The 230,686-nt window shown below is 33.4% G+C and carries 211 protein-coding genes, 3 pseudogenes, 3 riboswitches and 1 other annotated feature (1 of these 218 cut by a window edge); of the genes and pseudogenes, 186 read left to right on the plus strand and 28 right to left on the minus strand.

Annotated features, from left to right (window positions below; all coding sequences use genetic code 11):
* Positions 1–206 precede the first annotated feature (206 nt).
* Entirely contained in the window at positions 207–2,246 is a 2,040-nt protein-coding gene (locus tag QO263_RS06680; protein WP_285627920.1) for a glucosaminidase domain-containing protein, read from the plus strand.
* A 220-nt stretch (positions 2,247–2,466) separates the two neighbouring features.
* Here the strand turns inward: QO263_RS06680 and QO263_RS06685 are convergent, their stop codons facing one another.
* Positions 2,467–3,531 carry an FAD:protein FMN transferase gene (locus tag QO263_RS06685; RefSeq protein ID WP_285627922.1) on the minus strand — a complete coding sequence of 355 codons (1,065 nt, stop codon included), beginning with the start codon at positions 3,529–3,531 and terminating at the stop codon, positions 2,467–2,469.
* Between the two features lie 331 nt (positions 3,532–3,862).
* Here QO263_RS06685 and QO263_RS06690 point away from each other — a divergent pair, with 331 nt between their 5' ends.
* The 9 genes from QO263_RS06690 (at position 3,863) to lpdA (ending at position 14,789) form a co-directional block, all read left to right on the plus strand.
* Positions 3,863–5,713: an NAD(P)/FAD-dependent oxidoreductase gene (locus QO263_RS06690; protein ID WP_285627924.1), complete on the plus strand. Its 1,851-nt coding sequence runs from the start codon at positions 3,863–3,865 to the stop codon at positions 5,711–5,713.
* A gap of 114 nt (positions 5,714–5,827) precedes the next feature.
* A complete protein-coding gene (locus QO263_RS06695; protein WP_285627926.1) occupies positions 5,828–6,799 on the plus strand; it encodes a polyprenyl synthetase family protein in 972 nt (323 codons plus the stop codon).
* A 172-nt stretch (positions 6,800–6,971) separates the two neighbouring features.
* A complete protein-coding gene (locus tag QO263_RS06700; RefSeq protein WP_285627928.1) occupies positions 6,972–7,322 on the plus strand; it encodes an FMN-binding protein in 351 nt (116 codons plus the stop codon).
* Positions 7,323–7,345: 23 nt separating this feature from the next.
* The gene (locus QO263_RS06705; RefSeq protein WP_285627930.1) at positions 7,346–8,920 is read left to right on the plus strand and encodes an ATP-binding protein; all 1,575 of its coding nucleotides are present in this window, start codon (positions 7,346–7,348) and stop codon (positions 8,918–8,920) included.
* Position 8,921: 1 nt separating this feature from the next.
* Positions 8,922–9,614: a response regulator gene (locus QO263_RS06710; protein WP_285627932.1), complete on the plus strand. Its 693-nt coding sequence runs from the start codon at positions 8,922–8,924 to the stop codon at positions 9,612–9,614.
* A gap of 377 nt (positions 9,615–9,991) precedes the next feature.
* The gene (pdhA, locus tag QO263_RS06715) at positions 9,992–11,077 is read left to right on the plus strand and encodes a pyruvate dehydrogenase (acetyl-transferring) E1 component subunit alpha (protein WP_285627934.1); all 1,086 of its coding nucleotides are present in this window, start codon (positions 9,992–9,994) and stop codon (positions 11,075–11,077) included.
* On the plus strand, positions 11,077–12,054 hold the full coding sequence (locus QO263_RS06720; RefSeq protein WP_285627937.1) for an alpha-ketoacid dehydrogenase subunit beta: 978 nt from the start codon (positions 11,077–11,079) through the stop codon (positions 12,052–12,054). The genes pdhA and QO263_RS06720 overlap by 1 nt, the downstream gene beginning before the upstream one ends.
* Before the next feature lie 13 nt (positions 12,055–12,067).
* Entirely contained in the window at positions 12,068–13,393 is a 1,326-nt protein-coding gene (locus QO263_RS06725; RefSeq protein WP_285627939.1) for a dihydrolipoamide acetyltransferase family protein, read from the plus strand.
* Positions 13,394–13,406: 13 nt separating this feature from the next.
* Positions 13,407–14,789, plus strand: a complete 1,383-nt coding sequence (lpdA, locus tag QO263_RS06730; protein ID WP_285627941.1) for a dihydrolipoyl dehydrogenase — start codon at positions 13,407–13,409, stop codon at positions 14,787–14,789.
* A gap of 60 nt (positions 14,790–14,849) precedes the next feature.
* Here lpdA and QO263_RS06735 read toward each other — a convergent pair whose 3' ends face one another.
* On the minus strand, positions 14,850–15,092 hold the full coding sequence (locus QO263_RS06735; protein ID WP_285627943.1) for a DUF2249 domain-containing protein: 243 nt from the start codon (positions 15,090–15,092) through the stop codon (positions 14,850–14,852).
* A gap of 248 nt (positions 15,093–15,340) precedes the next feature.
* Between QO263_RS06735 and QO263_RS06740 the strand changes: the two genes are divergently transcribed.
* The 7 genes from QO263_RS06740 (at position 15,341) to QO263_RS06770 (ending at position 20,032) form a co-directional block, all read left to right on the plus strand.
* A complete protein-coding gene (locus QO263_RS06740) occupies positions 15,341–16,039 on the plus strand; it encodes a DUF1538 domain-containing protein (RefSeq protein ID WP_285627945.1) in 699 nt (232 codons plus the stop codon).
* A 15-nt stretch (positions 16,040–16,054) separates the two neighbouring features.
* Positions 16,055–16,390, plus strand: coding sequence for a P-II family nitrogen regulator (locus tag QO263_RS06745; RefSeq protein WP_285627948.1), 336 nt, complete (start codon positions 16,055–16,057; stop codon positions 16,388–16,390).
* Positions 16,391–16,524: 134 nt separating this feature from the next.
* The gene (locus QO263_RS06750; protein WP_285627950.1) at positions 16,525–16,731 is read left to right on the plus strand and encodes a helix-turn-helix domain-containing protein; all 207 of its coding nucleotides are present in this window, start codon (positions 16,525–16,527) and stop codon (positions 16,729–16,731) included.
* Complete coding sequence (locus QO263_RS06755; RefSeq protein ID WP_285627953.1) at positions 16,709–17,401, plus strand: response regulator transcription factor; 693 nt, start codon at positions 16,709–16,711, stop codon at positions 17,399–17,401. The genes QO263_RS06750 and QO263_RS06755 overlap by 23 nt, the downstream gene beginning before the upstream one ends.
* A complete protein-coding gene (locus tag QO263_RS06760) occupies positions 17,398–18,288 on the plus strand; it encodes a sensor histidine kinase (RefSeq protein ID WP_285627956.1) in 891 nt (296 codons plus the stop codon). The genes QO263_RS06755 and QO263_RS06760 overlap by 4 nt, the downstream gene beginning before the upstream one ends.
* Positions 18,289–18,366: 78 nt before the next feature.
* Entirely contained in the window at positions 18,367–19,290 is a 924-nt protein-coding gene (locus QO263_RS06765; protein ID WP_285627959.1) for an ABC transporter ATP-binding protein, read from the plus strand.
* Position 19,291: 1 nt separating this feature from the next.
* The gene (locus QO263_RS06770; protein WP_285629228.1) at positions 19,292–20,032 is read left to right on the plus strand and encodes an ABC transporter permease; all 741 of its coding nucleotides are present in this window, start codon (positions 19,292–19,294) and stop codon (positions 20,030–20,032) included.
* A 111-nt stretch (positions 20,033–20,143) separates the two neighbouring features.
* Here the strand turns inward: QO263_RS06770 and QO263_RS06775 are convergent, their stop codons facing one another.
* Positions 20,144–20,494: a helix-turn-helix domain-containing protein gene (locus tag QO263_RS06775; protein ID WP_285627963.1), complete on the minus strand. Its 351-nt coding sequence runs from the start codon at positions 20,492–20,494 to the stop codon at positions 20,144–20,146.
* Between the two features lie 198 nt (positions 20,495–20,692).
* Between QO263_RS06775 and QO263_RS06780 the strand changes: the two genes are divergently transcribed.
* Genes QO263_RS06780 through QO263_RS06795 form a run of 4 tightly spaced genes read left to right on the plus strand, consistent with a single transcriptional unit; the run spans position 20,693 to position 24,380 of the window.
* The gene (locus QO263_RS06780) at positions 20,693–21,640 is read left to right on the plus strand and encodes an ABC transporter permease (RefSeq protein WP_285627965.1); all 948 of its coding nucleotides are present in this window, start codon (positions 20,693–20,695) and stop codon (positions 21,638–21,640) included.
* Positions 21,640–22,590 carry an iron chelate uptake ABC transporter family permease subunit gene (locus tag QO263_RS06785; protein ID WP_285627966.1) on the plus strand — a complete coding sequence of 317 codons (951 nt, stop codon included), beginning with the start codon at positions 21,640–21,642 and terminating at the stop codon, positions 22,588–22,590. The genes QO263_RS06780 and QO263_RS06785 overlap by 1 nt, the downstream gene beginning before the upstream one ends.
* Positions 22,587–23,345 carry an iron ABC transporter ATP-binding protein gene (locus tag QO263_RS06790; protein WP_285627968.1) on the plus strand — a complete coding sequence of 253 codons (759 nt, stop codon included), beginning with the start codon at positions 22,587–22,589 and terminating at the stop codon, positions 23,343–23,345. Before QO263_RS06785 ends, QO263_RS06790 begins: the two co-directional genes overlap by 4 nt.
* A gap of 48 nt (positions 23,346–23,393) precedes the next feature.
* On the plus strand, positions 23,394–24,380 hold the full coding sequence (locus tag QO263_RS06795) for a siderophore ABC transporter substrate-binding protein (RefSeq protein WP_285627970.1): 987 nt from the start codon (positions 23,394–23,396) through the stop codon (positions 24,378–24,380).
* A gap of 241 nt (positions 24,381–24,621) precedes the next feature.
* Here QO263_RS06795 and lplA read toward each other — a convergent pair whose 3' ends face one another.
* On the minus strand, positions 24,622–25,614 hold the full coding sequence (gene lplA, locus QO263_RS06800; protein ID WP_285627971.1) for a lipoate--protein ligase: 993 nt from the start codon (positions 25,612–25,614) through the stop codon (positions 24,622–24,624).
* 199 nt (positions 25,615–25,813) lie between these two features.
* Here lplA and QO263_RS06805 point away from each other — a divergent pair, with 199 nt between their 5' ends.
* From QO263_RS06805 to QO263_RS06855, 11 genes are all read left to right on the plus strand, one after another.
* Positions 25,814–26,125 carry a LysO family transporter gene (locus QO263_RS06805; protein WP_285627974.1) on the plus strand — a complete coding sequence of 104 codons (312 nt, stop codon included), beginning with the start codon at positions 25,814–25,816 and terminating at the stop codon, positions 26,123–26,125.
* Complete coding sequence (locus QO263_RS06810; protein WP_285627976.1) at positions 26,115–26,708, plus strand: LysO family transporter; 594 nt, start codon at positions 26,115–26,117, stop codon at positions 26,706–26,708. The genes QO263_RS06805 and QO263_RS06810 overlap by 11 nt, the downstream gene beginning before the upstream one ends.
* 661 nt (positions 26,709–27,369) lie before the next feature.
* Positions 27,370–28,035, plus strand: a complete 666-nt coding sequence (locus QO263_RS06815) for a class I SAM-dependent methyltransferase (RefSeq protein WP_285627978.1) — start codon at positions 27,370–27,372, stop codon at positions 28,033–28,035.
* Entirely contained in the window at positions 28,032–29,051 is a 1,020-nt protein-coding gene (locus QO263_RS06820) for a FecCD family ABC transporter permease (RefSeq protein WP_285627980.1), read from the plus strand. The genes QO263_RS06815 and QO263_RS06820 overlap by 4 nt, the downstream gene beginning before the upstream one ends.
* Complete coding sequence (locus QO263_RS06825; RefSeq protein WP_285627982.1) at positions 29,051–29,854, plus strand: ABC transporter ATP-binding protein; 804 nt, start codon at positions 29,051–29,053, stop codon at positions 29,852–29,854. Before QO263_RS06820 ends, QO263_RS06825 begins: the two co-directional genes overlap by 1 nt.
* An 11-nt stretch (positions 29,855–29,865) precedes the next feature.
* The gene (locus tag QO263_RS06830; RefSeq protein ID WP_285627983.1) at positions 29,866–30,996 is read left to right on the plus strand and encodes an ABC transporter substrate-binding protein; all 1,131 of its coding nucleotides are present in this window, start codon (positions 29,866–29,868) and stop codon (positions 30,994–30,996) included.
* Positions 30,997–31,776 carry a Rossmann-like domain-containing protein gene (locus tag QO263_RS06835; protein WP_285627985.1) on the plus strand — a complete coding sequence of 260 codons (780 nt, stop codon included), beginning with the start codon at positions 30,997–30,999 and terminating at the stop codon, positions 31,774–31,776.
* A complete protein-coding gene (locus tag QO263_RS06840; RefSeq protein WP_285627987.1) occupies positions 31,777–32,946 on the plus strand; it encodes a molybdopterin molybdotransferase MoeA in 1,170 nt (389 codons plus the stop codon). It abuts the gene before it with no gap.
* A 172-nt stretch (positions 32,947–33,118) separates the two neighbouring features.
* Positions 33,119–34,288, plus strand: coding sequence for a beta-aspartyl-peptidase (gene iadA / locus QO263_RS06845; RefSeq protein ID WP_285627989.1), 1,170 nt, complete (start codon positions 33,119–33,121; stop codon positions 34,286–34,288).
* A 169-nt stretch (positions 34,289–34,457) separates the two neighbouring features.
* Positions 34,458–34,802: a PadR family transcriptional regulator gene (locus tag QO263_RS06850; protein WP_285627991.1), complete on the plus strand. Its 345-nt coding sequence runs from the start codon at positions 34,458–34,460 to the stop codon at positions 34,800–34,802.
* Entirely contained in the window at positions 34,802–35,524 is a 723-nt protein-coding gene (locus tag QO263_RS06855) for a hypothetical protein (protein WP_285627993.1), read from the plus strand. The genes QO263_RS06850 and QO263_RS06855 overlap by 1 nt, the downstream gene beginning before the upstream one ends.
* Before the next feature lie 131 nt (positions 35,525–35,655).
* On the opposite strand, the gene QO263_RS06860 is transcribed toward QO263_RS06855, so the two are convergent.
* On the minus strand, positions 35,656–36,444 hold the full coding sequence (locus QO263_RS06860) for a formate/nitrite transporter family protein (protein ID WP_285627996.1): 789 nt from the start codon (positions 36,442–36,444) through the stop codon (positions 35,656–35,658).
* Between the two features lie 332 nt (positions 36,445–36,776).
* Positions 36,777–36,989: a binding site (T-box leader), on the plus strand.
* A gap of 72 nt (positions 36,990–37,061) precedes the next feature.
* Between QO263_RS06860 and leuS the strand changes: the two genes are divergently transcribed.
* The gene (gene leuS / locus QO263_RS06865; protein ID WP_285627999.1) at positions 37,062–39,470 is read left to right on the plus strand and encodes a leucine--tRNA ligase; all 2,409 of its coding nucleotides are present in this window, start codon (positions 37,062–37,064) and stop codon (positions 39,468–39,470) included.
* Positions 39,471–39,549: 79 nt separating this feature from the next.
* Here the strand turns inward: leuS and QO263_RS06870 are convergent, their stop codons facing one another.
* From QO263_RS06870 to QO263_RS06880, 3 genes are all read right to left on the minus strand, one after another.
* Entirely contained in the window at positions 39,550–40,011 is a 462-nt protein-coding gene (locus QO263_RS06870) for an Hsp20/alpha crystallin family protein (protein ID WP_285628002.1), read from the minus strand.
* 360 nt (positions 40,012–40,371) lie between these two features.
* The gene (locus tag QO263_RS06875) at positions 40,372–43,428 is read right to left on the minus strand and encodes an efflux RND transporter permease subunit (protein WP_285628004.1); all 3,057 of its coding nucleotides are present in this window, start codon (positions 43,426–43,428) and stop codon (positions 40,372–40,374) included.
* 14 nt (positions 43,429–43,442) lie between these two features.
* Complete coding sequence (locus tag QO263_RS06880; RefSeq protein WP_285628007.1) at positions 43,443–44,654, minus strand: efflux RND transporter periplasmic adaptor subunit; 1,212 nt, start codon at positions 44,652–44,654, stop codon at positions 43,443–43,445.
* A 796-nt stretch (positions 44,655–45,450) separates the two neighbouring features.
* Here QO263_RS06880 and QO263_RS06885 point away from each other — a divergent pair.
* From QO263_RS06885 to QO263_RS07115, 47 genes are all read left to right on the plus strand, one after another.
* Entirely contained in the window at positions 45,451–47,259 is a 1,809-nt protein-coding gene (locus QO263_RS06885; protein ID WP_285628010.1) for an ABC transporter ATP-binding protein, read from the plus strand.
* A 36-nt stretch (positions 47,260–47,295) separates the two neighbouring features.
* The gene (locus QO263_RS06890) at positions 47,296–49,155 is read left to right on the plus strand and encodes an ABC transporter ATP-binding protein (protein ID WP_285628013.1); all 1,860 of its coding nucleotides are present in this window, start codon (positions 47,296–47,298) and stop codon (positions 49,153–49,155) included.
* 72 nt (positions 49,156–49,227) lie between these two features.
* On the plus strand, positions 49,228–49,515 hold the full coding sequence (locus QO263_RS06895) for a hypothetical protein (protein ID WP_285628015.1): 288 nt from the start codon (positions 49,228–49,230) through the stop codon (positions 49,513–49,515).
* A 161-nt stretch (positions 49,516–49,676) separates the two neighbouring features.
* Positions 49,677–50,960 carry an amidohydrolase gene (locus QO263_RS06900; RefSeq protein WP_285628017.1) on the plus strand — a complete coding sequence of 428 codons (1,284 nt, stop codon included), beginning with the start codon at positions 49,677–49,679 and terminating at the stop codon, positions 50,958–50,960.
* 47 nt (positions 50,961–51,007) lie between these two features.
* Positions 51,008–51,775: an S-methyl-5'-thioinosine phosphorylase gene (locus QO263_RS06905; protein ID WP_285628019.1), complete on the plus strand. Its 768-nt coding sequence runs from the start codon at positions 51,008–51,010 to the stop codon at positions 51,773–51,775.
* A 53-nt stretch (positions 51,776–51,828) separates the two neighbouring features.
* Positions 51,829–53,019, plus strand: coding sequence for a trans-sulfuration enzyme family protein (locus QO263_RS06910; RefSeq protein WP_285628022.1), 1,191 nt, complete (start codon positions 51,829–51,831; stop codon positions 53,017–53,019).
* 643 nt (positions 53,020–53,662) lie between these two features.
* Positions 53,663–54,751 (plus strand): BMP family lipoprotein, encoded by a 1,089-nt coding sequence (locus QO263_RS06915; protein WP_285628024.1) that lies wholly within the window; start codon positions 53,663–53,665, stop codon positions 54,749–54,751.
* A gap of 42 nt (positions 54,752–54,793) precedes the next feature.
* Entirely contained in the window at positions 54,794–56,329 is a 1,536-nt protein-coding gene (locus QO263_RS06920) for an ABC transporter ATP-binding protein (protein ID WP_285628026.1), read from the plus strand.
* Entirely contained in the window at positions 56,313–57,383 is a 1,071-nt protein-coding gene (locus QO263_RS06925) for an ABC transporter permease (RefSeq protein WP_285628029.1), read from the plus strand. The genes QO263_RS06920 and QO263_RS06925 overlap by 17 nt, the downstream gene beginning before the upstream one ends.
* Positions 57,368–58,258, plus strand: coding sequence for an ABC transporter permease (locus QO263_RS06930; protein WP_285628032.1), 891 nt, complete (start codon positions 57,368–57,370; stop codon positions 58,256–58,258). The genes QO263_RS06925 and QO263_RS06930 overlap by 16 nt, the downstream gene beginning before the upstream one ends.
* A gap of 19 nt (positions 58,259–58,277) precedes the next feature.
* Positions 58,278–59,093: a purine-nucleoside phosphorylase gene (locus QO263_RS06935; RefSeq protein ID WP_285628035.1), complete on the plus strand. Its 816-nt coding sequence runs from the start codon at positions 58,278–58,280 to the stop codon at positions 59,091–59,093.
* A 55-nt stretch (positions 59,094–59,148) separates the two neighbouring features.
* Positions 59,149–59,934 carry a DeoR/GlpR family DNA-binding transcription regulator gene (locus tag QO263_RS06940; RefSeq protein ID WP_285628037.1) on the plus strand — a complete coding sequence of 262 codons (786 nt, stop codon included), beginning with the start codon at positions 59,149–59,151 and terminating at the stop codon, positions 59,932–59,934.
* An 18-nt stretch (positions 59,935–59,952) separates the two neighbouring features.
* A complete protein-coding gene (gene mtnA / locus QO263_RS06945) occupies positions 59,953–60,990 on the plus strand; it encodes an S-methyl-5-thioribose-1-phosphate isomerase (RefSeq protein WP_285628039.1) in 1,038 nt (345 codons plus the stop codon).
* An 11-nt stretch (positions 60,991–61,001) separates the two neighbouring features.
* Positions 61,002–61,460 (plus strand): cupin domain-containing protein, encoded by a 459-nt coding sequence (locus QO263_RS06950; protein ID WP_285628042.1) that lies wholly within the window; start codon positions 61,002–61,004, stop codon positions 61,458–61,460.
* Between the two features lie 46 nt (positions 61,461–61,506).
* The gene (locus QO263_RS06955) at positions 61,507–62,259 is read left to right on the plus strand and encodes an SDR family oxidoreductase (RefSeq protein ID WP_285628044.1); all 753 of its coding nucleotides are present in this window, start codon (positions 61,507–61,509) and stop codon (positions 62,257–62,259) included.
* Positions 62,260–62,399: 140 nt separating this feature from the next.
* On the plus strand, positions 62,400–63,044 hold the full coding sequence (locus QO263_RS06960; RefSeq protein ID WP_285628047.1) for an L-fuculose-phosphate aldolase: 645 nt from the start codon (positions 62,400–62,402) through the stop codon (positions 63,042–63,044).
* A gap of 286 nt (positions 63,045–63,330) precedes the next feature.
* On the plus strand, positions 63,331–63,927 hold the full coding sequence (locus tag QO263_RS06965; RefSeq protein ID WP_285628049.1) for a FeoB small GTPase domain-containing protein: 597 nt from the start codon (positions 63,331–63,333) through the stop codon (positions 63,925–63,927).
* Positions 63,905–65,365 (plus strand): ferrous iron transporter B, encoded by a 1,461-nt coding sequence (locus QO263_RS06970; protein ID WP_285628051.1) that lies wholly within the window; start codon positions 63,905–63,907, stop codon positions 65,363–65,365. Before QO263_RS06965 ends, QO263_RS06970 begins: the two co-directional genes overlap by 23 nt.
* On the plus strand, positions 65,362–65,553 hold the full coding sequence (locus tag QO263_RS06975; RefSeq protein ID WP_285628054.1) for a hypothetical protein: 192 nt from the start codon (positions 65,362–65,364) through the stop codon (positions 65,551–65,553). The genes QO263_RS06970 and QO263_RS06975 overlap by 4 nt, the downstream gene beginning before the upstream one ends.
* Positions 65,534–65,779: a FeoA family protein gene (locus tag QO263_RS06980; protein WP_285628057.1), complete on the plus strand. Its 246-nt coding sequence runs from the start codon at positions 65,534–65,536 to the stop codon at positions 65,777–65,779. The genes QO263_RS06975 and QO263_RS06980 overlap by 20 nt, the downstream gene beginning before the upstream one ends.
* Positions 65,780–66,569: 790 nt before the next feature.
* Positions 66,570–67,274 (plus strand): M28 family peptidase, encoded by a 705-nt coding sequence (locus QO263_RS06985; RefSeq protein ID WP_285628060.1) that lies wholly within the window; start codon positions 66,570–66,572, stop codon positions 67,272–67,274.
* 263 nt (positions 67,275–67,537) lie between these two features.
* Positions 67,538–68,830, plus strand: coding sequence for a S41 family peptidase (locus QO263_RS06990; RefSeq protein ID WP_285628063.1), 1,293 nt, complete (start codon positions 67,538–67,540; stop codon positions 68,828–68,830).
* Between the two features lie 316 nt (positions 68,831–69,146).
* Entirely contained in the window at positions 69,147–69,509 is a 363-nt protein-coding gene (locus QO263_RS06995; protein ID WP_285628066.1) for a nucleotidyltransferase domain-containing protein, read from the plus strand.
* Positions 69,496–69,906 (plus strand): HEPN domain-containing protein, encoded by a 411-nt coding sequence (locus QO263_RS07000; protein ID WP_285628069.1) that lies wholly within the window; start codon positions 69,496–69,498, stop codon positions 69,904–69,906. Before QO263_RS06995 ends, QO263_RS07000 begins: the two co-directional genes overlap by 14 nt.
* Positions 69,907–70,134: 228 nt before the next feature.
* Positions 70,135–71,487 (plus strand): type I glutamate--ammonia ligase, encoded by a 1,353-nt coding sequence (gene glnA / locus QO263_RS07005; protein ID WP_285628073.1) that lies wholly within the window; start codon positions 70,135–70,137, stop codon positions 71,485–71,487.
* Positions 71,488–71,593: 106 nt separating this feature from the next.
* A complete protein-coding gene (locus tag QO263_RS07010; RefSeq protein WP_285628076.1) occupies positions 71,594–73,063 on the plus strand; it encodes an aldehyde dehydrogenase family protein in 1,470 nt (489 codons plus the stop codon).
* An 85-nt stretch (positions 73,064–73,148) separates the two neighbouring features.
* Complete coding sequence (locus QO263_RS07015) at positions 73,149–73,757, plus strand: hypothetical protein (protein ID WP_285628079.1); 609 nt, start codon at positions 73,149–73,151, stop codon at positions 73,755–73,757.
* Positions 73,758–73,870: 113 nt separating this feature from the next.
* On the plus strand, positions 73,871–74,137 hold the full coding sequence (locus QO263_RS07020; RefSeq protein ID WP_285628082.1) for a hypothetical protein: 267 nt from the start codon (positions 73,871–73,873) through the stop codon (positions 74,135–74,137).
* 34 nt (positions 74,138–74,171) lie between these two features.
* Positions 74,172–75,467, plus strand: coding sequence for an NAD(P)H-hydrate dehydratase (locus QO263_RS07025; RefSeq protein ID WP_285628085.1), 1,296 nt, complete (start codon positions 74,172–74,174; stop codon positions 75,465–75,467).
* Positions 75,468–75,496: 29 nt separating this feature from the next.
* Positions 75,497–76,150, plus strand: coding sequence for a LolA family protein (locus tag QO263_RS07030; protein ID WP_285628088.1), 654 nt, complete (start codon positions 75,497–75,499; stop codon positions 76,148–76,150).
* A 147-nt stretch (positions 76,151–76,297) separates the two neighbouring features.
* Entirely contained in the window at positions 76,298–77,470 is a 1,173-nt protein-coding gene (gene alr, locus QO263_RS07035; RefSeq protein WP_285628091.1) for an alanine racemase, read from the plus strand.
* 158 nt (positions 77,471–77,628) lie between these two features.
* On the plus strand, positions 77,629–77,910 hold the full coding sequence (locus QO263_RS07040) for a CopG family ribbon-helix-helix protein (RefSeq protein ID WP_285628093.1): 282 nt from the start codon (positions 77,629–77,631) through the stop codon (positions 77,908–77,910).
* Positions 77,904–78,257 carry a type II toxin-antitoxin system PemK/MazF family toxin gene (locus QO263_RS07045; RefSeq protein WP_502928702.1) on the plus strand — a complete coding sequence of 118 codons (354 nt, stop codon included), beginning with the start codon at positions 77,904–77,906 and terminating at the stop codon, positions 78,255–78,257. Before QO263_RS07040 ends, QO263_RS07045 begins: the two co-directional genes overlap by 7 nt.
* Positions 78,258–78,486: 229 nt before the next feature.
* Positions 78,487–79,035 carry a hypothetical protein gene (locus QO263_RS07050; RefSeq protein WP_285628096.1) on the plus strand — a complete coding sequence of 183 codons (549 nt, stop codon included), beginning with the start codon at positions 78,487–78,489 and terminating at the stop codon, positions 79,033–79,035.
* 108 nt (positions 79,036–79,143) lie between these two features.
* Positions 79,144–80,232 (plus strand): glycosyltransferase, encoded by a 1,089-nt coding sequence (locus QO263_RS07055; protein WP_285628099.1) that lies wholly within the window; start codon positions 79,144–79,146, stop codon positions 80,230–80,232.
* A 61-nt stretch (positions 80,233–80,293) separates the two neighbouring features.
* Complete coding sequence (locus QO263_RS07060; RefSeq protein WP_285628102.1) at positions 80,294–81,433, plus strand: glycosyltransferase family 4 protein; 1,140 nt, start codon at positions 80,294–80,296, stop codon at positions 81,431–81,433.
* Entirely contained in the window at positions 81,423–81,884 is a 462-nt protein-coding gene (locus QO263_RS07065) for a DUF4330 domain-containing protein (protein ID WP_285628105.1), read from the plus strand. The genes QO263_RS07060 and QO263_RS07065 overlap by 11 nt, the downstream gene beginning before the upstream one ends.
* Positions 81,885–81,900: 16 nt before the next feature.
* Positions 81,901–82,392 (plus strand): DUF4330 domain-containing protein, encoded by a 492-nt coding sequence (locus QO263_RS07070; RefSeq protein WP_285628108.1) that lies wholly within the window; start codon positions 81,901–81,903, stop codon positions 82,390–82,392.
* 4 nt (positions 82,393–82,396) lie between these two features.
* Complete coding sequence (locus QO263_RS07075) at positions 82,397–82,939, plus strand: hypothetical protein (RefSeq protein WP_285628110.1); 543 nt, start codon at positions 82,397–82,399, stop codon at positions 82,937–82,939.
* 30 nt (positions 82,940–82,969) lie between these two features.
* Positions 82,970–84,307 carry an O-antigen ligase family protein gene (locus QO263_RS07080; protein WP_285628114.1) on the plus strand — a complete coding sequence of 446 codons (1,338 nt, stop codon included), beginning with the start codon at positions 82,970–82,972 and terminating at the stop codon, positions 84,305–84,307.
* 27 nt (positions 84,308–84,334) lie between these two features.
* On the plus strand, positions 84,335–85,432 hold the full coding sequence (gene csaB, locus QO263_RS07085; protein ID WP_285628116.1) for a polysaccharide pyruvyl transferase CsaB: 1,098 nt from the start codon (positions 84,335–84,337) through the stop codon (positions 85,430–85,432).
* Between the two features lie 4 nt (positions 85,433–85,436).
* Entirely contained in the window at positions 85,437–86,198 is a 762-nt protein-coding gene (locus QO263_RS07090; RefSeq protein WP_285628119.1) for a WecB/TagA/CpsF family glycosyltransferase, read from the plus strand.
* 38 nt (positions 86,199–86,236) lie between these two features.
* A complete protein-coding gene (locus QO263_RS07095) occupies positions 86,237–87,106 on the plus strand; it encodes a YitT family protein (protein WP_285628122.1) in 870 nt (289 codons plus the stop codon).
* 10 nt (positions 87,107–87,116) lie between these two features.
* Positions 87,117–87,929, plus strand: coding sequence for a transketolase (locus QO263_RS07100; RefSeq protein WP_285628125.1), 813 nt, complete (start codon positions 87,117–87,119; stop codon positions 87,927–87,929).
* The gene (locus QO263_RS07105) at positions 87,929–88,870 is read left to right on the plus strand and encodes a transketolase family protein (RefSeq protein ID WP_285628127.1); all 942 of its coding nucleotides are present in this window, start codon (positions 87,929–87,931) and stop codon (positions 88,868–88,870) included. The genes QO263_RS07100 and QO263_RS07105 overlap by 1 nt, the downstream gene beginning before the upstream one ends.
* Before the next feature lie 143 nt (positions 88,871–89,013).
* Complete coding sequence (locus QO263_RS07110; RefSeq protein WP_285628130.1) at positions 89,014–89,454, plus strand: protease complex subunit PrcB family protein; 441 nt, start codon at positions 89,014–89,016, stop codon at positions 89,452–89,454.
* A 179-nt stretch (positions 89,455–89,633) separates the two neighbouring features.
* Complete coding sequence (locus QO263_RS07115) at positions 89,634–92,009, plus strand: Lon protease family protein (protein WP_285628132.1); 2,376 nt, start codon at positions 89,634–89,636, stop codon at positions 92,007–92,009.
* A 228-nt stretch (positions 92,010–92,237) separates the two neighbouring features.
* Here the strand turns inward: QO263_RS07115 and QO263_RS07120 are convergent, their stop codons facing one another.
* Entirely contained in the window at positions 92,238–92,813 is a 576-nt protein-coding gene (locus QO263_RS07120; protein WP_285628135.1) for a 5-formyltetrahydrofolate cyclo-ligase, read from the minus strand.
* 343 nt (positions 92,814–93,156) lie between these two features.
* On the opposite strand from QO263_RS07120, the gene ftsE reads away from it, so the two are divergent.
* The 4 genes from ftsE (at position 93,157) to QO263_RS07140 (ending at position 97,339) form a co-directional block, all read left to right on the plus strand.
* The gene (gene ftsE, locus QO263_RS07125) at positions 93,157–93,843 is read left to right on the plus strand and encodes a cell division ATP-binding protein FtsE (RefSeq protein WP_285628138.1); all 687 of its coding nucleotides are present in this window, start codon (positions 93,157–93,159) and stop codon (positions 93,841–93,843) included.
* The gene (ftsX, locus tag QO263_RS07130) at positions 93,833–94,744 is read left to right on the plus strand and encodes a permease-like cell division protein FtsX (RefSeq protein WP_285628140.1); all 912 of its coding nucleotides are present in this window, start codon (positions 93,833–93,835) and stop codon (positions 94,742–94,744) included. Before ftsE ends, ftsX begins: the two co-directional genes overlap by 11 nt.
* Before the next feature lie 18 nt (positions 94,745–94,762).
* Entirely contained in the window at positions 94,763–95,887 is a 1,125-nt protein-coding gene (locus QO263_RS07135; RefSeq protein ID WP_285628143.1) for a murein hydrolase activator EnvC family protein, read from the plus strand.
* 228 nt (positions 95,888–96,115) lie between these two features.
* A complete protein-coding gene (locus QO263_RS07140; RefSeq protein ID WP_285628146.1) occupies positions 96,116–97,339 on the plus strand; it encodes a S41 family peptidase in 1,224 nt (407 codons plus the stop codon).
* Between the two features lie 109 nt (positions 97,340–97,448).
* On the opposite strand, the gene QO263_RS07145 is transcribed toward QO263_RS07140, so the two are convergent.
* Positions 97,449–99,035, minus strand: coding sequence for a hypothetical protein (locus QO263_RS07145; RefSeq protein ID WP_285628148.1), 1,587 nt, complete (start codon positions 99,033–99,035; stop codon positions 97,449–97,451).
* 220 nt (positions 99,036–99,255) lie between these two features.
* Here QO263_RS07145 and uvrB point away from each other — a divergent pair, with 220 nt between their 5' ends.
* From uvrB to QO263_RS07165, 4 genes are all read left to right on the plus strand, one after another.
* The gene (gene uvrB, locus QO263_RS07150) at positions 99,256–101,229 is read left to right on the plus strand and encodes an excinuclease ABC subunit UvrB (RefSeq protein WP_285628150.1); all 1,974 of its coding nucleotides are present in this window, start codon (positions 99,256–99,258) and stop codon (positions 101,227–101,229) included.
* 28 nt (positions 101,230–101,257) lie between these two features.
* Positions 101,258–104,083 (plus strand): excinuclease ABC subunit UvrA, encoded by a 2,826-nt coding sequence (uvrA, locus tag QO263_RS07155; RefSeq protein WP_285628152.1) that lies wholly within the window; start codon positions 101,258–101,260, stop codon positions 104,081–104,083.
* Between the two features lie 66 nt (positions 104,084–104,149).
* Positions 104,150–104,692, plus strand: coding sequence for a copper amine oxidase N-terminal domain-containing protein (locus QO263_RS07160; RefSeq protein ID WP_285628154.1), 543 nt, complete (start codon positions 104,150–104,152; stop codon positions 104,690–104,692).
* Between the two features lie 159 nt (positions 104,693–104,851).
* A complete protein-coding gene (locus QO263_RS07165; protein WP_285628157.1) occupies positions 104,852–105,097 on the plus strand; it encodes a TIGR03905 family TSCPD domain-containing protein in 246 nt (81 codons plus the stop codon).
* 369 nt (positions 105,098–105,466) lie between these two features.
* Here the strand turns inward: QO263_RS07165 and QO263_RS07170 are convergent, their stop codons facing one another.
* From QO263_RS07170 to QO263_RS07185, 4 genes are all read right to left on the minus strand, one after another.
* Positions 105,467–105,907 (minus strand): YaiI/YqxD family protein, encoded by a 441-nt coding sequence (locus QO263_RS07170; RefSeq protein ID WP_285628160.1) that lies wholly within the window; start codon positions 105,905–105,907, stop codon positions 105,467–105,469.
* Positions 105,908–106,054: 147 nt separating this feature from the next.
* The gene (locus QO263_RS07175) at positions 106,055–106,258 is read right to left on the minus strand and encodes a TOBE domain-containing protein (protein WP_285628163.1); all 204 of its coding nucleotides are present in this window, start codon (positions 106,256–106,258) and stop codon (positions 106,055–106,057) included.
* Between the two features lie 78 nt (positions 106,259–106,336).
* Positions 106,337–107,956: an ABC transporter ATP-binding protein gene (locus QO263_RS07180; RefSeq protein WP_285628166.1), complete on the minus strand. Its 1,620-nt coding sequence runs from the start codon at positions 107,954–107,956 to the stop codon at positions 106,337–106,339.
* Complete coding sequence (locus tag QO263_RS07185) at positions 107,953–109,605, minus strand: ABC transporter ATP-binding protein (RefSeq protein ID WP_285628168.1); 1,653 nt, start codon at positions 109,603–109,605, stop codon at positions 107,953–107,955. The genes QO263_RS07180 and QO263_RS07185 overlap by 4 nt, the downstream gene beginning before the upstream one ends.
* Positions 109,606–109,896: 291 nt before the next feature.
* Here QO263_RS07185 and QO263_RS07190 point away from each other — a divergent pair, with 291 nt between their 5' ends.
* From QO263_RS07190 to QO263_RS07215, 6 genes are all read left to right on the plus strand, one after another.
* Complete coding sequence (locus QO263_RS07190; protein ID WP_285628172.1) at positions 109,897–111,063, plus strand: rhomboid family intramembrane serine protease; 1,167 nt, start codon at positions 109,897–109,899, stop codon at positions 111,061–111,063.
* 158 nt (positions 111,064–111,221) lie between these two features.
* Positions 111,222–112,154 carry an ABC transporter ATP-binding protein gene (locus tag QO263_RS07195; RefSeq protein WP_285628176.1) on the plus strand — a complete coding sequence of 311 codons (933 nt, stop codon included), beginning with the start codon at positions 111,222–111,224 and terminating at the stop codon, positions 112,152–112,154.
* A gap of 11 nt (positions 112,155–112,165) precedes the next feature.
* Complete coding sequence (locus QO263_RS07200) at positions 112,166–113,320, plus strand: ABC transporter permease (RefSeq protein WP_285628179.1); 1,155 nt, start codon at positions 112,166–112,168, stop codon at positions 113,318–113,320.
* On the plus strand, positions 113,307–114,413 hold the full coding sequence (locus QO263_RS07205) for an ABC transporter permease (RefSeq protein WP_285628182.1): 1,107 nt from the start codon (positions 113,307–113,309) through the stop codon (positions 114,411–114,413). Before QO263_RS07200 ends, QO263_RS07205 begins: the two co-directional genes overlap by 14 nt.
* Before the next feature lie 66 nt (positions 114,414–114,479).
* Positions 114,480–115,592, plus strand: coding sequence for a sensor histidine kinase (locus QO263_RS07210; RefSeq protein WP_285628185.1), 1,113 nt, complete (start codon positions 114,480–114,482; stop codon positions 115,590–115,592).
* On the plus strand, positions 115,573–116,199 hold the full coding sequence (locus QO263_RS07215) for a response regulator transcription factor (protein ID WP_285628188.1): 627 nt from the start codon (positions 115,573–115,575) through the stop codon (positions 116,197–116,199). Before QO263_RS07210 ends, QO263_RS07215 begins: the two co-directional genes overlap by 20 nt.
* 143 nt (positions 116,200–116,342) lie before the next feature.
* Here the strand turns inward: QO263_RS07215 and QO263_RS07220 are convergent, their stop codons facing one another.
* Positions 116,343–116,948, minus strand: coding sequence for a YidC/Oxa1 family membrane protein insertase (locus QO263_RS07220; protein WP_285628191.1), 606 nt, complete (start codon positions 116,946–116,948; stop codon positions 116,343–116,345).
* A gap of 364 nt (positions 116,949–117,312) precedes the next feature.
* The gene (locus tag QO263_RS07225) at positions 117,313–118,005 is read right to left on the minus strand and encodes a hypothetical protein (RefSeq protein ID WP_285628194.1); all 693 of its coding nucleotides are present in this window, start codon (positions 118,003–118,005) and stop codon (positions 117,313–117,315) included.
* A gap of 117 nt (positions 118,006–118,122) precedes the next feature.
* Between QO263_RS07225 and uvrC the strand changes: the two genes are divergently transcribed.
* The 4 genes from uvrC (at position 118,123) to nifJ (ending at position 125,486) form a co-directional block, all read left to right on the plus strand.
* Positions 118,123–119,982, plus strand: coding sequence for an excinuclease ABC subunit UvrC (gene uvrC / locus QO263_RS07230; RefSeq protein ID WP_285628197.1), 1,860 nt, complete (start codon positions 118,123–118,125; stop codon positions 119,980–119,982).
* A 101-nt stretch (positions 119,983–120,083) separates the two neighbouring features.
* Complete coding sequence (gene hprK, locus QO263_RS07235) at positions 120,084–121,028, plus strand: HPr(Ser) kinase/phosphatase (protein WP_285628200.1); 945 nt, start codon at positions 120,084–120,086, stop codon at positions 121,026–121,028.
* A gap of 23 nt (positions 121,029–121,051) precedes the next feature.
* Positions 121,052–121,795: a phosphatase gene (locus QO263_RS07240; protein WP_285628203.1), complete on the plus strand. Its 744-nt coding sequence runs from the start codon at positions 121,052–121,054 to the stop codon at positions 121,793–121,795.
* A gap of 157 nt (positions 121,796–121,952) precedes the next feature.
* Positions 121,953–125,486, plus strand: a complete 3,534-nt coding sequence (nifJ, locus tag QO263_RS07245; RefSeq protein ID WP_285628206.1) for a pyruvate:ferredoxin (flavodoxin) oxidoreductase — start codon at positions 121,953–121,955, stop codon at positions 125,484–125,486.
* Between the two features lie 120 nt (positions 125,487–125,606).
* Here nifJ and QO263_RS07250 read toward each other — a convergent pair whose 3' ends face one another.
* Positions 125,607–126,503, minus strand: coding sequence for an IS3 family transposase (locus tag QO263_RS07250; protein ID WP_285629232.1), 897 nt, complete (start codon positions 126,501–126,503; stop codon positions 125,607–125,609).
* Positions 126,496–126,972, minus strand: coding sequence for a helix-turn-helix domain-containing protein (locus tag QO263_RS07255; protein WP_285628211.1), 477 nt, complete (start codon positions 126,970–126,972; stop codon positions 126,496–126,498). The genes QO263_RS07250 and QO263_RS07255 overlap by 8 nt, the downstream gene beginning before the upstream one ends.
* A gap of 920 nt (positions 126,973–127,892) precedes the next feature.
* Between QO263_RS07255 and QO263_RS07260 the strand changes: the two genes are divergently transcribed.
* From QO263_RS07260 to QO263_RS07275, 4 genes are all read left to right on the plus strand, one after another.
* Positions 127,893–128,270, plus strand: a complete 378-nt coding sequence (locus QO263_RS07260) for a hypothetical protein (RefSeq protein ID WP_285628213.1) — start codon at positions 127,893–127,895, stop codon at positions 128,268–128,270.
* Positions 128,271–128,375: 105 nt separating this feature from the next.
* Positions 128,376–130,319 (plus strand): ABC transporter permease, encoded by a 1,944-nt coding sequence (locus QO263_RS07265; protein WP_285628216.1) that lies wholly within the window; start codon positions 128,376–128,378, stop codon positions 130,317–130,319.
* Position 130,320: 1 nt separating this feature from the next.
* Entirely contained in the window at positions 130,321–131,160 is an 840-nt protein-coding gene (locus QO263_RS07270; protein ID WP_285628219.1) for an ATP-binding cassette domain-containing protein, read from the plus strand.
* Between the two features lie 3 nt (positions 131,161–131,163).
* Positions 131,164–131,808, plus strand: coding sequence for an ABC transporter permease (locus QO263_RS07275; RefSeq protein ID WP_285628221.1), 645 nt, complete (start codon positions 131,164–131,166; stop codon positions 131,806–131,808).
* 631 nt (positions 131,809–132,439) lie between these two features.
* On the opposite strand, the gene QO263_RS07280 is transcribed toward QO263_RS07275, so the two are convergent.
* Positions 132,440–133,951: an IS1182 family transposase gene (locus QO263_RS07280; protein WP_285628223.1), complete on the minus strand. Its 1,512-nt coding sequence runs from the start codon at positions 133,949–133,951 to the stop codon at positions 132,440–132,442.
* Between the two features lie 106 nt (positions 133,952–134,057).
* Between QO263_RS07280 and tnpC the strand changes: the two are divergent.
* A pseudogene (tnpC, locus tag QO263_RS07285) lies at positions 134,058–134,828 on the plus strand (IS66 family transposase); the annotation flags it as partial.
* 229 nt (positions 134,829–135,057) lie between these two features.
* Complete coding sequence (locus QO263_RS07290; protein ID WP_285628225.1) at positions 135,058–135,717, plus strand: hypothetical protein; 660 nt, start codon at positions 135,058–135,060, stop codon at positions 135,715–135,717.
* A 34-nt stretch (positions 135,718–135,751) separates the two neighbouring features.
* On the opposite strand, the gene QO263_RS07295 is transcribed toward QO263_RS07290, so the two are convergent.
* Positions 135,752–136,183: a hypothetical protein gene (locus QO263_RS07295; RefSeq protein WP_285628228.1), complete on the minus strand. Its 432-nt coding sequence runs from the start codon at positions 136,181–136,183 to the stop codon at positions 135,752–135,754.
* A 396-nt stretch (positions 136,184–136,579) separates the two neighbouring features.
* Here QO263_RS07295 and QO263_RS07300 point away from each other — a divergent pair, with 396 nt between their 5' ends.
* Positions 136,580–137,131 (plus strand): RNA polymerase sigma factor, encoded by a 552-nt coding sequence (locus QO263_RS07300; RefSeq protein WP_285628231.1) that lies wholly within the window; start codon positions 136,580–136,582, stop codon positions 137,129–137,131.
* Positions 137,124–137,819, plus strand: coding sequence for a DUF4367 domain-containing protein (locus QO263_RS07305; protein WP_285628233.1), 696 nt, complete (start codon positions 137,124–137,126; stop codon positions 137,817–137,819). Before QO263_RS07300 ends, QO263_RS07305 begins: the two co-directional genes overlap by 8 nt.
* 192 nt (positions 137,820–138,011) lie before the next feature.
* Here the strand turns inward: QO263_RS07305 and QO263_RS07310 are convergent, their stop codons facing one another.
* Positions 138,012–138,983 carry a transposase gene (locus QO263_RS07310; RefSeq protein WP_352169330.1) on the minus strand — a complete coding sequence of 324 codons (972 nt, stop codon included), beginning with the start codon at positions 138,981–138,983 and terminating at the stop codon, positions 138,012–138,014.
* Positions 138,937–139,317: an IS110 family transposase gene (locus QO263_RS18995; RefSeq protein ID WP_285622916.1), complete on the minus strand. Its 381-nt coding sequence runs from the start codon at positions 139,315–139,317 to the stop codon at positions 138,937–138,939. The genes QO263_RS07310 and QO263_RS18995 overlap by 47 nt, the downstream gene beginning before the upstream one ends.
* Positions 139,318–139,685: 368 nt before the next feature.
* Here QO263_RS18995 and QO263_RS07315 point away from each other — a divergent pair, with 368 nt between their 5' ends.
* The 4 genes from QO263_RS07315 (at position 139,686) to QO263_RS07330 (ending at position 142,713) form a co-directional block, all read left to right on the plus strand.
* Entirely contained in the window at positions 139,686–140,120 is a 435-nt protein-coding gene (locus tag QO263_RS07315; protein WP_285628236.1) for a hypothetical protein, read from the plus strand.
* A 219-nt stretch (positions 140,121–140,339) separates the two neighbouring features.
* Complete coding sequence (locus QO263_RS07320; protein WP_285628238.1) at positions 140,340–141,464, plus strand: hypothetical protein; 1,125 nt, start codon at positions 140,340–140,342, stop codon at positions 141,462–141,464.
* A gap of 80 nt (positions 141,465–141,544) precedes the next feature.
* A complete protein-coding gene (locus tag QO263_RS07325; protein WP_285628240.1) occupies positions 141,545–142,069 on the plus strand; it encodes a hypothetical protein in 525 nt (174 codons plus the stop codon).
* Between the two features lie 437 nt (positions 142,070–142,506).
* Complete coding sequence (locus QO263_RS07330; RefSeq protein ID WP_285628241.1) at positions 142,507–142,713, plus strand: hypothetical protein; 207 nt, start codon at positions 142,507–142,509, stop codon at positions 142,711–142,713.
* A gap of 482 nt (positions 142,714–143,195) precedes the next feature.
* Here QO263_RS07330 and QO263_RS07335 read toward each other — a convergent pair.
* A pseudogene (locus QO263_RS07335) lies at positions 143,196–144,441 on the minus strand (IS110 family RNA-guided transposase).
* A gap of 303 nt (positions 144,442–144,744) precedes the next feature.
* On the opposite strand from QO263_RS07335, the gene QO263_RS07340 reads away from it, so the two are divergent.
* The 13 genes from QO263_RS07340 to mgfK all read left to right on the plus strand — a co-directional run bounded on the left by QO263_RS07340 (position 144,745) and on the right by mgfK (position 158,290).
* The gene (locus QO263_RS07340; RefSeq protein ID WP_285628244.1) at positions 144,745–145,875 is read left to right on the plus strand and encodes a BMP family ABC transporter substrate-binding protein; all 1,131 of its coding nucleotides are present in this window, start codon (positions 144,745–144,747) and stop codon (positions 145,873–145,875) included.
* A 79-nt stretch (positions 145,876–145,954) separates the two neighbouring features.
* Positions 145,955–147,508, plus strand: a complete 1,554-nt coding sequence (locus QO263_RS07345) for an ABC transporter ATP-binding protein (protein WP_285628247.1) — start codon at positions 145,955–145,957, stop codon at positions 147,506–147,508.
* Positions 147,501–148,577: an ABC transporter permease gene (locus QO263_RS07350; protein WP_285628250.1), complete on the plus strand. Its 1,077-nt coding sequence runs from the start codon at positions 147,501–147,503 to the stop codon at positions 148,575–148,577. Before QO263_RS07345 ends, QO263_RS07350 begins: the two co-directional genes overlap by 8 nt.
* On the plus strand, positions 148,578–149,528 hold the full coding sequence (locus QO263_RS07355; protein WP_285628253.1) for an ABC transporter permease: 951 nt from the start codon (positions 148,578–148,580) through the stop codon (positions 149,526–149,528). It abuts the gene before it with no gap.
* Positions 149,506–150,435, plus strand: coding sequence for a nucleoside hydrolase (locus tag QO263_RS07360; protein WP_285628256.1), 930 nt, complete (start codon positions 149,506–149,508; stop codon positions 150,433–150,435). The genes QO263_RS07355 and QO263_RS07360 overlap by 23 nt, the downstream gene beginning before the upstream one ends.
* A gap of 60 nt (positions 150,436–150,495) precedes the next feature.
* On the plus strand, positions 150,496–151,386 hold the full coding sequence (rbsK, locus tag QO263_RS07365; protein WP_285628259.1) for a ribokinase: 891 nt from the start codon (positions 150,496–150,498) through the stop codon (positions 151,384–151,386).
* A gap of 278 nt (positions 151,387–151,664) precedes the next feature.
* Entirely contained in the window at positions 151,665–151,949 is a 285-nt protein-coding gene (locus tag QO263_RS07370) for a CD3324 family protein (RefSeq protein WP_285628262.1), read from the plus strand.
* 224 nt (positions 151,950–152,173) lie between these two features.
* Positions 152,174–152,767 (plus strand): DUF1062 domain-containing protein, encoded by a 594-nt coding sequence (locus tag QO263_RS07375; protein WP_285628265.1) that lies wholly within the window; start codon positions 152,174–152,176, stop codon positions 152,765–152,767.
* Between the two features lie 202 nt (positions 152,768–152,969).
* Positions 152,970–154,307, plus strand: a complete 1,338-nt coding sequence (locus QO263_RS07380; protein ID WP_285628268.1) for an ABC transporter substrate-binding protein — start codon at positions 152,970–152,972, stop codon at positions 154,305–154,307.
* A gap of 120 nt (positions 154,308–154,427) precedes the next feature.
* The gene (gene murB, locus QO263_RS07385; protein WP_285628271.1) at positions 154,428–155,345 is read left to right on the plus strand and encodes a UDP-N-acetylmuramate dehydrogenase; all 918 of its coding nucleotides are present in this window, start codon (positions 154,428–154,430) and stop codon (positions 155,343–155,345) included.
* A 286-nt stretch (positions 155,346–155,631) separates the two neighbouring features.
* Positions 155,632–156,363: a PHP domain-containing protein gene (locus tag QO263_RS07390; RefSeq protein ID WP_285628274.1), complete on the plus strand. Its 732-nt coding sequence runs from the start codon at positions 155,632–155,634 to the stop codon at positions 156,361–156,363.
* 19 nt (positions 156,364–156,382) lie between these two features.
* On the plus strand, positions 156,383–157,240 hold the full coding sequence (gene rapZ, locus QO263_RS07395; protein WP_285628277.1) for an RNase adapter RapZ: 858 nt from the start codon (positions 156,383–156,385) through the stop codon (positions 157,238–157,240).
* A 12-nt stretch (positions 157,241–157,252) separates the two neighbouring features.
* Positions 157,253–158,290: a gluconeogenesis morphogenetic factor MgfK gene (gene mgfK / locus QO263_RS07400; protein WP_285628280.1), complete on the plus strand. Its 1,038-nt coding sequence runs from the start codon at positions 157,253–157,255 to the stop codon at positions 158,288–158,290.
* A gap of 154 nt (positions 158,291–158,444) precedes the next feature.
* On the opposite strand, the gene QO263_RS07405 is transcribed toward mgfK, so the two are convergent.
* Positions 158,445–159,065: a beta/alpha barrel domain-containing protein gene (locus tag QO263_RS07405; protein WP_285629234.1), complete on the minus strand. Its 621-nt coding sequence runs from the start codon at positions 159,063–159,065 to the stop codon at positions 158,445–158,447.
* 319 nt (positions 159,066–159,384) lie between these two features.
* Here QO263_RS07405 and QO263_RS07410 point away from each other — a divergent pair, with 319 nt between their 5' ends.
* Positions 159,385–160,773, plus strand: a complete 1,389-nt coding sequence (locus QO263_RS07410; RefSeq protein ID WP_285628283.1) for a tryptophanase — start codon at positions 159,385–159,387, stop codon at positions 160,771–160,773.
* A 213-nt stretch (positions 160,774–160,986) separates the two neighbouring features.
* On the opposite strand, the gene QO263_RS07415 is transcribed toward QO263_RS07410, so the two are convergent.
* The gene (locus QO263_RS07415) at positions 160,987–161,532 is read right to left on the minus strand and encodes a hypothetical protein (RefSeq protein ID WP_285628286.1); all 546 of its coding nucleotides are present in this window, start codon (positions 161,530–161,532) and stop codon (positions 160,987–160,989) included.
* A gap of 238 nt (positions 161,533–161,770) precedes the next feature.
* Positions 161,771–162,811, minus strand: a complete 1,041-nt coding sequence (locus QO263_RS07420; protein WP_285628289.1) for a M42 family metallopeptidase — start codon at positions 162,809–162,811, stop codon at positions 161,771–161,773.
* Positions 162,812–162,997: 186 nt separating this feature from the next.
* Between QO263_RS07420 and QO263_RS07425 the strand changes: the two genes are divergently transcribed.
* The 12 genes from QO263_RS07425 to QO263_RS07480 all read left to right on the plus strand — a co-directional run bounded on the left by QO263_RS07425 (position 162,998) and on the right by QO263_RS07480 (position 176,245).
* Positions 162,998–163,402, plus strand: a complete 405-nt coding sequence (locus QO263_RS07425) for an NUDIX hydrolase (protein WP_285628292.1) — start codon at positions 162,998–163,000, stop codon at positions 163,400–163,402.
* Between the two features lie 30 nt (positions 163,403–163,432).
* Positions 163,433–164,389 carry a DNA-binding protein WhiA gene (gene whiA, locus QO263_RS07430; protein WP_285628297.1) on the plus strand — a complete coding sequence of 319 codons (957 nt, stop codon included), beginning with the start codon at positions 163,433–163,435 and terminating at the stop codon, positions 164,387–164,389.
* 4 nt (positions 164,390–164,393) lie between these two features.
* Positions 164,394–164,660 carry an HPr family phosphocarrier protein gene (locus tag QO263_RS07435; protein WP_285628299.1) on the plus strand — a complete coding sequence of 89 codons (267 nt, stop codon included), beginning with the start codon at positions 164,394–164,396 and terminating at the stop codon, positions 164,658–164,660.
* 106 nt (positions 164,661–164,766) lie between these two features.
* On the plus strand, positions 164,767–165,900 hold the full coding sequence (locus tag QO263_RS07440) for an HD-GYP domain-containing protein (protein WP_285628302.1): 1,134 nt from the start codon (positions 164,767–164,769) through the stop codon (positions 165,898–165,900).
* Between the two features lie 201 nt (positions 165,901–166,101).
* Positions 166,102–169,590: a DNA polymerase III subunit alpha gene (locus tag QO263_RS07445; protein WP_285628304.1), complete on the plus strand. Its 3,489-nt coding sequence runs from the start codon at positions 166,102–166,104 to the stop codon at positions 169,588–169,590.
* Between the two features lie 123 nt (positions 169,591–169,713).
* Positions 169,714–169,911: a hypothetical protein gene (locus tag QO263_RS07450; protein ID WP_285628307.1), complete on the plus strand. Its 198-nt coding sequence runs from the start codon at positions 169,714–169,716 to the stop codon at positions 169,909–169,911.
* Positions 169,912–170,013: 102 nt separating this feature from the next.
* Positions 170,014–170,973 (plus strand): 6-phosphofructokinase, encoded by a 960-nt coding sequence (pfkA, locus tag QO263_RS07455; protein ID WP_285628310.1) that lies wholly within the window; start codon positions 170,014–170,016, stop codon positions 170,971–170,973.
* 13 nt (positions 170,974–170,986) lie between these two features.
* A complete protein-coding gene (gene pyk / locus QO263_RS07460; protein WP_285628313.1) occupies positions 170,987–172,744 on the plus strand; it encodes a pyruvate kinase in 1,758 nt (585 codons plus the stop codon).
* Positions 172,745–172,842: 98 nt separating this feature from the next.
* Positions 172,843–173,277, plus strand: a complete 435-nt coding sequence (locus tag QO263_RS07465; RefSeq protein WP_285628316.1) for an acyl-CoA thioesterase — start codon at positions 172,843–172,845, stop codon at positions 173,275–173,277.
* Positions 173,267–173,662 (plus strand): FxsA family protein, encoded by a 396-nt coding sequence (locus QO263_RS07470; RefSeq protein WP_352169557.1) that lies wholly within the window; start codon positions 173,267–173,269, stop codon positions 173,660–173,662. Before QO263_RS07465 ends, QO263_RS07470 begins: the two co-directional genes overlap by 11 nt.
* A gap of 11 nt (positions 173,663–173,673) precedes the next feature.
* Positions 173,674–174,684, plus strand: a complete 1,011-nt coding sequence (locus QO263_RS07475) for an aldo/keto reductase (RefSeq protein WP_285628321.1) — start codon at positions 173,674–173,676, stop codon at positions 174,682–174,684.
* Positions 174,685–175,036: 352 nt separating this feature from the next.
* Positions 175,037–176,245 (plus strand): M20 metallopeptidase family protein, encoded by a 1,209-nt coding sequence (locus QO263_RS07480; RefSeq protein ID WP_285628324.1) that lies wholly within the window; start codon positions 175,037–175,039, stop codon positions 176,243–176,245.
* A gap of 175 nt (positions 176,246–176,420) precedes the next feature.
* On the opposite strand, the gene QO263_RS07485 is transcribed toward QO263_RS07480, so the two are convergent.
* Complete coding sequence (locus QO263_RS07485) at positions 176,421–176,975, minus strand: TetR/AcrR family transcriptional regulator (protein ID WP_285628327.1); 555 nt, start codon at positions 176,973–176,975, stop codon at positions 176,421–176,423.
* A gap of 486 nt (positions 176,976–177,461) precedes the next feature.
* Here QO263_RS07485 and QO263_RS07490 point away from each other — a divergent pair, with 486 nt between their 5' ends.
* The 12 genes from QO263_RS07490 (at position 177,462) to QO263_RS07545 (ending at position 193,994) form a co-directional block, all read left to right on the plus strand.
* On the plus strand, positions 177,462–178,991 hold the full coding sequence (locus QO263_RS07490) for an AbgT family transporter (RefSeq protein ID WP_285628331.1): 1,530 nt from the start codon (positions 177,462–177,464) through the stop codon (positions 178,989–178,991).
* Between the two features lie 22 nt (positions 178,992–179,013).
* Positions 179,014–180,219, plus strand: a complete 1,206-nt coding sequence (locus QO263_RS07495; RefSeq protein WP_285628334.1) for a M20 family metallopeptidase — start codon at positions 179,014–179,016, stop codon at positions 180,217–180,219.
* A gap of 250 nt (positions 180,220–180,469) precedes the next feature.
* The gene (locus QO263_RS07500) at positions 180,470–181,696 is read left to right on the plus strand and encodes an FprA family A-type flavoprotein (protein WP_285628337.1); all 1,227 of its coding nucleotides are present in this window, start codon (positions 180,470–180,472) and stop codon (positions 181,694–181,696) included.
* 370 nt (positions 181,697–182,066) lie between these two features.
* Positions 182,067–184,238 (plus strand): PAS domain-containing sensor histidine kinase, encoded by a 2,172-nt coding sequence (locus tag QO263_RS07505; protein ID WP_285628340.1) that lies wholly within the window; start codon positions 182,067–182,069, stop codon positions 184,236–184,238.
* A 13-nt stretch (positions 184,239–184,251) separates the two neighbouring features.
* Positions 184,252–185,571, plus strand: a complete 1,320-nt coding sequence (locus QO263_RS07510) for a sigma-54-dependent transcriptional regulator (RefSeq protein WP_285628343.1) — start codon at positions 184,252–184,254, stop codon at positions 185,569–185,571.
* Between the two features lie 167 nt (positions 185,572–185,738).
* A complete protein-coding gene (locus tag QO263_RS07515; protein ID WP_285628346.1) occupies positions 185,739–186,923 on the plus strand; it encodes a CaiB/BaiF CoA transferase family protein in 1,185 nt (394 codons plus the stop codon).
* 16 nt (positions 186,924–186,939) lie between these two features.
* A complete protein-coding gene (locus QO263_RS07520; RefSeq protein ID WP_285628349.1) occupies positions 186,940–188,487 on the plus strand; it encodes an acyl-CoA carboxylase subunit beta in 1,548 nt (515 codons plus the stop codon).
* A 13-nt stretch (positions 188,488–188,500) separates the two neighbouring features.
* On the plus strand, positions 188,501–188,875 hold the full coding sequence (locus QO263_RS07525; protein ID WP_285628352.1) for an OadG family protein: 375 nt from the start codon (positions 188,501–188,503) through the stop codon (positions 188,873–188,875).
* A gap of 58 nt (positions 188,876–188,933) precedes the next feature.
* A complete protein-coding gene (locus QO263_RS07530; RefSeq protein WP_285628355.1) occupies positions 188,934–189,332 on the plus strand; it encodes a biotin/lipoyl-containing protein in 399 nt (132 codons plus the stop codon).
* A 32-nt stretch (positions 189,333–189,364) separates the two neighbouring features.
* On the plus strand, positions 189,365–190,546 hold the full coding sequence (locus tag QO263_RS07535) for a sodium ion-translocating decarboxylase subunit beta (protein ID WP_285628358.1): 1,182 nt from the start codon (positions 189,365–189,367) through the stop codon (positions 190,544–190,546).
* A 24-nt stretch (positions 190,547–190,570) separates the two neighbouring features.
* Positions 190,571–191,806 (plus strand): SLC13 family permease, encoded by a 1,236-nt coding sequence (locus QO263_RS07540; protein ID WP_285628361.1) that lies wholly within the window; start codon positions 190,571–190,573, stop codon positions 191,804–191,806.
* Between the two features lie 136 nt (positions 191,807–191,942).
* Positions 191,943–193,994: a methyl-accepting chemotaxis protein gene (locus QO263_RS07545; RefSeq protein WP_285628365.1), complete on the plus strand. Its 2,052-nt coding sequence runs from the start codon at positions 191,943–191,945 to the stop codon at positions 193,992–193,994.
* Positions 193,995–194,101: 107 nt separating this feature from the next.
* Here the strand turns inward: QO263_RS07545 and QO263_RS07550 are convergent, their stop codons facing one another.
* Positions 194,102–195,427 (minus strand): GerMN domain-containing protein, encoded by a 1,326-nt coding sequence (locus tag QO263_RS07550; RefSeq protein WP_285628368.1) that lies wholly within the window; start codon positions 195,425–195,427, stop codon positions 194,102–194,104.
* A 206-nt stretch (positions 195,428–195,633) separates the two neighbouring features.
* Here QO263_RS07550 and rlmD point away from each other — a divergent pair, with 206 nt between their 5' ends.
* The 38 genes and pseudogenes from rlmD to QO263_RS07740 all read left to right on the plus strand — a co-directional run.
* Complete coding sequence (gene rlmD, locus QO263_RS07555) at positions 195,634–197,013, plus strand: 23S rRNA (uracil(1939)-C(5))-methyltransferase RlmD (protein ID WP_285628371.1); 1,380 nt, start codon at positions 195,634–195,636, stop codon at positions 197,011–197,013.
* A 260-nt stretch (positions 197,014–197,273) separates the two neighbouring features.
* A complete protein-coding gene (locus tag QO263_RS07560; protein ID WP_285628374.1) occupies positions 197,274–197,822 on the plus strand; it encodes a phosphotransferase-like protein in 549 nt (182 codons plus the stop codon).
* A gap of 161 nt (positions 197,823–197,983) precedes the next feature.
* Positions 197,984–198,670, plus strand: a complete 687-nt coding sequence (locus tag QO263_RS07565) for a hypothetical protein (RefSeq protein ID WP_285628378.1) — start codon at positions 197,984–197,986, stop codon at positions 198,668–198,670.
* Positions 198,671–198,690: 20 nt separating this feature from the next.
* Complete coding sequence (locus QO263_RS07570) at positions 198,691–200,361, plus strand: antirestriction protein ArdA (protein ID WP_285628380.1); 1,671 nt, start codon at positions 198,691–198,693, stop codon at positions 200,359–200,361.
* Entirely contained in the window at positions 200,354–200,653 is a 300-nt protein-coding gene (locus tag QO263_RS07575; RefSeq protein WP_285628383.1) for a DUF4314 domain-containing protein, read from the plus strand. The genes QO263_RS07570 and QO263_RS07575 overlap by 8 nt, the downstream gene beginning before the upstream one ends.
* 183 nt (positions 200,654–200,836) lie before the next feature.
* Positions 200,837–201,175 carry a hypothetical protein gene (locus QO263_RS07580; RefSeq protein ID WP_285628386.1) on the plus strand — a complete coding sequence of 113 codons (339 nt, stop codon included), beginning with the start codon at positions 200,837–200,839 and terminating at the stop codon, positions 201,173–201,175.
* Positions 201,176–201,193: 18 nt separating this feature from the next.
* Positions 201,194–202,054: a DNA adenine methylase gene (locus tag QO263_RS07585; protein WP_285628389.1), complete on the plus strand. Its 861-nt coding sequence runs from the start codon at positions 201,194–201,196 to the stop codon at positions 202,052–202,054.
* Positions 202,041–202,538, plus strand: a complete 498-nt coding sequence (locus QO263_RS07590) for a hypothetical protein (RefSeq protein ID WP_285628392.1) — start codon at positions 202,041–202,043, stop codon at positions 202,536–202,538. The genes QO263_RS07585 and QO263_RS07590 overlap by 14 nt, the downstream gene beginning before the upstream one ends.
* Before the next feature lie 17 nt (positions 202,539–202,555).
* Positions 202,556–203,113 carry a YodL domain-containing protein gene (locus QO263_RS07595; protein ID WP_285628395.1) on the plus strand — a complete coding sequence of 186 codons (558 nt, stop codon included), beginning with the start codon at positions 202,556–202,558 and terminating at the stop codon, positions 203,111–203,113.
* Between the two features lie 24 nt (positions 203,114–203,137).
* On the plus strand, positions 203,138–203,368 hold the full coding sequence (locus QO263_RS07600) for a DUF6133 family protein (protein WP_285628398.1): 231 nt from the start codon (positions 203,138–203,140) through the stop codon (positions 203,366–203,368).
* 17 nt (positions 203,369–203,385) lie between these two features.
* Positions 203,386–207,351, plus strand: a complete 3,966-nt coding sequence (locus tag QO263_RS07605; protein WP_285628400.1) for an S-layer homology domain-containing protein — start codon at positions 203,386–203,388, stop codon at positions 207,349–207,351.
* A gap of 14 nt (positions 207,352–207,365) precedes the next feature.
* Entirely contained in the window at positions 207,366–207,596 is a 231-nt protein-coding gene (locus tag QO263_RS07610) for a DUF6133 family protein (protein ID WP_502928703.1), read from the plus strand.
* Positions 207,586–208,008, plus strand: coding sequence for a prepilin peptidase (locus QO263_RS07615; RefSeq protein ID WP_285628403.1), 423 nt, complete (start codon positions 207,586–207,588; stop codon positions 208,006–208,008). The genes QO263_RS07610 and QO263_RS07615 overlap by 11 nt, the downstream gene beginning before the upstream one ends.
* A gap of 91 nt (positions 208,009–208,099) precedes the next feature.
* A complete protein-coding gene (cpaB, locus tag QO263_RS07620; RefSeq protein ID WP_285628406.1) occupies positions 208,100–208,942 on the plus strand; it encodes a Flp pilus assembly protein CpaB in 843 nt (280 codons plus the stop codon).
* A gap of 2 nt (positions 208,943–208,944) precedes the next feature.
* A complete protein-coding gene (locus tag QO263_RS07625; protein WP_285628409.1) occupies positions 208,945–209,757 on the plus strand; it encodes an AAA family ATPase in 813 nt (270 codons plus the stop codon).
* 104 nt (positions 209,758–209,861) lie between these two features.
* The gene (locus tag QO263_RS07630) at positions 209,862–211,304 is read left to right on the plus strand and encodes an ATPase, T2SS/T4P/T4SS family (protein WP_352169720.1); all 1,443 of its coding nucleotides are present in this window, start codon (positions 209,862–209,864) and stop codon (positions 211,302–211,304) included.
* Complete coding sequence (locus QO263_RS07635) at positions 211,301–212,230, plus strand: type II secretion system F family protein (RefSeq protein WP_285628412.1); 930 nt, start codon at positions 211,301–211,303, stop codon at positions 212,228–212,230. The genes QO263_RS07630 and QO263_RS07635 overlap by 4 nt, the downstream gene beginning before the upstream one ends.
* A 6-nt stretch (positions 212,231–212,236) precedes the next feature.
* Positions 212,237–213,109 carry a type II secretion system F family protein gene (locus tag QO263_RS07640; RefSeq protein ID WP_285628415.1) on the plus strand — a complete coding sequence of 291 codons (873 nt, stop codon included), beginning with the start codon at positions 212,237–212,239 and terminating at the stop codon, positions 213,107–213,109.
* Positions 213,110–213,120: 11 nt separating this feature from the next.
* Positions 213,121–213,516, plus strand: a complete 396-nt coding sequence (locus tag QO263_RS07645; RefSeq protein ID WP_285628418.1) for a DUF4320 family protein — start codon at positions 213,121–213,123, stop codon at positions 213,514–213,516.
* Between the two features lie 8 nt (positions 213,517–213,524).
* Positions 213,525–214,070 (plus strand): hypothetical protein, encoded by a 546-nt coding sequence (locus QO263_RS07650; protein ID WP_502928704.1) that lies wholly within the window; start codon positions 213,525–213,527, stop codon positions 214,068–214,070.
* 96 nt (positions 214,071–214,166) lie between these two features.
* A complete protein-coding gene (locus QO263_RS07655) occupies positions 214,167–214,733 on the plus strand; it encodes a DUF6550 family protein (protein ID WP_285628421.1) in 567 nt (188 codons plus the stop codon).
* 63 nt (positions 214,734–214,796) lie between these two features.
* Entirely contained in the window at positions 214,797–216,488 is a 1,692-nt protein-coding gene (locus QO263_RS07660) for a DUF8193 domain-containing protein (protein ID WP_285628424.1), read from the plus strand.
* A 28-nt stretch (positions 216,489–216,516) separates the two neighbouring features.
* Positions 216,517–216,858, plus strand: coding sequence for a DUF3852 domain-containing protein (locus QO263_RS07665; RefSeq protein WP_285628427.1), 342 nt, complete (start codon positions 216,517–216,519; stop codon positions 216,856–216,858).
* 171 nt (positions 216,859–217,029) lie between these two features.
* On the plus strand, positions 217,030–218,133 hold the full coding sequence (locus QO263_RS07670) for a PIN domain-containing protein (protein ID WP_285628430.1): 1,104 nt from the start codon (positions 217,030–217,032) through the stop codon (positions 218,131–218,133).
* 117 nt (positions 218,134–218,250) lie between these two features.
* Complete coding sequence (locus QO263_RS07675) at positions 218,251–219,153, plus strand: conjugal transfer protein TrbL family protein (RefSeq protein ID WP_285628433.1); 903 nt, start codon at positions 218,251–218,253, stop codon at positions 219,151–219,153.
* Between the two features lie 20 nt (positions 219,154–219,173).
* A complete protein-coding gene (locus QO263_RS07680) occupies positions 219,174–219,530 on the plus strand; it encodes a DUF7768 domain-containing protein (RefSeq protein WP_285628435.1) in 357 nt (118 codons plus the stop codon).
* A pseudogene (locus tag QO263_RS07685) lies at positions 219,527–221,264 on the plus strand (DNA cytosine methyltransferase). Before QO263_RS07680 ends, QO263_RS07685 begins: the two are co-directional and overlap by 4 nt.
* A gap of 3 nt (positions 221,265–221,267) precedes the next feature.
* On the plus strand, positions 221,268–221,525 hold the full coding sequence (locus tag QO263_RS07690) for a hypothetical protein (protein WP_285628438.1): 258 nt from the start codon (positions 221,268–221,270) through the stop codon (positions 221,523–221,525).
* Positions 221,526–221,527: 2 nt separating this feature from the next.
* Positions 221,528–222,118 (plus strand): hypothetical protein, encoded by a 591-nt coding sequence (locus QO263_RS07695; protein ID WP_285628440.1) that lies wholly within the window; start codon positions 221,528–221,530, stop codon positions 222,116–222,118.
* Between the two features lie 111 nt (positions 222,119–222,229).
* Positions 222,230–222,433 carry a (2Fe-2S)-binding protein gene (locus QO263_RS07700; RefSeq protein ID WP_285628442.1) on the plus strand — a complete coding sequence of 68 codons (204 nt, stop codon included), beginning with the start codon at positions 222,230–222,232 and terminating at the stop codon, positions 222,431–222,433.
* Between the two features lie 87 nt (positions 222,434–222,520).
* Complete coding sequence (locus QO263_RS07705; protein ID WP_285628445.1) at positions 222,521–223,036, plus strand: VanZ family protein; 516 nt, start codon at positions 222,521–222,523, stop codon at positions 223,034–223,036.
* Positions 223,037–223,119: 83 nt separating this feature from the next.
* Positions 223,120–223,341: a hypothetical protein gene (locus QO263_RS07710; RefSeq protein WP_285628448.1), complete on the plus strand. Its 222-nt coding sequence runs from the start codon at positions 223,120–223,122 to the stop codon at positions 223,339–223,341.
* 151 nt (positions 223,342–223,492) lie between these two features.
* Positions 223,493–223,593: riboswitch (TPP riboswitch) on the plus strand.
* A gap of 86 nt (positions 223,594–223,679) precedes the next feature.
* Positions 223,680–223,779: riboswitch (TPP riboswitch) on the plus strand.
* Positions 223,780–223,866: 87 nt separating this feature from the next.
* Positions 223,867–223,966, plus strand: a riboswitch (TPP riboswitch).
* Between the two features lie 84 nt (positions 223,967–224,050).
* A complete protein-coding gene (gene thiD, locus QO263_RS07715) occupies positions 224,051–224,872 on the plus strand; it encodes a bifunctional hydroxymethylpyrimidine kinase/phosphomethylpyrimidine kinase (protein WP_285628451.1) in 822 nt (273 codons plus the stop codon).
* Complete coding sequence (gene cytX, locus QO263_RS07720) at positions 224,869–226,083, plus strand: putative hydroxymethylpyrimidine transporter CytX (RefSeq protein WP_285628454.1); 1,215 nt, start codon at positions 224,869–224,871, stop codon at positions 226,081–226,083. Before thiD ends, cytX begins: the two co-directional genes overlap by 4 nt.
* Positions 226,067–226,891: a hydroxyethylthiazole kinase gene (gene thiM / locus QO263_RS07725; RefSeq protein ID WP_285628457.1), complete on the plus strand. Its 825-nt coding sequence runs from the start codon at positions 226,067–226,069 to the stop codon at positions 226,889–226,891. The genes cytX and thiM overlap by 17 nt, the downstream gene beginning before the upstream one ends.
* Positions 226,875–227,507, plus strand: a complete 633-nt coding sequence (gene thiE / locus QO263_RS07730; RefSeq protein ID WP_285628460.1) for a thiamine phosphate synthase — start codon at positions 226,875–226,877, stop codon at positions 227,505–227,507. The genes thiM and thiE overlap by 17 nt, the downstream gene beginning before the upstream one ends.
* Before the next feature lie 476 nt (positions 227,508–227,983).
* On the plus strand, positions 227,984–229,039 hold the full coding sequence (locus QO263_RS07735) for a helix-turn-helix domain-containing protein (protein WP_285628464.1): 1,056 nt from the start codon (positions 227,984–227,986) through the stop codon (positions 229,037–229,039).
* Between the two features lie 268 nt (positions 229,040–229,307).
* A protein-coding gene (locus QO263_RS07740) for a VirB4 family type IV secretion system protein (RefSeq protein ID WP_285628467.1) crosses the window boundary here: on the plus strand, positions 229,308–230,686 show its 5' portion. 442 nt of this gene lie beyond the right edge of the window; only the first 1,379 of its 1,821 coding nucleotides appear in the window; the start codon lies at positions 229,308–229,310; its stop codon lies off the right edge, out of view.

Here is a 230,686-nt window from a genome sequence, read left to right on the forward strand (position 1 = left end):
GAGCATTTGCTCCACTTATTTATTTGTAATCAAATAGTAACTTAATTTATGCAATAATATGATATAGAATAGTTATAGGAGGTATTTGATATTAAATAATAAAGTTGCTAGCACAACAGATTAAAATATAAAAGGGGGCGAGTAAAATTAAAATATTTAAATGGAGTCAATTTTACATACTGTTAATACTTTTGATGTTCATTCAATTGCCTGGTCCTGAGGCTTTAGCTACTAATGAACCTAGATTGTTATTAGATGGACAGAATATTACTGCAATAGCCGAACCTGCTATTCAAGATGATAAAATCCTTGTACCTATATGTGCTATAGCAGAAAAGCTAGGAGCAGAAGTCAATTGGAATAAAGAAGAAGGGACAGTCTATATAGAAAAGGATAATACTTCAGTGCTTTTAAGGATTGATAGTCATTTAGTTTCCTATCAGAAAGATGAGAAAACATATATATTGAGTGATGTACCTCCGATGATTATTAACGAACGTATCTATGTATCTCTTAATTTGGTTAGAAATTCTTTAGGCATTGAGGCTGATTGGGATGCAGATAATAATAGTATCTTAATAGATTCGAGCAAGCCAGTAGATATTGAACCTTTTTTTGATATAAAAATTTCATCTGTTAATTCAGGGCAAGTCATTACAGGCAGAACAGATTTGCAGATAGAATTACCTAATGAAGAAGCTACAAATGCAGTGGAAATAAAATATCTTCTGCTAGACCCTAATACAGCTAAAGGTACTGTTATAGCAAGGGGAAATCAATTAACTTCTAAATATTCTTGGATACCTAACTTACAGGAAAGTGGAGAAAGAGTACTTGTGGCTGCTCTTTATGATAGTGATGGACGTTTCATAGCTGGGGATTCCATACCTGTTTATGTAGCTGTCATTCCAGAGGTATCATTAACAGGTTTAACTCAAGACCAGATCATAACTGGCACAGTTTCCATAGGTGCTGATACTAATTTTGTTGCATCCTATGTAAAATACGAAATAACTAATCTGGACAATAATAAAGTAACAGTGTCTTCTGAATATGACCCATACGGGCCATATACTTGGACACCTATGATGTATGATAATGGAAGCTATGCTTTTAAGGTAATAGCCTATGATAGTAACAATCAGGCTTATGAAAGTCAGACTATTAACGCTAAGATTAATGTTCCTCGCAAATTCTCACTATCAGGGGTTTCTAATGGTGCAACAATTGATAAGCCTATAACATTATCATATTCATTAAATTTTTATATTAGTCAAACAGAATATGTACTAAGAGATCCAAAGACTGGAAAAGAAGAGATTTTAGCTCAGATACCATATGGAAGCTATAAATGGTTTCCAGGTCCAAAATATTCAGGTACTAAAGAGCTTTTAGTTAGAGTTAAGGACACTAGAGGAGTAGTTCATGAAAGTAATAAAGTCAGTGTTAATCTAACAGGAACTCCAAAACTATTTTTAGAAGGTGTAGGACCTAAGCAAGTTCTTACAGGGCCTGTCAAATTAAAGGTTATCAGCAATGTTGCATTAGACAAGGTGAACTATGTTCTCATTAATGCAACAACAGGAGAAAAGAAGGTCGTAGCTTCTAATCAAAAACCACAAGCTGAATATACATTTACGCCTATTCAAGGAGATGAAGGAAGCTGGAAGGTTCAGGCTGAAGGAATATATAGCTCAGGCAAGAAAGTCCTAAGCGAAGAGATTCCCGTTACAGTGTATCTAGGCAAAACTTACTCAGCAACACCTGTCATTGAAAAGGATAAGTTCCTTGGATTGGCTTCTGAACTAGCTAGAGATTCTTGGGAAAAAACAGGAATGTCAGCAGCACTCCAAACAGCTCAAGCTATTCTGGAGACAGGCTGGGGACAAAGTGTGCCAGTAGATAAATATAATGGCAAGATATCCTACAATTTATTTGGAATCAAAGGCAGTGCTACAGCTGGCTCTGTAATATCCAACACATGGGAAGTATATAATGGAGTGTCATTCCGTGTTGATGCAGAATTCAGGGCATATAATAATGTAAATGAAAGCTGGGCAGATCATAAGAGCTTACTACTAGAAAAGGAAAGATATGAACCTTTTAGAGAAGTTATGCACGACAGCACTTTAGGTGCTTGGGCAATAAGAAGAGCAGGATATGCTACTGACCCACAATATCCTATAAAATTGATGAGACTTATAAAACAATATAATTTACATGAGCTTGATAAAATAGGTATATAAAATAAGGAGTATCTCAAGGCTACTTTTCATGTAGCTAGGATACTCCTTTTTCTTTGAATTGCATATGAAGCAATAATCTCGTCAGACTGTGTGTAAACTGTCACCCTGAGCGAAGCGAATGGGTCTCTAATAGCTTCAAATACAGATTCTTCACTGCGTTCAGAATGACAAAAACGTATAGAATATGAATCTTCACACAGTCTGCCGTCTCCTTGCTTTACTAGATATCTTTTTCATTAAATTCGTCATTTGTTATTCTAAAGGATTCTTTAATACCTTTAGTAATATAAACATTTTTATCCTTATCTACAAAAATAGCCTCAATTCCGTCAAGGCTTTCAATTAATTCTGTTCCCTTTTCAAGTCCCAGTGCAAATACTGTAGTAGATAATCCATCCGCATCAATTGATTTATCTGCAACTATGCTAACGCTCATCAAAGGATTTTCTACTGGATAGCCTGTAAAAGGATCTAATATATGGTGATATCTCTTTCCACCTTCAATAAAATATCTTTCATATACTCCAGATGTAACTACTGTTTTATCTCTTACACTTAATATACCTATATGCTTATTTCTTGGCTCAAATGGATTCTGGATACCAATATTCCATTTATCAGTTTTACCATTTCCACCTAAGGCCAACACATTTCCTCCTAGGTCAATGATTGCATTGTCAATATCTTTTGACTTTAGATAATCTGCAATTACATCGGCAGCATAGCCCTTTGCGATGCCTCCTAAGTCAATAATCATATTTTCCTTTGCCAGCATGACACTTTTATCAGATTCATTAAGTAAAATATCATTATAATCGATTTTAATTAATGCTATATTTATTTCACTCTGTGAGGGAACCCTGGCATCTTCATTTCCAATTCCCCATAGCTTTACTAAAGGTCCTACACTGATGTCGAACATCCCATTCGAAAGAGTAGAATAATATTTTCCTTTTTCAATTACGTAATAGGTTTCAGGAGACACATTAACATATGATTTCCCAGAATTTTTGTTAATTCGAATTACTTCACTATCTTCAATATTAATGCTCATTTTATTTTCAATATCCTGTACGAGATCAAAAGCTCCATTGAATAGTTCATCAGGCTGAGGGTCAAGAAGCTTTATCTGAACTACTGTTCCCAGCAGAAAGCTAGTTTTTTCTTTAATGAGTCCCTTGTCTGTAATATTTTTTTCCTTAAACTTACTATAAATTGAAAACATTGCAATAGCTATTACGACAACTGATAGAATTATAACTGTTATTTTTTTAGCTTTTTCCATATTCTACCTCCAAGGCCAGCTATATATTGAATAAAAACATTATACCACTATTAGAAATTTGTTTAAAGTAAAAGAAAGAAGCAAAACTATGTATTATTGACTAATATAATTATATTAGTCATGAACAAAATAAACAAAAGGTATAGGTAATGACCAAAAACACTGTAAATATAGACATTTGTTTAGGTTGTGATAAAATTTTAACTAGGATAGTTTGTGTATTATCAAACTTAATAGTGGATATATTCTATCCACTCTGTAATTTTTAAATATGGGCTCCATTTAGATGAGAATTTAACTTATCTGAATGCTAAATAAGGGAGGTCAAGTAATGGCTAATACTAAACAAATTGTAGTACTAGGCGGTGGCTATGGTGGTATATTAGCTGCGAAAAAGCTAGGAAAATTGTTTAAAAAAGATGACAACGTAAAGGTAACATTGATTGATAAAAAGCCATATCATACAATGTTGACAGAACTGCATGAGGTTGCAGCGAACAGAGTTCCAGAGGATTCTATTAGAATCGAATTCAAAAAAGTTTTTGCAAAAAGAAAGGTAGATTTTGTACTTGATGAAATCACTGAAATTGATTTTAAAGGGAATACTTTAAAATCAGAAAAAAGCACTTATGAATACGATTACCTTGTACTAGGTACTGGATGTAAGCCAACATATTTTGGCATACCTGGAGCAGAGGAATATACTAAAAAACTTTGGTCCTATGAGGATGCAGTTGGACTTAAAGAGCATATCCTTCACATGTTCAGGGAAGCAGTAAAAGAACCTAATGCAGAAAAAAGAAGAAAGATGCTTACTTTTGTAGTAGTTGGCGGAGGCTTCACAGGAGTTGAAATGATAGGCGAGCTTGCGGAGTGGAAAAATAGACTTTGCAAAGAGTTCTATGTAGATGAGAACGAAGTAAAACTTTACGTAGTAGATGCTTTACCAAAAATCCTTCCAATATTTCCAGACAAATTAATAAGAAAAGCTGAAAATAGACTTAGAAAACTAGGTGTTGAGATTATAACAGGAGCAGGAATCACAGAAGTTAAGCCAGGCTCTGTTACAATGGGTGAGAAAGGCACTATAGAAGCCGAAACAGTAGTTTGGGCAGCAGGAGTTGAAGGTGCTGACTTACTAGACAACTTAGATATTGAACAAAAAGGTAGAAAAAGAATTGTTACAAATGACAAGCTTCAATCAATAGATTATGATAACGTTTACGTAGTTGGAGACAATATATTCTATATACCTGAAGGAGAAGAAAGACCTGTTCCACAAATGGTTGAAAATGCAGAGCATTCAGCACCGTTAGTAGCACATAATATTCATGCAGATATTAAAGGTGGAGAAAAGAAATCATATAAACCGGCATTCCATGGCGCTATGGTATGTATTGGTGGAAGATATGGTACAGCACATGTAGGTTTACCAGGAAAGTTCTTCGGATTGCCTAGTTTCTTTGCAATGCTTTCTAAGCACTTTATTAACTTATTTTATTTCTTCCAAGTAGCAGGCTTTAATAAATGCTGGTCATATATAATGTATGAATTCTTTAATGTAAAAGATAATAGAAGCTTTATCGGTGGACATCTGGCTAAGCGTTCTCCAAACTTCTGGCTATTCCCATTAAGACTATTTGTCGGCTATAAATGGTTGGCTCAAGGTTTGGAAAAGTTACCTAGTATTTTAGCAGATCCATCAAAGATATTCTTAATACCAGCGCCAGCATCAGCGACATCAGCAGCATCGGCAACATCAGCAGCTTCTGGAGCAGCAGAAGCAGTATCTCAATGGGGTGAAGCATTACCAGTACCTGGTTTTATCTCAAATATTGTAAAATGGTCAATGGATACATTTTTCTATACACCTGAGGGTGGGTATACAAAACTTGCTGAGATATTCCAAGCAGGCATGGTAATTGGTGAAGTAATAGTAGGATTATTATTACTTGCAGGATTATTTACAGCTTTAGCTTCTTTAATATCTGTAGCAATGGGACTTATGATATGGTCTTCTGGAATGGCACCAACAGAAATGCTATGGTATTTTGCAGCAGGTATTGCTCTAATAGGTGGCTCTGGAAGTACATTAGGTCTTGACTACTATGTATTGCCTGTTCTAAAAAGATGGTGGAAGAATACAGGGTTTGCGAAGAAAACCTATCTGTATATTGATTAGTAGACTTAAATCCAGTGTCCTTTTAAAGATTTCTTTAGAAGGACATTTCATTATTATGGAGAATTATATATAGGGAACAATACTATTTATAACTTAGTGGGTAAAGGTGAGAAGATGAATAAATTTTGGAATGATTATCCTGCATTGATTGAAGAATTAAATGGAGTAAAGAGTATTATTAAACGTAACATCAAATCCAGAGAGACAATTTTAGAAGAATCAATATTGCCAATGATTGAAAGCGGGGGTAAAATGCTTAGACCTGCATTTCTCATTTTAGCCAGTAAATTTGGAGAATATGATTCTAAAAAAATCAGCAATTTGGCTGCCGTAATTGAGATGCTTCATATGGCTACTCTAATCCATGATGACATAATAGATGATGCGAGGCTTAGAAGAGGCTGTGATACTATACAGTACAAATACGGTAAGGACTATGCAGTATATATTGGAGATTTTCTTTTTTGTCAATGCTTTAATATGCTTGCTAAATATGATTATGATATGAAAGATCTAAGAAACATCTCAAAAGTTCTGACTAAGATTTGTATGGGAGAAATAACTCAGTACAATCTTAGATACGGGAAAAATGCGAGTTTAAGGAATTATATTAGAATAATATCTGGAAAGACAGCTGCACTTTTTGCAATAAGCTTCTATACAGGTGCAAATGAAGCGAAGTGTGATGAATCAATTTCAAACTCTCTAGGAAAAGTAGGATATAATGCAGGAATGGCTTTTCAAATTATAGATGATATACTTGACTATAGCGGAAATACGGAGAGACTAGGGAAATCAGCCTTGAGGGATTTACAAAAAGGCTACTATACTTTGCCTTTAATCTATGCTCTAGAAAATGACAAAGATGGTCGATTAAAAAGGTTGCTTGATAGTGAAAGCTTATCAAGTGTAGAAATAGATGAAATAATGTTGTTAGTGGATAAATATGATGGTATCAATAGAGCAAAAAAAGTTGCAGATAAGTACACTGAAAAGGCAATTGAAAGAATTGAAAAGCTGCCAAATTGTGAGTCAAAAGAAATAATCAGAGGATCAGTTTTAAAGCTTTTGAATAGAGATTATTGATATAAATTCTTAAGGTCTATAGTATGCAAATTCGTATACTATAGGCCTTTTCATTTTCAATGTGACAAAAAAGTTACTAGATGATATAATTATAATAACCAAATTTACAATAAGACCAAAACTATATTTTTCAATTAAAGTACCTTTACTTAGGGGATAAGGGGAAGATACTATGAAAAAGGCTTTATTGATTTTTATGATTTTTTTATTAAACTTTGGACTAGCCTCCTGTACGTCAAAGAACCAGCTTTATGTGCCTGGAGAATATGTAGGTGTAGGAGAAGGCCATCATGGACCTATAAAGGTGATTTTGACAACAGATGAATACAACATATTAAATATTGAAGTTATTGAAGAATATGAGATGCCTGAGCTTGCAGCAATTGTCTATGAAGAAATACCTAAAAAGGTAATTAAGTCTAACAATGCAGATGTGGACGTAGTTGCAGGAGCATCATATACAAGTGTAGGACTTATCAATGCTATTAAAGATGGGCTTAGTAAGGCTAGTGTTACTCAATAACTAGAATAAAAGGGTGTATTTATGTGAAACTACAGTATAAGATTACTATAGTTATGACTCTAATGCTTATTGCTGTCATAGGCGGTATTGGCATATTAACCTTTAGACAAGTTGAAAAAACCATAGAGCATCAGATGGGAAACAACGCCATGGATTTAGCAGTTACTATTGCTTCCATGGATGTTATAAAAGAAACCTTGGGCACAACAAAGGATTATAGAATAATTCAAGATAAAATAGAAAGCTTTAAGCATGAAACAAGATTTAACTATATAATTGTCATGGACATGGATGGAATTAAGTACTCCTATCCTATAGAATATGACTTAGGAAAGAAATATATTAGTGGTGGAGAGGAAAGAGTACTTAAGTATGGAGAATCGTATATATCTGCTGATAAAAATGTACTCATATCTGCAATTAGAGCTTTTGTTCCAGTTCATTATAATGGAAAACAAGTTGGTGCAGTTTTAGTAGGATTACTTAACAATACTGTATACGAAGAAATAAGGCCATATATTTTAAATTTTCAAATGACTATTGTAATAGGAATAATAGTAGGCATCATATGCTCAGCAATTCTATCCTATAACATAAAGAAATCAATATTTGGACTAGAACCGAAGGAAATCGCTCTTTTACTTGGACAGAGAGATAATATACTTCAAAGCTTAAAAAATGGTATAATGGCAGTTGATGAAAAGGGTTCAATTATTCTATTGAATAAAAATGCAAAGGATGTTCTAGGATTCAAGGATAGTGATGTGGGTAAGAATATTTCAAGCTTTAATATGGTATATACTAGACAAATAGCAGAAGTACTAGAAAATGAAGAGTCTATCTATAATGAAGAGGTAAGGCTGGGACCACAGAAAATACTTCTTTGTAGTCATACTATTATGAAGAATTATAGAAATGAAACTATAGGCCTTGTATCTAGCTTTCAGGATTTATCAGAGGTTAAGAGAATGGCTGAAGAACTTACAGGCATAAAGAAGATGACAAATGAGCTAAGAGCACAAAGCCATGAATTTTCAAATAAGCTTCATACCATATCTGGACTTATTCAACTGGAGGAGTATGATAAGGCTATAAAATATATATCTGACTTAACTGAACAAAGGCATGAAATATTAGGCACATTAACATATAAGATAAAGGACGTACACATAGCTGGAATACTTCTTTCAAAATATAATAAGGCAGTTGAAGCAAAAATTGAAATGATTATAGATTCTAATTCAAGTTTAACAGCGTTACCCGAGGAGATTAATGTTGATGAGGTCTGCTCTATATTAGGAAATTTAATTGATAATGCAATAGATGAGCTAGTTAAGGTGAAAAGTGGAAAATTATTAATTAAAATTAATTCAAATACAAATGCATTGAAGATAATGGTAAAAGACAATGGACCAGGAATAAGCGAGGATATTAGGGACAAGATTTATAGGAGAGGATATACAACTAAATCAGGCTGTAGAGGATTTGGTTTAAGCATTGTCAAAAAAATCGTGGATGGAGCAGGTGGAACAATAGAACTCAAATCAGATGATGGTACTTGTTGGGAAATAACTATTCCCATGAGAAGGGGGAATTAATGTGATAAAAGTTCTTATAGTTGAAGATGATCCTATGGTTAGAGAAATTAACGAGAAATTTTTAAAAAGAGTAGAAGGATATAAGCTATGTGATAGTGTTGGATCAATAGAAAGAGCAAAGGAAGTTATTTTGCAGGATAAGCCCGATTTAATACTATTAGACGTTTTTTTCCCACAGGGAAAAGGATTGGAACTCTTGAAGTGGACAAGAAAAAAGGACTTAAAAATTGACGTGATTTTAATAACTGCAGATAGAAATATGGAATCTGTAGAAGAAGCATTTAGGTATGGAGCAGTTGACTATATTGTAAAGCCATTCATTTTTGAAAGATTTAAAGAAGCAATGCTACAGTACAGAAATAGAAAAAAGAACCTAGAAGCAAATGAATCAATAAATCAAGAAATAATAGATAAATATGTATTAAATGAAAAGAAGACTAACAGCAATTTGTTAGAAGAAATTGGCGATGTAAAGGGGTTTAGCCAATATACCTATGAAAAAGTTATAGATTATATCGAAGGGATGAAGGGGAAAACATTTACAGCACTACAGGTGGCAAAATGTATTGGTGTTTCCAGAATTACTGCAAGAAGATATCTAGACTTATTAGAAAAGGAGCAAAAGATAATTCTTGAGCTAGAATACGGAAAAGTAGGAAGACCTCAAAATAAATACAGATTGAAAGAAGAATAAGAAGCCGTTTCAATAGGGAACAGAATTATCTGTTCTCTTTTTTAGTGCAATTTTGAACGTAAGTGAAGAATTTTGTTTGGCTACTATATAAGTGACTAGTATAAATCATAGTTTTGTAACACAAAATTGATCCTAATGGACACTCTTAATTCCAGAAGCAAAATCAAGGCTAGTGTAATTATAGCACTCAGAAACTTGTTTTCGAGCTTATTTAATTTCTTTCATAAATCGGGTTAGGTCATAATGATAATAACTTAACTATAGTTTTATTTCCAAAAGATAGGGTAATATTAAAATAGGTAAATAAAACTATTTAGTTTTCATAATACAGAAAATAGAGTTAAGGTAGTTATTCAAGTAGAAGGAGGATTGTTTAAATGCTTATAGACAGATATGATCCGTTAGAAGAAGAAATGCTTAATATACTAGATAAGAATGGAAAAATAGTAGACCCAAATTTAGAACCTTTTATTGAGAATGATAATCTATTGAAGATGTATCAGACGATGCTTCTTGCAAAAGTAGCTGATATAAAAGCACTTCAATATCAACGTCAAGGTAGAATGCTGACATATGCACCTAATAGAGGTCAAGAGGCCGCGCAAGTAGGCTCAATTGCAGCTACTGATAAAAATGATTGGTTGGTTCCTGCATTTAGAGAATTAGGAGCATGGCTATATAAAGGTGTATCTTTAGAGCAGGTGTTTCTATATTGGTACGGAAATGAAATGGGAAGTAAATTTCCTGAGGATGTAAAAATGCTTCCTGTATCAGTTCCCATAGCTTCACAGCTTAATCATGCTGTTGGCATTGCAATGGCATCTAAAATAAAAAGGGAGAAGGATGTAGCTATTGCATATGTTGGAGATGGAGGGACTTCTCAGGGAGAATTCCATGAAGCAGTTAACTTTGCTGCTGTATTTAATGCACCTGTAGTATTTTTAATCCAGAATAATCAATGGGCTATATCAGTGCCTAGAAGTGTACAGACAAAATCAAAAACACTTGCACAAAAAGCATTGGCTTATGGAATACCTGGAATTCAGGTAGATGGTAATGATGTATTGGCAGTATATGCAGCAACTAAGGAAGCTGTAGAAAGAGCAAGAAATGGAGAAGGACCTACAATTATTGAAGCAGTAACCTATAGACTAGGACCTCATACTACATCAGATGATCCGACAATATATCGTGATGTCAGTGAAGTCACAGAATGGGAGAAGAAGGATCCAATTGACAGATTCAAAAAATATTTAATAGACAAAGGCTTATGGAGTGAAGATAAAGATAAGAGCAAATACGAGGAGTACGAAAACTATGTTGGTGAGACCTTTAAAAAAGTCGAAGGCTCAGGATTTGTTCCGTTAGAGGATATATTTAAATACACTTATGCTGAAATGACTCCAAATTTAATTGAGCAATATGAAGAATATAAGAAGCATATTGGAGAGGAGGGAGCATAATGGCTCTATTAAATAATATAGGTGCATTAACACATGCTTTAGATAAAGAGATGGAAAGGGATAGCTCTATTATAGTATATGGTGAAGACGTAGGTTACGAGGGTGGAGTTTTCAGAGCTACAGTTGGATTACAAGAAAAGTATGGCAAGGATAGATGCTTCGACACACCACTATCAGAGGCTGCCATAGTAGGTACAGCAATAGGAGCAGCTATAAATGGTTTAAAGCCTGTTGTAGAGATACAGTTTTCAGGCTTTGTACTTCCAGCAGTTAACCAAATACTTGCACATGCAGCAAGAATGAGAAATAGAAGTAGAGGAAAATATAATCTTCCTATGGTAATAAGAATGCCTTATGGTGGTGGAATTAGGGCTCTAGAGCATCATTCAGAAAGTCTTGAAGCAATATTTTCTCATATTCCAGGCCTTAAGGTTGTAATACCTTCGACACCATATGATACAAAAGGCTTATTATTATCTGCCATAAGAGATCCAGACCCAGTAATATTCATGGAGCCAAAGAGAATATACAGGGCATTTAAGCAGGAGGTTCCAGAAGAAGATTATACAGTGCCTATAGGAAAAGCTAAGGTAGTGAAAAAAGGAAGTGACATAACTGTAGTAACTTGGGGAGCATTAGTTAGAGAAGCACAAAAAGCTATAGAAGAGGTAGAAAAAGAAGGAATAAGTGCTGAATTAATAGACCTAAGAACCATATCTCCAATAGACAAAGAAACAATAATAGAGTCAGTGAAAAAGACGGGAAGATTTCTGGTGGTTCACGAAGCAGTAAAATCCTTTGGAGCAGGAGCAGAGCTTATATCAATAGTAAATGAAAAGGCTTTTCTTCACCTTGAGGCACCACCTACAAGGCTTGCTGGATTTGATATTACTGTTCCATTGCCAAGGGGAGAACATCACTTTATAATTGAGCCTAGACAAATAGCTAAAAAGATAAGAGAATTAGTAAAGTTTTAGTGGAGGTGAGTAGATGTTTGAATTCAAATTTGCAGATATTGGAGAGGGAATACACGAGGGAGTACTCTTAAAGTGGTTTGTAAAAGAAGGAGATACAATTAAAGAAGGTGATTCACTTTTTCTTGTAGAAACAGACAAGGTGAATGCAGAGATACCATCTCCAGTTGATGGCAAGATAGATAAGCTTTTAGCAGAAGTAGGAGATACAATCCATGTAGGAAACACAGTGGTTATAATAGACGATGGAAGCGGAGCTGGTGACATAACCCGTGGCATAGAGATAAAGCAAGAGCCTTTAAGTGAAGAAGAAAAAGGTGCAGGAGTAGTCGGTGAAATTGAAATATCCTCTGAAGTTATAGAAAGCAGTGATGAAGGAAAACAGGAAGAAAAAGAAATGAAAACTAAGGTTTTAGCAACTCCTGTAGCTAGAAAACTGGCTAAGGATTTAGGAATAGATATAAATCTAGTAAAGGGTACAGGACCTGCCGGCAGGGTAATGAAAGAAGATCTTCATGAATATAAGAAAAAAAATGAGGGCATTATAGAGTCGAAGTATATAAAAGAAACTAACGTATTTGCTCAGCCATTAGGAGATACTTTCCTGAAACCAGAGATTAAACGTGAAGAAATAAAGATCTATGGAGAAGTAGAGAGAGTACCAATATCGAGAGTTAGAAAGACCATATCAGAGAATATGGTACTATCTAAATCTGTAATTCCTCATACCTCAGTTATGGATGATTTTGATGTAACCGAACTAGTTAAATTGAGGACGGAGCAAAAAAACATGGCTAAGGAGAAGGGCATTAGTTTAACCTATATGCCATTCATTATCAAGGCCTTAACTATTGCTCTGAGGGAATTTCCTGTATTTAATTCCAGTTTTGATAATATTAAGGATGAAATTATCTATAAAAAGTACTATAATATTGGTATAGCAACAGACACGCCAGATGGGTTAATGGTTCCTGTTATTAAGGAAGTTGACAATAAGGGAATTCTAGAAATAGGAAAAGATATTGAGACTATTGTAGAAAAGGCTAGGACTAAAACCATAAGCCTAGAAGAGTTGTATGGAGGAACCTTCACAATAACTAATTATGGTGCATTAGGTTCATCTTATGGAGTCCCTGTAATTAGGTATCCCGAGGTGGCAATACTAGGTATAGGTAAGATAGATAAAAAGCCTGTAGTGTTAAATGATGAAATAGTCATCAGACATATGATGCCTGTATCATTGAGTATTGACCATAGAATCATTGACGGAGGAGATGCAGGAAGGTTTTTACTAAGACTTAAGGAGCTTTTAGGTAACCCCATGTTGCTGTTATTAAGCTAGAGGAGGTCAAAGGATGAAACAATATGACATTTTGGTTCTTGGAGCAGGTCCAGGAGGATATGTGGCTGCAATAAAAGCAGCTCAGATGGGTGCAAAGACAGCAGTAGTTGAAGCTGGAGAATTGGGAGGAGTTTGCCTAAATGTAGGATGTATACCAACGAAAACACTGCTTAAGAGTGCGAAGGTATACGAGAGCATAATGAACGCAGAAAAGTATGGTATTGATATTAAAGACAAAAACTCAGTAGCAATTAATCTAGATGCAATGGTTAAGAGAAAAAATCAGGCAGTGAGAAGACTTACAAGCGGAGTCAAAATGCTTCTAGAAAAAAATGGAGTAGATATTTATAAAGGCTTTGGAGAGGTAGTTGATAAAAATACTATCAAAGTAAATGATGAAATATTGAATACTAAAAATCTAATCATTGCAACAGGCTCATCTCCTATGATTCCTGATATAGAAGGAATAAAAGAATCCTTCGAGCAGGGTTATGCTGTTACTAGTACAGAAGTTCTTGATCCCAAAGAGCTTCCAGAACATTTAATTGTAGTTGGTGCAGGAACTATTAGTATTGAATTTGCAACGCTTTATAACGCACTAGGCAGCAAGGTTACTATACTTCAACGTTCTCCAAGAATATTGTCGGGAATAGACAAAGACTTAAGTGAAGCAATGGCCAAGGTTCTAACTAAAAAAGGCGTAAAAATAATTTATGGAGTAAAGCATAAAAAATTTGAAGGCAACAAGATTATAGTAGAAGTAAATGGAGAAGAAAAGACTTTTGAAGGAGATAAGATATTAGTTAGCTTAGGCAGAACTCCAAATCTAAAAGGTCTTGAAAAGCTAAACCTAGAAACAGACAGAAAAGGTATAATTACAGATGAAAGGCTGCGTACCAACATTGAAGGAGTATATGCAATAGGAGATATAAACGGAAAGCATCTACTAGCTCATGTTGCTTCTGCCGAAGGAATAATAGCAGTTGAAAACATAATGGGTAAGGATAGTAAAATGAGCTATGACAGAATACCTTCATGTATTTACAGCTTCCCAGAAATAGCAACTGTAGGTATGACAGAGGATGAGGCAAGGGAAAAAGGTTATGATATTATAGTAGGCACATTCCCACTAAGTGCAAATGGTAAGGCTTTAGCAGAAGGGGACAGAGACGGATTTGTGAAGATAGTTGCAAACAAAGAATACGGGGAAATCCTAGGAGTCCACATGATGGCTTCCACAGCTACAGATATGATAGCGGAGGGAGTAATGACTATGGAGCTAGAAGGAACTCTAGAAGACATAGCAAGAGGAATACATCCTCATCCAACCCTTTCGGAAACAGTTATGGAAGCAGCGCATTTAGCATTAGGCAGTCCTATTCATACATTAAAATAGAATAAATATATTTAAGGTTATAAAAAAATAGGGGCTGTAAGGCCCCTATTTGAGTATGGACTATATAAAGCTTAAGTATCTCTTTTCCACTGATACTTTCCAAAGATCAGGACCTTCCTCCACATATCTCCAGTCAAGCTTAGTTTCTCTTTCTTCATCTAATTTATTGAAGAGATGAGTAGGATCAGTGCTATCTATTAAGAGCATTTTTTCTCCTAAATCTAGAGTATCAAAAGCATCAAATATGGCCTTATGCTTATCATTATGTTCAGAGTTACTAAGGTCTACTGTTTTTACAGGCATAATAATCTCCTTTCTTTCTAGCGCTTTTTATTTATTATGCTCAATATTTTGAAACCTAGTTCATACACTTTATGGCAAAACTTTGCTTTTCAAAGAAGAAGACTAGCTTACTTCAAATCCAGATGCTGGTTTATCTATTTAGCTTTTCTTCATTTGACAATATATTTATATACTGTAAAATATACAGTAGAAGAATGTACAACAAAACAGCATTTTTGAACATAATGGAAAGAAGGGGGCTAACAGAATTGAAAGCAATTGACATTTTTAAGGATTTATGGGACACTACTAAAAGTATTATTCCAATACTAGCAGTGCTAATATTCTTTCAAGTAATTGTACTAAAAAAACCATTGACTAATGTGAAAGAGTTAATTATAGGGTTTATACTCTCTGTAGTAGGACTAAATATATTTCTAAAGGGAATATATCTGAGCATCATACCATTAGGAGATACAGTGGGAGAAAGTCTTGTTAATATTGATAATAAGTATTTTATAATTATAATTGCATTTTTTATAGGATATGCCTCTACTCTAGTAGAGCCTGCATTAAGAGCCATGGCACTTGAGATTGAGGAAGTTTCTATAGGAGTTATACGTAGCAAGATACTGATACATACAGTAGCATTTGGCTTTGGTATAGGAATGGCCATAGGCATATTTAAAATACTTAATAGCATACCTACACCTAAAATTATTATGCCAATACTTGTGATATTAGCAATTTTGGTTTATTTTACACCAAGAGAGTTTGCAGGAATTGCATTTGACGCCGCTACATCTACTACAGGACCTGTAAATGTTCCACTAAATATGGCTATTGCAATAGGACTAACCAGAATAGTAGGTTCAAGCAATGCTTTAGTAGACGGTTTTGGAATTGTAGGCATTATGTCATTAATGCCTATTATGGCAGTACTTACATTAGGTATAATTGTTAAATAAAGGAGGTAGAGCTAGATGCTAAATGTCGTAAGCATTATTGTAATAATTGAAAGAGGAAAAGCAGATTATGTTGTAAAAAAAGCAAAAGAAGCAGGAGCTCAGGGAGCTACTATTCTCTACGGAAGAGGAACCGGTACCCACGAGGCACATAAATTATTTAACATTCACATAGAATCGTCAAAGGAAATAATCATTATTTTATCTGAAAAAGCTAAAGTGAAGCCTATATACGATGCAATAGTAGAGGCGGGAAAGTTAAACGATCCTGGAACGGGTATTATATTTACAGTACCTATAGAAAATCTTTTAGGACTTCGTCATAGAAATGGTATACAAGAGTTAGATCAATAAGAGAAAGCTACTTTTTTGTGACTGCTCAATTACAACCAAGACATAATAACTGATACACTTGTCTATTATGTCTTGGTTTTTGTTTCCTTGTAAAGTTCGTTTAAACGCATTATACTTATAACGGAGGTAACGCTATGTTAGATTACATGAATGTTAAAGAAGCTGCTCACAGGTGGCAGATTACTGAAAGACAGGTACAGAAACTATGTGCCTCTAACCGTATTCCCAGCGCAATTCAAATTAGTCGTATCTGGTTAATTTCAAAGGATGCAAAGAAACCAATTGACGGGAGAACGAAACAGGGAAAGGAGCAAATCAATGTGTCGAATATTGATTATTGATGATGATAAAGATTTATGTAAATTATTAAAAAGGAACTTAGAAAAAGAAGGTTACTCTGTAGGTTTTTGTAATGACGGGGAAACAGGATTAAAAGAAGCACAAGGAGGGAATTACCAGCTTGTTATTTTAGATATTATGCTTCCTAAAAAAAATGGCTACGAAGTGCTTACAGAAATTCGGAAAAGCAGCCATATTCCTATCCTTATGTTGACTGCAAGAGATAGCGAGGGTGATAAAGTGTCTGGATTACGTATGGGTGCAGACGATTATCTAACAAAGCCTTTTAGCAATAGTGAATTTTTAGCCCGTGTTTCATCACTTTTACGCCGCTACATACTATTTGGAAAAAGCAATTCTATTGATAATAAAATCATATTAGGCAACTTATCTATTGATACTTTAAAGCACGAAGTATACAAGGATAATGTGTTAATTGAATTAACAGCGAAAGAATTTGATTTACTCTTATTTTTTGCAAAAAACCAAGGACAAGTTTTTACTAAGAGACAAATTTATAATGCCGTATGGAATGACGAATATGCCTTTGATGATAATAATATCATGGTTCATATTAGAAGACTAAGAAAAAAAATTGAGGATAATCCAGAAGCTCCAACCTATATTTTGACAGTGTGGGGCGTTGGTTATAAGTCTGGTGGTACCATATGATTACATATATTTTACTTTTGTTAATCTTATTATGTATTATTCAATTTGCATATACACGAAACTTGAAGAAACAAGCAGTGGAATGGCTTGAGGATTTGAAAGAAATACGGTCAAATCCACAGCAAAAGATTTTCACAAAAAAATCGGGTATTTTTGCTGATATAACTTTTGAATTGAATAGTATTTTGAAGGAAAATAGAAAGCAACTATTACTATTAGAGAAATCAGATATTGCAAACAAACAGATTTTGACCAACCTATCCCATGATGTTCGCACTCCTTTAGCTTCTTTGATTGGGTATTTAGAAGCATTAGACAACAATAGTGCTGATGATACAAGAGAATATATTCAAATATCATATAAGAAAGCCCTTGCCTTAAAATCATTGATTGATGTACTTTTTGAATGGTGTAAAATAAGTTCTAATGAACAGCAATATCAAATGGATTATTATGATATAAATGAATTGACGCGGGAGTTTATAATTGATTGGCTTCCTTTATTGGAAAAAAAGAAAATTTCTTTCCATGTTAATATACCTGATAATGAATGGCTTGTACTGATTGATAAAGCGGCATATAAAAGGATTATAAATAACCTTATTCAGAATGCTATTTATCATGGGGAATGTTCTAATATTGCAATTCATATTGAAAAAAATGAGGACAAAATCATTACAGCTGTTTTTAACAACGGTTATACTATACCAGAAGATAAATTACCATATATTTTTGATAGACTATACAAATGTGATATTTCACGTTCGGATACTGGAACAGGTTTAGGATTATCAATCACAAAAGAACTAATAGCAGCAATGAAAGGCACAATTAGTGTTGAAAGTGCAGCTGAAACGGGCACAACTTTTACAATTATTTTTTCATAAGTAGTAAGAAAAAAGTAAGATTTGATAAAGTGTGTTGTCATAATTCATTGGTATACTTACCTTAAAGGAGGTTATTTTATGAGTAATTATGTGATTGAAACAAATGATTTAACAAAGCAATACGAGGATCAAATAAGTGTAAATCATTTAAATATTCATGTTCCGCAAGGTAAGATTTATGCACTTTTAGGAAGAAATGGTGCAGGAAAGACAACAACTATGAAAATGATTCTAAACCTAGTAAAACCAACTTCTGGAACGATTACCCTATTTGGAGACGATTACAAAACAAATCAATTAAAGACATATCGAAGAATTGGTGCGATTATTGAAACTCCTAGTTTCTATGAAAATTTAACTGGAAGCGAAAATTTAGAAATTCTCGCAAGACTGCGGGGGCGACATAGAGAAGATAGCGTAACACACGCACTTGAAATTGTTGGGCTAGATAAAGAAACGAAAAAAACCTTTGGAAAATATTCTATGGGTATGAAGCAACGATTAGGAATTGCCGCTGCTATTATGCATGAACCAGAAGTCTTGATATTGGATGAACCAATCAATGGGCTTGACCCTATTGGTATACATGAGATCCGAAATTATCTGTTAAAACTATGTAAGGAAAAGGGAACCACTGTCCTTATATCCAGTCATGTGCTTAGTGAAATTGAACAAATTGCTGATATTATCGGGGTCATGCACCAGGGATATTTACTTGAAGAAACGGATATAGGTGAATTACATAAACGTAATCGCAGATATGCAGAGTATGAAGTTTCTGATGTAAATAAAGCCACATTAGTCTTAGAAAGGCAGTTCCAGATTACCGATTACACAATAGTCGATAATCGTTTTATTCGCCTATTCAGTGAAATAGATAAGTGTGCAGAGATAAATAGCAGTTTTACTCAAAATGATATATCTGTCACAAGATTAAATATTAAAGAGGAGAAACTAGAGGATTATTTCTCCAATTTGATAGGCGGTGGAAAAATTGGTTAATATGATTTATTGCGAATTTTTGAAGCTAAAACGTTCAAAAATATGTATAATTGCTTTAGTAGGAACATTGGGAACTCCATTATTGACAATTATGCATGGAATACAAAATCATTTCGTATACCCCGAAAAGGCTATTTCACTATTTGGTTTATATGACAATGGAATTATGTTTTTGATGTTGTTATTTGGACCACTTGTATTTTCTATTATAGCTGCTTATTTGTTCAGTAGAGAATACGCCGAGAAAACCTTAAAAACCTTATTTGTTGTTCCCATAACTAAAAGAAGATTTTTAGCCAGCAAGTTTATGACCTTATTTCTTTGCCTATTATTTCTAATGATACTTTCATGGGCTGAAATTTTCATTTTGGCTGCTATTTGTAACATAGTATTTGAAATATCGGAATTAAATTTTTTAACAGCTCTTTACTTTCTTTTTAAAATAATATATGGGAGTATATTATTGTATGCAACTATAACACCCTTTGCATTCTTGGCAATATATTCAAAGGGTTTGGTAGCTCCAATTATCGTAGCTTCTATTATTGCATTAGGGAATGTAATATTAACAAATTCTCCAATAGCAGGTTACTTTCCGTGGACAGCCACATATCTATTGCTAAACGGGCGCATACAAAGCTCTGGAAGTACGCCGGGAATAGTTTTTACAATCGTTGGGCTTGTTTGTTTCATAAGTATTTTATCAAGTATATTATATTTCCAAAAAGAAGATATAAAATAGAATTAAATCGAAGCTTTGAAATAAGAGAATAATAATATTGCGCTAATTTTTTACTATTTAATCAATCAAAAATAGTGGCTTAATTTCATGGAGCAAGACTATATTCTTGGATTAGCAAGAAATATTTCTGTATTTAAGAGGTGTAAGACCAGTTATTTTTTTGAAAGACATATTATAATAGTTTTGATTGTTATAGCCTACTGAAAGAGCTATTTCTAATATGGATAGATTTGTATTTGCTAAGAGGTCCTTACTTTTTTCAATTCTAATTTCATTAAGAAACTGTGAATAAGTTTTTCCAGTTTCTTTTTTAAATAAATTGCAAAAATAGCATTTATTTAAACCTAAGTACTTTGATATATTGCTAAGGTTCAGAGAAGTCTTATAGTTGTTCTTAGTATAATCCATGGCCCTTTTTACATGGAAGCTATAAATTTTTTTATTCATATCTTTTTTTCTCACAAAAAATTCTCCTTTTTTCTTTTCTAAATTTACCTAAATATAGTTATAAAAAAACAAATATAGTTAAGATTAAAAAAACCCTAAATGATAAGCTTATACAAATGAAAATGATTATCAAAATTGCAAATTTCATTTATTATATCAAATCCTATTGCCTTATGTCAAATACAAAGGCGGCATAGTAAGAGGAGAGACATCATGAAGAAAAGATATTTAATACCAGCACTAATTATACTATCTATAGCCTCTATATTCATCGGAGTAAAGGAAATATCTTTCCTAGACATATTAAACCTTAGAGATGATAAGATTCAAATACTGCTTCTAAGTAGGCTGCCGAGACTTATTAGTATAATCGCAGCAGGTATAGGTATGAGTATAAGTGGACTCATAATGCAGCAAATAACTCAAAATAAATTTGTATCACCAACTACAGCTGCGACTATAGATTCTGCAAAGCTTGGTATTTTGGTTTCACTAATAATATTTTCTGCTGCAAATACTTTTACAAAGATGATAGTTTCTTTTGTATTTTCACTGGCAGGGAGCTTTTTATTTATGACCATATTAAAAAAGCTAAAATATAAAAACGCAATAATTATACCGCTTTTAGGCATAATGCTTGGAAAGGTCATAGATTCCGTAACAACATTTTTTGCATATAAGTATGATCTTGTACAAAACATATCTTCATGGCTACAGGGCAGCTTTTCTATGGTGATTAAAGGAAGATATGAGCTTCTATATATTAGTATTCCACTTGTTTTTATTGCTTTTATGTATGCAAACAAGTTTACTCTAGCTGGCATGGGTGAAGATTTCTCTACGAACTTAGGTTTAAACTACAATAGTGTTGTAAATATTGGAATTTCTATTGTAGCCTTGATATCATCCATAGTCGTCATTACAGTAGGAAAAATACCTTTTTTGGGTCTTGTAATACCTAATATAGTTACTATGTATCAAGGGGACAATCTAAAGAAAAACATTCTGCCTACAGCTTTATTTGGTGCGGTATTTCTTTTGTTTTGTGATATATTAGGCCGCTTAATAATATATCCTTATGAAATCCCTATTGGATTAACTGTAGGTGTTATAGGAAGTTTAATTTTTCTTTACTTGCTGCTTGTTAGGAGGAATACATAATGAAGTCTAAAAAGAAGATATACTTCCTATCAGCCTTGCTGTTAGTACTGATTGCACTTTTTGTCATCATAGGACTAAACAGTAGAAACTGGGAGTACGCATTGTCTAGACGTATACCAAAGATAATTGCAATCATATTAACAGGAAGTGCTATAGCATTCTCGTCTATGGTATTTCAGACTATAACAAACAATCGAATATTAACCCCTAGTGTACTGGGCTTAGATTCTCTATATATGTTTATACAAACCTTTATAGTATTTGTATTTGGGTCAAGTACCATAGCTAGAGCTGGGGAAAGCTTTAATTTTATTTTAGCTACTGGATGTATGAGCTTATTTTCGATTATCTTGTTTAAATTGCTTTTCAAAAGAGAAGGCAATAATATATTTTTTCTTCTTCTATTAGGTTTAGTCTTTGGAACATTTTTTCAAAGCTTATCATCCTTTATGCAGGTTCTAATAGATCCTAATGAATTTTCTATTGTTCAGAACAGTATGTTTGCAAGCTTTAATAATATAAATACAAAGCTTCTATGGCTTGCAGCATTAGGAATGCTATTGACAATGGGTTATACCTATAAGCATTTAAGAAGCTTGGATGTTTTGTCATTAGGCAGAGAAAATGCCATTAATCTTGGAGTAGAATATGATAAAGTTGTAAAGAAAATGCTCATTGTTATTTCTATTTTAGTATCTATATCTACAGCTTTAGTTGGGCCAATAACCTTTTTAGGGTTATTAGTTGTAAATATTACTCATGAATTCTTAAATACTTATAAGCATAAGTACCTGATTATAGGCTCCATGTTAATTAGTTCTATCACTCTTGTGGGAGGCCAATTAATTGCTGAAAGAATAATGAACTTTAGCACCCCTATAAGTGTAGTGATTAACTTAATTGGAGGACTTTACTTTATATATCTATTATTGAGGGAGGAAAGGCTATGATAGATGTAAAAAATGTAACTAAACAATATGGAAGTAAAAATGTTGTTGATAATGTTAGCGTAAAAATAGAAAAAGGAAAGATAACCTCATTCATTGGTCCTAATGGTGCTGGTAAAAGTACCTTATTATCAATAGTCAGTAGAATAATTGATAAAAATGATGGCAAGGTTTTTATTGAAGGCAAGGAAATTAGTCAGTGGGATAGCAAGGAATTGGCTAAAAAAATATCTATTTTAAAGCAGTCAAACCATATTAATATAAGATTAACTATTAGAGAGCTTGTGAGTTTTGGACGTTTTCCTTATTGTGAAGGAAAGCTTACTGCCGAGGACTGGAAGCATGTAGATAATGCTATAAGCTATATGAAGCTGGAGGACATACAGCATAAGTACTTAGATCAGTTAAGTGGTGGGCAGAGACAGAGGGCTTACATAGCCATGACAATAGCTCAAAATACGGAATACATTCTCTTAGATGAGCCTTTAAATAATTTGGATATGAAGCATTCCGTAGAAATCATGAAAACGCTAAGACGTCTAGTAGATGAGCTTGGAAAAACAGTTGCAATAGTTATACATGATATTAACTTTGCCTCATGTTATTCTGATCATATTGTAGCTTTAAACAATGGCAAAATAGCCAAGGAGGGAGGAGTAAGCGAGATTATAGACGAAGATGTGTTAGAAGAAATATATGAAATGGACTTTAGTGTCAAAAACATAGAAAATAATAGAATCTGTGTTTATTACCATTAAAGGAGCTTCAAAAAAATATAACAACAAAAAAGATAAGAGGTGGAGAAAATGATGAAGAAAAAAGGATTATTTATATCATTACTGTTAATTATAGCTATTTTTATACTTACTGCCTGTGGTACTAAACCGGTAGATACTAACCCAGATAACAATAGTCAAATAGACAAACAAGATGCTTCTAATAATACTGATGATGAAAAGACAGAAATAGTTGTTTCTCATAAGCTAGGAGAAGTTGTAGTAAACAAGAATCCAGAGAGAGTAATAGTTTTTGATTATGCTACTCTAGACTCATTAGATGAAATGGGAGTTGAAATAATCGGTCTCCCAAAATCTAATATACCTACATTTCTTGAAAAATTTAATGATGAGAAATATGAAGATGTAGGAACATTATTCGAGCCTAATTTTGAAAAGATATTTGAGCTTAAACCAGATGTAATATTTGTCTCAGCAAGGCAGGCAGAAGTATATGAAGAGCTTGCTAAAATTGCTCCAACTGTATTTCTAGAAGTAGATGGTGCCGATTATATGGTGTCAGTTACTAAAAATCTTAAGATTTTAGGGGAGATATTTGGTAAAGAAAAATTTGTAGAAGAAGAGCTTGCGAGCCTCAACAAGTCAATTGAAGATTTAAATAAAAAAGCAATTGAAAGTGGAAAGAATGCATTAATTATCATGGCTAATGATGGAAATATCAGTGCATTTGGAGAAGGCTCTAGATTTGGCATTATACACGGAGATTTTGGTATTGCTCCAGTGGATAAGGACATTCCGTTGGTTAATCACGGAAATAGTATTACATTTGAGTATATTTTGGAGAAGAATCCAGATTATATATTCATTATAGATAGGGCAGCAATTACTGGAGGAAGTGTGACAGCAGAGCAGATTTTTGATAATGAAATTGTAAAACAGACAGAGGCCTATAAAAATGATAAAATAATATATCTGAATGCTCAGGTATGGTATGTAGCTTCAGGAGGGTTAACAGGAACAAGGATAATGATAGAGGATATAAACTCTGGACTATAGAAGTATGTAAAACATAATAAAAGACTGTTGCACAGCGAGGCCATTGAAAAAGTCCTTTTTGTCATCCTGAGCATCAGCGAAGGATCTTTCATGCATTGAAAACATAAGATTCTTCGACTGCGTCTCAGAATGACAAACAAAAAAACAGACTTTTTCAGTGTTCATTGCACATCCGACTATTTTGTCAGATGAATGTGCAGCAGTCTTTTTATTTAACTATGCTTACTCAATTTAACTATATTTACTCAAAAAACATACAATCAATAAAATCATCAATAGTTATTCCGTAAAAATAATCTTCAAAGCTTGCAGAATTAAGTATATCTCTTACAGAATCCTCTTTGAAGCTAGTTCCAATTAAGAGTTTTTCTAATTCTGATTTATCCTTTTTACCAAAGAAATCACCAAAAATTTTACATTCTTTAATAATTCCATTTTGAATATTAAGTCTTATATCTAAGCCGCCACCTGCATACCTTTTAGATTTTTGAAGGTCAAAATTAGGAGATTCACCATAAACCCACTCCCAAGTACTATATTTTTCATCCTTCATTTTATTTATAGCAGCAATATCTTCGTCTGTTAGAACATATTCTTTATTTTCGTCACTAGCACTAAGTATGAATTTAGAAAGTGCTTCTTTAAATTCATCAGGACTCATTTTACTAGGCAAGTATTCATAAACATTTGCTACTCTGCTTCTAACAGATTTTATTCCTTTTGATTCTATTTTATCCAGCTTTACATTCAGCACATCTTTAAGTATATTCAGATCAGTATTGAACAATATAGCTCCATGATGAAGCATTCTATCCTTAAAATAGTATTGAGCAGTGCCAGAAACCTTTTTACCATCTATAGTGATATCATTTCTTCCTGAAAATTCTGCCTTAACACCAAGCTTATCTAGGAGATCAATAACTGGCTGAGTAAATTTTCTAAAGTTATTAGCGCTATCGCCTTCACTGGAAGTGATAAAGGTATAGTTTACATTTCCGTGATCATGGTAAACAGCTCCACCGCCAGACATTCTTCTTACTACGTTGATATTATGCTCCTTAATAAATTTACTATTTATTTCTTCAATAGTATTTTGATTTCTTCCGATAACCACAGTTGGCTCATTTATCCATAATATTATGATGTCATCCCTAAAATTTAAATTCTTAAGGGCATATTCTTCTAATGCAAGATTAAAGTATGGATTATTAGATTCATTTTTAATATATAACATTTTTTCACGTCCTTTTGATTACTTTAACATACACATAATAATATACCCTAAAAATGCAAGGTTGAAAAGGTTTAGTAAATAAAAATGATATATAAACCTATAAGATTTAAGTAGAACTAATTTTATCAGTTAACTTATTGACCATATATAGATACTAATGATAATCTAATTCTATAAGAAAAAAGAAAGGGGAAAATTGATGAATGTTAGATTACTATTGTATTTAGGAATTTTGATTATTGGTGGATTTTTTGGATATAAGGATTATGGTGGGAAAAGGCTTGATTCGAAGCTTGGCACTATCCAGACTATATGTCTTTTATTTTTACTTTTTATTATGGGACTTAGGATGGGATTAGATGAAAAAGTAATCTCCTCATTTTTTGAATTAGGATTTCAGGCTTTAGTGATTTCTATTTTTACTATTACATTTAGTGTCTTATTAGTGAAGCTAGTTAAGGGGTTTGTACTGAAAAATATACATCAAGGGGAGCAGAAGAATGAGCTTTAAGATTATATTGGCAGTAGCAGCAGGCGTAGGAGCAGGATATTTTATACTGCCTAGTGAAGTGCTACAATATACAGATTATATTTTAGATATAGGATTGTGTTTGTTATTATTTTTTGTTGGTATTGATATAGGAAAAAACAAGGATGTTTTTAATAAAATAAGAAGGATTGGATTTAGAGTACTTTTAGTTCCTGCAATGATTATAGTAGGAAGCATATTTGGAAGTATTCTGGCAGGATTTCTATTAGGTATGCCAGCAAATGAAGCTGGAGCAGTGGGAGCAGGCTTAGGCTGGTACTCCTTATCTTCAATGATGCTGGCCACATATTCATCAAAGCTTAGTGCACTTGCCTTTATATCAAATGTAACTAGGGAGATTATAGCGCTGCTAACAATACCCTTTATAGCAAAATATATAGGCGATATTGAAAGCATAGCTCCAGCAGGAGCCACATCAATGGATACATCACTGCCACTAATAGCAAAGTCTACAAATCCACAAACTGCAATAATAGCATTTGTTAGTGGAGTAATATTGTCTACTTCTGTGCCAATTTTGGTGTCTGCTATTATTAGAATTTAATGAGTATATCAATACCGCCGCTTCGGTTTTTAGATATTTCTCGATTGGCCTTTAGATTAAGTATCAAAAAAAGAGAGAGAGTTATTCCAAGGCCACTGAAAAAGTTCTCTTTTGTCATACTGAGAGTTAACGAAGGATCTCTCATGTATTGAAAACATACATCTTCAATTACACTTCAGAATGACAAGCAAGAAAATTAAAGTTTTTCAGTGGCTTCAGTTATCCCCTATTAATTTTTATTAGGCAAACAAAGTCAAGATACAAGTGCTTGACTATGAAAGCAGGTTATCAAGGCTAAGAAGATAAAGTTTGGAAATTAACTTATCTAAACTAGCCAACCTGCTTCTTTATATTTTTTGATAGAGTAAAAATTAAAGTTTGAGATTATTTTAATAATCCTTATGGAGTTGTCAATCATCTAACATAATAGAATCTCCAAAAACAAGTTAACATTAGTATTCTTTATTAAGGAAAGTGCGTTTGAAATTAATATTTAGGATGTGATAAAACAGGCAGATGTATTCAAAGAATTTTAGAACATTGATAAAAAATCTACTATATATAACGGTTATCCTTGAAAAAATATAACGGAAGAAGTATAATGAAAGAAGCATAAGCAAAGCATAACAATACAAAAGATTAGCAAAGGAGGACAAAGGTATTGGACTACACTGATTTTGATAAAGCCAGTCAATCACCTTGGAACAGGGCAATGTATGATGATATTGTAAAGACACTTGTTGCTCGATGTGAGACTATAGATAAAAGTCTATTTACAAGGGACAACCCTGCGGTTTTAGATATTGGAAGTGGGCCAGGAGGCTTAAGCCTCGCTTTTTTAAGAAAAATACCCTTAAAAGAAATATCTCTTTTGGACCTTAGAGAGGATGGTCTTGAAAAAGCCAAGGAGAGAATCCATAAGGAGCATCCAAATACCCAAGTACATATTATTAAGGCGGATATTCATGAAATTCCCCTAAAAGAGAGTTCCTACGACCTTATTATAAGCCGAGGATCCATTCGATTTTGGGAAAACCAGGAAGAAGCATTAAAAGAAATTCGCCGAATTCTCAAGCCCGATGGAATAGCATATATAGGAGGAGGACGAGGCTCTGCAGCTTTTCAGGAAAGGAGACTTAAGGAGGATAATGAATGGTTTCCTGACAATTATAACATGGATCCTTCAAGTATAAAGAAAATACCCTCGAAGAAGCTTGAAGATTGGGAGTATGAAAGATTATTTGAAGCCTACGGAGATTCCTATGAAATATATAGCCATTTAGGTGATGGTCATTGGATACTCTGGAAAAAAGGAGAAAGGCTATGAGGCTAAAGCATCAGGAATTTTTCAAGAGCCACTGGCCCTTACTTATACCTATTCCCATACTTCTAGGACTTATATCTTTTACACTTGGACGCTATCCTATTGGACTAGATGATTTATTAAAAACTATCTATTGGTACATAAATGATCCAACTCAAATTATAGATCCCAATATGAGCACCGTCCTTTTTGAAATAAGGATACCAAGAGTGATAGTAGTCATAATGGTAGGTGCAGGCATTAGTATGGCAGGCTCAGCTTATCAGGGTATGTTCCGAAACCCCTTAGTTTCTCCAGATATTTTAGGAGCCACAGCAGGAGCAAGCTTTGGAGCAGCAATGGGCATAATAGCTCAGCAGCCTATTTCCGTTATTCAATTATATGCTTTTGTAGGAGGACTATTATCTGTTTTTTTAGCTACCCGCTTTGAGAAAATGGTGAAATACGATCCTATATTGGCCCTTGTACTTGGAGGAATGCTGGTGAAGGCTCTTTTTAATGCAGGTCTTTCCATCATCAAATATCTATCAGATCCAGAGCAAACCTTACCAGCTATTACATTTTGGCTTATGGGAACATTTACTGATGTGATACCTTCCCATATGATTCAGGTAGGAATTCCTTTGGTTATTTCAGGTATCTTTTTATTTGTTAACCGACAACGGTTAAATGTTGCTTCCTTTGGCGAAGAGGAAGCAAGGGCTATGGGTATCAATACAAAAAGAGTTCGTTTGGAGGTCATTGGAGCTTGTACCTTAATCACAGCTTCTAGTGTCTCCATTTGTGGGCAAATTGGATGGATAGGCTTAATCGTTCCTCATTTAGCAAGATCCCTAACAGGGCCTAATTATAGGGCATTGATACCAGTTTCAGCTCTTATTGGCAGCAGCTTTTTACTGATTTGCGATACTATCTGTCGTAATGCCTTTGCTGTAGAGCTGCCCATAGGACTTCTGACTTCTATACTGGGAATTCCCTTCTTTGTCATCATTTTTAAACAAAAGGCAGGGAGGGCATAATGGAAAAGTTAATTGTAGAAAATATTGTCTCTGGATATGGAAAAGGGACAGATATTGTAAAAGAAGTATCCTTGGAATTAGAAAGAGGAAGCTTTGCCTGTATTTTAGGTGCTAATGGCTGTGGGAAAACTACTCTTTTAAAAACTATTCTTGGCCTTATTCCTGCAAGAAAAGGTCTTGTAAGCTGTGGTGGCGTGAATATTTTAGGACTTAAGGAGCCAGAAAGGGCTAAATATATCGCCTATATTCCACAAGCTCATAGTTCACCATTTCCTTTCACAGTAGAGGATGTGGTGAGAATGGGAAGAACTCCGCATTTAGGGCAGCTCTCAATGGAAAAAAAAGAGGATATAGAAATAGCAAATACATGTATGGAGCAGGTTGGTATTCTACATTTAGCAAAAATACCCTATACTCAGCTTTCAGGAGGACAGCAACAGCTAGTAATCATAGCTAGGGCACTTGCTCAGGAATCAAGCTTTCTAGTCATGGACGAGCCTTGTTCCAATCTAGACTATAGAAATCAATATCATGTACTTGGTCAGATTAAAGAGCTTTGCGTAACTATGGGTCTTGGAGTGCTAATGGTCACCCATGATCCATCTCATTGTTTTTTTGCAGCACATAGGGTTCTTCTAATGGAAAAAGGAAGGGTCTTAGTCAAAGGAGAGCCCAAAAAGGTCATGACCAAGGAGAACCTAGAAAGGCTTTATGGGCTACCAGTTATAGTAGCTCCCCTCATGGAAGAAGGAGAAGAAAACATGGTGTGCATTCCCCAAAAAAGAAAGACAATCATAAATTAGGAGGAGATTTAATGAAAAGTACTAAAAAACAGTTTCTGATTCTTTTGTTAGCAATGGTGTTAAGTACTTCAATGTTATTTACAGGCTGTCAAAAGACGGAAGCACCAGAAAATACGGGAACTGTTCAAGATGAAGGACTAAAAGAAAAGGAAACTATAGCAAAAACCGTCAAGATTACGGACATGAATGGGAGAGAGTTAGAAATTCCTTCTCCCCAAGAGCTTAAGAAAGTCTATTTCCCAAGTCCTTTAGCTCAGTTAATGGTATATACAATCAATCCAGATAAGATGGCAGGCGTTGTTTCAGAGCTTAGACCAGATCAGTTAAGATTTATGCCAAAGGCAGAAGGATTGGAGGTCATGGGCAATTTTGATGGAGGGGCAAAAATTAACCCTGAGCAGGTTTTAGCTACAGGGGCTCAGGTCTTTATTTCCATGGGACCTATGAAGCTAGACGAAAAATCAAAGCAATCTGCTGATGAATTGCAGGAGCAGCTAAAGATACCTGTTATTGTAGTCAATGGACAATTTGATCAAAGGGCAGAAGCCTACCGCTTTTTAGGTAAGGTCTTTGGTGAAGAAGAACGCTGCGAGGAGCTTGCAAAATATTGCGAGGAAACTTATAAAGAGGTACAAGAAAAAGTAGAGACTATTCCAGAAGACAAGAGAGTCACATTATACTATGCTGAAAAGGAAAATGGATTGGCAACAGAGCCAGAAACATCTTCTCATGCTGCTGTATTCAAATATGCAGGAGCAAAAAATGTAGCTAATGTAGATAATACTCCCGGTTCTGGTATGACTCCAGTTACTCTTGAGCAAATTTTGGCTTGGAATCCTGATGTGATTTTCATGAGCGAGGGTAAAGCTAGCCCTTATAAAGAGATTATTACCAATAAAAATTGGTCTAATATAGAAGCCGTAAAAAATGGAAAGGTTTACGAGGCACCAAGCTTACCTTTTAGCTGGATTGATCGTCCACCTTCTTCACAGCAGTATTTAGGCTTACGTTATGTAGCTAATATTCTGTATCCAGAAGTATTCTCATATGATATGACTTCTGAGGTGCAAAAGTTCTTTAAATTATTCTATCAGGTGGATTTGTCCGCTGAGGAAGCAAAGGACATGTTAGGAGGAAAATAAATGAGAGAATCATGGGAACTATATGATGAATTAATTGAGGAAATTCCAAATGAGCTTATGGTAGATTATTTTGCTATTGGTCTTGGCTGGACGCAAGTATGGTCTGGAGATCAAACTGGTGTTGCCATGACAGTGAAGCAAAGCGGACCAAGGCTTTTATCCCATGGAAATTATAAAGGACTGCCACTAAAGGATGTGGCAGCCCTTGTTAAATCCTGGGATTTTATAGAGGCTTCCGTAGGAGCTGCTGCCCTAAACTGTTATTACAATACATTTCATAAGGTTAAGGCACAGGGAGGCTTTAAGGGTATTACTCTTGAGGATTTAACTCACAAGGAAAGGGTAAAAAAGGAAGCCTTCATAGCCTTTCGAAAAGAGATAACAGGGAAGAAAGTAGCCATAATTGGTCATTTTCCCCACATTGAAAAGGAGCTTGGGCCTATTTGTGATTTAAGCATATTGGAAAGAAATCCTCAAAAAGGAGATTATCCAGATACAGCCTGTGAATACATTCTTCCAGAGCAGGATTATCTCTTTATCACAGGAATGACCTTGACCAATAAGACTTTGCCTCGACTTCTTGCTCTTGCCAAGGATAATGCAAAGATTAGTATTGTAGGGCCAAGTATTTGTTTATCTCCAAAGTTATTTCAATGGGGAGCTAATAATCTTTCTGGCTTTTGTGTTTTAGAAAGAGATTTACTAAATGAAGTTGTTTTAAGAGGAGAAAAAGGTACCATATTTCGTTCTGGTGTTATGGTAAGTATAGGAGGAGAATAAATGATTGAGAATATAAGTGTTCAGGAGGCTATTGCACTTTTTCAACATCAGTGGCAGCCTCAAGGCATGGAGGTTATTCCTCTAGAAGAAGCAAACACACGAATTTTAGGTGATACATTATATGCTAAAGAATCCATTCCAGTAGTTAGGGCTTCCATGATGGATGGAATAGCCATAAAAGGAGACAATTATACTAAGGACCCTAGTCATTGGGTTTATGGAAAGGATTATATAAGGGCAGACACAGGAGATGACTTTTCCGATGATTTTGATACGGTAATTGCTATTGAAAAGGTGAATATGGAAGATGGCAAGCTTTCTTGGAGGGAGGACTTTCCTTTTGAAAAAGGAATGAATGTTAGGCATAGAGGCTCTACCATTAAGGAGAATACTCTTTTATTAGAAAAGGGAAGTCGCTTAAACGCAACCGCGCTTGCATTGTTGGCAATGGGAAATCATGGAGAAGTTAAAGTGTATAAAAAGCCTAAGGTAGTATTCATTCCAACTGGCTCAGAGCTAGTTGGTGTAGGAACTAAGCTTTCTCGAGGAGAAAATATCGATAGCAATAGTCCCATGGCAGAGGTACTATTAGAGGATTTTGGTGCAGTACCAATTCTTTATCCCATAACAAAGGATGACCCAGAATCCTTAAGAGCAGCTGTGAAAAAGGCCTTAAAGGAAGGAGATATGGTTCTTATCAATGGTGGCTCCTCCAAGGGAGAAGAGGATTTCAACCTTCGTATTTTAGAGGAAATGGGTGAGGTATTCTTTCATTGGACTCAATGTGGGCCAGGAAGACCTGCTGCCATGGCAAAGATAGAAAACAAGCCAGTGTTCATTGTGCCAGGACCAGCCTATGGATGCTTTAATGTTCTTCAATGGTTAATAGGCCCTTGTATAAGGTACTTGACAGGAGCTCAAGAGCCATACTATTATAAAGTAAAGGCAAAGTTAAAGGAGTCAGTTCAAGCGCCTACACATTTCCAATTTCTTTTAGGGGCACAGGTTGAAAGGAACGAGGAGGGAGACCTACTAGTAAACCTATTAAGCTTTAAAAAGAATGGCGTTCCTGATTGTTTAAAAGCTAATGGATTTGTTCATACAAAGCCAGGAATGAATCCCTTCCAAGCAGGAGATGAAATAGAAGTGAATTTATTGAAGCCAGTGTAGACTCCTAAAAAGGAGTCTTTATTGTATTTAGAATATCTCCCATAAGTTTTATTACTGATTTTAATACATCTTAAGCTTTAAAAGCTACTTAACTATAGTTATTAATCTCAGTTAATAAGGGCAAACTTGGAAAGGTAAGAGAGTAAAATTACTGATTCAGAGGAGGACTTAAATGCTTAAATTAATCAAAAACGGAGAGATATATTCACCAAAATATTTAGGTAAAAAGGATATATTGTTAACGGGAGATAAAATCGGATACATAGATGATTGTATAAATATACCAGATGATTTCTTAGATATCCAGATTATAGATGCAGCAGAAAGCCTAGTAACTCCAGGGTTTATAGATGGTCATGTTCATATAACTGGTGGCGGCGGAGAAGGTGGATTTAAAACCAGAACGCCAGAAATACAGCTTTCTGATATTACAAAGGGCGGAGTAACTACAGTAATTGGAGTTTTAGGGACAGACGGAACTACAAGGACTATGTCGAACTTGTTGGCAAAGGCTTATGCACTAGAAGAGGAAGGCATAAGCTGCTATGTTTTAACAGGTTCATATCAGGTTCCAGTTAGAACTGTGACAGGCAGCATTCAGGATGATATTATACTCATAGATAAGATAATAGGTGTAGGAGAGGTAGCTTTGTCAGACCATAGATCTTCGCAGCCTACAATGGAGGATATTGCAAAAATTGCTGCCGAGGCTAGAGTAGGAGGCATACTGTCTGGCAAGGCGGGAATTGTAAACATACATATGGGAGATGGACATAGAAATATTAGCTTCATACAGGAAATAATAGAAAAGACAGAAATACCGCCAAGACAATTTGTATTGACACATATATTACGTAATCCAGAGCTGTTCAAAATCTCTATAGATTATGCAAGAAGTGGAGGACTTGTAGATTTTACTACAAGTACAGCAGGCTCATCTGATGAAAAAGAGCTTACACCAGGTAAAGCATTGAAAGTGATGCTAGAAGAAGGAGTAAATATTGAAAATATAACATTTACCTCTGATGGACAAGGAAGTCTACCTATTTTTGATGAACAAAAAAGGTATGTAGGGTTAGGCGTTGGAAAAGTAACTTCCCTATATACTGCTGTAAGGGAAGCAATATTAAGCGAGAAAGTAGCAATTGAAGATGCCTTAAGGGTTATCACCTTAAATCCTGCAAACAATTATATGCTTAAGAGTAAAGGAAGCATAGAAGTAGGTAAGGATGCAGATATAGTATTATTAAATAAAGAGGATTTAAATATAAATACTGTAATGGCTAAAGGGAAAGTAATGTATCAAAATGGAGAAGTAAGGGTGAAGGGTACATTTGAATAAGATAGGTATTTTTATTAAAAGCAAGATTTATCATGATATTTCAATATTGTCATGATAAATCTTGCTCTTATTTTTTTGCTTAATTTTTCAAAAAAGTACTTGCATAATTAAATACTTAGTGTCATACTATACTTAGCATTACTAAGTATAGTTTATGTGAGGTGAAATAATGAGTGAACTAGAGAAACAGTTGAAAAAAGGGGTTCTTAACATTGTAATTCTAAAAATGATAAATGAAAAGGACATGTACGGATATGAAATGATTCAAATTATAGACGAAAAAAGTAATGGATACTTTAAGCTGAAGGAAGGCTCTCTTTATCCCGTGTTATATAGATTAGAAGATGAGGGGCTTATAGAAAGCTATTGGAATAAAGAGCCTTATAAAAGAACTGTACCTAGAAAGTATTATAAAATTACTAATAAGGGCATAGCAGTACTAAAGGTATATGCTGAGGAATGGAATGATTTTTTAATGGGAACTAAGAGTATATTGAAAGGAGAGTCTTTTTAATGAAAAATATAAGTCATGAAAGGTATATAAAATCCGTAATCAAGAATATAAGCTGCAATACGAAAACACGAAAAAAGATACAAGAGGATTTGCTTAATCATATTCAAGTGAAGTCCCTAGAGACAGGGGAAGAAGACCCTTGGAAGCTAATGGGAGATCCATATGAGGTTGCAAAGGAATTTAGAGAGAATATAGGATCTAAGTGTGACTATGGAGACTATTATTCGCACTTTGAATATAAATCTGAAACGAAAATTTTTGGAATACCATTAGTTCATATCAATAATAGAAGAAATGGGGTTGCAAAGGGAATAATTGCAATTGGGGGAATTTCCATTGGTGTATTAAGCCTAGGGGGAATATCAATTGGATTAATCAGTTTTGGTGGCGTTTCATTAGGGTTATTAATAGCCCTAGGAGGTCTTGCAGGCTCATTAGGCTTTGCAGCAGGAGGAGCTGCTTTTGGGTACTATATGGCTATAGGAGGCTCTGCAATAGCGCAGCATTTTGCGATGGGAGGATATGCTCGAGCAAATGTAGCTATTGGTGATGTGGCAAAAGGCATAGTTACAGTATTTAAAACAAAAGGAACAGGAGATATACTTTTAAAGGTTCCTGTGGAAAGTCAAGAATTTGTGAATTCAGTTCGCAATTTATATCCTAATATAGACAGGATTACTTTAAAGATACTAAGCTTTTTTGTTGAAAATATGACTATATAGATGTGATAAAATACAGTGAAAAGAGTTGCAGAGTCGAAGAATCTCATGCTTTTAATACAATAGAGATTCTTCGATAGCTTTCAGGAAGACGTAATAGTATTTTTCAGTGGATTCATCTTATGGGAGTATTTTTATTGTGAGTCTTTCTTTGCAGGTAAGATATAAGTAATATAATATGCCACAGGGATAATTATTCCGCCTCCAACTATGTTTCCCAAAGTTACTGGAATAAGATTAGTTATCCAAATATGGCTCCAAGTAATATTAAGCCCAGAGAACCTAGCTAAGGGAAGTGTAAACATATTGGCTACACAGTGCTCAAATCCAGATAGTATAAAAAGCATAACTGGAAACCATACTGATAGTATTCTTGATCCAATATCAAGAGATGCGGAGGCAGTCCATACAGCGAGAACAACTAATATATTACATAGAACACCTCTAAGAAAAGCTGCTTGAAAGCTTAGAGATGTTTTTGCAAGACCTAAATCAAGAGTAGTTGCCAATATGTCTTTACTTACTAATTGGGATTTATATATTATATATGCTAAAATTACTGAACCTATAAAATTTCCTATATAAACGAAAATCCAATTTTTCAGCATCCCAGTTAAGGTTATTTTCTTGTCCATTAACCCCATTGTCATGAGATTGTTTCCAGTGAAAAGCTCACTTCCTGAAAAAACTACTAGCATTAAGCCTACGGGAAATACAAAAGCACCAAAAAATTTCATTAAACCAGCATCTATATTACCTAAAGTCTGCATAACTACAATATACGCATATCCTCCAAGACCTATATAAATTCCAGCCATTATTCCTAGAATCAGCATTCTTGTTATGGATAAGCTAGCCTTTGTTTCTGATGAAGCAATGATTGCCTGTGCCACTTCTGAAGGTGCAAGATACCTTTTTTCCATGTCAGTTCCTACTTTCTTATATACTATATATTTTGCAAAAATAATTTTACAAGCAAAATATTTCCTTGATTCATGAATTGCAACAATATCATTGATTTAATATTGCATCTGGCTTTTGGGATGCAATACTTTGAAAAATAATTATTGCAATTCATAATGTCAAACCATGTTACCTTTTAGAATCTCAAATACTCTATTATGTAGGTATTTTTCCATTAGATTATACAAATAATACATTCATTACGACATGTTTAGCATATTATATAATGACATATAATATAAATAATATTTGCTTTATGGAAAAAAATTTGGTACAATACCATATAATTAGAATAATTGCGTTGAAGAGAAATAGTAGGTTATGAAGTTGCTTCTAGAGAGTCGTTGGTGGGTGGAAAACGATGGTAACAATATCTGAACTCGTCTCTGAGCTATTGGAGTGAAATATATTAGCTCTAATCGGATAAATCCGTTAAAGTTATTTGAGTGGACGGTAAATATTTTGCTGTCAATTAGAGTGGTACCGCGAACCTTTCGTCTCTATATGAGTTGAAAGGTTTTTTTATTTTTGTAGAGTTTCTAAAATATTAAATGTTGTGAGTTGAGGAGTGAGAGATATGAGAGAGTATAATCCAAAATCAATTGAGAAGAAATGGCAGGACATTTGGGATGAGAAAGGAACCTTTTATGCCTCAGAGGATAAATCAAAGCCAAAATACTATGCACTAATAGAGTTCCCTTATCCATCAGGGCAAGGGCTTCACGTAGGTCATCCTAGACCATATACAGCTCTTGATGTGGTAGCGAGAAAAAGAAGAATGCAGGGATATAATGTACTATATCCAATGGGCTGGGATGCATTTGGATTGCCTACAGAAAATTACGCAATACAGAATAAGATACATCCTGCTATAGTAACAGAAAGAAATGTTGCTAGGTTTAAAGAGCAGTTAAAGTCATTGGGTTTGTCCTTTGATTGGTCAAGAGAAATCAATACAACTGATCCTGAATACTTCAAATGGACACAATGGATATTCTTAAAATTGTTTGAAAAAGGATTGGCATACAAGAAAGAAGCTTCTATTAACTGGTGTACAAGTTGCAAGGTTGGTCTTGCTAATGAAGAGGTAGTTAATGGAGGATGTGAGCGTTGCGGCGGAGAAGTAGTTAGAAAGACTAAAAATCAATGGATGCTTAAAATAACCGAATATGCAGAAAGACTAATTAAGGATTTAGACTTAGTTGACTATATAGATAGGGTTAAGATACAACAGAAAAACTGGATAGGTCGTTCAGAAGGTATGGAGGTAGATTTTAAAATAACTGGGGATAAAAAAATCACAGTCTATACTACAAGACCAGATACTCTTTTTGGTGCAACATATATGGTTATATCACCAGAACACCCTCTTATAGATGAGCTTAAAGATAAAATAAAAAATTTTGATGAGATTGAAGAATATAGGGAATATGCACATAAGAAATCTGACTTTGAAAGAACAGAAATGTCTAAAGAAAAGACTGGAGTACAAATCGACGGAATAAATGCAGTAAACCCAGTAAGCAATAAAGAAGTACCTATCTGGATATCAGACTATGTGCTTATGTCCTATGGAACAGGTGCTATAATGGCTGTACCAGGCCATGATACAAGAGACTGGGAATTTGCTAAGAAGTTTGGTCTTCCTATAATTGAAGTAGTAGAGGGAGGCAATGTAGAAAAAGAAGCATTTACGGATATTGAAAATGGTACAATAGTGAACTCAGATTTCATAAATGGACTTTCAGTAAAGGAAGCAAAAGAAAAGATAAGCGATTGGCTAGAAGAAAAGGGAATAGGACATAGACAAACTAACTATAAGCTTAGAGACTGGGTATTCTCTAGACAAAGATACTGGGGAGAGCCTATACCTTTGGTTTATTGTGAAAAGTGCGGATGGGTTCCAGTGCCTGAAGAACAGCTTCCAGTATTGCTTCCAGAGGTGGAAAGCTATGAGCCTACTGACAATGGAGAATCACCACTTGCTAACATAAGAGATTGGGTAGAGACTACTTGTCCTAAATGTGGTGGTCCTGCAGAAAGAGAAACGGATACTATGCCTCAATGGGCAGGTTCATCTTGGTATTTCTTAAGATATACTGATCCTCATAACGACAAAGAGCTAGCAAGCAAGGGAAACCTTGACTATTGGCTTCCTATTGACTGGTATAATGGAGGAATGGAGCATACTACATTACACCTATTGTATTCAAGATTCTGGCATAAGTTTCTATACGATTGCGGAGTGGTACCTACTCCAGAGCCATACAAAAAAAGAACATCACATGGAATGGTACTAGGAGATAATAGTGAAAAGATGTCAAAGTCGAGAGGCAATGTAGTAAATCCAGATGAAATAGTAGACGAATTTGGTGCAGATACCCTAAGACTATATGAAATGTTCATAGGTGACTTTGAAAAAAGCGTTCCTTGGTCTCAAAATGGTGTAAAAGGCTGTAGAAGATTCCTAGATAGAGTATGGAGACTTCAAGAATTATTAGTTGATGGAGATGAATATTCTAAACAACTAGAAACAAGCATGCACAGGACAATCAAAAAGGTAAGCGAAGACTATGAAACATTGAAATTTAACACAGCTGTAGCAACACTTATGAGCTTGCTAAATGAATTCAATGATACAGGAAAAATCAATAAGGCGGAATTTAAAACATTCCTTATACTACTAAATCCAGTGGCTCCGCATATAACTGAGGAACTATGGGATATAAACGGATTTGGTGGAATGATAAATGAACAATCCTGGCCTATATGGGATGAGAATAAAACTGTAGAGGATGTAATAGAAATAGCAGTTCAAATCAATGGCAAAGTTAAAGGCACAATATCAGTTCCATCAGATGCAACTCAAGAGATAGCAAAAGCAAAGCTAGCAGAAGATGAAAAACTATACAGCCTAATAGAGGACAAAAATGTAGTAAAAGAAATATATGTACCAGGCAGAATATTTAATATAGTTGTGAAATAACAAAAATATTTAAAATATCAAAAGTCCAGCTTGGATCAGGCTGGACTTTTGATAATTAAAAATGTAATAGGGGTAATTTTTAGTTAATATCAATTTTTCTATTGCTGTTAGGTTTTACTTCTTTTTTAGGAAGAGAGATTGATAGAATTCCATTTTCAAAATTAGCTTTAATATCTTCAGCTTTTACATTTTCTACATAGAAGCTTCTTGATTGAGAGCCGTATCTGCGTTCTTTTCTAATGTAATTCTCTTTAGTTTCTTCAATTTGCTCATTTTTTTCTACAGATATGGTCAACATGTCATTCCTAAGCTCTAAAGTAATCTCATCCTTATTTACTCCTGGTAGTTCAGCTTCTAGGATGTATTTATTATCTTTCTCTTTTATGTCAACCTTCATTTGACCAACATTTTGAACTTGAGGGAAGAAATCTGTATTAAAGAAGCTGTCTATAAAATTGCTGAAGTTGTCAAAATTAAAGAAGTCACTTGGCCTATTCATCATCTCTCTATTTCTTCTGTTATATGGACTTAAACCAAACATATAAAAAACCTCCTTTAAATTTATTGACTTTGACTTTCTTTGACCTTATATTTATATTATAGTATATTTATTGTGGTATTCAAGTGTGACTTAAGACGAAATATAATGAAATTGAAACAATAGGTATAGATATTAGCAAATAACTCGTTAATACTTGTAATTTCTTAGTGTTTTGTTAAGTTTTATAGCAGTAGCAGTTTATTAATTTATTTTTTTCTAATAGAGATAAAATAATCACCCTGCATGCGAGACAGAGTGATTAGAGTTGTTGTCTAGTTCTATAATGGCAGACACACCTTTGCGATACGATTACCTTATTTACATAATATTATAATATATATGTTTGTAAACATCCAAGTATCACAATTTTACTCTGTTCTGCCTTTTATTATAATGCTTTTCTGTAAATCCAGCCATCAAACTATATACCACAGGTATAATAACCAATGTCAATATAGTAGACACCATAAGCCCGCTCATTAGAGACACTGCCATTGGCGTAAACATAGGACTGCCTGAGAGTACTAGAGGAACTAAACCTATGACAGTTGTAGTAGTAGTCAGTATAATAGGTCTAAATCTTTTTTCTACTGCGTCTACACAAGCAGACTTTGCATCGTGACCTTTATCTCTAGCCTCGTTTATGTACTCTATTAGTAGAATAGCGTTATTTACCACTACTCCAAAAAGGCTCACTATTCCCAAAAAGGCCATGAAGGACAAAGGCTGCCTAAATAAAGATAATCCAACTATAGAGCCTATTAAAGATAAAGGAAGAGTAATAAGTATAATCATAGGCTTTGAAAAAGACCTGAATTGGAACAACAATATGATGTATATTGCCAGTATTGCGAATATAGCTGAAAATCCTACGTTACTGAATTTATCAATTATTTGCTCTCTTTCACCATCAAATGTAATAGTAACATCTTGAGTATTGATATTCTCAAGTTTACTTTTCTCAATGGTGTTTTGTATATCAACTGGGCTATAGCCGTCTTTTACATCGCTATATACAGTAACAGCCACATCCTTATTATATGAGGTTATAGTATCTGTCTGTGCACCTAATTTTATTTCTGCAATTTGCTTTAGCAGAATCTTGCTTCCTGTTATAGATGATTTAATAGCTAAGTTTTCTAGCTGACTTTTAGCATCAATATCGCTTTTAACTACGACTGAATATTCATTACCAGCCTTCCTAAATGTAGTTGCCTTAGCTCCCATTAAAGCAATATTTACCTGTCTTTGAACATCTACCTTTGTTATTCCATGATGCATTGCAATGTCAGGATCTATATCTACTATGTATTCATAGCTTTTTTTAGGAGCATCGTCCCTTATATTTATAGTGCCTGATATGTCTCTAATTTCGCTTTGAAGCTCCTCTGCCACTTCCATAACTCTATCAAGACTTTCACCAGATACTCTTATTCTTACTGGGGCACCTATGGGCTCAGCATATTCTAGAAGCTTTACAGCAGCAGTGCCTCCTACTATACTTTTTTCCAAGGTTTCTTGAAGATAGTTTGCAAATTTCTCATTAGATTTTAAACGACCGCCTTTTTTTAGATCTAGCTTTAACAATATTTGACCATGATCTGTAGAAGGGATAGTAGGTGTTACAGTCAGATAAAATTTAGGCAGTCCTCCGCCAATAGAAGTAGTATAATCTATTATCTCTTCATGTTGAACTAATATCTTTTCTATATCCTCAGTCAGTTTTTCTGTTTCTTCAATATTGCCTACAATTTCAGATTGAATATCAATATATATAACATTCTTATCAATATAAGGGAAAAATTGAAGCCCTATCTGATAAGTTAAAAATATAGTTAAGAGCAAAGCAACAAAAGATATAGCAATGATTGTTTTCCTTCTTTTTAATCCCCACAATAGCATTTTATTAAATATAGGATATAGTCTTTCAAGAAAAAATGCTTTTTTCTTAGAAGGCTTAAAGAAAATATATGCAAGTGTTGGAGTTATTATCATAGCTACTAAAAATGAAGCACTTAGTGCTATGATTACAACCATTGGAAGACTATATACAAATTCTCCTACCATTCCTGGGAGTAAAAGAAGTGGAACAAACGCAGCTACTGTAGTTAATGTGGAGGTGAATATGGGTATCATGGATTTCCTTGCACCTTCTACAACAGCATATAACTTATCATACCCTTCATCTATCAGGTACTGAATAGCATCGCTTACTACTATTGCATTATCTACTAACATGCCAAGGGCAATTATTAGTGCAGCAGTGGAAATTTGATGTACTTTGATTTTTAATAGATACATTGCAACAAGGGTAAGTACAATTGAAAATGGTATTGCAGTTGATACAACTAAAGCGTTTCTAAGCCCCATTCCTATAAGTACTACAATTAGTACAAATACTATTCCTTGAATCAAATTGCTCATAAAGCTTGAAACTGCATTGCTTACATCTTCAGGTTGAAATAATACCTCATCAAAAATAACGCCTTCTGGGAGGCTTTCCTTTAATTTGTTTAAGGTATTCCTAACTTCTTTGCCTACTAGAACTATATTCTTGTCTTCATTAAAGTAACCTGTTAATAAAACCGCATTTTTACCATTCTTCTTATATTTAAGAGTACCTTCCTCTTGTTTCAAGGAAACCTGTCCAATATCTTTTATCCGAACCTCTGCACCAGTATCTTTAGAAATGCCTACTATAGTGTTTTTTATATCCTCAATCGAATTAAAAGAAACTGGAATTTTAACATTTATTTTTGAGCTTTCAGTTTTAATACTGCCAGATGGTATTTCCATGTTCTGTATTTTTAATAGTTGTACTACTTCATCTAGGGAAATGTCAAGCTGATTTATTTTAGCAACATCAATTGTAATTACAATTTCTTTTTCAAGTTTTCCATCAACTTCAAAGCGAGAGATACCATTTATTTTAGTTAATTCATTTTTAATATTTTCTGCATAAGCTGCAAGCTGTTCATAGCTGTATTTATCGCCGGAAAAGCTGATAATTATTCCTGATGTATCTGCTAGCTGAGTGTTTACCTTAATATCTGTAACTTCTTCAGGAAGCTCAGGTTTAACCTCAGTCATCTTATTTATTAATTCTGCCCACGATTTATTTACATCAGCATCATTAATTAAATAGACTACTAAAATGGATAGGCTATTTTTAGAATAGGAAACTACCTTGTCAAAGCCTTCAATTTGCTCTACACTATCCTCTAGTTTTTTTGTAACCAGCTTGTGAACATCTTCTGGTGCTGCACCAGGATAAACTGCTGTTACCAATGCAATAGAAGGGGCTACATCTGGGTTATCTTGCTTTGGGACTACATAGTAGCTATATAATCCAGCTATAGTAAGGATCAGGGCTAAGAATAATGTAATCCTTCTATTATTTACAGCAAAATGAGTCATAATCTCACCCCCACCTAATTTTCTATAATGACCTTATAGCCTTCCTTTACATTTTTCATTCCTTTAATTATGAGTTTTTCTCCTAGTATCAATTCATCTGTAAGAATTTTGTCCTCATAGATACTCTTTATTTTTATATCCTTTCTAACTACATGCTCATCTTCAACTATATAAACATAATCATTAGAGTCACTCATTACGTTAGCTATTGGAATCCAGATACCTTTCTCTTCGCCTATTTTAAAATCTACCTTTGTAATAGCACCTAACAAAAAGTCTTTATCAGATATATTGTCATCTATTGTTAGCTCAGTTTTGTAAGTTAATGTTTCCATATCTACAGTTCTATTTACATTAGAAACATAAGCTTGCACATTTATATTATCTATTGTGATATTTGCTTTAGTTCCTATATCAATTTTTTTTACATCCTGCTGAGATAAGCCAACAGTAATTATTTGCTGGTCTGTGCGGAGTATTATCACGGGATAGCCTTGAGGAACGAGTTCTCCCTCCTTATATAATATATCTACAATATATCCATCAGTATCAGATTTTAATGAGGCATCTTCTAAGAGACTAAGCTGTGCTTCATATGCTGTTTTTGCTTGTTCATATTGAGAATAAGCTGCTTTTTTATCTTCCTCAGATGCTCCGCTTTTAACTTGGCTTAGGCTCTCATTTGCAAGCTTTAAGGAACTCTCTGCATTGTCCAGTTGTAGTTTTACTTCATCAAGCTTTTGCTTAGAAATACTACCTGCTTCATATAGCTCTAGTATTTTGTTATAGGAGTCTAGGGCAAAGTTGTAGCCATCCTGAGCCTGCTTAACTGTAAGCTCTGCTTGCTTTTTTTGTTCTTGAGTGGCACCTTTCAGGGACTTATCATATACTGCTTTGGCAGCCTCCATTTGATATTTGGCAGCATCTACAGCCTTATTAATGTCAGAAGCATCCAACTCAATAAGTAAGTCACCTTTTTTTACATATTGGCCTGTTTCAACATGTATAGTTTTTATTTTTGCAGTACTCTTAAAGCTATACTTTTTTAAGTCTTTAGATTGTAGAGTTCCTATGTAGCTTAATAGGATTGGAAAAGTCTTTGCTTCTAAGGTTTCAACAATTACGGGACGAGTATTTTCCTCAAAGGAACTATTAATAGTGGGATTAGAACAACCTATGGAAAAAACAAGAGTAAATATCATAATAAAACTTAAAATTTTTTTCACTTTATCCCCTCCACAAGAGCTTTATACAGCTTTATAATATCTATATAATAATAATATTATTATATAGATATTATGTCAAATAGTTTTTATTAACATATAAAAAATATTTATCATTCATTATGTAGTTACTATTACTACATAGTTTAAACTCATTAATGCTTAGGTAAATATTACATTTGTATTACAAAGTGAAAAAGTAGTTGTATTTTTCAGAAAAGTTTAATATACTAATTTATGTTAGAAAATATTTCAAAAAAAGGAGGTCGTGTCATGAACATCAGAATGAACATCTTAATTAATAAAAATAAAATAGAATTAAATAATTTATATGCACGACCAGTGTTTTTTAAGTACTGATTTAGTATTTTTTAACACTTAAACTAGGTGAAAATAGCCATAGGGTTGTGTATACCATCCTATGGCTTTTTGTATTTATAAGGTCTTATACTGTCTTTTTCAGTGTAGCTACCTTCGTATTCTATATGAGCCATAGGAAATAATAATCCTATGGCCTTTTTTATGACCTAACCCGATTTATGAAAGCTTTTATCATAAATCGATGGTAGCTCAAACGCAACGAGCACCAACCCTATTGTAGGTTTATGATAGGAGTGTCCGTTAGGACCAAATTTATGAAGGGTAGCGAGCAAGTAAATTTGTGTTGCGAGACTGTGTATTATTAATTTGAGGAGGAGTATTATGGCAAAGTTATTAAAAAGAAAAATGGAACAAAATTTTATCTTAGAATCAGGTTGACAGATCAAATTACAAAAAAATAAAAGGACGGTGAATAATTATGGACAGTTTTAGATTATTAATGAAATCAATGAAGGGCAATAAATTATTATATGTTGGTGCAATATTGAGTGTAGCATTGGCTACGGCATTTACATTGGCAGGGCCCTTAGTTATTAGTTTTTCTATTGACTCAGTAATAGGGGATAATCCAATGGAATTGCCTATTTGGATAGAAAAAGCAGTTAATTCAATAGGTGGCAGAGACACATTAGTTCAAAATCTTTGGATATGTAGTATAGCTCTTATAGTTTTGACAATGGGAAGAGGATTATTCATATATTTAAGAGGTAAATGGTCTGCAATAGCTTCTGAATCCATAGCTAAAAATATTAGAGAAGAAGTATATGATCACCTGCAGCATTTATCTTATGAGTATCATGTAAAGGCTGAAACAGGGGATTTGATACAAAGATGTACATCAGATATTGAAACAATAAGAAGATTTTTTGCAGTTCAATTTGTTGAGATAGGTAATGCCATATTTATGGTTACATTGGTACTAAGTATATTGCTTTCTCTTAATGTAAAGCTTACATTGATTGCAATGGCAGTAGTTCCAATTATTTTCGTAGCAGCAATAGTTTTTTTTATAAAAATGAGAAATGCATTTCAAAAATCAGATGAAGCAGAGGGTAGACTTTCTAATGTGCTTCAGGAAAATCTTACTGGAATAAGAGTAGTTAGAGCCTTTGCTCGTCAGCAGTATGAAATAGATAAATTTGATGAGAAGAATGTAGAGTTTAGAGATCTAACTTATAGATTAATTAAACTACTAGCTTGGTATTGGGCATTATCAGACTTAGCTTGCCTGCTACAGATTGGAGCAGTGCTGGTATTTGGTGCTTATTGGGCTGCCAAGGGAGAAATATCTCTAGGTATATTAGTAGTATTTACTACCTATGAGGGAATGCTGCTATGGCCTATAAGGCAAATGGGAAGAGTTTTAGCAGACTTTGGTAAAATGGTAGTTTCTTTAAAAAGGGTAACGGAAATAGTTAATGAACCTTTAGAAATAACTGACGAAAATCTATTGAAGCCTGAGATAAAGGGAGATATAGAGTTTAAAGATGTTTATTTTGAATATGAGAAAGATAGACCTATCTTAAAGGATGTATCTTTTAATATAAAGCAAGGGCAAACAGTAGCTATACTGGGGCCTACTGGCTCAGGTAAATCTACTTTAGTTCATCTCCTAGGGAGACTTTATGATTATCAAAAAGGTTCAATTAAAATTGATGGAATAGAGCTAAGAGAAATAGATAAAAAATGGATTAGAAAAAATGTAGGTATAATACTACAAGAACCTTTTCTATATTCTAAGAATATTAAAGAAAATATCAGAATTGCATGGAAGGATGCGCCTGATTCACAAGTTTATGAAGCAGCGCAAATTGCTTCTATTCATGATGTAATATTAGACTTTGAAAAAGGCTATGAAACATTAGTGGGAGAACGAGGGGTTACACTTTCTGGAGGACAAAAACAAAGAGTGGCCATAGCTAGAACTATAATAAATGATTATCCAGTTCTTGTATTTGATGATTCTCTTAGTGCAGTAGACACTGAAACTGATGCAAATATAAGAAAGGCTTTAAAAATGAGAAAAGAAAAAACAACAACATTCATAATATCTCATAGAATATCCACATTGTCAGAGGCAGATATTATACTTGTGTTGGATGGCGGAGAACTAGCACAATCAGGTACTCATGAAGAACTAATATCTCAGCAAGGATTATATAGACGAATTTGGGATATTCAAAATTCCTTAGAGGAGGAGCTGCTCATAGGCAGTAAAACAGTGTAGACATTTTGGCTTTCGACAAAAAAGGTGGTGTTAAAAATGAGTTCTTTTCAAGAACAAGATTATAATAGTAAATTTGATTTAAAATTATGGAAAAAGATTTTTTATTATGCAAAGCCTTTAAAAAAGCAATTAATAATATTATGTTTTTTTATGGTCAATCTTGCAGTGATAGATTCAATATTTCCATTGATGACAAAATTCATAATAGATAATTATGTGGTAAAAGGCAATTTAAAAGATGTAGTACTTTTTAATGGCTTCCGTATTAGCGGGATTGTAGCTTTCGGAATAGTTTATGCATTGATAACTATAATACAAGTAATAACCATAGGCTTTTTCATAGCCATAGCTGGTAAAGTAGAGACTGGAGTTGTATACTATATTCGACAAGAGGGCTTTAAGCACTTACAGGAGCTATCCTTTTCATATTATGATACTACTCCTGTAGGATGGATAATGGCACGTATGACATCAGATATTCAAAGGCTAGGAGATACCATTGCCTGGGGTATAGTAGACATGGTTTGGGGCTTTACTCTAATGATAGTAATGACATTTGTAATGCTTTTCCTTAATTGGAAGCTTGCTTTAGTTGTGCTTTTGGTAATGCCAATACTAGCAGTTGTAAGCATGTATTTCCAAAAGAAAATTTTAAAGGCCCATAGACAGACTAGAAAGATAAATTCTCGTATTACTGGCGCTTTTAATGAAGGAATAATGGGAGCAAGGACTACAAAAACCTTAGTTAGAGAAGAAGGTAATCTTAACGAGTTTGTAGAGTTGACAAGAAGCATGAAGTCCAATTCTATAAAGGCGGCAGTATTTTCTTCTTTGTTCCAGCCTGTAGTCTTGATTTTATCTTCTATAGGAACTGGTATGGCTATTTGGTATGGTGGAGAAAGTGTATTTTTACAAACTATAAGCTATGGTACATTAGTGGCTTTTATATCATATACAGTTCAGTTTTTTGAACCTGTTAGAGAGGTAGCACGTGTATTTGCAGAGCTGCAATCAGCGCAGGCTTCTGCTGAAAGGGTATTATCTATGATAGATACTAAGCTTGAGATAAAAGATGATGAAGATGTAATAAAAGAATATGGAGACCCATTAAATCCCAAAAAGGATGCTTGGCCAGAAATAAAAGGAAATATAACCTATCAGGATGTTACCTTTGCCTATAATACTGGTGAAAAGGTTCTAGAGAACTTCAACCTCCATATTAAAGCGGGAGAAACCGTAGCATTAGTTGGAGAAACAGGCTCAGGAAAAAGTACCATAGTAAACTTGGCTTGTAGATTCTATGAGCCTACAAGTGGCCAAATATTAATAGATGGCATTGATTATAAAAAGATGCCACTACTTTGGCTACACTCTAGCTTAGGCTATGTTTTACAAGGACCTCACTTGTTTAGTGGTACTATAAAGGATAACATAAGATATGGAAATCTGGATGCCAGTGAGCTAGATATAATAAGAGCTGCAAAGCTTGTAAATGCTCATGAATTCATTAAAAAGCTGGAGAAAGGCTATGATACAGAAGTAGGAGAAGGTGGCGGTAAGCTGTCTACAGGAGAAAAGCAGCTTATATCATTTGCAAGAGCAGTACTTGCTAATCCGAGAATATTTGTATTGGATGAGGCAACTTCATCAATTGATACAGAAGCTGAACAAAAAATACAAGATGCTATTCACAAGGTATTAAAGGGCAGAACTAGCTTTATCATAGCGCACAGGCTTTCTACAATACGTACAGCAGATAGAATCCTTGTAATAAAGGATGGAAAGATAATAGAGGAAGGAAATCACCATAAGCTATTACAGAAAAAAGGATACTACTATAGATTGTATACAAATCAGTTTATAGAAGAGCAGAATGCTAAAATATTAAAGGGATAGAAGGAAGGATAAAATAGCTTTACTTTAGGTAGAATATTGTGTAGAGGTGATTTCTACTAAGGAGGCTGTATCATGAGAATGTTTTTCGTGACATTAAAGGAAAAAAGGGCAATACTAAATTCCTTTAATAATATTGTCGAGGTAAAAGACGATAATGACGAATTCTCCTATTATTTATCCGGAGAAAATACCCATAAGCTTATAGCAAAAGGCTTCAATGAAGGTGGAGAAGGATATATATATAATACAAGTATAAGCAACCAGCATAATTCAACTGATGGCTGGGTGGATGTAAAGGATTATACTGCAAATAGCCTTAGGGATTTACTTAAAGATACAGTAAGTTCAAATCTCCATTAATATAAATTATAAATTTAAGCAGTTCATTATTTCTTAATGGACTGCTTTTTACTATCTTATATTTTTATTTGTTTTTAGATATAATCATTATAGAACATATTAGAATTTCAAATTAAGATAATGATAACAAAATATTTTGTAAGAAAAAAGGAGGATATTTTATGAACATTTTAATTAAGAATGCTTCGGTTCTAACCATGAGCAGTGAAGCTGAACTTATGGATAATACTAATATTGCCATAGAAAACGGAAGAATCAAAAGCATAGGGCAAGTCCCTGAGGAATTTAAAGCAGACAAGATTATTGATGGAACAAATAAATTAGCAATGCCCGGATTAGTAAATTCACATACTCATATAGCAATGTCACTTTTTAGAAACTATGCTGATGACTTGCCATTCTGGCCTTGGCTAACTGAAAGAATAATGCCTCTAGAAGAAAAATTAATACCTGAGCATGTTTACTGGGGCTCTATGCTGAGCATAGTGGAGATGATTAAATCAGGTGTGACATCCTTTGCAGACATGTACTTTTTTATGGATGATGTAGCTAAGGCAGTAGAAGAGGCTGGCATAAGGGCAAGCTTGTCAATAGGTATGTCTGAAAGTGGAGATCAGGAGGCCAAGATAAGAAATGCTAAGGAATACTTTGATAACTGGCATGGTAAAGCTGATGGAAGAATAACAGTAATGGCAGGACCTCATGCGCCTTATTCCTGTGGACCTTCATTTTTAAGCAAAGTAATAGATATGGCAACAGAAAAAGGTATGGGAATACATATCCATCTATCAGAAAGTAAAAGAGAAATCGAAGATAGCTATAATCTACGTGGAAAGTCTCCAATAAAGCATGTAAAGGATTTGGGCCTTTTTGAATTACATACATTAGCTGCCCATTGTGTACATTTGTCAGATGAGGATATAGATATATTAGCAGAAAAGAAAGTAAACGTAGCAAATAATCCAGGCAGCAATCTTAAACTAGGAAATGGATTTGCAAGGGTAGAAGATATGCTTAAAAAAGGAGTAAATGTAGCACTTGGAACGGATGGTTCTGCAAGCAATAATAACTTAAATATGTTTGAAGAAATTAATCTAGCTGCTCTTGTTAATAAGGCATTAAAAGGAGATACTACTTCAATCCCTGCTGCTACTGCTGTAAGGATGGCTACATTAAATGGTGCAAAGGCATTAGGCATAGATAAAGAGGTAGGTACATTAGAGGCTGGAAAGAAAGCAGATATTATAATGATAGATTTAAACAAGCCACATTTTTATCCAAGATATAATTTAGTCGCATCATTGGCTTACTCTGCTCAGGCTTCAGATGTGGAAACAGTATTAGTTGATGGCAAAGTGCTAATGGAAAATTACGAGCTTAAGACGATAGATATAGAAAAGGTCATGTTTAATGTGGAAAGATGTGCAAAGAGCCTAATTAAATAATTTATTTAGCAGTAAAAAGACAATAAAATTCGAGAAGGAGCGGTACTGTGAAGAAAGCTATTATTGGCGGTACAGGTGTATATGATATTGGAGAGGGAAGCTATTCCAAGGTTGTTGAAACTAAGTACGGAAAAGTAGAAGTCGATATAGTCAATATTAAGGGTGAAAAAATAGTTTTTTTAGCAAGACATGGAAAAGGACATTCAACACCACCTCATTTAATAAACTATAGGGCAAATATAAAAGCCTTAGAGCAGTTAGGAGTTAAATATATTTTTTCAACTGCTGCTGTTGGTTCGTGCAATGAGAACTATACTCCTGGTGATGTTGTAGTAATAAACAATTTTATTGATTTTACTAAGCAAAGACCTGTTACTTTCTTTGAAGGTGGAGATGAGCCTGTTAAACATACGGACATGGGAGATCCCTATTGTAAAAATCTAAGGACTAAATTTTATGAATCAGCAAAGCTTGAAGCAATTGATATAAAAGGGGATGCGGTATATGTATGTACAGAGGGCCCCAGATTTGAAACTGCATATGAGATAAAAATGTATAAAAGCCTAGGCGGAGATGTGGTAGGTATGACCAATGTCCCAGAGGTAGTACTGGCAAAGGAATTAGGCATGTGCTATGCAACTGTCGGAATAATTACTAACTGGTGTACAGGTGTAAAGGGAGAGATTACTTTACATGACATTCAAGGTACATTGTCTGTGAACAAAGAGAAGATCAGCAGGACATTTTTAAGAGTGTTTAATGGAAAGCTTAATCAGGAACATTGTAATTGTAAGAATGCTATTATCACACTTTAATGGATAGAAATATAGATTTTTATCCAACAAACTTATAGAAAAGAGGAAGCCCTATGAATAAGAATAAAAAATACAGCTTTGAAACAATGTCAATACATTCTGGCAGTGAAGGGAAAAATGCAAATAACGCATTGAATCCTCCTATTTATCAAACATCTACCTTTGTATTTGATAATATTGATCATGTTGAAAAGGTTATGTCCTTTGAAAGCGATGACTATGTATACACTAGGGGAAATAACCCTACACTAAGACTTTTTGAAAATAGGATGGCTGCTTTAGAAGAAGGAAGTGGTGCAGTTGCCTTTGCTTCTGGTATGGCCGCCATAAGCTCAGTTCTATTTTCATTCCTTAAGCCAGGTGACAATATAATAGTAAATAAAACCTTATACGGTTCTAGCTACAATGTAGTTACTCATGTCCTTCCCCAATATAATGTTAACTATAGAATAATTGATTTAAGCGATATAGATGAACTGTCAGAGTTAATTGATGAGAACACTAAGGTTATTTACTTTGAAACACCTTCAAATCCAAATTTAACCATAATAGATATCAAGAAGGTTTCTAACATAGCGAAAAAGAAAAATATAAAGGTAATAGTAGATAATACTTTTGCCACACCATACTTCCAAAGGCCATTAACCTTAGGAGCAGATGTAGTAGTGCATAGTGCTACTAAATATATCTGCGGACATGGAGATGTTGTAGGAGGTGTCGCAGTAGCTAAGGATAAGGATTATATACAGTATTTAAAATTTGACTATATGTGCGAATTTGGTGGAGTAATGAGTCCATTTAATGCTTGGCTTTTGCTTAGAGGTCTTAAAACTCTTAGTGTAAGAATGAGGGAGCATGAGAAAAATGCATTAGAGGTAGCAAGGTTTCTGAAAAACCACCCAAAAGTGAAAGAAGTCATGTACCCTGGACTTGAAGACTTCAAGGGCTACGAAATAGCCAAGGAACAGATGAGTGGTTTTGGGGCTATGATAAGCTTTGAAATAGATGGTGATTTAGAAGATGCTAAGAAGGTTGTAAACTCAGTAAAACTAGCACAGCTTGCTGTAAGCCTTGGAGATTGTGAAACCCTAATAGAGCTTCCGGCAGCAATGACACATAGAGGATACCCAAAAGAGGAATTAGCTAAATTTGAATTAACAGAAAGTATGATAAGAATATCAGTAGGACTAGAAAATGTTAAAGATATAATAGAAGATCTGAACGATGCACTATCTGTAATCTAGATAAAATAAATTAATCTGTTACTCTAATAATAGCAATTACTATGCTACGATGCTTAGAGCCTGTGAGCCTGCTTTAGGTGCTTTTCTAATAAACTCTTTAAGCCTCGACCAAATGCAATTCTATATCATCTAGCATATCGAATTAAATTGTAAGGATGTTAATCTTAACATATACTTAATTGACAATAGGTATAGTTTCGTTTTTGTGATAATCATTTTATGTAATTAAAGATTATCCTTAAAGCGAAACTATGCCTTGTTTTTTTGCCGATATTAAAAAAATAAGCTTTAATAATCAATAAGCCAAACAAAGCAAGCAAAAAGTAAATAAAACCAATTTTTAATTATTGATTTTATTTTTGTAAGTGCTATAATCAATATAATGTGTATATGAGAATACATATATAATTAGCTAATTATCAACATCTTAGTAGCCTAAACAAATTATATTGTTTTGTTTACTTAATTTTGCTTTTATTTTGTTTTTCTTTGGTTTTTTATTTTAAGAAAACGCTTTTTGTTTTCTTAAAGTTATTTAATAAAATGCAAGTCATATAGGGGGCTGATACTTGGACTAAAAACTAAGCTATCAAACTAATAAACTATTCTAAAAACGTGAAACTGAAAATAGGAGGAATTTTAAATGTCTAAAAAAGTAATTTCGCTTGTATTAATAGGGCTGTTAATGCTCTCTTTGCTTGTAGGATGTAATACAAAGCCTGTTGAGTTTGAAGAAAATAATGAATCAAATAATGTAGCTGGAGAAAATGATAAAAAGGTTAAAATAGGTCTTGTTGTTGGGACAGGTGGATTAGGAGATCAAAACTTTAATGATATTGCATATTCTGGACTTAAGAAAGCAGAAGCAGAGTTTGGAATAACACTTGATTATGTTGAACCACAATCAATCTCAGATTTTGAAACATTAATTACTCAATTTGCTGAAGATGGAAGCTATGACTTAATAACTATAGTAACTAATCAAGCAAGTACTGCTTTAGAAAAGGTTGCTGTACAATTCCCAGAACAAAAGTTTTCAATAGTAGATGCTCAAGTAGATGCACCTAACGTAAAATCAATATTAAAAGACTTTACACAAATGACATTTTTAAATGGTGTTCTTGCTGGACTGATGACAACTGATACAAGTATAGAGAAAATAAATGAAGAGAAGGTTGTAGGAATTATAACAGGAACAGATATTCCAAATATGCGTGCTGCTATAACTGGATTTACTGCTGGTGCTAAATATGCTAATCCAGAAGTAGAAGTTTTAACTGGAACAGTAGGCTCTTTTGGAGATCCTGCAAGAGGTAAAGAATTGGCAAAATCCATGTATGGCAGAAAAGCAGATATGATACTTCAATTTGCAGGTGGTTCTGGACTAGGAGTAATAAATGAAGCAGAAGAAGTAGATTTATATGCCTTTGGAGGAGCTTCAAATCAAAATGCTATAGCTCCTAAAAATGTGCCTGCTTCTTCTACAGAAAATCTTGCAAACCGTATGTATACTGAAGTTAAGCTAATCGTAGAAAATAATTGGAATCCAGGCCCAGAAGTTGGTGGCTTAAAAGAAGGTGCAGTAGATCTAGAGTATGAGGGAAGTGAAGTGGAGGTACCTCAAAGCATTAAGGATGAAGTAGAAAAAATTCGTCAACTAGTTATAGATGGAGAGCTAGAGCTTCCAAAGTCAGTTGAAGAAATAGATAATTGGTTAAAAGAAGTAAAATAATCACTTTCATAGTTATTAATTCATTTAGTGAGGAGTGGCTACATGAAGGTTGTAGAGATGAGTAATATAACAAAAGAGTATCCACTAGTAAAAGCTTTAGATAAAGCAGATTTAATTATTGAGAATGGAGAGATACATGCTTTATTAGGAGAAAATGGAGCAGGTAAATCTACCCTAATGAAGGTTCTTTACGGAATGGTAAAGCCTAATGAAGGCACCATAACCATTAAAGGTGAAAAAGTGGACATTCCTAGCCCTTTAAAGGCTATTGAGCTTGGCATAGGAATGGTTCATCAGCATTTTATGCTTGCACCTGTTTTAACAGTACTTGAAAATATCATAGCTGGAGCAGAGCCTAAAAAAGGCTCATTAATAGATTATGTTAAGGCTAAAAAAGACATAGAGGAAATGGCACAAAAATTTGGCTTTAATGTTGATGTAAATAAACGTGTTGAAGAATTATCTGTTGGTGAAAAGCAAAGGGTAGAAATTTTAAAAGTACTGTATAGAGGGGCAGAAATTCTCATATTAGATGAACCAACTGCTGTTTTGACTCCAATTGAAGTAAATGAATTGTTTGTTGTGTTGAGAAACCTTAAAGCACAAGGAAAAAGCATTATAATAATTACTCATAAGCTTCATGAGGTTTTAGAAATTTCTGACAAGATAACTGTAATGAGAGATGGAAAAGTAGTTGGCCATACTTCTCCGAAAGAGGTAGACTCTTTTCAACTAGCTAATATGATGGTGGGAAGAGATGTTCAGATTGGCAAGAGAAGACCAGCTAAGAATATTGGTGATGTGCTATTTGAAGTATCTGACTTAACTATTAAGGATAAGGACAGTACCATATTAGATAACATCTGCTTTAAAATACACAGAGGAGAAATATTAGGAGTTGCTGGCGTTGAAGGAAATGGTCAAACAGAGCTTATTGAGGCAATAACTGGAATAAGAAATCCTAATTCTATGAATTTGAAAGTGGATAATAAAAAGGTTGAAGGAAGTGTTTCTGATTTTATCGCCAGTGGAATTGGTCATATTCCCGAAGACCGTTTGGAAAGTGCTGTTATCATGGATATGACAATAGCAGAAAATTGTATATTAGGTTATCATCGACAACTACCCTTTAGCAAAAAAGGAATACTAAACCGTAGCCAGATTAAAAAATATGGAAATGATGCCATTAGGAGCTTTAATATTAAAGCTCCTAATGAAGAAACCTATATAAAAGCACTTTCAGGTGGAAACCAGCAAAAAGTAGTTGTGTCTAGGGTATTCAAGCAAGAGCCAAAGGTAGTTATTTCTGCTCAGCCTACTAGAGGGGTTGACGTAGGAGCCATGGAATATATACATGAGAAAATGATAGAGTTTCGCGATGAAGGCAACGCGGTACTATTAATATCTGCAGATTTGCAAGAAGTTAAGACCTTAAGTGATAGGATTATAATAATGTACAAGGGAAAAGTTGTAGCAGAAGGAAAAACAGAAGCATTTTCTGATACAGACCTTGGTATTTTAATGACTGGTGGAGAATTAAATAAAAAGGCAGGTGAAAATTTTGAATACAGCAAGTGAAAGATTTAATGCGGCTTTTCGGCTTGTATTTTCACTTTTTTTAGCTTTAGTAATAGGAGGATTATTATTTCTAATAGCTGGATATTCTCCATTAAGTGCATATGCAGCTATATTTAAAGGTGCCATTGGAAGCCCTGGAGCTGTAATGACTGCATTAAGTCAGGCAACTCCCATAATATTTACTGGACTTGCTTTCATGGTGGCACATAAATCTGGAGTTCTAAACATAGGAGCTGAAGGACAGCTTTATGCAGGTGCTATGGCGGCGGCAATAGCTGGAGCTTATATTAAGGGATTACCCCTGTGGATTCACCTTGTTATTTCACTTTTGGCTGCCATAATAGCAGGGGGAGTATGGGGAGCAATAATAGGAATATTAAAGGTTCGCTTTGGTTCTCAAGAAGTTATTACGTCTATAATGATGAATTCCATAATGATTAATTTCACTAGCTATTTAGCCAACTTTCCCCTTAAAGATGAGGGTTCCATAGGACAGACTATTCGAATTCAACAGACTTCCATCCTTCCCGTTTTGAGCTCTAAGCATCAATTAACAATAGCAATATTTCTTGCTGTAATAGCAACTGTCATTATGCACTATGTATTCAAACAAACTGTCCTTGGATATGAGATGGAGGCAGTGGGGAAAAAATCTAGAAGTGCTAAAACAGCTGGTATAAATACAGGAAAAATAAGCATTATATCAATGTTTTTAAGTGGAGCAATAGCAGGTTTGGCTGGTGCAAGTGTTGTTTTAGGAGTTAGCCATAGATTTATAGATGGATTTTCATCAGGGTATGGGTTTGACGGTATTGCAGTAGCTGCATTAGCAGGAGGAAATATTTTAAGCTTATTGATATCTGGTTTCTTTTTTGGTGCATTGAAGGCTGGTGCTATGACTGTCAACAGAGTTGCAAAAATACCTTTTGATTTTGTTATTGTGATACAAGCATTAGTTATTATATTTATTGCAGCACCTAAGATTACAGAAAATGTAATGTCTAGATTTAGAAAAAATAGTACCAGGAGGAAAAAGACATGGGAAGCTTCATAAGTGTATTAGAAATGCTGCTGCTAGCTACCTTTAGAATGAGTATTCCATTAACTTTAGTGGCACTGGGAGGTATTTTTTCTGCTAGAGCTGGAATTGTAGCGTTAGGATTAGAAGGAATAATGTTAGGAGGAGCCTTTGGTGCAGCATATGGAACTTATTTGACGAGTAATCCATATTTAGGGCTTTTATCAGGTATATTAGTAGGTATATTTTTCGCTATGATACATGGAGTGTTGTGTATTAAATACAAGATAGATCAGGTAATAAGCAGTATAGGGCTTAATCTTTTATCACAAGGGCTTACTACACTTTTACTGCAAATCATTTGGGGCAATAGGGGTAAATCTGTTATGTTACCTAGAATAAAATCTATAGCGTTACCTATTTTTGGCGACATTTCTCCACTATTTATAATTACAATAGTCTTTGTTATTTTAAGCTGGGTTGTAATATACAACACTAAATATGGCCTCCATCTAAGAATGGTAGGTGAACATCCAGAAGCAGCATTGTCAGTTGGTATAAAGGTAGGAAGGGTGAAATATATTGCTATGCTTGTAACTGGATTTCTTGGAGGATTAGGAGGAGCCTATTTATCTATAGACCATCTTAACATGTTTGTTAGGAATATGACTGCTGGTAGAGGATTTATAGCATTAGCCATTGATATATTAGGTAGATACAATCCCATAGGAGTATTTTTTGGAAGCATACTATTTGGATTTACTGATGCATTACAGATGATACTTCAAAATGACAAAATACCAGGGCAAATAGTGCAGACTATTCCATATATAGTAACTTTATTTGTAATAGTGTTTGCTGTTAAATATGTAAAGGCACCTGCAGCTATGGGAAAAAATATTGAAGAATAATTATTGAGGAGGGTCATACATGTTGTTAGAAAAGGTAATAGAATCTGTAGAGTATATTGAGAGTAAGACTAATTTAGAGCCTAAGATAGGTATTATATTGGGTACAGGATTAGGAGAGTTTGTAGACAAGATTGAAAATCAAATTATTATACCATATGAGGATATACCTAATTTTCCGGTATCTACAGCTCCAGGTCATAAAGGCAGATTAGTTATAGGTGAATGTAAAGGAAAAGCAGTTTTCTGTATGCAAGGCAGATTTCACTATTATGAGGGATATTCTATGCAGGATGTAACTTATCCTATTCGTGTCATGCAAAAATTGGGGATTGAAAAAATCATAATTACAAATGCCTGTGGAGGCCTTGACCCTAACTTGACTCCCGGGGATTTATTGGTTATTGACAATCATATAAATTTCATGGGTGATAATCCTCTAATAGGGCCAAATCTAGAGGAGTTTGGGCCTAGATTTGTAGATATGAGTAAGCCATATGCTCCAGAACTGATTCGGCTTGCTCATGAGGCCGCTAAGAAAACTGATATCTCACTTAAGCAAGGAGTATATGTGAGCTATTCTGGACCAAGCTTTGAAACTGCTGCTGAAATTAAGTTGTTTCACTCTTTTGGAGGAAGTGTAGTTGGTATGTCTACAGTTCCAGAAGTAATAGTAGCTAATCACGGTGGCATGAAGGTATTAGCTATTTCTTGCATAACAAATTTAGGTACTGGTATATTAGAGCAACCCTTAAGTGCTGAAGAGGTTTTTGAAACAGCAAACAAAGTTGGAGCCAAATTTAGGAGATTAATTGAGAATATAGTGGATATTATATAAGAAAAAGGATTATTAGCTAGTTAAGTAGAATTTAATATTTTATATGAAACTATGAGTGCCAGGGGGTGAGCTTATTTTAGCACATGATAGAAGAGAAGCTATTTTAAAACAGCTGGCTGAAGACAAAAGCGTTTTAGTGAGAGAACTAAGCCAAAAACTTAATGTTACACCGGAAACTATAAGGAAGGACCTTACAATTTTAGAGGGTGAAGGTAAGCTAATAAAAACCCATGGAGGGGCCTTTACTAGAGAAGGAGTAAAAAACGATTTAGACATAAGAATAAGAGAAACTATATATCTAGAAGCTAAAGAAAAAATCGGCAAAAAATGTAGCGATTTAATTAATGATGGAGATACAGTAATACTAGATGCCAGTACTACATCACTACAAATTGCAAAGAATATTATCAATAAAAGTAAAGTTACTGTTCTAACTAATTCTCTTAAAGTAGCAGATGAATTGTCTAATTATTCTAATATTAAGCTGGTCTTACTAGGAGGATTACTAGATCATAGCTCTTTGTCTTTTGTTGGGAATGATGCAGAGAAAATGCTGGAAAAATACTTTGTAGACAAGGCTTTCGTATCGTGTAGAGGTATCTCTATGGAAAATGGGATAACTGATTCAAATGAGTTTCAAGCAATAATTAGAAGGCTTATGTTTAAGAAAGGACAAAAGACATATCTCATTATTGACAAGACTAAATTTGATGTAATTGCTTTTTCTTTAATTGGAGATTTTAGTATAACAGATGCAGTTGTAGCTGAAGAGTTTTTAAATGAACAATGGGTGGATTTTTTTAAAGCTAACAATATTGAGATGATAAAAGCTGATGACTAAATTCTAAGGAGGCGCAAAATGATAGATACGATAAAATTTGAAAACGGAAAGATACACATTATAGATCAAACTAAATTACCTTCAATTCTTGAGGTTCTGGAAATAGACGATGTCAAAGATTGCTGGGATGCTATTAAACAACTAAAGGTTAGAGGAGCACCAGCTATAGGAATTGCAGCTGCATATGGTGTTGTCTTAGGAATTAGAGATGTAGATGAAACAAGCTTTGATAGCTTTTATGCAGAGTTCAAAAAGACTTCAGACTATCTAGCAAGCTCCAGACCTACTGCTGTTAATCTTTTTTGGGCATTAGAAAGAATGGATAGAGTAGCATTAGAGAACAAGCATCTGCCTGTAAAGAAAATAAAAGAAATATTAGAAAAAGAAGCTTTATTGATTCAAAAAGAAGATGAAGAAACCTGCAGGAAGATTGGGGAAAACGGACTAGAGGTTTTAAAGGATGGCATGACAGTACTTACACACTGTAATGCAGGAAGATTAGCAACGGCTAAATACGGTACAGCCTTAGCACCAATATATGTTGCTCAAGAAAAAGGTATTAATATAAAGGTATTTGCTGATGAGACAAGACCCTTATTACAAGGTGCTAGATTGACAGCCTTTGAGCTGCAAGAGGCTGGAGCTGATGTTACACTTATTACAGACAATATGGCAGCTATGGTGATGAGCAAGGGTTGGATAGATGCTGTTATTGTAGGCTGTGATAGAGTAGCCGCTAATGGAGATACTGCTAACAAAATAGGAACTTATGGAGTAGCATTATTAGCTAAAGCGCACAACATACCATTTTATATTGCTGGTCCACTATCTACTATTGATATGAATACTCCTACTGGTAAAGAAATACCTATAGAAGAAAGAGATGCTAGTGAAATAATTAATGGCTTTGGCAAACAAACAGGCCCAACAGGAGTTAAAGTTTTCAACCCTGCATTTGACGTTACTCCAAATGAATTGATTACAGGAATTATCACTGAAAAAGGCATTGCTAGACCACCTTATGATGTTAGCTTAAAAGAATTATTTGATAAATAGGAAGAATTTAAATGACTAATTATAATGCAGATTATTATATTGAAAAGCTAGGATTACAGCCTCATTATGAAGGCGGATGGTATAAATTCATTTGGAAAACTGATAAAGAGATACCTAAATCAATTTTAGGAAATGCCTATTCTGGAGATAGGCCCAGTGCTACTGTTATTTTCTATTTATTAAAAGCAGGAGAGACTTCTGCTTGGCATAAGCTTCGATCTGCTGAAATCTGGTTTTGGCATGCAGGAGGATCTCTCAAGATGATTTTAGGAGGCAGTGGCAAATTACCAAATAAAGAAAAAGAAATAATTTTAGGGAACAAAATAGATAAGGGCCAGCAGTTCCAGGCAATAGTGCCTGCTGATGTCTGGCAAACATCGACTCCTTGCGTTGGAGAAGATTTTGTTTTAGTGTCATGTGTAGTAAGTCCAGGATTTCATGTTGATGAATTTTTGTTTCCCGAGAAATAAAGTATTATGAATAAATCGTATATCAGTAAAAAAGTGAGGCTATTGTATGGAACTATTTAGATTAGATGGAAAAGTGGCTTTAGTTACTGGAGCTACAAAAGGGCTAGGAGCAGGTATGGCTGTAGCGCTGGCAGAGGCAGGAGCAAAGATTATTGGAGTGGGGACATCTTCTACAGAGAATACCAAGAAAAGGGTAGAGGCTGTAGATTCAGAATTTTATGGAATCCAAGCTGATTTATCAAAGCCAGAATCTATATCTCATATCATCAAAGAAGCTTATAGTGCTTATGGCAGGATTGATATATTAGTTAACAATGCTGGTGTGCTACACCTTTCTGACACTGAAAGCCATTCTGATGAGGCTTGGGATTTTATTATTCAAGTAAATTCCAAGGCAGTTTTTCAGCTATGCAGAGAGGTTGGTGCTCATATGTTAGAGCAGGACTATGGAAAGATAATTAACATTTCTTCCATCCATGGATTAGGAGGTGGCTATAAAGTTGCAAGCTATACTGCTAGCAAGCATGCAGTTATTGGAATCACTAAAGCCTTGGCTAATGAATGGGCTGATAGGGGAATCAATGTGAATGCTATTGCTCCTGGATACATGGTAACTGATAACACCTTTAACCTAAGACAAAACAGAGAAAAAACTGATGAAATAACAGCTAGAATTCCCAAGAAAAGATGGGGAACACCAGATGACCTTAAGGGTCCTGTAGTATTTTTAGCTTCAGAAGCTTCTGATTATGTTAATGGTCATGTTCTTGTGGTAGATGGTGGCTTAACTAATGCTTAGTGTAAAAATATAAAGACTGTTCATAGAATTATGATGTATTTACAGTACTTATAATCAAGCTGAATAAAAATTTCAAAACTTTAAAAAATCTCAATAGATATAGATATATTAATGAGGAAATTATTTTAGGTGGTGTTCGCATGTTGATGAAAAAAGAGAGAGAACAGATAGTAGAATATGGTAGAAAACTCGCTACTAGTGGATTAACAAAAGGAACAGGCGGAAACTTAAGTATTTATAATAGAGAAAAAGGCTTATTTGCCATAAGCCCAACTGGAATAGATTATTTTCAAATTAAGCCTGAGGATGTGGCTGTATTAAATATAAGTGGAGAACAAGTAGATGGAAATAAAAAGCCTTCGAGTGAAGTTGAAATGCATAGAGTATTTTATGAAAGAAGAACTGATATAGATGCAATCATTCATACACATACTATGTATGCTACTACATTAGCATGTCTAAACTGGTTGTTGCCTCCAGTACACTATATGATTGCATTAGCAGGGCCAGATGTAAGATGTGCTAAATATGCTACTTATGGAACTAAGGAATTAGCTGAAAATGCCTTTGAAGCTATGAAGGATAGAAAAGCAGTTTTATTGGCAAATCATGGGCTCTTAGCGGGAGCAAATGATTTATTAAATGCCTTTAATATTACAGAGGAAATAGAATATTGTGCAGAGCTGTACTACAGAACTAAATGTATAGGAGAGCCCGTTATTCTTCCAGAGGAAGAAATGATTTTAATGATAGAGAAGTTTAAAACATATGGTCAGAGAAAATAATATCAGAATTAGGTTTTAAATATGTGAAACTGGCTATTTCAAAGTAGAAAATAAATCTACGATGAAATAGCTTTTTTAGTGAAAGTATATCTTTTTGTTAAAGGTTATTGAAATTTCATCAAAAATAGTATAAACTATTATCAGAATGAAAATCAGTATCAGTTAGTATACATAATCAATAAGATTGTTAAATATATATTTAACTCTCTAAGTAGATATTTACTAATGGAGAGTATATTTTTAAAGCAACATTGAGAATGGTTTTCAATAAGATGGAGGGGTTAGTATGGAATGTTGCAAAAACAAAGTGCCTTGGTATAAAAAACTAGCAAGTACATTACTTGGAACTGGAAATTGCCACGGAGAAGTAAATCAAAATACACATGGTTTAGAGAAGATAGCACTAGTTGGCAGCCCTAATGTTGGCAAAAGTGTTATATTTAATAGACTCACTGGTGTATATGTGACTGTTTCAAATTATCCAGGAACTACTGTTGAAGTATCAAGAGGAAAGGGAATAATAGGAGGGGTTCAATATGAGATTATTGACACACCTGGAATGTACTCTCTTATGTGTATAACAGAGGAGGAAAAGGTCACAAAGGATTTATTGTTCAGGGAAAAACCTAAGGCATTATTGCATGTAATAGATGCAAAGAATATTAGCCGAATGCTTCCTCTTACCATACAAATGATAGAGGCAGGCAGTCCTGTAATACTAGTTTTAAATATAATGGATGAAGCTGAAAGAATGGGACTAAAAATAGATGTAGAAGGACTTCAAAGAGAGTTAGGGATACCTGTAATATCCACCGTTGCTGCATTAAACAAAGGATTAGACGAGTTAAAGGAAAGGGTAGATGAGTATGTTAAATCAGCTTAATATTTCTTATGATGAAATAATAGAGAGCTCTGTTAATAAAATAGTAGCTCTTTTGAATCATAATTACGTTATTTCTAAAAGAGCTGCTGCATTATTACTTCTTCAAGAAGATGATGATATGTTGGAGCTAGTCAAGGCTAATGAAGGAAATAATTATATAAAAATAATAGATATAGTAGAAAGAACAAAAGAAAAAAGCGACAAGCCCTTAAGCTATATTATATCCTTGTCTAGACAAAAAGAAGTAGACAAGTTAACTAATAAGGTAGTTACTAAAAAGAAAGAAACTGAAAAAAAGAGCATATCGGAATTCTTAAGTAAATTAACCATGAATCCTATTACAGGCATACCTATACTTCTATTAGTAGTATACTTTGGATTCTATAAATTTGTCGGAGAATTTGGAGCAGGAACAGTAGTAGATTTTTTAGAAGCTAATATATTTGAGAGCTATATAAATCCGTGGGTAGATGGTGTAGTAAATTCTATAATACCTTGGACTTGGCTACAGGATTTAATTGCCAATGAATACGGAATAATAACTCTAGGAGTAAGATATGCAGTAGCTATAGTTTTACCTATAGTAGGAGCATTTTTCCTAGTGTTTTCAATTATTGAGGATAGTGGATATCTACCAAGACTTGCAATGCTTGTTGATAGAGTATTTAAGAAAATAGGTCTCAATGGCCGTGCAGTTATTCCTATGGTTTTAGGCTTTGGCTGTGATACTATGGCTACCATGGTAAGCAGAACACTGGAAACTAAAAGAGAAAGGATTATTGCAACCCTTTTACTTGCTTTAGCTATTCCTTGCTCAGCACAATTAGGAGTTATTATGTCATTATTATCAGGTAATAGTGGGGCATTAGGCATATGGTTTATTTTTATAATGCTGGTATTTTTATTTATAGGCTTTTTAACTTCGAAAATTCTACCTGGGGAAGGACCAAGCTTTTATATGGAAGTTCCACCTTTAAGATTGCCAAAGCTTTCGAACGTACTTTCTAAGACTTACACAAGAATGCAATGGTATTTTGTTGAAATCATTCCTTTATTCATATTTGCCAGTGTATTGATTTGGCTTGGAAATATTACAGGTTTATTTGGGCTTTTAATTAGCTGGCTTGAGCCTATTGTAAATGTACTTGGACTTCCAAATGAAGCTGCAGAGGTGTTTTTATTCGGTTTCTTTAGGAGAGACTATGGCGCAGCTGGATTATTTGATTTACAGAAGGCAAATATACTAAATCCTAGACAGCTTGTAGTATCAGCAGCTACTCTTACATTATTCTTGCCTTGTGTAGCTCAATTTGCAATGATGATAAAAGAAAGAGGCTGGAAGGTAGCATTAGCTATGTCAGCATTTATATTAGTATTTGCATTTGTAGCAGGATATTTTCTAAATCAAATCCTATTGATAACTGGGGTGTTAGCATGATAAAATGCAGTTTTTGCGGTCATGAGTTTACTGAAGAACAAAGTGTGGCAGGCTGCGTAAGCTGCCCTATGCATAAATCATGTAACAAGTACAAATGCCCTAATTGTGGCTATGAAGTCTTAAAGGAGCCTAAGCTAATAAAAGTTCTCAAGAAATGGGGTAAAAAAGGTGCAGAAATCAGAAATTAGTAAAGACTTAATATCAGTAACTAATCTAAAAAAAGGTGAAGAAGGAACTATAGCAGAGCTTAACACTACAAATAGTAACATATTGAGAAAACTAATGGCAATGGGAATAATGCCCGGAATGAATCTAAAAATGATTCAAACATTCCCTTCCTATGTGTTTCAAGTAGGCTACACTCAAGTAGCAGTAGATAAAGAAATAGCTTCTGTGATAATAATAGATAAGTAAGCCAAAAAGGTGTCTAGATTGCTAGATGCCTTTTTTATTATATTCTGCTTTGCTATTTTTGACATAAAACGGAATAAGTGATATATTGGGGTCAATACCATATGATGGGTTATGAGGAGGTTATTATGAAAAAACGTTTAGTTTTTTCAATGCTGACTACTACTTTTGCAGATGATGGAAGCAACAATTACCTTGAAAATTCTGACCAGCTTGTCCAACTTGTATGAGAGGTCACTTGCTTAGAACTAGTAGAGTGCTGGCTGGGCAGGAGACCGAGGCATCTGATTGCTACTACACTGGTTGTTTAATAATTAAGTATTTACTTAACTTAGAATGGCTGAATAGATTCTATTAAATGACGTCGTCCAGTATATGGTATTCGGTTTAATAGAAAATATTTGAGGTGATTAAGGTGAGCAAGTTTAATCTTTCAAAGCATAGGAAATTATTTTTTTTATTAATTATGTGTATGATGTTATTGGCAAGCTGCTCCATCAAAAGTTTTGAATCTATTGATAGCACTATAAATCGACTTTAAAACTTAGACTATAGAGTTACAAACAGCGAGGGCAATTATCGGCTTGCTGATGAGCTAAAAAAATATTTAAAGACTCTTGAAAACGAAAAAACTAAATTACTTACCCATGAATATAAAGTTAATATTCCTAAAAATTATAATCTAACATTTACATATGAAAACAATTCTCTTTCACTAAGTACTACTAATTCAATGCTCATCTCCGTGAATGAAAAAGAAATAGATACGAAAAAAGTGGTATTAGTAAATTCTTTGGATAAGATTAAAAATGATGAAAAATATGCATTTATTGCTTATAATTGGGATGATGTCAATAAGGCTAAGCTTCACTCAAATATTTCTATAATAATCTTTGCAGAGGATAGTGATAGCAAAAAAAGTATCATCGAAATAAATAACAATTCTCCTGCCCTCATTATTATAAATAAATTTCTTGCGGAAAAACTCATAACCTTTACTAACCAAAAAGTATCTATAGAATTAAGTTTGGATTTTGAAGATATTCTCCTAGAAAATATCTATATGACTTATAAGGGGAAGAATAGTAAGGATACAATTGTATTGACTGCTCATTACGATGCAACTGGTAGCACTAATGGGATGTTTTCAAAAGGAATTATAGATAATGGTAGTGGTGTAGCTATTGTTTTAGAGCTACTACAGAAAACTATAGAGAACAATTCCAATTCCAATATGGATATAATATTTTCTTTTGTAAATTCTGAGGAACAAATGTATTTAAATATTCTAGGAAGTAAATTTTTTAACCAGTTTCTTAAAGAAGATTATAATAATATATTAAACATAAAATTGGATTCTCTTGGAGAGAAGAATGTAGAGACAATTTATTTCGGAATGTCTGGAGATATAAATAATGATTCATTAATAGAACATATTCAAAACTCATTTAATGATATGTTTATTCTTGAAAATGTTGATTATTATCCCTCGGATTGAAAGAATTCAGTAAAATCTTATTTGATAAAGATAGCATTTATAGTGTTACTTTTAAGTTTGAATTGCCGGAAATAGAATATAAAGGTCAAAAGTTAGAGAAAGCAATAATGTAATTGTAATATGCAAACATATATATAATATGGGTAAGCAAGTTATTAGATGAAAAAAGCTAAGACAAGTACTTATAAAATAGTATAGCTGTATAGGCTAAATTTTAAAATCATTAATTATAACCAAATTTTTGCGGGAATGAGGTTTGGAAAATGAAAAAACGTTATCTTACTTTTATTATAATATGTGTACTACTCTTTTTAGTCATTTATATTATCAGTAACAATAATATAAAATTCACGACAAAGTCAAATAGTATTGAAATTGAGCACAATACTATTAGTATAAGTGAAATGAATATGGATCTGTATTATTTGGAAAAACAAGTCATAGATAACCATCCAGCTTTAAAAGATAAAGATACATTAGATAGATTTAAAGGAAAAATGGATTATGCTTATGAAAAAATAGATAGCATTAAGAGCAATGATGAATTTGTCTTTTTAGTTATGGAAATTCTAGCTACTTTAAAAGATGGACATACAGCAGTGGATTTATATAACGGAAGTTATAATGCAATAGATCTAAACTTTAAATGGTTAGATGAAGGCATGATTATAAATGAAGGAAATGAGGTGCTAAAAAAGGGTGATAAAGTATTAAAGATAGGAAATATGAAACCTGAGCAAATTTTATTAAATATGAAAAAATTTATCCCTTCTGAGAATGATTACTGGCTCAAATATAAAAGCGAACAATTTTTACCTACCAAAATGTTTTTAAACCACTTAGGACTAATTAATAATAAGGATAAGGTAGATGTTTTAGTTGAAGATTATAATGGCAAGATTAAAAATGTACAATTATCATTTAATAACTATATAAGTATAATGGAAAAATACTATAATCTAAGGCCATTTTATTATGAAATAAATAATAATAAAAGTATAGGCATCTTTTACTTAAATTTTTGTATATATAATGAACAATATATAAAAAAAGTTGAAGAATTTTTTCATGATATAAAAAAAGATAGGATAGAAAAAGCTGTCATTGATTTGAGAAAAAACTCTGGGGGAAATGCAGTAGTTATTGGAGAGTTCTTACAATACATTAATGTCGAGAAAGTTGAATTATTAAATGATGTATGGTTTAGCAATTCAATAAATGAGCAGACCGATTTGTTTAACGGTGAAATTTACGTATTAACATCAAAAGAAACATTTAGTGCAGCACATGGCTTTGCGGGGGTTTTTAAAAATAATAACATAGGATTAATAGTTGGCGAACCAACAGGAAATGCAACATTAGCTTATGGCAATGCACCAAGATGTGAGCTTCCCAACTCTAAGATAGAATTCAATGTTGCAACTGACATTTTTAAAATCCCTAACAAAGGCGCATATTCAAATACTTTAGAGCCAGACATATATATAACTTATACTAGGCAGGATATTATTTTAAGCAATGATCCGATTATTGAGTGGGTAATAGACTGTAATTGAGAGATTCTATCAAAACATTCAGATAAGCCATAAGAGAACAAAATCAATTCATTCAATGTCAATAATGATAGAACTATTAATGTGTACTTTATCATTGAAAAGAAGCCTCGAAAATCCATATTATTTCACTAATTTTGTGATGGGAGATAAATTCGTCTCTCTATGTGTGCAAAAATTAGAATATGGGGAGTTTTATATGTTAAGTTATTAAAGCGAATAAAGTATATGTTATTTGTTGAAGTATTTGCTAAATTATATGATATAATAAGTCAAAGAGTATATTAATAGGCGAATTCAATGGTTGAGGTGTGTTAGTATGTACGATATTGAATTATTAAAGAATAGAGAATTGATATCTTTATTAGAAGATTTAAAAAATGTACTTATTGATATATATGGAAATAATTTAAAAGATATAATATTGTATGGATCATATGCAAGAGGAGATAATGATTCTGAATCAGACATAGATATAATGATATTAGTCGATTTGGACAATGATGAACAAAGAAAATATAGAAAAACTTTAGTTGAAAAGATTACTGATTTGTCAATCCATTATGACGTCGTAATTTCAGTGATAGAAAGCAATTATAAAGATTTTAATAACCGAATATCTTATGTACCTTTTTATAAAAATGTAGTAAGAGAGGGGATTAAGGTTTATGCCAATCGATAGTTATATTATAGGACTATCAAATTATAGGTTAAATAAAGCTGATGAAAATATTGAAGCTGCCAAAGTTTTATTTGAATCTAAATATTATTCAGAATCTCTAAATAGATCATATTATGCTATTTTTCATAGCCTTAGAGCCTTACTAGCCTATAATGAATTTGATTCAAAAAAACATTCTGGCATAATATCGTACTTTAACCAATATTACGTAAAGAACAACAAATTTAGTAAAGACTTTTCAGTAATCCTTAATGAAGCTTTTATGATTAGAAACAGAAGTGATTATGATGATTTTTATATTGCTTCAAGAGAAGAAGCTAAAGAACAAATTGAAAAGGCGAAAACCTTTATTAATGGGATAAAGACTTATATACAGAAGCATCAGGATGAAGATTAAAAAGAAAAATAATAATATGCTAATAGAACAAATTATCAAAGGTGTCTAGATAACTAGATGCCTATTATTTTTTCGAAAAAAGGAATAATAATGATAGAAAACATAGGCAGAAAACCAATAATTCCCTAAATAGAGCAGAAATTATATGAAAAAAATGTTTTTATATTTATACAGATATAATGTATAATGTATCCTATAAATTTATTCTAACAAAAGAGGGGCTGTTTTATGGAGAAAAAAATAATTAACAGAGATGAACAAATTAAGTACATCAAAAGCATAATCAAAGAAAAGAAGGTTAGGTTTATTGTTTTACAGATTGCGGACATACTTGGTTCTGTAAAATGCACCACATTACCTGTCAGTCAGATTGATAAAATTCTTAATAATGAGGTCATGTTTGATGGCTCATCAATCGATGGATTTGCACGTATAGAGGAATCTGATATGTATCTCCACCCAGACCTATCTACATTTATTATTTTACCATGGCAAACTCATAACGGATATACAACAGCTAGAATGATTTGCGATGTATATATGCCAGATGGAAAACCATTTGAAGGATGTCCTAGGTATGTGCTTAAAAGAGCATTGGAAAAGGCTAGAAGCATGGGATTTGCTTTCTATGTTGGACCTGAGCCTGAGTTTTATATGTTCAATGTGGATGAAAAGGGAAATCCTGTACTAGAAAACAATGATAAGGCAGGATATTTTGATATGGCGCCTATGGATAGAGGTGAAGATGTTAGAGAAGCTATAACTATTGCCCTAGAAGGCTTTGGATTTGAAGTCGAGGCTTCACATCATGAATGTGGGCCAGGTCAGCATGAAATAGATTTTAAATATGAAGATGCTCTTACTACTGCTGACAACATCATGACTTTTAGATATGTAGTGAAAAAAGTAGCAGATGACTTTGGATTATTTGCTAGCTTTATGCCTAAGCCAGTAGAAGGAATTGCTGGCTCTGGAATGCATTTAAACATGTCTTTATTTAGCAATCAGCAAAATATATTCTATGATGAAAGTAAAGAAAATGGACTTAGTGATGAGGCTATGTATTTTGTTGGCGGATTATTAGAAAATGTGAAGGGATTTACTGTAATTACCAATCCCCTAGTAAATTCGTATAAAAGATTAGTAAGCGGATTTGAAGCTCCAGTAAATATAGCTTGGTCAGAGAGGAACAGAAGTCCCCTTATAAGAATACCTGCCAAGAGAGGTTTAAGTACAAGGGTTGAGCTTAGAAATCCAGACCCATCATGTAATCCTTATCTAGCACTTGCCACAGCATTAACTGCTGGACTAAATGGAATAGAAAATAGAGTTTCTCCACCTGAACCTATAAATAAAAATATTTATGAAATGTGTCTAGAGGAAAGACAGGAAAATCATATTGAAGCTTTGCCTAAGAGCTTGTATGAGGCCATAAATGAATTGTCTAAAAATGAAATAATAAAAGAAGCATTAGGGAATCATGTAACTAGCAAATATATTTCTGGGAAGCTAAAAGAGTGGGAGGAATATGTAGCTAAAGTGCATAGGTGGGAAATTGAACAGTATTTAAGAGCCTATTAGTATGGGAGAGTGCTGTTTTCTTGACACCCCTATTTCATAGTGATACATTTGAAATGGGGATGTCAAACTGTCCTCTGCCATCAAAAAATAATAAGGAGTAATTTCTGTGAATAAACTAGAGTTTGTTAATCCTTGGAATGAAGAAATATTTGGAGAGGTTGCTGAAAGCTCAGTTGATGATGTAAAAAAAGCCATGGAGGCTGGAAGAGCTGCCTTTAATCATTGGCAGAATACCTCAATAAAAAATAGAATAGAGTATCTAGCAAAGATAAGAAAATATTTTGTTAAGAACTTAGATGAATTAGTTGAGGGCATATCTAAAAATACTGGTAAGGTGTATACAGATACATTGTCATCTGAAATATATCCTACTTTGGACATTATTAAATATTATGAAAAAAACCTAGGACGAATTTTGAAGCCTCGAAAAGTAAAAACTCCAGCTTTTTTAATAGGAAAAGAATCATATATTGAGTATAGACCAATGGGAGTCATAGCTGTCATAGCTCCATGGAACTATCCTTTTCAATTATCAGTTATTCCCATTATTTCTGCACTAGCAGCAGGAAATTGTGTTATTTACAAGGGCTCTGAGGTTACACCATATGTCTCGGTATTGATAGAAGAGATGTTTAAAAGTGCGGGAATTCCTGAAGGGGTAATACAAGTACTATTCGGAGGAAAAGAAATAGGAGAAGAGATAATTAATCAGAAGCCTGATAAAGTATTCTTTACAGGAAGCGTGGCTACTGGGAAGAAAATTGCAGAGAGTGCGGCTAGAGATTTAATTCCTGTAGAGTTGGAATTAGGTGGAAAGGATCCAATGATAGTGTTTGAAGATGCCAATATAAATAGAGTGGTACAAGGAGCTCTATGGGGTGCATTTACTAATTGTGGTCAAGTATGTATGTCAGTGGAAAGACTTTATGTTCAAGAATCAATATATGATGAGTTTCTATCGAACTTAGTATTTGAGTTTGATAAGCTCAATTATGGCTCAGATACTTATGATGATATAGGTTCAATGACTTCAAAAGCTCAGATTAAAATAGTAAAAAATCATATTGATGATGCAATTAAAAAAGGCGCCATAGCCATAACTGGAAGAAAGCTAAAAGAAGAAAATGGTTTTAAGATTAACCCAGTAATCTTGACTAATGTGAATAATGATATGCTTGTAATGACAGATGAAACTTTTGGTCCAGTATTGCCTATTATGAAGTTTAAAACAGAGGAAGAAGCTATAAGGCTAGCTAATGATTCGCCATATGGTCTTAACTCTAGTATATGGACTAAAGATTTAAATAGAGCAAAAAGAGTTGTTAGGCAGTTGATAACAGGAGGCTGCTGTATAAATGATGTAATCATCAGTGTTGCAAATCCACATCTTCCTTTTGGTGGAGTAAAAAATAGCGGCATAGGAAGGTATCATTCAGAGCAAGGCATATATACATTTTGCAATCAAACATCAATAGTAGTAGATGAAGGAGGGAAGAATAAAGGAATAAACTGGTATCCATATGATAAAAAAAGTTATAGAAGATTGAAAAAGCTTATAAGCCTATTATATAAATAATTTTATAATAATTAATAAGTAGTAATAACAACCTATTTATACAAGATTACTTTTCTAGTATGATATATACTAGGAGGGATTGTATATGTTTTCAAAAGACTTAGGGATAGATATAGAGAAAAATATAATAGCTAAAAATAAGATTCCCATTTTAACTAAGGATGCTGCCTGGTTGAAGCTTTTTGGAGATGCAGGAGATAAGCTTATTAATAATGCCCGAAAGGAGCTAGAGAACCTCCTTGAAAAACAACAATTAACTGATAGACAGCTCAAAGAAAAGAGCAGAGAGAAGAAAAGGATAATGAATAAAATAATAATGCTCTCTGATGAAATAAATAACAATCAATTATCAGGAGGTACAGATTTATTAGGAGAATATCAGCAAGAAATACATACATTAAATGACGAAATAGACAACCTAACATTTGAGCTAGAAATGTTTCCCAAAGAAATAAAAGAAGCAAATCTTAATTTAATAAAAGCAACTATAAAGCTTGCATATAAACAATTGACCGAATGGGAAGGCAGTCTCGAGCCCATTAATTTAGAAATAGAAGACTTTAGAAATAGACTGAGGGAATTAATAGAAAAAAAGAATGATTATGAGGAGAAGATAAATACAACATATAGATTTTTACATGGAATGCTAGGCAGTAAAGAGATGGAAAAACTTGATAAAGATATGCTAGATTAGGATGCTTCAAAGCATTCTTTTTTTTGTGTTGCGAGACCGCGGAGCAAATGACCTATATTTTGTTAAATTTTGTGGTATAATTTTAGTAGATCTTTAGAAAGGAATGATTTAATTTGCTTATGAAAATCATTATGCTAATACTTCTTTTTATAGGTGTATTAGAAATCTTTTTTAATATAATAACTACTTTACTGCAAATGATTATAGGTTTATTTGTTAAGAACTTTAAGTTTAAGGAAAAAGCAGCTGGCATCTTAAAGCTTTTTTTTGTTATTATTTTTATGGCTTCGGTAATATTCTTTTTAGCTGAGTTTGTAAAGGTTTTAGCAGGGTTATTTGGAATATCCCTTGATAATAGTATTCTAGATATTTTTAGATAATAGGCAGTCAGTTTTTTATGTGAGGGGTGTAATAATGATTAAAGGTACTGGAATAGATATAATAGAAATAGACAGAATACGTAGTGCCATAAATAATAATACTAAATTTAAAGAAAGAATATTTACAAAAAATGAGCTTAATTATATTGAATCAAAAAACAACAATATGAATACTATAGCTGGACTTTTTGCGGCAAAAGAGGCAGTAAGCAAAGCCCTTGGTAGTGGAATCAGTGGCTTTAAATGGACGGACATTGAAATTTACTCCGAAACATCAGGAAAGCCGTCTATAATGCTTTTAGGAAAAGCTAAGGAATTGGCAAACGCAAAGGAAATCTCAAATATACATGTTTCGATTAGCCATAATAATGATAGTGCTGTAGCTCTTGCTGTAGCAGAAAAAGATTATAAATATTTACAGGGGAATATCTATAATATTCCTTGCATGAATGGAGACTATTCTATTATAGATAAAGATATGGTAAATAGTATTATTCCAAAGAGAGAAAAGGATACTCACAAAGGAACCTATGGAAGAGTAGGTGTAATCGGAGGAAGTAAAGGAATGACAGGTGCCGTTATTTTAGCTCTAAAGGCCTGTCTTAGAAGTGGAAGTGGATTAGCTTATTCAATTGTACCCGAATCAGTAAGCGATATTATAGAGCTTTCAGCAACAGAAGCCATATGTTTACCTATAAAAGATACTGATAGACATCTTGATAGAAATTCAGCAAAATATATTAAGGAAGCAATTAGTAAGGTAGATTGCTTGGTTTTAGGACCAGGAATGGGTGTAGATGGAGAGAGAGTAGGGCTTGTAAAAGATATTTTATTATATACAGAAAAACCTATAGTATTAGATGCTGATGGAATAAATTGTGCTTCAAAAGATAAGGAAGCTTTATTAGCTAGACAATACCCAACAGTAATCACTCCCCATCCAGCAGAACTGTCAAGATTGCTAGGTATAACTACTGAAGAAATCCAATCTAACAGAATAGAGTACTGTAGATATGCTGCACAAACATTCAACACAATTACTGTGCTAAAAGGTTCAAATACGGTGATTTCTAGTCCAAAAGGTGATATTTACATAAATACTACTGGAAATCCGGGCATGGCCACGGCTGGTAGTGGAGATGTACTAAGTGGAATGATAGGGAGTTTAATTGGACAGAAGATAGAGCCTTTAAATGCAACTATGGCAGCTGTATTTTGTCATGGATTAGCGGGAGATATAGTTGCCAGAGAAAAAGGAGAATATGGTCTTATAGCAGGGGATATAGTAGAAAATATACCCTATGCTATAAAGGCTATCAAGTCTGATTAAATAAATTAATTAGGAGGTTTCGGCAATTCATGAAACACTTTGTATTATTATTTCTAGCAGCAATACTCACTTTTACTTATGGTTGTTCAATGTTTTCAGAAAAAGAAACAGATGTTTTTTATGAGGCACAAAAATATTTTAATAAAATGGAGACATACAGATGTATTGCAGATGTTACAGTAAAGGGAAATAAAGATACTGAGACCTATAAATCAAAACATGTATTCAAAAAACCGGATAAATATGTCATAGAAGTACTAGAGCCTGCTGAAAACCAAGGAAACATTGTCTTATATGATGGGAAGCAGGCTTGGTTATATAATAAACAAATTGATGAATCCTTTATAATCAAAGATTTAGAGCAGGAAGCAGATAAAAATCTTTTTGTCGGACATTTCTTAAAAAACATATTATCTAATGAAGAAATTAAGATGAATTTTGATGATATAAACGGCAAAAAATATCTAGTTTTAGAAACTGACATACCAGGCAATAATAAGTATAGGTATAAAGAAAAGTTATGGATAGACAAGGAAAACTATCAGCCTTATAAATTAAATGTGTTAGATAAGGATGGAGAGCTATCTATTGAAGTGATTTATACAGAATTTAAAGCCAATATAAAAGTAAATGATGAAGATTTTAATATTAAAACAGGCTTATATTACATTCGTAAATTATAATCTCGATGCTGAACTGAAAATGGACTTAAATTTCATCTAAACTGAATCTTTGTTTATTGACTTGAACCCTCAATAAGAATATTATGAAATTAGGTGATTTTTTCATTTTTTCTCATAGTTAAGAGTTCTCATAAGGGGGGAGAGAAGTTGGTTTCTTTAAAGGATTTTAGACCAGTGTGGGCTGAAATAAATTTAGATAATTTAGCTCATAATGTTAGGGAAGTAAGAAGACTTGTAGGTGAGAAGGTTATTATTACCTCGGTGATTAAGGCAGATGCCTATGGACATGGGGCCACGGCAATTGCTAAAACTCTTTCAGATAATGGAAGTGACAGATTAGCAGTGGCTACACTATCTGAAGCTATTGAACTAAGAAAATCCGGCATAACAGATGATATACTAATACTAGGCTATACTCCCAGATATCAAGACAAATTCATTATAGAAAGCAATATAACTCAAACAATATACAATATGGAGGATGCAAAGGCACTATCAGAGATAGCAAAGGATTTAGGCAGAACAGCCAAGATACATTTGAAGATTGATACTGGTATGGGAAGACTAGGTTTTTTGCCTGAGGCGGACTCAATAGAAAAAATAGCTAATATATTCAAATTACCCAATCTATATATTGAAGGGATATTTTCTCATTTTGCAAGAGCTGATGAAGCTAATAAAGAGCATACAATGATACAGTTTGAAAAGTTTAACTGGGTATTAAAAGAACTTAAGAGAATAGGTATAGAAATACCTATAAAACATATTGCCAACAGTGCGGCCATAATTGATTTGCCAGAATGTCATCTAGATATGGTAAGGGCTGGAATAATGCTATATGGCTTATATCCGTCTGACTATGTAAATAAAGACAAGGTTAATTTAAAGCCAGTAATGACTTTAAAGGCTTCTATTTCAAATATAAAAACTGTTAAAGCAGGTGAGGGCATAAGCTATGGACACAGCTTTGTAACAAATAAAACTACTAAAATAGCTACGTTGCCTATTGGCTATGCAGATGGACTTACTAGACTTTTAAATCATAAAGCCAAAGCGAGTATAAAAGGAAAGAGAGTTCCTATAGTAGGCAGTATATGTATGGATCAATGTATGGTAGATGTAACCAATCTTGATGATGTAAAAATAGGCGATGAGGCTATACTGTTTGGAACTGGAAGAATGAATGAACCGAGTATAGATGATGTAGCAAGGATTTTGGGAACAATAAATTATGAAATTGTATGTATGGTAAGTAAAAGGGTGCCAAGAGTATACTTGGAAAATAATGAGATTTTATATATAAGAGATTATCTTGCTTAAACTAGTATATATTCGAGTATATACTATGAAATAATAGAATATACTATATTAATAATAGACAAAACTAAAATATACCATAACATACTAATAAACATGATATTATATAATTTTTGGATATGTGTTATAATTATTTCATCAGATAATCCGGGGGTGCAATAATGGCCGAAACAAAAAGAATTATGATAAGTCTACCTAATAGTTTGCTAGAAGAAGTAGATAATATAGTGTCGATGGAAAGCAAGAACAGAAGTGAGTTTATTAGGGAGGCCATGAAGCTCTATTTAAGAGAACGTAAAAAAATTCAGCTTAAAGAAGTAATGAAGAACGGATACAGAGAGATGAGCCAAATTAATTTGTATTTTGCTGAAATGGGGATAGAAGAGGATTATAATGAGCTCATAAAATATGAAAGCAGATTGACAGGACGTGAAGAATGGTGATAGTAAAGAGGGGAGATATACTTTATGCTGACCTAAGTCCTGTCATTGGTTCTGAACAGGGGGGAGTTAGGCCAGTATTAGTAATCCAAAATGATATTGGGAATAAATATAGTCCTACTGTAATAATTTCTGCTATTACATCACAGATTAATAAAGCTAAGTTGCCAACACATATTGAAATCACTGCTCCAGAGTACGGGCTACCTAAGGATTCAGTAGTATTACTGGAGCAAATAAGAACCATCGACAAAAAACGGCTTAGGGAAAAGATTGGTCACTTTGATGACGACATGATGGCTAAGGTCGATGAGTGTTTGAAAATTAGCATAGGGCTATCAGATTATTAATACATATAAATAACATGGGACACATACAAGTGTCCCAATTTTATGATAGGAGTGTCCGTTAGGACCAAATTTGCACGACCGTAGGGAGTGAACAAATTTGCGTTTCGAAACTGCTTATTTTTTTGTCATTATTTCCCCGGAAATAAGAAATTAATTTAGAAAAAGACAGGATATTTTGGTTTTAGGTCGAATTAACAATAGTAGAAATGTACATAATGGAGGGATATAAATGTGGCAGAAAATTAAGAAAAATTATATTCTTATTGTTTTAACACTTTTAATTGCAGTTATAATTGTAGATACTTCTAGTATTAGCTTTGGAGAACCTGGTGATTCGGAAGACCCTTTAGTTACTTTTAGCTTTGTGGAGAAGAGAATTGAACAATTAAAATATTACATAGACGAAAAACTAAGTGGTGGAAGTACTGATAATACAGAAGTTCAAAGACTTTTACAGGAAAATGAAGCAATAAAGAAACAGCTGTCTCAACTGGCAGCCAATTCTTCAGGTAGTGCATCACTTGAAATTGTAGAGCTTAGAGATGGACAAAAGCTTATATGTGGAGCTGGAACAGAGATTATCTTAAGAAGCGGTTCAGCAAAAGCTATAGTTTCAGAGCTTGGAGGATTATCAGATTTAACGGGAGGAAAGGACTTAGCTGGTAATGAATCAATTTCATTAAATCATCTAATCATAATACCAAGAGATGATGGCAGAGGAGCTTATGTGGAGAAATATGCAATATTTATGATAAGAGGCTATTATGAGGTAAAATGATAAATATATTAAAGAATTAACAAACTAAGGCTGCATTTTTGTAGCCTTTTTGTTATAATAATGTATATTACTATTTATACGAATGACCTTTTGAAGGGAGAGTTTTCTTTGAATATATTACACCTTGTTTTCAGCTTCGAAAGAGGTGGAGCAGAAACATATATAATTAATACAATTGAGAGAATGAAAGAAAAAGGAGTTAAATTTTTCGTTGTTTGTGATCATAAAGGCTCTAATCACGACAAAATAGAAGATATATGCAGCAATGTGGAGATTATTGAAATAAAAAACATCGTAGATATAAAATCAGCGTATAAAATAGCTAAATTTTGTAGAGATAATAATATAAGAATTATTCAGGCACATTTTCTAAGAGAGAGCTTTGTAGCAGTGTTATCAAAGATTTTTAACCCTAAAATCAAAGTGATTTGGACTATGCATTTAATATATGAAGAAAAGAGAAGTATACTGAAATGGTTAAATAGGTTTTTTAGTAAGGGTGCCAATGCTATTATATGTGTATCCGAGGCTGTAAAACAATCTTTGATAAAAGAAGGTATAAGTGATAAAAAGCTGGTTACAGTACTAAATGGTGTAGATACAGACTATTTTAAACCAACTGATGAAAGAGATATAAGAAAAGAGTTAGGGGTAGAAAAGGATGACATATTACTAACAACTGTATCTAGATTTCAAAAGATTAAAGGCCATGACTTCCTAATAGATGTTATAAATGAATTAAAGAAAAACTACATGATTAAATTTAAGTCCCTGCTAGTTGGGGATGGAGAAGAAATGGAGAATATCAGAGCAAAAGTAAAGAGTTTAGATTTAGATGACAAAGTTATCTTTGCTGGATATAGAGAAGATATTCCTAGAATTTTAACTGCAAGTGATGTTTATATATCACCATCAGAAAATGAAGCAATTTCTTTTTCAATAATGGAAGCTCTTGCTTGTGAAGTACCTGTAGCAGCTACTGAGGTTGGAGGAGTTCCTGAGATAATTAACAAAGGGAAATGTGGAGTAATGTCACATTATGGAGATGAAAAAAGGTTTGCTAAGGCAGTTTTTGACCTATATAATAATAAACAGGAATATGAAGAAATGAAAAGGAATTCTAGATCATTAATTGAACAGAATTTTTCATTAAATAATATGATTTATGAGACTTATAATCTATATGAAAGCTTATAGAACGAATATTTACCATAAAATTTAAGGAGGTCGGAGCCTATCAGCTTTGATAGGTTTATTTATGAAAATACTACATTTAATAAGCGGAGGAGATACAGGCGGGGCTAAGACCTGTGTTTTGAGCCTTTTATCTGAGCTTCAAAAGAAAATAGATGTAAAAATAATTTGCTTCATGAAAGAAGATTTTTATTATGAAGCAAAGGAGAGAGGAATAGACATAGAGGTTTATGAGCAAAGAAAAAGATATGACCTTTCTGTTATTAAGAGGCTATTAGCTGAAATAAAAGACAAGAAATATGATTTAATTCATTGTCATGGAGCACGAGCTAATTTTATGGCTTCTTTGCTGAAAATTTCTTATAAGATTCCTTTAGTAACTACTATACATAGTGACTATAAATTGGACTTCCAAGATAATCGCTATAAGAATTTAGTATATACAAATATTAATACAATAGCACTTAAATTTATGGACTATTATATTGGAGTTTCTGATAGCTTTAAAAATATGCTTATTGATAGGGGTTTTGACCCTAATAGAATTTTCACTGTATATAATGGCATAGAGATGAATCTTATGAAAGAGTCCACAAGTCCATTAGATTTTCTAAACAGGTATAATATTACATTAGAAGAGGACACAATATTAGTAGGCACTTTATCCAGACTACATCCAGTTAAAGGCATAGATGTACTTGTAAAAGGAGCTAAAAAAGTAATTGACCAGAGAACAAATGTTAAGTTTCTTATTTGCGGAGATGGAACTGAGGCACCTATGCTAAAAGAGCTTACAAAAGAGTTGGGAATAGAAGAAAATGTGCATTTCCTAGGGTTTGTAAATGAGCCAAGCAACCTTTTAAATTCTATAGACATAAATACTATAACATCTTATAGTGAAAGCTTTCCATATGCTATAATGGAGGGTGGGGCATTTAAAAAACCAATTGTAGCTTCAAATGTAGGTGGAATTGGAGATCTAGTGATTGAAGGTGAAACGGGACTTCTTTTTGAAGCAGGAGATCATGAGGGATTGGCATCTCAGCTTGTTAAGCTTGTTGATGATGCAGATTTGAGAAAAAGACTGGGAGAAAACTTATATGATTCTGTCAGTAAAAATTACTCTGCAGAAAGCATGGCAAATAAGCATATTTCAATATATAAACAAATATTAGATAGGCAGGTGAGGCAACTTGAAAAATAAATTCAATTGGGTAGATGCAGTTATCATAATTTTTATAATAGGCTTAGGTATAGGAGTATTTTCTTATTTTAGAAAACCTAATACTATCACAGCCGATAGAGTGCCAATAAAGGTTACAGTTAGAGTGGACAAGGTTTTAATGGAAACTGTAAATGGTATAAATGTAGGGGATATATTCAAGGATAAAGATACTAACCAAGTATTTGGAAAGGTAATTGATAAAAAGGTTACTGAAACATATGAAATGGTTGAAACAGGAGACGGAAGAGTTGAAAAAGCAGTAGTTCCAAATAGATATTCAGTTTTTATGACACTAGAAGGAGAGGCAATTGTTACTGATGACTATATTAGACTTGGTGGAAGAGATGTTAGGATAGAAGGGACTATAGAGTTAAAAAGCACCAAAAACTCAGTAAAAACTAAAGTAGTAGATTTTCAGCTAGCTGAATAATTTTGGAGGTAGACCAATGAAAATTATAGATGATAAAGGCAGACTTTTCAGCAAAGTGAATATCCTGGATTTGAGTATAATTTTGATGGTATTAGTTTTAGGATTGGCTGGTTTCTATAAGCTTAAAACTAATAATAAGGCAACATTTATTAAGCCAAAACCAGTAGATATAAAAGTAATAGTTAGAGCAAGAGAAGAAACTAGTATTGACAAGATAAAGGTAGGAGATATTTTAAAGGAATACGACACTGGGATTGTACTTGGAGAAATAAAATCTATTGATATACAACCAGCTACACTTGAAGTCAATACCACTGACGGGCAAGTTAAACTAGCAGAAATACCAGAAAGATACGATTATTATATAAATATTGATGCAAATGCAATAGTCAATGAAAATGCCATAGTTTCAGGCAATAAAGAGCTTAGAATTGGGAACAAGCTAGTTTTAAGAACTAAAACCTATGCTTTAGAATCGTATATTCTAGAAATTGGACAGAGGGAATGATAATATGAGAAATGGAATCATAGCTCCAGTAATTCTAAGACTATGGAACAATCTACAAGAAAAATGGAATGACAGCTTCTTTGCATCAATTAAAAATAGGCTAGGAGGGTTTTTAATTAGAGGCCTTGAAAATAGCTTCATAGTATCTAGTATTTTAGATTATAGGTCGAAAATATATTCAAGAAGCCTAATAAAAAAACTCATAAGAAATATTATAGAGTTCATAAGAAAAATATTATTGTTTATAAATAAACTTTTTAGAAGACCTATAAAACAAAGTATGACATTCAATATTTCTAATTATATAATAGGCACAATAATGGGAAACCTATTTCAGTTTTTATGTATTACTTTAGGAACAGGTATTTTAACATATAGCCTTGTAGGCTTTGCGACTGGAAGAGTTGGTATATTGAAGCTAGCTGTATTTCTATCTGCTTCTTTTGTTTTAGGTTTTTTAGGTTTTGCTAGAATAGATGTAAAAGCATTATTATCAGAAAGTAAATTTGCAACGATATTTAGAAATTTTTTTGATTATTATAGCTAATAGCTCAAATATAGATAGGAGATGGAGCCTATGGAATTAACTGAAAAGAAAAACAGTATAAAAATATTAGGCTTATTGATAGGAATAATCATAGGTTTAGCCTTCTTTTTACTACCGCTCAAAAGCGCGATAATAGCTGTTGGAGGATTAATAGCTACACTAATTATTCTATTTTATCCTGAATTCGGAATATACTTATTAGCATTAGCAGTACCTTTAGTATCATTAAAATATACATTACTGCTATTTGTGTTAACAGTATTTTCATTCATAATAAAGCTTATAGTGGATAAAAAATTTAAAATAAAGAAAATTCCCTTTGGTTATTCTGTGATTTTTTTCATAATACCCTTGATAGCTTCTGCGATGACTTCCTTTACTAGGGGTGAGAGCTTTGAGAAGCTTGTGGTATATATGATTTCATTTGTAGTACTGTTTTTAATTGTAAATCTAATTGATTCTAAAAGAAAATTATATTTTCTTATATTGACAATAATAATAGCTTCTTTACTAATATCATTTTACGGTTTATATCAATATAAGGTAGGTGCAGCAGTAAAGGAGAGCTGGGTAGATAAAGAGCTAAATCCAGACTTAAGAACTAGAGTGTATTCGACATTAGATAATCCAAATATATTAGCAGAATATCTAGTCATGGTAATTCCATTAACATTTGCACTTTTCTGGACATCTAAGAAGAAGCTCAATAAGCTATTTTTTCTACTTGCAGTAGGAGTTCAATTCTTATGTATCTTGCTTACATTTTCTAGGGGAGGATGGCTAGGTTTAGCCCTTGCCATGATAATATTTGCATTTTTTGTAGACAGAAGACTGATTCTTTTATATATTGCCGCTGGAATTGGGCTTCTAATTATCTCACCTGAAGTTATTTTGACTAGGATAGCCACAATTGGTAATACCCAAGATACATCTACTGCTTACAGATTTCCATTGTGGATGGCAGCATTAGATATGATTCGGGATTTTTGGATCACTGGGGTAGGCTTGGGACCAATGGCATTTAAGGCCATATATCCTCAATATATGAGACTTGGAGTAATGGCAGTTCATACTCACAATATATTTCTTCAAATGTTTGTTGAGACAGGTATATTTGGATTTATAGGCTTTTTGGTTTTTATATTTAACAATATGAGATGTAATCTAATTACTTTTGTAAAGGGAATCGACAAAAGAGCTAAGATAATTGCAATTGCAATATTTTCTTCTATAGCAGGTTTAATGCTACATGGACTGGTAGAATACATTTTCTTTGATAATAAAATTATAATAATGTTTTGGATTTTGCTTGCAATAGGCATGGTAGATTTTAAATTAGAGTACAATAGATTAAACGTTATAGATTAACAAAATCGCATTGAAGGGGTCAAAAGTATGGGAAAATCAGTTATAGTATCTGGCTATTATGGCTTTGATAATAGTGGCGACGATGCAATACTTAAAGCAATAGTAAAAGATTTAAAAAAGATGGATAGCAAAATAGAAATTTCTGCACTTTCAAACAATCCTAAGAGCACAGAGGAGACTTATGGGATTAAAGCTTTTAAACGCTTAAATGTATTTGAAGTGCTTAAGGGAATAAGCTCTTCTGATATGCTTATAAGTGGAGGAGGGAGTCTATTACAGGATGTTACCAGTACTAGATCCATACTCTATTATCTATCTGTCATTAGTATTGCCAAAATGTTCAACAAACCTGTTGTTGTATATGCCAATGGAATAGGTCCCATAAATAAAAAGCTGAACAGAACTCTTACAAAAAGAATATTGAACAAGGTGGAACTTATAACCCTAAGAGACTTTAATTCTAAAAAGACTTTAGAGGAAATAGGCGTCCATAGTAATATGGTAGTGACATCAGATCCTGTTTTTACCCTTGAGCCTTCTAGCAGGGATAGAGTTAACAGTATATTTGAAGAGGAAGGAATACCTACTGATAAACCCCTAATAGGGATATCCGTGAGAAGCTGGAAAAATTCAAACAACCTTATTGATGTTGTATCTAAAGCAATAGGATATATAGACAGTAGTTATAATGTAAAAACTATTCTCATTCCTATGCATTATCCAGAGGATTTAGAAATAAGTTTAAAAATAGCTAAAAACTCTAATAGTCCTAATTGCTATGTAATAAAAAATAAGTACGGTGTTGAAGATATGATGGGCATAATAAATAGACTTGAATTGATTATAGCAATGAGACTTCACTCGCTAATATACGCAGCTACACAAGCAGTACCTATGATAGGGCTTGTGTATGATCCTAAAGTAGATGGATTGCTAGAAATGCTCAATATAGATGAAAAATGCAATGCAGAAAAAGTCGAACTTGTGGAATTATGCTCATTAATTGAAAGAGTTTGGAATAATAAAGAGAGTATCAAAAGCTCTTTAACAGATATAAAAAAGGAATTAAAAGAAAAAGCACTTGATAATGTTAGAATGGCACTTGAGATTCTTAGGAGCAGGTGAAAATATGAGAGATAAAATAAGTATATTAGGCGTAAATATCGACAAACTTACATTAAAGGATGCGGAGGAAAGAGTAAAATCCTTTTTAAATAGCAATAACATAAATACAATATATACACCTAATACTGAAATAGTTATGGAAGCAAGAAAAGATAAAAAATTCAAAGAACTATTGAATGAAGGAGATTTAGTTATTCCAGATGGTATAGGGTTAGTTTATGCAGCTAAAATAAAGAGAAAACCTCTGCTTGGAAGAGTTACTGGTGTTGATTTGTCTACAAGCATACTGAGAATAGCTAATGAAAATAAAAATAGTATTTTTCTTGTGGGTGGTAAGCCTGGTGTAGCTGATAAAGCTTGTGAAAATATAAAAAAAGAGTATCCAAATATAAATGTTGTAGGAAGCCATCATGGATATTTCAAAGGTACACATACAGGATATAAGGGACATGAAGAAGAAACTGAAGTAATCAATAAAATAAATGAATTAAAACCAGATATTGTGTTCGTAGGCTTTGGCGCACCAAAGCAAGAAAAATGGATAAATGAGAATAAAGATAAATTAAAATGTAAAGTTATCATAGGAAATGGTGGAACCGTTGACATTTTAGCAGGGACTGTGAAGAAGACACCTGAGATTTATCAAAGATTAGGACTTGAATGGCTATATAGACTTATGAAAAACCCTAAAAGGATAAAAAGACAGATGGTATTACCGCTATTTGTTTTAATTGTGCTTTTCTCTAGGGATGAGGTTGTAAGGTAGGAGTTAATTGTCTATAGGCATCATAAGGAGGAAAAAGTGTGGAAAAGACAAAAAAATATTGGTATAGGCATTTCATTGAATATGCTGGAGTTACTCTGGGTACCTTTATAATGGCACTTGCTATCAATTTTTTCTTAGAGCCTAATACTATTGCACCAGGAGGAGTAACAGGACTTGGAATAATTCTGCAAAAACTAACTAATGGGCTCATTACAGTTTGGGCTACAAACCTTATAGTGAATATACCATTATTTATAGCTGGAGTTATGATATTAGGAAAATCCTTTGGTGCTAAAACATTATATGGAACCTTTGTACTTTCATTTTTTCTATGGATTGTTCCACAAACAAGTGCTACCCATGATTTGCTTCTGTCCTCTGTTTTTGGCGGAGTCATACTTGGAGTAGGCTTAGGTATAGTTTTCAAAGCTGGTGGGACAACAGGGGGCACAGATTTAGCCGGTGCAATAATGAATAGATTTTTTCCAGGACTTAGTACAGCTACACATATGATGATAGTTGATATGATAGTTGTTGCTAGCTCTGGTATACTAAATAAGAGAATAGATATACCTCTATATTCGGTTATTGCATTATACATATTAGTAAGAGTTATTGATATAATACTCGAAGGCTTTAGCTATGATAAGGCTTTTTTTATCATATCTAATGAGCCAGAAAAAATAGGGAAAACTATATTAGAGGAGCTTGACAGAGGAGTGACTATATTAAAAGGAAAAGGTCTATACTCTGGTCTAGAGAAAGATGTCCTTTTATGTGTTGTAAATAGAGCACAGATGGCAAAAGTAAAGGAGATAATAAGCTCCGTTGATAAAAGAGCTTTTATCATGATTACAGATATGCATGAAGTAATAGGAGAAGGCTTTAAAGAAATAAAAACAGAATAGGAGGTTCAAAGTGAAAGATTTTAAGGAAATAGCAAATACACTTAGAAAAGATATTATTATGATGACACATGGAGCTAAATCAGGCCATCCAGGAGGATCATTATCTGCATGTGAAATATTGACAGCGCTTTATTTTAAAGAAATGAGGATAGACCCTAATAATCCAAAATGGGAGGATAGAGATAGGTTTGTACTTTCGAAAGGCCATGCAACACCTGTTTTATATGCCACTCTTTCTGAAAGAGGATTTTTCCCTAAAGAAGAACTGACAAAGTTTAGAAAAATTGACTCTATGCTACAAGGTCATCCTGATATGAAAGGTATTCCAGGAGTAGATATGTCTACTGGTTCCCTTGGTCAAGGACTTGCAGCTGCAAATGGTATGGCATTATCAGCTAAGCTTGATAATAAAGAATATAGAGTCTATGCTTTAATTGGTGATGGTGAGATTCAGGAAGGAATCATATGGGAGGCTGCAATGCTTGCTTCACATTATAAGCTTGACAATCTTACTGTATTTTTAGATCATAATGGATTGCAAATTGATGGACTTAATAAGGATGTAATGAATGTAGAGCCAATAGATAAGAAGTTTGAGGCCTTTGGCTGGAATGTACTTGCAATAGATGGACATGACTTTGAACAGATTTTTGATGCACTAGAAAAAAGTAAAAAGGTAAAAGGTAAGCCAACTTTAATTATAGCTAAAACAGTTAAAGGTAAGGGAGTTTCATTTATGGAAAATCAAGCAAGCTGGCATGGAACTGCACCAAATGCAGAACAAGCACAAAAAGCATTTGCTGAGCTTGGAGGTGAGATGTAATGACTACAATGATGGCTACAAGAGATGCATATGGTGAAGCATTAAAAGAATTAGGCAAGCTTATTAAAGATGTAGTAGTACTAGATGCAGATCTTTCTGGTTCCACAAAAACAGGAGTCTTTGCTAAAGAGTTTCCAGAGAGATTTATCAATGTAGGTATAGCAGAGCAAAATCTAATAGCTACAGCAGCTGGATTAGCTACTACGGGAAAAATACCTTTTGCAAGCTCCTTTGCAATGTTTGCAGCAGGTAGAGCGTTTGAAATAATCAGAAACTCTGTTGCTTATCCGAAATTAAATGTTAAAATAGCGGCTACTCATGCTGGATTAACTGTTGGAGAGGATGGAGCATCTCACCAGGCACTTGAGGATATTAGTATCATGAGAACTATTCCAAATATGGTAGTTCTAAATCCTGCCGATGGAGTAGAAGCAAAGGCTGCAATCATGAAGGCAGCAGAGTATAAAGGGCCTGTATATATAAGACTAGGAAGAAGCAAGGTACCTGTTATTTTTGATGAAGCAGACTATAAATTTGAAATAGGTAAAGGTATAAAGGTAAAAGATGGTTCAGATGTAACTATAATAGCTACAGGAATAATGGTAGCTTTAGCTCTTGAGGCAGCTGAAATACTTAAAAAAGAAGGACTAGAAACGAGAGTAATAAATATCCATACCATAAAGCCTATAGATAAAGATATAATAATAGAAGCAGCAAGAGAGACAAAAGCAATAGTAACTGCTGAAGAACATAATATCATTGGCGGTTTGGGCAGTGCAGTAGCAGAAGTACTAGTAGAAAGCTACCCGACAGTTATGGAAAGAGTAGGGGTAAAAGATACATTTGGAGAATCAGGAAATGGCGATGAGCTCCTTGAAAAATACGGATTGACAGCAGAAAAAATAGTAGAAGCTGCAAGAAGGGCTATTGGAAGAAGATAAGATGATTATAATAAAAACAAACCAGTGTTGATTCAACACTGGTTTGTTTTTATTAATGTAATAATCATAAATAGGCTTCATAGCGAATAATATATAGTGAGCTACCAGGAATATATTTATATTCTAATACGAGGGGGAATTCAGTGAATAAAAAAATATTAATCTGCGCTATAATTGTTATAGTAATTTTAGGAATAATATTCATTCCAAAAATACTTAAGAACGAAGGTGAGAGTGAAGTGAAATTTAAAACACTTGAATTAAGTGAAGCACCAAAAAAAATACAGGAGTTGGTTCCAAAATACTTATATGAAGAAAGAGCTTTGGCTTGTAAAGTTGATAATGAGATATATATTATAGTAACAAGGGGAGAAAAAAGAACAGAGGGATATTCAGTCTCACTTGATAAGATAGTAAAGGTAAAAAATGAGAACAACTTTGATATCATTGCCCGAGCAAAATACAAGGATCCACAGCCAAATGAAATGGTAGGGCAAAGAATAACCTATCCAGTAGTTGTTGCAAAGGCAGAGTTAGATAAACTACCTGATAAGATTAAATTAGAAGTGGAGTATGACAAATAAAATCACCAGTCTATATAGCTGGTGATTTTTTTATCCTTTTCTGACAATTATTATGCTCCAATAGAATAGAATGTAGATACAATAGAAAATAAATCTATACGGAATATTTCATAGAAATATTTAGGGTAAAGATTGTATAAGAGTATTTTAAGATTTAGTCATTGCCAGGAGGTGAAACAGTGAAAGAAAACTATAAGGTACCCTTATCTAGGTTAAAAAGTAGCTTTGATTTAACTAAGTTTGATTTTATCTCAACTGAGCAAATAAAAATGAGTAAATATATAATAGGACAAGAACGTGGCATAAAGGCACTAAATTTTGGACTCTCAATTAAGAAAAAAGGCTACAATGTGTTTGTTTCAGGAATAGCAGGCACAGGTAGAAACAGTCATTCTTATTCCATTGCAAGGAGCTTTGCAGAAAAGAGAAATACGCCTGATGATTGGTGCTATGTATATAACTTTAAAAAACCTGAAGCTCCAGTAGCCATAAGATTAAAGCCTGGTGAAGGAATCATATTTAAGAAAAAAATGAAAGATTTTATAGATAAGTTAAAAATAGAAATAGCAAAATCATTTAGCTCAAAGGAATATGATGACAAAAAGAGTGAGGTTTTACATTACTACCAGAAAAAAATTGAAGATATAATAGATGAACTAAATAGTATGGCAAAAGAGCATAATTTTATTTTTAGGCAGACAGAAAAAGGTCTACTAAGCATACCTCTCATAGAAGGTAGGCCTATGAAAGAAAGTGAAATAGAGGATTTATCTGAAGAAGAGATCGCAGACATTAGAAAAAACTCTACACAGTTAATATCTAAAGCATTTGATATAGTTAAAGAAATTAGACAGGTAGAAGAAGAACTGAGACATAAAATGAAGAAATTAAATGAAGAAACGGCTCTTGAGGTTGTAGATTTTTATTCTGCCAGTATTGAAGCATTATTCAATGAAAATAATGCAGTTGTGAATTATATCAATGAGGTAAAGCAGAGCATCATTGAGAATATAGATAAATTTACGGAAGAAGAAAGTAGCGAGCTTCAAACACTATTAAATAGGGGAAATAAAAGTGAGGATTTTTGCACTAGATATGAGATAAATCTATTTATAGACAAGAGCAGTGAAAAAGGAGCACCTGTAATAAGAGAGGCAAATCCAACCTATTATAATCTATTAGGGAAAATAGAATATGTAAATGAACATGGAATGTTAAAAACTGACCATACTAGAATAAGACCTGGGGCTATACATGAAGCAAATGGAGGATATTTGATAATACAGGCTAAAGATATATTGATTAATCCTGGAGCATGGGAAGGCCTAAAAAGAGCCATTATTACCGAAGAAGCCAGAATTGAGAACATAGGAAAAGAAAGTATACTCCCAGAGACAATTACCCCAGAACCAATACCCTTAGACTTGAAAGTCATTATCATAGGAGATAATTACACATATCAATTACTTTATATCTATGATGATGATTTTAAAAAACTATTTAGAATTAGAGCAGATTTTGATATAGAAATGGATAGAAATGAAGAAAATGTAGGAAAGATTATCTCATTTATTGCACATCACTGTGATGAGGAAGGCTTAAAGCCATTTCATAAAGGAGCCATAGGAAGAGTGTTAGAGCATGGCTCTAGATTAGCAGAGCATCAAAACAAACTTACTACAAGGTTTAATGAAATGGTTGAAATAATGTATGAGGCAGATACTTGGGCTGATTATGATACCAGTAGTATAGTTTTAGAAAAGCATGTCAATAAAGCTATAGATGAAAGAATTTACCGCAATAATAAATACGAAGAGAAGCTGCAGGAGCTCATAGCAGAAGGAACTATATTAATAAATACATCTGGATATAAGGTTGGAGAGATAAATGGCTTATCAGTTATGGGTTCAGGTCAATATTCCTTTGGCAGACCTAACAAGATAACTGTAACCACATATGCAGGAAAGGATGGAATCATAAATATAGAGAGAGAAGTAAATATAAGCGGCAGTAGTCACGATAAAGGAGTCATGATACTAAGCGGATACCTAGGAGAGAAATTTGCAACCAAATATCCATTATCCTTATCAGCTAGTATAACTTTTGAACAATCCTATGGAATCATAGATGGAGATAGTGCATCCAGCACAGAGCTATATGCCCTCTTATCCAGTCTTTCGGATATCCCAATTAACCAAGGGATAGCAGTCACTGGTTCAGTAAATCAAAAAGGAATGATACAGCCAATAGGAGGAGTAAATGAAAAAATAGAGGGATATTTTAAAATATGCAAGTTAAAAGGCCTTACAGGAGAAGAAGGGGTCATCATCCCATATCAGAACATAGATAATCTGATGCTCAGCGATGAAGTAATAGAAGCAGTTAATGATGGAAAATTCTCCATATATGCTATAAAGACAATAGACGAAGGCATAGAAATATTAACAGGAGTAAAATCAGGAATAAGAGACGAAGATGGTAATTTTGAAGAGGATACAGTTAGTTATTTAGTACAGAAAAAATTAGATAGATATGCAAAGGCGAGGAAGAAATGAAAAATTAGATCCTTCGCAACATCAATATTTATCTGAAAGACATTAGATAGAAATTCTTTTAGGATGATATTTTTATTGCACTTACTTTTTTGAAACCACCAGTAAAAAAACCATTTACTGGTGTATTTTTTGAAAACAATTAATTGTATCAATTATTATATTTAGCAGACAAGGGGACGTTTAGAGACCACTGAAAAAGTGGTCTCTAAACGTCCCCTTGTCTTAAAATTATTCGGAAGCTTTTATAATTTCATTCTCAGTGATTATATAATCCACAGGAACATCATATCTGCCTTCTCTAACATGAGGCACCATTTGAAGTTCAAAAGCCAATGCGATTTTAGGGACGGATTTATGAATTCTAGTTAAAAACCTATCGTAATATCCCCCACCATAACCTATTCTATATCCACGTCTATCAAAGGCCACACCAGGCATTAAAACCAAGTCAATTAATTCTGGATTAACCTCTCTTATAAATTCCTTTTTAGGCTCAAGTATACCATATGTACCAGCTTCAAGCTCTTTGTCATAGTCAAGCAGCTGAGATAAAATCAACTGTCTTGTTTCGACAACACTTATAGGTATGATTATATTCTTACCTTCCTTTAAAGATGTCTTAATAATTTCCTCAGTCTTGACTTCATTTCTAAAATCAATATAACACATTATGTAATTTGAGCTTTTATACTTATCAGTTGAGAACAGTAGTTTTGAAATAGCAGTACTTTTTTCAATAAGCTCCTCCTTGGATAAGGATTTTCTTTTACTTAGTATTTCACTTCTCAATGATTTTTTGTCCATTCCAATTCCTCCAAATCAAATAATCCACTAGTTTAATTATACAAGAAGCTACAATATAATGACATTATTTTTATCATTTAGGAGACAAAAAAATTAACATGGTAGGTTTTACCTCTAGAAATAGTACTGAAATAAACTATAAAATAGTTAATAGGATACATAAGTAGACAGGAAATGAAGGAAAAACCACATATTATAGCTTATTATGCTAATATATAAAAAATAAATACAAATTAATCAATATAGTATAAATTGCCTACAAAAAATCCAAATAAAATAGAGGAATTGTTTAAAATGTGTCGAATATGAAATTAATAGGGCTGAATAGACGGGAGTGATACGGTTGATAAAATACGTAAATGTTAGCAAAGAATACGGTAACGGCTCTAAGGCTTTAGAAAATATAAATATAAGCATAGAAAAAGGAGAATTTGTTTTTATAGTTGGCTCCAGTGGAGCAGGCAAATCTACCTTGATGAAGCTTTTATTAAAGGAGATAGAGCCTACGGAGGGAAAGATTTTTCTTAATAAATTGGACATAACGAAAGTTAAAAATAGAAGGATACCATATATTAGAAGGAATCTTGGGATAGTTTTTCAAGATTTCAGACTTTTACCTAATAAAACTGTTTATGAAAATGTAGCTTTTGCCATGGAAATAGTAGGAGCATCTGCTAAGGAGATACGGAGACAGGTACCAATGATGCTCAGTATGGTAGGGCTTAGCGATAAGGCTCACAACTACCCAAATCAACTTTCAGGAGGAGAGCACCAAAGAGTGGCTATTGCCAGAGCAATAGTTAACAATCCTTCTGTTCTTATTGCAGACGAGCCTACAGGAAATCTAGATCCAGATACTGCTTGGGAAATAATGAAATTGATAAAGGAGATAAATAGGAGAGGAACTACTGTAGTCATGGCTACACACGCCAAGGAAATAGTTAATATGATGAAGAGAAGAGTCATAGCATTGGAAGCAGGAAGAGTAATTAGAGATGAGCAGAAGGGTGTGTATTACCATGAAGATTAGAACCTTTACTAATATAATCAAGCAAGGATTTATTGGAATGTGGAGAAACAGAACCATGAGCGTTGCTTCAATTGGCTCTGTAGGTGCTACATTGACTATATTAGGGATAATCCTGATACTCATTTTAAATATAAATACTGCCACTAACATAGCAAAACAGCAGTTTGATGAAGTGCAGGTATTCTTGGAGAAAGGCCTTACACCAGAAGAAATAGAAAAAGTCGGACAGGCTATCAATGATTGTGATGGAGTAAGCTCAGTAATATTTCAATCAAAAGAACAAGCTCTTGGAATAATGAAGGAAGAGTGGGGAGATAAAGGATATTTATTAGAAGGCTTTGAAGAAAGCCCCTTACCTGACACGTATATTATTCAGTTGGAAGCTATTGAGTATGCTAACCCAGTTGTTAAGCAGTTAAATGATCTTAAAATAAATGGACTTAAGGGTATAGAAGAAATTAAGTATTATAAAGACATAGTAGAGAAAATAATGTCAGTAGCTAACTTTATTAGAATCGGTGGGTTAGTAGTCATTGGAATTTTAGTGTTTATATCTGTGTTTATTATATCTAACACAGTAAAGATAACCGTTGCAGCAAGGAAAAGAGAAATAGGTATCATGAAATATGTTGGAGCTACAAATGGATTTATCAGAGGACCCTTTATGGTAGAAGGAGTGCTTCTTGGACTAGTAGGTACAACAATATCCATATTAATCACATTTTATGGATACAAATATATAGTTAATGCGTTAAATGAAAGATTGTATGTTTTATTTACTGTTTATATGATACCACCACAAGTGATGATAAATGATATAGCTATTATTTTCATTGCCATAGGTGTGGGAATAGGTCTATTAGGCAGTATAATCTCACTTAAAAGATTTTTAAATGTATAGCAAAGGGGGGTAACGTATTTGAAAAAGAGAATTTTGTATACTTTATTAGCCGTATTTATTTTTGTAAATAGTACGGTAGCATATGCTAACCTAGATAATCTTAACAAAGAATATAAAAATACTCAAAACAAATTGAAACAGATTGAAGCAGAAAAAAAAGAAAATAAAAAGAAAATGGATTATACTAATAAAGAGATAGCTAGGTTAGACAAACAGGTAGACCAGACTAATAGTGAGCTTGAGGAAATAAATAAGCAATTAAAAGATTTAAATGACAAAATCGAAACCACAAAAAATAACCTAAAAGAGGCAGAAAATAATTTAGCAGAGAAAAAAGATACATTAAACTCTAGACTGAGAGTAATGTATAAAAATGGAACTGTAGGTTATCTTGAAGTTCTCCTTGGTGCCAAAAACATTAGAGACTTTATGACTAGAATAGATATGATAAAAAGCATAACTAATCATGACGTGGATATGCTTAAGTATATTAAGGACCAAAGAGACACTATCGAGCAGAATAAAGTTGCTCTTGAAGCACAGCAAAGTTCTGTAGAAATAGCTAAGAGAAATATGGAGGTTAAGAAAAAGGATCTTCAAATAGCTACTAGGGCAAAAGAAGATCTGATGAAAGATTTAGTAAAAGAGCATAAATCTTTAGAGCAGGCAGAGGATAAATTCCTTGCTGAAGCAAAAGCGCTAGATGAAAAAATCAAGAAAAGTCAAAGCAGCGCCGAATATGTAGGTGGCGAGATGATGTGGCCTGTACCAGGTAATACTATAATCAACTCATATTTTGGGTATAGGATACATCCGATATTAAAGACGAACAAATTCCATACAGGTATAGATATTAAAGCTTCTACAGGCACACCTGTAAAAGCTGCTAATGGTGGAACAATACAGTTTGCTGGTACATTGGGTAGCTATGGAAAGTGTGTAATTATAGACCACGGTGGTAAAAAGGCAACTTTGTATGCACATAACTCTTCTCTTTTAGTAAAAGTAGGGGATAAAGTAAAAAAAGGAGATACTATATCCAAGGTAGGAAGCACAGGCATGTCAACTGGACCACATTTACATTTTGAAGTAAGAATAAATGGAACTTATGTAGATCCAATACCATATGTAAAAGGGAAATAAGGGCAGTAAATGCCCTTTTTTTTTAAGAATCTGTAGTAAAATTTTCCAAATTTATTTCTGATCAATGTCTTACGAGCAGAATTTAATGGCACTCTAATTAATGTTTTTGGACAGAAATAAATGTTGCGAAGGATTTTAAAGTATATTTTGATAAGTTAAGTGCATAATGGTATAATGTTTACATGAATTTAATAAAATAGATAACATAATGTTTATAGAGGTGACAATATGATTTCTAAAAGGAAGGCAGCTATAGGTGCAATTTTGCTGATTTTAATAACTAGTATGTCTACATTTGTAATTAGCAATATGGTGCAGATTCCCATCAAAGAAAAAGTAATTATTACGAAGAGTGAATATAATGACCTTGTTAGTGTTTATAGAAAGTATTCAAAAAACATGCTTTTAGAAGATTTTATAAAGGAATATTATTTAAAAGATGTAGATGAAAGTACTTTATTGGAAGGACAGTTAAAAGGACTTTTTGCTTCCGTGGAAGACCCTTATTCAGTATATATGTCAAAGGACGAGTTTAAGAGCTTTATGGAGCATACTATGGGAGTATTTGGAGGCATCGGAATATATGTGGCTCCAGGAGAGGATAATCTAATAACTGTAGTATCCCCCATAGAGGATACACCTGGGGAAAGAGCAGGTATAAAGCCTGGAGATAAGATAATAAAAGTAAATGGCAAGGAATTTACAGCAGATAAAATGGATGAAGCCGTTAAGCTTATGAAGGGTGAGCCCGGTACAAATATTACAATAACTATCAGAAGAGATATAGATGGTAAACCTGAAATTTTTGATAAAATTATTACAAGAGAAGAAATTAGAGTAAAAACTATAAAAGCTAGCATGCTAGAAAATGATATTGGATATATAAGGATAACTTCATTTGACGAATTAACTCATAAAGACTTTGCTGCTAATTTAAAGGCATTGAAAAATAAGGGCATTAAAGGTTTAATAATAGATTTAAGAAATAATCCAGGTGGGCTTTTAGATGTTTCTGCTAAAATAGCAGATGAGCTTATGGGAGAGGGAACTATAGTATATACAGAAACAAAGAAAAAAGAGAGAGAATATCTAAAATCAGATAAAAAAATGCTGGGACTTCCATTGGCTGTTATAGTAAATGAAGGCAGTGCAAGTGCATCCGAAGTACTATCAGGAGCAATTCAAGATACAAAGGTAGGTACTATAGTAGGGACGACTACATTTGGAAAGGGAATAGTTCAAAGGATAAAAGAACTTTCTGATGGTTCAGGCTTTAAAATAACCGTATCAGAATACTTTACTCCTAATGGACGAAACATTCAAGGCATAGGAATAACACCTGATTTTGTAGTTGAGATACCAGAAAATGTTGAAGTGATAGGAGTAGAAAATCTTAAGCAGGATACACAGCTTCAAAAGGCAATTGAGATAATAGAGGATAAAATAAAATAATAGCATGTATGTCATTCTAGAAAGTTAGGATATATGAACTTTTACCGTAGAAATAAGTCCTCGAAGAAAGTATAAGCAATATAACAGTAGAATATAAAAAAAGGATAGCTTAGCTATCCTTTTCGTATTCTATGAGCCTATCAAAGTTAATCCCATATATAAAGTTTGAATCAGAATTTTCAGCAGATGGAACGACATTGAAAAATGCTGTGTTTAAGCTGGGACTATAAAATATATTTTTATCTAAAACCTGACCTAATAGAGTAGATTCATTATCCTTTAGATTATGTAGGTATGCAGAATAATCAGTAGATGAGTTGTTTTTACTAATTATCAAAATATTTCCCTCATCAATAACAACGAACTTTCTTACATCTAAGTCAACAATTAACCTTTCGTCATGTTCTTTTAAATCATACATATATAATTCAAATTTATCTTCTTTTTCTGGATTTTTAGTATACACTAATTCATCTTCACTGATAAACTCACAACTAAATCCATAATCTATTTTCTTCAATCTTTTTTTATTTTCTTTTATGTAGATATTTGACACATCTTTATTATCATTTTTTTCAACAAACGCAAATATATCATCATAAGCATCAAAGCTGGTAACATTTACTCCTACGTTAAAAAGAACCTCTTGTTCATTTTTTTCTATATCAAATAATATTAGTGATGATTTGTTATCCTCGTCATTATTTACTCCATAAAGTAGATTATTATCCTTCCATTCAATATTCCAAGTGTGCTTATAATCCATTGGAGTAATCTTTTGTATTAGTTTGCTGTCTAAGTCTACAATATACAGATCCGAAAGCTTACCATTATGTTCGATAACTGCTAGCTTTTTAAAATCAGGACTAAACTTAGCTGAATAGACATAATTATGCGTAGAATATACTTTTTGTTTTTCTAAACTATTGATATCATATAGCCAGATATTTTCTGTATCAGAATTTTCTACAGATTCTTTCTGAACATAGGCTATTAGATTATCCTTAGCAAAATCTAATATTTTTCCTTTATCTATTGTGTCTGATAATAGGATTGGCTTTGCTTCAATGAGTTCACCGTTATTTGAGTCTACCTTTGCTTTAAGCATATATATAGGACTGCTTGGATTGTCCTTTACAAAAGTATTATTTAGTTTTATATTCCATATGTATTTGTCATTTTCTTTAATAAGGCTTACACTTGGCATAGTATTGTTAGTGTATTTTAATTGAGTAAATATCTTATTAAGAACTTGTGACTTGTCAAATTTCAACTCAATAGGAGTATAATTAGTAGGCACTATATTAAATTTTAAATCATTTAAGTCTGAATCCTCTATATCCATAATTTCAAGTGTAAACTGTGGAACTACTATATCTGTTTTTCCCCAATCCCTTTTTATTGATGTGAATATATTTATTTCATTATTCACTCTGGATATGCTATCAATGCTAGCCATTGAGCATTCTACGACTCCTAAATTTACCAAGAAAAATCTACCTCGTTCTTTTCCAAGAACCTCTACATTTGGCATAATAGATTGAAAACCCTTTGATAAAATAGTTTTATCTACCTTATAGTCAATATTTGTTTCAACAGCAGTAGAAATGCTTGAGTCAGTTGATGATACATCATTCTTAGCTGTGCAAGCTGTCAACGCTAATACCATTGATAAATATAATATCTGCTTCTTCATTGAAAATTCCCTCCCAGCACTACAATTATATATTCCACACTAAAATTGAATAACCTGCCTAAATAAATAAAAATCTTTTTAAATACACAATATTTTTTTCGTATATTGACTTATATAGAGACAAAATATATAATTAAAACGAACAAATGTTCCAAGACATACTATCTTGTAAATATTTTTTGTGATATATATTATTATTATCACTAATTGAGGTGATATTGTGAATAAATTTAAAATAAAATCTGAATTTAAACCTACTGGCGATCAGCCAAAAGCCATTGAAAAGTTAGTTTATGGAATAAACAGCAACCTTATGCATCAAACACTTCTAGGTGTAACAGGATCTGGAAAAACCTTCACTATGGCAAATATTATTGAAAAAACTCAAAAACCAACTCTTGTAATAGCCCACAATAAAACATTAGCAGCCCAGCTTACAAGTGAATTCAAGGAGTTTTTTCCTGATAATGCTGTAGAATATTTTGTGAGCTATTATGATTATTACCAACCTGAAGCTTATGTACCCCATACTGACACATATATTGAAAAAGATGCATCGATAAATGATGAAATAGATAAACTAAGGCACTCTGCTACTGCTGCTTTATTTGAAAGAAGAGATGTAATAATAGTAGCCAGTGTATCCTGTATATACGGATTAGGAGACCCTATTGATTATGAAAATCTGGTTTTGTCATTAAGACCAGGCATGATAAAGGATAGAGATGAGATAATAAGAAAGCTTGTGGATATACAGTATGAAAGAAATGATATTAACTTTGTAAGGGGAACCTTTAGGGTTAGAGGAGATGTAGTAGAGATATTCCCTGCATCTTCAAATGAAAATGCTATTAGAGTTGAATTGTTTGGAGACGAAGTAGAAAGATTAACTGAAGTTAATGCCCTAACAGGAGAAATCATTGGGACAAGAAGCCATATCTCCATATTTCCTGCCTCTCACTACGCTACAAGTCCTGAGAAAATTGAAAGGGCAATAAAAAGCATTGAAGAAGAGCTAGAAGAGAGACTAAAGGAATTGGCAATGGAGGATAAGCTTCTTGAAGCTCAAAGATTAAAGCAAAGGACAATGTATGACATCGAAATGCTAAGAGAAATGGGATTCTGCCAGGGAATAGAAAACTATTCAAGACATATTAGTGCTAGGCCGCCTGGAAGCAAACCATATACATTATTAGACTATTTTCCAGATGATTTCCTTATATTCATTGATGAATCTCATGTAACCATTCCTCAGATTAGAGGAATGTATGCAGGAGATAAGTCTAGAAAGACTACATTGGTGGATTATGGATTTAGGCTTCCATCTGCACTAGATAATAGACCTCTTCAATTTGATGAATTTGAGAAGCATATAAATCAGGCTGTATATGTAAGTGCTACTCCCGGACCTTATGAGCTGGAGCATTCTCAACAGATTGTGGAGCAAATTATCAGACCTACAGGACTGCTAGATCCAGAAGTTGAAGTTAGGTCCACAAAGAATCAGATAGATAATCTAGTTAAAGAGATAAATAGTAGAGCAGCTAAAAATGAAAGAGTTTTAGTAACTACTTTAACTAAAAAGATGTCAGAGGATTTGACCAATTATTTTAAAGAAATAGGAATAAAGGTTACTTATTTGCATTCAGATATTAAGACGATTGAAAGAATGGAAATAATAAGAGATCTTAGAGTAGGTAAATTCGATGTTTTAGTAGGAATTAACCTGTTAAGAGAAGGTCTAGATTTACCCGAAGTTTCTTTAGTTGCCATATTAGATGCAGATAAAGAAGGATTTTTAAGATCTGAAACATCAATGGTACAGACAATCGGAAGAGCAGCTAGAAATTCAGAGGGTAAGGTTATAATGTATGCGGACAGCATTACAAACTCAATGAGAAAGGCTATTGACGAAACTAATAGAAGAAGATATTTACAAATTGGACATAACAAAGAACACAATATTATTCCTCAAACAATTAAAAAAGGAATTAGAGATGTTATAGAGGCTACAAAGGTTGCAGAAGACCATGAAAGATATGGATATGATAGTGAAAAAGAAATGAACAGAGATGAACTAACGGCTCTTATGAAAAACCTTGAAATTGAAATGTTTGAGGCTGCCGAAAATCTACAGTTTGAGAGAGCTGCAGAATTAAGAGATAAAATCAGCGAGTTGAAAAAGAAAATATAAATACTCAGATAAAAGACGAGGTGCAAACATGTTAAAGGACAAAATAATAATAAGAGGAGCCAAAGAACATAATCTAAAGAATATCAGTATAGAACTCCCAAGAAATAAATTCATTGTACTAACAGGACTAAGTGGTTCTGGGAAATCCTCTCTTGCATTTGACACCATATACGCAGAAGGACAACGAAGATATGTAGAAAGCCTTTCTGCTTATGCTAGGCAGTTTTTAGGGCAAATGGAAAAGCCAGATGTAGAATATATAGAAGGGTTATCACCTGCTATATCAATAGATCAAAAGACAACGAGCAAAAATCCAAGATCTACAGTTGGAACGGTAACAGAGATTTATGACTATTTAAGACTTTTATATGCTAGGGTAGGTACACCACATTGCTATAAATGTGGAAAGGAGATTTCTTCCCAAACTATTGACCAAATGGTAGATCAAATATTATCCCTTGAGGAGAAAACCAAGATTCAACTACTTTCGCCAATTGTCAGAGGACGTAAGGGAGAGCATCAAAAAGTACTGGAAGGAATAAGAAAGGAAGGCTTTGTCAGGGTTAGAGTAGATGGAGAAGTGATGGAAATAACCGATGACATAAAACTAGAGAAAAATAAAAAGCATTCCATAGAGGTAATAGTAGATAGAATAATAGTGAAGGAAGGAATAGAGCAGAGACTGACAGATTCTCTTGAGACTGCCCTAAAGCTTTCCGACGGACTTGTAATAGTAGATGTAATGGAGAAAGAAGAGTTGCTTTTTAGTCAAAAGCTTTCATGTCCAGACTGTGGAATAGGAATAGACGAATTAGCACCAAGAGTATTTTCATTTAACAGTCCTTTTGGAATGTGTCCAACCTGTAATGGCTTAGGAAGTTATATGAAAATAGACCCTGAACTAATTATTCCTAATAAAAATATATCGATTAACCAAGGAGCTATAGCACCTTATTCTAATACATCTGATGACACATATTACTTTAAAATGTTCAAGGCTATAGCGGACTATCATGGATTTAGTCTAGATGCCCCTATTGGAGATGCTCCTAAGGGACTAATAGATGATATACTTTATGGAACGGATGGAAGAGAAGTAGAGTTTGAATTTGATAGCAGATTTGGTGGATGGAGAACCTATAAGGCACCCTTTGAAGGAGTAATTCCTAATCTAGAGAGAAGATATGGAGAAACAAACTCTGATTATATGAGAGATAAAATAGAAGGCTTTATGAGTATTATTCCATGTCCTGACTGTGGTGGAGCTAGACTAAAACCAGAGGCTCTTGCAGTAACAGTTGGAGGACTTAACATCTCTGAATATACTAATATGTCAGTTAGACAAGCAATAGAATTTATTAATGATCTAAAGCTTACTGAAATGCAAGAAAAGATTGCTCATCAAGTATTAAAGGAAATAAGAGAAAGGCTAAGGTTTCTTGTGGATGTGGGGTTAGACTATCTTACATTATCAAGAAATGCAGGAACTCTTTCTGGTGGAGAATCACAGAGAATTAGACTGGCAACTCAAATTGGTTCAAGTCTAGTTGGAGTTCTTTATGTACTAGATGAGCCTAGTATTGGATTGCATCAAAGAGATAATGATAGGCTATTAAAAACCCTTCGAAATCTTACAGATTTAGGGAATACATTGATAGTAGTAGAGCATGACGAAGATACTATGTATTGTGCTGACCATATAGTAGATATAGGACCAGGTGCAGGCGTTCATGGTGGATATGTAATAGCAGAGGGAACTCTTGATGATATTAAAAATTGTGAAGAATCTATTACTGGACAATATTTAAGCGGTAAAAAGAAAATAGAAATTCCTAAGAAGAGAAGAAAGCCAAATGGAAAATGGGTTGAAATAATAGGTGCAGCAGAAAACAATTTAAAGAATATAGATGTAAAGATTCCTTTAGGAGTATTTACTTCTATAACCGGAGTGTCAGGCTCTGGTAAAAGTACTTTAGTTAACGAAATACTATACAAAAGCTTAGCACAGGAGTTGCACAATTCTAAAAACAGACCTGGAAAACACAAGGCAATTCTTGGAACTCAACATATAGACAAGATTATTGACATTGACCAATCGCCTATAGGAAGGACTCCAAGGTCGAACCCTGCAACTTATACAGGAGTTTTTGATCAAATTAGGGATATATTTGCCATGACTCCAGAGGCTAAGACCAGAGGTTATAGTAAAGGAAGATTTAGCTTTAACGTAAAGGGAGGAAGATGTGAAGCCTGCAAGGGAGATGGTATACTAAAAATAGAGATGCATTTCCTTCCAGATGTATATGTTCCGTGTGAGGTATGTAAAGGCAAGAGATATAATAGAGAAACTTTACAGGTAAAATATAAAGGAAAAACCATATCAGATATATTAGATATGACTGTAGAGGAAGCTATGGACTTTTTCGACAGCATACCAAGTATAAAGAGGAAGATAGAGACTATGTATGAAGTAGGCTTAGGCTATATAAAGCTTGGCCAGCCGTCAACACAGCTTTCAGGTGGAGAGGCACAGAGAGTTAAGCTAGCTACAGAGCTTAGCAAGAGAAGTACAGGTAAAACCTTGTATATACTTGATGAACCTACAACAGGACTTCATATAGCAGATATACACAAGCTTATAAAAGTGTTAAACAAGCTAGTTGATGCTGGAAATGCTGTAGTAGTCATAGAGCACAATTTAGATGTGATAAAAACCTCAGATTATATAATTGATTTAGGTCCAGAAGGTGGGGACAAGGGTGGTACAATAATAGCTCAAGGAACACCAGAAGAAATATGCAAGGTTAAAGAGTCTTATACTGGACATTTCTTGAAAAAAGTATTAGAAAAATAGAATATTTGAATAAACTCCTCTAATTTGTCAAAACTTATAGTATAACAAATTAGGGGGTTTTTTATTATGAAAAAGGGTTTAATGATTCTATTGATTGGAATAATTATATTATTATCAGCTACATCCTTTGCAGGAGGATATTTTAAAAGAATAGATGTACTAATAAATGGAACTAAAATAGAGGTAGATGGGAAAAAAATAGAGACAGATACAGAGCCATTTATATATAATAGTAGAACTTTTGTTCCAATAAGAGCAGTATCAGAAGGTCTAGGCTGTGAAGTAAAATGGGATGATAATACAAGCAGTGTTATAATAAACAGATATAAGGATTTTCCAGAATGTGACTATTTGAATGGAGAAATATTTGTATATGGAATAATAACAAAAATAGATCATGAAAATAGAACCATAGAAATAGAACAGCATATAGATGACAATACCATAGATATAACACCTATATTGACAGTAAAAGAGGAAGCAATTATAATTTTTCAAAGAAACGACAAAGCTATGAATATTGATTTCAGTGATTTGAAATGTGGAGATGTCTTAGGAGGAATTATTGATAAGGAAGGATACATAAGAGGAATTATAATGAATTTTTAGTTGTATCATAAGATATTGCAAGATAAACTGTAAATCTGCAAGATAAATGTATTTTTAAAAATAAAGCATTTGCGTATTTTTAAACCGTCTATGTTTTTATAAGAATTTTTATAGTATAATACTATATGACATAATTTTATAATGACTAGGAGGTTGAAAATGTACGAATATTTAACTACAGGAGTTTGTTCAAAAAACATAAGATTTGAAGTAGAAAACAATATTTTAAAAAATGTTGCTTTTACAGGAGGATGTAATGGAAATTTAAAAGCTATTTCAATACTTGTTGAAGGAATGGAAGTAGATAAAGTAATAGAGCTATTATCTGGAGTAAATTGTGGCCCTAGAGATACTTCTTGTGCAGACCAGCTAACAAAGGCTCTGATTCAATTTAAGAATAAATAAGGCTTTTATATTTGAAATTGCTGTTAAATTATTTTTAAATGTGAAAATGTATAGTTCTAATAAAATTAAAGGCAAGCTATTTAATTATACGTATAATTAAATAGCTTGTTAATTTGAGTAAAGCATTATTTTTTTATATTACCGGTCGTTGGTTTATCCTTGTATCCATTCACTTTTTTAAATTCCCATAAACAAGGTATCAGTATATTTTCCATCTACAAAGAAGTTTTCTCTTATTCGACCTTCTTCTTTAAATCCACATTTTTTCTTATGTAGTGTGATGTAGAACTAAAAAAGGCTATTTATGCAATACATGTCATATTCAATAAATTCGATAGAGAAGTAGCCGTTAGTATAAGCTGGAAATCCTCATTCTATAGCCTTTTCAATCAAAGCTCTCAAGTTTCTTTCAAATTCAATATTGTTATCAGGCTCTCTTTTTTTAGATTTCGTATAATATTTATGTTTTCTACGTAGTTCGCTGTTAATATGTCTCCTTCTTAAAAGTTCATCTATATTATCCTTAGATATGATAAGTCCATTTTGATTGATGCATATACCGAGCTTTGATAGAACCATGGCAGCAAGACCATAATCTTGAGTCACAATAATATCATTTTTTTCAGTAATGTTTACTATATAGTAGTCAGCACTATCTGGAGCAAGATCAACTGTAACTATTGTAGCATAATCATCGTAGATTTCATGTGCATAATTTTTTACTACAGTAACTCCTATCTTATATTCTTTGGCTATTTTAATAGTTAAATCCACAACAGGACAACCATCAGAATCTATAATTATCTTCATTTTTATCATCCTTGCTTCACCTTTATTTAGTATATCCATTATATCAAATAAAGCGAAATAAATGAAGCAGGGTAACGAAGCAATGCTTTATCAGTAAAAAAACAAGGAGTTAGGTATCTCCATAAACTCCCTGTTCTAGTATTGCTATTATTTCATAATCATAACTGAAGTAGCTTTGACCAAAGCTATAACATTATCACCTACATTTAAGTTAAGTGAATCTGCAGAACCTGTAGTTATGACACTCACCATAGTTTGACCATTGACGTCTAAAGTCACTTCTGTTGAAACTGGTCCTTTCTTTAGATTGGTAATCTTAGCATTTAGTTGATTTCTTGCAGATATTTGCATATGTATTCCTCCAAGTTGGTATATTTTATAATAATATACCCAAAGCCTATAAAGGTATTCAATGATTTAAATATCATATTATAACGAAAAAACCCCTTTATTTCTTACAACGAATACATTATCGTATTTTTTCTTTGTTTCTTCAAATATCACATGACTTACATTTATGACTGTTATACCTTCTAAATTTAAGATGGTATTTTCTATTTCCTTAGCTATTTTAGAGTCTAAGCTTGCGAAGGCTTCATCTAGAAAAATAATATCTGCTTTTTGCAAAAGTCCCCTAGCTATGGCAACTCTACTCTTTTCTCCACCTGAGATATTTTTTCCATTATCATAAATCATGGTGTCTAGCCCCTGAGGTAATGCCTGAACAAAGCTTTTTAATCCAGCTCTTTCAATAGCAATATTTATTTCCTCTTCTGAAAAATCCTTATACAGTGTAATATTATTTTTAAGTGTATCCTCAAACAAGAAAACTTGTTGCTCTATATTAGATATATGCTTGAAGTAACTGGTTTTTGTAATATCCTTAAGGGTTTTATTGTCTATTAATATTTCCCCATCCTTAGGTGAAAAATATTTTCTTAATAGCTTTAATAATGTAGATTTTCCTCCGCCACTTGGACCTATAATCAAGTATTTCTCACCTTTTTTTAAGGACAGATTAATATTTTTAAGTATGTCTTCGTCCTCGTATCCAAAGGTAACATTATTAAATTCAATGGAGCTCTTAAAATTATTTAAAGCAATAGTTTCTTCATAATTATCTTGATTTGTAAGAATGTCTTCAATTTTTTCAAACAACTTCTTAGTTGCAAATATTTTAGGCATCCATTCTCCAAATCTCATTATAGGTACTATGATTCTTTCCATATTATTTATGATCAATATAACTCCACCTAAAGTGAGGCTACCCTTTATAGCCATATATGCTGTTATACCAAGTAAAGCAAAAAGAGCCAGCATCATATTGAGATTTTGTAGGGCACTTATGTAAGTATATATTTTATCGATGATATATCCTTTTTCTTGGATAGCATGACTTCTGTTATAAAAGTCGTTTTTTACTTTTTCATTTAAATTATTAGATTTTATTATATGAAAAGCGCTTAAAACTTCCTTAATATAAGAGGTATAGCCTTCATAAAGCTCACTTCTTTGAGTATGATGTTTTTGCATTGGCTTGCCTATCAAAATTGATAGTAGTGTACTGATAACTCCTATACCTGTACCAATTCCTAATGCAATTGGACTAACATATGCGATAACAGCAACACTGACTATAAAATATATAACTCCAATTATGACCTCATATATTCCATCAATATAATTAGTTTCAATAGTATTTACATCATTTGTTAAAGCCGATACATATTTTGAATTATTATCTCTTTGAAATTCATTGATATTTTTCTTAAATACTCTACTGACAAAATTAATCTTTGCTGATACTATAGCTTTTCTTTTTAAAAGACCTTTTCCAAAGGATAGCAGAATACTTGCAGGCAGTATGGATAATGCAAGTATTATAAGTCTTGTTGCCTCTGTTCTAAATGCAGCCCTATTGCCAGAAACTCCTATATCAATAGTCTTCATCATAGAGATTGACATAGCTCCTTCTAAAATGGCACATACTGAGGCAATGATAGCAACTAATATAAGATATGGAATTGCTTTAAATATTGACTTTTTCATATAGCTAGCACCTCCATGTTGAAATAATCTTGGCTATTATGTTGATATACTAGACCATTTTTCACTTCAAGGACATAATCATATTTTTCACTTATACCTTCATAATATCTATGAGAGATGGCAATAACTGTACTGTCTAAGGATAATAAGGTATTTTCTACAGCTCTGCCTAATTCTTCATTTAGGCTAGATGTTGCCTCATCTACAAACAGAATATTAGCATTTTTTGCTATTGCTCTTGCTATAGATATTCTCTGCCTTTGGCCACCAGAGAGATTCTTGCCGTTCTCCATTAACTTCTCCTGTAGACCTAGTTTTCGTTCCTCTAGGAATTCTTCTAAGCCTGCATCCTTTGCAGCTTCTAATACTCTTTCTTCTGATATATCCTTAAATAAGGCAATGTTATTGAAAATCGTATCCTCAAATAAAAATACGTCCTGATAAACAAAGGATATGTTATCGTTGAAGCTTTTTTCATTTATTTCTCTATAATCCACACCATCTAAGGTTATTGTTCCATCATAATCATCGTTAACCATTGAAAGAAGGCTAATCAATGTTGACTTTCCAGCACCGCTGGCACCCTTAAGCAAATATTTTTTTCCTTTTTCAATGACAAAGGATGTACCTTTAAAAATGTCCTTGTTATCATAGCTGAATTTTAAATCATTTACTTCTAATTTAGAGTTAAAATCAAATCCTTTTTCCTTCACAATATCAGAATTTTTTTCTTCATCATCCTTAGTAATCTTTTCGTATATTTTTGCAGATGCCTTTAACTCATTAAACCAAGGAAGAATCTGAACTATAGGCCATATACATCCGTTTGATAATTGTATCATTAATGTAATTTTTGTAAAGGATGTTCCCTGAAGAACTAAATTAATTGAGTAGATGATTATACCAACAAATATTCCAAATCCAAGGAAGTTTGTTAAACTCCTTTGGCTCTCAGTAAAAACTGTATAATGAAGTTTTTTTCTCTCGACCTTATCAATGGATTTCAAGGTATTATATAGGAATTTATCTTCAATATTATTTAGCTTTAATATTTCAACTCCATTAAAGGTATTGGAAATATTAGTAGTAAAGTTTTCATTGTTTTCTGAAACCTCTTCCTGTAGTTTTACAGTTTTATTTTCGAAAGACTTGCTTATGAAAAACATTATGACAGATATTGTGAAAATCACTAATGCAAATTTAAAATCCAAAAAGAATAGTATTATCAATGATACAATATACCATCCACCTTGGAAGATTGTGTTTATCAATTTCAAGAAGAAGTTTTGTTCAAAAACATTGATATCATTTATAAGATTTGATATGTATACATCCTTAGACTTTTTACTAAAATTCTTATAGGAGTATTTTAGAATCCTATCAAATGCATTTATTCTAACGTCTAAAATGGTATCTCTCATGTAGCTGATTCTCATGAATCTAGATATAACATAAAGAAGAACACCAAAAATAGTGAAGAATATTGAAAGTGCAAAAGCTTTAATAAAGTAATTAAGATCTTTTGCTTCTATGCTTCCAATTAATAACGCTGATGAAACATTTCTTAACAATGTGTCAACTACTGGTAGGAAGCAAGCTACAACATATAAAATAAATTTACTTTTTCTTTTTAGCAGCAGATCCTTCATTTCAATCCTCCTTAGGAACAATTTATGTCTTTTTATTCTACCTAATATTGTAATTGATATTTTAAAAATGTCAATATATTTTATAAAAAATATTAATATATACTTTAAATATATTAAACTTAAAATTAAAAACATTAATTTTGTTGAAAAATCTTAAGAAGATTAGGATGTAAGGTTTTATTATTATAATCTTTCTCTCTAATGAAAAAAAGTGCTAGGATTGAACATATACTAAATGTGTTGAAATATTTGCAAAATAACAATACAATATGTTAGTATAAAGGAAATTATGTGAGTAGATTCATTGTAAATATTAGAAAGGATTTTTTGCTCATGAATGAGAATAATGTAAATTTCCATGAGAACAATGGAGTTAATTACGACAATCAGAATATTAATGAAGAAGCATTTAATCAAGAAAGAAGAAGAGTGGCAGCATTAAGAGTACAGAGGCCAACAATCACATATATTTTAATCGCTATCAATATAGCTATGTGGGCAATTTTGAATTTAATTTCTTTTAAAACTGGTAAGAGCTATAATGAGCTAATAGGTGTGTTTGGAGCAAAAATTAACATTAACATTTTGAGAGGTCAATATTGGAGATTTATAACACCAATATTCTTACATGCTGACATCACACATTTACTTGTTAACTGCTATTCCTTAAACGCAGTTGGTCAAATAGTTGAGAGAATCTATGGTCATGCTAAGTTTTTACTTATCTATCTAGTCGCTGGGATTATGGGAAATATTTTAAGCTTTATGTTTTCAATAAATCCTGCTGTAGGGGCTTCAGGAGCTATATTTGGACTGTTAGGGGCTCTTCTATATCTTGGAGTTGAGCATCCTAAATTTTTTAGAGCCTATTTTGGCCGCAGCATTTTTACAACAATAGCCATAAATCTAGGTTATGGATTTTTAAATACAGGTATAGATAATTTTGGACATATAGGAGGTTTAATTGGTGGCTTCTTTGCTTCAGGAATAGTTAAAGCTCCTATTAAAGGCAAATGGTATATGAATAAAGTGATATACATTATATTATTCTTAGCTATAGGAGTTTCAGGATTAATATATGGTTTTAACTGTGGAAATAACATTGCACTTGTGAAGCTAGATGAATTATATAGGCATGATGCAAATCAGAACTGGAATGAAGCTGCCAATATTGGTGAAGAGATTTTGGAGCAAAAGCCTACAGACAAGAACATCAATATAGAGGTACTATGGATGACTACAAAAGCAGAGGCAGTAATAGGTAATTATAATAAGGCGGTAGAACATGGAAAGGCATTGGTAAAATTATCTCCAAAGGATGGTCATTACCTTTTAGGGATTGTTTATTATGATATGGGGCAGCTTGAACTATCAAGAGAGGAGCTTCAGAAGGCTAAAGCTTTAAATGCGTCATATTCCAATATTGATGAGTTAATCAGAAGTATTGAATCTAGGTAACGTCATAGAAATATAAGCTTATATATAACAGTAAAATAGTCTGTTTATTAAATAACCATATGACATTTGTCATATGGTTTTATTATTTAAGTCATTATTATTTCAATATTTTTTGTACTATGATGTTAGTGTAGAGAAAAATAAGGGAGTGATCTCAATTGGTAGTTGAAATCAAAAATATAGTAAAAAGGTACAAGGACGAATTGGCAGTAGATAATGTAAGCTTATCTATTAAAGAGGGAGAAATATTTGGTCTGCTAGGCCCAAATGGAGCAGGTAAAACTACAACAATCAATGCGCTAATGGGATTAATCAAAATAGACAAAGGAGAAATATCAATATTTGATAAAAATATTAATAAATTCAGTAGTGAGATTAAGAAAGAAATAGGAATAGTTCCACAGGACATAGCCGTATATCCAGACCTGACAGTATATGAAAATACTTCATTCTTCGCAAAGCTATATGGGCTTAAGGATAAATTGTTAAAGGATAGAGTAGAAGAAGCTCTAGAATTTACAGGACTAAGTGACAAGAAAAAAGTAATGGCAAATTACCTTTCTGGAGGAATGAGAAGAAGGTTAAATATTGCCTGTGCCATTGCACATCATCCAAGGCTAATCATAATGGATGAGCCTACTGTAGGAATAGACCCACAATCAAGAAATCATATACTTGAATCTATAAAGAAGCTAAATAATAATGGTTCTACAATAATCTATACTTCTCATTATATGGAGGAGGTGGAGGAGCTTTGTACCAATATTGCCATAATGGATAAAGGAAAGGTAATTGCCCAGGGAAATAAGGATGAATTAAAGGCATTAATATCAACAGAAGACAGAGTATCATTAGAGCTATCGTCTATGAATTTTACATTAGTAGATAACATTAGAAGCATTATCGGGGTTATAGATTGTGAAGTAGATGGAAACATGATTACTATTACATCTAAAAAAGACAGTAAAAATCTTAGTAGAATAATTGATTATATTTTAAATACAGGTGTAGAGATTATGAACATAAATATTGAAAAGCCAAACCTAGAGGGAGTGTTTTTAACCCTAACAGGTAAGACTTTAAGAGACTAGGCGGTGAGACTATGAATATGCTGAATATAGCTTATTATGGAATTATAAGAAACCTCAGAGATAGACAAAGCCTAAGTCTTATGATTTTATTGCCACTCATGAGTACATTGATACTAGGAACTGCACTAAGCTCTTCTTTTAACACTGTATCATCAATAAGCAAAACTACCATATGCTATATAAATGAGGATGAGGGATGGGCAGGAGAAGCATTTCATGAGTTTATAAATAGTGAGGATGTTAAATCTTTCATAGAGCTTAAAGAAGTTTCTACTTATGAAGAGGGAGTAAACCTAATAAGAGATAGAAAGGCTACATCTATTGTAATGATTGATTCGGACTTTTCTCAAAATCTAAATTTAGGAGAACAGGTAAATATAAAGGTTTACAATAGCCAATACAGTAACTATAGAGCTTCAATTGTTAAAAGCTTAATAGATAGCTTTATAAATACTAGCAATTCTATGGAGGCTATTAAAAAATTAAGTGATAAAGGTTTTGTTCCAATATCAAATAGCAATATAGAAGAGGTACCTATTTCAATAACAGGAAAATTACCTAGAGCAATAGACTACTATGCTGTGACTATGCTCGTTATGTCTATAATGTATGGAACCATTCATGGGGCCAATTTAATCGCAGAGGATAGGTATCAAAGAACGGAAATAAGACTTAAAAGCTCCCCATTGAAAAACTATCAGCTTTTTTTAGGTAGATTGCTAGCTACTATAACTACATTGATTCTACAGGTTTTCATTATAATTGGATGTACTAAATATGTTTTCAAAGCAAATTGGGGTAATAATATGCCATTTATTTTATTTACTTGCTTTTCTGCTATTATCATGGCAGTTGGCATAGGAATAATGGTTTATAGCGTATTTAAGGACGCAGGCAAAGTTTCTATGATATTAAATCTAGCAGTTATGATTTTCACATTTTTAGGTGGAGGATATTTTCCTATAGGCGATTTTGGACCTAAAACTAAGGAATTGGCTTCATACCTGTCGCCTAATTATATGATACAGCGAATATTGTTTAATAACATATATGGAGGAAGCCCCGTGGAAATTCAAACATATTTAATTGTAATATGGGGTATTACCATTGCAGCCTTTGCAATATCTTCCCTTGCAGGAAGGAGGAATTTAGATGAATATTTTTAAGAATAATTTTAGAAGGATATTAAGGAAAAAGAGCAGCATAATCTTTATGTTTGTACTTCCCATATTCTCAATGATTTTTTCCATTGTAGTGGTTAATAACAGCTTTCCTCTTACTGTAGGAGTTGTAGATTATGATAAGACAGAGCTTAGTAAATTCCTAATTACAAGCATAGAAAGCAGCTGTAAGGTAGTATTAGTAGAAGAAGATAGTATAAATGATAAACTAATAAACTTAACTATAGATTTTGCTATTAAAATTCCTGATGGATTTACTGAAGATATTATTACAAATAAAACGCCTAAAATAAGTACATACAAGATAAAAGAAACAGGAGACACTACTCCCTTAAGCGTTGCATTAAATAATAATATAAATGCAGCTAAGAATATTGCAAGAGTGGCAGAAGGAGATTATGTGAGGTTCTATAAGGGTCTAGGGCTCTACAAAAATGGCAGTTTTAATGCTGAATATAAAACCATTGAGGGAACAGATAGAACACAGGATAAATTACTGCAGAGCTTTGGCTTTATTGTCATGTTCATGATGTACCTCTCTAATAATGCTGCAAGACTTATGCTTGAGGATAAAAGGTATAAAACATATCCTAGAATTTTTAGTTCTCCAATCACTGCTAAAAGCTATATGTTTGAAAATATTCTAAGTTCCATAGCTATTATAGGCATTCAGGTTACCCTAGTACTCATTATAGCAATAAAAGTATTTAACCTATTTCTAGGTTCCTCAATTCTAGGGGTAGTAGTATTGTTAGCATTATTCGGAGTTTGCAGTGTGGCTATGTCTGTTGCCATAAATAATTTTTCGAGAAATTTAGGGCAGAGCAATGTGCTGTCTCAGTTTATTATATTAGCAGTAAGTTATCTTGGAGGTTGCTTCTGGCCTAGAGAAATTATGCCTGGTTTTTTACAACAGCTTGGCAGATTTGTACCTTCAACCTGGGTATTAGAAGGAATAGAGAAGCAGCTTCTAAAACCAGATATAAGTGCTATATATTTGGAAATATGTATTCTCGCACTCTTTTCACTTACATTTTTCCTTATAGGATTATGTAGAAGAAATAGCGTAGAAAATTAAAAGGGAATTCTATATAAAGTGTAGAAATTCTATACTATTGAATACATGAGAGGAGGTATGACAATTATGAATTATATATTTAAGACATTCTTCCTTGTATATATGATATTTAAAATGTCTATTTCAGGGCAAGTAGCTCCTATTGATGTAATAATTATTTTGATTGTCATATCTTCAAGCATTTTTAAAGAAAGATATATTAACAGCTCAATCATAAGTGTTATTATAGCTGTATTTGAAATCATGATTATAGCTCTTGGAGTGAAGCATAATCTATTATTCATGATTCTATTTGCTATTGTGGCTTATGATTTTGTAAGGATAAGGATATATTTCTTAGTGATATTTACACTGCTGCTTGGATATTATTCATTAGACTTAAGCAGATTTATAGATTTTTCTTTGCTGATAGCCTTGAGCTGTTTTTTTGCATATGTGAGCACTAGTTTAAAGGTAAAGGAGAGAAATTATAAGGAAAGCTATGATAAAGAAAGGAAGTACAGGTATGAGCTAGAGCAAAGCAGAGTAAAGCTTATAAATATGTCGAAGGAAATAGCCCATATAACAGAAGTCAATGAAAGAAATAGAATAGCAAGAGAAATTCATGATACTGTAGGACATAAAATTGCTGGGATTCTATTACAGCTACAGGCTGCATTAAAGCTTAGAATTAGAGACGATAAAATGTCAGATAGGCTGCTTCAGGAATCTATTGAAAACCTGTCAAATACCCTAGTAGTTCTCAGAGATACTGTTCATAATATAAAACCAAAAGAAAAGACAGGCATAGAGTACATCAAACAGATTATTGCTGACTTTTCTTTTTGTCATGTAGATTTTAGCTTTAAGGGTGATTTCAATAATATTTCAGCAGCTAACATGGAAATAATCAGCCACAGCATAGAGGAAGCATTGACTAATGTTATGAAACATTCTAAAGCTGATAATGTGACGATTAATATTGAGTTATATAATAAATTTATTAGGTTATTCATCAAAGATAATGGAGTAGGCTGTGAAAAGATAACAGAAGGCCTAGGTATTAGTGGAATGAAGGAAAGACTTAACAACATAGGAGGAAGTATTTCTATTAGTGCTAAGAATGGATTTATGATTGTAGCTATTATTCCAAGGGAAAATACCCAAGGAGGTGTGAGTAGTGAAAGTTCTCATAGCTGATGATGATGGATTAATTAGAGACAGCTTAAAAATACTTCTCAGTCTAGAGTCCGATATAGAGGTAGTAGGGACTGCAATAAATGGACAGCAGGCCTTTGAGCTATGTCAAAAAAATAGACCAGATATAGTTCTTATGGATATAAGAATGCCTATTATGGATGGGGTTCTGGGCACAAAGCTTATAAAAGAACATTTCAATGATATTAAAATCATCATATTGACAACCTTTAAGGATGATGAATACATAAGAGAAGCAATAAAGAACGGAGCAGAAGGTTATATATTAAAGAATCAATCTTCTGATAGTATAGTAGATAGCTTAAGAACAGTATATGGAGGAAATACTGTTCTGGATAAAGAGGTCGCAGACACTTTGACATCAATGCTAAAGGATAAACCTGATAAAAAAGGCAATATATATTATGAATTAGGGAAACGAGAGCTGGAAATATTGAAGCTTATATCAGAGGGACTATCTAATAAAGAAATAGGAGCTAAGCTCTACCTGAGCGAAGGCACTGTAAGAAATTATATAACTATACTTCTAGATAAATTAAGTTTAAGAGACAGAACTCAATTAGCTATATTTTATTTAAAAAACATGTAAAGTAGGGTGAAATAGTTTCTTTTCACCCTTGATTTCATGATTTCCTAAAAAATTAATTGTGAATGACTACCTCTGTCAGAACCATATAGAGTTATATAGCTATAACTATAGTGTCCCATTTTAGCAACTGGCTACCCCGAATTTTATAGAGAAATTTGTTGAATGCTTTGTATAAGGGAAGAGGTTACGAAATATATTCCCAAGGCAGACGGCATTTTAGCTACAAATAGTAATGCCATAATTACAGGAAAAACTAAGGTTTGTGCAGATAGTTTAGGAATATTTTTGCCTTTAATCAAGTTTAAATAACATAGCAGACTGGGCATCAACTGTATTAGCACATAAATAATAGGTAAAATAAAATAAGGATCAGGTAATGATAATGAAGATACCCAAGGCATAATCTTTGTTGTAGTATTAACTATATTTTTTGTGAATAACTTGTGTAGTACGACAAAGATTGGGGCCTGAATAAATAGCAATGCAAAACCTAATAGGGATTTAGGATTACTTTGGTATAGGTTCTGCAATTCTTCATTCATCTTTTTTTCATTGTTCTTGTACTTATCCTTTATTTCATTGACTTTATTATTTAATTCTTGAATATCCTTCATAGATTTTTTTTGCTTAATAACTAAAGGTAATAGCATTATATTTATCATAATAGTTATTATGATTATAGTTAAGCCATAGTCACTAGTAAAACTATTCACAGTATTTAATAATAATTGAAAAACATTAGTAAGCATTTATGCATCCCCTTCTGATATTTTATTGATTATGAAAAAATGTAATAGTAAAATATCAGAATTCAACGTAGAAAATCCAGATTCTATATTTATTATAGGCATCGTAAAGTTGGGTATATAAATTATTTGCAATAAAATATACCATAAGATGTATTGGATTATATAGTTTAACTGTATCAATAGATATACTATATAAATTATTCGTGCCTATATTATTCACTAAATAAACAATAATAAAGCTAAATACAAATAATGATGACAATAAAAAGACTATATCAAAATCAAACATAAAATCACCATTCTTATTTTCTTGATAAGTTTATTATACTATATTATCTAAGCAAAGCAAGGACGATGTTTCTCCTTACTCAGTTACATTTTTTACAGGTATTTTATTTTGCACCATCAAACCAGTAACCTGTCTTTTTAATTCTCCGTTAGCCATAAATACAATTTTACCATAATTATTTATAAGCTTAAGCTCCATACGATCTGGGAATACTTCGTATTCTTCAATATCATTGTAGCTATAAAAGCCTGAGTCATTAATTATATTTATGTGTACACCAAAAGGAATTTCAATCCTTCCATCAAAGCCCGTGATTAATATACCATTTCTCTGAAAAAACACCTTAGTGCTTCGGTTAGATATCCTCAATAACAATTCAATAATGATTACAGAGCCTATGAATAGTAATATTCTAATCATAAAGGTATAATCAAACACTATTTTTCCAAGAAACGGGGCTAAGTGTATAAGTATGAGAAAGGCATAAGGAATCAATTTTTCCTTCATACCAAATTTGCTTATATTAGCAGATACAAAACTAGTATTAGAATTTAGTATCTTTCTATAAAATATATATCTTATCAATGCTTGCAATATAATGAATAACACTAGTCCAATAGTAGTAAATAATGGAGAAATGATATTGAACATTACACTTTCATCCATCTTTACCATAAGTGGATTCATAGATTGAAAAAATAGAGATATTGCAATTAGTGTAATGAAAAATGATAAAAAGAATATTGCTACTTTCTTAGTTTGCGACATAATTTACCTCCCGAATAAAAACTTTCTATTATTTAAATTATATACATTTTTTAAATTTAAACAACATCAAATGTGGTATTATAATTATATATTAATAAAGAAATAAGGGTGAAATCATTGTTTAACATAGAAGAAGAACTAAAAAAGCTGCCAGATAAACCTGGTGTATATTTAATGAAAAACAAAGATGACCAGATAATATATGTTGGAAAAGCGATATCATTAAAGAAAAGAGTTCGACAATATTTTCAATCATCTAAAAATCATACTCCTAAAGTAAATGCAATGGTAAAAAATATAGAAGAATTTGAATATATCATCACAGATACTGAAGTTGAGGCGCTGATACTTGAGGCAAATTTAATAAAAAAGCATAAGCCTAAGTATAATATCTTATTGAGAGATGATAAACAGTATCCATATATAAAGGTTACTACAAATGAGAAATATCCAAGAGTGATGAAAACTAGGAGAATTATTAAGGACGGAGCAAAATACTTTGGACCATATACAAGTGTTGGAGCCGTCAATGATACATTAGAAATTATCAACAATCTTTATCCCCTTAGAACATGTAAAATGAATTTTGATAAAAATGAAAAAAGGAAAAGACCCTGTCTTAACTATTATATAGGTAAATGTTTTGGTCCTTGCTACCATGATGTAGAAGAAAAAAAATACATGGAAATGATAGATGAGATTATCATGTTTTTAAGTGGCAAGGAGGAAAAGCTTATAGAAGTAATAGAGAATAAAATGAAGGAAGCAGCTAAGAATTTGGATTTTGAAAATGCTGCAAAATATAGAGATAAAATAAATTCACTAAATCTAATGTTAGAAAAACAGAAAATAGTGTCAACTACTATGGTAGATCAAGATATAATAGGGATGGCAACTGGAATAGATGAGGCCTGTGTACAAATCTTCTTTGTAAGGGGAGGAAAGGTTACAGGCAGAGAGCATTTTATACTTACAGATACTGAATACCAAAGTAGAGGAGAGATACTTAGCTCTTTTGTAAAGCAATTTTATATAGGTAGTTCATATGTGCCAAAGGAAATACTTATAGAGGAAGAATTCGAGGATATTGAGGCAGTAACTAGCTGGCTCAGTGACAAAAGAGGCTCGAAAGTAGGTATAAGGGTGCCAAAACGAGGAGAAAAGAATCTTTTAGTTGAAATGGTAAGAAAAAATGCACTAGACATGTTAGATAAGTATGGAGATAAGATAAAAAGAAAACTGGCAAGCAATGAAAAGGCATTAAATGAACTAAAGGACGTCCTGAAGCTTGATGACATACCTAGACGAATAGAGGCCTTCGATATTTCAAATATACAAGGTGTAGAATCAGTTGGTTCTATGGTGGTATTTGAAAACGGTCAATCAAAAAATAGCGACTATAGAAGGTTCAAAATTAAAACAATAATTGGGCCAGATGATTATGGCAGTATGGAGGAAATTATATATAGAAGGTTTAATAGAGGAATTAAAGAAAAAAATATGATTGAGCAAAATATTGTGGCAGTTGAGAGCTTTTCAGTTTTTCCAGACCTTATTATGATGGATGGAGGAAAAGGACAGGTAAATGTGGCTAAGAAGGTATTGAAAGATTTAAGTATTAGTATACCTGTTTGTGGACTTGTAAAGGATGACTTTCATAGGACTAGGGCTTTGACCTATGAGGATACAGAAATAGGCTTACCATCAAATAGTGAAAGCTTTAAGCTAATAACAAGGATACAGGATGAGGCCCATAGGTTTGCTATAACATATCATAGAAGTCTTAGGGATAAAAAAATGATCAGGTCAGTGCTTGATGACATAAGAGGAATTGGAGACAAAAGAAAAAAAGCCCTTTTAAAAGCCTTTGGTTCTGTAGATAATATAAAAAAAGCGACAATTGAAGAACTAGCCGACATTGAAGGCATGAACAAATTAGCAGCTCAGCAGGTATACGATTTTTTTAGAGTAAAATAAGCTTAAGCTTGTTTCATGGAAAAATTGCCTTACTATTAGCGAATATAAGTTTAAGAATGCCACATAGAATAAATAGGTGATTGAAACGAAGGAGGAGTATAATGAGGTCAGTATCAATTGATAAATTAATTGAGGATTTGGAATTAGAGATTATTCATAAGTCTGAGAACTCCATATCTGAAATAACTAGAGTTGAGTTAAGTAGATTAGGATTACAGCTTGTAGGCTTTTTCAAATATTTTGGATATAAAAGGCTTCAGATAATTGGAAATGTAGAGTGGCATTTTCTAGCTGGACTCGAAAAAAACGTTAGAGTAAGCAGATTAAATACAATTTTTCAATACCCAATACCAGCAGTAGTATTTACAAGAAACCTAGAAGTATTTGACGAAATAATTGAGGCGGCTAAAAAGTATAACAGAACCATATTAAGAACACCTATGACAACTACCAAATTTATTAATAGACTGATTAATTACCTTGATGATGCATTAGCGCCCCAAATAACTATGCATGGGGTATTAGTCGAAGTTTATGGAATGGGAATACTAATAACAGGAGAAAGTGGAGTAGGAAAAAGCGAAACCGCACTTGAGCTGGTAAAGAGAGGGCATAGACTTGTAGCAGATGATGCTGTCCAAATTAAAAAGCTTGGAGAGGATTTACTTATCGGTGAATCACCTGAGGTAATTAGACATTTTCTTGAGATAAGAGGTCTAGGTATATTAGATATAGAAAGATTATATGGAGTTGGAGCAGTTAAAAAATGGGAAGCCATAGATTTAGTGGTTCATCTAGAGGATTGGGATTCACAAAAAGAATATGATAGAATAGGATTAGATGATGAATATATTGATATACTTGGCAAGCAGGTATTGCAGTTGACTATACCAGTAAGACCTGGAAGAAATGTTGCTATGATACTTGAAGTAGCTACAAGAAATACTAGACAAAAACAATTTGGATACAATGCTGCTATGGAATTAGATAAAAGATTAAAGCATGAATTTGAAATGAAAAAACAAGGTGGCAATAAACAAGGCTAATATTAAGAAAAGGAGCTGTTTTAATGAAATTTGTAGTTGATACACATTGTCATACCTTTGCAAGTGGTCATGCATATAGTACAGTTATAGAGATTGCTAGGGAGGCAAATAATAAAGGCTTAGAAATGGTTGCCATAACAGATCATGGACCTGCTATGGGAGGGGCCTCAAATATATTTCATATTTTAAACCAGAAAGTCATTCCAGAAACTATATATGGTGTACAGATATTAAGAGGAGTAGAGGCAAATATAATGGACTACGATGGAAATCTAGACATATCTGATGAGCATTTAGCTAAGCTAGACATTGTCATTGCTTCATTGCATGAAGCCTGCATTGAATCAGGAGGAGTTGATAAAAATACTAATGCAATCATAAAAGCAATGGAAAATAAAAATGTAGACATAATTGCCCACCCTGGAAATCCTGCATTTCCAGTAGATTATGAGAAGATAGTAAAAAAGGCTAAGGAAACAAGAACACTAATTGAGATAAATAACAGTTCCTTTGTTTCAAGCAGGCATGGAAGTCTAAACAACTGCATTGAAATCGCTAGGCTATGCAAGGAGCATGAAGTAATGATTACTGTAGGAAGTGACTCTCATATAGCCTTTGATGTTGGAAGATTTGATAAGGCAATAGAGGTATTGACATCTGTTGGCATGCCAGAACATTTGATTGTTAATTTTTCTACAGAAAGATTAACAGAGCTTTTAGGTTTTAAAGGCAAAAAAAGATTTAGTACTACAACCCCAATAATTTAACCAGAATGATTGAGTAATATAAGTTCTTGATAATTAAAACATTTTTGTAAGATTTAATAAGCGTTAGATTTATTGACTTTAAGTAAATAGTCTACTATACTTAATGGTAAGGAATGTATTGTATACAGTATTTTTAAAATATAAGGGGGAAACAAAAATGGCAAAAGTTATGAAATCCATGGACGGAAATACTGCCGCTGCATATGTTGCATATGCATTTACAGAAGTCGCAGGAATTTATCCTATAACTCCATCTTCAACTATGGCAGAGCTTGTTGACGAATGGGCGGCCCATGGAAAGAAAAATATGTTTGGTCAAACAGTACATGTTGCAGAGTTACAATCAGAAGCAGGAGCTGCAGGAGCTGTACACGGTTCACTTTCAGCAGGTGCTTTAACTACTACTTTTACTGCTTCTCAAGGTTTATTATTGATGATTCCAAATATGTATAAAATAGCAGGAGAACTTCTACCCGGAGTATTCCATGTAACTGCACGTGCTTTAGCAGGTCATGCTCTTTCAATATTTGGAGACCATTCAGATGTTATGGCAACTAGACAAACAGGATTTGCCTTATTAGCTTCAGGAAGCGTTCAAGAAGTAATGGATATAGCAGGAGTTGCACATTTATCTTCTATTAAATCAAGAGTGCCATTCCTTCATTTCTTTGATGGATTCAGAACGTCACATGAAATTCAAAAGATTGAAGAAATATCTTACGAGGATCTTGCAAAATTAGTGGATTATGATGCAATTAATGAGTTTAGAAATAGAGCATTAAATCCTGAGCATCCTTATACAAAAGGAACTGCACAAAATCCAGATATTTTCTTCCAAGCTAAGGAAGCTGCAAATAAATTCTATGATGCAGTACCTGACGTAGTAGCTGATTACATGAAAGAAATAACTAAGATTACAGGCAGAGAATACTATCCATTTAACTACTATGGTGCAGAAGATGCAGAAAACATAATAGTTGCTATGGGTTCAGTATGTGAAACTATAGAAGAAACAATAGATTATCTAAACGCTGGCGGAGAAAAATATGGTTTAATAAAAGTTCATCTATATAGACCATTCTCAGCAAAATATTTCTTTAACGTATTACCTAAGACTGTTAAGAGAATTGCTGTATTAGATAGAACAAAAGAACCAGGAGCATTAGGAGAACCTTTATACCAAGATGTTAGAACATTATTCTACAACATGGAAAATGCACCACTAATAGTTGGTGGTAGATATGGTTTAGGTTCAAAAGATACTACCCCTTCACAAGTTAAAGCTGTATTTGACAATCTTAAGGCTGCAAAACCAGCTGACGGATTTACTTTAGGAATAATAGATGATGTTACACATAAATCATTAGAAATAAAAGAAGAAATTAAAACAGCTCCTAAAGGAACTATAAGATGTAAGTTCTGGGGATTAGGCTCAGACGGAACAGTAGGAGCAAATAAAAACTCAATCAAAGTTATTGGTAATAATACAGACCTATATGCACAAGGATATTTCGCATATGATAGTAAAAAATCAGGTGGAGTTACAATATCTCACTTAAGATTTGGAAAACAACTAATAAAATCTACTTATTTAATTGATGAAGCAGACTTTATTTCTTGCTCAACTCAAGCTTATGTAAATCAATATGATTTATTGAAAGGCTTGAAAAAAGGTGGAAAATTCCTACTAAACTGCATATGGTCACCTGAGGAATTAGATGAAAAGCTTCCAGCTAGCATGAAGAAATATATTGCAGAAAACAATATAGAATTCTATACAATCGATGCGACTGAAATAGCTGAAGAAATAGGCTTAGGCAATAGAACAAATACAATTATGCAATCAGCATTCTTTAAACTAGCAGATGTAATTGATATAGATGATGCTGTAAGATACCTAAAAGAAGCTGCTTATAAATCCTATGGTAAGAAGGGCGAAAAGATAGTTAATATGAACTATGCTGCTATAGATAGGGGAATAGATGCATTAGTAAAAGTAGGTGTTCCAGAAAGCTGGAAGAATGCAGAAGCTCAAGAAGAAGCAGCTGTTGCTAAAGAAGTTCCAGACTTCATCAAGAATGTATTAGTTCCAATGAATAGACAAGAAGGAGACTCTTTACCAGTAAGCACATTTGAAGGTGTTGAAGATGGAGTATTCCCACATGGAACTGCTGCATATGAAAAACGTGGTATTGCAGTTCATGTGCCAGAATGGCAAATAGACAAATGTATTCAATGTAATCAATGTTCATTTGTTTGTCCACATGCTGCTATTAGACCATTCTTAGTTAACGAAGAAGAAAAGAAAAATGCTCCAGAAGGCTTTGAAACTAAGAAAGCAATAGGAAAAGGTCTAGAAGGTCTTGAATATCGTATGCAAGTAAGTGCATTAGATTGTACAGGCTGTGGAAACTGTGCTGACATATGTCCAGCTAAGGAAAAAGCACTAATTATGAAACCAATAGGAGAACAATTAGAGACTCAAGTACCTAATTGGGAATATGCAATGACAGTAACAGTAAAAGACGATTTGTTGCCACTTACAACAGTAAAAGGCAGCCAATTCTCACAACCATTGCTTGAATTCTCAGGTGCATGTGCAGGCTGTGGAGAAACACCATATGCTAAGGTAGTTACTCAATTATTTGGAGATAGAATGATGATAGCTAATGCTACAGGTTGTTCTTCAATCTGGTCTGGATCAGCTCCTTCAACTCCTTATTGCAAAAATGCAGAAGGAAAAGGACCAGCTTGGGCAAATTCATTGTTTGAAGATAATGCTGAGTATGGATATGGTATGGCACTTGCAGTAAAACAAATTAGAAATAAATTAGAAGATTTAGCAAAAGAATTAGTAGAATTAAATGTATCTAATGAAATTAAAGAAGCATTTAATGCATGGATAGAAGGAAAAGAAGATGCAGAAGCTTCTAAGAAAGCAGCTGCTAAGATACTTCCATTATTAGCAAGCATCAAGACTGGCAATGAAAGAGCAGATGAAATATTAAAAGAAATTGCTGATAAAAAGGATCATTTAATCAAAAAATCTATGTGGATTATAGGTGGAGACGGCTGGGCATATGATATCGGATATGGTGGATTAGACCATGTACTAGCATCAGGAGAAAATGTAAATGTGCTTGTATTTGATACAGAAGTTTATTCAAATACAGGAGGTCAATCATCTAAATCTACACCAACTGCAGCTGTTGCTAAATTCGCAGCTTCAGGTAAGAAAGTTAAGAAGAAAGATCTTGGAATGATTGCAGCACAGTATGGATATGTATATGTAGCACAAGTAGCTATGGGTGCTGACAAGAATCAATTCTTAAAAGCAATACTAGAGGCTGAAAGCTATGACGGACCATCACTAATCATTGCTTATGCTCCATGTATTAACCATGGAATAAGAGAAGGAATGGGACGTACTCAAAATCAAGCTAAGAAAGCAGTAGAGTCTGGATACTGGCATCTATATAGATACAATCCAACATTAGCTGATGAAGGAAAGAACCCATTTGTACTAGATTCAAAAGAACCAACTGCATCATTTAGGGACTTCATAAACGGTGAAGTAAGATATACATCATTGTTAAAGACATTCCCAGAAATGGCAGAAGATCTATTTGCTAAGGCAGAAAAAGATGCTAAAGAAAGATATGAAAAATATAAGAAATTAGCAGAAGCTTAGAATAATATATAGATAGTAAGAACAGGTAAGAATATAAATCTCTTACCTGTTTTTTTATTTAGAGGAATGGAGACCAAGGGGACAGGAATGATCTGACCCCAAAAAGTTGGACATTTTGAATTAAGCTACTGATAAGGATTGAGCTCTATATTGGATAGGGCTTAATCCTTTTAGTTTGGTCTTTATTCTGTATTTATTATACCACTCTATGTAATCTATTAGTTCTCTCTTAAAGTGATCTGTATCATCAAATTTTTGAAGATATAGTAATTCTGATTTTAACAAACCAAAAAAGTTTTCAATTACTGAATTGTCCAAACAGTTTCCTTTTCTGGACATACTTTGCTTTATTCCTAGTTGTTTTAATCGATAACTGTATCTTTTGTGTCTGTATTGCCACCCTTGATCTGAGTGAAATGTTAAACCTTCTAAGTTTTTATGCTTTTCAAATGCAATATCAAGCATCTCCATTACTTGCCCGAAGTGTGGTCTACTTGTAATAGAATAACTAATGATCTCTCCGTTAAACAAATCTAGTATTGGTGATAGGTATAATTTTTCCCCGAATAGTGAGAACTCTGTTATGTCTGTAACCCACTTTTGATTAGGTTTTTCTGCTGAGAAATCTCTCTTCAATAGGTTTGATGCTGCTTCTCCTACTTCACCTTTATAGGATTTATATTTTTTCATTCTCACTTGGCATATGATATTTAGTTCTTTCATAAGTTTTTGTACAGTTTTGTGATTAATTACAAAGCCAAAGCTATTTAGGGACATAGTTATTCTTCTATAGCCGTATCTACCTTTACTGCTATCATATATTTCCCTTATCTTTTCTTTAATTTTTTCATATTTATCTGGTATGTCGAATCTTTTCATATGGTAGTAAAATGTTGACCTTTTTAATCCTGCAACTTCTAGCAGGGTATTTAGATCGTGTTCATGCCTTAAAGAGTTTACTACCTGTGCTTTTTCTTTGTTTTTAAGCTCATTTTTTCTTCCTTTAAGGCTATAGATTTTTTAAGTAGGCAACCTCTGCTTTAAGCTTTTTGATTTCTAATATTAATTTATCTTCTGTAGCATTATCTAAGGAGTCCATATTTATTTCATTTTTATCTTTTTTCATACCTTGTTTTTGTGATCTTCCACGTCTTTCAGTTAAAAGACCAACTTCTCCTTCCTCATTATATATGCGTTCCCAATTTTGAACAGTAGTTGTACCTGGTATTCCAAACAGGGCAGATACCTGGTCTAGGGATAGATGGTTATTATGCATATATTTTACTACTTCTATTTTAAATTCACCAGTATATTTTCTAGGATTCATAGAAAAGCTAGCTTCTCCATGAATATCATAGCTATTCCACCATCTTGCAATGGTAGATTTAGAAATACCTAGTTCTTTTGAAACAGCTCTTATTGAATAATTTTCGTTTTGAATTAATCTGATAGCTTTAATTTTATCTTTTTTATTATATTTGCTCATTTAAAAATGCACCTCCAAAAGTTAATTTTATTGTCTAACTTTTGGGGTGCACTTCAGAACCTCGGCTCTTATGATGTGCTTAGCATGGGTGTCAGCTTGGCGGTGAAAGACAATTAGAGCCTGGTAATAGCAACCATTGGCGGCCTATTTATATAAAATGATAGATTGATTCTAGTTTTACTTTTCCTTTTAGCTTAATAGTCCCTCCTAATCAACAACTTGACAGTTTCGATTATTATCAAATGATATTTCAGATGCTGTAGTATATTGTTATATTACCTTTTATTGCATACTAATATTAATGAACTAACAAAGTCTTAGATCAAAAAAGCCAAAATTACTAAAGACTCTAAATCAGTTATTCTTGACGCCATTTTATCACCTCCAGTTTACTGTTATAACCTCAACTATGTTTACACATGTAACCTATGGCTGTCAATAGAAATTTTTAAAAAAGTGTCACAAATCATCTCTTGTTTTGGTTATATATATGAAGACTAAAATAAATAAGGAATATGAGAAATCTCTAAAATCATGTCGTTTATGCCTTTTGAACGACCGTTTATGCCAAAAGGCTTGTACTAAAAATAGAACTGTGGTACTTTTGAATCAAATAAGAAGAGATTAGATGATGGAGATAATGTAGGTTAATTGAAACATTGATGAAAAGCTTGATATGAAAGCAATAATGATATCTGATAAATCAAAAGAAGGAAAAGAGAAATACTAAGTAATTTATTAACAAAAGACAGTTTATAAGGGTGATAAGGAGACCAGCAAATAATCTCCTAATCCCCTATACTTTGTACTGAGGATATAGGGTTAGGCTTACTTTTTAATGGCTATATATGCATATATAAATATAGAACTAAATGGTGCATCATTTAGTAAAAAAACAATAATTTTAAGGAGGTTTAAAAATGCAGAAAAATAAGTTGGCTAAGTTTTTAGCATTATGCTTCGTTTTAGTATGTTTATCAGTTAGTGTAAATGCTGAAAGTACTACTGTTTACTTAAAAGCTGATCAATCATCAGTTACATCAAGTACTATAGGCCTTAATGATTATGTAAACTATTATGCAGCTAATTCACCTAACTCTTTATTTGGTGTATATGCTATTGTACATCGTTCTTTTCCAGGCAAAGGTTGGATTAATGTTAGTGAATCTCTTATGGATGCCGGCACTAGCTCTTCAGGAAGAGTAGATGAAGATGAAGAGGCAAGCTGGAAATTAGAGCTTAATCCCTGGGGATGGGGTTTTGTAGGATGTGAAGCTGTAGGGGAAATAAAATATTAGCTACAAAAATATTCATTAACTTTATTTTTTAAACTATACTATTAGATGGTGAAGAGATTCCCCATCTAATAGTATTTATAAATATTATTAAAAGGAGAAATTACAATGCTTTCCTTAGTAAAAAATAATCTTAAGCTGTTTTTTAAAAACAGGTACTTATCATTAGGATTTATCGCATTTTTCGTTATAATAAATGCATATTTAATTGAAGGCATGTATAAGCTGTCAATTCATAAAGATGCTTTATATTATCTTCAAATTAGTCAAAAATTGAGTATAGTATATTTCATTTTTTTCCTATTTGTATCCTATGAATATTTAATGAAAAGTAAAAATGATCATATATTAGAATGCTTTTTAACTATGGATAGAGGAATACTAAAATTATATATTTCTAAACTCATAGTCTTAATAATGATCATACTTATAATGACTTTAAATGTAATGGTATATAATTATATTTCATACTTTGCAACGAACATAAAATCAATATCCTTTGCATATCATGTATTTTTAAATAATCTCTTAAATGTTTTTTTAGTATCATTTTTAGGTAGTTGTATTGGAATTATAATTTCTCTATATCTAAAAAAGTTTTTGGCATACCTTCTAATGATATTTTTGGGGATTTTAGTAAGCCCTATTTCTGAATTTGTGCCTTATGTTTTCTTCATGGGGTTTGGGATAGATATATATCCTCTTAGAGAGATATTTAATATTTTGCCACCAAACTTAGATTGGTTTGAAGAAACGCTTTATGGTTTATCTATAGAACCTTATAGATGGAATCTGCAAGCCTTTTGGACATGCCTTCTAAGTTACTTTATTCTATTGAAGTTCAGAATTAAAAAGTCAAAACTACTAAACTTTATAACTATGTCTTTACTGTTATTTTCTGCTTTCAATTTTTATTTATATACAAACTCAGGTAGCATAGTAAAGAAAGATTATAACCCTAAGGGGTATATTGCTTTTGATGAATTATATTATAGGCATGATGTACAAAAAGAAGAAACCGCAGACTTTAGTATATCAGCTTACAGTATGGAACTAATTATAGACAGGCAATTATATAGCGATATAAAAATTTCTTTAAATGAAAAGAAGCCTTTAGATAGTTATAAATTCACATTATATAGGAATTATAAGGTTAAGAAAATACTTGATAAAGATAATAAAATATTGGAATTTAAAAGGGATGGAGACTATTTAGAAATATTAAACCCTACTTCTGATAAACTAGAAGAAATAAGAATTACTTATAGTGGATACAGTCCAGTATTCTATAGTAACTCACAGGGTGTTTTACTTCCAGGTAGCTTCCCCTATTATCCAATAGAAGGATATAATAAAATATATATAAAACAACAATCAGTATTTATTCCAATAGCAAGAGAATATAACGTTAATTTTGATGCAACGATAAAATCTAAACTAGATATTTATTCTAATTTAAATAAAGATAAAAATAACTTCTCTGGCAAAGCACAAGTAATGACTTTAGTTGGGGGATTTGTAGAGGAAAAGAAAGTAGGAGATAATACCTTTTATAGTTTAGTACTAAAAGAGCAAGATATTACCACACTATTAGAAGTTGACAATTTATTGAAACCTTATATCAGTATATTTCCACATATTGAGAGACTTAATATTATGGATAAAAAGGTTTTTCAAATACCAGGTACATTTTACTATAAAGTATTAGGGGGTGGAATAGTTAGCTATAGCGACCATATTTTTGTGCGTGGCTTAGATAAAGATAATTTAACATATGGCTTTTTGCAGTCTACTATTCCCCAAGACTCTCAGAAGATGGAAATTAAAAATATGTTTTTTGAATATTTAATATATGAGGATAGAACTTTTAACATACCTAAAGTACAGTTTGGAGATGATAAAGCTTTTGAATTGCGTAGGTTGTTTTTTGAAAAAGTAGAGGAATTAGGTGAAGACTATGTTATTAAGAGTATTTATGATTTTTTATGCGATAAAGATGATAGAAGAGATCCAATTAGCTTTATTAGAAGCTTAACAAAAGGAGGTCTTTAGAGTGTTAGAAATTTTGGATTTAGATAAATCATTTAAGAAAAAAGAAGTATTGAAAAATATATCTATAAGTCTTGATCCTGGAGTATATGGACTTTTAGGTCCAAATGGATCAGGCAAAACAACATTAATAAGATGTATAGTTAATCTTTATAACATCAGCAAAGGGAGTATAAAATTCCAAGGCATTGAAATAAAGAATAATGGTTCTTTTGCAGAAAGCATTGGCTATCTCCCCCAAAAATTTGGATTGTTCAAAGAACTGACTGTATATGACAACCTCCAATATTTCAGCGTATTAAAAAAAATACCTAAAGATTCTATAGATCTTTATATTAAAGAGATTCTCAAAATAGTAAATCTAGATGATAAAGTCAATGATAGAGTATCAACCTTATCCGGTGGTATGATTAGGAGACTGGGGATTGCACAAGCAATGCTTGGGGAGCCCGAGATAATAATCTTTGATGAGCCAACTGCCGGTCTTGATCCAGAAGAAAGATTAAGATTTAAAAACATATTATCCTCTATTAAGAAAAATAAATTAATTATAATCTCTACTCACATTGTGGAGGACGTTGAAGCATGCTGCAATAAATTGATAATTATGAATGATGGAAGAGTGCTAAAAACAGGCAGCTGCCAAGAAATTATTTCTATGGCTGATGAAAAAGTTTTTGAGGTAAAAGAAGGTACTAATATTGACCCTGATTGCTATATTCAAAAATCTTTTTTAAAAAATGAGGAGAAATTTTTACGGGTACTTTCAAATAAAAGACTAGGATATGAGTCTTTAAACCCCACTATAGAAGATGGGTATATGTGTATAATAAAGGGTATATAGCTTATGAATATTCAATTAATATATCTTTCCTTCAAAAATTTAAAATTTTATTATTTTATTCCCTTGATTATTTTATATATTTTTCTTCCTGTTTTGAATATTGGCATGGTGGCTATGTCCGGAGATTTAGAAAGCTCTTATATGTTGATATTTAGAGAAACCGAAAAATATATACCTATTATGTCTATATGGTGGATTACTTTTATATTTAAAGAATATATATCAGAAGACGGAAATGAAGTCTTGTACTGTATTGAAAGTCATGGTAAAGTAAAGGTCTTTGAAATACTCATAATATATCTTTTGTATATTATACATGTAGGAATATTATTTCTAGTTTATAGTATATTTTGGGATAATATCTTTTTTGAATTTTTAAAAACAGCTATTCAATGCTTTTTTTTCACATCATTAGCATATATGCTAATATATACGCTGAAATCAACTATTATTAACTTTATGTTCTTACTTATCTACGAACTATTTGCAATTTTTATAAGATCTGAGCTTACTACATATATAAGTATATTTGAAAATGGAAATAGAGTAACAATTCATGCTATTATAACAAAGTACTTAGTAGTACTATTGCTATCAGTTGTATTTTTAGTAATCGGTGTATATAAAAATAAGAGATTCTATTTCTAATTAAAAGCGTATTTTTTGTTTGGATTTTTGCTAATAATTTGGGCGAAATTGTTTGTAATCTTAATTCACTATTATATTTGAATTTATTTTGTCTAAAGAGAAGGTTTTGTTTGCTTTGAGTGGGCTTAATAAACTTAAGCTAAAATGAAGAAGCAAGGGGATGAAGTGCTGATTAGCCCCCTGCTTTGTCTCTAATCCTTACCGCCTGAGTCAAGTCTTAGATAGACCAAGGGGACAGGAACCTTGGCTCTTATGATGTGTGGCAGTTTGACGGTGAAAGGCCGTTAGAGCTTGGTAGTCGCGACCATTGGCTAAAAACAAGGGCGTCCATCGTTAGGTGAAATCAGTATCATTTTCACTTTCAAATATTGACTGCTATTTATTTTCCCTAGCATAACATGACAGATTCTGGTTTTACTTTTCCTTCCAGCTTAATAGTCACTTTTAATCAACAACTTGACGTTTCCGATTATTATTAAATGACATTTCATATGCTGTAGTATATTGTTATATTACTTTTTATTGCATACTAATATTAATGAATTAACAACGTCTTCGATTAAAAAAAGCCAAAGTTCCCGTCAGACCGTGCAAAAATGGATACCTGTTCCAATGTAATTACCGTAGTCTTTTATGCTATGAGCTGTTTAATGTTACCAAATAATATTGCATGTTTGGAAAATAGTGGGTTAACGGGTGCCTTTTTACCTGTTAACCTCCTTATTATTTCTCTTATACCTAGTATATTTATCACTCTTTTCATATCATAGGCTAAAAAGGCCAAAGAGGCCTCCGCCTTCACTGACTCTAAGCCTCTTGTCAGAAAATACGTAATTCCAAATCCTCTTTTTACTGTTCCAAAGGGATGTTCTACAATCATTTGTCTCTGTCTGTAGAATTCCTTGTTTTCTGAGGTCCTTTCATCGACTATGTCTAGGCAATCTTGATCTATAGACCTTCTTATTCGTCTTCCTTTCGTATCTTTTGTACATTTATCTTTAAATTCACATTTACCGCAAGCCTCAAAATTTCTATATACTATTTCTTTTGTGTTTTCATCTATAGGTTTCTGTCTTCTGGAATAAAGCCTTTCTCCTTTAGGGCATATATAGACGTTTTCTTCCTTATCATATTTAAATTTATCTAAATAAAATTCTTCTTTCCCTGTAGAGTTTGGAAATACCTGTTTTGCAACATAGGTGATTATGTTTTCCTTTTCACATATTTTTAAATCCACTGCATTGTAATATCCTTTATCTGCTAGGGTTTTAAGTTCTTCTACATCAAATATTTCTTTTGCACTTTTAGCCATTTTGCTTAACATCCCATGGTCAGTCGGGTTATTTATGACATCACAATCTACTACTAATTTATGCCTGCCATCTACTACAGTCTGAACATTATAACATACATCGACCCCATTGTTATTTACGGCCATTAGCCTTGAGTCTGGATCTGTTGTTGATGTTTCTGTTGTTTTGCCATTTTCTATTTCTTCTTTATATGCCTCGTATTTTTCCTTTCGTTCTTTAAGTTCCCTAATTTTCTCTTTAATTTCTTCTTTGTTTGGTTTACGGTCAAGGGATTCTTTATCATCATTTTCTTCTATTTCTGCCATGTATTTTTCAGTCTTTTCTTCTAAATATTTAATCTTACGATTTAGACTTTTGGTGTTAAAGTTGTTTTTCTTGGAATTAGAAGCTCTAAATTTAGAACCATCAACGGCTACTACCTCTTTACCAAAAAGATCCCATTCTTTACATAGAGCTACAAATTGTTTAAATACTAAATTTATGGCCTCTTTATTATCTTTTCTAAAGTCAGATATTGATTTAAAATCTGGAGTTAATCTTCTTAGTAGCCACATCACTTCTATATTTGTTTGAGTAGCCTTTTCTAATGTTCTTGATGATGTTATTCTATTCATATAACCATAAATATATAGTTTAAGTAAATCTTTCGGATCATAGCTAGGTCTGCCTTTATCTTTAGGCACTGCATTTTTAAAGCCTAGTGCAATCATATCTAATGATGCCACGAATGCGTCTATTATTCTCACAGGATTATCTTCTGATATATAGTCATCTATATATTCAGGAAATGCAATCTTACTTTTTCTATTTATTCCTTCTATATATCTCATGCTACCACCCTTTCTTATGATATCATGGGTAAATTGTAGCATATTTGACCTTAATTATGTCAACCATTTGTTGGATTTTCTACACTGTCTGCCGTCCCCTTGGCTTCATATGTGGCTTTACGCTACAGGAATTCATTCTCCGCAGATTTTCTTGTATGAATATCAACCTTCCAGAGCAAGCAAACATCCAAAGGAATTCTTAAAAGGATTCAAAGGATTTCTCCAAACTGATGGATACCAAGGTTACAACGATGTATTGGATGTTATCCAAGTTGGCTGTTTTGCTCATGCAAGACGAGGCTTTACAGATACATTAAAGGCATTGCCTAAAGACTCCATTGTATCTAGAACAAATGCTCAGGAAGGAGTTGATTTTTGTAATGAACTCTTTAGAATTGAGAGAGTCTTAAAAAGTTTATCACCAGAAGAACGATATAAGAAACGCCTAGAACAAAGCAAACCAGTTCTTGAGGCTTTCTTGTCATGGCTAAATATAAAGAAAGGACAAGTATTACCAAAGAGTAGTCTAGGAAAAGCTATTAGCTATTGTCTAAATCAATGGAGTAAATTAGAATCATTTATGTTAGATGGCAGATTAGAAATAAGTAACAATAGAGCTGAACGAGCTATAAAGCCTTTTGTTATAGGAAGAAAAAACTTCTTGTTTTCAAAGTCCCCTAAAGGTGCTACCGCATCTGCTGTGGTATATAGTGTTATAGAAACAGCAAAAGCAAATGGATTAAATCCATTCTACTATTTAAATTATCTATTTGAAAAGTTACCTAATGTAGACCTAGAGAATATGGATCAATTAGATAAATTATTGCCTTGGTCAGATTCAATACCTGAGGACTGTAAAATTCCTAATAAGTATTAGATTATCATAACATCTTCATCTTTAAAAGGTGGGGTAGTTTTGACGCTTACTTATAGATTGTCTTTGCGTTCAAATGTAAGGTCTTTATTACAAACTACATAGATAGATTTTTGTTAATAATGTTGCATCAAATATAATAATTATTTTTAAAAAATATGCAACATTTCAATATATTAATGCTCTTATAGTTGAGAGAGATGAAAAAATATTATAAGTAAGAGGTGGTTGTGTGAAAAAGAGAATCATGTTATTTGTATTACTAATTGTTATCTTAATACCTAATTTAGTTCTAGCCCAAGAAATTGATGACGTTGGCAAAGTTAACAAAGTAGTAATCTATAAGAATCATATGTCAGAAAGTGAGAAACAAGCTGAACGCGATAGACAAGTAAAAGAACATTTAGAAAAATTGAATTTTGGCAAAGATTACAAAATTGTATTTGGGGATGATAGCATTCGTCCTTTTAATGATCCATCTGACTATAAACATGAATATGGAACTTCTAAAATAGCTGTTGCAGGAGGGTTTGCTGGTGGTCAAGGATCAGCAGGATATAGGTTTCCTACTGGAGGAGGATTTTGGTATACAGATAGTGGAGGACCAACTGCATCTATATCAGTTTCTTTCCCCAAACCTTTTGAATCTGTTTCCTTTAGTGTTAATTTAGGGGAAAAAGGGACAACTGGACAGTATGTCAAAGTAGACCCAGACTCAAACAATTATTATAAGCTATATGTAGAAAAGGAATATGAAGTTACACCTTATGTAATATATAAGTGGACATGGATAGATGATTTCACAGGATACCAATGGGTTAAATGGAGTGCAGGATATACAAAAATACATTTAGGAACTACAGCTTATCCGAAAATAGTAAGAAGTGTATGATGAGATTAAAGAAATAGATGACAATTTTGAATTGTCATCTATTTCTTTTTACATTTACAAATAATGGTTCGTAAGAAACTCTAGAGTATGCTAAAACATCACTTCGTTTTCTATCATAAAAATGAAACTTTTCATTACTATATATTATATATTCATCTGTATTGTCACTTTTTAGAATATATATATTATCATAAATATTTTCATAAGTTCCTTCATCTAACATTTCGAACTGCTTATATCTATAAAAATTACCTGTTATAAAAACAAAGTACTCATATTCAGGATATTGCTGATTTCCATTTTCTATACCATAAGTTCCTTTAATATTACCTTTTATTAAAAACTTATCTAATTCATTTTTAAGTTTTATGTTGTAAAAAGCTGATATAAGCAATAAAATAGTTAACACTAAAATCTTACTATTTTTAGATGAGAATGATACGATTTTAGAAATATTTTTTTTCATACCACAACCTCCTATAGGTATGATTATAAAATAAAGTGTAATAATAATCAACGCTAATTTCCAGAGCCAAGGGGACAGGAGGAGACTATTTTTTCAGTGGTTTCGGACAGGAACCTTGATCCTTGTAGCTTTGCAAAATAGTCATAATCCATAAAAAATGTTTTGCTTTCTTCACTCATGTATTTTATAAATTGAGATTTTACTTCTAAATTATTTTCTATTTTAGGAAAGCACTAGCGGTCTGTTTATTGATATATCTATAGTTATTATGATTATAGATGTGTAATAAATTTCATAAATAGTAAAATATTTTACGCTGGTGACAATATAAGGTATAATAATTATATTAATAGTGTAGATGTTTCGATTCTGAATATAAGTAATTGAGGTGAGAGAATGTTAATATACTTGACATTGATAAATAAAGAATCCAATAGAACAAAGTTCGAACAATTGTATTTAGAATATAGACATACTATGTTTTATGTAGCTAATAGTATATTAAAAGATGAATATTTAGCAGAAGATGCAGTACATAAGGCATTTATGAAAACAATTGACCATTTAGAAAAAATAAATGAAATAAAGTGTCACAAAACTAAAGGTTTTTTGGTTATTATAGTAAAGAATATTTCAATAGATATGTATAATAAAAGGAAAAGAGAGAATAGAATGTTGCTAGATGAGATAAGTAATTTTTCAAACAAGTCTCTGGCTTCTGAAGAAAAGCTGCTTGAAGATTATGATTATAGCAATTTATTAAAAAAGATACTAAAGCTTCCACCAAATTATTCTAATATATTGCTGCTAAAGTATGCTCATGGATATACAGATGAAGAAATAGCAGATATATTAGATATATCTAATGTAAATGTAAGAAAAAGAGCAGAAAGAGCTAGAAAAGTTTTGTTGAAGCATTTAGAAGAGGGAAGTGATGCAGATGAGTAGTGAGAATGCCTTAGATAATATTCTAACCATGATTTTCAAGGAAGCTGAGTTAATCGTATTAGATAATATTTCTGAAAAAGAATCGAAAGAAAAACATGCATTTTCTGAAAAATTCAATGACAAGATGGCGAAGCTAATTGCTTATGAAAAAAGAAGATCAAGAATAAAAAACACATTATATTATTTTAAGAAAGCGGTATCTATATTCTTGATTGTACTTACAGTAGTTTTTGCTTCAACTATGAGCGTAAAAGCTTGGAGAGTTAAGCTATTTAATACAATAATAAATATATTTGAAAAGTTTTCAGAAATCAGATATGAGAATGTAGATAAAGGAGTAGATAGAATTGAAGATAATACTTTCTATGCTCCAGAATATGTACCTGATGGGTTTAATATAGAAAAAGAAGATATAAATTTCTTCGGACAGCTAATAATCTATAAAAATAAAAACGGAGAGGAAATAGTATTTGAACAATATAAACTAGAGCACAGAAATATGATAATAGACACAGAAGGAACAGAATTAGAGCCTATATCTATTAAGAAATTTGAAGGTTATTTTTATAGCAATAAGGGAACAAATAATATCTTTTGGGATGATGGATATTGCGGTTTTATCATTTCATCATCAATTAATAAACAAGAAATAATAAAAATAGCGAAGAGCATAAAAACAAAAAAATAAAAACTTTTTTAAAAAGTGTCACAAATCATCTCCTGTTTTGGTTATATATATGAATAACAAAATAAGTCCAGCTAAGAATTGTCAATAAGTAATTTAAAAATATTTGATATACCAGTTGCGCTAAAAAAGGGTAACGTTAACAAGCCTTTTGAGTGATTATCAAAAAACAAAAATTTGAAATATAGAATTTCACTATGCAGCGATGTCGCATTTCGCTTTTAAGTAATTCATTTGATGTTGTTCTGGAGTGATGATTTCAAATTCTTTTTCATCACGTAAAATTGCAAATACAATATTGCATACTTTGTGCATAATTGCTCCAAGAGCTACCATCTTAGGTTTGCACTGACATTTTTTAAGATAGTATTCACGTAAAACAGAATTGTTAGCAGATCCATTACGATTTAACCCAATACTGACTAAAGCCATGGTGTGTATTACTCTTCTAGCAGTACGCGAACCACGTTTTGACATACTAATTTTGCTGCCATTAAACTTGCCAGATTGCTTTACCGCCGGGTCTAGACCAAAATAAGCAAAAAGCTGTTTAGGCGAATGAAAAGCAGAAAAATCTCCGATTTCACCCATAAGGCTTACAGCAGAAAGAAATCCTGCACCTTTAAAGGATTCAATGAGGTGTATCTGTTTTACAAATTCAGTATCCTCGTTAGCATTCACGAGTTCATGCATATCAGAGAGTATGGTTGAGATTTCTTCATCATACTGACGGATAAAACGAATATATAGAAGAATACGCTTAAAGTTGCTGCTTACTGAATGACCAAAAGTCTTTGCATCATTTGCTGCCTGAATAATTGCATTATACTTGTTTTCAGCATAAGTAAGACCAAAACGTGCAGTAGAGCGAATGGAAAGAATTATTTCATCTTTAGAAGCGTTTAAAAAAGCATCTGGTGAAGTATATTTTTCCAACAAGGTCAAAGCAGTATTTGTAGTTATTTTAGAAAAAATATTTAAAAACTGAGGAAATACCATCCGCAGTTCACCTTGGAGCTTATTAACATAAGCAGAGCGGTTATCCATCAGATCATAATATTCTCTTGAAAGATTTCTTAAATCAAGTACAAGGTCTGATGGCATAATAGAAACTTTTAAATCAGGCTTTAAACCAATTAATGCAGCTTTTTGAATCAAATTTATCATTATGTACTTTTCTAATGTTAATATTTGTGCTATTCTTAGTGATGATAGGATTAATGATGGATACCAAAAATCCCTTATCACGAAGATAGCAGAAGAGTGGGTAATGATAAATTCCCGTGGATTCGAGGAAAATGCGACTTTCCAAAGAATACAGCTCTTCTGCTTCTTTGATTTTAGAAACAGAAGCAGCTAGGGAATTTAAATCAGAATGTAGAATTTTGAAAGGTTTTCCTACAAAGGTTTGGTTAGGTAGTGCAATAGACATCCAGCTAAAGTCAGCACCAACATCAATACCAACCGAAATAAAAGAATCATATTTAATAATGTTTGACATGATCTACAGCTCCTTTCTGATAGGAATCCATTTCCAAGCAATGAGTACACATCCTAGCATGTGATACAGGTATAGCCTGAGGCTCCCAACCAGCCAAATCATAAAACCTCATTGAATGGACTAATTGACTTAATCGTAGGTATAGGTCAGTAGAAACTGACTTCCCAAGGAGATGAACATTCTTTATCCTATCCGTAAAGATTATACTTTATGATAGGTCTGGAGTCTACCAGGAACCGTCAGACATGTTAATTTAAGAAGTAACGTCTGATGAAGGAAGAACTCCTTCTTCTGTTACGAAATAATAGAAATGTGTTAACAGCATAGTCATTCGTGACTATGACATTATTATACTAGGAGATGATTTTATGTATAAAAGAAAGGCTTTATGTTTAATTATAGTTATTCTCGTATTCTTACCTTTTAATATAGGAGCATATGCTGATGATGACATAGGGGAAGAATCCCAAAAACCATCAATTTCAATTCAGATGACTTATATTAATAATATTTCTAATGATTTTACAATATCAGCAGGACAAGCATATATTGCTTGTTCAGTAAAAGGATATAATGACATAACAGATAAAGTAGCCATATATGTCAACTTACAGCAGTACAAGGATGGAAGCTGGGTTACAATCAAAAGCTGGTCAGAAACTTTTAACGACTACATAGGAAATATCAACAAGACTTATAGCGTGGATAAAGGATATACATATAGAGTAAGGGCATCCTTTACTGCGTATAGTGGAGAAAAATCTGAAAGCATAAGCAGTACGAGCAATACAGTAAAGTACTAAATCAAAGGGAACTAAATTTTTATAAATTACAAGTATAGGAGGTGATTCCATTGTTCTAGTGTTATAAGTAGTAATAGAAAAATCAACCATGCATATGATGTAAGCTTATACTTTTTATTAAAGACTATTACTCAAAAATTAATTGATTATGTAATTTGGGTACTCAATTTGTTAATCCTAAAGTAAGGCTAAATACAATTTATTTGAGGAGGAAGAAAAATGAAAAAAACATTTCGTGTTGTTTCTACAGTCTTGATTTTGAGTATTTGCTTGAGTTCTTTTGTTTTTGCATCTGAATATGAACAAAGTAATAATGAAAAAAATTGGTCTAGTTATGGAGAAGATAAGATTATAAATTCAAAGGTACCACGTATCTTAGCGGAGGTTGTTAATGACATTATGTCAAGTAGAGCTACTTCTAAACCGAGCGACGGCTCAGAACTGTCACAACAGGAATTGCCGGAAGAAGAACTATCAAGGCTAGTTGAACTCAACCTTGCCATTGAAGAAGCTAAAAATGAATATAATAAAAATCCATCCACAGAAAATCTAAACTACCTTAATGCATTTATTTCAGAAAAGAATAAAATTGAGCAAATAATTTTAGATAAAGGAATAATAAAGCTAACACAGAATGAAGTTAATTTAGTGTTCGGGGGAACTAAGAATCAATTATCTAGTGAAGAACCTTACTTACCACCAGACACAAAAAATACAGATTACTATATGTCAAGTATATATACTACAAATACTTCTATTGGTCCAGTTACATACTATTGTGTAACAGCAATACCAATATCAAGCAACTCTAGAATGGTAGAGTCTTGGGATATCGATGTTAACTCAGATATGATAAAGAGCTATATAGATACAGTTGTTGACATATACGTTGGAAAGATAACAGGAAGTATTATTGGTAGTTTGACATGGTGGACTGAATTCCTTCCCTACGAACTATTAATGGATGCTCCTTCTGCAGCACAAAACACTACTGCCACATATAGAATCGATGCAACGTATGCAACATCAATGAGGTATATATGGTGTTATTCACCGACTTTTGAAGAATACTTCTTGGGGTTAGTTCTTAATAAAATATCAGTTCGTGATGATCATGTCATGCACTATGTATACAATGGAAAGGTAGGGGGAGATCATTATGAGGATGAATATACACTTTATTCTGAAAATTACTTGAGTTTTACATCAATGGTACGTGAATATTGGGAGTCAAGCGAACATATTCACGAAGAACGTGTTCAGCGAATAAGATATAAATACGAAGATGACGTGGTTATAACACTCTCACCACCTTATGCACAAAATTATGGGTATTTGAATTAAGTATTTATATATAAATTGGTATCTATGAGACAAGCAATGATGCTTGTCTCACAGATAACTTATGTTATGAGGTGATGGCTGTGAAGCACCGAAAAGGGTTATTTTTTATTAGGATTATAAGCATTGTTATTGGGCTAATAATCGTTTGCGTAGTTCCATTCAAGAAAGATATAGATGTTAGTCTAAATGGAGTAGAATTTCAAATTCATAGTTCTGAATATAAGAGTGCGACTATTAACATAGAAGGACAATATTGTAAGTACTTACTTCGACCTAATGTTTTTGAAGGGAAAATACAAGTTGAAGGATACGATTTTACATTTTCAGATTACTATTATGTAAATACATCATTTATAAATGGTTATGGGCACTTAAACTATACTGGTGTTATTAATGGAAGTATATATGGAAAATTCTTAGGACTCATCTATACAGAAGATTTTGAAAAGATATTAATTTGTATTTATGATAAAAAAATAAACAACTCATCTGAACGAGATGACAATTATACCAAATTTATTTGTGCACCTGCGACATCCATAGAAGAGGCGAAAAATATTTATATTTCTATAGTAGAGGAGAGATCTTGGTCAAAAAACAATTAAGTATGACAGATGAAGAGATAAAACTTTTAGAACCAAGGGGATAGGAACCTTGGCCCTTTTAAGCTTTGCAAAATAGTCATAATCCATAAAAAATGCTTTGTTTTCCGGGTTTCTTCACACATGTATTTTATAAATTAAGATTTTGCTTCTGAATCATTTTCTATTTTAGGAAAGTACTAGCGGTCTGTTTATTGGTATATCTATGATTATTATGATTATGAATGTGTAATAAATTTCATAAATAGCAAATGTTTAATACTGATGACGATATAAGGTATAATAATTATATTAATAGTGTAGATGTTTCGATTCTGAATATAAGTAATTGAGGTGAGAGGCAACAGATAGCGTTAGCTAGACTATGGTTTTAGAAAAATAATATTGTTATTTTGGATGAAGCAACTTCTGCTTTAGATAATATAACAGAAGATGAAGTTATGAAAGAGGTCATGGGCCTTCTATCTCAAAATACAGTTATAGCGATTGCACATAGATTGAGTTCTATAAAGGATTTCGACCGAATTATTGTATTTCAAGATGGTCAGATTGTAGAACAAGGTACATTTGACGAACTATTAAGAGAAGGATTGTATTTTGCAGATTTGTATGATAAAAGTTTGTGCAGTAATAATGTAATTAATTAAGGTTATGAGCATTATTTTTAGTTATGTGTTTCTGCTCTACCAAAGCTAATCTCAATTTACTGCAATAAGGCAATTGCATTCAAAGTTGCCTTTTGCTTATTCGCAAAGAGACAGCCAAGCTATAACCGTTTGGCTGTCCTCTTTATGGATAATACTATTTACAAAACTTGTTGATATGTTGTGTGAATTATTCCCTAAGATAGGTATACTGTTCATAATATATCCTAAGTAGTTTTTTAATATCTGAATTATCTGCCAATAAGATGCAATTATTAAAAAAATACTGTTGAAGTTCGACTGCTTATGTCATATAATAAAATCGCAGAGCAGAGTAAACGATTACTCTAAGTCGATTAATTATTCAGTTTAACGGAGGGAAAGGTTGAAAAAGAAAACTAGGGATTGGCACTTCACTTAAGGGCATAGCAAACAAGCCATCTTGCGGTGGCTTCAAAAAATTGAATATATAGACAAAATTAAGGTTATTCAGTAGCTGACTTAATTCTGTAACCTTGGAATTTTGCTAATTGTATAGCCTGCTCTACAGTAATCTCGCGATTGACAGGAATAACGTCAGAGTTTCTGTAAAGTTCAGCATTGTATGGTTCATTTTTCTTCAACATGTTGTATAATGCTGTTAGAAGCATTCTTGCTATTGCAATGATTGCCTTCTTGTGACCACGACGCTTTCTTAAACGAAGGTAGCGGTTACGTATTTCTGGATGCTTTTCACTTTTAACCACAGAGTTGGCACATTGAACAAGAAGTGGTTTAATATAGCATCCAGCTTTGGAAACCCGGACAGATTTTTTCTTCCCTGCACTTTCATTGTTGGTAGGTGTAAGCCCTGCCCATGAACACAAGTGTTTCGCCGAAGGAAAAGCCTCCATATTAACACCAATCTCTGAAATGATTGTGATTGCAGAGAAGATGTTTTTAAAAGATGGACGGTTAGGATTAGGTCGAGTTCTTGTTGATAGGGGCTGGCGAGCACAAGAATCAGTTCTTCTAACTCTGATTTCCGGGATTCCAAATCTTCAAAGTGCTTCTTGATAATCTTTAATTTACCAGCCTGTTGCGGGGAGATATGCCCATCAACGGCGAGCTGTAATTCAGGAATTTTACCCTTCATAGAGCCGTGAATTAAAGGTTCAATATCGAATGAAGTATCTAGAGGATTTTCAAGAATCTTATTCAGAATCTTTTGAGCACTTTTACCAAAAGTGTCGGAGACAACGGAAGACAATTGAATGTTGGAAACCGTGAGACAGTTTTGAAGACGGTTCTTTTCACTGGACATAAAGCAGGTTAGTTTGTAACGATAGCGCATAAGGTCGCGTAGCTGGCGAATATCAGCAGGGGGCATAAAGCTACCGGCAACAAGATCATGCTTAAACAGGTCAGCAATCCATTTAGCATCTTTCTTGTCAGTTTTTTACCACGAATAGCCTTAACGTATTTAGGATGTGCAAGCACAATAGAACAGTCTTTTTCCAAGACGTTGTACACGGGAATCCAGTATTTACCTGTAGATTCCATGCAGACATCCTTACAATTAGATTCAAGCAGCCATTGTAACAGCTCTTTCAGACCTTTGGTGTAGGTGGAAAAGCGATGGCTCTTGTAGGTGGTAACACCTTGTTTATCGGTGGAAGCGATGCAGGCTACAACAAAAGTTTTGTGAACATCAATTCCGCAGCAGATTTTGTACACGATTTTTAAAGCCATAGGGACTCCTTTCTGAACTAGAAAGTTCATAAGAATTATAGGGAGATACGGCATTGACTGAACGCCTGGCATTTAAACGAGATTGTTTAAACAAAGATAAGGTTACGTACTCTAAGGTACACTTATTTGTGCTTGAAAAGGCGTTCTACACATATAAAAATACGGTCATCTGACAAGTCAGACAGCCCACTCACCTCCCCGTGATTTGTAGTTTACCGAAATCCCTATGGGGTTAATTATAAAACAAATAACGCTCAAAAGCACTTTTTCATTACGTTTTGTGCCTTGAGCGAAGCGAAAGGAATGGCTATAAAAATGAAGAAATTATTAGCAGCAATGTTAGCTTTAATTATGGTAGCTACATTTGTATTAACAGGATGCAGCAGTAATGATTTAGAAAATCAGGAATCAAATAATGGAGATGGGCCATTAAAGATAGTATTATTAGTCAATGGAAATCTTGGTGACAAATCATTTTTTGATTCAGCTAATGAAGGTTTAAAGCAAATTAAAGAAAAGTTTGAAGCAGAAACAAAGGTAATAGAAATAGGCCCTGATCAAATGAAATGGGAGTCAGCTTTAGCAGACATATCCGAAGAAAGCTGGGATATTATAATTTGCGGTACATGGCAAATGAGAGAGTACCTAGAAAAAATAGCACCAGAGCATCCAGAAAAGAAATACATATTATTTGATGCTGCTGTAGATTATGAAAAAGGTGACTTTAAGAATGTATATTCAATAAACTATAAGCAAAATGAAGGTTCTTTTTTAGCAGGAGCACTAGCTGCAAAGGTTACTAGCTCTGACATGGCATTAGTAAATGAAGAAAAAATCATAGGCTTTGTTGGCGGTGCAGATACACCAGTTATTAATGATTTCCTTGTTGGGTATATAAGAGGAGCTCAATATGTTGATTCGGAAGTAAAGGTTGCAATATCTTATATTGCTGACTTTTTCGATACTGCTAAAGGTAAGGAAATGGCATTAGCTCAATATAATCAAAAAGCAGACATAGTATTTCCTGTAGCTTCTCAGGCTGGATTAGGAGCATTAGATGCAGCTAAGAGCGAGCAAGGATATGCAATAGGTGTTGACTCAGACCAATCTATGCTATTTAAAGATTTAGATGAGGAAAAAGCTAATTTGATATTATCTTCTGTATTAAAAAGAGTTGATAATTCTTTAGTTAGAGCCATTGAGCTTGAAACACAAGGAAAGCTTCAATGGGGAACTGCGGAATCTTTAGGATTAAAGGAAGAATCTGTGGTCTTAGCTAAAAATGAGCTCTATGATAAGAATGTGCCAGAAGATTTTAAAGCACTAATAGAAGAGCTTTCTCAAAAAATTATTAGTGGAGAAATCGAAGTGGAGTCAGCTCTAGGTATGGAGACAGAGACTTTAAATGATATTAGAAACTCAGTAAAGCCATAAGAAGTAAAATACTATATGCACTGGATAATCCAGTGCATATAGTTTAATATAGGGACTTTCGGGATTTGGGGTGATAAACTTGGCAGATGAAATATTAAGGATGGAAGGTATAACCAAAATATATCCTAATGGAGTTGTAGCAAACAAAGATATAAATTTTTCTGTAAAAGCAGGAGAAATACATGCATTAGTGGGAGAAAACGGAGCAGGTAAAAGCACTCTTATGAAAATACTCTTTGGACTTGAACCCCCCGAAGAAGGACAAATATTTATAAAAGGAAGCAGTATTAAAATCGACTCTCCGGCAATAGCAATAAAAAATGGAATAGGAATGGTACATCAGCATTTTATGCTAGTTCCTTCATTAACAGTAGCAGAGAACATGGTATTAGGTATGGAGCCAAGGAAAAAAGGCTTAATGGATTTTGAAAAGGCAATGAGTATTACCCGAGAAATATCTAAAAAATACAATCTAATTGTGGACCCGAAGGCAAAGGTTTCAGATTTGCCAGTAGGAATAAAGCAAAGGGTAGAAATACTAAAGGCACTTCTTAGAGGTGCAGAGATACTAATACTAGACGAGCCTACAGCAGTCCTGACACCTCAGGAAACGCAAGAATTATTTACTGAATTGATTACACTTAAAGAAAAAGGGCATACCATAATATTTATTTCCCATAAATTAAAAGAAATTAAAGAAATATGTGACAGAATAACTATTTTGAGAAATGGAAAAAGTGTTGGAGTTTATGAGATTAATGACATGTCTCAAGAAGATATATCGAGACTAATGATAGGCCGTGATGTTATTCTGAAAATAGAAAAGGAAAAAAGCAACCCTAAAGAGACTGTACTAAAAGTAAACAATATAGATTATGCAGATAATACAGGGAAGAAGGCATTAAATGACATTAGCTTTACAGTTAGAAGTGGAGAAATACTTGGCATAGCTGGTATAGAGGGGAATGGACAGAGAGAGCTAGTAAAGCTGATTACAGGATTATGTAAATATAATGATGGCAATATAACCATAAGAGATAAGGATATAAAGAATTTAAGCATAAAACAAATAAGAGAATTAGGTACATCACATATATCGGAGGATAGAATGTCTTATGGAGTTGCAGGTGAAGCAACTATTGAGGAAAATATAATATCAGATAGATATGACAACAATGCTCTAAACAAACGTGGATTATTGAATATAAACAAGCTTCAATCCATGGTAAATGAGCTTGTAAAAGATTATAGAGTAAAATGTGATAATGGCAGACAAAAAGTAAAGATGCTATCAGGAGGAAATATACAAAAAGTTGTTGTTGCTAGGGAATTTTCTTCTTCTCCAAAGCTTATTATAGCCGATCAACCTACTAGAGGTATAGACGTAGGAGCCACAGAATTTATTCATAGAAAGCTAGTTAAGCTTAGAGATGAAGGAACAGCTGTTTTGCTCATATCCGCAGACTTAAATGAGGTAATGGAGCTTAGCGATAGTCTTCTAGTAATGTACGGCGGAGAGATAGTAGCATACATTGAAGACAGCACAAAAATTACGGAAGAAGAATTGGGAAGATATATGCTAGGAATAAACAAACAATCTCCAGAGGAAATAAGGAGGGCAGTTAATGAGTAGCAAAAAGATTGAAATTCAATTTGAAATAATCAGAACTTTTGTGGCTATTTTATTAGCTATGTCCTTGGCCTTAATAATTATATTAGCAGTAAGCAATCAGCCTTTAAGCTCAATAACGACATTTTTAGTAGGTCCACTTACGTCCATAAGACGTTTTGGTAATGTAATAGAGATGTCTATACCGTTCATATTTTCAGGACTTGCAGTTTGTAGTATGTTCCAGGCAAATCAGTTTAATATGGCAGGAGAAGGTGCATTTTATGTTGGTGGTGTCGCAGCATCCTTTGTTGCAATAAAGTTTCTTATGCCAGCAGGCATACATCCCGTTATGGCAATTTTATTTGGAGGATTAATTGGTGCGATTGTTGGTTTAATACCTGGACTTCTTAAAATAAAATGGAATGCCAATGAATTGGTTTCATCTCTTATGTTAAACTATGTTTGCTTATATATGGGGTTATATGTAATCAACAATGTGCTCAGAGACCCTAACGCTGGAAATACTGCCTCATATATTTTTAACGAGACAGCGAATTTAAGTAAGATAGTTTCTGGTACGAGAATTCATTTAGGATTATTTATAGCAATTTTTTTTATTATATTAATTAATTTATTTATGTATAGATCCAAATGGGGATATGCATTGAGAATGACTGGTCTAAATGAAAGCTTTGCCAGATATTCAGGTATAAATACAAAAAGAGTAATTTTGTACTCCCAAGCTATAGGCGGGTTAATTGCTGGCGTAGGGGGAAGCACTGAAATTTTAGGTATGTATCAAAGGTTTCAGTGGCAGGCTTTGCCAGGCTATGGATTTGACGGTATAATAGTCGCAATACTTGCAAGAACAAATCCTTTACTTATACCTATAGCTTCATTGTTCCTAGCTTATATCAGGGTAGGAGCAGATATAATGGCAAGATCATCAGATGTTCCTAGCGAAGTCATATCGGTTATTCAGGCTATTATCATTATGCTAATAGCTGCAAATAGATTTTTAGCCAAGTGGAAGCACAAAAGAATCGTCAAGGATTCACAGGAAAAGCTGGCTACTCAGGAGGTTAGGTAGATGGAAAAATTGTTCGATATTATATTTACAACAACTTTTGCATATTCAATTCTTAGAGTTACGACACCAATACTTTTTGCAGCTCTGGCCGCCTTAGTATCGAATAAAGCAGGTGTTATAAATATAGGACTAGAAGGTATTATGCTTACCTCGGCTCTAACTGGAGTAGTAGTCAGTTCTTTTACACAAAGTGCTTTAGTTGGGATATTATGTGCAGCTATAGCAGGTGTACTATTATCGTTATTATTGGCATATTTTTCACTTAATCTTAAATCAGACATAATATTGACAGGAATAGCACTTAATCTACTTGCTAGTGGAGGTACAGTATTTTTATTATATTTAATAGCTAAGGATAAAGGTATTTCAATATCATTAAAGAGTATGGTAGCTCCTGAAATCAATATACCTATATTAAACAGCATACCAGTATTAGGTGACATATTATCGGGACATAATATATTAACTTATCTGGCTTTAATAATGGTATTCTTTGTTTATGTACTTTTATACAGAACACCATTAGGATTAAGAATAAGGGCAGTAGGAGAAAATTCAAATGCGGCAGACTCTGTAGGTATTAGTGCTAAAAAGATAAAGTACTTAGCACTTATGCTTAGTGGTACTCTTGCTGGGTTAGGTGGTGCTTATATGTCAATGGGCTATGTTTCATGGTTTTCCAGAGATATGACAGCTGGCAGAGGCTTTATTGCCTTAGCAGCAGAAGCAATGGGAAGAGGAACACCATTGGGTACACTAATAGCTTCCTTAGTCTTTGGATTTGCGGATGCATTGTCTAATGTTATGCAGTCATTAAGAGTACCTGCAGAATTTGTGCAGATGATTCCATATTTAACTACAATACTAGGATTAGTACTTTATTCAGTGCAACAGGCAAACAGAACTAAGAAATACAGGAGGGAAAAAGATGAAAATACCAGTTATTATTGATACAGATCCAGGGATGGACGATGCCATTGCTTTGTTATTGGCCTTTTCATCGGACAAATTAGATATTAGAGCTCTAACAGCAGTTGGGGGAAATATTCCGATAGATAAGACCAGTAGAAATTTATTAGACCTAGCTGGCTATGCAGATAAAGAAATAAAAGTATCTAAAGGAGCGGGAAAACCCTTATTTAGACATTTAGAAACTGCTGAATGGGTACACGGAGAAAGTGGATTAGGTTCAGTGATACTGCCTAAAAACAATGCGGATTTTTATGAAAAAAGTGCTTGGGATACCATATACGAAGAAGCTGTAGCATTGAAGGGTAAGCTTCATTTGATTACCCTAGGGCCCTTAACTAATATAGCAATCACTTTAATGAAATATCCGGATATAGTGGATAAAATACAAAGGATAACATTAATGGGAGGCTCCTGTTATCTAGGAAATACTACTCCAGCAGCGGAGTTTAATATTTATGTAGATGCTGAGGCAGCAGATATAGTGTTCCGTTCAGGTATACCTATAACTATGGTGGGACTAGATGCTACCCACAAGGCTTCAGTTCTTGAGAAGGAAATAGAAGCTATAATATCAGTAAAAAGTAAAGTTGCTGATATTATGAAAGGACTTTTGATTTCAAATTTAGAATTTCGCAGAAAACATTCAGGATTAAATGAAGCTATAATTCATGATGCACTGGCAGTAGGCGCAGTTATTGATCCAACAATAATAAAAAAAGAAAACTACTTTGTAGCCATAGAAACTGAAGGAGAACTGACTTACGGGAAAACAGTTGTAGACCTGACAAGGGTAACTAAAAACAGTCCTAATGCGGAAGTAGCGCTAGATGTAGATAGAGAAAGATTTGTTAAAATGCTTAAGAAAATGATGAAAGCTTATGAATAAATATAATTTTATGCAATACAGAATTGATAATAACAGATCTAGTCTAAAAAAGAGGTGAGTATGTTGAAAATATTGGTTATAGGAAGTATTAATATGGATTATGTATGCACAGTAGATGAGCTCCCTAAAAAGGGTGAAACTCTCCTTTCTAATGGATTTGTGGACAGTGGTGGAGGAAAAGGAGCTAATCAGGCTGTTGCTGCAAGGAGACTTGGTGCAGAGGTTGCTATGATAGGAGCAGTAGGAAAGGATGTCAGTGGAGATAAATTAATAGATAGCTTACGTAAAGAGGGAATCAATGTGGACTATATAAAAAGAGTAGATATACCTACTGGCAATGCAATAGTCACTGTAGACAAAAATGGAGATAACACTATTGTAGTTTATTCTGGAGCAAATTTCCAAGTTGATGAAGAACTAATAAATAGTTACGAAGCTGTCATAGAAGATAATGACTTTATAATACTACAGCTGGAAATACCTATGAATACTGTTTTATATTCTGCAAAACTGGCGAAAAAGCATGGAAAAAAGGTTGTTTTAAACCCTGCACCAGCAAAGGAGCTACCTAAAGAAATATACGAATACATTGATTATATAACACCTAATGAAACAGAATTAGCTAGAATAACTGGAATAGATGATATTAAACTAGCCTCAAAGGAATTAGTAAATAGAGGGGCTAAGAATGTAGTAGTTACATTAGGAGAAAAGGGCTCATATTACCTTGGCGATGGTGAATTAGAAGTGGAAAGCTTTAAAATAGAAGCTGTTGATACTACAGCTGCTGGAGATTCTTTTAATGGAGCATTGGCGGTAGCCCTTGGAGAGGGAAAAAGCATAGAAGAAGCACTTAAATATGCAAATGCTGTGGGAGCATTAACTACTACTAAAATAGGAGCTCAGGTGTCACTGCCATATAAGGAAGAAGTTAAGGAGTTTTTAAAATAATAAATTAGTCAAGATAAATATAGACCTATGCATATAATAAACAAGTCTATAGGTTTTATCATATTTTAAGGCATATAGCAGATGGGGTATAAATGAAATTAGCTTTTACTTCTATTAGCGTTGCATTTGGAACAAATATATGATTATATATAAGCAAGATATGATTTGAGGAGGACGTTTATGAGAAGATATGTTATTTTTGCATAGCAGAGGCTATTGCAAAAAATAGAAGATAGCCTTTGCTATTCCTAACAGATTTTTATGTTTAGGAGGGCAAAATGAGCTATAAAAAAGCGACTAATATTCTACCCGAAGAACTGGTGGAATTAATACAAGATTATGTTGATGGTGAATACATATATATCCCTAGAAAAGAAGAAAACAGAAAAAAATGGGGAACTAAAACTTCTGCAAGAAAACACTTAGATTTAAGAAATTCAAATATATACAAGGATTACTTGTTAGGAGTTAAGGTAAATACCCTAGCCGGAAAATATTATTTATCATCAAAAAGCATTCAAAGAATTATATTACATGAAAAAAATAAACGTGTACAAAAATAAGTCAGTGCAGCTTGCATTGGCTTATTTTTATTTCTGAAATGAATATGAGGTATTTAATTGAGATGAAAACAGATAAAATGTTTATAGACTAGAAAAGATAGGAGGGTACTGTATGAGAAAGCTTATATTAAATGCATAGCAAAGGCTATTGCATTATACTGTGAAGAAAATATAATGAAATAGCCTTTGCATATTCCTAGAATGAAACTAAGAGGGAGATGCAAATGAGCTATTTAAATACAATTGAATGGGAAATTGTTCCTGAAACCATACCGGAAGTAAAAAGAAATTGTCCTAAGTGTGGAGAAAAGAAAAATTATATAAGCAGTGAGAAATTTCGAGTAAATGCAAATGGACCACTTATTGATATATGGTTGATATATCAGTGCAAAAAATGCAAATCTACTTGGAACATGGCAATTCATGAGAGAACAAACATAAAGGAAATCTCTAAAGACAAGTACGAAAAATTCTTGTCAAATGATAAGGAATTAGCTATGGAATATGGCTTTGATATGAATATACACAATAAAAACAGAACAGAAATAATATGGGATAGTGTCAAGTACCATATTATTTCAAAGGAATTAAATAGAGCAGGGAAAATGGAAAACGAGCAGCAATATATAATTAGGTGCAAGTATCAACTCCCAATACGAGTAGATAGATTGCTGTGTGAAAAATTATGCATATCAAGGAGTAAGGTCAAAGATTTATATGAAAAAGGGGCAATATATTCACAAGAGAATTCAAATATTTTGAAACTAAAAATCTTTGATGGAATGCTAATTTGTATTAATAATAAATATTTTGAATGAGTTTAAAATGAAAAAATAGATATGGAAACAGGAGGATAGTATGATTGCTATCCTCTTTTATGTTGTGGAAAAAGCTAACTTAACTTGATGGGCTAGTAATGTAAAATTGCATCGAGCAGCTGTTTTCTTTTAATCAAGTTTTAACCTATTAATTTCATAAAGGACACATCCCTAGAATATTTATATTTTAAGGAGTGATAGCATGAAAAAAGCATTTAAAATTACTATATCCTTTGCCTTAATAGCATTTATTTTTATATGGCCTATATACGTTTTTATATACAAACCAGCACAAATAGAAAAGCAAAATAATGAAAAATCAGAGGAGTGGAAGGGGCTAATTCAGCTTTGGGATTTTCCAAGAGTTGATTCAAAAACAGGAAGTAGATATGGATGGATACAGGATAAAATCAAGAAATTTGAAAAACAAAATCCAGGAGTATTTATCGAGTTGACACCTTTAGATTGGAAAAAAGGACCTAATAAGCTGGAGGTATCCCTTAAAACAGGAAATCTCCCTGATATAGCTCCTATAGGAACGGAGTATATATACATGAATGAATCTGTGCTAGAGCCTTTAGAAGAATACTTTACTAAGGATGAAATTAAAGAATTTAAGTATTTAGCAATGAATGCTGTTACTAAGGATGAAAAAATATGGGGAGTACCATTTATGATGACTACATATTCTATGTTTTTAAATGCTGAGATATTTAAGCAAAAAGGGGTAGAGCTACCCCTAGATGGGAATTGGACCTATGAAGAATTTGTCGAAAAAATGAAGGCTTTGACATGGGATGATAATAGTGATGGTAAATTAGATTATTATGGTTTTATTTCACCAATTAAGCCTGATTATTATAATTTATGGGGTATAATATTAAGTGATGGTGCTGAAATAGTCAATGATAAGGGAGAATACTCCTTTTATGGAGAGAAGGCCATAAGCGGACTTAAAAAAGCTGTTGATTTAAAACAAAATTATAAGGTTACTCCTGAGGACTTTGGGTTATATGATGAAAATGAAGCCTGGGATTTATTCTTTAATCAAAGGACAATAGCAGTCTATCCTACTGGCTCCTGGGCTGCAAAGACTCTCCTAGATAAGTATCAATCTGGAGAAGGCTTTGAATATGTAGTAGCAAATTACCCTATAGGAGATAGAAGACTGCCCATATCCTTAAATAACAGTGTTAGTGCATATGGAATTTTTAAGCAGGAGGATAAAGGTAAGCTGGATATGTGTATTAAGTTTCTAAAGTTCATAACTAAAGATAATTATCAAAAAGAATTAGAAAGACTGGGAGTTTTTCCTGTTAAGAGCACTGTAGAGGATACATATATTAATGATTCGAATATGAAAAAGATAGAGGATTGTTTGTCTTACACTATTCCACTTCCTAAGCATAAAGAATGGAACGAAATAGATAGGATTTTACAGAATCAAATAAGATTGGCTATTATAGGAGAAAAGACTGCTGAGGAAGCTATTGAAGAAGCGAGAAAACAGGTTATGCAATTAAATGGTGGGGGAAGATAATAGAAATATACTCTCAATGTTTGGCCATGAATAATTCTATAGAAACAATGTTGTGAGTTGTTTATTATTACAAAAAAAGATATACTAAAATATATGATATTGCTGTAATGGGAGCTGATTATGTTGGATAAAAACCATGTTTATAGAATGTTTAAAAATATAATTGAAAGGGGCACTGTTTTAACAGATGAGCCTATGAGTAAGCATACTTCTTTTAAAATAGGAGGCCCTGTAGATGTTTTTGTTATTCCGGGTACGGTTCAAGAATTAGCTAGTTCAATCAAGCTATGCAAGGATGAAGGACTAGGCTATTTTGTAATGGGCAATGGAAGCAACTTAGTCATTAGAGATAAAGGTATGCGTGGCATTGTGATAAAAATTTCAGAAAGCATGAGTAATGTAGAGGTAAAAGGTACAAAACTAATTGCTGAGGCAGGAGCTCTTTTATCAGTAGTGTCGAAAGTAGCCCTTAGGAATTCCTTAACAGGGCTAGAATTTGCTAGCGGAATACCAGGATCCCTAGGTGGAGCAATAGCTATGAATGCTGGTGCCTATGGTGGAGAAATGAAGGACGTAGTAGCTAAAGTAATGTGTTTAGATACTGATGGAAATTTTGTAGAGTATGAAAATGCTGACATGAATTTTGGTTATAGACAAAGTAGAGTGCAGAATGAAAATTTAATTGTTGTTCAGGCAGAAATGGATTTAAAAGAGGGAAGTTATGAAGATATAAAGGCATATATGAATGAGCTTACTGAAAAAAGAACATCAAAACAGCCACTTAATCTGCCAAGTGCTGGCAGCGTGTTTAGAAGGCCAGAAGGATATTTTGCAGGTAAGCTAATTGAAGATGCAGGCTTAAAAGGCATTAGACTTGGGGATGCACAGGTTTCTGATAAACACAGTGGTTTTATTGTGAATGCAGGGAATGCGACTAGCGATGATGTAATTAATCTAATCAGAGTGGTTCAAAAAACTGTATCAGATAAATTCGGGGTAAAACTTGAAACAGAGGTTAAAATCATGGGAGAAGAGTAAACATATATAAATAAAATACACGCTCACGGTTTCGGCCACGAATAATTCTAAAGCTCATTCCAGCTAAAAATCCTACAGCTTGCAAACTCGCTATGCTTAATGGAGTTATAGAAATCTTTGATTTCGTTATAACTCCTTATGTCAGCGTATGCTGACCTTACCTTAATGTAGCTGCTTAACGGATTTTTAGCTTACATTCGCTAAGAATTATGGTCGTGTCCTGCAAATGTTCGCTTAGTATTTTATTTATATATGTAGAATATTAATTGATGAAGGAGGGTTACAAATGAGAATCACAGGGGACTATCATACACATACTATATATAGCCATGGAAAAGGAACTATAAGAGAAAATGTTGAGAGTGCAATAGAAAAAGGATTAAAGGAAATAGCAATATGTGATCATGGGCCGAGGCATATGGGCTTCGGAGTAAAGAGATATAATTTTCAAAAAATGAGAAATGAGATAGATGCTTTAAACAAGGAGTATAAGGATATAAATATTCTCTTAGGTGTAGAATCTAACATTGTAAGCTATGATGGAGATATAGATGTAGATGATGAGATAATTAAACTCATAGATATACTTTTGGTTGGATTTCACTTTGGAGCAGTGCCAAAGTCTTTAGGCGATGCGTATAAAATGTTTGTGTTAAATTATTTAGGCAAATTTTTTAAAGGAATTGCAATGAAAGCTAGAAGATTAAATACTCAGGCAGTAATCAATGCAATAAATAGATATGATATTGATTTAATCACTCACCCAGGTGCCAAGGTAGATATTGACACAAGAGAGCTGGCTAAGGCTGCTTCTAAAAGAGGAACAGCTTTAGAGATAAATGCAAGCCATGGATTTTTGACAGTTGAGTATATTAAAATTGCCGCTGAAGAAGATGTAAAATTCATGATAAATAGTGATGCTCATAGGCCTGAGGACATAGGTAAAGTTGAAAAAGGAATAAGAAGAGCATTAGAAGCAAACTTGAACATAGATAGAATAATAAACGCCACTAATTAATAGAAAGAGGTGCTTTACCGTGAAATTTATTATCATAACCGGTCTTTCTGGTGCAGGAAAGAGCCAGGCAGTAAAGGTGTTTGAAGACATAGGATACTACTGTATGGACAACCTGCCACCTGCATTGCTACCAGACTTCGCAGATTTATGCTTATACTCTAAAAGGAATATTGACCAGGTTGCAGTTGTTGTAGATATAAGAGGCGGAAAGTTTTTTAATGATTTATTTAAAAGTCTTTATGATCTTGAGGAATCAGGATTTGAATATAAGATACTATTCTTAGATGCTTCGGATGAAGTGCTTATTAAGAGATTTAAAGAACAAAGAAGACCTCACCCTTTAAGCACTGAAGGTAGAATAATTGACGGTATTGAAAGGGAGAGAGAAAGACTAAATGAAGTAAAAATGAAATCTAACTATATATTAGATACTTCAAATCTGACGACAGCTATGCTAAAAGAGGAAATTAAGAATATCTTTGTGGAGGGTAAAGAAACAAAGAACTTAACAGTTTCCATTGTATCCTTTGGCTTTAAAAAGGGAATCCCACTTGATGCTGATTTAGTTTTTGATGTTAGATTTTTACCGAATCCTTTTTATGTTGCTGAACTAAAGGACTTTACTGGAAACGATGAAAATGTAAGAAATTATGTTATGAAATGGGAGCAAACTAAGACATTTATTGACAAGCTTATAGATATGATTGACTTTTTAATACCCTACTACATTAAAGAGGGTAAGAGTCAGCTTGTTATAGCTATTGGATGTACAGGAGGAAAACATCGTTCAGTTACTATAGCCAATGTTTTATATGAGGATTTAAAGCAAAAAGGATATAGAGTTGTTATGGGACATAGAGATTGTGAAAAAGCATAAAGGGGAAATATTATGAAGCTAACTAATATAAAACAAACCAATAGAGCACTTGAAGAAAGAAAAAGACTCGCTGCGGCTCCCAAGGTAGTTGTTATAGGAGGAGGAACTGGGCTTTCAGTTTTACTTAGAGGCTTAAAAGAATACACTTCGAATATTACTGCTATTGTAACAGTTGCAGATGATGGTGGCGGCTCAGGAATTCTTAGAGAGGATTTAGGCATGCTTCCTCCAGGCGATATTAGAAGCTGCTTGTTAGCTCTTGCCAATACTGAGCCAGCTATGGAGAAACTATTACAGTATAGATTCAAGGAAGGAAGGCTTAAAGGACAGAACTTTGGAAATTTATTTATAGCCGCCATGAACGAAATTCATGGAAACTTCGAGACTGCTATTAAAGAGATGGGCAGTGTACTAGCTGTGACTGGAAAGGTTCTTCCTATGACATTAGAAGATGTAAAGCTTTATGCTAAATTAGAAGACGAACATATTATAGAAGGTGAATCTAATATACCCGTAAAAAATGGCGAATATAAAAGTAAAATAGACTATGTATATATTAGACCTGAAAAAGCTAAACCTGTAGACGAGGCTATAGATGCAATAAGAGAAGCGGATTGTATAGTACTAGGACCAGGCAGCTTGTATACCAGTGTAATTCCTAACCTTCTAGTTGAAAACATAGTAGATGAAATAGATAAATCAGAGTCAATAAAAATATATATATCAAATGTCATGACTCAACCAGGAGAAACTGACGACTATAGTGTATTAGATCATGTAAAAGCCATAAACAAACATTCTAAAGAAAGAATAATTGACTACGTAATAGCCAATGTTGAAAGGATTCCTGAGGATACTTTAAATATTTATATTAAGGATGGAGCAAGGCCAGTAATTATTACAGAAGAGGAAGAGAACATATTGGCTGATATGAATATTAAAGTGATTAAAAATAATCTCATAGATATTAAAAAAAATTATATTAGACATGATGCTATTAGTCTAAGTGAGATAATAGTAGATTTAGTTATGAAAGAGAAAAAAAACTGAGGCTTATGTCAAGGCCACTGAAAAAGTCCTTTTTGTCATCCTGAGCATCAGCGAAGGATCCCTCATGCATTGAAACATAGGATTCTTCGACTGCGTTTCAGAATGACAAACCCAAAAACAGACTTTTTCAGTGGACATCTTATATCCTCGGTTTTTATAATTCTCCTCTGTATTTTTGCATTAATGTAGAGAATAACGCAGGTGAAGTTGGCGGAGTATAGGTTATAGCATTAGCTCCTGCCTTTATAGTCTCTAATATACTTTCATCAGTAGGGCCTCCTGTTGCAATAATAGGTATATCAGGAAAATCTTTTCTTATTGCAGCAACAATTTCAGGAGTTTTGCTTGCACCAGAAACATTTAATATAGTGGCTCCTGCTTTAATCCTTTCTAAAATATCTGTCTTAATTGTAGTAACAGTAACGACTACAGGTATATCAATAGTACTTACTAATTCACTTATTACCTCATTTGCAGTAGGCGCATTTACTACTACGCCCATAGCCCCTTGAAACTCAGCATGTAAAGCAAGGTTAACAGATCTTTTGCCAGTAGTAATTCCGCCACCCACACCACAAAAAACGGGTACAGAAGCAGCAGTCATAATTGCCTGAGTTATTATGGGCTGAGGGGTAAAAGGATATACTGCCATTACTGCATCTGCGTTTATATTTTTTATTATCGCAACATCCGTTGAAAATACTAATGAACGAATCAATTTTCCGTTAACTCTTATTCCAGATGCCTCATCGATTACTTCAGGTACATTAATCATGTTACGCTTCAAATAACTTGAGATTGCAGGTATTCTTCTTTCTTCCAAACTTAATCCCCCCATAATCATTTTTTTCATTATAACACCACGACGAAATAAATCCAACGAAATTTTATGGCATACAAAAGTATTTCAGAAGACTTCAAAAGATAAAGTGGCTATTTATCCCCCATATATTTATAATGTTAAGAAATAGAAATATAAATAAAATATAAAGGAAATATAAATTATTTATAGAATAAATTACTATGTAAAAAAATTTTGAAGACTTCAAATAATTTTAGCAATTTAAATCGTTAAAGTAAAGGAGGGCTTTTTAATGAGCGAAATCTATACAAAAATGGCAGAGCCATATAAGATTAAAATGGTGGAAAACATCAGGTTAATACCTAAGGAAGAAAGAATAAGAAAGATACGAGAAGTAGGCTACAATCAGTTTGCATTAAAATCAGAAGATGTGTTTATTGACTTGCTTTCTGATAGTGGTACTGGTGCTATGAGTGATAACCAATGGTCAGGGTTAATGCTTGGAGATGAAGCATATGCTGGCAGCAGAAACTTTTACAATCTCCAAGATACTGTTCATGAAATAATCGGTTATAAATACTTTGTGCCAACACATCAAGGTAGAGGTGCAGAAAACATATTATTCCCTTTGTTGATTAAACCAAAACAGTATGTACTAGGAAATATGCATTTTGATACTACAAAGGCCCATATAGAGCTTAAGGGTGGAAGAGCTGAAAATTTTGTAATAGAGGAAGCATATGATACTCAGAAGGAGCATCCTTTTAAAGGAAACTTTGACTTAGAAAAGCTTGAAGCGTTCATTAAGGAAAAAGGTGTAGAAAATTGTGCGTTTATATTGATTACAGTTACATGTAATAGTGCTGGCGGTCAGCCAGTATCAATAGAAAATATAAAGGCTGTAAGAAAGATAGCAGATAAATACGGATTAAGAGTATTTTTTGATTCAGCTAGATTTGCGGAAAACGCTTACTTTATAAAACAAAGAGAAGAAGCCTATAAGAACAAAAGTATAAAAGAGATTATAAAAGAGATGTTTTCATATGGTGAAGGACTTACTATGAGTGCAAAGAAAGATGGTATAGTAAACATGGGTGGTATGGTTGCTATTAAGGATGACGAAGAGCTATTTGGTGGAGTAAGGCAGATGGTAATTCCTATGGAAGGCTTCCCAACTTATGGAGGATTGACAGGTAGAGATATGGAGGCTTTATCAAGAGGTATTAGAGAAGCAGTTGATGAATCCTATCTTCAATCCAGAATTGGTCAGATAGAATATTTAGCAAAGAGACTTGATGAAGCAGGAATACCTATACAAAAACCTGTAGGTGGTCATGCGGTATTCGTAGATGCTAAAAAGCTTCTTCCACATATACCATATTATCAATTCCCAGCTCAGTCATTATGTGTAGAGCTATATATTGAAGCAGGAGTTAGAGGAGTTGAGGTTGGTTCATTCTTATTGGGAAGAGATCCTGATACAGGAGAACAGCTTGAATCTCCATTAGAATTGTTGAGACTTACCATACCTAGAAGAGTATACACTAATAATCATATGGATGTCATAGCAGAGGCTTTAATCAATATTGCAAAGAGGAAAGATGAGCTCAAGGGCTATGAATTTACTTATGAGCCAAAGGTACTAAGACACTTTATAGCGGAGCTTAAGCCTATTGAGTAAGCAAATATCCAAAATTTTTGATTTTACAATAGTCACTTATATGGTAGCTGAATAGTGAGTAAATAAAACTAGCTTTAATAATGATATTGTCATTCTGAGCGTAAGTGAAGGATTTATGAATTCTTCATTACGTCCAGAATGACGAAATATAAATATTTCCTAAAACTTCTTAAATTAATAGAACAAATGTGCTTAATTCATATTTTCATATTATCAATTCCTTTTATACTTTTCCTCCAATAAGCTTGAAATCAAGGCTCCTGCACTCCTTTTATCTAAGGCTGCTAAGTCAATGTCCCTATTCAAATCATCAGATAGCTTTTTTATAGTATCTAGCTGTCTTTTAGTAGGAGGTTCATTGAAAAAATCATTAGGAACATAAGCAGAGGATTCAAATGGATTATCCCTAGCTTCATTATCTGCTTCAAGATTTATCTCTTCAATTGCAGTCATTCCTACATTTGTTAAGTCTCTTAGAGCCCTTGCCTTTGCACGAGTAGATGCCATTCTAATTATATGGGGTTGAATTTTAGAATTAACTGAGCTTGGACTTGCATCTCCATAATCAATGAAGGTTCCCTTGTCGGTAACTGCCGTAGCTTTACATATGGCGGTCATATTATTTTCCTTTGAGGGTGTCTGTACAAGCTCTACATTAATAGATTTCAAATTTTTCTGATGCGCTAAATCCAAGAGTCCTTCATAGGTTACAAAAGATTTTCCCTGAAGATTTATAATAAACTTTTCATTAATAGACATAAAATCACCTTTTTATTTTATTTTGCTACACTATGAGGTAAATAAACATGAAACTAAAGTAAAGAGATACAGTATATAGCAAAAAACAAAAAGTGCAGATTATATTAATTTCTATCTGCACTTAGGCTTACAGCTTTTAGTTCTAATTATTTTTGTTTTTTCGATATAAATATTGAAAGCTTTATACATTGCACATATATTGGTCAACCAAATCAAAATTGTTATTACTCCTGTCTCATTATTCAGCTAACAAATACTTAATAGCCAGTTTAATTGTATTTTCTATAGCCTCCTTGTGAGTTCTTTCATGAGAATGAGAAGCATCTACTCCAGGTCCTATAAGTCCGTGTTTAAATTCCCAGCCTGCTCTTAAAGCAGCACTCGCATCTGAACCATAGTAAGGATATATGTCAACCTTATAGTTAATATTATTGTTTTTTGCTATTTCAACTAATCTATTTTTTAGTTCTAAATCATATGGACCACTAGAATCCTTTGCACATATTGTAACACTAAATTCATCAGAGGTTTGCCCATCACCGGGAGCAGCCATGTCAATAGCGATGAATTCAGCAGTTTTTTCTGGTATTGAAGCGGAGGCACCATGTCCCACTTCTTCATAATTGCTTATAAAGAAATTAGTTGTGTATTTTGGTGTTAGGCTATTATCTTTAAAGTATTTTGCTACTGCTAAAATAGCAGCTACTCCTGCCTTATCATCTAAATGCCTTGATTTAATAAATCCACTTTCAGTTACTATAGCTCTTGGATCAAGGAATACAAAGTCTCCAACGGAAATTCCTAGCTTTTCAACATCTTCCTTTGAATTAACCTTTTCATCAAGCCTAATTTCTATACTGCTTTCGCTTCTTTCAATTTTACTTGTTTCACTACCATGCACATGGGTGGATGCTTTAGTTGTCAATATAGTACCAGAATATTTTTTGTCGTTAGAAGCCTCAACCACGCAATATTCACCTTCAATAGTATTCCATGAATAACCGCCTATTTGTGTGATTTTAAGTCTTCCATTTCCCTTAATTTCTTTTACCATTGCTCCTAGAGTATCAACATGGGCAGAAAGTGTTCTATGTACATCATCATTTTCTCCCTTGATACTAGCAACTAAAGCACCTTTTTTAGTCCTATAGCTGACAACATTAAGTTCCTTGAATTCATTCTCCACAATATCCATAACTGTTTTTGTATTTCCTGTAGGACTTGGAGTTTTTAAAATTTTAACGAGATTATCAACGGCATACTGCATGTCAATTATCATATGACAATCCTCCTTAGATAGTATTTCATGTAATCTAATACCATTTTATATCAAATAAATTGAATAGTAAATAAGACATTAATTTAATAGCACTTGAGTAGTTGAAAGATTTACACTAATATGATAATTTAATTGTATATACTTTAATTGATAAGTTTCGGATTTTGAGCATAGGGGTGTTTCAACATGAGAAATGAAATAAGTGCAGGAGGGGTTGTAGTATTTGGCAATGCCATACTGCTATTAAGAAAATATAATGGAGATTGGGTTTTACCTAAAGGAAAGGTAGAGTATAATGAGGATATATCCGAAACAGCCACTAGGGAGGTTCTAGAAGAGGGAGGAGTAAAAGCTAACATTGTTAAATATTTGGGAAAGATACATTACACTTTTAGGAATACTAGAGAAGAGGATGAAATCGTTAGCAAGACTGTGCACTGGTTTCTAATGGAGGCAAGAAGCATGGAATGTATCCCACAAAGAAAAGAGGGTTTTGTAGATGCCTTATTTGTTCATATTAATAGGGCAAGTCAAATAGCAAAATATGAAGATGAGAAGAAGATAATAATTAAAGCTATACAAAATATGTAACATTAAATATTTTTATGGTAGGTGTGGCATATGTCGTTTTCATCAAAAACTAAAAATGAATTATCTAGGATACAAATGGAAAATAATTGCTGTATATTAGCAGAATTAGCTGCACTTATTAGAATGAGCGGTTCTGTTCAGATTAGTGGTTTAGGTAGAGTAAACTTGAAATTTACGACCGAGAATGCTGCAATAGCAAGAAGGATATTTACTTTGCTTAAGTTATTATATAATGTAAATACTGAAGTAATGGTTAGGAAAAATAAACAATTAAAAAAGAATAATAATTATTTAATAATTGTAGGTAATTCTAATGATGCAGAAAAAATTCTTATAGAGACTGGAGTACTAAAAAAGGATAACAAGCAGCAATATGTCATAAACTATGGTATAATTAAAAAATTGATTAATAATAGATGCTGTAAAAGGGCGTATATAAGAGGAGCATTTTTAGGAGGAGGTTCTATTAGCAATCCTGAAAAGACTTACCACTTAGAATTTGTTACCCATAGCCAACAGCATAGTATTGATTTATCAAAGCTAATAAATTCCTTTGGTCTTAATTCAAAAATAGTATTGCGTAAAGAAAGCTATGTGGTGTATCTTAAAGAAGGGGAGCAAATCGTGGATCTTCTGAATATAATGGAGGCACATTCTGCACTGCTCAAGCTTGAAGATATAAGGATACTTAAGGAAGTAAGGAATAATGTGAATAGGATAGTAAATTGTGAGACTGCCAATCTAGAAAAAACAATCAATGCCTCACTAAGGCAAATACACAATATAGAATATATAGATAAGATAATTGGAATAGATAATTTACCTGAAAACCTAGTTGATATAGCACGGTTAAGGCTTCTGCATAGAGATGCCAGTTTAAAGGAGCTGGGGATGATGCTTACCCCGAGCATCGGGAAATCTGGAGTAAACCATAGACTAAGAAAACTAGAAGAAATAGCAGAACAACTAAGAGAGAGGAGGAAATGACAATATGATTACAAAAATTGCAGTTATAAAAAACAGTATTGGACTTCATGCAAGACCTGCGGCGTTGTTTGTAAGGACTTGCAGTAAATACAGAAGCGAAATTTTCGTAGAAAAGGATGGCAAAAAGGTCAATGCAAAGAGCATTATGGGCATAATGGCATTAGGCGTAAGTCCTGATGAAAAAATAAAGATAATGATAGATGGAATCGATGAGGAAGCAGCAATGAAGGATATTTTGGATTTAATTGAAAATGGACTAGAACAGCTTTAGAATATTATTTGCTGCATATATGATGAAAAAAGTATTGCTCTTTTATAGGTCAAAATTCCTAATTTAATGAATGTTAATGGAAAAAGTCGATTTATTGTAGGAACTAGTGTATAATGTAAAAATATACGAGAATATAAGTTTTCTTACAGAGGAGACAACCATGATATTGATGCCATTAAATATGATTAAAGAAGGAATGATAAATGCAAAGCCTATATATTTAAGTGAAGATTCTATATTGCTTGATGAAGGTGATGTAATTAGAGATAGGTATTTAGAAAGGATTACAGAGCTGGGAATAAGGAGCATATATGTTAAAGATGATTCAAGCTATAAAAAATCAATTCATGATATTATAAGGGAAGAACTAAGAAATAGCTCTTCTTTGAGTATGGAAAAAATTATGGGTAATATCTGCTATGTTGATGAAGAAGAAGTTGAGATGACAAGAGATATTATTACTAATATTATCGAATATTTATTAACAAATGACGATATTTTAGTGAATCTTTCTGAAATGAAGGCTATGGATGATTATGCCTATGAACATAGTGTAAACGTATCTATATTGTCTCTAATAATAGCTATAAAATTAGGCTATGACAAAGAAAAGCTTGTAGACCTAGGAGTAGGAGCAATGCTGCACGACATAGGTAAAACTAAAGTCGACCTAGGTATACTTAACAAACCTTCTAGTCTTACTATGAGTGAGTACGATCAAATAAAGAAACACACCCTAATTGGATATGAAATGTTGAATGATATTAAAAATATTAGCTATGATTCTAAAATAATTGCATTATCGCATCATGAAAGGTACGATGGCAGTGGATATCCTTATAATGCTAAGGGAGAAGGCATTCATGAGCTTGCTAGAGTAGTGGCAGTTGCTGATGTATATGATGCTCTCACTAATGATAGGGTATATAGATCTAGGATAAGTACAGATGAAGCTGTAGATTACATTGCTTCTGTATCAGGAAGTCAGTTTGATAGTAATATTGCTGATAATTTTATAGAAAATATAGCTAGATATCCAGTAGGCAAGGGCATAATACTCAATACAGGCTTTAAGGGATATGTTGTTTTTAACAAGAAAAATCATGTATCTAGGCCCATAGTAAGAATATTATACAACAACATGGGAGAAAGGGTAAAAATTCCTTACATTATAGATTTATCTGAAACAGAGGATTCAATTAAAGTAGTGGGGACTACAGATGATATAGAATTGTTTTAAGACATATAAAATTGTAACATAATATTTGTTTTGATATAATGAAGATAGTGAAGTTCACTATCTTTTTTTATACAGATTTATTATGGATATAAAGAGATATTGAGAGAACATTTACATGATATGACCATGATTTTTAGTGAACGGAAATTTTAAAAACTGTGAGTCTATATTTCTTTTATGCCCAAAAGGAGAAGTGAAAGTATGAGTAATAATGTTAAAAACAAATTTGTACATCTTCATGTTCATACCCAATACAGTCTCCTAGATGGTGCTTCTAGGACAAATAAGCTTATAGACAAGGCTGCAGAGCTTGGAATGAACAGTATAGCCATAACTGATCATGGAGTAATGTATGGAATAGTAGACTTTTATAAAACTGCTGTTAAAAAGGGAATAAAGCCTATATTGGGCTGTGAAGTATATATATCAAAGGGTAAATATACTGAAAAGGATCCAAATAGGGATAAAAGTCAATACCACCTTGTTCTTCTTGCAGAAAACATGGAAGGATATTTGAATTTAACTAAAATAGTATCAGAGGGCTTTATTAATGGATTCTATTATAAGCCAAGAGTAGATTATGAGGTACTTAGAAAATATAATAAGGGTATAATTGCTTTAAGCTCCTGTCTTGCAGGGGAAGTACAGCAATATCTCAATGATGGAAATTATGAAAAGGCAAAGCAAACTGCCTTAATATATAATGATATTTTTGGACAGAACAACTTTTTTTTAGAGCTGCAGGATCATGGAATTAGAGAGCAAAAATTAATAAATCAGCAGCTTTTAAGGCTTAGCAGGGAAATAGAGATACCTCTAGTGGCTACAAATGATGTGCACTACATAAACAAAGAGGATTCAAAATTTCATGATGTTCTCTTATGCATACAGACAGGAAAGACATTAGATGACGAAGATAGAATGAAGTTTCCATCCTCTGAATTTTATTTGAAGTCCTATGAGGAAATGAATACACTATTTGGCAGCTTTGATGATGCTATATCAAATACTGTAAAGATAGCAGAAAGGTGCAATGTAGAGTTGGATTTTAATACTCTCCATCTACCGGAATTTAGTGCACCTGAGGGACTGACAAATCAAGAATATTTAAGAAAGCTTTGCTACGAAGGATTAAAGGTAAGATATAAAAATATAGATCAAGAGCTAGTAGATAGGCTTGAATACGAAATAAAGACTATTGAGAATATGGGATATGTGGATTATTTTCTTATTGTATGGGATTTTATTAAGTATGCAAAAGATAATGGGATAATGGTAGGGCCAGGCCGTGGCTCTGCAGCAGGAAGTCTAGTATCCTATACATTAGGAATCATAGATATTGACCCAATAAAACATGGTTTGATATTTGAAAGGTTTTTAAACCCAGAGAGAGTGTCTATGCCAGATATAGATATAGATTTTTGCTATGAAAGAAGAGAAGAAGTAATAGAATATGTTATATCTAAGTATGGTGTTGATAGAGTAGCACAGATCGCAACATTTGGTACTATGGCAGCAAGAGGAGCCATAAGAGATGTGGGTCGAGCAATAAATATGTCCTATGGTGAAGTTGATTTTATTGCAAAGCAAATACCAATGGCTATCGGCATGACCATAGATAAGGCAATGGAAATAAATAAAAAGCTATATGAATCATATGAAGATGATGATTCTGTAAAGGAACTTATAGATCTGGCAAGAGCTGTTGAAGGCTTGCCTAGACATACATCAACCCATGCAGCTGGAGTGGTTATTTCAAAGCTGCCTATAACTGAGTATGTTCCTTTAGCAAGAAACAATGAGAGTATTATTACACAGTTTACAATGACCGAGCTTGAAGAATTAGGCTTATTAAAAATGGACTTTTTAGGACTTAGGACACTTACTGTTATAAGAGATGCTGTAAAGCTCATTGAGGACAATCATGGAATTAAAATAGATTTTTCAGATTCAGATTATGATGATTCCAAGATATATAATATGTTTGCCAAGGGAGAAACCCTTGGAGTTTTCCAGTTTGAAAGCTCTGGAATGAGACAGTTTTTAAAGGAGCTTAAGCCTACTGGCTTTGAGAATATTGTGGCTGCCAATTCTCTATACAGACCTGGCCCTATGAATCAGATACCTAGATATATAGAAAACAAAAATAATCCAGAGGCAGTTTCATATTTGCATCCTAAGCTAGAGCCTATACTTGATGTTACCTACGGCTGTATGGTATATCAGGAGCAGGTAATGCAGATTGTGAGGGATATAGGTGGATTTTCTATGGGACGTTCTGACTTAGTAAGAAGAGCCATGGGAAAGAAAAAAATGGATGTGATGGAGCAGGAGAGGCAGCACTTTATATATGGAAAGACTAATGAAAAAGGTGAAATAGAAATACCAGGCGCTATTAGAAATGGAGTAGATGAAGAGACTGCCAACAAGATATATGATGAAATGATAGATTTTGCCAACTATGCCTTTAATAAATCTCACTCTGCCGCCTATGCAGTTGTAGCATATGAGACAGCTTGGCTTAAATATTATTATCCTGTCGAATTTATGGCTGCATTGATAACGAGCATAATGGGAAATACAAATTCTGTTTCGCTTTATATTCAGGAATGTAAAAGACTCGGGATAAAAATACTTCCTCCTGATATTAATGAAAGCTACTCAAAATTTACAGTGAAGGACGGAGCAATTAGATTTGGGCTAGCAGCCATTAAAAATGTTGGCTCTGCTGCAATAGATTCTATAGTAAAAACAAGAAAAAATAGTGGGAAATTTCTTGGCTTTGTTGATTTCTGCCAAAGAGTAGACCTAAATGTCATAAACAAAAGAATGCTTGAGAGTATGATTAAATGTGGAACCTTTGACTCTCTGGGGGCAAATAGGGCTCAGCTTTTAGCCATATATGAGAGAATAATAGAGGGTATAAACCAAGACAGAAAAAGGAATGTGGAAGGGCAATTTTCGTTATTTGAAGTAATAAGTCCTGAAAGCAATCCTGATTTAAGTCTGGATATATTGCCAAATATAAAAGAATTTCCAGAAAGAACTCTTTTATCAATGGAAAAGGAAATGATAGGAGTATATATCAGCGGCCACCCTCTTTCGTCCTTTGCTGAAGAGCTTAAAAAACTTTCAAAGGTTACAACAGTTGATATAAATGAAGCAGTGGAAAATATAGGAGTAAGCACAACTTCTATTAGTGATGGAAATAAAGTTATTATGGGAGGAATAATAGTAAAAAAACAGAATAAGATTACTAAAAATAATAATATGATGGCTTTTGCAACCTTAGAGGATTTATATGGTATAGTGGAGCTTATTATTTTTCCTGCAACCCTTGAAAAATATAATAAGTTTATATATGAAGACAGTATAGTAATGGTTGATGGAAGATTAAGCATAAATGAAGAGGAAGATCCAAAAATAATAGTAGAGACTATTAAACCCCTTGTAAAAGCTAGAAAAGAAAAAATTTATATAAAAATGCCTAGTTCAAAGCCTTTAGATTTTATTGAGGAGATAAAAAAGGTATTATCACAATATAGTGGTACAGTACCTGTGTATGTATATCTTGAAAAAAACAAGAGTACTATGATGGCTGATAGAGATTTATGGGTGGATGCTGAAAATCAGGAGCTATTAAATAAACTTGAAAGCATGTTGGGAGAAGACTGCATAAAAGTTTGTTAGTGGATTTTATAATAAAACGAGTAGTGGAAACCTTAAAATTTATGGTATAATATGCTTATAGTATCCATTCATAATAATATACAACAATTAAACTATAGAAATAGAAGCTTTGGAGGTCAAAAAATGTGGACTGCAATATACATGGTAGAAGGTGCTGAAGCAGCTAAGAAATTACAGGAAAAATTAAAAGCCGAAGGTTTTCTAGTTAAGGTAAAACCTTTTTCAAAAGAAGGAGATAATATAGTTTACAAAATATTGGTTCCAGAGTTTGAGGCAGATGATGCTCAAACTGTTTTAATAGATTTAGGTTTAGGGTACTAGACGTATATTTTAACGGTTTTAATTTTTAATTCGATTTTTATTAATTTTTAGCTAGGCTGGGACATTTAATGACCATGTTGGTTTGAAAGGAGGATATTTAGTGTGGAAACAATAGGGGTTTTAACAAGCGGAGGAGATGCACCTGGAATGAATGCTGCTATAAGAGCTGTTATTAGAACGGGCATTTATAACAACATAAGAGTTATGGGAATTAAACAGGGATATAATGGTTTAATTGATGGTAATATATATGAAATGAATCTTTCTTCAGTTGCAGATATCATTCACAGAGGAGGAACTATGCTAAGGACGGCAAGATGTGAAGAGTTTACAACTGAAGCTGGAAGAGAAAAGGCTATGACTGTATTAAAGGTGTTTAAAATTGACGGATTAATAGTCATAGGAGGGGATGGTTCCCTAAGAGGGGCTAGTGAGCTCAGCAAACTAGGATTCCCCACTATAGGCATACCAGGAACTATAGATAATGACTTGGGGTATACAGATTTTACTATAGGCTTTGACACAGCCATAAACACAGTAATAGATGCAATAGGCAAAATAAGAGACACCTCAACTTCACATGGCAGAGCTAATATTATTGAAGTTATGGGCAGACATTCTGGAGACATTGCATTAAATGCTGGGCTAGCCGGAGGTGCTGAAAGTATAATAGTCCCTGAGGAAGGCTTTCATATAGAAGATGTATGCAAGAGACTTATTCAAGGAAAAAACAGAGGAAAGCTGCATAGTATAATTCTACTCGCAGAGGGTGTAGGCAATGCATATGAGCTAGGGAATGAAATTCAAAAATATACTGGTATAGAAACTAGAGTTACTATATTAGGACATCTCCAAAGAGGAGGAAGTCCAACAGCCTTTGATAGAATAATAGCAAGTAAAATGGGAGCAAAGGCAGTTCAGCTTCTTATTAATGGTAAATCCTCTAGGGCTTTAGGAATTAAGGGAAATCAAATATTTGATATTGATATAGATGAAGCTCTTTCAGTTAAAAGAGCATTTGATACAGATACTTATGAACTGACAAAAATTCTGTCCATTTAGGGGTGAAAGAAACATGAAAAAAACAAAAATTGTATGTACAATAGGACCTGCTTCTGAAAACGAACAAGTATTTGAAAAATTGGTTTTAAGTGGTCTAAATGTAGCTAGATTAAACTTTTCTCATGGAACACATGAAGAGCATCAAAGAAGAATTGATGCTATAAAAAAGGTAAGAGAAAAGCTAGATATACCTGTGGCAATTATGCTAGATACTAAAGGACCTGAAATAAGAACAGGAGATTTTGAAAATGGTGTAGTGGACCTTGTTGAAGGTCAAGAATTTACTATAACTACTCGAGACATTATTGGTAATAGTGATATTTGCAGCATCACATATAAAGGGCTGCCTCAGGACGTTAGCACTGGAGACAGTATATTAATAGATGATGGACTCATTGAGCTAAAAATATTAGAGGTAACTAATGATACTGATATAAAGTGCATAGTCATAAATCCAGGACCAGTAAAAAATCATAAAGGGGTAAATGTACCGGGAATAAAAATCAATCTACCTGCAATAACACAAAAAGATATAGATGATATATTGTTTGGTATAGAAAATGAAATTGATTTTATTGCAGCTTCTTTTATCAGAAAGGCATCGGATGTCATAGAAATAAGAAAAATACTGGAAAATCACAAGGCTAACGATATTCAAATAATATCTAAAATAGAGAATCAAGAAGGCGTAGATAATATAGAAGAAATCATTCAGATTTCAGATGGAATAATGGTGGCAAGAGGGGATTTAGGCGTAGAAATACCTACTGAAGAAATTCCACTTGTTCAAAAGACTATTATTAAAAAATGTAATGAGGTAGGAAAGCCTGTTATTACAGCTACTCAGATGCTGGATTCCATGATGAGAAATCCAAGACCTACAAGAGCGGAGGTCACTGATGTTGCAAATGCAATTTTTGATGGTACAGATGCTATAATGCTTTCTGGGGAAACGGCAGCAGGAAAGTATCCTATAGAAGCAGTTAAAACCATGGCTAATATAGCACTTAGAACAGAGCACTCACTTGATTATAAAGAAATGTTGAGAAATAAATCAATTGGAAAGGATATAACAGTTACTAATGCAATCAGTCATGCTACCGGTTCAACTGCAGAAGACTTAGGTGCTGCTGCTATTGTAACGGCTACCTCGTCAGGATATACTGCAAGGGCAGTTTCAAAATTTAGACCAAGTGCCCCCATTGTTGCAGTAACTCCTAAAAAAGATGTGATGAGAAAGCTTATGCTTGTATGGGGAGTCTATGCAATATTATCTAAAGGAGCGGACTCTACAGACGAAGTCATAGACTATTCAGTAAATAGTGCCATAGAAAAGGGTTATATCAAACAAGGAGATTTAATAGTCATAACTGCTGGAATACCTGTAGGCGTGGCTGGAAGCACTAACTTAATAAAAGTTCATATTGTAGGAGAGATATTAGTGAAAGGGATAGGAATAGGTAATAGTTCTGCAACGGGTCAGGTATGTATAGCAAATAATCTTAAAGACTTAGAAAATAAATTTGCAGATGGAAATATAATTGTTTCAATTGATACAGACAGAGATATGGTGGCCTATATGGAAAGAGCTTCTGCCATAATTACAGAGCATGGAGGGCTTACATCTCATGCTGCAATAGTAGGATTAAATATTGGAAAGCCAGTAATTGTAGGCGCTAATGATGCAACGAAAATACTTAAAGATGGGGAAACCATTACAGTAGATAGTATAAGAGGATTAGTTTATAGAGGAGAAACAACAGTACTATAGTTTTCACACAAGGCAGTATAACTTACTGCCTTTTATTTTTTTGCATAAATTGATATAATTAACCTGAAGGATGAAAATGTGTTTTGGAGGAATAATACATGATAAATGAAACTATTATTAGAACAAGATATGCAGAGACTGATCAGATGGGAATAGTATATCACGCAAATTACTTTGTTTGGTTTGAAATAGGAAGGACAGAATTTTTTAGACAGCTTAATATGAATTATAAAGAGTTAGAGGAGGAAAATATCCTCCTCCCAGTAATAGATGTAGGCTGCAAGTATATACAATCTGCAAAATACGACGATGAAGTAGCTATTAAAACTAGGCTCACTAAATTGAAAGGGGTTAAGCTTGTATTTAGCTATGAGATAATAAGAAAAAACGATAATGTACTCTTAGCGGAGGGGTATACAAAGCATGCTTTTGTCACAAAGGAGCTTAAACCCGTGAACTTTAAAAAGAAAATGCCGCATGTATGGGAAGCGTTAGATCAAAGCATTGAAGGTGGAGATGATAGTGTTATTTAAAATTTTTCTTCTGCTTACTATAGTTCCGATAGTTGAAATATTTATACTCTTTAAAATAGCAGAGGCTACTACTGTATGGACAACTATAGTTCTAGTTATTACAACGGGCTTTGTAGGCGCATATCTTGCTAAAAGAGAGGGGCTAGCTATTTTTACAAGTATAAAAATAGAATTAAGAGAAGGCAGGGTTCCAGGAAACCAGCTATTAAATGGTCTATGTGTACTAATTGGCGGAATTCTTCTAATAACCCCTGGATTATTAACGGATATAACGGGCTTTACACTAGTTTTGCCAGCAACAAGACAGTTTTATATAAGATTTATTAGAAAATGGTTATCAGATATGATTCACATGGGGAGCATAAATATTTTTTTTAGGAGATAAGGGGGAGAAGCATGGAAAAAAGGTTTTTAGGGAAAACAGGCCTAGAGATATCAGTAATTGGCTTTGGAGGTATCCCAATACAGAGAGTGGACAAGGAAGCTGCTGTAGATTTAATAGAGGAATTAAATAAACAAGGAATTAACTTTATTGATACAGCTAGAGGTTATACAATAAGTGAGGAATTAATAGGCTGTGGTCTAGAGAAGGCTGGAAGACATAATTTTATTCTAGCTACAAAATCTATGGTTAGAGATTATCAGGGAATGAAAAATGATATTGAAATAAGCCTTAAAAATTTAAGAACTGAATATATAGATCTCTATCAATTACATAATGTAAGAACGGAAGATGAATATAATAAGGTTATAGGTGAAGATGGTGCATTAAGAGCGCTTAAAGAGGCAAAGGATAAAGGAAAAATAAAGCACATTGGCATAACTAGTCATGATTTAAACATACTTGAAAAAGGAATAGAATCTGGATGCTTTGAGACTATTCAATTTCCTTATAATCCAGTAGAGAGACAAGCAGAGGAATTATTTAAAAGGGCTAATAGTTTGGGACTTGGTGTTATAGTAATGAAGCCTTTAGCTGGCGGAGCAATTACTAATGCAGAGCTTTCCTTAAGATTTATATTAGAAAATCCACATGTTGGGGTAGCGATACCGGGCATGGATAGTATAGAGCAAATAAGGAAAAATGCTAGAGTTGGGAATGAATATAGAAAGCTTAATGATAGAGAAAGAGAAACAATTTTAGCAGAAGCTAAAGAGCTTGGAACAGAATTCTGTAGAAGATGCGGATACTGTGCACCATGTCCACAGGGAATTGATATACCTAATCAGTTTCTAATGGAGGGCTACTATACAAGATACAGTCTTAAGGATTGGGCAAAGGAAAGGTATGCGGGCTTTAATAATAAGGCAAGTGACTGCATAGAATGTGGCCAATGCGAAACTAGATGTCCTTATGATTTACCTATAAGGAAGATGCTGAAGAAGGTTGCAAATATTTTAGGATAATTATGTATAAAATAGAATAAAAGGGTTAACAATAAATACTATGACTGAAATAATATGGGGTATACTGGTTCTAGTTTTGGCACACCAAAGGGTGTGCCCTTTTTTTGCCTAACCCGTAGGACCAATCCTGTTGTAGGTTTATGATAGGAGTGTCCGCTAGGACCAAATTTATGGGACTATAGGGAACAAATACATCCGTGTTGCGAGACTGGGAACATGAGTATAATGACTGAGAAAATATTATGATCAATACTAAAATATGACAATAAAGCTAGTTTCATTAAAGAATCAATATGCTATAATAATATTGTATAAGGCTATATTTAAAACCAACGTAATGGGAGTGTACACATTGTTTTCAGAGATTTTAAATATTAAAAGATTAATTGAGGAAGAAATTAAAAATATTGAGCAGGACATTATATTATGGAGAAGACATATTCATCAAAACCCTGAATTGTCTTTTCATGAATATGAAACAAAAGAATATATTAAAAGCATATTAGAAACCTTTGAAGGGATTGAAATAGTCAGTTCTACAGATACCAGTGTTATCGGAATATTACAAGGCAAAGAAAAGGGTGAGACAATAGCATTTAAGGCTGATATAGATGCACTTCCCATTCAAGAGGATTCAAATATAAGCTTTAAGTCAAAAAATGATGGAGTCATGCATGCTTGCGGACACGATGCTCATGCGGCTATGCTATTGGGAGCAGCAAAGGTTTTGAGTAAATTTAAGGACAAAATGAAAGGTAATATAAAATTTATATTTCAACATGCAGAGGAAACTATTCCAAGCGGAGCTACTGAAATAATAGAAAAAGGCTTTATTGATGATGTAGATATGATACTCTGTCTCCATGTCACACCTTTCTTAGCTTCTGGAGTACTTGGAACAAAGTCTGGTCCTATAACTTCTGCATTAGACAAGTTTTCTGTAACAATAAAAGGTATAGGAGGTCATGCCTCCACACCAAACGAAACCATAGATCCAATAATAATGGGAGCTGAAATAGTTACTTCATTGCAGACTATAGTCTCAAGAACTGTATCTCCCTATATCCCTCAGGTAGTTTCTATAACTTATTTTAATACATTTAATACCTCGCACAGCATTATTCCTGACAGGGTTGTATTTGGCGGCAGTATAAGAAGTATAGATGAAACAACACGAATGCTTGTGAAAAATAGCATACATAATATAATAGATGGAATTACTAAAGCCTATGGTGGAGAATACGAGCTTGATATAGAACTAGGACATTCACCAACTATGAATGATAGCATGGTGGCTTTATTATCTGAAAAATTGATTAAAGAGAATTTTGAGGCAGGTACATTCAAAAAGTTAGATACTCCTTATTTAGTTGGAGATAGTTTTTCGTACTATGCAAAGGTTAAGCCAGCATGCTTTGTATCTCTTGGGATACGAAATGAAGACATAGGCTCTATATACTATTGTCACAATGCAAAGTTCATGCTTGACGAATCTGCACTTTTGAATGGAGTAAGATTTTTAGCATTATTTGGTGCAAAACAGACAATAGGTCTAATATGAATAACTTAAAATAAAAAAACATAAGTCTGGTAATCAGCATGGTCACTGAAAAAGTCTGTTTTTTGTTTGTCATTCTGAGATTCAGTCGAAGAATCTTATGTTCTCAATGCATGAGAGGCACTCAGGATGGCAAAAAGAACTTTTTCAGTAGCCTCATAGCCAGCTTATTTTTTTATTACCTCTTTATACAGCCATAGAGGAGTATTTCGTAAAAGCTTTCAAACAATGGTATTTTTGATTCATTCATATCTAGCATATTTTCATTGTACGTAGTTTTCAAAAAAGATTGTGAAATAAAAGCTATGGTTATGGGATTAATATTAGGTTCAAATATGCCCAGTTCTATACCTTTAGAATATATGTTGATTAGCTTTTCAGTTTTATATTTCATAAGCTTTTGTAATTCTGAATATTTTTCTGGATAGTACAATTCTATTTCTTTTATGTTATTTTCATAAAAATCATAGGGCCTTGGAATAAATAAAAAGCAAACTATTTTAAGCTGTTCTACTATGCTGCTGCTTTCCTTTAATTCATGATTAAGAGAGTCATAATTTTTCTTTATATAATGGTCTAGGACTTCGTTTATCAATTCATCCTTACTCTCAAAGTATTCGTATATGGTTTTCTTACTTATCTTGAGACTTGATGCAAGTGTAGACATAGTAAGCTTTTTTAGTCCATATGTATTGGAGAGCCTATATACTTCATTTATTATATCTTCCTTCAAAGTAATGACCTCACTTCTAATAGCAAAATTTTTTTATTTGCTTTCTTAATATTCTTAAAGAATCTTATAATATTATACCATAGTTTATATTACATAAGAATAAGAGCTCTGGCATAAAAACATATAAACTTCCACAAAATTCCCTTTGAAAAACTATTTATTTATTTTTGGTTTCGTGATATAATTTTTCTAAAGATATTATTTAGAATATAAGCAATGAAAACGTTATCCATATTATTTTTGCTAATTGTTTAAAAAACATGTAACTAGCTTAAAACTGTTTTAAATAGCATATGATATTGATATATGTGCAATTTTTCACTGAGGATAATGACACCTATTGGAAACTATAAAGCTAAAAACGGTTTCCAAAATGACTGTTTTGATACTATATAAGTTGTTCATACTCAATAAAAAGAAAATAATTGTGACTTTGCAATTATTAATAAAAAACTCATTATCAATAAAAGAAAAGGGGGAAGTAAAATGCCTAGGAAAAATGAACAAGAGAAAGGATTGCTGAATTCATTAGAAAGAATTGGGAATAAGCTGCCACATCCAATCTATATTTTCATGATAATGGCTTTAATTGTGGTAATAGTTTCAGCTATGGCGGCAGGAACCAAAGTAGTTCACCCGGGAACTGGAAATGAAGAGGTAGTTAAGAGCTTAGCTACAAGAGAAGGCCTGATATGGATATTGGACAATGTAGTGAAGAATTTTACTAAATTCCCTCCATTAGGTATGGTTTTAGTAATGATGATAGGATTAGGTTTAGCAGAAGAAGCTGGTCTACTAAGAACAATGCTGAGAAAGGTAATAGTAGGAGCGCCTAAGACATTAGTGACTTTCATAGTTGTATTTTCTGGCATTATGGGAAATATTGCAGGAAGTGCTACCTTTGTAGTTATTCCACCACTTGGAGGACTTATATTTAAAACATTGAAAAGACATCCTATAGCAGGTATAGCTGCTGGATTTTCAGGAGTTGCTGCAGGATTAAGTGCAAATCTTTTAATAACTCCAACTGACATATTACTTTCAGGAATTACAGAAAAGGCATCACAAATTATAAATCCGGAATATTTAGTTCATCCGGCTGTAAACTGGTTCTTTATGATTGCCTCAACAGTAGTACTTTCTTTGGTAGGTGTATTTGTAACTGAAAAGATTGTAGAACCAAGGCTTGGAAAATACGAGCCTGAGTATGCTAGTGATGCAGATAATGGAGACGAAGAAGGATTAATGGTAATCACAGAAGAAGAAAGAAAAGGTTTAAAGTATGCAGGAATAGTAACTATATTATATTTTATATTAATAGCTTTAATGGTTGTACCTAAAAATGGCTTACTAAGGGATCCTGTTCTTGGAACTGTAGTTCCATCTCCATTCATTTCATCAATGATACCTATTTTACTCGTATGGTTTGTGCTTGCAGCATTAGCATATGGAATTGGTGCTAAAACAATAAAAAATTCTAACGATGTCGTAAAGTATATGACTGATTCAATGAAATCTTTTGCAGGATTTATAGTATTATGCTTCTTTGCTGCACAATTTGTTGAATTCTTTGCTTATAGTAATCTAGGATTGTTGTTGGCGGTAAAAGGTGCAGAGTTCCTCAATACAAGCGGCTTTGTAGGTATTCCTTTAGTTATTGCATTTATTATTTTTGTTTCGCTAATCAATTTCCTAATAGGAAGCTCTTCAGCTAAATGGGCATTGCTTGCACCAATATTTGTTCCTATGTTCATGCAGGTTGAGCTTTCACCAGCCTATACACAGGCAGCATATCGTATAGCTGACTCAGTAACAAACTGTATATCACCACTTGAACCATTTTTACCATTTATAATAATTTGTGCTCAACGTTTTGATAAAAGATCTGGCCTAGGTACTGTAATTTCTACAATGATTCCATATGCATTAGTTTATCTTGTAGCTTGGACATTGCTATTAATAGTATGGTCATTGCTGAATTTACCATTAGGACCAGGAACTTTTATGAGCTTATAGTAAATTAACGAGGAGGTTTACAATGAAATTAAGAGAAAAAGAACAATTGATGAAAGAAATAATTGACGAGATAGAAGACAAGAAACAAGAGTTAATTGAAACATCAAAGTATATATGGAACAATCCAGAAATAGGCTATGAAGAGTTTAAAGCTAAAGATATTCTAATAAGTGTATTAGAAAAAGAAGGATTTGAAATACAGAGAGATGTGGGGAATGTAGCTACTGCATTTACTGCTGTTAAAAAAGGAAAAGGGGAAGGGCCTAGAATAGCCATAATGTCAGAATATGATGCATTACCTGAGATTGGACACGCATGTGGACACAATCTGTTTTCAGTGGCTTCAATTGGAGCAGCTTTGGGAATAGCAAAGGTAATTGACAAAATAGACGGAAGTGTGGTGGTAATTGGAACACCGGCAGAGGAAGGTATAGTACCCAATTCAGGTGGTAAAGCAGTTTTGATTGAAGAAGGCGTATTTGAAAATATAGATGCAGCAATGATCTGCCATGCAGAGGGAAGGACAATAGTGGAGAGGCTATTAGTTGCTTCAGCATCCATAGAAGTGATATTTACTGGAAAAGCAGCTCATGCAGGGGGGCCTCCTCATGAATGGATTAATGCATTAACAGCTGGGTTATTAACTATAAACAATATAAATGCTATTCGTCAGCAGTTTTTACCTAGAGTAATTGTCAACCCGATTATTACTGAAGGAGGAATTACAGTAAATACTATTCCAGACAAATGTGTTGTTAAGTTAAGCATTAGAGCTGATAGAAGAAATGTATTATTGAATGTAATGGATAAAGTGGAGAACTGCATAAAAGCTGCGGCAATGGTTACAGGCTGTAATTACAAAATAGACATGGAGAAAAGAATATATGAGGATTTAATCCCCAACCATGAATTATCTCTTGCTTTTAGAAATGCACTTAATGTATTAGGTGTAGATTATATTGAAAGAGAAGAAGCAAACTATGCATGGGACGCAGGGAATGTAAGCTACGTATGTCCTACTATTGCTCCTTATATCAAGATAGGAAGCGAAAAGCTGGTAGGTCATACAGAGGACTTCAAAAAGGCAAGCAATTCAGAAGAGGGATTTGAAGGAATGATTATAGGAGCTAAAGCTATGGCCTTGACTACCTTTGATTACCTCACTTCACCAGATTTAAGAGAAAGGGCAAAGGAAGAGTTTCAAAGAAAGATATCTTCAAACAGTTAATAATGGGAAAAAATATAAATAGCAGGCTAGTAAGGCCTGCTATTTATGTTTGTATAGTATAACTGAATAATATTAGTGTCTCCAGTGATTGCTAGATAATAGTGTCAAATGAACTGATTGATTAATACTGGAAATAGAGGGTAAAAGAAATATATAATAGAAAAACGATAAAAATGCAGATATTAAGGATATATTTTATAATATATATATAATGAAAGTTATTTTGTGATGTTGCTAGGAGGGGCTATTTATGAATGTAACAAAGGTTGCTGAAGATATTTATCAGCTTTCTGTGAATGTAGATAACATATTATTTGAAGGTCTATGGGAAATTCCAAATGGGGTTTCACTAAATTCATATATAATTAAAGGAGAAAAAACAGCAATTGTAGATGGAGTATGTGGTTGGGATGGAGTTCCAGAAAGTCTGTTTGCATTATTAGATAAACTTAATATTGCACCAGAAACTATTGAATACTTGATAATAAACCATATGGAACCAGATCATTCTGGGTGGATTGAAGATTTTAAGAAAATAAACTCAAGCTTTAAGATCATATGCAGTGAAAAAGCCTCAGAATTATTAGGTGCCTTTTATGGACATACAGAGGATATCACCTGTGTTACAGACAATGATGTTTTAGATTTGGGAAACAATCATATACTTAAATTTTTTGAAATACCTAATGTACATTGGCCAGATACAATGATTACTTTTGATACACTGACAGGAACCTTATTTTCATGCGATGCCTTTGGCTCATTTGGTAGTGTTACAGATTCAAATTATGATGATGCACTTGGTGATGATGAAATTGATTTTTATGAAAAAGAAGCAGTAAGATATTATTCAAATATCGTAGCAGCTTTTTCAATGCCAGTTAAAAAGGCAATTGATAAGTGTTCTGCTCTGCCTGTAAAGATTATCGCACCCGGTCATGGAATAGTCTGGAGAAAAAATCCTAACAAGATTGTAGAAGATTACTCTAGATACGCATCCTATCAAAAAGGTCCAGCGAAGGATGAAATAACAATAATCTGGGGATCTATGTATGGAATGACAGAAAAAGCAGTGAATCATGCCATTAAGGTACTAGAACAAGAAAAAATCAAATTCCATGTCCATCGTGTTCCAGATACTTCATGGGGAACAATACTAGCATCAGCTTGGACATCAACAGGAATAATCCTTGCTATGCCTACCTATGAATATAAGATGTTTCCTCCGTTAGCAGCAGCTTTAGAAGAGCTGGGAAAGAAAAAGGTATTTAACAGAAAAGCCTTTAGATTTGGTTCTTACGGCTGGTCAGGTGGAGCTCAAAAAGAATTAGATTATATCATGGATAAGTATTGTATGAAATGGGATTTCTTAGAGCCAGTGGAGTTTAAAGGAAATCCAAGGGATAATGATTTAGAATTAATTGAAATTAGGATTAAAGCCCTAGTGAATGAAGTAAGGACATTAGTGAATAGTTAATGAATAAAAGCTACTAGTATAATTGCTAGTAGTTTTTCTGTCAGTATGAAGAATACTAGTGTTACTAGCTATAAAGTACAATCCAGATACTAGATTCCTTGGCTAGTGTTTGGAGTAGCTTTATTTAGCTGGGAAGCATCTGTTCCGTTAAATAGTTTATTGTAATATATTTAAGTATTATCTATAATAATATTAAGCTAGTCTATCCAATATTTATCAGTTTCGAAAATCTTACTCATACAAGAGGGATTAGAAATTGTATCATTTCCAAAATAACAAACTCAGTTCCAGTAACTTAGTCATATGTAAAATATTTAGATGAAGTCAGCATTTGGTTTAACTAGGAGTTACTTTATTATGTGCTAAGGGGGTGCAGGATATAAAGAAGATAAGCTTAAAGATCAAAATTCCTTTAGTAATAGTGATGTTTTCTATAAGTTCTCTTTTTATCACAGTGTTTTTGATACAGAATGTTACGTCAAAACACATTAAAGATGATATTTTAAAAAAGAATTTAACAATTTCAGATATGTTAGAGAAACATATATACCTTTATCTTCAGAATGCAAAAGAAACGGTTAATACTGCTGCTAATTATGCAACTGAAAATCACTATGATATTGAAAAAATAAAGGCGGAAATGTTTAGGACTTATGATAACTTTAAGTACTTCGACTTAATGTTTCTTCTAGATATGAAAGGAAACATGCTCTTTTCTAAACCTGAAAATACAAAGGCCTATGCTGAATATAATTATTCTGATAGGGATTATTTTGAGATGGTTATGAATACTAAGGACTCATATATAAGCAATCTACACGTAAGTAGAGTACTAGGACAGCTACACTTTCTCATTGCTGCCCCAGTTTTCGATAGAAATGGAAAGGTAATAGGAATAATAGGGGCTGGCATACCTTTGTCAAATATTAAACAAGTAATAGAGGAAATACAAAATAACTTTGATGGTAAAATATATGTTGTGGATCAGAGGGGAACCTTATTAATTGACCCAGATATAAAGAATATAAAGACACTTAATAAAATAGAAAATTATACAGTATCATTTAAAAATACAGAATCTACGCTATATGAAGTCATGCAAGGCAATATAAAAGATATACTGAAATACAGAAAAGGTAATGAAGAATATTACAGTGCAGTAAGCTTCGTAGAAGAAGTAAGTTGGATGATATTAGCTGAACAATCTGAAAAAGCAATTCTTAAAGAAATGACATGGCTTAAGTCAAAACTAAGAGATATATCATTACTAATCATTGCTGCTACCTTGACTATAGGATTAATGTTTGCACAAAAAATATCTAGTCCATTGGAAAAGCTAGTTAAGGAAGTTAGAAAGCTAGGGTATAATCATGAGAATGTTGATCTTATCCTTATAGAGTCTAATGATGAGGTAGGGGAGTTAGCCGTTGCTTTTAATGATATGAGTATAAAGCTCAAGGAAAATATGAATAGGCTCAAGGAATCTTATAATAGAGAAAATCAAATTAGACAGTATCTAGATAATATTCTTAAAAGTCTTGTAAGTGGAATAGTAGCTATTGATGAAAATAATATCATAACTATTTTTAATAATGCTGCTGAAGAAATAACTGGGTTTAAGAGAGAGGATTATATAGGAAATGACATATTTATTTTTTTTGAAGATACAGGTATTTTTTTAGACAAGGTTACTAAAGAAATCTTAAATGGAGAAAAGATAATAGTAAACCTAGAAAGAAATGTAAGAAAAGCCAGCGGGGATACTATTCCTATTAATATTTCTATTTCTCCAGTACTTGACGATAATCTAAAAGTAATTGGAATCATATACCTTTTTAACGATGTATCTAGGGCGAAAAAAATGGAGGAAGAACTGAAAAAGCTAGACAGAATACATATTTTAGGAGAACTATCAGCAGCGTTGATACATGATATTGGAAATCCATTAGCAGGAATGGGAAACTTATTAGAAATCTTAAATGCTAATTTGGATGACGAAGGATTAAGGGAAGAAATATTTAAAATGTTGAACGAAGAGATAAAAGACTTAAACGATCTTATTGTGAATTTCTTAAGCTTTTCAAGAGAGGCCAGCATAGATAGAAAACCAACTAACATAATAAACCTTGTAGAGGATGTAGTAAGTTTACTTAAACCTGAGATTATAAATAAAGGCATTAAGCTTGAAAAGAATTATATAGCTAAAGAAAAGTGTATGGCAAGAATAAACAGAGCTAATATAAAGCAAGCGCTAATTAATATTTTGGTTAATAGCATACAGGCTGTAGATGAAGAAGGAATTATATCAATCATTGTTGAAGAATATATAAATAAAGTGAGCATTCATATAATTGATAATGGAGTGGGAATACAAGAAGAAGATATGAGCAAATTATTTGAACCCTTTTATACGTCTAAAAAAGGTGGGACAGGCCTTGGGCTTCCAAGTACTTTTAAAATAATTAAAGAGCACGAAGGTGTTATCTCAGTCAAAAGTGAATTTGGCAAGGGCACCAAAATTACAATAGAATTAAAAAAGTAATGGGGGAAGATGTATGAAGATACTGATAATTGATGACGAAAAAAGCATAAGGTTTTCACTTAAAACTAGTTTACGAAAGCTTGGTCTTGAAGTGTACGATGCAGAGACGGGAGAGGAAGGACTAGAGCTTTTCAAGGCTCATTCCCCTAAATTAGCTATTGTAGATATAAAATTACCTGGGATAGATGGCATAGAAGTCCTAAAAAACATGAAGAAATTAGATCCAAATTGTATAGTGATAATGATAACATATTTAGGAGAAGTAAGATTAGCTGTAAAAGCTATGAAAATAGGGGCCTATGATTATTATACTAAGCCTTTTTCTCTAAAAGAGATAAGTCAAGCTGTGGAAAATGCTTGCAAATACATAGATATGAAAGAGCAGTTAGATAAGCAATCCTATGAGGTTGAACTGATAGGTAAAAGTAATGCTATTGAAGAGATTAGAAGTACAATAGGTACAATTTCTAGATTAAGTATGGACACTTGTATATTGATTCAAGGGGAAAGCGGAACAGGAAAAGAGATAGTGGCAAAGCTTATTCACAAGGGTAAAGGAGAAGAAAAGTCTTTTATTGCGTTGAATTGTGCTGCAATACCTAAGACCTTACAGGAAAGTGAATTGTTTGGCCATGAAAAAGGTGCCTTTACAGGCGCCGCTGAAAAAAAGATAGGGCTTATAGGAAAAGCTGATGGAGGAATTCTTTTTTTAGATGAAATTGGAGAAATGGATTTAACTCTTCAGGCAAAGCTTTTGAGAGTTTTACAAGAAAAGAAATATAGAGCTGTAGGAAGTGTAGAGGAAGTTGAATTTAATGCTACCGTTATTGCAGCGACAAATAAGGATTTAAAGGAGGAAGTGAATAAAGGGAATTTTAGAAAAGATTTGTATTACAGATTAAATGTGATTCTAATACAGATTCCAGCTCTTAGGGAGAGAAAAGAAGAGATACCCTTGCTCATCCAATCTTTTTTAGATGAATATAATTTTAAGCTAAATAAAACGATTGCAGGACTTGATAAAGAAGCTATGAAAGTAATGCTTAACTATAGTTGGCCTGGAAATATAAGAGAATTGAAAAATGCAATAGAGAGAATATGCATTTTTTGTAATGAACAAACAGTTTCATTGAAGGATTTGCCTAAGGAAATCACGGAAAGCTACGGCGAGCAAAAAGAAAAAAAATCCCTCCTTGAATGGTCGGAGAAAGAAATAATATTTTCTTCTTTAGAAAAAAATGAATGGAATATTTTAAAAACGGCAGAAGAATTAGAAATTTCAAGGAGTACTTTAAGGCGAAAAATAGAAAAGTACAAAATAGAAAGAAAATAATATTATTGATAATAGTGGTAAATTTTGAAGCTACAAGGCTCAAAATTTACCACTATTTTATTTTTTGAAAAGTATTGAACTTAGCAAATATCGGACTCTGAGATATAAAATTCATTGGCATAATTCATGCAATATGAGTAATTGAAAAAATATAAGGAGGTAATACTATGATGGCTTTAAAAGGTGTTAAAATTCTTGATTTAACTAGGGTGCTGGCAGGACCTTATTGTACGATGATGCTGGCTGATATGGGTGCTGATGTTTTGAAAATAGAGGTGCCAACAGCAGGTGACGATTCTAGAGCTTTCGGACCTTTTGTTGAAGGTGAAAGTGCATATTTTATGAGCATTAACAGAAATAAAAAAAGCATGACATTAAATCTTAAAACTGAAGAAGGGAAGAAGATTTTAAAAGAGCTAGTAAAAGATTTTGATGTAATTGTAGAAAATTATAAACCAGGCACTATGGAAAAATTAGGAGTGGGATACGACGTTTTAAAAGAAATAAATCCAGATATTATTTATGCAGCTTGTTCAGGATTTGGTCACAGCGGTCCTTATATGAAAAAGCCTGCTTATGATGCCATAGTACAGGCTATGGGCGGAGTAATGAGTATAACAGGTGCAGAAAATGGAGAGCCAACAAGGGTAGGAGCTTCTATTGGAGATATTATAGCAGGTATATTTACAGCTACAGGAGTTCTTACAGCCTTATACAGCAGAGAGAAAACAGGTAAGGGACAAAAAGTAGATGTAGCCATGTTAGATTGTCAAGTAGCAGTGCTTGAAAATGCCATAGCTAGATACTTCATTAATGGAGAGGCACCAAAGCCAATAGGAAATAGACATCCTTCAATAACTCCTTTTGAGTCTTTTGATACAAAGGATGGAAAGATTATGATTGCAATAGGAAATGACAGGTTGTGGGCTAAATTCTGTAAGGTTGCTGGAAGAGAAGAGCTTATTGAGCAAGAAGAGTTTAAAACTAATGGACTGAGAACTAAAAATTATAAAAGCTTGAGGCCAATAGTAGCTGAAATTCTTAAATCTGAATGTACAGACAAATGGTTATCTGTGTTTGACAATGAGGATATTCCTGCTACTGAAATCAATACAATAGATAAAGTTGTAACTAATCCTCAGGTTTTAGCAAGAGACATGATAGTTGAAACAGAGCATCCAAAAGCGGGCAAATTTAAAATGCCTGGAATTCCTGTTAAGCTTTCAGAGACTCCAGGAACAATAAGAACATGTGCGCCAATGCTTGGTCAACATACAGAAGAGATTTTAAAAGAAAAATTAAACCTAAGTGAAGAAGAAATACAGAACTTAAGGGAACAAGGAGTTATTTAAAAAGGAGGGTCTTTAAATGTCAAACATCAAGTTAGACCAGCTACGTTCAGCAAAAGAAAAAATAGCTGAAGGAGGCGGAAAAGACAAAATAGCAAAGCAACACGAAAAAGGAAAACTAACAGCAAGAGAAAGGTTAAACCTATTATTCGATGAAGGAAGCTTCATAGAAGTAGATACTTTTGTAGAACACAGATGTACAAACTTTGGAATGGAAAAAACAAAATCACCAGGAGAAGGAGTAGTATCAGGCTACGGAACAGTAAACGGCAGACTAGTATTCTCATATGCCCAAGACTTTACAGTAATAGGCGGCTCATTAGGAGAAATGCATGCAGCAAAAATATGCAAAGTACAAGACATGGCACTAAAAATGGGAGCACCATTAGTAGGCTTTAACGATTCAGGCGGAGCCAGAATACAAGAAGGAGTAGACGCACTAGCAGGCTACGGCAACATATTCTACAGAAACACCATAGCCTCAGGAGTAATCCCACAAATATCAGTAATAATGGGACCATGTGCAGGAGGAGCAGTATACTCACCAGCCCTAACAGACTTCATATTCATGACAGACAAAACCAGCATGATGTTCATAACAGGACCACAAGTAATAAAAACAGTAACAGGAGAAAACGTAACCCAAGAAGAACTAGGCGGAGCAATGACACACAACAGAACAAGCGGAGTAGCACACTTTATAGATAGCACAGAACAAGAAACAGTACAAAGAATAAAAACACTACTAAGCTACCTTCCATCAAACAACCTAGAAGACGCACCAATATTCGAAACAGGAGACGACCTAAACAGACTAGAAGAAAAACTAAACGAAATAATACCAGACAACCCAAACAAACCATACGACATGAAAGAAATAATAACAGCACTAGCAGACAACGGAGACTACCTAGAAGTTCAGCCATACTTTGCACAAAACATACTAACAGGCTTCATAAGACTAAACGGAAAATCAGTAGGAATAATAGCAAGCCAGCCAAAAGTACTAGCAGGCTGTCTAGACATAAATGCCTCAGACAAAGCAGCAAGATTCATAAGAACCTGTGACGCATTTAACATACCCCTACTAACATTAGTAGACGTACCAGGCTTTCTACCAGGAACAGACCAAGAATACGGAGGAATAATAAGACACGGAGCAAAAATGCTATACGCATACAGCGAAGCAACAGTACCAAAAATAACAGTAATAACAAGAAAAGCTTACGGCGGAGCCTATATAGCAATGTGCTCAAGACACCTAAACGCAGACATAGTCCTAGCATGGCCAACAGCAGAAATAGCAGTAATGGGACCAGAAGGAGCAGCCAACATAATATTCAAAAAAGACATAGAAAAAGCAGAAAACCCAGCAACCACAAGAGCAGAAAAAATAAAAGAATACAGAGACACAATATCCAACCCATATATAGCAGCAGCCAGAGGTTATATAGACGACGTAATAGAACCACAAACAACAAGACAGAGAATAATAAGCGCACTAGACATGCTATCAAGCAAGCGCCAAAGCTTACCATCAAAAAAACATGGCAACATGCCTTTATAAAGAGGTGAAAAAAATGGTATTTCCAGAAATAATAACAGTAAACGACTCATTAATCATAACAGCATTTAGTATGCTACTAGTATTCGCAGCATTAATAATACTATCCTTCACAATAGATGGATTCAGACTAATTACAAACAATCTAGAAAAAAAAAATAAAAGTAAAACCGAGCCTATAGACGAAGCAAACAAACAAGTAACTAGCCCAATAGTAGAAAAAACAACCAACCAAGAAGAAGACACAGAACTAATAGCAGTAATAACAGCAAGCATAGCAGCCATGCTATCAAAACCAGCAAACAACATAGTAGTCAAAAACATAATAAGAATACCCCAAACCACACCAGTATGGGGCAGCATATCAAGACAAGAAATGATAAATAAATAACAAATAAACAACAAACAAATAACAAAACAACCACAAAAAGATATAAGGAGGCACCATAATGAAAAAATTTATAGTAAATGTGAACGGAAAAAGCTACGAAGTAGAAGTAGAAGAAATAGGCGGACAAGCACAACAAACAATATCAAGCCCAGCACCAGCAGCACAACCAGCACAGCCAAAAGCAGCGCCAGCCCCAGCAGCACCAAAAGCAGAAGCAAAACCAGCACAAGCAGTACCACAAGGAGCAGAAATAGTAGAAGCACCAATGCCAGGAACAATACTAGACATAAAAGTAAAACAAGGAGACACAGTCAAAAAAGGACAAGTACTACTAATACTAGAAGCAATGAAAATGGAAAACGAAATAATGTCACCAAGAGACGGAAAAGTAACAGCAATAAACACAACAAAAGGATCATCAGTAAACGTAGGAGATCCACTAGTATCACTAGAATAAGCAAAAACACATCCGAAAGAGAGGTATTCTAGATGTTTTTAGAAATGTTAAAAGGATTCTGGCAAAGCACAGGCTTCGCCGCACTAACATCAGGACATTTAATAATGATAGGAATATCATTAATATTACTTTACCTAGCAATAAAAAAAGGATTTGAGCCACTACTACTATTACCAATAGCCTTCGGAATGCTGCTAGCCAACCTACCACTAGGAGGACTAACAGAAGGACCAATAGTAGAAATAATAAGAGATCCAAACACAGGAGAATTAGTATCCAAAACAAAGCAAGTAGGAGGACTACTATACTACCTATACCAAGGAGTAAAACTAGGAATATATCCACCACTAATATTCCTAGGAGTAGGAGCAATGACAGACTTCGGCCCACTAATAGCAAACCCAAGAAGCATACTATTAGGAGCAGCAGCACAATTTGGAATATTCTTCACATTTGTAGGAGCAATAGTACTAGGCTTCACAGGACCAGAAGCAGCTTCCATAGGAATAATAGGAGGAGCAGACGGACCAACAGCACTATACCTAACAAGCAAACTAGCACCAGACCTACTAGGGCCAATAGCAGTAGCAGCCTACTCATACATGGCATTAGTACCAATAATACAGCCGCCAATAATGAGAGCACTAACAACCAAAAAAGAAAGACAAGTAAAAATGGAACAACTAAGACCAGTATCAAAAACAGAAAGAATACTATTCCCAATAGTAGTAACAATACTAGTATCACTACTATTACCATCAGCAGCAACCCTAGTAGGCTTCCTAATGCTAGGAAACCTAATAAGAGAAAGCGGAGTAGTAGAAAGACTATCAAAAACAGCTCAAAACGAACTAATGAACATAATAGTAATATTCCTAGGAATAACAGTAGGAGCCACAGCCACAGCAGAAGCCTTCTGGAACCTAGGAACACTAAAAATAATAGCACTAGGGCTAATAGCCTTCTCAATAGGAACAGCAACAGGAGTAATATTTGGAAAGATAATGTACAAGCTAACCGGAGGAAAAGTGAATCCACTAATAGGAGCAGCAGGAGTATCAGCAGTACCAATGGCAGCCAGAGTAGCACAAAAAGTAGGACAAGAAGAAAACCCATCAAACTTTTTACTAATGCATGCAATGGGACCAAACGTAGCAGGAGTAATAGGCTCAGCAGTAGCAGCAGGAGCACTTTTGATGTTCTTTGGTGGTTAAAAAATTATATAGGGGGTGTATTAAATGAATATTCAAATTGTGACACTTATTGCTTTAGTGTTAGCCATATTTATAGGCTTTAAAAAGAAAATAAACACAGGATTAGTAGGTATTTTATTTGCCTTTGCCGTTGGACATTTTATGATAGGTCTAAAGGGAAAGGAAATTATAAATGGATGGCCAACAAACTTATTTTTTATATTACTAGGAATGACCTTCCTATTTAGTATAGCTAAAGTAAACGGAACTTTGGAGTTAATATCAAAAAAGGTGTCTTCCCTAGCTAAGGGAAATACTAAGCTTTTACCTATTATATTTTTTATAATGACAGCTATAATATCTGGTCTTGGACCAGGAGCAATAGTAGTTACAGCTCTAATGTCACCAATAGCTATGAAATTAGCTAAGGATGAAAATATACCAGAAATTCTTATGGCTACTATGGTTGTATCAGGGGCAATAGCAGGAGGATTGTCACCATTAGCCTCAGCAGGGATTATAGCAAATACTCTTGGGGCAGAGCAGGGGTTGGATACAGCTAGAAGTGTTTTTTTAAGTACTCTAGTAGTGTCATTAATTTTGGGGGTAGTATTATATATAGTTTTTGGAGGATATAAGCTTTCAAAAAAGGATATTGGAAAGGAATCCTCACATACTTTTAATAAAGAACAAAAGAAAACGTTAATAGTTATATTAATGGTAATAGTAGGAATATTGATTTTCAAATGGGACATAGGACTTACTGCTTTTTCTGGAGCGGTCATACTTCTTCTACTAAACACTGTTGATGAAAAAGATGCAATAGCTGCAATACCTTGGTCTACTTTATTGCTAGTATCTGGAGTAGCAATGCTAGTGAATGTAGTCACAATAGCTGGTGGAATAGATATGCTTTCTAGCTTCCTTGCAAGCATAATGACTGAAAAGACTGCTTCATCTATAATGGCTGTAACTAGTGGTTTGATGTCGGCAGTATCCAGTGCATCTGGAGTGGTTCTTCCTACTTTAATACCGACAGTTCCTAAAATTGTAGAACAGGTTGGAGGAAATGTAAATCCATACTCACTTATAAATTCCATAGTTGTAGGGGCTCACATGGTTACTTTTAGTCCTTTATCTACATTAGGAGCTCTGACTTTAGCAGCAGCTACGGAAAGTAAAGATAAACAGAAGTTATTTGGACAGCTTTTAATTGTAGGAATTGGTTCCGTTATATTTGGCGGATTAATAGGCTTTTTAGGTATATATAATATTAGATAAATATCAACAAAAGCATCTTAGTACCTAGTATAGGATGCTTTTGTTTTATAAAGAACTATAAATAATAATATCAAATGTAGGAAAAGACTGTCAAAGGCGTAATTATTTTATTTGCAAAAAAGGAGAGAAAGCTTTTATGAAAATGGACAGCAGGCAACAAGCTAAGATTAAAAAATCTAGAGGTTTATTTAAATTTAAAACCTTAAAATCAAAAATCATTTCTCTAAATACTAGTATTATATTGATTTTGATCCTCTCTATAGGTGTTTTCTCCTATATATTATTTCAAAATAGCATTGACAATTACATAGATCAGACTTTATTAAACAAAGCAACAGATGCGGCAAACTTAGTAGATGAACGTATTACAAGATACATTGCAAATTTAGAAACTTTAGCAGGCTATGATAGCATCAGTAACCCATATATTGAATGGGAAGATAGAGCTGAGATAATAAACAAAGAAATGGAGCGTTTAGAATATATAGATATTGGAATAATTGATCTAGATGGAAATGTAACTTTTGCTGATGGAAGTAAAGGCAATGCTGCTGGCAGAGACTACTTTGAAAAAGCTAAAGCTGGTGAAAGCTTTATGACAGAGGCATTCTTAAGTAGGAGCAAAGGAATTATGCAAATAACCATAGCTACTCCTATTTTTTATCAAGGAAAAATGGTTGGAGTATTGGCAGCATATAAAAAGGCAGAGGATCTTTATGGAATTATCGACGATGTACAGATAGGTAAAACTGGATATGGATTTTTAGTAAATGAAAAAGGGGAACTTATATCTTATCCAAATAAAGAAGTTGTAGAGTCAGGTGATTTAAACTTAGAAAATATTAAAAATGATGATAAGCATAAAGAACTAGTAGATATGTTTGAAAAAATGATAAGTAAAGAATTAGGAACTAAATCATATTTTCTTAATGGGGGAAAAAATCAAGGAGGCTATGCACCATTAAATACAAAGGATTGGTCTGTAGCAGTAACTATTGCAAGATATGAAATTGCAAAAGATGCAAACAGGCTTCTAGTTATTATTGCTATAATGATAAGTGTATCAATCATTGTGGGAATAGCTTATTCATTAATTTTCAGTAATTCAATTTCAAAAATTGTGAAGACCTCAACAAAGCATATAGAAAAAATTGCTAATCTGGATGTTGCCGGAAACATAGATGCAGATCTTTTGAATAGGTCAGACGAATTTGGAAATATAGCAGTTGCCTATCAAACTGTTATAGAAAATCTAAGAAATTTTGCTTATAAAATAGGGGAGTCCTCTGAGCAGGTGGCAGCCTCATCCCAAGAGTTAACTGCTGTAGCAGAACAAGCGGCTATGTCGGCTGCTAATGTAGCTGAGTCATCAACGGATATTGCAAGGAATTCTGAAAATCAGTTGAAGGATATACTAAATGTAGTAACTGCTATGGAAGGAATATCGGAACAAATTCAAGAAATAACAGCTAATTCTGAAGCTATAAATAGATTAAGCAGTGAAGTATCTGCTAAATCTACTAATGGTAGGTTGAGAATTGAAGAAGTCACGAATCAAATGATAAATATTGCAGAAAGCTCAAGTGAAGTTCTAGATTCTTTAGATGAGGTAAATAGTAGTTCTAAAGAGATGGATGAAATAACAGAGGTTATTAAAACTATTTCTGAGCAAACAAATTTACTTGCATTAAATGCAGCTATAGAAGCTGCTAGAGCAGGAGAAGCAGGAAGAGGTTTTTCTGTTGTGGCAGAGGAAATAAGAAAACTAGCAGAAGAAACAAAGATTTCAACAGATAAGATCTATACTATTATTCAAAAAAATAGCCAAGTAATATCAACAGCCAACGAAAGTATGGCTACTAGCAAAGAAGAAATTGAAAAAGGAAAGGGAGCTGTTAATGAATCTGCTAATTCTTTTAAGGAAATAGCTGATCTTATTGAAAATGTAATTCTTCAGATAGAGAACATAACAAATGCTATTAATCAAGTAGCTTTAGGCGCTGAAAAAGCATTATATGCAACACGTTCAATTGAAAGCATGTCTAAAGATATATCTGAAAATGTACAAAATACTGCAGCAGCAACAGAGGAGCAGACAGCATCTATGGAAGAGATAGCTTCCTTTAGTCAAGGGTTATCTAATTTATCCGAAGAATTAAGAGAGCTGATACTTTCTATAAAAGCATAATAAAAATATCAAAATCCACCATATAGGTGGATTTTAGCATGCAATAAGATATTGTTTATACAAGTAATAGAGATAGAGTTAAACTATATCCCCAATATATATTGAAGTTAGTTTTCTGGATTTATGAATAATGGCCTTGCTATTTCATTGTAAAGATTAAGGCCTGCGAAGTTATTAACTGTTTCTCCATCTACTAGAATCTTTACTTTATTTACTTCCTTCAAACTTGTAAAAGAAAGTATAACAGAGTCAAGCATCATTCTGTTTAAATTATCATTGCTATTATAAGCATTTAAAAAGCTTGAATTGAAAATTACTACTAAAACATCATTTTCTAATCTTGAGCTTAAAAGCTTAACTTCTGATGGAACTGTAGAAGATAGATAGTCATAATTACTATTTTGCAATGAATTAAATATCAAGATGACTTTATCTTCAATTGCCATTTCTTCAGTGAAGCCTTCTATATTGCATTCTACCAAGAAATATCTATTAGGAGAATCGTATGCAAGAAAAGCCTTGTTTTCATTATTAATAGTAAAGGATTTAGTTACATCCTGATCATTAAAAAAGGTCTTAGCCCTATTATAATCTACTAAAAATCTAACATTATCAACCCCTGGGTAACTGGAGAGAGATTTTATAAAGGCATTCATAGCGGCTTCGCTTCTTTCGATATCCTCAGTATACATGCTTTCCTTTGAAGGCAAGTCAACATATGCTGTGTTACCCTTTAATGATACATAATTATAAGCTCCTATGATTGGATTCATATTGAGTCCTAGTTCAAATGCAGGTCCCTTTTTTAATTCTTCCATTAATGTAGTAAGTGGTCTTTTAGTATCATCAATAAATCGAGTAATACCAATTAGCTGTTTGACAGAATTTTTAGCGTCTAAAAAGTGTAGATTTAATGCTATCTTGCCATCTGGAATATTACTTGTTGCAGGTATGTATGGGACATCACTTAGATATTTAATATTAAAAGTCAATGGTTCTATGTTAATTGGATTATCAATTATATTTGGGATGATTTCGATTTTATATTCTCCATTAGGTAAATCTAGAGTCTTTTTGGAAATATCAATATTTACACTATAGGGAGTATCTTTAGTGAATTCTACCTGGGTGGGACTGTTGTGATAGATATTGTGAACTTTATATATTTCTTCATCCTTGTATATCCTTGCAGTGAACTGATGATTTTCATTAAAAATTAAAATAGCATTTTTATTTGTTTTATATTTAATATAAATACTCTCAGGATTTAGTAATATATCGTCTGCTTCGCTTGTAGCTAACAAAGTTATTTCTTCATTATTCTCGTGCATTGTAATACTTTCATCTAAAATAGGACTATAAAATATAGAAATGCCAGAAGCTCCAATGCATATAAGTAATATTATTAACAGATTACCAATAGCCTTTAACATATACCCTCCCCCTCATTCTTGTCCTATATATATAATATCATTTTATACTAAAAAAAGGTATAGATAAACATATAAAATACGTCAAAATGTTGCAAAATATAATATGTTCGCTTAATATGTATATATCAAAATTAAAATAAGGCAGAATTTTTATTTATAATTCTTATTTACTAAATAGGTGAAGATTTTATTTAAGGAGAGATTAGATGAATATTCCAGTCAATAAGGGAAATATAATTGAAGGTGAAATAATAGATATAAGCCATGAAGGGAATGGGGTTGTGAAGCTTGAAGGCTATACGATATTTACTGAAGGCGGATTAATAGGGGATAAAGTATCTGTTATAATAACAGAAATAAAAAAGAGCTATGCATTAGGGAAGACAGTCAAAATAATAGAGCCTTCTAAGCATAGGGTAGATACTAAATGCAGCATTTCAGATTATTGTGGAGGATGTTCGCTTCAAGGCTTAGACTACAAAATGCAGCTAGAATTTAAGACAAATAAGGTAAAGAATGATATCAAGAGAATTGGTGGTTTAGATGAAGTAGCTATCCATAATATCATTGGAATGGACAATCCAAATAGATATAGGAATAAGGTTCAAATACCAGTAGGTATGGAAAATGGAGAAGCAGTAATTGGTTTTTATAAAAAAGGAAGCCATGATATTGCTAATATAGATACTTGTGTAATTCAGCATGATGTAGCAGACAAGGCTATAGGAGCAATAAGAGAGTACATCAAAGAATTTAAGATAGAACCATATGATAATAAAACTGGAAAGGGACTTTTAAGACATATTATAGTTAAGAATTCTTTCAAAACAGGGGATACAATGGTTGTTCTAGTTACAAACGGGAATATACTTCCTCATTCAGACCAGTTTATCAAAAAGCTTAGAGATAGAATTCCAGAGCTTAAAACTGTCATCCAGAATATAAATACTAAGAAAACTAATTTGGTAATGGGAGCTAAGTCACAAGTAATTTATGGAGAAGAAAAGATAATCGATTATATAGGGAATTTGAAGTTTTACATATCAGCGGAATCATTTTTCCAGGTAAATCCTGTTCAAACAGAGGTGTTATATAGTAAGGCATTAGAATATGCAGATTTAAAAGGTAATGAAACGGTTTTTGATATATATTGTGGAATAGGAACCATATCTCTTTTTCTAGCCCAAAAAGCTAAAAAGGTATATGGCATAGAGTCAGTGAATCAAGCAATTAAGGATGCAAAAGAAAATGCAAGAATCAATGGCATAGAAAATGTAGAATTTCATAGTGGCAATGCAGAGGAAATATTCCCTAAACTCTACGAAAAAGGCATAAAAGCGGATGTAGTTGTAGTAGATCCACCAAGAAAAGGCTGTGACCCACAAGTCATAGATACAATAATAAAAATGAAACCTGAAAAGGTAGTCTATGTTTCCTGTAATCCATCAACTTTAGCTAGAGATTTGAAGGTATTAAGTGAAAATGGGTTTAAGGTAATGGAAGTGCAGCCGGTGGATATGTTTCCGTGGACTGGGCACGTTGAGAGTATAATTCTGATGACGTATTGTGGTTCGAAGGAGAAATAATAGGGTTTGGCACAACATATAGTGGGTTGAGGGCGATTTTGGAGCAAAACAAGAGCAAAAAAACACCGTTTTTTGACCCCTATTTTTGGGGTGATTTATAGATGACATAGGGTAAAACGAATGATTGCAGAGAAAAAATGGAAATCTTAGTTGATAAACTGATGGATAAATTATATTATATATTTTAGAAGATGTAGAGTAGAAAAACATGAACTATTTATACGCAATTAGACAAATAGGAATTTATATGGAGGATAAAGATGAGTAAGAAAATTATATTACTTAATGGGCCGTCCAGTAGTGGTAAATCGACATTGGCAGTCACACTACAAAAATTTATAAAAGATAAGAAAAATGAGGAATACGGAATAATTTCAATTGATGATTTTCTTAAAATGTCAACAGGTGAAGTGATATATGAGGACGATGTATTTGAGATATCTTCAAAACTTTGCGATAAAGCAATTGAAATGCTTGATTCACAACAAGGTGTTATTATCGATCATGTAATTACAAGTGAGCGAATCTTTAAGCAACTAATTGAGGCTTTGAGATTATACGACATTTACTTGATACATGTTACTTGTCCACTGTTAGAGTTAATAAGAAGGGAAAAAGAGAGAAAAAGCAGATGTTTGGGTTCTGCAGAAGCATCTTATCAGTATTTGTTCCCAAAAGACGACTATGATTTGACAGTTGATACATTTCAATTATCTGTAGAAGACTGTTCGTTACAGATTATTGATATATTGAATTTTAAGACAAATTCCAATTTGCACCACAAACAATTATTTGAAAACAAAAAATGAAAACTATAAATGCACTGAGATAAAAAATCTTGGTGCATTTATTTTATATAAATCTAAAACTAAATAAAGAAACCCAAAGAGGCGAAGTCTTCGGTCAACTAATGATCGATAGTCTTCGCCTCTTTTTTATTTCAATAAACCAATAGAAAGGACTGAGAACAATGTCAAGATATTTTATGTATGGAACATCCTTAGAAGGAATAGAGCAGCTAATGATGCTGGCACCTAATTTTCCTCAAAGAAGAAGTGGAATAGTCATTAATAATCACTTTAATTGTGAAGGAGGAATTAGTATTTGTAATGGTTGTGTAGCAAAGGTTAAAAGCAGAGGTAACCCTAATGACTGCTCTTGTTTCAAAGAAAAACTAGAGGCAGATGAAATTGGATATACGGATCTGATAAGAGATTGCTTTGAAAGTATAAAAAACTATGCTCTAAAAGAAAGATTGAAATTACTTAGTAATAGATTTGCTGGAGAACTATTTTTAAATCATAACCACAAGGGAAGATTTTATCATTTAATTCAGAAACAAGATATTGATATAGAGAATGGATCGCCAAGCTACCTTGCAGTAATATTTCTTCTTACTGCTGATGAAGTATTATGGAACATCTCGGAGCATGCGGTCTGTTTAAAAAATGGATTTAATTTTTCACAGATACATCTTAGACAAATTAGTACAGAAGGCTATGCCCTTTACCAAACGGCAAAAACTATATCGACAGGAAAAGAATATATAAGAATCAGTGAGATAGCAGATAAAGAACTTATTGATGATACTGCATTTAAGATAATAATTAACGCATCATTAATTGCAAAGTATGGTGCAGATGTATTTTCAATTTAAAAATAGGATGGAGGATAGATATGCTAATTAGATTAAAAAGAATCGACAGAAAAGAAGATGAGTCAATTATGTTTAATTTTCCTTATGAGGAAAGCGGAATATCCAAAGTATATAATCAACTGGAAGTTGAAGTTTCAACTGCTCCCAACTGCTATATTGAAGAAGTGGTCTATGATTCAGATATGAATGAAGTTCTAAAAGGTAAACAATGTAACATAGATGATTTAAATTTCTTATTTAAGAGGATGGATAGTTTCGATACAAAGGAAAGAAAAGTATTTTTAGCTTCTGCCTTTGCAGAAAACCCTAAGACTGTGGCAGAGTTAATCAATCTAAGCTTTAATACTCATTGCTATAGCCTTGTAAGTGACTTTAATAATCTAGAAACCGTAGGAAAAGATTTATATCTATCAGAAAAGCAAGCAGTAGCAACTAGAGAATTAGAAGAGCTTGATGGTGGAGCCTTTGCAATGGAAGTGATAAAAAATAATCCTAATTCTAGAATTACTCCTTATGGAGTTTTATATAAAAATAGCAATGAACCAGAACAAATATATAATGGCAAGCAGTTTCCCCTATACCATTGGAAAGAAACTGTAGCAACAATACAGCTGACCGCAAAAGGTGAAAATGAATTTATCTATCTTCCTTGTTCTGATGTTGAAATTGAAAAGGCACTGTTGAGATTAGAAACTCCTTACTTACATGATTGTGAAGTTGCAATTGAAAGCCATAACTTTTCAGATAGAATAATAAATATTATTTCTGCTGATACAATACCATTAATTAAGATAGATACCTTAAATAATTTAGCAGAATATTATAAGGAAATAGGCAACCATGATATAGAATATTTTAAAAAACTTATGGACTATGTTAAACCTCGAACTGTTGAAGAAATCTTTACACTAGCAGATTCTATGTATGAATTTGAACTATTTGATGGTATCCATAGTGTAGAAAGCTATGGAAGATATATGATTTGTGACTCGGGACATTTTGAATATGATTCAAATCTTGAGGAATACATTGACTTTAAAAGATATGGACAGGAGAAAATGGCACATGAATTTGGAGCGTTCTCAGAGAAAGGATATATCACTTACCATGGATATAATCAAAAACTTGCCAATTTATTATTTGAAAGTCTTGGAATGGTATTTCCTGAACAAGAAGAATTGAAAACCTTAAAACTGTATATGCCTCTTAGGATAACAACATATGATATAGAAAATGAATATGGTTATAAAGAGTATACAAATGAACCACAGGAAATTTCAAATGCTGAAGTAGTTGAATATCTAGATGTAATCCTGAAGGCAATAGAGGAAAATAATCTTCCAGAAGAAGATCAAAGAGGTCTGATGAGATATTATGATGACCATGACAGTGTTAATGCAAAAGTATCCAAGTATGTGTTTTCTGTTGAAATCGTAGAAGGAGAACTAATGGGGGTAGCTATTCTTACTTTAAATGATGAATTGACTCCAAAGGAGCTGGAAAAGATTAAAGATAATATAATCGGTCAGTCTTCTGACGGCTGGGGAGAGGGTTTTGAGCAGAGAGAGATTAGTACTGATATGGGAGATATTTATGTTAGCTTTTGGGACAGCGATAACTGGTTTATTAAAACAGCTGAAGAAATGGGTATAGAAGAAAATCAAAAAATGGGAGGTATGAAATTTGAATAATGATAGGAATCAAGTAGAAAGAATTAAAAATGGCTATCCTGTAGGCACACGAATTGAATTAATTCAGGCAATGGATGATGTTCAAGGTGTTGAAAAAGGTACAAAGGGAACAGTGCTAGGGGTAGATGACATTGGAACCATACACATGAAATGGGATAATGGCAGAGGTCTTGGCCTTATTCCCGGAGAAGACAATTTCAAAGTGTTATCTCGTCCACAGGAAGAAGAGATGAAAGAGTCAGATGAGCCGTCCAAAGAGCAATCACAAGGTATGGGAGGAATAAGTTTATAAAATAAAAGAGAACTTGGTGTACTAAGATAGCACGGAAGATATCCGTGTTTTTTTAATATCTAAAGACAGATAAGGCCGATTGTTTGCTGTAAATTACAGCATAGCAGTCGGCCTTTTTTTGTTGCCTAAAAACAATCATATCCACAGTGTTATGAAACATGGCATGAGAAAGGAGGCGAGGAGGTGGAACATGATTTTTTAATTTACATGAAAGAGTATCATACAGGAACCTCTAAGGCAGTACCTAGTGCATATCTGCAAGGTAGATTTTGTATTAGTTCAAGAACTGTTAGGAAATTAGTCAATCAATTAAGAAATGATGGCAATCCCATATGCAGTGGCGACAATGGATATTATTATGCTGCAGATAGAAAAGAACTACTTGCTAGTATAGGACAGATGACAAGTCGAATTAGAGAAATTGCAAAAGCAAAGAGAGGATTAGTCAAAGCTTTAGAGCATTTTCCAGATGCAAGTGGACAATTGAGATTAGACCTTGATAAAGAGGTAAGAGAGAGGTGATGAAGTATTAATAGTTTTATGAGCTGGATAGGTGGCAAGAAATCTTTAAGAGATTTAATTGTATCCCTCTTTCCCTTATATTATGAACGGTATATAGAAGTGTTTGGAGGTGGAGGTTGGGTATTATTTCATAAGCCACCGGGCAATGATTTTGAAGTATATAACGATTTTAATGGACTTTTAACCAATCTTTATCGTTGTGTAAGGGAGAAACCAAACGAATTAATAGATGCACTATATTTTGTGTTAAACTCCCGTGAGGATTTCAACATAGTAAGGGAGGCACTTGCAAGAGACAGTCCTACCAGTGATGTAATAAGAGCCTCATATTTTTATCAATTGATTCGCTATAGCTATGCATCAGGCCTTACTAGCTTCGGAAGTCAGCCTCATGATATGTGGAGCAACTTTCCAATAATTGAACAGGCACATAGAAGACTTAGCAAAGTAGTGGTTGAAAATAAAGATTTTGAAAAGCTGATAAGGCAGTATGACCGCCCTGTAAGCTTTTTCTATGCAGATCCACCCTATTTTGAAACAGAAAAGTATTATAAGAATGTTGGTGAAGATGGGTTTAAGAAAGAGGATCATATAAGACTTAGGGATACCCTGATGGGCATTGGGGGAAAGTTCTTACTTTCCTACAATGATTGTTCTTTTATCAGAGAGCTATACGATGCACCAAACATCCAGATTGAAAGCTACACCCGTATCAATAATATTAAACAGCGCTATGATAATGGTGCCCAGTTTCCTGAAATACTGGTGGCAAATTATGATATGCACGAAAGGGAGATAAATTCTCCATCACAAATTAATTTATTTGAAATGAAAAATGGACTAGGAAAACAAGGAGGAATTTATAATGAAAATGATTAAAGAATCTTTAGACAACAACATTAGTTTACCAAATGAAATACTTAATGCAGCAGACCTTATAGGGTGTGAAGAAATTGAATTTAATACCTTAGAGAATGCTGTTGTTGCCATGAAAACAACGATGAATGCAATGGAGCTTATAAAGGTGGCAGAGGGACTTAAAAATCTCTCAGAAGAATTAATCGTTCATCTAGCAGGCATTTGTGGGAGATGTCATGATTGCTCCTACTGCGATAGATTTGAAGAATATGATGAGATTATCGTTCCTGATTATCTCCTTGAAGAAGCTGGTATTCCAAAGGATGCAAAACTTTGTGCTTGTACAGAAGAAGACAGTGGGGAAATCATAGTGATGCAAGCAGATTATGACTATGATATAGCTGATGTACCAAAGTTTGTTATTGATATCTTTGAGATGTCAGGTATCTGCATCATGGAATTAGAAGAAAGGATTATGATGGAGGATATTGTCTATGGAGATTAAATGATGGGAGGTGCTTTATGACAGGAATTGAACTTAAAAATGGCTGTATATTTTACTATGGAAATCCTTCAGGATATGTGGAAGACGGCATAGCAATAGTAGATTCTATGTTTCAAAATGATGAATTTAGCCAGTGGATTAGCAACCGTAAGCTTACAGCAAAATGGACAGAGGGGGTGTTTGAAAGACTTTCAAAAGAAGGTGTACTCCTTATTAATAATGAAAGACCAGTACCACTTAAAGACTGTCGTATCTGGCAGTTAAGAGCTGATATAAGTCCTGAATGTAAGTTTATTGGATATGAGGAACTAAAAGAAAGCTTTGGAGAGCCAGATAAAAATAACTATGAGCTTGTATATGAAGGAGAAATAGAAACAAATGATTTAGAATCTATCTATTCAAAGTTTAATCTAAATCATCCTCGTGGATTTACTGGACACTCACTGTCAATGTCTGATGTAGTTGAACTATATGATGACAATGGCAGTGAGTTTTATTATGTAGACCGTTTTGGATTTAAAGAAATTGATTTTGAGCAACAGAATCAAATACAAGATATGGATATGAGTATTTAAAATAAAAATAATGGAGGAAACAGGATGAAAAATATCTTAAGAAAAGCAAATGAATTTATAACAAGAAAGGCTGTCGCAGCAAAGGTAGCAGTTAGTAATAACCATGGTGAAGGTTATATTGATACAGCTGTAAAGATTTTAATTGCTGTTGTTTTAGGTGCATTGCTCCTTGCTGGACTTTATGCATTATTTGGTGAAGTAGTAATGCCAACATTAGAAGAGCGAATCAATGAAATGTTTAACTATGCAGGCTAAAAGGGGGAAAGTTTAAAATGAATCATAAGTCAAAGAGAGTAATCAATATTCTATTGGTAGTTTGTATCTTAATTACCAGTTTTGTAGGTTCTGCCTATGCAACAAGGTTCGTATTTTCTGATAGTGTAGGTCATTGGGCTGAGGATGCAATTAATAATCTTTCAAAAAAGGGTGTAATTCATGGATATCCGGATGGACTTTCTCATCCAGATGAAATAATTAAAAGGGGAGAATTTTCAGCTCTTTTAGCAAGAATCATGGAACTTGAGCCAAAGGGAACAAATACGGTTAACATAGTATTTGAGGATATTGCAGGACATTTTGCTCAAAAAGAAATTGAGGCACTTATTGATGAAGGCATTATCATCAAAGAAGAATATGGTGCTAAATATTTTCCAGATGAGCCTATCACTCGATTGGAAATGATTAAAATGTTAGTTAGAGCTATAGGCAAGGATAATCATAGCGTAGATTGTCCTTGTAATACAGGGTTTATCGATGAAGATGATTTGTCGGAAGAGGAACGTGAGTATATTTGTGCTGGCAAACATTATAATATAATCTCTGGTTATCCAGACGGAACAATACGTCCTGACGGAGAGGCAACACGAGGTGAAGCCTTTGAAATCCTTGATAAGCATGATGAAATTAAAGAGATAATTAAGCAAGAAGAAACCACTGATAAAATAGAAGAAGATGTTGTAGATTCTCCTGATGTGGAGCAAGAAGATAAGCCTTCAGATAATGGTTCATCCTCAAATGGAGGTTCATCTTATGTACCAGCACCGAAATATGATTATACACTTCCAAACACGGCTTATGTAGGAGAAGAAATAAAAATTATCCCAAATAGCAGTAATGTAAAATCTGTAGCATGGACAGTTACTAAAAATGGTATTCCTACCGAGATTTCCTATGTGTTAGATGGGGAAGTGAAAGCAGAAGGTGGAGTAATTAAAATTAAGTCTACAGGTAGTTATACATTTTCGGCTACAGCGTTAAACAGTAGGGGCAAGGCAGTTGTCTGTGAACAGACTATAAGCATTTATCCAGTTGTATCAGCACAATTTAAGCTGCCTGAAACAGCACATACTGATACTACAGTAGTTGTGGATCTTGTTACTAAGAATCTAGAAGATAATTCCTTGGTATGGACGATTAAAAAAGATGGCAAAGAAATAGACCTTGAAATTGTAATTACAGGAGAACTTACAGGAAGTGGTGGCTTAATCTTATTTAAAACTAATGGAGTATATGAATTAAGTGCCACAATTACTGATGAGTTAGGTAAAGAAGTTAAAGTATCAGATATTATTACTGTATATCCATTAGCAGAAATAAAAATGGACCTTGCAAATATTACCCATACAGATAAGACTATCACATTAAATACAGAAACAAAGAATGCAGAGGAAATGGAGAGTGTGTGGTCACTTACTCAAAATGGTAAAGAAGTTATTATTGAAGATTTCATTGAAGGTAACATTCAGGTAGGAGAAAGTAATATACGTTTTAAAGAAAAAGGAGTATATAATCTAACTATTTCATTGAGTGATAAGACCGGAAGAGTATTCAAGGAAACTGTAGCTATTACAGTATATCCTGTAGGCTCAGCCGGTTTTTATCTTCCTGAAATATTTCATACAGATGATACCATAAAAGTTGAAGCTACTTTTGGAGAAATCGGAGATCATATTGCTGATTGGTCCCTTGTAAAAGATGGTAAGGAGGTTGAGCTTACTAACTTCATCATTGGTAAACTTTCAAATGATGGTGGAATGATCCGATTTATTCAGAAGGGAAAATACACTCTAAAGGCAACGTTCACTGATGATGGAGGAAGAACTTATAACTATGAGCAAGCACTCAAAGTCTATCCTGTGCCATCCGTGAGCTATACACTCCCTAAATATGTTCATACTGATAGTGAGATTAGTGTAGATGTAGATAGTACAGAACTTGATGGACTAAAGATTGAATGGCTAGTTGATAATACTTTTGGTTTTCAGGACTGGTCAACCTATGTAGATGGTAAGTTAGATAATAACGGTGGAAATATTCGATTCAAAAGAGCTGGCATATATGAATTAGTAGCTAGAATTACTGATGATACTGGCAGAGTATTTCTTTTTGAAGTGGGTGGCAAAACGGAAGTACTTCCTGTGTTAAATATAGGATTTGAACTGCCTGTTCTAGCATACACCGACAGCATAATTGATATTAGAACACATGGCAACAACAACGTACTGCCTGTGGAATGGAGTATTACAAAAGACGATAAAATTATTTCTGAAAACAAAGCATTCGATGGTAGCTTAAATGCACATAGTGGAAAAATCACTTTTCTTGAAGAAGGGGAATATGTTCTAACTGCAACAATGACAGATTTTCTAAAAAGGAGTTTCTCACATTCCCAAAATATAACCATAAAGCCTGTTGTAGAGTATAGTTTTACAATGCCTGAATCAATTCATTATGGCAAAGAGTTTGAAGTAGAAACCACTTCTGAAAATCTTGGAAATAATGAGGTTCAGTGGACATTAGAAAAAGTAAGTGAACCAGCTTCTTTTAGTGGAGAACTTGCAAATGATGGAGGTAAGATCTCAATATCAGATATAGGGGGATTTACTCTTATCGCTACAATTACAGATAGTGAAGGTAGGATGTTTACTCATTCGGAAAATATCTCTGTTACTAATACAGCACCAACAGTGACGATAACAGCTATACCTACTCGAACTGTTAAAAATGGTAAGTTCTTCGTTGATATCAAGGTAGCTGCTAATGATGCAGATGGGGATGCAACTACCTTGGAATATGAAGGAACAACTGCTGATAACTACTATTCAGTAGGTACACATACCATTAAAGTTCGAGCAAAAGATATAGCAGATGCATATTCACCATGGGTAGAAAAGAGTTTTACAGTTATAAACTCAGCACCAACAGTGACGATAACTGCTACACCAACACGAACTGTTAAGAATGGTAAATTCTTTGTTGATATTAAGGCAGTTGCTAATGATGCAGATGGGGATGCAACAACCTTGGAATATGACGGAACAACAGCTGATAACTACTATTCAGTAGGTACACACACCATCCGAGTACGAGCAAAGGATATAGCAGATGTTTATTCACCATGGATGGAAAAGAGCTTTACAGTTATAAATTCAGCACCAACAGTAACACTAACCGCTACACCAACTAGAACCGTTAAAAATGGTAAGTTCTTTGTTGATATTAAGGCAGTTGCAAATGATGCAGATGGAGATGCAACAACCTTGGAATATGAAGGAACAACAGCTGATAACTACTATTCGGTAGGTACACACACCATTAAAGTACGAGCAAAGGACATAGCTGGTGCTTATTCACCATGGGTAGAAAAGAGTTTTACAATTGTAAACTCAGCTCCAACGGCTCCTGTAATTAGTAGAACTCCAAATGGAAATAGTGTTGCCCCTGGAACAAAGGTGACTATTACAGCTAGTAGTACTGATGCAGATAACGATCCAATTACCTATATTTGGGAAGGACGTAATGCAGAACAACAGGTATATCCGTTAGGGAAAAATGTAGTTCGTGTTAAGGCAGTAGATTCCACAGGTGCAGAATCTCCTTGGGCAGCAATTGTGTTCTTTGTTGCTGATTCCAATGGTGGTGGAGGAATGACTTTGACAGGTCCAGATTCTGTTATTTTAGAAAATGGATTAGAAGGAGCAACTATAACTGAATATACTTTTACTGTTCCACCTGTATCAGGACATAGCGGAAGTGACCATGGCCGAGTTCGAGGATACAATGTATTGACAAAGCAGTGGGATCAGCTTGATTATGGAACTACAAGCAATGGTATTACATTTAGTAGGACTCTTGGTGCTGGTGTTTATTCTAAACTAGAATTTTATTACTATACAAACCATAACTGTATGTATAACAAATCAAATATCACCTATTCTGTTAACTATCACTTTGAATAAATGGAGGAATCACTATGAGTAAGACAATGATAAAAACAAAAAACTTTTTAGTCAGACAAGCAGTGGCTGTAAAGATTGCAATTAACAATAACTGTGGAGAAGGGTATATTGATACTGCAGTAAAAATCCTTATTGCCGTAGTTTTAGGAGCATTGCTCCTTGCAGGCCTGTATGCATTATTCGGTGAAGTGGTTATGCCGACATTAGAAGAGCGAATCAAAGAAATGTTTAACTATGCAGGCTAGTAGCATCCTACAGGGGGTGCTTTTTTCTTCTCTGCTTTTGGTAGCATCTTATACGGATATTAAAAGAAGAGAAATTCCAGACACGGTCTGCGTACTCCTTGTATTAACAGGATTTCTGAAATTTAGTTTTCAAAATCTATTAGGAATATTTATTGCCTTGCCATTTCTTATAGCAGCAATGTTGAAAGAAAAAAGTATCGGAGGCGGAGATATTAAGCTAACTGCCGCAGTTGGGTTTGTCCTTGGATTTTGGAAAGGAATCTATGGATTAATAATAGGACTTACCTTATTGATATTGTTTTATATCATGTTAAGAATTTCATCAATCATCAGAAAAAAGCAGGTGGCAAAGAATTTATCTATGCCACTTGCTCCCTTTTTAGGGATAGGTTTTTTAATCATGTATTTTTAAATATCAGAGGTAATTGCATAGCGATTACTTCACACCATTGCAACGAGGTGGGGGCATCTTCACCTCGTTATAAATTAGGAGGGAATATACTATGAGTTTTTTAAAGAATAGGACAGTAGTTGGAGTGATTTGTATCGTATTGTCACTCCTTATTTGTTTTGGTATTACACCATTATTTAATAAAGGGATCAGTCAAAAGACAGAAATTATCCGTGTGACAAAGGAGATAAAATCAGGCGATGAAATTACAAAGGATATGGTCCAAGTAGTAGAAGTAGGTGGATTTAATCTGCCTGAAAATGTAATTCGTACCAAAGAAACAGCGATCGGTAAGTTTGCAGTTTCAGATTTAGGAATTGGAGATTATATTTTAAATACAAAATTATCAGAGATACCAGCAGCTGAAAATGCCTATTTATATAATCTAGATGGAAGTAAACAGGCAATGTCCATAACTATTAAGACCTTTGCAAATGGTCTTTCAGGAAAGCTACAAAGTGGAGATATTGTATCTGTTATTGCCCCTGATTATAAAAAGCAAGGTGCAACAGTTATCCCAGCAGAACTTAAATATGTAGAAGTGATTTCTGTAACAGCCTCATCAGGATATGATGCTAATACAAATGAACAAGGAACAGAAGATGAAAGAGAACTTCCATCAACGGTAACACTTCTAGTAACCCCTGAGCAAGGTAATATTCTAGCAGAACTAGAGGTAGATTCCAAATCCCACTTATCGCTTGTATATCGTGGAAGTCCAGAGAATACAAAGAAGTTTATTGATATGCAAGAGGAAATTATAAAAACTCTCTATTATCCAGAACCAGAAGAACAAACGGAAGATGTATCTGAAGAAGACATAGTAGAAGAGGCAATAGATAACTCAAACAAATCCTCTGAAGGAGTAGAAGAAACAGGAAGTGAGGTAGAGTAAAGATGTTAAATTTTAAGAAAAATAGTATTTTTACTCGCAATTTAAAGGGAGAAAATGTTCAGGAAGAAATCTTACATGGTGGTGTTTTAGCTGTTTGGGGAAGTCCCGGGAGTGGAAAAACAACAGTAGCTACAAAGATTGCAAAATATCTTGCGGATAAGAAAAAGAATGTAGTACTGGTATTGTGCGATATGACAGCACCAATGCTCCCATGCATCTGCCCACCACAAGAACTTGAATGCGAAAAATCATTAGGAAGTATCCTTGCTGCAACCCATGTAACAGAGTCGCTTGTAAAACACAATATGATTACTCATAAAAAGCTATCATACCTTACTATCCTTGGCATGTTAAAGGGAGAAAACGAATATACCTATCCGCCCTATTCAGAAGTGCAAGCAAGAGAGCTGATTGATAGCCTTCGTGAAATCGCACCATTTATTATTATAGATTGTGGCAGTTATATAGCAAATGATGTTTTATCTGCTGTTGCACTAATGGAGTCCGATTCCGTATTAAGACTTGCCAATTGTGATTTAAAAAGCATCAGTTATTTATCAAGTCAATTACCTCTTCTTCGTGATGGGAAATGGGATACAGATAAGCAATATAAAATAGCTTCAAACATTAAACCACAGCAAGGGGTAGACCATATGAGTCAAGCACTTGGAAGTGTAGCCTTTAAGCTTCCACATTCACAGGAACTTGAGGAACAATACCTAGCTGGAAATCTATTCGATGAATTATCCATGAAGGATAGCAAGGCATTTCGCAAAGAAATTGAGAAGATAGCAAGGGAGGTGTTTGGGTGTTAGGAAAGAAAAGAAATAGTTCTGTGTTTCTAAAGACAAAAGGGAAACAAAACGTGTCATCTACAAATGAAAAGGCAATATCAAAGACCTTCAAAAGGGCAATTGAAATGCTGGAAACTCAAGGAGTAGAGGGAAAAATAGAAGAGATACAAGAATCACAAGAAGTTCAAGAAACACAAAGGGAGTTAGGTTCTGAAAATAGAACTCACTCCCTGTTTTTTACCCCTGAAACAGAGGGTAAGGACTTTTCTACAGTTCTAAAGGACGTTCAAGAATATATTTCAAGTAATTATTCTGTTCTTATTACCGATGGAACTATGAAGGATTCTAAAGAGCAGATGAAACGATATATCTCTAAATATGTTCAGGACAGCAGAATCTCAGTAAAAGGTATGAGTGGCAATGAGTTAATTGATGCACTTTATACAGAGATGGCTGAGTATGGTTTTTTAACAAAATATATTTATGGAGAAGGTATTGAAGAAATAGACATTAACTCATGGAAAGATATCGAAGTGCAGTATTCTGATGGTAGAAATGAAAAGCTTAACGAACATTTTGATTCTCCTGAACATGCAATTAATGTAATAAGGAGAATGCTCCATGTTTCTGGTATGGTACTTGATAATGCTAGTCCCGCTGTACTTGGTCATCTTACAAAGAATATTCGTATTGCAGTGCTTAAAACTCCCTTAGTGGATGAAGATGTTGGTATTTCAGCCTCTATTCGTATTGTAAATCCTCAAAGTATGAAAAAAGAGGATTTTGTAGATGGTGGTACAGCAACAAATCCTATGCTTGAGTTTTTATCAGAATGTATTCGCTATGGTATTTCTGTTTGTGTGGCAGGAGCAACAAGCTCTGGTAAAACAACAATTGCTGGATGGTTACTAACTACAATTCCTAATAATAAGCGAATATTTACCATAGAAAATGGATCGCGTGAGCTTGCCTTGGTTCGTGAAAAAGAAGGAAGAGTAACTAATTCTGTTATTCATACCATAACACGTGATAGTGAGAATGAAAGGCAAAGAGTAGATCAGATTACCTTGCTTGATATGTCTTTGCGTTTTAATCCAGATATTATTGTAGTAGGAGAAATGCGTGGAGCAGAGGCTAATGCAGCACAGGAGGCAGCAAGAACAGGGGTAGCTGTTCTGACTACCATACATTCAAACTCGTGTGAGGCAACTTACAGGAGAATGGTATCCCTTTGCAAACGAGCAGTAGATATGTCAGATGAAACCCTAATGGGATATGTAACAGAGGCTTATCCTATTGTTGTGTTTTGTAAGCAACTTGAAAATAAGGAAAGAAAGATGATGGAGATAATGGAATGCGAGATCCTTCCAGATGGCACAAGGAATTACCGCCCATTATATCAATATGTGATTACTGAAAATCGTATGGAAGATGGGAAATTTATAATTAATGGTTACCATGAGCAGACTGGTAGCATTTCAGATAGCCTTAGTAAAAGATTCTTGGAAAATGGAATGCCAATTGACATTATAGAAAAACTGAAAACAAAGGAGGTGGAAACTCTATGAGTACCATCTTGTTGATTGCCTGTATCGGAATGATTACAGGTTTTTTTATTTTATTTGGAATCTCACCAATGGAGTTCACGGAAAACATATTTGAAAAGCTGATAAGTAAACCAAAGAGTATTAAGGATGAGATTAATGAGACTACAAAGCGAAAGAAGGTATCTTTTTTAAGACGTGAAATCATGGAAGTGCAAGAAATTTTAAAAGTTACAGGGAGAGAGAAGAGGTTTCCAATACTTTGTGCCTTTTCCTTATTATTGTTTGCTATGGGAGGATCTATTGCTATTATGCTGGGTAACTTTTTCTTAGTACCAGTGATGGCAATAGGCTTTATATTTCTACCATTTTGGTATATAAGGCTTACTCAAAGTTATTTTAAAAGGGATATTGCTGCAGAGTTAGAAACAGCACTAAGCATCATAACAACTGCTTATTTAAGAAATGAGGATATTCTTACTGCCGTTGAGGAAAATATGAACTACCTAAACCCACCAGTTCTGTCTGTATTTAAGGGTTTCGTTTCAAGGATAAAGCTGATAAACCCAGATATTATAGGGGCTTTGCAAGCTATGAAAGGACAGATTGATAATGCTGTGTTTCGTGAATGGTGTGATGCTTTAATAGCTTGTCAGCTTGACCGAAGTTTAAAGACAACCCTAACACCCATTGTAAGTAAACTATCGGATATGCGTGTAGTAAATGGAGAACTTGAAAATATGGTCTTTGAACCAAGAAAAGAATTCATTACCATGGTCATACTGGTCGTCGGAAATATACCTCTTTTGTATTTTCTAAACAAAGACTGGTACCACACTTTAATGCATTCAGCTTTGGGACAGATTATTATTTCTATTTGTGCTATGGCTATTTTTATATCAACAGCTTTAGTAATTAAATTAACCCAACCAATTGAGTATAGGAGGTAGCCGAATATGACAATTTTAATCTTTACATTTGGCATGTTGCTTGCCATTGGTTTGTTTCTAATTTCTGCTGATTTGCTGAAATTGCCAAGCATTGCAACACAAAAGGCTATGTTATCTGCTGGTAAACAGGGAAAAGAAAAAGCTAAAACCGTAGATGTACTTCTTATGGGATTGGCAGTAAAGCTTGCTAAATATATTCCTATGGATGAGTATAAAAAAAGCAGAATGAAAAACACATTAAATGCTGCTGGAATGAACCTGACTCCAGAAGAGTTCATTGCATCAGCGTTGCTAAAGTCGGGAATAATTGCACTACTAATTATTCCTTGTCTCATGATACTTCCAATTATTGCACCAATACTTATGTTTTTAAGCATTATCATATATTTTAAAGAAATTCGTAAAGCAGATGAGATATTAAAGATAAAGAAAGAAAAAATAGAAGTGGAACTGCCAAGATTTGTAGCAACCATTACTCAGGAGTTAAAGGCAAGCAGAGATGTATTGTCTATTATAGAGAACTATAAGAAAAATGCAGGAGAGGAATTTGCTGATGAGCTGGATATCTTAACAGCAGATATGCGCTCTTCTTCTTATGAGGCAGCACTTACAAGATTTGAGGCAAGGATTAATTCACCGATGCTATCAGATATTACTAGAGGATTGATTGGGGTATTGCGTGGAGATGATGGTTCCATGTATTTTCAAATGCTCTCCCATGATATGAAACAACTTGAGCTTCAAAGGTTAAAGGCACAGGCAATGAAAATACCACCTAAGATTCGAGTGTTTTCTTTTGTAATGCTTATGTGTTTCTTAATGACCTATATGGCCATTATTGTATATGAAATTATACGTTCCCTTAGTGGAATGTTCTAGGAGGTGTCTATGTGTTAAAAATCTTAAAATCCAAACAAGGAGAGGGATATATAGATGTTGCAATTCTTGTGCTTTGCTCCATGCTTGTTATTGCTCTTGCAGTGAGAGTATTTCCAGCTTATATTATAAAACAACAGGTAGATACCTTTGCTACAGAGCTTGTAAGGGAAGCAGAAATTGCAGGAAGGGTAGGAGCTGAAACTACAAATAGGGAGCTTTTACTTCGAGAGAAAACTGGTATTACACCAACGGTTAAATGGTCGAAGACAGGAAGAATTCAGTTAAATGAAGAGATAAGTGTTACTGTTACCTTTGAAACAAATATAGGTCTGTTTGGAGGATTTGGTTCTTTTCCTGTTACCTTAAGAGCTGATGCCGCTGGGAAATCAGAAGTATATTGGAAGTAGGTGAAATCTTGCATAAAATAAAAAGAATATTAACCGATAAAAAAGGCAGTTCTTTTCCGTTGATTGTTGCAGTGACTTTGTGTCTTATAATGATTTTTACAGGAGTATCAGAATATTTTAGGTTGATGATTATTGCACAAGGTGTACGTGATGCTGTTCAAGATGCAGTGATTTCTACTGTCAATGACAATTATGATGATGTTTATCATGGAGTACGTGAAGGGTATTCAGGAGGATATCAGCCTATGGCAGATGACTTTGAAGAATCTCTTGATTATGGAGCAATTTATGATAGACTAGATACAATTCTAGGATTAAGTAGGAAAAGTGGATATCATGTTAAGACCACATCAGAAGGAAAAATAGAGTTTAAAATATGGAATTTAGAAGTAGATATAAGAAATGCTCCATTAGCTTTAGGGGATAGATCAGATTCAAGATTTGAGGCGGATAGCAGCATAATGCTTGAAGTACCAGTATCCTTTGGAGGTAAACTTCTTCCAAGTATGAAGATAAAAATAAAGACAAGTGCTGGCTATACACCTAAGTTTTAAAGGATTTGAATAATTAGATAGACTTTCAGGAAATCTTGTGGTAGTTTGTAGCTTGAAAGAAATAGGTAATTAAGATTAATAAGGAGGCAGAAACCTATGATCAATATAAATGATAAAACCAAAAGAAGACTAATTGTGGCGAGTGGTTTAATAATCAGTGTAATACTTATAGTTCTAATAAGTGCTCAGTTTAAGAAAGAACCCATAGAGGATGCAGTACTGCCAAATCAAAGCATAGAAACAAATGACATCATAGTAGAAAAACCTGTAATTACAGAAAAAGAAGATGAAATTATAGTGCAAGAAATTGAGATTCCAGAGGATGAATCGATAGATAACGGTGCGATAGATACAGGCACTGAGCAAACCATTCAAGGAAATGTAGAAAAACCGAAAGAGTCTACAAAGGAACAGCTTACAGATTCAACACAGAAACCAAATGGTGAGAAAGTGGAAACACCACCTGAACCTGTAGAACATGATAAAGTAGAGAAACCTACAGAAACACCAAAAAATAATGATGAACCACAAGGTGGAGATACCAATAATCAAGGAAAAACTTACTTGCCTGGATTCGGATGGATAGAGAATAGTGGAGAAAATCAAGGTACTGTAGCTGAAGATATGTATGAGAATGGAAATAAGATAGGAAATATGGATTAATATAACTAGCAATGAAAAACACTGCAGAGATGTAGTGTTTTTTATTTGCAGAAAGGAGAGCAGATGAAAAATATATTAAAAATATTTTTGATATTTACAATGATATTTGGTTTAATGATGCCCATTACTGTATTTGCAGTTGGAGATGGAAATATTGACTCAGGTGGTGGAGGTATGGGAGATGGAACGAGTAGTGATAAGTGGTCTCCTGGTTACGATGGTGTGCGTGTTACTGTAGTTCGAGCAGGTGACCATGCCACAGTAACTACCCCTATTGATTTAACAAACAAACAACCTCCATCTACTATGTTTCACTTTGGTAAAGTATCTAAAATTCAATATAATGGCGGAAGAAATTTGTCACCTATTCAAGGTGCATATTCTTATATTAATCCATCTCAAACAATGCCGAGGATTGTAAGTACAAATGGTAATAACAATATTGCAGCCATAAAGAGCTATTTTACAGATGAGCAAGTTATCCGATCAATTGCATCAATAACAGGAATGGATTTTGATATTTTAATTGGTGGGGATTATAAGTTGCTTTTGGAACCAATGGCATACTACACATTTCAAGGAGTTATGATAGCTACAACTGCAACAGAAACTGCTATGTATGATGAACAGTTAAGTGGATTGCTTAGAAGTAAGATGGTATCTTTATCCCATAAAAATTTGCCACTTGCTATGTTTCTAGAGGTAGGAGATTTGGGATACCCAGCATGGAGTGGAAGTACTACAACACCAGCTACTAATGTAGATATAAAATCTTCTTTAGGACTTGGTATTGTACGATTTACAGAACAACCAGAGCCACCAACTGTTAGCACATATGATTATGAATATAGAGTAGATACTGAGGTAATCACTTCTGTCATGATTAGTGGAGGACAGTCCGATCCTGACAGACCCACACGTGTAAGCTTTATTATTGATGGAAGAACCTATAATGTTGGGAATGTATATTACCCAAGTGGCGACTCTCAGCTTGCATGGGTGAAATGGACAACTCCTGATACAGAACAAGATATGGTAATAGATGTAATAGTGAATGGACTGGGTAGTACTAGTAAATCAATTATCAATGTTAAGATTGTTGATTTAGATAAAAATCCACCACCAAATCCTGTAGCAGATGATAGAAATGACTCTTTTTCTCATTCTTCTGTTCCAAACAGAGAAGAAAAAACAAATGCAAATTGGAGCATATGGAGTCCTTGGTGGCGAGCATATTGGGTGTGGCATAGTACAGGAGAGGATTCAGGATATTGGTGTGACCATGGTTGGTGGGAGTTTGATCTTGAACAATATGCAGCGAGGCTTTCAAGTGATATGAGTATTAAAAACGATAGTAAGAATCCTACTGCAAGTGGAAGTGCTTTTAAAAGTGGATATGGAATCAATCAAACAGTGACTGGAAATGTAAGTAGTAATCAAAGTTCAGCTATTACTTATGCTCAAAATGCTGTTTCCTATTTCCCAGAATTTCGCTATGAAACCTACTGGAGATTATTAGAACGTATTTCAGGTGGTTCAAATGCAAGGTTTGAGTTTAAGAAAAATAATTATTCCACTTATAAGAATCGTACACATTTTACTCCAATATGGATGCCAGATGGTGCTTATATAGTAAATACATGGCTTATAGATGCATGGACTCCTGATGGAATGCTATCAATGAGCCTTACAGACACATTGACAATAAAGGGAAACTTGTGGCAAGACTGGCATATAGCACCCTTAAATCCTTAAACAATACAGAAAAAGAAAGGTGGATTTTATGAAGATAAACAAGAAAATAGCACTAACAATGTGCATGGTGCTGATTGGCATATTGATGTTTAGCACTTCAGCATTAGCTTCAGGTACAGGAGATGTTGCTGGGGCAATTGAAGATACTTGGAGCGACGCTTCAGGACAGATAAAAACCGTTGTGAATAAGGTTGTATTCCCAGCGATTGACCTTGTCTTAGCAATATTCTTCTTTGCAAAACTTGGTACTGCCTATTTTGACTATAGAAAGCATGGGCAGTTTGAATGGGCAGCACCTGCAATCTTATTTGCATGTTTGGTGTTTACTTTAACAGCACCAGCATATATTTGGACTATACTTGGGATGTGACGAAATATAATAATTATACCAAGTTGTCTTAATACAGCCGACTTGGTATAATTATTTAAACTTAGATTCCAGTTTTAGACTATAATTAAAATAAAATAAGTATTGTAGTGTTTTTAATGAACAGATATTTCACTTAAAGGGAGATCAAAAAAATAGGAAAGAGGTGATTTAATGATATATGTATCAATAGATACCAATGTATATGTTAATTTACTTACAGAAGTGTTGGCTAACGATAATGCAGAAGAAAAGGATATACCTAGTGAACTAGAGGATCTAAATCTTCTATGTAAAGAAGGCGTTGTAACATTATTAATTCCAGAGGTTGTAAAACTAGAGCTCCAAAAATCTAATAGTAAAGTTGAGGAGGATTACAAAAGGGAGTATTCTAAATTAATTGGATATATTGATAAATATTCTGAAAGTTCATGGAGTGAAATAAGGGAAGTAAAAAAGAAGGTTATAAATTTAATTGAAAGTGAACAAGATAATAAGGTTTGTTATTGGAAGGAAGAATATGATAAATTAATGAGTTTTTTTGAGAATGAATATATTCAACATATAGAATTAACTCCTGATATGATTTGTAAAACATATAAAAAGAAAATCGCTGGATTAATTACTGATAGTCAATTGAACGATGCATTAATAATAGAAAGTATTAATTGTTGCTTTAAACAGCAAGAAATGAATAGTGATGACTTACTGTTTTTTATTACTGGAGACAAAAAAGACTTCTTTACTAAAGGAGATATAGCAGGTTTTAGTATTTTAAAAGAAAAGTTTCAAATCCATAGCTGTAAAGTATATGGATTATATAATTTGAAGCAGCTCTATAAACATATAAATGCTAATTTTGATGTTGAACTTCCAAATGGAGAGATAGAAACCAAATGGAGTGAATTTGAAAAGAAATATCCAGATTGGGATTTTGATAATGATGAGGCTATAGAAGAATATGCTGATATTGAAGAAGATATTAATCTAATGATTAATAAGTTATTTGAAGGCAAATTACAAGATTTACCTAAAGAGATAATAGATATACGAAAAAGAGTGTTGAATGAAATAGAAAATATATTATTAAAATGTAGGAATATGATGTCTTGGGATGATAGAAGTGAATCAAAATTATATCGATGGTTAAATGGTAGATTTGAAATAAATTTATATTCCTCAAAATTAAGTGATTTGTTCCTAATTAGAGATAGCTTGCAAGAATATTTAAGGGTTCATGAGGAAATGGATGAAGAAATACTAGAAGAGCATGATTGAAAAAATACAGTAAATTTGATAAATCATTAAAAAATAGCAAATTTTGTTAAGCTAATCATACTGGCACATAGATAAATACTATGTGTCTTTTTTGTTTTTTTGAAAGTAGGTGAAAAAGTGTTTATCTGGGATTTTCTCTTGGGTGATGTAATGGATCAAATTATTGATTGGTTTTATGGGCAGCTTATAGGTTTTCTTGCTGATTTCTTTGCCCAAATGGGAAATATGGGAGTAGAACTTTTTGAGATGAGCTGGGTTCAATCAATCGTTTTGTTCTTCTCTTACCTTGCTTGGTCACTCTATGGAACTGGACTTGTAGTGTCCTGCTTTGAAACAGGAATTGAGTATCAATATGGTAGGGGCAACATGAAAGATGCAGCTTTAAATGCAATTAAAGGATTTATGGCAGTCAGCCTCTTTACTACAGTGCCTATAGAACTATATAAGCTCTCGGTCAATTTACAAACAAGTTTAACTGCTGGTATCACAGGATATGGAAGAGGAATAGGTGAACTGGCAACATCTATTATTGGAGAGTTAAATAATGCAGGTGATATTACAAACATAGGCGGTTCAGGTATATTCGGTGGCATTTCTATGATAACAAGTCCATTTATGGCTCTGTTTATTATTATCCTTATGGGATATGCAGTGATTAAAGTGTTTTTTGCAAACCTAAAAAGGGGAGGGATTCTACTTATACAGATAGCAGTTGGAAGTCTATATATGTTTTCTGTACCTCGTGGTTACATTGATGGCTTTATTCAGTGGTGCAAGCAGATAATTGGATTGTGCCTCACAACATTTCTTCAGGCAACGATACTAACTGCAGGACTTATGGTAGTAAAAGATCATGCATTGCTTGGATTAGGTTTGATGTTATCGGCAGGAGAAATACCACGGATTGCTGGAGCATTTGGACTTGATACATCCACTCGTGCCAATGTAATGAGTGCAGTTTATACAGCACAGGCAGCTGTAAATACAACTAAAACTATAGTACAAGCAGTACCAAAATAAAAATAGAAAGAGAGGATTTAATGAAACTAATATATGTTGCATCTCCCTATAAAGGAGATATAAAAAAGAATATAGAATATGCGAAACAGGCTTGCCGATATGTATTAAACGAAGGCAATGCCTTTTTTTGTCCCCATCTTCTCTATCCTCAGATATTAGATGATAATAATCCAGAAGAAAGAAGATTGGGAATTAATATAGGAAAAGAATTTTTATCAAAATGCGATGAACTATGGGCATTTGGTGACCATATTTCTAAAGGAATGTTTGAGGAGATTGAGTTTGCAAGAAAGACAGGTATTCCTATAAAAAGAATTATGAAACTAGATATTGAAATAGAAGAAGGGGCTTTATTTTGTATGAGGATGGATAGATGATTACCTTGGGGAGTCTTTTCGATGGGATTGGAGGATTTCCCCTTGCTGCTGTTCATAATGGAATTACTCCTATATGGGCAAGCGAAATTGAATCCTTTCCTATTGAGGTGACTAAAATACGATTCCCTGATATGCTCCATGTTGGCGACATTACAAAATTAAAAGGGGAAGAATTGCCTCCTGTTGATATCATTACAGGTGGTTCACCATGCCAAGATTTATCTGTTGCAGGTGCAAGGGCAGGGTTTGCTGGTAAACGTTCAGGATTATTTATGGAGCAGATAAGAATAACAAAGGAAATGAGGTGGGCAGATGCAAGAAGAGGAAAGGCAAATCACCTTATCAGACCTCGATACTTCGTTTGGGAAAATGTCCCTGGAGCATTCTCAAGTACAAACGGAGAAGACTTCCATGCGGTCCTCGAAGAAACCACAAGAATTGCAGACAGCAGCGTATCTATACCTAGACCTCCGGGAGGGATATGGAAATCTGTTGGGTGCATATTGGGATATGAATTCACCATTGCTTGGAGAGTTCTCGATGCTCAATACTGGGGTGTCCCCCAAAGACGTAAGAGAATCTTTCTTGTCGCAGATTTTGGAGGACACACCGCACCCAAAATATTATTTGAGCAAGACAGCTTGTTTGGGAATACTCAGAAGAGCTAGAGCAAGAGGTAAGGAACTGCCTAAACAATTAAAAATAGCTTTAGAAATTCAAGGGGAAGTTGAAGGTTCAGAACAAGAGTCCAATGAAAATATAGTTTCTGAATATAAAGCCTATCATATCAATCAACGAAATGAGGGTATTGACTTAAATGGAATTTCAGGAGCCTTGATGGCAACTCAAAATATGCAGATGCAGACATTTGTCACAGAACCTATGCTATGTCTAAATGATCAGGGTGGTGACCGAATGGATATAACAGAGAATATTACTTCAACACTAAGGGCTAGTATGGGAGGAAATCAACCTATAGTCATGGCAACTCAGCAAGGTGGTGCAGAAATATGCTTTGACCTTTGCCCAACTATTACATCAGCAGCAGGAACAAGTGGCAATAATCAACCTGTTCTATTCGATAATCATGCAAAAGACTGTAGATATAATGGACCCCTTGATGTAGCTCCAACAATAGCAGCTACCTATGGAACAGGAGGAAATAATGTACCATTAGTATCAAAGTCAATTGATTCAGACAGTTATTGTATTGCAGGAAATACCATTGATAGACAAGATCATAATGGTGGAAATGGATGTGGATTTCAAGAAAATATTTGTTATACTCTTACGACCAGTGATATTCATGCTGTTTGTTATCCACCTAAAACTTATCAAAATACAGTAGGAGCATTATGTGTAGGAGATGAAAAAGGCAATGGGAATCAATATGTAAGTCAAGATAAATGCATTGTAGACTGTGAAAAAATGATGTTTGGGCAATCAGAATTTGCTAATTATAAAGAAGGCTGTGCAACACTTAGAGCAGAGGGTGGAGATAATGGAGGAGGAAGTGAAAACCTTGTAACTACTAAGAATCTTGTACGCAGACTAATACCACTTGAATGTGAAAGGCTTCAAGGCTTTCCTGATGGGTGGACAAAAATAGAAAAATCATCCGATAGTGCAAGATATAAGGCACTTGGTAATAGTGTAGCAATCCCTTGTGTAGATTTTATTATGCGAGGGATTGCTTATTTTTTAAGAAGATTTAAAGATGAAATGGAGGAATAAACAGTGTATATGTATCCTGATAATTTAAAGGCCAAAGCAACATTATGGCTATGGGAATTAAAAGATATAGGAATTATTGGAGTTGGACTTCTTATTTCTGTATTTGCCTTAGCACAACTTAGGCTTATGTCACCTATTGTAATAACAGCAGTATATAGCTTTTTAACAATACAATTTGAAGACACAAGCATACTGAATTTTATTCGTTATGCCTGTGCCTTTTTTCTTTTAAAGCAACAGATATTTGAATGGAGGTTATAAAATTGGGAAGAAAACAGAAACAGAAAGAAAGACAAAAGCAATCTACTAGAGAACTGATTGGTATTGATGAAATCACAGATTATAGTCTAAAGACTCCATATGGAGAGCTAGTGTATTTTATTATTCATCCAACCAATATATCGGTACTATCTGAATCAAGTGTAAGTGCAAGGATCTATGCGCTTATGACAGTACTTAAGGGGATTGCTGAAATTGAAATGCTTTGCCTTAATTCAAAAGAAAACTTTGATGATAACAAGCAGTATTTAAAAAGAAGAATGGATACAGAGCAAAATCCTGTTATTCGGCAACTACTACAGCAAGACAGTACCAATCTTGATAGGATGCAAGTTCAGATGGCTACAGCTCGTGAGTTTCTAATTATTATTAGGCTTAAGAATGAAAAAGAATCAGATGTATTTCCTTATCTTTCAAGGATTGAAAAGAGCTTAAAAGACCAAGGATTTACTACTAGAAGAGCTGATAAGTTGGATATAAAAAGACTTCTTGGTGTTTATTATGAGCAGAATGTGACTACGGAAAGATATGAAGATTATGATGGGGAGAGGTGGGTGGTACTTGGAGATATGTAAAAATTAATAAAGTGTAAGTTTATTTGATAGAGTGTACGTGATATAATATGTATAATCAAAAATTCGTTAAATAGTTTAAAAAAGGTGTTTGTACTAAGTGAGGTGTTAGGTATGGAAAATGGAATAGTATGTTATTGCTCTAATGTTAGTAAGGAAAAGATATTAGAAGCTATAGCAAGTGGGGCAAAATCTCTACAAGACATTAGAAATATGACAGGTGCTTGTACTTTGGGTAAATGTAAAGAATTAAGTCCAACAAAGAAATGTTGTTCTACTAATATTATTAAGATACTAAATGAAAATACAATAGTATGAGCATAAAAGGAAGTGGAAAAATCCAATAAATAGAACAGATATATAAATAAGAAAAATAGGAGTTTATAGGAATATTGGAGGGAAAACGTGAAAGATGATAGTAAAATAAAGAAATGGTCTAAAGTATTGTTTGTAATTTATTTAATTGCACTATTATGGATAATAGTGTTTAAATTTAATGCACCATTTTCAAAATTAGGGTATATGAGAAGTATAAATCTAATTCCTTTTAATGAATCCTTAATAATAAATGGCAAACTTGATTTCCGTGAGATTATCATGAATGTAGCGATTTTTATGCCACTTGGCATATATTCAGGTATTCTATTGAAAAAATGGACTGTTGGAAAAAAGATATTTTTATTTTTCTTAATTAGTTTGATATGTGAAATATTCCAATTTATTTTGGGTGTTGGAGCTTCGGATATTACGGATATTATTAACAATACTTTAGGTGGAATAATTGGTTTGGTAATCTATAAAGGGATTGAAAAAATATCGAAAAATAGTATTAAGGTACATAAATTTATAAATATAATTGGAACAATAGGAACGATATTAATGATTTCATTATTATCAGTACTAGTAATATATAACTTATAGGGGATTTATAAATAAAGGTTAAGTCCCAAGTTGTCGGATAGATAAATTGAAATTTGAAGTGGAGATTAATGGAGATTAGAGAAATGGTTAAAAATAAAATTATTATCAGGATAATTATCATTTTAATAGCTATTATTGGTGTAGGCTCATTTATTTCATATTCTAAGTTTGGTGTTGTTAATCCTTTTTCCACAGCAAAGGTGCTTTGTATAGATTTCAAAATAATGATACGGCTCAATATGTTTTGTTTTCAACTAATAAGTATTTTTCAAGATGGAGATGGCAAGAGTAAATTATTATTATGAGAATAGTCTGTATCATGAAAAACTCCAATTTATAGAAGGTGCCAGCATAGAACAAGGGCGGCGTAGCCGTTTATCTTGACACTTGCTTTTTATGGCACTCCTGCTAATATAACTTGACTACATTGCCACTAGGGTATATAATCAATGCAATTAATATTTGCGGGGGGACTACATTAGTAGTTGAGAAGGTAAAACCTGACCCTTTGAACCTGTTGGTTAATACCAACGTAGGGAAGCAATCACATACGAAATATGTATATGATTAGGGTGCTCCTCTGTGTAGGGGGTACCCTATTATTATTTAAGATAGAGTTATTGAGTATAAAAATGAATACAATTAATATTTGCGGGGGGACTACATAGTAGTTGAGAAGGTAAAACCTGACCCTTTGAACCTGTTGGTTAATACCAACGTAGGGAAGCAATCACATACGAAATATGTATATGATTAGGGTGCTTCTCTGTGTAGAGGGGTACCCTATTATTATTTAAGATAAAGTTATTGAGTATAAAAATGAATATGATTAATATTTGCGGGGGGACTACATAGTAGTTGAGAAGGTAAAACCTGACCCTTTGAACCTGTTGGCTAATACCAACGTAGGGAAGCAAATCACATACAAAGTTTGTATATGATTAGGGCGCTTCTCCGTATAGAAAAGTGCCCTAATTTATTATAAATACATAAATGAAAAAAGGAGGAGTTTTAATGAAAAAGGTACTTAGTATTGCTGGGTCAGATTGTAGTGGAGGTGCTGGAATACAAGCAGATTTAAAGACGTTTTCTGCCCATGGGGTGTTTGGAATGAGTGTAATTGTTTCAGTTGTAGCAGAAAACACAAGTCGTGTTATAGACATACAGGATATTACTCCAGATATGATTGAAAAACAGATTGATGCAGTATTTGAGGATATTGAAGTTGATGCTGTTAAAATCGGTATGTTGTCTACAGAACCTTGTATGGAAGCAGTAGCAAGAAAATTGAAACAATATAAACCAAATAATGTTGTAATTGATCCTGTTATGTATGCGAAAAATGGTTGCTCTCTCATGGATCCTAATTCCATAGAGACATTGATCAAGGTTGTACTACCTTATGCTGATTTACTTACGCCTAATATCCCAGAGGCTGAGAAGATATCGAATATTAAGATTAGCAATGCAGAAGATATGAAAACAGCGGCAAAACTTATTTATGATATGGGGTGCAAAAATGTTCTTGTCAAAGGGGGGCATGCTATTGGAGATGCACTGGATATTCTATATAGTGGTAAAGAGTTCTATTATTTTGAAACCCAACGAATCAATACTAAAAACACACATGGAACAGGCTGTACTTTCTCTTCGGCTATTGCTTCCAATCTTGCCCTTGGTATGACTATGCCTACTGCGGTAGACCATGCTAAGAAATATATTACAACAGCAATTGAGCATTCATTAAATATAGGTAAAGGTAATGGGCCAACACATCATTTCTATAATTTATATAAAAATGGTTTAAATATTAAGAAAGGTGAAGGGGATTTATGATGAAGGAAGAAAATCAAAGGGTATCTACATTTAGTCAAATATTATTATGGTTTGGCGCTGCAATATCAATTGCTGAAATTATAACAGGAGCTTTACTTGCTCCTTTGGGGTTAATTCAGGGTATTTGGGCAATTATTCTAGGGCATATAATCGGAGGAGCTATTCTTTTTCCTGCAGGACTGATTGGAGCAAAAAGTGGTCTTTCCTCTGCTGAATCTGTTCGTATTTCTTTTGGGAAATATGGGTCATTTGGATTTTCATGGATTAACATATTACAGCTTCTTGGTTGGACTGCAATTATGATTGTTAATGGAGCAAAAGCACTTGATGGAATTACAAATTATCTTTGGAATTACCAAAATGAAAAGTTATGGTGTATTGTTATTGGTTTACTTATTTGTATTTGGGTTGTAATCAGTAATAAAAGTCTATCAAAATTAAATACTGTGGTAATGTCAGTCTTATTTATATTTACGCTTATTCTTGGATTTACAATTTTTAAAAATACCGATACGGCAATTGCCACAGAAGAGACAATAAGTTTTGGTGCAGCAGTTGAAATAAATGTAGCTATGTCTCTTTCTTGGCTACCTCTTATTTCTGATTACACAAGGAAATTGGAGAAAAAAATTACAGGTACTTTGTGGAGTGTCATAAGCTACTTTATTGGCAGTACAGTAATGTTTGTGATTGGACTTGGTGCAGCAATATATGCTGGTACATCAGATATTACAAGTATACTAATGTCTGCGGGACTTGGCTTGATTGGTCTAGTAATTATTATATTATCTACGGTCACCACTACATTTCTTGATGTTTATTCAGCAGGAGTAAGTACAGCCAATTTTAGTAAAAAAGTGAATGAAAAGTTTGCTGCTGTTACTGCATGTGTCATAGGTACATTGCTTGCCATGTTTGTTTCTATGAGTCAATATGAGAACTTTTTATATCTTATTGGTTCTGTATTTGCACCTTTATTTGCTATCTTATTTGTAGATTGTTTTCTGCTTCATAAAACAGATATAAATACTAACCATTCTCACAATATGAGTAATATGATTTTATGGTTCATTGGATTTATCGTCTATCGTTTACTTATGCATTACAATTTCATAATTGGAATCACATTTCCTGTAATGCTGATAATTGGTGTTTTATGTTTCGTTATAAATAAAAGAAAGGTTGGAAATAGTGATGAATTACTTAATTAATGCTTGTACTGGCTTGCTTTATGAAATCAGAGAAAAAAATCCGTTGATTCATAACATTACCAATTATGTGACAGTAAATGATTGTGCAAATGCAGTTTTGGCAATTGGAGCATCTCCCATTATGGCAGACGATAATGCAGAAGTAGAGGAGATTGTTTCAATATCCTCTGCACTTGTAATTAACATGGGAACTTTAAATCAGCGTACTATTGCTTCAATGATTATAGCAGGTAAAAAAGCCAATGAGCTTAATATTCCTGTAGTTCTAGATCCTGTTGGTGCAGGTGCTTCCACGCTACGAAATAAAACAGTACAGGAAATTCTCTCACAGGTAGAAATAGATGTTATTCGTGGGAATTTATCAGAAATTTCCTTTATAGCGGGGTTTAAGGCTTCTATAAAAGGAGTTGATACTGCGATAGTAGATGAAAAAAATGATGCAGTGGGTATTGCAAAATTAGTTTCCAATAGATACTCTTGTGTTGTAGGAATTACAGGAAAGGTGGATATCATTTCAGATGGGATTAGATTTGCTAAGGTAGCAAATGGTCATAAACTTCTTTCTAAAGTAACTGGCACAGGCTGTATGACATCTGCTCTCGTGGGTAGTTTCTGTGGTGTAACAAAGGATTATTATACAGCAACAGTTGCTGGAATTGCAACAATGGGAATTTCCGGAGAGATTGCATTTGAGAAAGCAGGAGTAATGGGAACAGGTAGTTTCCACATTAATATTATTGATGCTTTATCAAATATGAACAGCACATTTTTCTTAGAAAGAGGGAAAATAGATGAAACCAAATATTGATTATACACTTTACCTTGTAACAGATAGAGAAATTATGAGTACGGAAAAACTGGAGACTGCTGTGGAGCAAGCTATTTTAGGTGGTTGTACAGTGATACAACTTAGAGAAAAGAATTGTTCATCTCTGGAATTCTTTGAAATGGCTATAAAGATAAAGGATATTACAGATAGGTATAAGATTCCCTTAATCATTAATGACCGAATAGATATAGCATTAGCAGTTGATGCTTCAGGTGTACACATTGGGCAGAGTGATATGCCAGCAAGAATTGTAAGAAAGTTGATAGGAAATAATAAAATTCTTGGTGTGTCTGCATCCAACTTTGAAGAAGCGATGAAGGCGTACAAAGACGATGCAGATTATCTTGGAGTTGGAGCAATGTTTATCACAGATACAAAAAAAGATGTAAGATTTACATCTATGGATGAACTTGCACAGATAAGAAAATATATCACACTTCCTATTGTGGTAATTGGAGGAATCAACAAGACAACAATACCAATTTTTAAAGGTATAGATGTCAATGGATTTGCAATGGTATCGGCTATTATCTCACAGCCAGATATAAAAGCGGCGGCACAGAATCTAAACAGTGAATTAATGAAACTAAGATAGTCAAAAGTTCGTCTAAATATATGAATGGTGGAGTAATAATGAAATTTGAGATAAATAAGTTGTTTGAAAATAATGAAGAACGGATTAAAGGTATTTAATTATTAGAGGGAGCGAAAGCATTTTTTGGGCTATCGCTCCCTTAACTGACACACAGTAGGAGTGCCAGCGGAAATTAAGGGCGGTGTAGCCTTTTATCTTGACCCTTGCTTTTTGATGGTATACCTGGTATTTTTCTTTTGTTGATGTTTTACGGATGTGGAGATATAATTTGGTGTAATAGATAAATAAGAATTTGTCGCTGAGTTAGATTTATAGAAATAAAGACTATCTGCACAAAGGATACATCCTGATATGAATAACAGTTATTTTTTTTGAGAAATAGTTAACGTATATTCAGTTGTTAGATATGATGATTCTTGATATGATTAAAGTAGCAAAGGCCATTGCTTATTAAATAGAATCAGGAGGTTATTTACATGAAAATAGGTGAAGTAATACGAGAATACAGAAAACGAAAAAACATGACTCAGGAGGAAATAGCAAATTGCCTTGGAGTGACAGCTCCGGCAGTTAATAAGTGGGAAAATGGAAATTCACAGCCCGATATTATGTTATTGGCTCCTATTGCCAGATTGCTCAACATTACTCTTGATACTCTATTGTCCTTTGAAGAAGAACTTACAGCCGAAGAGATAAACAGTTTCGTTTATGAAATTGATGGCAAATTAAAAGAGGAAACCTATGAAGAGGCGTTTCAGTGGGCAAAAGGAAAAATCGAGCAATATCCTAATTGTGAACAGTTGATTTGGCAAATGGCACTGATTTTAGATGCATGGCGTTTAACAAAAGACATTCCGGATTCAGAGAAATATGAAGGTTATATCAATGATTGTTATGTACGTGCTTTGGATAGCAAGGATGATAATATTAGGAACAGAGCAGCTGATTCGTTATTTGGATTTTATTCAAGAAAGGAACAGTACGGGAAAGCAGAGGAATATCTGAATTATCTTTCTAGCCAAAATCCAGAGAGAAAGAGAAAACAAGCATTTATTTATAGCAAGACAAATCGGGTGAATGAGGCATATAAAGCATACGAAGAATTATTATTTCAGGGTTATCAAATGATGAATATGGTGTTTCAAGATATATATATATTGGCTATGCAGGATAAAGACAGGGGAAAAGCCTATATACTTGTAGAAAAGCAAAGAAAATTAGCGAGTATTTTTGAAATGGGTGAGTACCATGAGGTATCCTGGGGACTTGACTTGGCAGCAGCAGAGAAAGATATGGAAGCAACTATAGAAATCATGGAGAGAATGCTTGCTAGTGTTGATAAAATATCTGATTTTACCAAGTCGACACTATATGCACATATGGAATTTAAAAAACTAGAGGATAAATTCATTACAGAACTGCATAAAAATTTGCTAGATAATTTTAGGAATGAAGAAACATATAGCTATATGAAAAAAAGTAAACGTTGGCAGAAGTTGGTAAGCAGTAATTCCAATTTGTTGATAGATTAACTTAGTGATAACTTTTAATAATATGTATCTTTAATTGCATAACAATCATAACTATTTTAGCGAATAGTGTCTAAAGTTTCTATCACGACAAAATTCTTTCTACGGGCTGCAATTCCAGAAATAGCACTTCGAAGAAAGTTTGACAAGAAAGGTAATTTTAGTTGCTGAACATAATTTATATTATATATTAACTTTTATATTACCAAGTCTTGCACTAATGTGTAGGGCTTTTTTGATGTAGAAAAAGAAAGAGAGGTAAGAAGAGACTATGGTAAAAAAGAAAGCACCAATCATGGAAGATGAGAAAATCAAAACCTTTGTAGATATGATTGCCCCATCCATCATCAAATTCAACACAGATCATTTTATCTGTGGCAATACCTATAGATGTGTATGGGCACTCCGTGAATATCCTACAAGTACCAGTGAACAAGCAATCCTTCGTCATTTAGGAGAAAAGGATGGGGTTACCCTCAGAATCTATACAAGACAAGTAACTCCAAACGAAGAAAAGAAAATTATCCATAATGCAGCCAATAAAAACAGGATGAATACGGCGAATACAAATGATTTGCAGCAGACCGTAACAGCAGAAAGCAACTTGCAAGATGTTGTTACCCTTGTTTCAACAATGCACAGAAACAGAGAGCCACTCCTTCATTGTGCTGTATATATTGAGCTTACTGCAAGTGATTATGACAGCTTGAAACTGCTACAGACAGATGTATTAACAGAACTTGTGAGATCCAAATTAAATGTAGATAGGCTTATGCTACGACAACAGCAAGGCTTTTTATGTGTTGGTCCAACAGCCAGAAATGTATTTGGTAGTCAATACGAAAGGGTACTCCCTGCATCCTCAGTAGCAAACCTATATCCTTTTAACTATTCGGGTAAGACCGATAGCAATGGGTTTTATTTAGGAAGAGATAAGTTTGGTTCTAATATTCTCGTTGATTTTGATAAAAGAGATGATGATAAAACAAATCCTTGTATCCTAATTCTCGGTAATTCAGGACAAGGTAAAAGCTATTTATTAAAGTTAATATTATGCAATATTTTAGAATCAGGAAAGAATGTCATATGCTTAGATCCAGAGCATGAGTATGTGGAACTAGCAGAAAATATAGGTGGATGCTTTGTAGATTTAATGAGTGGAGAATATATGATAAATCCATTAGAACCAAAAACTTGGGATGAGGGTGGCAGTCCACAGGATAAAGATGCTCCTATTGCATTCAGACAAGCAACAAAGCTAAGTCAGCATATTAGTTTTTTAAAAGACTTCTTTCATTGTTATAAAGACTTTGATGATAGGCATATTGATGTTATAGAAATTATGCTAGGAAAACTCTACACTAAATGGAACATCAGTGACAGTACAAATTTCAGCAAATTAGAATCTGTTGATTATCCTATTCTTTCAGACCTATATACATTAATAGAGGAAGAATATAAAGGCTATGATAAGGGAAAATATCAACTTTATACAGTGGAATTATTACAGGAAATCCTGCTTGGACTTCATTCTATGTGCCAAGGGGCAGAAAGTAAATTTTTCAACGGACATACCAATATAACCTCCAATCGATTTATTGTATTTGGTGTAAAAGGGTTATTACAGGCTAGTAAAAATGTAAAGAATGC

The sequence above is a fragment of the Proteiniborus sp. MB09-C3 genome, from assembly GCF_030263895.1.
Lineage (GTDB): Bacteria > Bacillota > Clostridia > Tissierellales > Proteiniboraceae > Proteiniborus.

Excerpts from the sequence above, each read along its gene's own strand:
- QO263_RS06685 (WP_285627922.1), bottom strand. The coding sequence starts at position 3,531 with ATGGAAAAAGCTAAAAAAATAACAGTTATAATTCTATCAGTTGTCGTA.
- QO263_RS06690 (WP_285627924.1), top strand. The coding sequence starts at position 3,863 with ATGGCTAATACTAAACAAATTGTAGTACTAGGCGGTGGCTATGGTGGT.
- QO263_RS06695 (WP_285627926.1), top strand. The coding sequence starts at position 5,828 with ATGAATAAATTTTGGAATGATTATCCTGCATTGATTGAAGAATTAAAT.
- QO263_RS06700 (WP_285627928.1), top strand. The coding sequence starts at position 6,972 with ATGAAAAAGGCTTTATTGATTTTTATGATTTTTTTATTAAACTTTGGA.
- pdhA (WP_285627934.1), top strand. The coding sequence starts at position 9,992 with ATGCTTATAGACAGATATGATCCGTTAGAAGAAGAAATGCTTAATATA.
- QO263_RS06720 (WP_285627937.1), top strand. The coding sequence starts at position 11,077 with ATGGCTCTATTAAATAATATAGGTGCATTAACACATGCTTTAGATAAA.
- QO263_RS06725 (WP_285627939.1), top strand. The coding sequence starts at position 12,068 with ATGTTTGAATTCAAATTTGCAGATATTGGAGAGGGAATACACGAGGGA.
- lpdA (WP_285627941.1), top strand. The coding sequence starts at position 13,407 with ATGAAACAATATGACATTTTGGTTCTTGGAGCAGGTCCAGGAGGATAT.
- QO263_RS06735 (WP_285627943.1), bottom strand. The coding sequence starts at position 15,092 with ATGCCTGTAAAAACAGTAGACCTTAGTAACTCTGAACATAATGATAAG.
- QO263_RS06745 (WP_285627948.1), top strand. The coding sequence starts at position 16,055 with ATGCTAAATGTCGTAAGCATTATTGTAATAATTGAAAGAGGAAAAGCA.
- QO263_RS06750 (WP_285627950.1), top strand. The coding sequence starts at position 16,525 with ATGTTAGATTACATGAATGTTAAAGAAGCTGCTCACAGGTGGCAGATT.
- QO263_RS06755 (WP_285627953.1), top strand. The coding sequence starts at position 16,709 with ATGTGTCGAATATTGATTATTGATGATGATAAAGATTTATGTAAATTA.
- QO263_RS06760 (WP_285627956.1), top strand. The coding sequence starts at position 17,398 with ATGATTACATATATTTTACTTTTGTTAATCTTATTATGTATTATTCAA.
- QO263_RS06765 (WP_285627959.1), top strand. The coding sequence starts at position 18,367 with ATGAGTAATTATGTGATTGAAACAAATGATTTAACAAAGCAATACGAG.
- QO263_RS06770 (WP_285629228.1), top strand. The coding sequence starts at position 19,292 with ATGATTTATTGCGAATTTTTGAAGCTAAAACGTTCAAAAATATGTATA.
- QO263_RS06780 (WP_285627965.1), top strand. The coding sequence starts at position 20,693 with ATGAAGAAAAGATATTTAATACCAGCACTAATTATACTATCTATAGCC.
- QO263_RS06785 (WP_285627966.1), top strand. The coding sequence starts at position 21,640 with ATGAAGTCTAAAAAGAAGATATACTTCCTATCAGCCTTGCTGTTAGTA.
- QO263_RS06790 (WP_285627968.1), top strand. The coding sequence starts at position 22,587 with ATGATAGATGTAAAAAATGTAACTAAACAATATGGAAGTAAAAATGTT.
- QO263_RS06795 (WP_285627970.1), top strand. The coding sequence starts at position 23,394 with ATGATGAAGAAAAAAGGATTATTTATATCATTACTGTTAATTATAGCT.
- lplA (WP_285627971.1), bottom strand. The coding sequence starts at position 25,614 with ATGTTATATATTAAAAATGAATCTAATAATCCATACTTTAATCTTGCA.
- QO263_RS06805 (WP_285627974.1), top strand. The coding sequence starts at position 25,814 with ATGAATGTTAGATTACTATTGTATTTAGGAATTTTGATTATTGGTGGA.
- QO263_RS06810 (WP_285627976.1), top strand. The coding sequence starts at position 26,115 with ATGAGCTTTAAGATTATATTGGCAGTAGCAGCAGGCGTAGGAGCAGGA.
- QO263_RS06820 (WP_285627980.1), top strand. The coding sequence starts at position 28,032 with ATGAGGCTAAAGCATCAGGAATTTTTCAAGAGCCACTGGCCCTTACTT.
- QO263_RS06825 (WP_285627982.1), top strand. The coding sequence starts at position 29,051 with ATGGAAAAGTTAATTGTAGAAAATATTGTCTCTGGATATGGAAAAGGG.
- QO263_RS06830 (WP_285627983.1), top strand. The coding sequence starts at position 29,866 with ATGAAAAGTACTAAAAAACAGTTTCTGATTCTTTTGTTAGCAATGGTG.
- QO263_RS06835 (WP_285627985.1), top strand. The coding sequence starts at position 30,997 with ATGAGAGAATCATGGGAACTATATGATGAATTAATTGAGGAAATTCCA.
- QO263_RS06840 (WP_285627987.1), top strand. The coding sequence starts at position 31,777 with ATGATTGAGAATATAAGTGTTCAGGAGGCTATTGCACTTTTTCAACAT.
- iadA (WP_285627989.1), top strand. The coding sequence starts at position 33,119 with ATGCTTAAATTAATCAAAAACGGAGAGATATATTCACCAAAATATTTA.
- QO263_RS06850 (WP_285627991.1), top strand. The coding sequence starts at position 34,458 with ATGAGTGAACTAGAGAAACAGTTGAAAAAAGGGGTTCTTAACATTGTA.
- QO263_RS06855 (WP_285627993.1), top strand. The coding sequence starts at position 34,802 with ATGAAAAATATAAGTCATGAAAGGTATATAAAATCCGTAATCAAGAAT.
- QO263_RS06860 (WP_285627996.1), bottom strand. The coding sequence starts at position 36,444 with ATGGAAAAAAGGTATCTTGCACCTTCAGAAGTGGCACAGGCAATCATT.
- leuS (WP_285627999.1), top strand. The coding sequence starts at position 37,062 with ATGAGAGAGTATAATCCAAAATCAATTGAGAAGAAATGGCAGGACATT.
- QO263_RS06870 (WP_285628002.1), bottom strand. The coding sequence starts at position 40,011 with ATGTTTGGTTTAAGTCCATATAACAGAAGAAATAGAGAGATGATGAAT.
- QO263_RS06875 (WP_285628004.1), bottom strand. The coding sequence starts at position 43,428 with ATGACTCATTTTGCTGTAAATAATAGAAGGATTACATTATTCTTAGCC.
- QO263_RS06885 (WP_285628010.1), top strand. The coding sequence starts at position 45,451 with ATGGACAGTTTTAGATTATTAATGAAATCAATGAAGGGCAATAAATTA.
- QO263_RS06890 (WP_285628013.1), top strand. The coding sequence starts at position 47,296 with ATGAGTTCTTTTCAAGAACAAGATTATAATAGTAAATTTGATTTAAAA.
- QO263_RS06895 (WP_285628015.1), top strand. The coding sequence starts at position 49,228 with ATGAGAATGTTTTTCGTGACATTAAAGGAAAAAAGGGCAATACTAAAT.
- QO263_RS06900 (WP_285628017.1), top strand. The coding sequence starts at position 49,677 with ATGAACATTTTAATTAAGAATGCTTCGGTTCTAACCATGAGCAGTGAA.
- QO263_RS06910 (WP_285628022.1), top strand. The coding sequence starts at position 51,829 with ATGAATAAGAATAAAAAATACAGCTTTGAAACAATGTCAATACATTCT.
- QO263_RS06915 (WP_285628024.1), top strand. The coding sequence starts at position 53,663 with ATGTCTAAAAAAGTAATTTCGCTTGTATTAATAGGGCTGTTAATGCTC.
- QO263_RS06920 (WP_285628026.1), top strand. The coding sequence starts at position 54,794 with ATGAAGGTTGTAGAGATGAGTAATATAACAAAAGAGTATCCACTAGTA.
- QO263_RS06930 (WP_285628032.1), top strand. The coding sequence starts at position 57,368 with ATGGGAAGCTTCATAAGTGTATTAGAAATGCTGCTGCTAGCTACCTTT.
- QO263_RS06935 (WP_285628035.1), top strand. The coding sequence starts at position 58,278 with ATGTTGTTAGAAAAGGTAATAGAATCTGTAGAGTATATTGAGAGTAAG.
- mtnA (WP_285628039.1), top strand. The coding sequence starts at position 59,953 with ATGATAGATACGATAAAATTTGAAAACGGAAAGATACACATTATAGAT.
- QO263_RS06950 (WP_285628042.1), top strand. The coding sequence starts at position 61,002 with ATGACTAATTATAATGCAGATTATTATATTGAAAAGCTAGGATTACAG.
- QO263_RS06955 (WP_285628044.1), top strand. The coding sequence starts at position 61,507 with ATGGAACTATTTAGATTAGATGGAAAAGTGGCTTTAGTTACTGGAGCT.
- QO263_RS06960 (WP_285628047.1), top strand. The coding sequence starts at position 62,400 with ATGTTGATGAAAAAAGAGAGAGAACAGATAGTAGAATATGGTAGAAAA.
- QO263_RS06965 (WP_285628049.1), top strand. The coding sequence starts at position 63,331 with ATGGAATGTTGCAAAAACAAAGTGCCTTGGTATAAAAAACTAGCAAGT.
- QO263_RS06970 (WP_285628051.1), top strand. The coding sequence starts at position 63,905 with ATGAGTATGTTAAATCAGCTTAATATTTCTTATGATGAAATAATAGAG.
- QO263_RS06975 (WP_285628054.1), top strand. The coding sequence starts at position 65,362 with ATGATAAAATGCAGTTTTTGCGGTCATGAGTTTACTGAAGAACAAAGT.
- QO263_RS06990 (WP_285628063.1), top strand. The coding sequence starts at position 67,538 with ATGAAAAAACGTTATCTTACTTTTATTATAATATGTGTACTACTCTTT.
- QO263_RS06995 (WP_285628066.1), top strand. The coding sequence starts at position 69,147 with ATGTACGATATTGAATTATTAAAGAATAGAGAATTGATATCTTTATTA.
- QO263_RS07000 (WP_285628069.1), top strand. The coding sequence starts at position 69,496 with ATGCCAATCGATAGTTATATTATAGGACTATCAAATTATAGGTTAAAT.
- glnA (WP_285628073.1), top strand. The coding sequence starts at position 70,135 with ATGGAGAAAAAAATAATTAACAGAGATGAACAAATTAAGTACATCAAA.
- QO263_RS07015 (WP_285628079.1), top strand. The coding sequence starts at position 73,149 with ATGTTTTCAAAAGACTTAGGGATAGATATAGAGAAAAATATAATAGCT.
- QO263_RS07025 (WP_285628085.1), top strand. The coding sequence starts at position 74,172 with ATGATTAAAGGTACTGGAATAGATATAATAGAAATAGACAGAATACGT.
- QO263_RS07030 (WP_285628088.1), top strand. The coding sequence starts at position 75,497 with ATGAAACACTTTGTATTATTATTTCTAGCAGCAATACTCACTTTTACT.
- QO263_RS07040 (WP_285628093.1), top strand. The coding sequence starts at position 77,629 with ATGGCCGAAACAAAAAGAATTATGATAAGTCTACCTAATAGTTTGCTA.
- QO263_RS07045 (WP_502928702.1), top strand. The coding sequence starts at position 77,904 with ATGGTGATAGTAAAGAGGGGAGATATACTTTATGCTGACCTAAGTCCT.
- QO263_RS07050 (WP_285628096.1), top strand. The coding sequence starts at position 78,487 with ATGTGGCAGAAAATTAAGAAAAATTATATTCTTATTGTTTTAACACTT.
- QO263_RS07060 (WP_285628102.1), top strand. The coding sequence starts at position 80,294 with ATGAAAATACTACATTTAATAAGCGGAGGAGATACAGGCGGGGCTAAG.
- QO263_RS07070 (WP_285628108.1), top strand. The coding sequence starts at position 81,901 with ATGAAAATTATAGATGATAAAGGCAGACTTTTCAGCAAAGTGAATATC.
- QO263_RS07075 (WP_285628110.1), top strand. The coding sequence starts at position 82,397 with ATGAGAAATGGAATCATAGCTCCAGTAATTCTAAGACTATGGAACAAT.
- QO263_RS07080 (WP_285628114.1), top strand. The coding sequence starts at position 82,970 with ATGGAATTAACTGAAAAGAAAAACAGTATAAAAATATTAGGCTTATTG.
- csaB (WP_285628116.1), top strand. The coding sequence starts at position 84,335 with ATGGGAAAATCAGTTATAGTATCTGGCTATTATGGCTTTGATAATAGT.
- QO263_RS07090 (WP_285628119.1), top strand. The coding sequence starts at position 85,437 with ATGAGAGATAAAATAAGTATATTAGGCGTAAATATCGACAAACTTACA.
- QO263_RS07105 (WP_285628127.1), top strand. The coding sequence starts at position 87,929 with ATGACTACAATGATGGCTACAAGAGATGCATATGGTGAAGCATTAAAA.
- QO263_RS07120 (WP_285628135.1), bottom strand. The coding sequence starts at position 92,813 with ATGGACAAAAAATCATTGAGAAGTGAAATACTAAGTAAAAGAAAATCC.
- ftsX (WP_285628140.1), top strand. The coding sequence starts at position 93,833 with ATGAAGATTAGAACCTTTACTAATATAATCAAGCAAGGATTTATTGGA.
- QO263_RS07140 (WP_285628146.1), top strand. The coding sequence starts at position 96,116 with ATGATTTCTAAAAGGAAGGCAGCTATAGGTGCAATTTTGCTGATTTTA.
- QO263_RS07145 (WP_285628148.1), bottom strand. The coding sequence starts at position 99,035 with ATGAAGAAGCAGATATTATATTTATCAATGGTATTAGCGTTGACAGCT.
- uvrA (WP_285628152.1), top strand. The coding sequence starts at position 101,258 with ATGTTAAAGGACAAAATAATAATAAGAGGAGCCAAAGAACATAATCTA.
- QO263_RS07160 (WP_285628154.1), top strand. The coding sequence starts at position 104,150 with ATGAAAAAGGGTTTAATGATTCTATTGATTGGAATAATTATATTATTA.
- QO263_RS07165 (WP_285628157.1), top strand. The coding sequence starts at position 104,852 with ATGTACGAATATTTAACTACAGGAGTTTGTTCAAAAAACATAAGATTT.
- QO263_RS07170 (WP_285628160.1), bottom strand. The coding sequence starts at position 105,907 with ATGAAGATAATTATAGATTCTGATGGTTGTCCTGTTGTGGATTTAACT.
- QO263_RS07175 (WP_285628163.1), bottom strand. The coding sequence starts at position 106,258 with ATGCAAATATCTGCAAGAAATCAACTAAATGCTAAGATTACCAATCTA.
- QO263_RS07180 (WP_285628166.1), bottom strand. The coding sequence starts at position 107,956 with ATGAAAAAGTCAATATTTAAAGCAATTCCATATCTTATATTAGTTGCT.
- QO263_RS07185 (WP_285628168.1), bottom strand. The coding sequence starts at position 109,605 with ATGAAGGATCTGCTGCTAAAAAGAAAAAGTAAATTTATTTTATATGTT.
- QO263_RS07200 (WP_285628179.1), top strand. The coding sequence starts at position 112,166 with ATGAATATGCTGAATATAGCTTATTATGGAATTATAAGAAACCTCAGA.
- QO263_RS07205 (WP_285628182.1), top strand. The coding sequence starts at position 113,307 with ATGAATATTTTTAAGAATAATTTTAGAAGGATATTAAGGAAAAAGAGC.
- QO263_RS07210 (WP_285628185.1), top strand. The coding sequence starts at position 114,480 with ATGAATTATATATTTAAGACATTCTTCCTTGTATATATGATATTTAAA.
- QO263_RS07220 (WP_285628191.1), bottom strand. The coding sequence starts at position 116,948 with ATGCTTACTAATGTTTTTCAATTATTATTAAATACTGTGAATAGTTTT.
- QO263_RS07225 (WP_285628194.1), bottom strand. The coding sequence starts at position 118,005 with ATGTCGCAAACTAAGAAAGTAGCAATATTCTTTTTATCATTTTTCATT.
- hprK (WP_285628200.1), top strand. The coding sequence starts at position 120,084 with ATGAGGTCAGTATCAATTGATAAATTAATTGAGGATTTGGAATTAGAG.
- QO263_RS07240 (WP_285628203.1), top strand. The coding sequence starts at position 121,052 with ATGAAATTTGTAGTTGATACACATTGTCATACCTTTGCAAGTGGTCAT.
- nifJ (WP_285628206.1), top strand. The coding sequence starts at position 121,953 with ATGGCAAAAGTTATGAAATCCATGGACGGAAATACTGCCGCTGCATAT.
- QO263_RS07255 (WP_285628211.1), bottom strand. The coding sequence starts at position 126,972 with ATGAGCAAATATAATAAAAAAGATAAAATTAAAGCTATCAGATTAATT.
- QO263_RS07260 (WP_285628213.1), top strand. The coding sequence starts at position 127,893 with ATGCAGAAAAATAAGTTGGCTAAGTTTTTAGCATTATGCTTCGTTTTA.
- QO263_RS07265 (WP_285628216.1), top strand. The coding sequence starts at position 128,376 with ATGCTTTCCTTAGTAAAAAATAATCTTAAGCTGTTTTTTAAAAACAGG.
- QO263_RS07275 (WP_285628221.1), top strand. The coding sequence starts at position 131,164 with ATGAATATTCAATTAATATATCTTTCCTTCAAAAATTTAAAATTTTAT.
- QO263_RS07280 (WP_285628223.1), bottom strand. The coding sequence starts at position 133,951 with ATGAGATATATAGAAGGAATAAATAGAAAAAGTAAGATTGCATTTCCT.
- QO263_RS07295 (WP_285628228.1), bottom strand. The coding sequence starts at position 136,183 with ATGAAAAAAAATATTTCTAAAATCGTATCATTCTCATCTAAAAATAGT.
- QO263_RS07300 (WP_285628231.1), top strand. The coding sequence starts at position 136,580 with ATGTTAATATACTTGACATTGATAAATAAAGAATCCAATAGAACAAAG.
- QO263_RS07305 (WP_285628233.1), top strand. The coding sequence starts at position 137,124 with ATGAGTAGTGAGAATGCCTTAGATAATATTCTAACCATGATTTTCAAG.
- QO263_RS07310 (WP_352169330.1), bottom strand. The coding sequence starts at position 138,983 with ATGATAAATTTGATTCAAAAAGCTGCATTAATTGGTTTAAAGCCTGAT.
- QO263_RS18995 (WP_285622916.1), bottom strand. The coding sequence starts at position 139,317 with ATGTCAAACATTATTAAATATGATTCTTTTATTTCGGTTGGTATTGAT.
- QO263_RS07315 (WP_285628236.1), top strand. The coding sequence starts at position 139,686 with ATGTATAAAAGAAAGGCTTTATGTTTAATTATAGTTATTCTCGTATTC.
- QO263_RS07320 (WP_285628238.1), top strand. The coding sequence starts at position 140,340 with ATGAAAAAAACATTTCGTGTTGTTTCTACAGTCTTGATTTTGAGTATT.
- QO263_RS07330 (WP_285628241.1), top strand. The coding sequence starts at position 142,507 with ATGAAAGAGGTCATGGGCCTTCTATCTCAAAATACAGTTATAGCGATT.
- QO263_RS07340 (WP_285628244.1), top strand. The coding sequence starts at position 144,745 with ATGGCTATAAAAATGAAGAAATTATTAGCAGCAATGTTAGCTTTAATT.
- QO263_RS07350 (WP_285628250.1), top strand. The coding sequence starts at position 147,501 with ATGAGTAGCAAAAAGATTGAAATTCAATTTGAAATAATCAGAACTTTT.
- QO263_RS07355 (WP_285628253.1), top strand. The coding sequence starts at position 148,578 with ATGGAAAAATTGTTCGATATTATATTTACAACAACTTTTGCATATTCA.
- QO263_RS07360 (WP_285628256.1), top strand. The coding sequence starts at position 149,506 with ATGAAAATACCAGTTATTATTGATACAGATCCAGGGATGGACGATGCC.
- rbsK (WP_285628259.1), top strand. The coding sequence starts at position 150,496 with ATGTTGAAAATATTGGTTATAGGAAGTATTAATATGGATTATGTATGC.
- QO263_RS07370 (WP_285628262.1), top strand. The coding sequence starts at position 151,665 with ATGAGCTATAAAAAAGCGACTAATATTCTACCCGAAGAACTGGTGGAA.
- QO263_RS07375 (WP_285628265.1), top strand. The coding sequence starts at position 152,174 with ATGAGCTATTTAAATACAATTGAATGGGAAATTGTTCCTGAAACCATA.
- QO263_RS07380 (WP_285628268.1), top strand. The coding sequence starts at position 152,970 with ATGAAAAAAGCATTTAAAATTACTATATCCTTTGCCTTAATAGCATTT.
- murB (WP_285628271.1), top strand. The coding sequence starts at position 154,428 with ATGTTGGATAAAAACCATGTTTATAGAATGTTTAAAAATATAATTGAA.
- QO263_RS07390 (WP_285628274.1), top strand. The coding sequence starts at position 155,632 with ATGAGAATCACAGGGGACTATCATACACATACTATATATAGCCATGGA.
- mgfK (WP_285628280.1), top strand. The coding sequence starts at position 157,253 with ATGAAGCTAACTAATATAAAACAAACCAATAGAGCACTTGAAGAAAGA.
- QO263_RS07405 (WP_285629234.1), bottom strand. The coding sequence starts at position 159,065 with ATGATTAATGTACCTGAAGTAATCGATGAGGCATCTGGAATAAGAGTT.
- QO263_RS07410 (WP_285628283.1), top strand. The coding sequence starts at position 159,385 with ATGAGCGAAATCTATACAAAAATGGCAGAGCCATATAAGATTAAAATG.
- QO263_RS07415 (WP_285628286.1), bottom strand. The coding sequence starts at position 161,532 with ATGTCTATTAATGAAAAGTTTATTATAAATCTTCAGGGAAAATCTTTT.
- QO263_RS07420 (WP_285628289.1), bottom strand. The coding sequence starts at position 162,811 with ATGATAATTGACATGCAGTATGCCGTTGATAATCTCGTTAAAATTTTA.
- QO263_RS07425 (WP_285628292.1), top strand. The coding sequence starts at position 162,998 with ATGAGAAATGAAATAAGTGCAGGAGGGGTTGTAGTATTTGGCAATGCC.
- whiA (WP_285628297.1), top strand. The coding sequence starts at position 163,433 with ATGTCGTTTTCATCAAAAACTAAAAATGAATTATCTAGGATACAAATG.
- QO263_RS07435 (WP_285628299.1), top strand. The coding sequence starts at position 164,394 with ATGATTACAAAAATTGCAGTTATAAAAAACAGTATTGGACTTCATGCA.
- QO263_RS07445 (WP_285628304.1), top strand. The coding sequence starts at position 166,102 with ATGAGTAATAATGTTAAAAACAAATTTGTACATCTTCATGTTCATACC.
- QO263_RS07450 (WP_285628307.1), top strand. The coding sequence starts at position 169,714 with ATGTGGACTGCAATATACATGGTAGAAGGTGCTGAAGCAGCTAAGAAA.
- pyk (WP_285628313.1), top strand. The coding sequence starts at position 170,987 with ATGAAAAAAACAAAAATTGTATGTACAATAGGACCTGCTTCTGAAAAC.
- QO263_RS07465 (WP_285628316.1), top strand. The coding sequence starts at position 172,843 with ATGATAAATGAAACTATTATTAGAACAAGATATGCAGAGACTGATCAG.
- QO263_RS07475 (WP_285628321.1), top strand. The coding sequence starts at position 173,674 with ATGGAAAAAAGGTTTTTAGGGAAAACAGGCCTAGAGATATCAGTAATT.
- QO263_RS07490 (WP_285628331.1), top strand. The coding sequence starts at position 177,462 with ATGCCTAGGAAAAATGAACAAGAGAAAGGATTGCTGAATTCATTAGAA.
- QO263_RS07495 (WP_285628334.1), top strand. The coding sequence starts at position 179,014 with ATGAAATTAAGAGAAAAAGAACAATTGATGAAAGAAATAATTGACGAG.
- QO263_RS07500 (WP_285628337.1), top strand. The coding sequence starts at position 180,470 with ATGAATGTAACAAAGGTTGCTGAAGATATTTATCAGCTTTCTGTGAAT.
- QO263_RS07510 (WP_285628343.1), top strand. The coding sequence starts at position 184,252 with ATGAAGATACTGATAATTGATGACGAAAAAAGCATAAGGTTTTCACTT.
- QO263_RS07515 (WP_285628346.1), top strand. The coding sequence starts at position 185,739 with ATGATGGCTTTAAAAGGTGTTAAAATTCTTGATTTAACTAGGGTGCTG.
- QO263_RS07520 (WP_285628349.1), top strand. The coding sequence starts at position 186,940 with ATGTCAAACATCAAGTTAGACCAGCTACGTTCAGCAAAAGAAAAAATA.
- QO263_RS07525 (WP_285628352.1), top strand. The coding sequence starts at position 188,501 with ATGGTATTTCCAGAAATAATAACAGTAAACGACTCATTAATCATAACA.
- QO263_RS07530 (WP_285628355.1), top strand. The coding sequence starts at position 188,934 with ATGAAAAAATTTATAGTAAATGTGAACGGAAAAAGCTACGAAGTAGAA.
- QO263_RS07535 (WP_285628358.1), top strand. The coding sequence starts at position 189,365 with ATGTTTTTAGAAATGTTAAAAGGATTCTGGCAAAGCACAGGCTTCGCC.
- QO263_RS07540 (WP_285628361.1), top strand. The coding sequence starts at position 190,571 with ATGAATATTCAAATTGTGACACTTATTGCTTTAGTGTTAGCCATATTT.
- QO263_RS07545 (WP_285628365.1), top strand. The coding sequence starts at position 191,943 with ATGAAAATGGACAGCAGGCAACAAGCTAAGATTAAAAAATCTAGAGGT.
- QO263_RS07550 (WP_285628368.1), bottom strand. The coding sequence starts at position 195,427 with ATGTTAAAGGCTATTGGTAATCTGTTAATAATATTACTTATATGCATT.
- rlmD (WP_285628371.1), top strand. The coding sequence starts at position 195,634 with ATGAATATTCCAGTCAATAAGGGAAATATAATTGAAGGTGAAATAATA.
- QO263_RS07560 (WP_285628374.1), top strand. The coding sequence starts at position 197,274 with ATGAGTAAGAAAATTATATTACTTAATGGGCCGTCCAGTAGTGGTAAA.
- QO263_RS07565 (WP_285628378.1), top strand. The coding sequence starts at position 197,984 with ATGTCAAGATATTTTATGTATGGAACATCCTTAGAAGGAATAGAGCAG.
- QO263_RS07570 (WP_285628380.1), top strand. The coding sequence starts at position 198,691 with ATGCTAATTAGATTAAAAAGAATCGACAGAAAAGAAGATGAGTCAATT.
- QO263_RS07585 (WP_285628389.1), top strand. The coding sequence starts at position 201,194 with ATGAGCTGGATAGGTGGCAAGAAATCTTTAAGAGATTTAATTGTATCC.
- QO263_RS07590 (WP_285628392.1), top strand. The coding sequence starts at position 202,041 with ATGAAAATGATTAAAGAATCTTTAGACAACAACATTAGTTTACCAAAT.
- QO263_RS07595 (WP_285628395.1), top strand. The coding sequence starts at position 202,556 with ATGACAGGAATTGAACTTAAAAATGGCTGTATATTTTACTATGGAAAT.
- QO263_RS07600 (WP_285628398.1), top strand. The coding sequence starts at position 203,138 with ATGAAAAATATCTTAAGAAAAGCAAATGAATTTATAACAAGAAAGGCT.
- QO263_RS07605 (WP_285628400.1), top strand. The coding sequence starts at position 203,386 with ATGAATCATAAGTCAAAGAGAGTAATCAATATTCTATTGGTAGTTTGT.
- QO263_RS07610 (WP_502928703.1), top strand. The coding sequence starts at position 207,366 with ATGAGTAAGACAATGATAAAAACAAAAAACTTTTTAGTCAGACAAGCA.
- QO263_RS07615 (WP_285628403.1), top strand. The coding sequence starts at position 207,586 with ATGCAGGCTAGTAGCATCCTACAGGGGGTGCTTTTTTCTTCTCTGCTT.
- cpaB (WP_285628406.1), top strand. The coding sequence starts at position 208,100 with ATGAGTTTTTTAAAGAATAGGACAGTAGTTGGAGTGATTTGTATCGTA.
- QO263_RS07625 (WP_285628409.1), top strand. The coding sequence starts at position 208,945 with ATGTTAAATTTTAAGAAAAATAGTATTTTTACTCGCAATTTAAAGGGA.
- QO263_RS07630 (WP_352169720.1), top strand. The coding sequence starts at position 209,862 with ATGCTGGAAACTCAAGGAGTAGAGGGAAAAATAGAAGAGATACAAGAA.
- QO263_RS07635 (WP_285628412.1), top strand. The coding sequence starts at position 211,301 with ATGAGTACCATCTTGTTGATTGCCTGTATCGGAATGATTACAGGTTTT.
- QO263_RS07640 (WP_285628415.1), top strand. The coding sequence starts at position 212,237 with ATGACAATTTTAATCTTTACATTTGGCATGTTGCTTGCCATTGGTTTG.
- QO263_RS07655 (WP_285628421.1), top strand. The coding sequence starts at position 214,167 with ATGATCAATATAAATGATAAAACCAAAAGAAGACTAATTGTGGCGAGT.
- QO263_RS07660 (WP_285628424.1), top strand. The coding sequence starts at position 214,797 with ATGAAAAATATATTAAAAATATTTTTGATATTTACAATGATATTTGGT.
- QO263_RS07665 (WP_285628427.1), top strand. The coding sequence starts at position 216,517 with ATGAAGATAAACAAGAAAATAGCACTAACAATGTGCATGGTGCTGATT.
- QO263_RS07670 (WP_285628430.1), top strand. The coding sequence starts at position 217,030 with ATGATATATGTATCAATAGATACCAATGTATATGTTAATTTACTTACA.
- QO263_RS07680 (WP_285628435.1), top strand. The coding sequence starts at position 219,174 with ATGAAACTAATATATGTTGCATCTCCCTATAAAGGAGATATAAAAAAG.
- QO263_RS07700 (WP_285628442.1), top strand. The coding sequence starts at position 222,230 with ATGGAAAATGGAATAGTATGTTATTGCTCTAATGTTAGTAAGGAAAAG.
- QO263_RS07710 (WP_285628448.1), top strand. The coding sequence starts at position 223,120 with ATGGTTAAAAATAAAATTATTATCAGGATAATTATCATTTTAATAGCT.
- thiD (WP_285628451.1), top strand. The coding sequence starts at position 224,051 with ATGAAAAAGGTACTTAGTATTGCTGGGTCAGATTGTAGTGGAGGTGCT.
- cytX (WP_285628454.1), top strand. The coding sequence starts at position 224,869 with ATGATGAAGGAAGAAAATCAAAGGGTATCTACATTTAGTCAAATATTA.
- thiM (WP_285628457.1), top strand. The coding sequence starts at position 226,067 with ATGAATTACTTAATTAATGCTTGTACTGGCTTGCTTTATGAAATCAGA.
- thiE (WP_285628460.1), top strand. The coding sequence starts at position 226,875 with ATGAAACCAAATATTGATTATACACTTTACCTTGTAACAGATAGAGAA.
- QO263_RS07735 (WP_285628464.1), top strand. The coding sequence starts at position 227,984 with ATGAAAATAGGTGAAGTAATACGAGAATACAGAAAACGAAAAAACATG.